Annotated in this window: 154 protein-coding genes, 1 pseudogene and 1 riboswitch; of the genes and pseudogenes, 89 read left to right on the top strand and 66 right to left on the bottom strand. The window is 42.1% G+C overall.

Going from position 1 to position 163982, the window contains the following annotated elements; genetic code table 11:
- Nucleotides 1–665: 665 nt before the first annotated feature.
- The 5 genes from rpmH to mnmE all read left to right on the top strand — a co-directional run bounded on the left by rpmH (nt 666) and on the right by mnmE (nt 4754).
- Nucleotides 666–800, top strand: a complete 135-nt coding sequence (gene rpmH / locus FD716_RS17875) for a 50S ribosomal protein L34 (RefSeq protein ID WP_000831329.1) — start codon at nt 666–668, stop codon at nt 798–800.
- Between the two features lie 30 nt (nt 801–830).
- On the top strand, nt 831–1223 hold the full coding sequence (gene rnpA / locus FD716_RS17870; RefSeq protein WP_139853570.1) for a ribonuclease P protein component: 393 nt from the start codon (nt 831–833) through the stop codon (nt 1221–1223).
- Between the two features lie 9 nt (nt 1224–1232).
- Nucleotides 1233–1553, top strand: a complete 321-nt coding sequence (gene yidD, locus FD716_RS17865; protein ID WP_139853569.1) for a membrane protein insertion efficiency factor YidD — start codon at nt 1233–1235, stop codon at nt 1551–1553.
- A 5-nt stretch (nt 1554–1558) separates the two neighbouring features.
- Nucleotides 1559–3313 (top strand): membrane protein insertase YidC, encoded by a 1755-nt coding sequence (gene yidC / locus FD716_RS17860; protein WP_139853568.1) that lies wholly within the window; start codon nt 1559–1561, stop codon nt 3311–3313.
- A 76-nt stretch (nt 3314–3389) separates the two neighbouring features.
- Entirely contained in the window at nt 3390–4754 is a 1365-nt protein-coding gene (gene mnmE / locus FD716_RS17855; protein ID WP_139853567.1) for a tRNA uridine-5-carboxymethylaminomethyl(34) synthesis GTPase MnmE, read from the top strand.
- A gap of 76 nt (nt 4755–4830) precedes the next feature.
- On the opposite strand, the gene FD716_RS17850 is transcribed toward mnmE, so the two are convergent.
- A complete protein-coding gene (locus FD716_RS17850; protein WP_139853566.1) occupies nt 4831–5379 on the bottom strand; it encodes a GNAT family N-acetyltransferase in 549 nt (182 codons plus the stop codon).
- 210 nt (nt 5380–5589) lie between these two features.
- Here FD716_RS17850 and FD716_RS17845 point away from each other — a divergent pair, with 210 nt between their 5' ends.
- Nucleotides 5590–6426, top strand: a complete 837-nt coding sequence (locus FD716_RS17845; protein ID WP_228714973.1) for a helix-turn-helix domain-containing protein — start codon at nt 5590–5592, stop codon at nt 6424–6426.
- Nucleotides 6427–6465: 39 nt separating this feature from the next.
- Here FD716_RS17845 and FD716_RS17840 read toward each other — a convergent pair whose 3' ends face one another.
- The 5 genes from FD716_RS17840 to FD716_RS17820 all read right to left on the bottom strand — a co-directional run bounded on the left by FD716_RS17840 (nt 6466) and on the right by FD716_RS17820 (nt 10160).
- Nucleotides 6466–6783, bottom strand: coding sequence for an AzlD domain-containing protein (locus tag FD716_RS17840; protein WP_139853565.1), 318 nt, complete (start codon nt 6781–6783; stop codon nt 6466–6468).
- Nucleotides 6780–7463, bottom strand: a complete 684-nt coding sequence (locus FD716_RS17835; protein ID WP_139853564.1) for an AzlC family ABC transporter permease — start codon at nt 7461–7463, stop codon at nt 6780–6782. The genes FD716_RS17840 and FD716_RS17835 overlap by 4 nt, the downstream gene beginning before the upstream one ends.
- Before the next feature lie 149 nt (nt 7464–7612).
- On the bottom strand, nt 7613–8437 hold the full coding sequence (locus FD716_RS17830; RefSeq protein ID WP_139853739.1) for an AraC family transcriptional regulator: 825 nt from the start codon (nt 8435–8437) through the stop codon (nt 7613–7615).
- A gap of 80 nt (nt 8438–8517) precedes the next feature.
- Complete coding sequence (locus tag FD716_RS17825; RefSeq protein ID WP_139853563.1) at nt 8518–9714, bottom strand: MFS transporter; 1197 nt, start codon at nt 9712–9714, stop codon at nt 8518–8520.
- Nucleotides 9715–9893: 179 nt separating this feature from the next.
- Nucleotides 9894–10160, bottom strand: a complete 267-nt coding sequence (locus FD716_RS17820) for a metal/formaldehyde-sensitive transcriptional repressor (protein WP_139853562.1) — start codon at nt 10158–10160, stop codon at nt 9894–9896.
- Between the two features lie 87 nt (nt 10161–10247).
- On the opposite strand from FD716_RS17820, the gene dmeF reads away from it, so the two are divergent.
- Both dmeF and FD716_RS17810 read left to right on the top strand, forming a co-directional pair.
- Nucleotides 10248–11327: a CDF family Co(II)/Ni(II) efflux transporter DmeF gene (gene dmeF / locus FD716_RS17815; RefSeq protein WP_139853561.1), complete on the top strand. Its 1080-nt coding sequence runs from the start codon at nt 10248–10250 to the stop codon at nt 11325–11327.
- A gap of 66 nt (nt 11328–11393) precedes the next feature.
- Nucleotides 11394–12101, top strand: coding sequence for a DsbC family protein (locus FD716_RS17810; protein WP_139853560.1), 708 nt, complete (start codon nt 11394–11396; stop codon nt 12099–12101).
- A 145-nt stretch (nt 12102–12246) separates the two neighbouring features.
- Here FD716_RS17810 and FD716_RS17805 read toward each other — a convergent pair whose 3' ends face one another.
- The 3 genes from FD716_RS17805 to guaD all read right to left on the bottom strand — a co-directional run bounded on the left by FD716_RS17805 (nt 12247) and on the right by guaD (nt 14814).
- Nucleotides 12247–12498 carry a GlsB/YeaQ/YmgE family stress response membrane protein gene (locus tag FD716_RS17805; protein ID WP_139853559.1) on the bottom strand — a complete coding sequence of 84 codons (252 nt, stop codon included), beginning with the start codon at nt 12496–12498 and terminating at the stop codon, nt 12247–12249.
- A 183-nt stretch (nt 12499–12681) separates the two neighbouring features.
- Nucleotides 12682–13209, bottom strand: a complete 528-nt coding sequence (hpt, locus tag FD716_RS17800; RefSeq protein ID WP_139853558.1) for a hypoxanthine phosphoribosyltransferase — start codon at nt 13207–13209, stop codon at nt 12682–12684.
- Between the two features lie 276 nt (nt 13210–13485).
- Nucleotides 13486–14814, bottom strand: coding sequence for a guanine deaminase (guaD, locus tag FD716_RS17795; protein ID WP_139853557.1), 1329 nt, complete (start codon nt 14812–14814; stop codon nt 13486–13488).
- Nucleotides 14815–14961: 147 nt separating this feature from the next.
- On the opposite strand from guaD, the gene FD716_RS17790 reads away from it, so the two are divergent.
- A complete protein-coding gene (locus tag FD716_RS17790) occupies nt 14962–15147 on the top strand; it encodes a YqaE/Pmp3 family membrane protein (RefSeq protein ID WP_139853556.1) in 186 nt (61 codons plus the stop codon).
- A gap of 134 nt (nt 15148–15281) precedes the next feature.
- Here FD716_RS17790 and FD716_RS17780 read toward each other — a convergent pair whose 3' ends face one another.
- Complete coding sequence (locus FD716_RS17780) at nt 15282–16607, bottom strand: ISNCY family transposase (protein ID WP_139850444.1); 1326 nt, start codon at nt 16605–16607, stop codon at nt 15282–15284.
- 244 nt (nt 16608–16851) lie between these two features.
- Between FD716_RS17780 and FD716_RS17770 the strand changes: the two genes are divergently transcribed.
- Nucleotides 16852–18036 (top strand): RelA/SpoT domain-containing protein, encoded by a 1185-nt coding sequence (locus tag FD716_RS17770; RefSeq protein ID WP_139853554.1) that lies wholly within the window; start codon nt 16852–16854, stop codon nt 18034–18036.
- 133 nt (nt 18037–18169) lie between these two features.
- Here the strand turns inward: FD716_RS17770 and FD716_RS19340 are convergent.
- A pseudogene (locus FD716_RS19340) lies at nt 18170–18373 on the bottom strand (type II toxin-antitoxin system RelE/ParE family toxin); the annotation flags it as partial.
- Between the two features lie 315 nt (nt 18374–18688).
- Between FD716_RS19340 and FD716_RS17760 the strand changes: the two are divergent.
- A complete protein-coding gene (locus FD716_RS17760; RefSeq protein ID WP_228714972.1) occupies nt 18689–19327 on the top strand; it encodes a hypothetical protein in 639 nt (212 codons plus the stop codon).
- Between the two features lie 231 nt (nt 19328–19558).
- Nucleotides 19559–20125, top strand: coding sequence for a nucleotidyltransferase family protein (locus FD716_RS17755; RefSeq protein ID WP_139853553.1), 567 nt, complete (start codon nt 19559–19561; stop codon nt 20123–20125).
- Here FD716_RS17755 and FD716_RS17750 read toward each other — a convergent pair.
- Both FD716_RS17750 and FD716_RS17745 read right to left on the bottom strand, forming a co-directional pair.
- Nucleotides 20111–21076, bottom strand: coding sequence for a TerC family protein (locus tag FD716_RS17750; RefSeq protein WP_139853552.1), 966 nt, complete (start codon nt 21074–21076; stop codon nt 20111–20113). The two genes, FD716_RS17755 and FD716_RS17750, sit on opposite strands and share 15 nt — an antisense overlap.
- 332 nt (nt 21077–21408) lie before the next feature.
- Complete coding sequence (locus FD716_RS17745; RefSeq protein ID WP_139853551.1) at nt 21409–22602, bottom strand: sugar transporter; 1194 nt, start codon at nt 22600–22602, stop codon at nt 21409–21411.
- Nucleotides 22603–22790: 188 nt separating this feature from the next.
- Here FD716_RS17745 and FD716_RS17740 point away from each other — a divergent pair, with 188 nt between their 5' ends.
- The gene (locus FD716_RS17740) at nt 22791–23075 is read left to right on the top strand and encodes a GNAT family N-acetyltransferase (protein ID WP_139853550.1); all 285 of its coding nucleotides are present in this window, start codon (nt 22791–22793) and stop codon (nt 23073–23075) included.
- A gap of 124 nt (nt 23076–23199) precedes the next feature.
- Here the strand turns inward: FD716_RS17740 and mpl are convergent, their stop codons facing one another.
- Both mpl and FD716_RS17730 read right to left on the bottom strand, forming a co-directional pair.
- Nucleotides 23200–24567: a UDP-N-acetylmuramate:L-alanyl-gamma-D-glutamyl-meso-diaminopimelate ligase gene (gene mpl / locus FD716_RS17735; RefSeq protein WP_139853549.1), complete on the bottom strand. Its 1368-nt coding sequence runs from the start codon at nt 24565–24567 to the stop codon at nt 23200–23202.
- A 188-nt stretch (nt 24568–24755) separates the two neighbouring features.
- Nucleotides 24756–25463: a hypothetical protein gene (locus tag FD716_RS17730; protein WP_139853548.1), complete on the bottom strand. Its 708-nt coding sequence runs from the start codon at nt 25461–25463 to the stop codon at nt 24756–24758.
- Between the two features lie 207 nt (nt 25464–25670).
- On the opposite strand from FD716_RS17730, the gene FD716_RS17725 reads away from it, so the two are divergent.
- The 8 genes from FD716_RS17725 to glmS all read left to right on the top strand — a co-directional run bounded on the left by FD716_RS17725 (nt 25671) and on the right by glmS (nt 33166).
- Nucleotides 25671–26015 carry a DMT family protein gene (locus tag FD716_RS17725; RefSeq protein WP_139853547.1) on the top strand — a complete coding sequence of 115 codons (345 nt, stop codon included), beginning with the start codon at nt 25671–25673 and terminating at the stop codon, nt 26013–26015.
- 353 nt (nt 26016–26368) lie between these two features.
- Nucleotides 26369–27475, top strand: a complete 1107-nt coding sequence (gene ribBA, locus FD716_RS17720; protein ID WP_139853546.1) for a bifunctional 3,4-dihydroxy-2-butanone-4-phosphate synthase/GTP cyclohydrolase II — start codon at nt 26369–26371, stop codon at nt 27473–27475.
- A 104-nt stretch (nt 27476–27579) separates the two neighbouring features.
- Nucleotides 27580–28050, top strand: coding sequence for a 6,7-dimethyl-8-ribityllumazine synthase (gene ribH, locus FD716_RS17715; RefSeq protein ID WP_139853545.1), 471 nt, complete (start codon nt 27580–27582; stop codon nt 28048–28050).
- Nucleotides 28051–28053: 3 nt separating this feature from the next.
- Nucleotides 28054–28503, top strand: coding sequence for a transcription antitermination factor NusB (gene nusB / locus FD716_RS17710; protein ID WP_139853544.1), 450 nt, complete (start codon nt 28054–28056; stop codon nt 28501–28503).
- A gap of 9 nt (nt 28504–28512) precedes the next feature.
- A complete protein-coding gene (gene thiL, locus FD716_RS17705; RefSeq protein WP_139853543.1) occupies nt 28513–29430 on the top strand; it encodes a thiamine-phosphate kinase in 918 nt (305 codons plus the stop codon).
- Nucleotides 29423–29929: a phosphatidylglycerophosphatase A family protein gene (locus FD716_RS17700; protein WP_228714971.1), complete on the top strand. Its 507-nt coding sequence runs from the start codon at nt 29423–29425 to the stop codon at nt 29927–29929. The genes thiL and FD716_RS17700 overlap by 8 nt, the downstream gene beginning before the upstream one ends.
- Nucleotides 29930–29950: 21 nt before the next feature.
- Complete coding sequence (gene glmU, locus FD716_RS17695; protein ID WP_139853542.1) at nt 29951–31315, top strand: bifunctional UDP-N-acetylglucosamine diphosphorylase/glucosamine-1-phosphate N-acetyltransferase GlmU; 1365 nt, start codon at nt 29951–29953, stop codon at nt 31313–31315.
- 12 nt (nt 31316–31327) lie between these two features.
- Entirely contained in the window at nt 31328–33166 is a 1839-nt protein-coding gene (gene glmS / locus FD716_RS17690; protein WP_139853541.1) for a glutamine--fructose-6-phosphate transaminase (isomerizing), read from the top strand.
- A gap of 128 nt (nt 33167–33294) precedes the next feature.
- On the opposite strand, the gene FD716_RS17685 is transcribed toward glmS, so the two are convergent.
- From FD716_RS17685 to FD716_RS17670, 4 genes are all read right to left on the bottom strand, one after another.
- Entirely contained in the window at nt 33295–34200 is a 906-nt protein-coding gene (locus FD716_RS17685; RefSeq protein ID WP_139853540.1) for an NAD(P)-dependent oxidoreductase, read from the bottom strand.
- Nucleotides 34201–34265: 65 nt separating this feature from the next.
- Nucleotides 34266–34817, bottom strand: coding sequence for a Crp/Fnr family transcriptional regulator (locus FD716_RS17680; RefSeq protein ID WP_139853539.1), 552 nt, complete (start codon nt 34815–34817; stop codon nt 34266–34268).
- 369 nt (nt 34818–35186) lie between these two features.
- Complete coding sequence (mdlD, locus tag FD716_RS17675; RefSeq protein WP_139853538.1) at nt 35187–36497, bottom strand: NAD(P)-dependent benzaldehyde dehydrogenase MdlD; 1311 nt, start codon at nt 36495–36497, stop codon at nt 35187–35189.
- Nucleotides 36498–36569: 72 nt separating this feature from the next.
- Entirely contained in the window at nt 36570–37685 is a 1116-nt protein-coding gene (locus FD716_RS17670) for an NAD(P)-dependent alcohol dehydrogenase (protein WP_139853537.1), read from the bottom strand.
- 836 nt (nt 37686–38521) lie between these two features.
- Between FD716_RS17670 and FD716_RS17665 the strand changes: the two genes are divergently transcribed.
- From FD716_RS17665 to FD716_RS17655, 3 genes are all read left to right on the top strand, one after another.
- On the top strand, nt 38522–39055 hold the full coding sequence (locus FD716_RS17665; RefSeq protein WP_139853536.1) for a fimbrial protein: 534 nt from the start codon (nt 38522–38524) through the stop codon (nt 39053–39055).
- Nucleotides 39056–39073: 18 nt separating this feature from the next.
- Nucleotides 39074–39793, top strand: a complete 720-nt coding sequence (locus FD716_RS17660) for a fimbrial biogenesis chaperone (protein WP_139853535.1) — start codon at nt 39074–39076, stop codon at nt 39791–39793.
- Nucleotides 39794–39999: 206 nt separating this feature from the next.
- Nucleotides 40000–40194 carry a hypothetical protein gene (locus tag FD716_RS17655; protein ID WP_139853534.1) on the top strand — a complete coding sequence of 65 codons (195 nt, stop codon included), beginning with the start codon at nt 40000–40002 and terminating at the stop codon, nt 40192–40194.
- A 270-nt stretch (nt 40195–40464) separates the two neighbouring features.
- Here the strand turns inward: FD716_RS17655 and FD716_RS17650 are convergent, their stop codons facing one another.
- Nucleotides 40465–41385 carry a LysR family transcriptional regulator gene (locus FD716_RS17650; protein ID WP_139853533.1) on the bottom strand — a complete coding sequence of 307 codons (921 nt, stop codon included), beginning with the start codon at nt 41383–41385 and terminating at the stop codon, nt 40465–40467.
- Nucleotides 41386–41474: 89 nt separating this feature from the next.
- Between FD716_RS17650 and FD716_RS18950 the strand changes: the two genes are divergently transcribed.
- Together FD716_RS18950 and FD716_RS17645 are read left to right on the top strand one after the other, a co-directional pair.
- Entirely contained in the window at nt 41475–41627 is a 153-nt protein-coding gene (locus tag FD716_RS18950; protein ID WP_171477071.1) for a hypothetical protein, read from the top strand.
- Between the two features lie 7 nt (nt 41628–41634).
- Entirely contained in the window at nt 41635–42363 is a 729-nt protein-coding gene (locus FD716_RS17645; protein ID WP_171477070.1) for a siderophore-interacting protein, read from the top strand.
- Nucleotides 42364–42429: 66 nt separating this feature from the next.
- Here the strand turns inward: FD716_RS17645 and FD716_RS17640 are convergent, their stop codons facing one another.
- From FD716_RS17640 to FD716_RS17625, 4 genes are all read right to left on the bottom strand, one after another.
- Nucleotides 42430–43746, bottom strand: coding sequence for an MFS transporter (locus FD716_RS17640; RefSeq protein WP_139853531.1), 1317 nt, complete (start codon nt 43744–43746; stop codon nt 42430–42432).
- A gap of 429 nt (nt 43747–44175) precedes the next feature.
- On the bottom strand, nt 44176–45393 hold the full coding sequence (locus tag FD716_RS17635) for an OprD family outer membrane porin (RefSeq protein ID WP_139853530.1): 1218 nt from the start codon (nt 45391–45393) through the stop codon (nt 44176–44178).
- Nucleotides 45394–45498: 105 nt separating this feature from the next.
- Nucleotides 45499–46800, bottom strand: coding sequence for an MFS transporter (locus tag FD716_RS17630; RefSeq protein WP_139853529.1), 1302 nt, complete (start codon nt 46798–46800; stop codon nt 45499–45501).
- Nucleotides 46801–47225: 425 nt separating this feature from the next.
- Entirely contained in the window at nt 47226–48002 is a 777-nt protein-coding gene (locus FD716_RS17625) for an IclR family transcriptional regulator (RefSeq protein ID WP_139853528.1), read from the bottom strand.
- A gap of 226 nt (nt 48003–48228) precedes the next feature.
- Between FD716_RS17625 and fahA the strand changes: the two genes are divergently transcribed.
- The 3 genes from fahA to FD716_RS17610 are packed head-to-tail and all read left to right on the top strand — an operon-like array spanning nt 48229 to nt 50755.
- Nucleotides 48229–49512, top strand: a complete 1284-nt coding sequence (fahA, locus tag FD716_RS17620; RefSeq protein WP_139853527.1) for a fumarylacetoacetase — start codon at nt 48229–48231, stop codon at nt 49510–49512.
- A 16-nt stretch (nt 49513–49528) separates the two neighbouring features.
- Nucleotides 49529–50167, top strand: coding sequence for a maleylacetoacetate isomerase (maiA, locus tag FD716_RS17615; RefSeq protein WP_139853526.1), 639 nt, complete (start codon nt 49529–49531; stop codon nt 50165–50167).
- A gap of 15 nt (nt 50168–50182) precedes the next feature.
- A complete protein-coding gene (locus FD716_RS17610; protein ID WP_139853525.1) occupies nt 50183–50755 on the top strand; it encodes a VOC family protein in 573 nt (190 codons plus the stop codon).
- 182 nt (nt 50756–50937) lie between these two features.
- On the opposite strand, the gene FD716_RS17605 is transcribed toward FD716_RS17610, so the two are convergent.
- Nucleotides 50938–52128 (bottom strand): MFS transporter, encoded by a 1191-nt coding sequence (locus FD716_RS17605; protein ID WP_139853524.1) that lies wholly within the window; start codon nt 52126–52128, stop codon nt 50938–50940.
- A gap of 90 nt (nt 52129–52218) precedes the next feature.
- On the opposite strand from FD716_RS17605, the gene FD716_RS17600 reads away from it, so the two are divergent.
- On the top strand, nt 52219–53154 hold the full coding sequence (locus FD716_RS17600) for a LysR family transcriptional regulator (protein ID WP_139853523.1): 936 nt from the start codon (nt 52219–52221) through the stop codon (nt 53152–53154).
- Nucleotides 53155–54035: 881 nt separating this feature from the next.
- Nucleotides 54036–55325 (top strand): lytic murein transglycosylase, encoded by a 1290-nt coding sequence (locus FD716_RS17595; RefSeq protein ID WP_139853522.1) that lies wholly within the window; start codon nt 54036–54038, stop codon nt 55323–55325.
- 133 nt (nt 55326–55458) lie between these two features.
- Here the strand turns inward: FD716_RS17595 and FD716_RS17590 are convergent, their stop codons facing one another.
- On the bottom strand, nt 55459–55836 hold the full coding sequence (locus tag FD716_RS17590; protein WP_139853521.1) for a hypothetical protein: 378 nt from the start codon (nt 55834–55836) through the stop codon (nt 55459–55461).
- Nucleotides 55837–56248: 412 nt separating this feature from the next.
- On the opposite strand from FD716_RS17590, the gene FD716_RS17585 reads away from it, so the two are divergent.
- Nucleotides 56249–57339 (top strand): IS4-like element ISAba1 family transposase gene (locus FD716_RS17585; RefSeq protein ID WP_088631513.1). Its coding sequence is split into 2 segments (ribosomal slippage): nt 56249–56789 and nt 56789–57339, totalling 1092 coding nucleotides; the frame shifts between segments, so codons are not numbered across the junction.
- A 117-nt stretch (nt 57340–57456) separates the two neighbouring features.
- On the opposite strand, the gene purC is transcribed toward FD716_RS17585, so the two are convergent.
- Genes purC through dapA form a run of 3 tightly spaced genes read right to left on the bottom strand, consistent with a single transcriptional unit; the run spans nt 57457 to nt 59734 of the window.
- Complete coding sequence (purC, locus tag FD716_RS17580; RefSeq protein ID WP_139853520.1) at nt 57457–58176, bottom strand: phosphoribosylaminoimidazolesuccinocarboxamide synthase; 720 nt, start codon at nt 58174–58176, stop codon at nt 57457–57459.
- Between the two features lie 37 nt (nt 58177–58213).
- A complete protein-coding gene (locus tag FD716_RS17575) occupies nt 58214–58822 on the bottom strand; it encodes a lipoprotein-34 precursor (NlpB) (protein WP_139853519.1) in 609 nt (202 codons plus the stop codon).
- Nucleotides 58823–58837: 15 nt separating this feature from the next.
- On the bottom strand, nt 58838–59734 hold the full coding sequence (gene dapA, locus FD716_RS17570) for a 4-hydroxy-tetrahydrodipicolinate synthase (RefSeq protein WP_139853518.1): 897 nt from the start codon (nt 59732–59734) through the stop codon (nt 58838–58840).
- A gap of 341 nt (nt 59735–60075) precedes the next feature.
- Here dapA and pncA point away from each other — a divergent pair, with 341 nt between their 5' ends.
- Together pncA and FD716_RS17560 are read left to right on the top strand one after the other, a co-directional pair.
- Entirely contained in the window at nt 60076–60708 is a 633-nt protein-coding gene (pncA, locus tag FD716_RS17565; RefSeq protein ID WP_139853517.1) for a bifunctional nicotinamidase/pyrazinamidase, read from the top strand.
- 157 nt (nt 60709–60865) lie between these two features.
- Nucleotides 60866–61870: a bile acid:sodium symporter family protein gene (locus FD716_RS17560; protein WP_139853516.1), complete on the top strand. Its 1005-nt coding sequence runs from the start codon at nt 60866–60868 to the stop codon at nt 61868–61870.
- Here the strand turns inward: FD716_RS17560 and FD716_RS17555 are convergent.
- The 4 genes from FD716_RS17555 to FD716_RS17540 all read right to left on the bottom strand — a co-directional run bounded on the left by FD716_RS17555 (nt 61859) and on the right by FD716_RS17540 (nt 65637).
- The gene (locus tag FD716_RS17555) at nt 61859–62338 is read right to left on the bottom strand and encodes a DUF523 domain-containing protein (RefSeq protein WP_139853515.1); all 480 of its coding nucleotides are present in this window, start codon (nt 62336–62338) and stop codon (nt 61859–61861) included. The genes FD716_RS17560 and FD716_RS17555 overlap by 12 nt on opposite strands.
- Nucleotides 62339–62428: 90 nt before the next feature.
- On the bottom strand, nt 62429–63556 hold the full coding sequence (locus FD716_RS17550) for a 5-(carboxyamino)imidazole ribonucleotide synthase (RefSeq protein WP_139853514.1): 1128 nt from the start codon (nt 63554–63556) through the stop codon (nt 62429–62431).
- Between the two features lie 15 nt (nt 63557–63571).
- A complete protein-coding gene (gene purE, locus FD716_RS17545; RefSeq protein ID WP_139853513.1) occupies nt 63572–64087 on the bottom strand; it encodes a 5-(carboxyamino)imidazole ribonucleotide mutase in 516 nt (171 codons plus the stop codon).
- Between the two features lie 281 nt (nt 64088–64368).
- On the bottom strand, nt 64369–65637 hold the full coding sequence (locus FD716_RS17540) for a hypothetical protein (protein WP_139853512.1): 1269 nt from the start codon (nt 65635–65637) through the stop codon (nt 64369–64371).
- 77 nt (nt 65638–65714) lie between these two features.
- Here FD716_RS17540 and serB point away from each other — a divergent pair, with 77 nt between their 5' ends.
- From serB to FD716_RS17525, 3 genes are all read left to right on the top strand, one after another.
- Complete coding sequence (serB, locus tag FD716_RS17535) at nt 65715–66935, top strand: phosphoserine phosphatase SerB (protein ID WP_139853511.1); 1221 nt, start codon at nt 65715–65717, stop codon at nt 66933–66935.
- A 413-nt stretch (nt 66936–67348) separates the two neighbouring features.
- Nucleotides 67349–67663 (top strand): AciT family ciprofloxacin tolerance protein, encoded by a 315-nt coding sequence (gene aciT / locus FD716_RS17530; RefSeq protein ID WP_139853510.1) that lies wholly within the window; start codon nt 67349–67351, stop codon nt 67661–67663.
- A gap of 181 nt (nt 67664–67844) precedes the next feature.
- Nucleotides 67845–68324, top strand: a complete 480-nt coding sequence (locus FD716_RS17525; RefSeq protein ID WP_139853509.1) for an SCP-2 sterol transfer family protein — start codon at nt 67845–67847, stop codon at nt 68322–68324.
- A 60-nt stretch (nt 68325–68384) separates the two neighbouring features.
- Here FD716_RS17525 and dtd read toward each other — a convergent pair whose 3' ends face one another.
- Complete coding sequence (gene dtd / locus FD716_RS17520; protein ID WP_139853508.1) at nt 68385–68825, bottom strand: D-aminoacyl-tRNA deacylase; 441 nt, start codon at nt 68823–68825, stop codon at nt 68385–68387.
- A 282-nt stretch (nt 68826–69107) separates the two neighbouring features.
- On the opposite strand from dtd, the gene pncB reads away from it, so the two are divergent.
- From pncB to asd, 3 genes are all read left to right on the top strand, one after another.
- Nucleotides 69108–70307: a nicotinate phosphoribosyltransferase gene (gene pncB, locus FD716_RS17515; protein WP_139853507.1), complete on the top strand. Its 1200-nt coding sequence runs from the start codon at nt 69108–69110 to the stop codon at nt 70305–70307.
- Nucleotides 70308–70434: 127 nt separating this feature from the next.
- Nucleotides 70435–71283 carry a sulfurtransferase gene (locus FD716_RS17510; RefSeq protein WP_139853506.1) on the top strand — a complete coding sequence of 283 codons (849 nt, stop codon included), beginning with the start codon at nt 70435–70437 and terminating at the stop codon, nt 71281–71283.
- The gene (gene asd / locus FD716_RS17505) at nt 71280–72134 is read left to right on the top strand and encodes an archaetidylserine decarboxylase (protein WP_139853505.1); all 855 of its coding nucleotides are present in this window, start codon (nt 71280–71282) and stop codon (nt 72132–72134) included. The genes FD716_RS17510 and asd overlap by 4 nt, the downstream gene beginning before the upstream one ends.
- Before the next feature lie 114 nt (nt 72135–72248).
- Here asd and phoR read toward each other — a convergent pair whose 3' ends face one another.
- From phoR to FD716_RS17490, 3 genes are all read right to left on the bottom strand, one after another.
- Nucleotides 72249–73607 (bottom strand): phosphate regulon sensor histidine kinase PhoR, encoded by a 1359-nt coding sequence (phoR, locus tag FD716_RS17500; protein ID WP_139853504.1) that lies wholly within the window; start codon nt 73605–73607, stop codon nt 72249–72251.
- Nucleotides 73608–73632: 25 nt separating this feature from the next.
- Nucleotides 73633–74343 (bottom strand): phosphate regulon transcriptional regulator PhoB, encoded by a 711-nt coding sequence (phoB, locus tag FD716_RS17495; RefSeq protein ID WP_139853503.1) that lies wholly within the window; start codon nt 74341–74343, stop codon nt 73633–73635.
- Nucleotides 74344–74577: 234 nt separating this feature from the next.
- Complete coding sequence (locus FD716_RS17490) at nt 74578–75255, bottom strand: TetR/AcrR family transcriptional regulator (RefSeq protein WP_139853502.1); 678 nt, start codon at nt 75253–75255, stop codon at nt 74578–74580.
- A gap of 206 nt (nt 75256–75461) precedes the next feature.
- Here FD716_RS17490 and FD716_RS17485 point away from each other — a divergent pair, with 206 nt between their 5' ends.
- Nucleotides 75462–76301, top strand: a complete 840-nt coding sequence (locus tag FD716_RS17485; RefSeq protein WP_139853501.1) for an SDR family NAD(P)-dependent oxidoreductase — start codon at nt 75462–75464, stop codon at nt 76299–76301.
- Between the two features lie 69 nt (nt 76302–76370).
- On the opposite strand, the gene FD716_RS17480 is transcribed toward FD716_RS17485, so the two are convergent.
- From FD716_RS17480 to FD716_RS17460, 5 genes are all read right to left on the bottom strand, one after another.
- Nucleotides 76371–77738 carry an MATE family efflux transporter gene (locus FD716_RS17480; RefSeq protein ID WP_139853500.1) on the bottom strand — a complete coding sequence of 456 codons (1368 nt, stop codon included), beginning with the start codon at nt 77736–77738 and terminating at the stop codon, nt 76371–76373.
- Between the two features lie 115 nt (nt 77739–77853).
- Nucleotides 77854–79008 (bottom strand): methionine aminotransferase, encoded by a 1155-nt coding sequence (locus FD716_RS17475; protein ID WP_139853499.1) that lies wholly within the window; start codon nt 79006–79008, stop codon nt 77854–77856.
- 54 nt (nt 79009–79062) lie between these two features.
- Nucleotides 79063–80373: a DUF445 domain-containing protein gene (locus tag FD716_RS17470; RefSeq protein ID WP_139853498.1), complete on the bottom strand. Its 1311-nt coding sequence runs from the start codon at nt 80371–80373 to the stop codon at nt 79063–79065.
- Nucleotides 80374–80391: 18 nt separating this feature from the next.
- Nucleotides 80392–80961, bottom strand: coding sequence for a CC0125/CC1285 family lipoprotein (locus tag FD716_RS17465; protein ID WP_139853497.1), 570 nt, complete (start codon nt 80959–80961; stop codon nt 80392–80394).
- 52 nt (nt 80962–81013) lie between these two features.
- Complete coding sequence (locus FD716_RS17460; protein WP_139853736.1) at nt 81014–81553, bottom strand: DUF924 family protein; 540 nt, start codon at nt 81551–81553, stop codon at nt 81014–81016.
- Between the two features lie 211 nt (nt 81554–81764).
- Here FD716_RS17460 and gshA point away from each other — a divergent pair, with 211 nt between their 5' ends.
- Both gshA and FD716_RS17450 read left to right on the top strand, forming a co-directional pair.
- Nucleotides 81765–83345: a glutamate--cysteine ligase gene (gene gshA, locus FD716_RS17455; RefSeq protein ID WP_139853496.1), complete on the top strand. Its 1581-nt coding sequence runs from the start codon at nt 81765–81767 to the stop codon at nt 83343–83345.
- Nucleotides 83346–83361: 16 nt separating this feature from the next.
- Entirely contained in the window at nt 83362–83856 is a 495-nt protein-coding gene (locus FD716_RS17450; protein ID WP_139853495.1) for a disulfide bond formation protein B, read from the top strand.
- Between the two features lie 128 nt (nt 83857–83984).
- Here FD716_RS17450 and FD716_RS17445 read toward each other — a convergent pair whose 3' ends face one another.
- Complete coding sequence (locus tag FD716_RS17445; RefSeq protein ID WP_139853494.1) at nt 83985–85322, bottom strand: PGAP1-like alpha/beta domain-containing protein; 1338 nt, start codon at nt 85320–85322, stop codon at nt 83985–83987.
- Between the two features lie 253 nt (nt 85323–85575).
- Here FD716_RS17445 and FD716_RS17440 point away from each other — a divergent pair, with 253 nt between their 5' ends.
- Nucleotides 85576–86160 (top strand): YqiA/YcfP family alpha/beta fold hydrolase, encoded by a 585-nt coding sequence (locus tag FD716_RS17440; RefSeq protein WP_139853735.1) that lies wholly within the window; start codon nt 85576–85578, stop codon nt 86158–86160.
- Between the two features lie 16 nt (nt 86161–86176).
- Nucleotides 86177–88057 (top strand): DNA topoisomerase IV subunit B, encoded by a 1881-nt coding sequence (gene parE / locus FD716_RS17435; RefSeq protein WP_139853493.1) that lies wholly within the window; start codon nt 86177–86179, stop codon nt 88055–88057.
- A 93-nt stretch (nt 88058–88150) separates the two neighbouring features.
- Here the strand turns inward: parE and FD716_RS17430 are convergent, their stop codons facing one another.
- From FD716_RS17430 to FD716_RS17420, 3 genes are all read right to left on the bottom strand, one after another.
- On the bottom strand, nt 88151–88756 hold the full coding sequence (locus FD716_RS17430) for an OmpW/AlkL family protein (RefSeq protein ID WP_139853492.1): 606 nt from the start codon (nt 88754–88756) through the stop codon (nt 88151–88153).
- Between the two features lie 265 nt (nt 88757–89021).
- Nucleotides 89022–89525, bottom strand: a complete 504-nt coding sequence (locus tag FD716_RS17425) for a GNAT family N-acetyltransferase (RefSeq protein ID WP_139853491.1) — start codon at nt 89523–89525, stop codon at nt 89022–89024.
- Between the two features lie 106 nt (nt 89526–89631).
- Complete coding sequence (locus FD716_RS17420) at nt 89632–90360, bottom strand: outer membrane protein OmpK (RefSeq protein ID WP_139853490.1); 729 nt, start codon at nt 90358–90360, stop codon at nt 89632–89634.
- Between the two features lie 416 nt (nt 90361–90776).
- On the opposite strand from FD716_RS17420, the gene FD716_RS17415 reads away from it, so the two are divergent.
- The 4 genes from FD716_RS17415 (at nt 90777) to FD716_RS17400 (ending at nt 93434) form a co-directional block, all read left to right on the top strand.
- On the top strand, nt 90777–91127 hold the full coding sequence (locus tag FD716_RS17415) for an HPF/RaiA family ribosome-associated protein (protein WP_139853489.1): 351 nt from the start codon (nt 90777–90779) through the stop codon (nt 91125–91127).
- A 153-nt stretch (nt 91128–91280) separates the two neighbouring features.
- A complete protein-coding gene (locus FD716_RS17410) occupies nt 91281–91823 on the top strand; it encodes an ankyrin repeat domain-containing protein (RefSeq protein ID WP_139853488.1) in 543 nt (180 codons plus the stop codon).
- A gap of 14 nt (nt 91824–91837) precedes the next feature.
- Nucleotides 91838–92608, top strand: coding sequence for a transporter (locus tag FD716_RS17405; protein ID WP_139853487.1), 771 nt, complete (start codon nt 91838–91840; stop codon nt 92606–92608).
- A 136-nt stretch (nt 92609–92744) separates the two neighbouring features.
- The gene (locus tag FD716_RS17400) at nt 92745–93434 is read left to right on the top strand and encodes a glutathione S-transferase family protein (RefSeq protein WP_139853486.1); all 690 of its coding nucleotides are present in this window, start codon (nt 92745–92747) and stop codon (nt 93432–93434) included.
- Here the strand turns inward: FD716_RS17400 and FD716_RS17395 are convergent.
- Both FD716_RS17395 and FD716_RS17390 read right to left on the bottom strand, forming a co-directional pair.
- Nucleotides 93423–94583: a GGDEF domain-containing protein gene (locus FD716_RS17395; RefSeq protein ID WP_171477069.1), complete on the bottom strand. Its 1161-nt coding sequence runs from the start codon at nt 94581–94583 to the stop codon at nt 93423–93425. The genes FD716_RS17400 and FD716_RS17395 overlap by 12 nt on opposite strands.
- Nucleotides 94584–95021: 438 nt before the next feature.
- Nucleotides 95022–95936: an alpha/beta hydrolase gene (locus FD716_RS17390; protein WP_171477068.1), complete on the bottom strand. Its 915-nt coding sequence runs from the start codon at nt 95934–95936 to the stop codon at nt 95022–95024.
- A gap of 148 nt (nt 95937–96084) precedes the next feature.
- Between FD716_RS17390 and FD716_RS17385 the strand changes: the two genes are divergently transcribed.
- Nucleotides 96085–96516 carry a DUF2147 domain-containing protein gene (locus FD716_RS17385; RefSeq protein ID WP_139853484.1) on the top strand — a complete coding sequence of 144 codons (432 nt, stop codon included), beginning with the start codon at nt 96085–96087 and terminating at the stop codon, nt 96514–96516.
- A gap of 63 nt (nt 96517–96579) precedes the next feature.
- On the opposite strand, the gene FD716_RS17380 is transcribed toward FD716_RS17385, so the two are convergent.
- Together FD716_RS17380 and FD716_RS17375 are read right to left on the bottom strand one after the other, a co-directional pair.
- Entirely contained in the window at nt 96580–96927 is a 348-nt protein-coding gene (locus FD716_RS17380) for a Spx/MgsR family RNA polymerase-binding regulatory protein (RefSeq protein WP_139853483.1), read from the bottom strand.
- A gap of 504 nt (nt 96928–97431) precedes the next feature.
- Nucleotides 97432–98250, bottom strand: a complete 819-nt coding sequence (locus tag FD716_RS17375; RefSeq protein ID WP_139853482.1) for an exodeoxyribonuclease III — start codon at nt 98248–98250, stop codon at nt 97432–97434.
- A 39-nt stretch (nt 98251–98289) separates the two neighbouring features.
- On the opposite strand from FD716_RS17375, the gene pyrE reads away from it, so the two are divergent.
- The 10 genes from pyrE to lpxC all read left to right on the top strand — a co-directional run bounded on the left by pyrE (nt 98290) and on the right by lpxC (nt 109050).
- A complete protein-coding gene (gene pyrE / locus FD716_RS17370; protein ID WP_139853481.1) occupies nt 98290–98940 on the top strand; it encodes an orotate phosphoribosyltransferase in 651 nt (216 codons plus the stop codon).
- Between the two features lie 168 nt (nt 98941–99108).
- The gene (locus tag FD716_RS17365) at nt 99109–99558 is read left to right on the top strand and encodes a hypothetical protein (RefSeq protein ID WP_139853480.1); all 450 of its coding nucleotides are present in this window, start codon (nt 99109–99111) and stop codon (nt 99556–99558) included.
- Nucleotides 99559–99635: 77 nt separating this feature from the next.
- A complete protein-coding gene (gshB, locus tag FD716_RS17360) occupies nt 99636–100577 on the top strand; it encodes a glutathione synthase (RefSeq protein ID WP_139853479.1) in 942 nt (313 codons plus the stop codon).
- 337 nt (nt 100578–100914) lie between these two features.
- Complete coding sequence (murG, locus tag FD716_RS17355) at nt 100915–102012, top strand: undecaprenyldiphospho-muramoylpentapeptide beta-N-acetylglucosaminyltransferase (protein WP_139853478.1); 1098 nt, start codon at nt 100915–100917, stop codon at nt 102010–102012.
- Between the two features lie 13 nt (nt 102013–102025).
- A complete protein-coding gene (gene murC / locus FD716_RS17350; RefSeq protein ID WP_139853477.1) occupies nt 102026–103477 on the top strand; it encodes a UDP-N-acetylmuramate--L-alanine ligase in 1452 nt (483 codons plus the stop codon).
- Between the two features lie 85 nt (nt 103478–103562).
- Nucleotides 103563–104489 (top strand): D-alanine--D-alanine ligase, encoded by a 927-nt coding sequence (locus FD716_RS17345; protein WP_139853476.1) that lies wholly within the window; start codon nt 103563–103565, stop codon nt 104487–104489.
- 6 nt (nt 104490–104495) lie between these two features.
- Complete coding sequence (locus FD716_RS17340; RefSeq protein WP_139853475.1) at nt 104496–105350, top strand: cell division protein FtsQ/DivIB; 855 nt, start codon at nt 104496–104498, stop codon at nt 105348–105350.
- Nucleotides 105351–105412: 62 nt separating this feature from the next.
- On the top strand, nt 105413–106675 hold the full coding sequence (gene ftsA / locus FD716_RS17335) for a cell division protein FtsA (RefSeq protein ID WP_139853474.1): 1263 nt from the start codon (nt 105413–105415) through the stop codon (nt 106673–106675).
- A 166-nt stretch (nt 106676–106841) separates the two neighbouring features.
- Nucleotides 106842–108023 carry a cell division protein FtsZ gene (ftsZ, locus tag FD716_RS17330; RefSeq protein ID WP_139853473.1) on the top strand — a complete coding sequence of 394 codons (1182 nt, stop codon included), beginning with the start codon at nt 106842–106844 and terminating at the stop codon, nt 108021–108023.
- A 124-nt stretch (nt 108024–108147) separates the two neighbouring features.
- Nucleotides 108148–109050, top strand: coding sequence for a UDP-3-O-acyl-N-acetylglucosamine deacetylase (gene lpxC, locus FD716_RS17325; RefSeq protein ID WP_139853472.1), 903 nt, complete (start codon nt 108148–108150; stop codon nt 109048–109050).
- Between the two features lie 98 nt (nt 109051–109148).
- Here the strand turns inward: lpxC and FD716_RS17320 are convergent, their stop codons facing one another.
- Nucleotides 109149–109589, bottom strand: coding sequence for a DUF721 domain-containing protein (locus tag FD716_RS17320; RefSeq protein WP_139853471.1), 441 nt, complete (start codon nt 109587–109589; stop codon nt 109149–109151).
- 106 nt (nt 109590–109695) lie between these two features.
- On the opposite strand from FD716_RS17320, the gene FD716_RS17315 reads away from it, so the two are divergent.
- The 9 genes from FD716_RS17315 to recJ all read left to right on the top strand — a co-directional run bounded on the left by FD716_RS17315 (nt 109696) and on the right by recJ (nt 122205).
- Nucleotides 109696–110400 carry a M23 family metallopeptidase gene (locus FD716_RS17315; RefSeq protein WP_139853470.1) on the top strand — a complete coding sequence of 235 codons (705 nt, stop codon included), beginning with the start codon at nt 109696–109698 and terminating at the stop codon, nt 110398–110400.
- A gap of 193 nt (nt 110401–110593) precedes the next feature.
- A complete protein-coding gene (gene aceE / locus FD716_RS17310; protein ID WP_139853469.1) occupies nt 110594–113308 on the top strand; it encodes a pyruvate dehydrogenase (acetyl-transferring), homodimeric type in 2715 nt (904 codons plus the stop codon).
- Nucleotides 113309–113310: 2 nt separating this feature from the next.
- Nucleotides 113311–115257 carry a 2-oxo acid dehydrogenase subunit E2 gene (locus FD716_RS17305; protein WP_139853468.1) on the top strand — a complete coding sequence of 649 codons (1947 nt, stop codon included), beginning with the start codon at nt 113311–113313 and terminating at the stop codon, nt 115255–115257.
- 97 nt (nt 115258–115354) lie between these two features.
- A riboswitch (yybP-ykoY riboswitch) is annotated at nt 115355–115481 on the top strand.
- A 93-nt stretch (nt 115482–115574) separates the two neighbouring features.
- Nucleotides 115575–116150 (top strand): TMEM165/GDT1 family protein, encoded by a 576-nt coding sequence (locus FD716_RS17300; RefSeq protein ID WP_139853467.1) that lies wholly within the window; start codon nt 115575–115577, stop codon nt 116148–116150.
- A 183-nt stretch (nt 116151–116333) separates the two neighbouring features.
- Nucleotides 116334–116699 (top strand): YkgJ family cysteine cluster protein, encoded by a 366-nt coding sequence (locus FD716_RS17295; protein WP_139853466.1) that lies wholly within the window; start codon nt 116334–116336, stop codon nt 116697–116699.
- 118 nt (nt 116700–116817) lie between these two features.
- Nucleotides 116818–118284, top strand: coding sequence for an IMP dehydrogenase (gene guaB / locus FD716_RS17290; RefSeq protein ID WP_139853465.1), 1467 nt, complete (start codon nt 116818–116820; stop codon nt 118282–118284).
- Nucleotides 118285–118495: 211 nt separating this feature from the next.
- The gene (gene glmM / locus FD716_RS17285; protein ID WP_139853464.1) at nt 118496–119833 is read left to right on the top strand and encodes a phosphoglucosamine mutase; all 1338 of its coding nucleotides are present in this window, start codon (nt 118496–118498) and stop codon (nt 119831–119833) included.
- Between the two features lie 9 nt (nt 119834–119842).
- Nucleotides 119843–120499 (top strand): pyridoxamine 5'-phosphate oxidase, encoded by a 657-nt coding sequence (pdxH, locus tag FD716_RS17280; RefSeq protein ID WP_139853463.1) that lies wholly within the window; start codon nt 119843–119845, stop codon nt 120497–120499.
- A complete protein-coding gene (recJ, locus tag FD716_RS17275; protein ID WP_139853733.1) occupies nt 120499–122205 on the top strand; it encodes a single-stranded-DNA-specific exonuclease RecJ in 1707 nt (568 codons plus the stop codon). Before pdxH ends, recJ begins: the two co-directional genes overlap by 1 nt.
- Nucleotides 122206–122301: 96 nt before the next feature.
- Here the strand turns inward: recJ and FD716_RS17270 are convergent, their stop codons facing one another.
- Nucleotides 122302–123066 (bottom strand): putative porin, encoded by a 765-nt coding sequence (locus tag FD716_RS17270; RefSeq protein ID WP_139853462.1) that lies wholly within the window; start codon nt 123064–123066, stop codon nt 122302–122304.
- Between the two features lie 421 nt (nt 123067–123487).
- On the opposite strand from FD716_RS17270, the gene prfB reads away from it, so the two are divergent.
- The 5 genes from prfB (at nt 123488) to FD716_RS17245 (ending at nt 128339) form a co-directional block, all read left to right on the top strand.
- Nucleotides 123488–124592, top strand: a protein-coding gene (prfB, locus tag FD716_RS17265; protein WP_139853461.1) for a peptide chain release factor 2 whose coding sequence is annotated in 2 segments (ribosomal slippage) — nt 123488–123568 and nt 123570–124592 — 1104 coding nt in all. Because the reading frame shifts where the segments join, the coding sequence is not laid out codon by codon here.
- A gap of 160 nt (nt 124593–124752) precedes the next feature.
- The gene (locus FD716_RS17260) at nt 124753–125052 is read left to right on the top strand and encodes an ArsR/SmtB family transcription factor (RefSeq protein WP_139853460.1); all 300 of its coding nucleotides are present in this window, start codon (nt 124753–124755) and stop codon (nt 125050–125052) included.
- 70 nt (nt 125053–125122) lie between these two features.
- On the top strand, nt 125123–126178 hold the full coding sequence (locus FD716_RS17255; RefSeq protein ID WP_139853459.1) for an alkene reductase: 1056 nt from the start codon (nt 125123–125125) through the stop codon (nt 126176–126178).
- 103 nt (nt 126179–126281) lie between these two features.
- Nucleotides 126282–127610 carry a 3-deoxy-D-manno-octulosonic acid transferase gene (locus tag FD716_RS17250; protein ID WP_139853458.1) on the top strand — a complete coding sequence of 443 codons (1329 nt, stop codon included), beginning with the start codon at nt 126282–126284 and terminating at the stop codon, nt 127608–127610.
- Between the two features lie 12 nt (nt 127611–127622).
- Nucleotides 127623–128339, top strand: coding sequence for a 16S rRNA (uracil(1498)-N(3))-methyltransferase (locus FD716_RS17245; RefSeq protein ID WP_139853457.1), 717 nt, complete (start codon nt 127623–127625; stop codon nt 128337–128339).
- Between the two features lie 32 nt (nt 128340–128371).
- On the opposite strand, the gene FD716_RS17240 is transcribed toward FD716_RS17245, so the two are convergent.
- Nucleotides 128372–129331, bottom strand: coding sequence for a mechanosensitive ion channel family protein (locus FD716_RS17240; protein WP_407641940.1), 960 nt, complete (start codon nt 129329–129331; stop codon nt 128372–128374).
- Between the two features lie 246 nt (nt 129332–129577).
- Between FD716_RS17240 and acs the strand changes: the two genes are divergently transcribed.
- The 3 genes from acs (at nt 129578) to FD716_RS17225 (ending at nt 134767) form a co-directional block, all read left to right on the top strand.
- The gene (gene acs / locus FD716_RS17235; protein WP_139853455.1) at nt 129578–131527 is read left to right on the top strand and encodes an acetate--CoA ligase; all 1950 of its coding nucleotides are present in this window, start codon (nt 129578–129580) and stop codon (nt 131525–131527) included.
- A gap of 456 nt (nt 131528–131983) precedes the next feature.
- Nucleotides 131984–133240, top strand: coding sequence for an esterase-like activity of phytase family protein (locus tag FD716_RS17230; RefSeq protein WP_139853454.1), 1257 nt, complete (start codon nt 131984–131986; stop codon nt 133238–133240).
- A 315-nt stretch (nt 133241–133555) separates the two neighbouring features.
- Complete coding sequence (locus FD716_RS17225) at nt 133556–134767, top strand: MFS transporter (protein ID WP_139853453.1); 1212 nt, start codon at nt 133556–133558, stop codon at nt 134765–134767.
- Between the two features lie 39 nt (nt 134768–134806).
- Here FD716_RS17225 and FD716_RS17220 read toward each other — a convergent pair whose 3' ends face one another.
- Entirely contained in the window at nt 134807–135265 is a 459-nt protein-coding gene (locus tag FD716_RS17220; protein ID WP_139853452.1) for a MerR family transcriptional regulator, read from the bottom strand.
- 72 nt (nt 135266–135337) lie between these two features.
- Here FD716_RS17220 and FD716_RS17215 point away from each other — a divergent pair, with 72 nt between their 5' ends.
- The 3 genes from FD716_RS17215 (at nt 135338) to FD716_RS17205 (ending at nt 141505) form a co-directional block, all read left to right on the top strand.
- Nucleotides 135338–137848, top strand: a complete 2511-nt coding sequence (locus tag FD716_RS17215) for a heavy metal translocating P-type ATPase (RefSeq protein WP_139853451.1) — start codon at nt 135338–135340, stop codon at nt 137846–137848.
- 201 nt (nt 137849–138049) lie between these two features.
- Nucleotides 138050–140452 carry a YgiQ family radical SAM protein gene (locus FD716_RS17210; RefSeq protein ID WP_139853450.1) on the top strand — a complete coding sequence of 801 codons (2403 nt, stop codon included), beginning with the start codon at nt 138050–138052 and terminating at the stop codon, nt 140450–140452.
- Nucleotides 140453–140965: 513 nt separating this feature from the next.
- Entirely contained in the window at nt 140966–141505 is a 540-nt protein-coding gene (locus tag FD716_RS17205) for a DUF2726 domain-containing protein (protein ID WP_139853449.1), read from the top strand.
- A gap of 48 nt (nt 141506–141553) precedes the next feature.
- On the opposite strand, the gene FD716_RS17200 is transcribed toward FD716_RS17205, so the two are convergent.
- From FD716_RS17200 to FD716_RS17170, 7 genes are all read right to left on the bottom strand, one after another.
- Nucleotides 141554–141907 carry a RidA family protein gene (locus tag FD716_RS17200; RefSeq protein ID WP_139853448.1) on the bottom strand — a complete coding sequence of 118 codons (354 nt, stop codon included), beginning with the start codon at nt 141905–141907 and terminating at the stop codon, nt 141554–141556.
- Nucleotides 141908–141966: 59 nt separating this feature from the next.
- Nucleotides 141967–142176: a hypothetical protein gene (locus tag FD716_RS17195; protein ID WP_139853447.1), complete on the bottom strand. Its 210-nt coding sequence runs from the start codon at nt 142174–142176 to the stop codon at nt 141967–141969.
- 82 nt (nt 142177–142258) lie between these two features.
- Entirely contained in the window at nt 142259–143695 is a 1437-nt protein-coding gene (gene creD / locus FD716_RS17190; RefSeq protein ID WP_139853446.1) for a cell envelope integrity protein CreD, read from the bottom strand.
- A gap of 80 nt (nt 143696–143775) precedes the next feature.
- Nucleotides 143776–145236, bottom strand: coding sequence for a two-component system sensor histidine kinase CreC (gene creC, locus FD716_RS17185; RefSeq protein WP_139853445.1), 1461 nt, complete (start codon nt 145234–145236; stop codon nt 143776–143778).
- 3 nt (nt 145237–145239) lie between these two features.
- On the bottom strand, nt 145240–145992 hold the full coding sequence (gene creB / locus FD716_RS17180) for a two-component system response regulator CreB (protein WP_139853444.1): 753 nt from the start codon (nt 145990–145992) through the stop codon (nt 145240–145242).
- Nucleotides 145993–146382: 390 nt separating this feature from the next.
- A complete protein-coding gene (dinB, locus tag FD716_RS17175) occupies nt 146383–147441 on the bottom strand; it encodes a DNA polymerase IV (protein WP_139853443.1) in 1059 nt (352 codons plus the stop codon).
- Between the two features lie 96 nt (nt 147442–147537).
- On the bottom strand, nt 147538–147999 hold the full coding sequence (locus FD716_RS17170) for a two pore domain potassium channel family protein (protein WP_171477067.1): 462 nt from the start codon (nt 147997–147999) through the stop codon (nt 147538–147540).
- A gap of 445 nt (nt 148000–148444) precedes the next feature.
- Here FD716_RS17170 and FD716_RS17165 point away from each other — a divergent pair, with 445 nt between their 5' ends.
- Complete coding sequence (locus tag FD716_RS17165) at nt 148445–148918, top strand: lipocalin-like domain-containing protein (RefSeq protein ID WP_171477066.1); 474 nt, start codon at nt 148445–148447, stop codon at nt 148916–148918.
- Nucleotides 148919–149067: 149 nt separating this feature from the next.
- Here the strand turns inward: FD716_RS17165 and FD716_RS17160 are convergent, their stop codons facing one another.
- The 3 genes from FD716_RS17160 to FD716_RS17150 form a co-directional block, all read right to left on the bottom strand.
- A complete protein-coding gene (locus FD716_RS17160; protein ID WP_139853440.1) occupies nt 149068–149769 on the bottom strand; it encodes a glycoside hydrolase family 25 protein in 702 nt (233 codons plus the stop codon).
- The gene (gene mdtD / locus FD716_RS17155) at nt 149762–151153 is read right to left on the bottom strand and encodes a multidrug transporter subunit MdtD (protein WP_139853439.1); all 1392 of its coding nucleotides are present in this window, start codon (nt 151151–151153) and stop codon (nt 149762–149764) included. Before mdtD ends, FD716_RS17160 begins: the two co-directional genes overlap by 8 nt.
- An 80-nt stretch (nt 151154–151233) precedes the next feature.
- Nucleotides 151234–151836, bottom strand: coding sequence for an LOG family protein (locus FD716_RS17150; protein ID WP_139853438.1), 603 nt, complete (start codon nt 151834–151836; stop codon nt 151234–151236).
- 377 nt (nt 151837–152213) lie between these two features.
- On the opposite strand from FD716_RS17150, the gene FD716_RS17145 reads away from it, so the two are divergent.
- From FD716_RS17145 to FD716_RS17120, 6 genes are all read left to right on the top strand, one after another.
- Nucleotides 152214–153803 (top strand): TerC family protein, encoded by a 1590-nt coding sequence (locus FD716_RS17145; protein ID WP_139853437.1) that lies wholly within the window; start codon nt 152214–152216, stop codon nt 153801–153803.
- A 119-nt stretch (nt 153804–153922) separates the two neighbouring features.
- Complete coding sequence (locus FD716_RS17140; RefSeq protein WP_139853436.1) at nt 153923–154393, top strand: YchJ family protein; 471 nt, start codon at nt 153923–153925, stop codon at nt 154391–154393.
- A 58-nt stretch (nt 154394–154451) separates the two neighbouring features.
- Nucleotides 154452–155096: a trimeric intracellular cation channel family protein gene (locus FD716_RS17135; protein WP_139853435.1), complete on the top strand. Its 645-nt coding sequence runs from the start codon at nt 154452–154454 to the stop codon at nt 155094–155096.
- A gap of 113 nt (nt 155097–155209) precedes the next feature.
- On the top strand, nt 155210–156529 hold the full coding sequence (gene niaP, locus FD716_RS17130) for a niacin transporter NiaP (RefSeq protein WP_139853434.1): 1320 nt from the start codon (nt 155210–155212) through the stop codon (nt 156527–156529).
- Between the two features lie 196 nt (nt 156530–156725).
- A complete protein-coding gene (gene parC, locus FD716_RS17125; RefSeq protein WP_139853433.1) occupies nt 156726–158951 on the top strand; it encodes a DNA topoisomerase IV subunit A in 2226 nt (741 codons plus the stop codon).
- Nucleotides 158952–159098: 147 nt separating this feature from the next.
- Nucleotides 159099–160772 carry an AMP-binding protein gene (locus FD716_RS17120; RefSeq protein WP_139853432.1) on the top strand — a complete coding sequence of 558 codons (1674 nt, stop codon included), beginning with the start codon at nt 159099–159101 and terminating at the stop codon, nt 160770–160772.
- Between the two features lie 44 nt (nt 160773–160816).
- Here FD716_RS17120 and FD716_RS17115 read toward each other — a convergent pair whose 3' ends face one another.
- Nucleotides 160817–161203, bottom strand: a complete 387-nt coding sequence (locus FD716_RS17115; protein ID WP_139853431.1) for a hypothetical protein — start codon at nt 161201–161203, stop codon at nt 160817–160819.
- Nucleotides 161204–161307: 104 nt separating this feature from the next.
- Between FD716_RS17115 and FD716_RS17110 the strand changes: the two genes are divergently transcribed.
- Together FD716_RS17110 and ppa are read left to right on the top strand one after the other, a co-directional pair.
- Nucleotides 161308–161706: an MAPEG family protein gene (locus tag FD716_RS17110; protein ID WP_139853430.1), complete on the top strand. Its 399-nt coding sequence runs from the start codon at nt 161308–161310 to the stop codon at nt 161704–161706.
- A gap of 125 nt (nt 161707–161831) precedes the next feature.
- On the top strand, nt 161832–162356 hold the full coding sequence (gene ppa, locus FD716_RS17105) for an inorganic diphosphatase (protein WP_139853429.1): 525 nt from the start codon (nt 161832–161834) through the stop codon (nt 162354–162356).
- A 120-nt stretch (nt 162357–162476) separates the two neighbouring features.
- On the opposite strand, the gene FD716_RS17100 is transcribed toward ppa, so the two are convergent.
- The gene (locus FD716_RS17100; RefSeq protein WP_139853428.1) at nt 162477–163811 is read right to left on the bottom strand and encodes an OprD family outer membrane porin; all 1335 of its coding nucleotides are present in this window, start codon (nt 163809–163811) and stop codon (nt 162477–162479) included.
- Between the last annotated feature and the right edge of the window lie 171 nt (nt 163812–163982).

Below are 163982 nucleotides of genomic sequence, written 5' to 3'. Positions count from 1 at the left end.
GTGAAACCCCACTGTCTTTAATTTAAATTTAAAAGCCCCCCATATCGAGGGGTCGCCATTCTAACCAAGTTATCCACATCTGTCATGACTTAATCAGTCCAGTTTGAACAAAAAAGCAACCTTCCGCACCAAACAATGAATTTAAACGTGTTATGGATATCGATACCCACAAGCTGTGGATAAAATATAGCATAAACTTATCCACAATCCATCAGATTAATAAAAACATAGATATCCACATGATAAACCATTGTTTTAAAAATATTAAAATGTAGTTTCCACAGAAAAAATGCCACCTAATAGTAATAATCTTAAATTTAAAATTTGAATTTAATTATAAGAGCAGAGGTTACTGTGGATAACTCTAGGAAATGAATTTAAATTTAAAGTGATGCAGAAAACAAGGTTCAAGTTATGTTTAACTGGATAACCTTGTGTATATCTATGCGCATAAGTAGCATTTATATTATAAAATAACAACTTATATTGTGAATACTTATTTTTCATCAAATATAGGTAGAAAAGATGCAATTAAGCTCTTTTACTTATGATTGGATAAAAAAAATACATATATGGCAGAGAAAAGTGCTTATTCATTGACAGTTCAAACAATGCACAATACAATCGCGAACCTTGAAGATTAATGATCATTTTGGAGTTTCACTATGAAACGTACCTTTCAACCATCTGAATTAAAGCGTAAGCGTGTTCATGGTTTTCGTGCTCGTATGGCAACTAAAGCAGGTCGTCAAGTTTTGGCTCGCCGTCGTGCAAAAGGCCGTCATAGCTTAACTGTTTAATTATAGTTGGCTATAACCGGTTTGGGTGTTATGTCACTTTATAGTTTCAGTACTGACCTTCGTTTGCGATGTGCTGGTGACTACAAAGGTGTATTTGATGGTGCGCTTTTTAAAGTGCATCAACCCCACTTTTTATTTCTTGCAAAATTTTCCGAACAGCCGAATAGCCGTTTGGGTTTAGTTGTTGCTAAGAAAAAAGTGCGTCGCGCACATGAAAGAAATCGAATAAAACGTTTAACGCGTGAAAGTTTTCGCTTAAATCAGCACAATATGGATGATATTGATATTGTGGTCATGCCAAAACAGGGAATTGAATCGGTTTCTAATGCCGAATTATTTCAGCAGTTACAATTCGCGTGGTCAAAGCTACATCGTCTTGTAGAAAAGCATCATAAAATAGCGATTTCTTCGCCTAATAATTAGAGCAGACCAATGGTTCGTTTACTGCATTGGTTCATTCGTTTCTATCAAATAGCGATTAGTCCGCTTCTTGGACCTCGTTGTCGTTATATTCCGACCTGTTCTCAATATTCGTTAGAAGCAATCCATACTTATGGTGCATGCAAAGGTAGTTGGCTTGCGTTTAATCGTGTTTGCCGTTGCCATCCTTGGGGTGGATATGGCTATGATCCTGTGCCCCCAAAAGCGATTCTTTTTATTTCATTTCAGCAAATAGATTCTCAAACGCTTCATGTTACGGTACCCTTTCGTGAACGTTTTTCGAACCAAAAACACTCTAACCATTTGGGGTAATGAATATGCAACAATGGGCCAGGTTTGCTATCCTTGTGGCCATGCTAGTCGCCGCATATTTGCTCATTTTGGCGTGGCAAAAAGATTATGGTCATGGCAGTAATAACCAAAAAGTTGAAAATCAACCCGCTGTTATTCGTCATGATATATCTGCCGATTTGCCAAATGCGCAAAATACTGCTGTAACTAGTGATCTCCCGCAAGCGAATACTGCTGCTGTACAACAGAATACACCAGCACCAGCCAGCGCAAATCAAAAACTGATTTCAGTACAGACTGACCTTTATCACCTTTGGATTAATCCAAAAGGTGGCGATATTGTGCGTATTGAATTACTGAACCATGATAAAAGTAAGGAAGGTAATCAACCTTTTGTAATGCTTGAAAGCGATACAGAACGGACTTACGTTGCTCAATCTGGTTTGATTGGATTAAATGGTCCAGATGCAAGCAGTACGGGTCGTCCAAACTATGAAGTTGAAAAAACAGAATTTAGTTTAAGTGATGCCAAAGAAGTTAAAGATAAAGATGGTCAACTATCAAAAGTTTTAACCGTACCAATGGTTTATAAAACGGCTGACGGTGTTGAAATTATTAAGACCTTTACCTTTAAGCCAGATGCTTATCCGATTAATGTCAGTTATCAAGTACTCAACCGTAGTACACAAAACTGGCAAGGCCAAATGTTTGGTCAAATCAAACGTGATAACTCAGAAGATCCAGGTAAAACTGATCAGGGTATCTTTACCCTTGGTACATTCTTGGGTGGCGCTTGGGGAACACCAGATTCACACTATAATAAGTTGAAATTTGACAACTTTAATGAAGAAAAGCTCAACACATCCGCTGAAAAAGGTTGGGTTGCAGTGGTTCAACATTATTTTGTGAGTGCTTGGATTCCTGGTCAATTTGGTAATCAGCCTTATAAATCGACATTTGAGTCACGTAAATCTGCTGATGGCATGAACATTATTGGCTTTACTTCACCAATGATTAATGTTCCAGCGGGCAAAAGTATGACTGTGGATGCCACATTCTACTCCGGTCCTAAGGTTCAATCTGAATTGAAAGATTTGGCTGAAGGCTTAAACCAAACCGTTGATTACGGTTGGTTGTGGCCAATTGCGAAGCTATTGTTTATGGGCTTGCAATTCTTCCATGGTCTGGTTGGTAACTGGGGTTGGTCAATCATTTTATTGACGATCTTGGTGAAATTAATCTTGTGGCCGCTGTCTTCAAAAAGTTATCGCTCTATGGCGAAAATGCGTGTGATTGCACCTGAAATGCAACGCATGAAAGAAGAGTTTGGCGAAGACCGTATGCGTTTCTCTCAAGAAATGATGGCGCTTTATAAGCGTGAGCAAGTGAATCCACTTTCTGGTTGCTTACCATTGTTGTTACAAATGCCGATTTTCTTGGCACTGTACTGGGTACTGATGGAAAGTGTGGAACTTCGCCATGCGCCTTGGATACTTTGGATTCAAGATTTATCTGCAATGGATCCATTGTTTATTCTGCCGTTGATTATGGGTGCGACGATGTTTATTCAACAGTCGTTGAATCCACAGCCAGCAGATCCGATGCAAGCCAAAGTATTTAAAATTATGCCGATTATGTTTACCGTATTCATGCTGTTCTTCCCAGCAGGCTTGGTTTTATACTGGATTGTGAACAACTCGATCACGATCTTGCAACAAAGCTTTATCAACAAAAGTGTTGAGAAAGCGCGTTTAGCGAAAGATGTAACACCAGCCAATTAGTCCAGACTGAACAGCTGAATAAATCCGCTTAAGATGGTAATCTTAGGCGGATTTTTTATTTGCTGTAGAGAAGACAATGACAACTTTTGTAGCCCAAACCACGATTGCTGCGATCGCAACCCCACCTGGCCGAGGCGGTGTTGGTGTCATTCGTCTCTCTGGCCCCAAAGCCTATGCGATTGCAGAAGCCTTATCTCAAAAAGCCTTACCCGCAGCGCGTATGGCTGGATTTCGTAAGTTTTATGATGAAAAACAAGAAGTCATGGATGAAGGCTTGATTCTTTGTTTTCCTAACCCGCACTCTTTCACCGGTGAAGATGTGGTTGAAATCCAAGGTCATGGCGGTCCTGTCATTCAAAATGTGTTATTGGCACGGGTGCTTGAATTAGGCGCGACAGCAGCCAAAGCTGGCGAGTTTTCCATGCGCGCTTTTGAAAATGACAAAATGGATTTGGTTCAAGCCGAGGCCATTGCCGATTTAATTGATGCCAGTTCGCAAGCAGCAGCGCGTTCAGCAGTACGTTCATTGCAAGGTGCATTTTCACAAAAGATTAATCTGGTTTTAGAAAAACTGATTCATTTACGCTTGCATGTTGAGGCTGCAATTGATTTTCCTGAAGAGGAAATCGATTTCTTGGCGGATGGCAAAATTTTGGCATTGCTGATCGATGTACAGTCCTCCGTAACGCAAGTACAGCTTTCTGCACGACAAGGTCAATTGTTACGCGAAGGCTTACAAGTGGTGATTGCAGGCAAACCCAATGCAGGCAAGTCGAGTTTACTTAATGCCTTGGCTGGTGTTGATCGGGCCATTGTGACGGACATTGCAGGAACCACACGCGATGTACTGCATGAAAAAATTAGCTTAAATGGTTTACCCATGACCTTGACCGATACCGCGGGTCTACGTGAAACCGGTGACATTGTTGAAAAAGAAGGGATTCGCCGCGCAATTATTGAAATTGAACAAGCCGATTTATTGCTGTTGGTCTATGACTTGAGTCAGGGCGAAAATCCACTGATCTTAGCTGAGCAGTATTTTGCGGAACATCTTGAGCCTAAACGCTTGATGCTGATTGGAAATAAATGCGACCTCACCGATCAAGTCTCGGCGTTAACCGATTTTCAAGGCTTCCGTAATATCAGCGTTTCAGCCAAACAAGAAACGGGTGTACAAGTACTCATTGATGCGATTACAGCGCATGCTGGCTTTCAGCCAGAGGAAGACACCTTTATTGCCCGTACACGTCATCTAGATGCAATGAAGCGCACTCAGGCTTATTTGGCAGAGGCACATGAGCAGCTTACTGTTTATCAAGCTGGAGAACTTGTGGCTGAGTCATTACGCTTGGCACAAAATGCTTTGGGTGAGATTACCGGTGATTTTAGTGCGGATGATTTGCTCGGAGAAATCTTCGGTTCATTCTGTATTGGAAAGTAAGCTTATTTTTTAGTTAAACAGCACCTCAAATCATTGATCGATTTTAGGTGCCTATTTCTGTGTAACGACTTACAGCTTAAGCGGTTTGCATGGCTAACCAATGCGTATGGCTCAGGTGACTGACCTGCTGATCATGTTGTTGATTGATCAGCTCAAAATCTTGTGCTGCAAGCGTATGATGATGACGAAAGCCACATTTTTCTTGCACGATTCTAGAGTTTACATTGCCATCAATATAACCCGACCATAACTGATCAAGTTTTAGGTCTTGAAATGCATGGCGTATTATTTCACGAGCGGCTTCGGGAATTAGCCCTTTGCCCCAGTAAGGCACCCCAATCCAGTAGGACAGTTCCCCTTCCTGTTCTGTCATCGCTAAATAACTGTTTGCGCCAAGCTGTAAGCCAATACAGCCAATGACTTGCTGGGTATCTTTGAGTACCACCGCAAAAATGTGGTCTTGCATAAAGACAGATCGGATAATATCTGTGCTTTCTTCCACACTTTGGTGTGCTGGCCATCCCGCAATCGGGCCAATACGTGGGTCTTTGGCAAAGTAATATAAATCTTTGGCATCACTGAGTTGCCAAGGGCGTAAGATTAAGCGTTCGGTGGATAACATCATTTTGACTATTCCTTTGTATTATCTTACAGGTTATGTTTTTGAGCATAATCGTGGCTGATCAGTTTGCTTTAATGCAGTGTGATGCGGTCAGTTTAGGCAAAATGAAGAAATGCAGTTATCGCTTAAATTGAGCATTATCGGTACTTTTGACAACTTTATGATGTTTAGTTTGTTAGTATTTCTATCTGATATGCGAAAAAAGAAAGTGTGATGCATGACCTTGTTGCTTTGATGCAGAAAAACCAACAACAGACCCTAATGGGCGAAACGGATTTAGTTGAACAACTGGGACATCCATTAAAACTCAGTTATGTGGTGATTTTAATTGGCTTGGCTGGTTGTGCCAGCATCAATATTAATTTGAAAAAATACCCGATTCGGCCACATGATATTGTGGTGCTGTATGACGATTCTTTTGCCCTGCCTATACAGAGGTCAAAGCACTTTAAAGTGTTCTATTGCATGATTGATAAAGCCTTGGCTGCTGAAATTGCCTATCAACTGCCGAATCAATTATTTTCATTTTTACAGGACTCTCCGCGCTGTATTGTATCTGCTGAGCAGCGCTTGTTGCTTTCGATGTGGTTGGCGCAAACCCGTGCAATCTATAGCGCGCAAGGTCGCTATCAAGCAATTATGTTGCGTAATCACCTGCAAAATTTCTTTCTTGAAATCGCAGCACAGATGCCCAGCTCTGGAGTGAGCACTCATCCTAAGTTGAGTCGCAAGGAGCAGCTCTGTTGGCGTTTCTGGGAAATGATTGGGCAACATTGTCAGCAGCATCGTGAGGTGGCCTTTTATGCAACGCAGCTCAGTATTACGCCTTATTATTTAGCACAAATCAGCAAAGCCATTTTTATTGACAGCCCGAAAGATTTAATTCATCGCCAAGTGATCTTGGAAATGAAAACATTATTAGTGTCTACTACGCTTTCGATCCAACAAATTGCGGATCAGCTGCATTTTGCTGATCCTGCTTATATGTGTCGTTATTTTAAACGGCAAACGGGAATCTCATTATCGCAATACCGTCGACAAGGGATTTAAGGTCGCGCGAATATTTAGAAAATCTGAGGATGAATCATGCTAGTTCAATAAATACTGCAGCAGATAAAACACCATAAAACTGCCGATTGAACTGATTAAGATGCGTTTTGAATATAAATACAGGATGACGGCTGCAAGTGCTGCATAAAAATAAGGATTGAGCCAAAGCCCTTTAAACTGTTGACTGTCATCAAAGAAAATCACAGGGAAGCAAATCGCACTGAGTAAACATGGTGCAGCGTAATGCAACATCCGCTGGATAAAATGTGGCATGCGGACTTGAATCCGTGGTTCCAAAAAGAGATAACGATTAAAGAAAACCAGTGCGGCCATGGCACAAATTAGCCCCCAACTCATGATCCATCCCCTTTGAGATATTCGCAGCAGACTGCGATTGCCATACCGATCAGCCCAGCAAGAATAAGTGCATTTTCAACTGCGAAAAATCGCAATACAAAGGTCGCAATAAGGGTGCTGATGATGGCGATTAAGGTGATTTTATCTTTGATTAAGGACAGAATCATGGGAATAAAAATTGCCACAATGGAGAAATCTAAAGGATAGTCTTTAACATCGGGCAGTAGACGGGTAAAGAAAATACCGACTAAACCAAAGACCACCCAAAACAGATAAAAACACAGCCCTGCACCAAATAAATAAGCCATTGAGCGCTGCCCTGTGCTCACGGTGAGTGCAAACTGTTCATCGGTCAGTAAAAAACCTTGGCCCAAACGAATATAACTGGGTTGTGATGCGATATTGGGCCTTAGGGTCAGTGCATAAATAAAATGCTGGCTGGTCAGAAAGAAGATCGTGACTAAGATGCTGAATGTTGATGCCCCTGCCATGAATAACCCAAGACTGACCAATTGTGCTGCCCCTGCAAACACCATAGCCGTCATGGCAATGGCTTTGGCTAAGGACAGCCCTGCATTGATGGCCATAGAGCCTGCCAGAATACTCCAAGGAATCACGGCTATAGACAGCGGCAACATATCAGTTGCACCTTTGAAAAATAGTTGTTTTTGATTTGACATCACAATGGCATATTCAGTTTTGAAACACACTGCAGTATGTTCGATGGATCAAAGCAGAGACTTGAATGAAATTGCGCTATTGGTGCTATGAATTTGGTGGGAATAGACGGGATGTTGAATCTTGGATTTTTCTTTCATGTTTTGAGGATTTAGCTTTTTAATCCACAGAGATACTGGGTCGGGGTGATACCCATGGCACGTTTAAAGTGTCGATTAAAATGGCTTTGGTCAGAGAAGCCACAGTTTTGTGCCACATCAATAATCTGTTGGCCAGATTTCAGTTGTACCCGTGCATGTTGTAAACGAGCTTGAACCAGCCAATTGTGTGGGGTTAGGCCGACGTAGCGCTTGAATTGTCTTAAAAAATGCCATGCACTTAAGCCTGTCATTTTAGCCAAATCGTGAAGTGAGAAGTCTTGGGTGTAATGCGCTTCCATAAAGGCTTTAATCTGTAAAATTTGTTTTTCTGCATTGGCCAAAGGCGCTGCTGCTTTGGGATGTCGTGCATGACGGAGAATCAGGCAGGCCATGGTGGAGAGATAGAGGGTTTCTTTAAATAAAAGATTATGTTCTTGATCAAGTAAATTGAGGAGTACAGCAAACTGTTGCGCCAAACCAGGATCATGCACCACCGCTTGTGGAAACCACGGTGCAGCACCGTGTTCAGTGGCAAAGCCTTGTGAGAGATCAGTCAACATTTCAGGAGTTGGGTAAATCGCACGATAGCGCCAGCCGGTTTCAACAGCTGAAGAACCGGTGTGAATTTCATCTGCATTGACCAAAATAATATCGCCTTTGGGCGCAGTATGCAGATGACCATTACGATAAAAGGCCTGTGCGCCATCTTCGATAATGCCAATGCAATAGCCCTCATGCACATGCTTAGAAAATTGCGTATGCCGATAACTGGCTTTGAGCAATGCCAAACCGCCCAGCTCTTGGAGATGTTTAAAATCTGCAAATTCAGTTTTTATTGGCTTTACTCCACAGTGTGATCGGATGTTCATCCAAGCTTAGGGATTTTGTTGCAATAGGCTAGAACAAAATTGCTGTTTTAGCTGGCTGTATGCTGCAATTTAACTTTTGTGGTCGCTTGCTGATGCAACCGCAGCAAAAAACAGCAGAGTAGACTTTGCGTAATACAGAATGAGATTACTCCGATATTTAAGCCCCACAGATCAGACAAATAACCCACAGCAACAATTGGAATGATGGAACCCCAATATGCAATAAACAGATAGGTCGCGATGACGGCTGCACGATTTTCGAGGGTCGTCATTTTATGTATTAAAGAAAAAGCACCCATTAAACAGAGGCCATGCCCCATGCCTGCAAAGATGACGCTAATAAAAAATATGGCACTCCAGTGCATAATCAAGCACAGCATTAAAATCACGGAGCTTGTAATCAGGCTGATAAAACCTAGCTTTAAGCAGCGATGCATATTCAGGGTTTTGGCGGAGATTTGAACCAACAATGATGCCAATAAAATCCCAGTGATGGTGGCACCACTGACCAATGGGCCATGCCATGGAATAATCTCTTGAATAAATGAGGGTGCAAGTGAGGCAAATAAACTAAAGGTTGAGAAGGCAGAAAATGCGGCAAAGCTGGCAACATAAAATAAAGTTTTATTACTGGTTTTAGGCAATTCTAAATGCGGTGCCATGGTGAATTTTTGTTTTTCAAAGCTGGGTGCTTTGATACTCAATAAACTGAATAGACTAAAACAAGCTGCGGCAATAATTGGTAGATAAGGGGTAATTAATGGATATTTTGAGAATTGTGCAATAACGCCACCCAACACTGGCCCTAAACCAAAACCAAATACGGTAATGATTGAACTGAGCTGCGGTGCATTGGCTTTATGAGAATCTGGAATGGTATAAATCAACCCCAGCATGGCTGAGGTACTGATTAAGCCTGAGGCAATCCCAATAATAAAACGGCCAAAGCCGAGAATATATGCATTTTGAGCAAAGACCGAAGCCGTTAAGCCCAATATGGCAAACAACAAACCAATTTGTAGTGTGCGTATAAAACCTAAGTTATTACTAATCCGACCGAGAAATAATAACGTGGTCAGGCAGCCAAACATATAGGCGACAAAAATATAGGTAATATCACTCGGTAGCAGTTGCCACACATGTTGGTAAATTGGATAAAGCGGGCTAGATAAAGCCGTACCCACTGTGCCAATACAGAGCGCTAGGCTGACCACAAAAAATGGTCGCCATGATGATTGCTTCATGATTCGATGCTTTAGCAAATAAAGTGAGTCGAGCTAAAAAATGTTTTAGCATGGTCGAAAAGAGATCAGATCACGCTCAAGATTAGAGATTAAACCAGCAGTGGTCAACTGCTCATTTAGATAAATATTTTTAAGTTTTTATTGCGGATTCAATCGTTTAACTAAGTTGTAAAATGCGCTTAGTTATAGCGCTTAATCAGTTTTAAAAACTCTTGTAAGGCAGCTTCATCTAGCAGCGCTTGCTCAGGAATCACATGGTGACGTAAATGCATTTCGATTAACTCATTCATCAATCCATTGACTGCGCCCTTTATTGCAGCAACTTGTTGTAAAACATCAATACAATCTTGTTGATCATCTTGAATGCTGTCCTCGATTGCCCGCATTTGGCCTTGTAAACGTTTCACACGGTTTAAAATTTTTTTATCTTGATGCAAATGGCCCATCTTTTGAATCTCTAAAAATATACTCCCTTATAGTATATTTTTTTGCTTAAATATATATACTAGGGTGGAGTATATGGGGCAACAGATATGCAATTTAAAACATTTTCTCGTCAGCATGAGCATTGCTTTGATCAGGGGAATCCACTGACACAAAAGAAAATTTTATATGCCACACTTTTGACTGGCGTGATGATGCTGCTTGAGATCTGGGGCGGTTATATTTTTAACTCGATGGCGCTACTGGCAGATGGTTGGCATATGAGTTCACATATGTTGGCACTCGGTTTGGCCTATATGGCTTATAGAGTGACCCGATACTATGCACGTGATCCACGTTTTAGCTTTGGCACATGGAAAATAGAAATACTCACCGCGTATAGCAGTGCGATTTTACTGTTTGTAGTGGCATGCACGATGGCCTTTCAATCAATTACACGATTGTTCAACCCTGTACAGATTCATTATCAGGAAGCGATTCCGATTGCGATTTTGGGCTTAGTCATCAACTTGATTTGTGCTTGGCTGCTTAAGGAAAATCACCATCACCATCACCATCACCATCACCACGACCACGACCACGACCACGACCACGACCACGAACACGAACATGGACATGAGCACGATGCGCATTCACATCCGCACACTGCTGCAACGAAATCTCGTGATTTAAATCAAAATGCGGCTTTTTTGCATGTGGTTGCAGATGCAGTGACATCCGTCTTTGCAATTGTGGCGTTATTTGCAGCAAAGTATTGGGGTTGGAACTTTTTAGATGCGCTGCTAGGGATTGTCGGTGCAATTTTAGTCGGCAAATGGTCAATTGGGCTAATCAAAGAAACGTCTAAAATTTTAGTAGATGCCGAGATGGATCATCCCTTGGTTGAAAAAATTAGACAGCGTATTGCACACTTCGCCGTGGATACAGGTATGCCGATTGAAATTACTGACTTGCATGTCTGGAAGGTTGGACAAGACAAATTTTCCTGTATCTTGGCGCTTGAGACCGCTGCAGCGCATGTGAATGCAGATGTAATTCGTGATGTATTGTCGATCTATCAGCCATTGGTGCATATTTCAGTTGAAGTAAATGCTGCCACACAGTTCCGTGCGGTTCCACGTGAAACGCAACGCAGCCCTTTTTCTTCAATTAACAAGCAACAGATTTAACACATCGCTAATGCGCTGATCTGTTTAGAATATTGCCCTAAGAGATCGATGCCTGTAGAGAAACAAATGTTGAAAAAAGTAGCAATGCTGTTGAGTCTCACGCTAATGTTCAATGGCGTCAGTCACGCCAGTGTAGAAACGCTTAAAGTGAAGTTGGGACAGCAATATCCCAATGTAAAAATAGACGATTTAAAAGCCACAGAGATGCAGGGTTTGTATAGCGGAACGTTGGACAATCAAATCGTCTATGTGAATGAGCAAGCAGAACATATTTTTGTTGGTTCGATGATTCGTTTAAAAGATCAACGTAATTTGACCAAAGACTTGGCTGTGCAGCAACAACCACTGATCGACATTCAGAAATTGCCTTTAAATGATGCAATTAAGACAGTCAAAGGCACTGGAAAACGCCAGTTGGTGGTTTTTTCTGACCCTAACTGCCCGTATTGTAAAACCTTAGACGCGAATTTAGCACAGCTGAATGATGTCACCATTTATACCTTCCTTTACCCGATTAAAACCCAATCGATTATTCCATCCAAGCAAGTCTGGTGTTCACCCAACAAAGCCTATGCATGGCAAAATTTGATGGCGAAAGGCGTACAACCGACAGCGGCTGCGACTTGTGAAACGCCAATCGAACGCAATCTATTATTGGGTAAGCAACTGGGGTTAACGGGAACACCTGTGATTATTTTCTCGAATGGCCAAAAAGCCATGGGGGCTTATTCATCAGTCGAAATTAATAAAATTTGGCAACAGATGGGCTTATAAGGCTTGAGGTCGATAACATGGATCGATATTAATAAGTCTAGCTATTCGTATGGTTATGGGCTGATTGCTATAGCGAAACAAAAGCACCTTCTTTGAGGTGCTTTGTGGTGTAAGGCTTGTTTATAACGATAGCGCGTACAGTGACTTAACTGCGTTGTGCAATCAGGTTATACACAAAGAGAATGACGATCGCGCCAACCACTGAGGCAATGAATCCCGCAGAGGAGCCTTCAGCATAAAATCCGAGGAATCGACCACCATACGTTGCGGTCAGTGAACCTGCAATACCCAGTAACGTGGTGACAATAAATCCAGCTTTGTCATCGCCAGGATAGATGGCACGTGCAATCAGACCTGCGACAAAACCAATTACAATTGCAACAATGAGAGCCCACATCCGTTTTCTCCTTATTTCAATTTAAAAAGTCTGTGTAATGTATGAAGATTACGATGAATATAGATCATTGAATATTTTGCAGCGATGTGAAAGGGCTAGAGTTAAAAAAGTTGTTGTTGTTTTGTTCTTGTAATTCAATTAATTAAGCGACCGAAGCCGCTTAAATCACGATTGAAATATGTATTACAGTCCAATTTCACCAATAAAAGGCAGGTGACGATACTGTTGGTCATAGTCCAAACCATAACCGACAATGAAGCGATCTTCGACTTCAAAACCGAGAAACTTAACCTCTAAGTCGATTTCACGGCGCGAGGGTTTGCTGATTAAGGTACACAATTGAATCGAGTTTGGGCCACGCGTTTCTAAAATTTCTAAGACCTTACTGAGCGTATTGCCTGAGTCGATAATATCTTCAACCACCAACACATCTTTACCGCGTATTTCGCCATCTAAATCTTTTAAAATTTTGACATCACGGCTAGAAGTTGTCGATTTTCCATAACTGGATACGGTCATAAAATCCAGTTCATGCGGTTTGTTAATGCAACGGCAGAGATCTGCCATAAAAATTACCGAACCGCGAAGTAAACCAATCAATACCAACTCTTTGTCGCTTTGGGCATAGTGGGCAGTTATCAGTTCGCCAAGTTGTTTGACTTTCGCTTGAATCTCTTCAGTCGAAAGCATCACACTCATTTCAACAGCCATTGGGGAAATACCTAAATATCAAGTCAATAAAATAAAAAAGGCGTTGACTTGCAACACCTGAATTTAAAGTAATTTTAGAACATATTACGCTGTGATGCATCCCTTTTTGCGATATGACAATGTAATCATGCCGATACTCAGGTGGAATCACGCTTTAGCAGCACTGCACATGTAATGAGCGTCACCGCCAGCAAAAGGTGTTTTCGCGTCAAGCGTTGAGTCGGCTGTTTCACTGTGACAAGGCTAGGCATGCAAGCGCTTGGCTTGGCCTCTCCGCTAGTATTGGTTGCGGTCTGCTTGTGCATAGGCTTTTTGCCCGTAGATGTAAGTGGCTTGAATATTGCGGTCATCCCCCATCATCATCAATGCAAATAATGCATCCTCGATATTCTTGGCGCGATCTTGACGCAATGCCTGTACCGCCGTGGCCTTTAGATTACACACGATGAAATCGGCTTCTTTACCGACATTAAAATTACCTAATTTTTCATGCAAGTCTAAGGCTTTTGCCGCACCAAGCGTCGCATGATAAAGCGCTTCAAAGGCAGAGAGCTTATCGCCTTGTAACTGCTGGACTTTATAGGCTTGATTGAGGGTATCGAGTTGACTAAATGCCGTGCCTGCCCCGACATCGGTGCCTAAGCCAACTTTGACTTGTTTTTCCCAAGTTTTTTTCAGTGGAAATAAGCCACTGCCTAAAAATAGATTTGAACTTGGGCAGAAGGCAATTGCAGAGTCGGTGTCGTGCAAACATTGCCATTCTTGTTCCTCTAAATGCACACAATGTGCAAAGACTGAACGTGATCCAGTTAAACCATAATGATGATAGACATCTAAATAGTTTTTTTGTTCGGGGAATAGCGATTTGACCCAAGCAATTTCATTTTGATTTTCACTGAGATGAGTATGTACATACACATCAGGATGTTCTGCTTTGAGCTGCCCTGCTTGCGCTAGTTGTGCTGCAGTTGAGGTTGGCGCAAAGCGTGGAGTGATGGCATACAAGTTACGACCTTTGCCATGCCACTTTTGAATCAAGGCTTTAGAGTCTGTATAAGCGCTCTCTGGCGTGTCACACAGCGCTTCAGGTGCATGACGGTCCATCAACACCTTACCCGCGATTAAACGCATGTGATGGCGCTCAGCAGCTTCAAACAATGCATCGACGGATTGCGGATGCACCGTACAGAACACCAATGCCGTGGTGGTGCCATTTTTCAGCAGCTCTTGCACAAAAAATGCAGCGATTTGATCGGCATACGCCTTGTCTTCAAATTGCATTTCAGTGGGAAAGGTATAGGTATTGAGCCATTCGAGCAGTTGTTCACCGTAGGCGCCAATCATTTCTGTTTGTGGGAAATGAATATGGGTGTCGATCAAGCCAGGCAAAATCAGTTGATCAGGATAATGCTCGACCTGTAGATCTGCAGCCAGATGCTGCCCTGCTTGCCAAGTTCCAAACCATTGAATTTTACCGTCTTGGGTAATCAACAGCCCATCTTCAATAAAACGGACTTGCTCAGGAATTGCGGCAGCTTGATCAACAGTGGATTGGATATCGAGAAAGCGACCACGAATGGCACTTGGGGCAATAACGGATGACATAAGAACCTACATAGAATTATTTTTTCAGTGAATTGTAACGAATTTGGTGAGGTTGCGCATAAACAGTATTTTGCAGATGCGGTTTTAACTTAAATAAACGTATAGTAGGCTATTGAATAGCGCTTTCTTCAAATATAGGAATGTAATATGAGACTGATCATTGCTTTAATTCTGCCATGGCTGGTATTTTTTACCATTGGTCGTCCGATTGCAGGAATTTTTTGTTTAATTTTACAGGTTACCTTGATTGGTTGGATCCCCGCTGCCATTTGGGCGGTGTATGCTTTATCGCAATACAAAACCGATCAGAAAATCAAAAAAGCCTTTGGCTGATTGTCGATGGGTAAAAGCAAGGTGGATATGCGGTTTTGTGTTGGGTATCGAAATTAGATATTTCTATTTTGGACTTACAAAGTTGTGTTATTCCCAAGTAGAAATGTCCTACCTAATAACCAAATAGAAATGTCCTATATGGACATTTCCAAGTCAAGCACAGGATTCAGATTTCGTTGTTGAATTGCTGTTTTCTGTGCACGTCTGCTTGGCATCTTTTGAGAACGATTGCGTTTGTTTTGTTGTTCCAGTTCTTCATGCTGTTGTTGGATATGATTCAGAACAGCACCCAACCGTTTATTCTCAACAATCTCTCGCTGGTTGAGCTGACTTAATTTATCGAAGATGCTGTAATTGATCTTCCGGCCTTCATGCATGATGGCTACAGTACCATCCGGGTATTCTAGAAACTCAAGATATTTACCAATCAGCCTCTGGTTTTCTTCTGTACTCTCCAGGAGATATACACATTTATCATAAGTAATGGTCAGGCTATTGGTGACTCTACGTGGCTCTCGCCAGGTAAAAATATCATCTAATTGCTCAGCTGTTTCGGTGGCAGAGCGGTGTAAGTTCTTAGGATTAAAGGCCATCTTTGCAAACTTGAGATTGAACTGCTCAATAAAGCAGGGTAACCACTTATTCGCATCTGCAATCGAACTGATACCTTCCAGGCGCATCTCCTTAATCAGACGGTCCTGAAGGGTTCTGTTGGCCCGTTCCACCCGTCCTTTGGCCTGAGGGGAGTTAGCGAAGATGATATCGATATTGAGGGTACTGAGTACGCGTCCAAACTGGGTAATCTTGCTGTCTTTCTTGCTGCTTTGATTCACCCTAAAGACTGAATGTTTGTCGCTGTAAAACGCTAAAGGCTTACCATGCTGTTCAACATACAAGCGTGTCGAAATCATATAGTCAAAGGCTGATTCTGATTCACAGAAGCGTAAATGCTGCAATTTGCCTGTGGCATCATCGATAAAGACTAGCAGACAGCATTTAGCGGCTCTTCCTTCAAACCAGTCATGGTGTGAGCCATCGATTTGTACCAGTTCACCATAACAATCTCGGTTATATCGAGGCTGATATGGGCGTTTCAGGCGCTTGGAGCGAGGAATCCATAAATCGGCTGCAATCATCCAGCAACGCAGGGTTTCCACTGAAAGATCGAATCCATGAACGGTAGTGAGCTTTTCATGCGCTAAAGTGGGTCCGAAACCATGGAGTTGATCCGAAACAATATTGAGGCACTTGAGTCTGAGTTCTTCAGGAAGTTTGCAGTTGCTGGTTTGGCCACGACCAGCATGGGCTAATGCAGCTGGGCCTTGAGCTTTGTATTTCTGCAGTAAGCGTCTGATCTGACGTTCTGAAATATGAAGTAGCTGAGCAGCCTGGGATTGAGTTATGCGTTGATCGCAGATTTCCTGCAAGACCGACAATCGTTTAAGTTCTTTATCCGACATAGACACCAACATATCAAACCGTCCGCTTCAATAATCGCAAAAGTGCATATTCTAAAAGCGGACATTTTTACTTTGGAGAAACCGGACATTTCTATTTTGGGCTTACAAGTTGATTTCGCATAAGAGATTTTATGTTAAGTAATAAATTAAAAGTGTAATTCATTTCTTGTTATGATTAAAAAAGTATCAAGATTTAAATTGAGCGTAATTTGTTCTAATAGGAAATAGCCTATGGTACAAGTGTATGAATTCTAATAAGATGCGAAAAAATCAGATTTTCTTACTTATGAATTTTTCTAAAAAAGAAGTTGTACGAGCAGGTGAAGCTTTAATAAAAGATAGTTTAACTAATGACGAGGCAGCTTTTCATCATACTATGAGCGTGCTTACTTATTGGAGAAATAGCCATATTGTGCCTTTAAATTTGGCACATACTTTACTTAATCGTTTTATACATAGAGTTGATAAAAAAGCGTTTGTAGCAAAAAGATTGAAAAGATTTGATTCGATCAAAAAAAAATTACAACGTTTTGATCAAATGCAATTAAAAAATATGCAAGATATAGGCGGTATTAGGGTTGTTGTTTCTGATTTATCAAAAATAGATTCTATTTATAAAATTTTAATAAATGAACACTGTTTTTATAACGGTGATAAGTTAATTAAGATGGATAATTACATTGAAAACCCTAAAGATGACGGATATAGATGTCTTCATATAGTTGGTAAGTTTAATAATGAAGTAGATGAAGAGAGAAAGATTGAATTTCAGATAAGAACTACATTACAACATAGCTGGGCTACTGCTTTAGAAATAGTTGATATATTCACAGGACAAAATTTAAAAAGTAATTTAGGATTTCTTGCATACAAAAATTTTTTTAAAGACGTTAGCGATCAATTTCAACTGATGGAAAACTTGCCAGGTTTTCAGAATAATGATCGGGGAATATTTTTAAAAGAATATTTGAAAAGGGTATTATCTGATTATACGTTGACACGACAATGTATTGATATAACTAAAATATTAGAGATGAAGATGGGTTTTATGTCCTTTGAAGAACAGTTAAAAAGTTACTGTAAAGCAGCTGAAGAAATTAACAAAAAGATTATGTCTAAAAATTATAAAGATGGTTTTGTTTTAATCAGATTAAATGTTCAAAACTATAAGATTGAAGACGAATTTTTTAATCGTTCAGAGCATGACTTAGCTTCTCTCAGGTATAGCCAGTATGAGCAATTATTATCTAATGACAAGAAATGGATAATTACATTATTATCTACAGATGCTGTTGGGGGACTAAAAGAGGCCTATCCTAACTACTTTGCTGATTCTGAATTGTTTTTAAATTATATTAGTTATATAAAAATGGTTGTAAGCTTATCTATAATTGAGAAGAAGTCAAAAAAAATGTCAGTGAATGTATAGAAAATATTTTGAATAGAAAGGTAGTTTAAGTTACCTTTTTTATAGTTAAAAATTGAATCCTATGTGTTTTCTTGTTGGAAGTTCCACATCAATACGGAGTTTTCCTCCCATAGCTTCAATATACTTTTTCATGGTAAAAAATCTTAAGGTCATTTCCACGATGTTGAACACGAAGTTCTTTCATGTTGGTGAATTTAAAGTTATCGACTAAAGGTCAACCTAAGCCAGGCCCTTGTCGTTGCAGCACAATCAACGCCGCTAAAACCTTTTCTTGAGTTGATTCATCTTGTTGTTCAAGCCATTCATTGAATATGTCTGTCGTGATGACTGTCCACATATCACAACCAATATATAGGTTATAGTCTATATGTTGTAATGAATAATAGGGATAAGCAATTCAGAGATTAGAGATGGATTTTATTGGCAGAATGTTCCAGTTTTGCTCATAAAAAAGCCGTTTTGTTTCCAAGTCCGCTTTTCGGTCAAAATTCGGCATTATGTAAAACAGTAACTTATTGATTTTCAATATTTTATATTGTTACGTTTCGCATAAGCGCCATTATGTTAAATGGCTATATAAAAAATAGGTGTTTTATTTTTATTTTTATTAAATACAATCAATGTCTTATTATTTTTTTAGATGAATTTTGATATGAATTCTGTAGTAAATGAAGATACTCATTACAAAGTAAAAATTGAAATGTTTGAAACACATCATAATTATCTAGGTTCAATTATGTTGAATCAGGCAGGGAAAGCTAAAGAGGAAGAAACTGGACACAAATTTAGATGGATTATCCCAGCTATGTCTTTTGCTGTATTCAATGTGGAATCGGTATGTAATTTATATGGATCTCAATTAATCAAGAATTGGGACTTACTAGAAAGTGCTAGCTTTTTAGGTAAAGTTTCTTTGGTAAGTGAACATCTTGGTCTGGAAGTAGATTGGTCTAGAGAACCTTGGCAGACTATTAATAAAATGAAGAATTTTAGAAATGCACTTGTTCATTTAAAACCCAAAAAAACTACGCCAGAATATACATATGTTAAAAAAACTATAGATATCAAACGTATTCATCGTTATGCCTTATTATTAAACGGTTATCCAAAAACTAAAAATAATCTAATGAGCTACTCTAATCTCGAAAATATGGAAAAGTTTATTAAAGCTGCTTCAGATTTAGAGGGAATGTGGATGCGGAAGTGTAATCAAAATGGATTAGATGTTCATCACTATACGACTCCGATAACAGAGATTATGAATCCCCCTCAGGTTAAGGAAAAATCTTAAAATATTGAAAATTTTCTAAAATTAACATAATACGAGTTATGCGAAACTCTCTGATTTATTCTTTGCAAATCATGGTTTTATAGTATTACAAAAAGCCCAATCATCACCGATTGGGCTTTTTGCATGATTTAGATCGTTTCACGTATATTTATTGACCGTTGTTTCATAAGTTAAGTAAGCTCAGTTTAACAATCCCTGTTCTAATAAACACAAACCGACACCGAAGCGAATATGACCCTACTCACAGACCTATTGCAGCAATCCCCTGCCCTAATGCAAAGACTCACGGTATTAAGCGAGTTAAACCCAAATGCCTATCTTGCTGCGGGTGTGATTCGGAACTTGGTTTGGAGCAGTTTGCATGCGCAGCAATATCAGATGGCGGGGACTGAAATCGATGTGATCTTCTATGATGCAGAGGATGTGCAGGATGCAGCGCAAGTTCGTTTAAGCCAGCAGTTAAGCCAACATTTTCCAGAAAATACATGGGATGTGGTCAATCAAGCCTTGGTGCATCAATGGTATCGAACCGATCAAGGCGAACGGATTGCACCGCTAAGCAGTATTGAACACGCACTGTCACTATGGCCTGAAACAGCCACGGCGATTGCAGTGCGTTTGTTGAAAAGTGAGACGTTGGGAGATGATCAACTTGAGATCATTGCGCCCTTTGGTTTAACCGATTTACTTGCGCTAAAAGTACGGTGGAATCCTACATTGGTTAGCCACCGCACATTTATGGCAAGAGTTGAATCTAAAGGTTTTTTACAGCGTTGGCCGCAATTAACCTTGGTTTAAGTCAGACTGTTTACGGTGATAACGTAGCGATAACCAAGCCGTCACTGCTAAGACGATGGCAATAAAGCTGAGTGAAATCCAGATTGGCATGTGGAATACATCGAGCATCAACATTTTAAAGCCAATGAATAACAAGATAATGCCGAGACCGTATGGGAGATAATGCATTTTCTCCGCAGCGCCAGCCAATAAAAAGAACATTGCACGTAGGCCCAAAATCGCCATTAAGTTTGCAGTCAATACGATGAAGGGATCACTGGTTACCGCAAAAATAGCCGGGATCGAATCGACCGCGAAAATCACATCGGATGCTTCAACCAAGATCAGCACTAAAAATAATGGGGTTGCCCACAGCACGCCATTTTGACGGACAAAGAAGCGATTGCCTTCAAGTTTTGGGGTGATTCGCATATGTTTGCGTAACCACTTGAGTAGTTTCATGTCCTCAATGTCTTGATCTTCATCTTGGCCCTTAAGGAATTTAAAGCCGGTATAGACCAAGAACGCGCCAAAAATATACAGCACCCATGAGAATTCTTGCACGAACCACGCACCAATAAAAATAAAGATGGTTCGTAGCACGATGGCACCGAGCACCCCGTAGAGCAACAGTTGGCGTTGTAATGCTGGTGAGATGGAGAATGCTGCGAAAATCATGAGCCAAACAAAGACGTTATCAATCGCGAGGGATTTTTCCAGTAAATAACCCGCGATATATTCCATGGTTTTTTGATTCGCCAGTGCAACGCCAGCAGTTTGTTGTAGGTAGAGCCACAGCCCTCCTGCAAATAGCATGGCAATACTGACCCACGCAAGGCTCCAGAATGCCGCAGATTTTACGCTCGGTGCTTGATCTTGTTTTTGTTTAAAGCCTAAAAAGTCGATGCAGAGCATGACGGTAACGAGGCCGAAAAACACCAGATAGAGCCAAATATTGCCAATGGATTCCATAAAAAATCTCCAAATCTGGCAAGCAGGCATAAAAAAACCTTGACCTGTTGCCAGATGAATTAAACATCTGTATCAACATGATCAAGGTCTTGCCTACATCATCTGGGAAAAGATCCACTGGGATGATGCTCAGATACCGACTCCGAAGAGCGTGATGACGATATTCTGACACGTTCTGTGTGCAACACGAATGGCTTGCGACTGAGAACGTTTGGAGGAGGCTACTCCCCTTGTTCAAACGAATTCTGTAGGGAAAAAGTGTGTATTTCCGAATAGCGCGAAGAATCTCATATTTTAAACAAAACTGCAATTGTTCATGCAAAAAATAGCCATTAAGCACGACCGTTAAAGTCACGGCGTTGCACCAATAGGAGTGCCAAGCCAGTTGCAAGCAGTGCTAGGATACCACCCAGCATACCAATCGCGCTCAAGCCATACTGTGCTGTGACATAGGCTCCGAATAATGCCCCTGCGCCAATGCCGAGATTGTAGAGGCCTGAAAAAATCGCCATCGCCACATCGGTGGCATCCGCAGAGAGATTCAGGGTTTTGGCTTGTAGTGCCAAGCTAATACACAAAATGCCGATGCCCCAGAACATGCCGAGGATACTGAAACTGACGAAGCCTTGCGCTGCGGGCAAGAGCAATAACATCACTGCAGCCAAAGTGGCACAACTCAAGGGAATAATGGCTCTCGGATAATGAGGTGCAAATTTTCCAAATAGATAAGACCCTATAAAACCCGCCCCACCATAAACCAATAATAAACTGGTGGTTTGGCTGGAACTGAACTGGGCAATGTTGAGGGCAAAGGGCTCGATATAGCTATAAGCGGTAAATTGTGCGCTGACAATTAACACCAGTAAGGCAAACACCAACATCAGGCTTGGACGTTGCATGAGGGTTTTTACGCTGCTGAATGAACCCGAATTGACACTGGGTAAACGTGGCAAGCTTTTGGCCAAGATCAGGCAGACCAGACTGGCCCCAATCACAATCAGGGCAAAGGTATTACGCCAGCCATAAGATTCGCCGACCATGCGGCCCAAGGGAATGCCGAGCACCATCGCCATGGCGGTTCCAGTGGAAAGTAAGCCAAGCGCTTGAAAGGCCTTACCTTCTGGCGCAACACGCACGGCCAGTGAGGCGGTAATTGACCAAAACAGTGCATGTGCCAAGGCAATCCCGATTCGACTGACCAAGAGGCTTTGAAAGCTCCAGGCAAAATAGGACAAGATGTGACTGGCGATAAAAACCATAAACAACATAATCAGTAAAAATCGTCGTTCAATATTTCTGGTCAGCAGCATCATCGGCAGTGACAGGGTTGCCACCACCCAAGCATAAACGGTAATCATGATCCCCACATCCGTGCTTGGCATACCAAAGCTATTGCCTATATCACTGAGCAAGGCAATTGGAATAAATTCAGTGGTATTAAATATAAAGGCTGCAAATGCCAGACTAATAACACTAATCCATTGTTGCGTGGTGCTTGGGGATTTCGAGGGTGGATGTGCGTGCATACCGTTATATTTTTAAGGGAGTTATAGATGATGGCGCAGTTTAAATCTAAAAGCGTGCTGTTGTTAAGGATTTCGCTGTAAAGCAGCACAGTGACATTGATGTGCTATTTAATGCATTTGATGTTTTGCAAAACAAATCAGCTTTGCTAAAGTCGAGATCTACATTTTAAAAAACGAATGAGATCAATATGATGTTTCAGCATAACGATGATCAAAAACAAGGGCTTTTCTTTCTTGAAAACGAACAGGGACAACGCATCGCAGAAATCAGCTATGTTTGGTCGGATGAGAATACCATCATTGCCAATCATACTTGGGTGGATGATTCGCTGAGAGGCCAAGGTGTGGCGAAAAAGCTATTGGATGTGTTGGTGCAGTTTGCCCGTGACAAGCAGCTTAAAATTGTGGCGACCTGTTCTTATGTCGAGGTGATGTTTAAGCGTGATCAAAGTTTTGCAGATGTCGTGGCTTAAGTCGAGCAAAGCACATACTGATAAAAAAAGAGGCTGCCTTTTGAGACAGCCTCTTTTTTTTACAGCGCATCACGGTCTAGATGCAGCTTTATGGATATTGATTGGGCGCTTGGGATTATTGGCGTTATTTGGCTTTTAAGGCGACCAAGAGTTTTTGGTGTAAGCCACCAAAACCACCATTTGACATCACCACCACCGCATCACCCTCACCTGTACCTTTGACAACGTCTTCAATAATGTCTTCAAGAGTACGTGCCAAGGTAGCTTGATTGGATGCCGCATCAATCACGGGTTGTAAATCCCAGTCCAGACCTTCGGGTTGATACCAAATCACGTGATCGGCCAGTTGTGCAGAATCGGCCAATTCGGCTTTATGGCTGCCCATCCGCATGGTATTCGAGCGCGGTTCAATGATTGCCCACAACTTACGTTCGCCTAGGCGTTTACGTGCACCATCCAGTGTGGTGGCAATCGCAGTGGGGTGATGGGCAAAATCATCATAAACTTCAATACCGTGGATCACGTCGAGTAATTCCATACGGCGTTTTACCCCACCAAAGCAAGACAAAGCGGCACAGGCTTGTTCAACCGCAACACCGACATGTTCAGCCGCGGCAATACTGGCCAAGGCGTTAGCAACGCTATGTTGTCCAGTCATGCTCCAATTCACTTCGCCTTTGACGACGCCGTGTTGCAACACTTTAAAATGCGAACCATCGGCATTGATCAACTCGGCCGCCAAAGCAACTTCTGAGTTGGCTGTAACACTGGTACGAACCACAGGGGTCCAGCAGCCCATTGCTAACACTTCATCAATATGTTGTTCGGTGATGGGCGCGATAATGCGACCAGTACTTGGAATGGTCCGAACCAAATGATGGAATTGTTTTTGAATGGCTGCGAGGTCATCAAAAATATCGGCATGGTCAAATTCGAGATTATTTAAAATCGCGGTTTTCGGATGGTAATGCACGAACTTCGAGCGCTTATCAAAAAATGCAGAGTCGTATTCATCCGCTTCCACCACAAAATATTCACCACTGCCGAGACGCGCACTTTCACTAAAACCGAGCGGGACGCCACCAATTAAAAAGCCCGGGTTTAATCCAGCTTGATCGAGTACCCATGCCAACATGGTGGTGGTGGTGGTTTTGCCGTGTGTACCTGCCACGCCCAAAACATGCTTGCCTTGCAACACATGATCGGCCAAGAATTGCGGTCCTGAAATATACGGCAGTCCCACATCAAGCATGTACTCGACAGCATCAATACCACGCTTCATGGCATTGCCGACGATTACAAGATCTGGATGTGGTTGTAAATGACTGCGGTCATAGCCTTGCATTAAGGTGATGCCTGCATTTTCGAGTTGGGTCGACATTGGTGGATAAACACTTTGGTCTGATCCGGTGACGGTGTGACCGAGATCACGCGCGAGGAGTGCCAACGAACCCATAAAGGTGCCACAAATACCCAAAATATGCAGATGCATAGCTTCTCACTCCACTACTTTTTAGACACATCACTTTGTTTTCGGTGCTGTTGTCGTGATTAATTCAATTTGTCAGCAACGATAGCAAGGCTATTTCTGAAAAGATAGTTTTTCTTGTGTTGTTTTCAGGCTTGATTGCATTGATGTTTAGGCGAAAAGAATCAATTAAAAAAGCCTGAATTGATGAACTATAACCATTCAGAAAACAGCATGTACTGAACCGGCAGCGTCACAATATCGACTACTGCTGCGAGCGGTAACAGTGGGAAGTAAAAAGCTTTATTCAGCACTGATTTTTTGGTTTTGTGCTTTACTTCAAGTTGAATCGGCTGTCTAAACTGATGTTGCGGTGGTGTTGTATTTTCTGCTTTTTGAATCGGGTAAATATTATAAGTCACATATTGGATGCATGAATAACTGTCGTTTGATTGCGTGACACCACACGAAAATTTGAGGGTCTGCAACTGCTGCTTTTCAATGGCTGTTATTTTCTGATTGGGTTTGGTGTAATACAACACCAGTGTTTCAGTGAGTGGTACTTTGGGATCTGTCAGGGTAATTTCAAAGATTTTATCTTTGGTGACCGATCTTGGCATAATCGATAAATAGTTCAAATCAAGTTGGGTGACCACATCGACCAGTAGATTGGGATTGGGCAGTGATTGTGCTACTGGTTTAATCAGGTAATTGTTTTTTGTGCCAACAACGGCCAAGGCATTTTCATAAGACGGAATCGGTGTTTTAGGAATGCCATAGGCAATCAATTGATCGGTATACAGGGTTTTAATGTTGTGTTCTCTATCCTTGATTTCATGCATCGTCAGCATGGTGGCACAGCCACTGAGTAGGCTGGTGGTCAAAATACTGCTTCCGAGGATTAACCATTTTCTATCCATATTATTTAAACGTCCAAGTTTTGCTTTAAGTGTTCGGTTTTCAAGAATTAAAATAAAATTATTAAAAAATTAAGTGTAGTAATTCAGAGTAAATACTAATTTTTAGTGATATGAAAGCGGTATTCTTACTGAAAATGCGTTGTTCTATTTTCTTTCCAATGATTCGGTGTAATCTAGCAAATCTTCAGTTGTGTCTACATCGATGCCATGGCGCTTTCCCTTCCCCTTCTTCTATTGATCATTGCCAACTGTTTTATGACTTTGGCATGGTATGGTCATCTTAAGTTTTTACATGATGCACCTTTATGGCAAGCGATCTTATTTGGCTGGTTGATTGCCCTACTCGAATATTGTTTTATGGTTCCCGCCACGCGTTTACTGGCGCAGTCCGGCTGGTCACTGGGAGAAATGAAAATCACCCAAGAAGTGATTACGCTGCTGGTGTTTGTGCCCTTTATGATTTTGTTATTTAAGCAGCCATTTAAGTTGGATTATCTTTGGGCAGGTCTGTGTTTAGTCGGCTGTATTTATTTTGTATTCCGCAGTCAGTAACGTAAATTAGCGTGCGGTAAAGGCGTGTTCAGCTTAGCTTTTAAGCGCTGCATGGCGATTATTTTAGTGGATCGAACTCAATCAAATCTTATATTTTAATTTCTGGTGATGATTTAGGGCAGCTTTCATATACGTTGAGTTTTTCGCCGCTGGGTTAGCGGTTTAAAAATCAAGGATCGTCTTTATCTTGATGATGGGATTGAAAAATACACGGTGCACCACAAGATAATATCAAAGCTTTAAAATTAACCCGCTACGATAAGCATAGGCAAACGTCATTAAAACACGGTAAACTATGCAGCGATAAATAGGCCAAACCGTCTACGATAGACAAAGTGAAAAGGTGAAATTGGATGCCGCTCAATACTGTTGAAGAACTTGTAGCAGATATCCGTGCAGGAAAAATGGTCATTCTCATGGACGATGAAGACCGTGAAAATGAAGGTGATCTTGTTATTGCTGCGACCCATGTGCGTCCAGAAGACATTAACTTTATGATCACTCATGCACGTGGTTTGGTGTGTTTAACCTTAAGTAAAGAACGTTGCCAGCAACTCAATTTACCTTTAATGGTTGATGCCAATGGCGCGCAACATGCGACCAACTTTACCTTGTCTATTGAAGCCGCAAAAGGCATTACCACCGGAATTTCTGCAGCTGAACGCGCGCATACCATTCATGCCGCCGTGGCTGCCCATGCAAAACCAAGTGATATTGTACAGCCGGGACATATTTTCCCACTGATGGCACAACCGGGTGGTGTATTACACCGTGCGGGCCATACGGAAGCTGGCTGTGATTTAGCTCGTTTAGCCGGTTTAGAACCTGCTTCTGTGATTTGTGAAATCATTAACGATGATGGCACCATGGCACGCCGCCCAGACTTAGAAGTTTTTGCTGAAAAGCATGGCATTAAAATCGGCACCATTGCTGACCTGATTCACTATCGTATGACCAATGAGCAAACGGTAGAGCGTCTCGGTCAACAACGTATTTCTACCGAATATGGCGAGTTTGAGTTATACCGCTATCAAGAAATAGGCAGTCCGTATATTCATTTGGCATTAGTGAAAGGCCAACCGAGCCAAGGTGTGACCACAGTTCGTGTGCATGGCTTTAATCCTGCCCGTGACTTGTTAAAACTCAGTGGTGCAGATCAAGAAGCCAATTGGAATTTAGACAAAGCCCTAAAAACCATTGCGCAAAGCGAACGCGGTGTGTTGGTCTGGATTGGTCAGGCACACTTGTCTGATCTTGGGCCTGCGCTAGATGCGTTGACTCAGCCTAAACCGACCAAGTCGAGTGCGGCATTGTCGCAGCAGTACCAAACCATTGGTGTCGGTGCGCAAATTTTACGTGATCTTGGCGTGGAAAAAATGAAATTGCTGAGTTCACCATTACGTTTTAATGCGATTTCTGGTTTTAATTTAGAAGTGGTTGAATATATTACCGCTGAATAGTTTTCTGGTTCGCCCTGTTTAAACCCGGTCGGTTGACTGGTTTTTGTGAATAAATAGGGTTAACGTATGTTGTTCAATATTTTGTCGAAATAATAGAGGTTGCTATGGCGATTCGCCGTATAGAAGGTTTATTACATCTCGCGAGCGAAGATCGTTACGCGATTCTAGTGGGTCGTTTTAATAGCTTTGTTGTTGAACATTTGCTCGAAGGCGCAATTGATACATTGCGTCGTCATGGTGTCTCCGACGATAATATTACCGTTGCACATGCACCAGGTGCATGGGAATTACCGGTTGTGGCAAAAAAACTTGCCAATTCAGGTAAATACGATGCAGTCATCGCATTGGGCGCAGTCATTCGTGGGAGTACGCCACATTTTGACTTCGTTGCGGGTGAATGTGCAAAAGGTCTAGGCGTTGTTGGTCTAGATACAGGTCTTCCTGTAATCAATGGTGTACTTACTACGGATAGTATTGAACAAGCGATTGAACGCTCTGGTACAAAAGCAGGCAATAAGGGTGGCGAAGCTGCACTTACGGCCATCGAAATGGTTAATTTGTTGAAGGCGATTTAAAGCATGTCGCAAACCCTACAAGCTACATATGCAGCGAAACGCAAAGCACGTCGTTTTGCTGTACAAGGTCTATTTGAATGGCAAATGACCCGCAACCCTGTGCATGAAATTGAAGCACGTACCCGTGCGGAAAATGCCATGCACAAAGTGGATCTTGGCTATTATCATGAGTTGCTTTCTGAAGTTGTGAGCAATCGTGATGTATTAGACGCATTATTGGTTCCGGTACTTGATCGTGAACTCGATGCACTCGATGGGGTTGAATTGGCAACCTTACGTCTTGGCGCATATGAACTCAAAGAACATTTAGAGATTCCATATCGCGTGGTTCTTGATGAGTCGATTGAGCTGGCGAAACACTTCGGTGGTGCGGACAGCCATAAATACATCAATGGTGTATTGGATCGTTTGGCTGAAAGCCTTCGTGAAGCAGAAAAGCAACAAGTAAAATAGTAGGCAGAGATGGCCGAGTTTTCAATTATTGAACGATATTTTAATCGTCGACAAAATGCCTCGGTTGACCTTGGCATTGGTGATGACTCAGCCCTGCTTGCTGCACCGCCGAATCATCAACTGGTAATCTGCACAGATACACTGGTGGCGGGACGGCATTTTCCACTCGATACTGCAGCGCATGCAGTCGGTTGGAAAAGTGTCGCTGTTAACCTGTCTGATATCGCTGCGATGGGTGCCAAGCCGCACAGTATTTTACTGGCGCTGAGCTTGCCAGATGCAGATCAAGCATGGTTACAAGGTTTTAGCGATGGGCTCTATGCCTGTTGTGATCGCTATGGCGTCAACCTGATTGGTGGTGATACCACCCAAAGCCCACATTTAAGTTTAAGCGTGACTGCATTAGGCTGGATCGAACACGGTCGAGCGATTGCCCGTTCAGGCGCACAAGTTGATGACCTGATCGTGGTCAGTGGTACTGTCGGTGATGCCGCCTTTGCCTTACAACATTTGGGACATCCGCTGCAACAGCGCCTTGATTACCCGACGCCACGTTGTGAATTAGGTTTATTGCTACAAGGCCTTGCCTCGAGCATGATTGATATCTCAGATGGTTTAGCCCAAGATTTGGGGCATATTTTAAAAGCATCAGCCAAAGGTGCCTGCCTTGAACTGACACAACTCCCATTAGACCCTGCCTTACAGCGACTTCCCGAACAACAACAATGGCGCTATGCCTTGGCGGGTGGCGATGATTATGAATTGTGTTTTACTATTTCGCCTGAGCATTATCAGCAGCTTTTACAGCGTCAGCCCAACGTACAAACCACTGTGATTGGTCAAATTATTCAAACACCAACGATAATTTTCAATAAGAATGGGCAAGCACAGCCACTCGATTTAAAGGGATATCAACATTTTGCCTAAGCCCGAAATTAATTTCCAACAGATGAATTGGTCAGAACGCTTGATTGTGTTTTGTGGTGTTGGGTTGGGTTCTGGTTTAGCACCGAAAGCACCTGGCACCTTTGGTTCTGCTTTTGCATTGTTGTTTGTACCCTTCTGGTTCGCGGTGGGTTTTAAGATCTCGCTCGCAGTTATCGTATTGATGTCGATTGTCGGAATTTATATCTGCGGTAAAACGGCTGAAATTATCCATGTACACGACGATGGTCGTATCGTTTGGGATGAATTTGCAGGCCAATCGATTACCTTTTTACCGCTGATTTATATTGGTCAAATCAGCTGGTTATGGGCGTTGGTCGGCTTTGCGCTGTTCCGTCTGTTTGATATTTGGAAACCGTGGCCGATTAATGTGATTGATCGTCAAGTGGACGGTGGTTTTGGGATCATGCTTGATGATATTATTGCGGGGATCTGGGCTGCGCTCTGTATCGTTCTTTATTTATATATTTCTAAGGCTTAGGCCACATAACAAAGGTGTAATATGTCGACGAGCGTCATTATACTTGCTGCAGGTAAGGGAACACGAATGCGTTCGCTTTTGCCCAAGGTACTTCAGCCTTTAGCAGGTCGTCCACTCCTTGCGCATGTCATTGAGACCGCAAAAAAAATTCAAGCAGATAAAATTCTGACCATTTTTGGTCACGGTGGTAAACAAGTTCAACAGGCTTTTTCACAAGAACAAATTCAGTGGGTTGAACAAGTTGAACAATTAGGTACGGGACATGCCGTACAAATGGTTTTACCTGTTTTAGCACAAGACGGGATGTCGTTGATTTTATCGGGTGATGTCCCTTGCGTTAGCGTCGATACGCTGCAACGTTTGCTCGATGCCTCATCTAAAACGGGGATTGGGATTGTGACCTTAACCCTAGATGATGCCAGTGGTTATGGTCGTATCGTGCGTGATGATGGGAAAATCCAAGCCATTGTTGAGCATAAAGATGCCAATCAGCAGCAACGCCAAATTCAAGAAATTAATACTGGTATTTACTGTGTCAGTAATGCCAAATTGCATCAATGGTTGCCTAAGCTGAGCAATGATAATGCGCAAGGTGAATATTACCTGACTGATATTGTAGCGATGGCATTGGCCGATGGTCTTGAGATCGCATCGATTCAACCGCAACAGGCATTTGAAGTTGAAGGCATTAATGATCGTAGTCAATTGGCGGCACTGGAACGTCAATTTCAACTTTTTCAAGCCAAACAATTGATGCAGCAAGGGGTACATTTGATTGACCCTGCTCGTTTTGATTTACGTGGTGAGTTGAAAGCGGGCTTTGATGTCTGCATTGATATCAACGTCATTATTGAAGGCCAATGTGAATTTGGCGATGGGGTTGAAATTGGTGCTGGATGCATCATCAAAAACACCAAGATTGCTGTAGGCACCAAAGTTAAAGCCTATAGCATTTTTGAAGATGCGATTGTTGGTGAAGATGCGGTGATTGGGCCTTTTGCACGATTGCGCCCAGGTGCAGTGCTTAGCAATCAAGTGCATATTGGCAACTTTGTTGAAGTTAAAAATAGCCGTGTCGGTTTGGGTTCTAAAGCCAATCACTTTACCTATTTAGGTGATGCTGAGATTGGTGAAAACTCAAATATCGGTGCTGGGACCATTACTTGTAATTATGATGGTGCCAACAAATATCTAACGGTAATTGGCAATGATGCCTTTATCGGTTCGAATAGCTCCTTGGTTGCGCCAGTTAAAATTGGTAATGGTGCAACGGTTGGTGCTGGTTCGGTGATTACTCATGATGTTGCTGATCAAAGTTTAGCATTTGAACGTGCGAAACAAATGACAAAAGAAAATTATCAACGTCCCCAAAAGGTCAAAAAATAACAGGATAGATTTATGTGTGGAATCGTTGGTGGCGTTGCAGAACGTAGTATTACAAATATTTTAATCGAAGGATTGAAGCGTCTAGAGTACCGTGGTTATGACTCTGCAGGCGTTGCACTGGTTGGCCAAGGTCAGATTTTACGTGAACGCCGTGTCGGTAAAGTTGTGAACTTAGAAAGCGCAGTGACTGAAGCACAAATCTTGGGTTCACTGGGTATTGCGCATACCCGTTGGGCGACTCATGGTAAACCGACTGAAAATAATGCCCATCCACACGTCTCTGATCAGGTGGCTGTGGTACATAACGGCATCATTGAAAACTACCAAGAATTAAAACAAGATTTAATTGCACTTGGCTATCATTTTAGTTCTGAAACAGATAGCGAAGTGGTTGCACATCTCATTACCGAAGCACTGAAATCTGGTGCACCACTGTTGCAAGCGGTTGAACAAATTGTGCCGAAGCTTAAAGGTGCTTTTGCACTGGGTATCGTACACAGTGATTATCCTGATGAATTGATTGCAGTCCGTGAAGGTTCGCCTTTGGTGATTGGTGTCGGAATTGGTGAAAACTTTATTAGTTCGGATCAATTGGCTTTGCTTCCAGTGACCAACCGCTTTATGTACCTTGAAGAAGGCGATATCGCACTGTTGACTCGTGAAAAAATTGAAGTGTTTGTCCAAGGCCAACTGGTTGAACGTCCAGTGAAAGAGCTTGATGCGACGGTGACCAACACCTCTAAGGGCAACTATAAACATTATATGCTCAAAGAAATTCATGAGCAGCCTGAAGCGATTCAACAAACTTTGTCACAAGCATTAAATGGCAATGCCTTACGTGAAGACTTCTTAAAAGACGCGGTTATTGATTTTAATCAAATTCAGCAAATTCAAATTATTGCCTGTGGGACCAGTTATCACGCTGGGATGATTGCGAAATATTGGTTTGAACAACTGATTGATTTGCCTTGCCAAGTCGAAATCGCCAGTGAATTCCGTTACCGTTCACCAGTGATTGTCGACCGCACACTCTATATCTGTATTTCTCAATCAGGTGAAACCGCTGATACATTGGCCGCCCTGCGTGATACCCAGAAACGCGCTGCTGCGAAGCATCTGATGATTTCGACCTTGACCATTTGTAACGTCGCGACCTCATCAATGGTGCGTGAAACCAATCATCATTTGTTGACATTGGCTGGCCCTGAAATTGGCGTGGCTTCAACCAAAGCCTTTACCACACAGTTAACTGCTTTGATGTTGTTGGTACTGAAAATTGGTCAAGTGAAGCAAACACTTGCAGATTCGGTGTTAGCTGAAATCGCGGCTGATCTATGGCATTTACCTAAAGTAATCTTGGCCGCGCTGCAAAAAGATGCGAGCATCTTGGGTTTATCTGAATTGTTTGTTGAAAAAAATCACTGCTTATTCTTAGGTCGTGGCACTGAATTTCCAATCGCATTGGAAGGTGCTTTAAAGCTCAAAGAAATCTCTTATATTCACGCTGAAGGCTATGCTGCAGGTGAACTGAAGCATGGTCCATTGGCATTGGTCGACAACGATATGCCTGTGGTGATCTTGGCACCGAAGGACGATATGTTGGATAAATTAAAATCTAACATGGAAGAAGTCCAAGCACGTGGTGGTGAATTATTTGTTTTCGCCGATGAAAATAGCGGTATTCAAAGCCAAGACCGTCAACATGTGGTGAAAATTCCAAGCGTAAGCAACTGGTTAGCCCCAATCGTGTATAGCATCCCTGTACAGCTATTGTCGTATCACGTGGCGGTATTGCGTGGTACAGACGTGGATCAACCACGTAACTTGGCGAAATCGGTCACTGTAGAATAAGTTGAGTTGGTTTAGACAGGGTCAGTGTGCTGTCTAAATGCGAAAACAAAAACACCGCTCAGGCTGGATGCTTGAGCGGTGTTTTTTATTGCACAGACACCTTTACCCCGTACTAACGCGTTAAATACTCATGACGCATCGTTTAAACCCGCAAGTTTGCGTGATATTTCAGTTAAGGCACTCCAGTCTTTGTACCCCAAACCATTGGCATTGGCTGCGACCAAGTTATCTTTTGCGCCTAAAATAGCAGAAGGTTTTACCCCGCAAGCGGTAAATGCTGCATCAAAAATTAATGCATCTTTTAAACCTGCTGAAAGATCAAAACCGACTGTATCAAAATCTCGATGTGCTATCTTTTCCGCATATTCAATCATGGCCTGATTGCCTGCAAAAAACATTTTTGAAATGGTGAGCACTTGTGCTTGATCGAGTTGGCTTTTTTCTGCATAGGTGAAAACCTCGCCAAGCATCGCGAGTTGGGTCATCGCCATATAGTTGACACATATTTTCATGCTATTGGCGGCACCAGCAGTATCACTGACCAGAATTTGCTTGATGCTGTATGAGGCGATAATGGGCTGCATCCGATTGATGATGAATGCCTCACCCGCTAGAAAAGTAATTAGTTTTCCAGCAGCAGCCGAATCAGGGCGTCCAACCACGGGTGCTGAAATATAGTGGCACCCCTTTTCTGCGTGCGCCAACTGTAATATATCAGCGGTTGCAGGCAGGATAGTCGTTAATCCGATATGGATTTTTTCTGGGGTGATTGAGTCAAGTAAGCCATCATCAGCATGACATAAATCCAGCACTGAACGATCATCGAACAGGCTGCTAAAAATAATATCGGAGCTTTCAACAAGTGCTTGAATCGTCAAAGCGACTTGAGCCCCAGCTTGTTCAAATGGCTTGGTTTTTGACACCGTTCTATTATAAACCGTGACGTCATAACCCGCATTTTGGATATTCGCACATATGGCAGATCCCATTTTTCCAAGGCCAATAAATCCGATTCTCATTGATTGTTTATTCATGCTGTACTCACTTTTGATTAAATGAATGTGATGTACGCACTTTATAGAATCGGTGATTTAACGCCTTAACCTATGTTAATGGATGACTTGTTTTTTGTTCTAATTCGACTTAATGACACCGGGGTTATGCCAAGGTAGGTCGCAATATAATGATGCGGGACTTTTTCGAAAATATCTGGATTTTCATTTAAGAGTTCCACATATCTTTGCTGCGGATTATTTTTGATACGTGAGATAAATAGCTTTTGATAATGATACAAACGCTCCGTGATGTAATGATCTACGCTATTTTTTATTTCTAAATCACGATGAATTAAATCAAATAATTCCTTTTTAGAGATGACCCTGAGCCGTACTTCAGTCAGTGTTTCAATATTATATAGAGCAGGAAGATCATTCTTTAAGCTTTCAAAAGAAGTGACAATATCCCCTTCAAAAAAAAACTGGAAGGTGACATCGTTACCATCATGATTAAACCAAGATCGCACACAACCTTTTTCAATCATAAACACCCGATGACAGATCTCGCCTTCATTGAGTAGCGTGGTTTTCTTTTTGAAAAAAGCGATACGCCCAGTTTGTAAAAGTTTTGGATATTCTAAAAGAATGGGGTTCATCTGCTTAGCCAAGGTTTTAGCATCGAGATAGATTATCACAGGGCATAAGCTGAATATATTTAACAGCGCTGGATTTTCTATGGGGAGGTGAAGAAATTACTGGAGTCATGTCACCTATTCTAGATCAGAAGTCATAAATCCCATAAGTTGTGTCCAACCTATGGGTAATGCCAGTCAGTTAAGACAAATACAGCTATTTTTGATTGATCAATGATGTCTGAAAGCCCCTTCTCCCTTTGGGATGAGGAATATATTCCGCAAGTGGGAAGAGGGTGCTTTTAAACCACAAAAGCCCTTAACTGACTAGCATTACAACCTATGGGGGCTTTTATCAATCACGCTATTTAATAACTTTACTCGACCATGACTTTAAGCAAAGACAATCACAGACTTACGGTGAGTAAAGGCCAAATAACCAAAGTAGCCATGATAATCACCAATGCCAGATGTGCCATTGCCACCAAAAGGTAAATATGGCGAGAAGGCTTGCAGCATCACGCCATTCACAATGGCATCGCCTGAAGGGATTTCAGACAAGATCCGACGGCCAGCAGTCACATCTTTGGTAAATACATAGGCAGCCAATGGTTTTGGATGATAATGGTTGATCTCAGCAATAATTTGATCGATATCGCTAAAGCTCATTACAGGCAAAATCGGGCCAAAGATCTCGCTTTGCATTAGGGCATCATCCCACGCCACATTGTCAACCACTGTTGCTTGCACATAACGCTGTGTTACATCGGATGCACCACCCACCAAAATTTGGCCTTGGGTTTGTGCCAACAAACTTGCGAGTTTCTTGACTTGATTGGAGGTAATGATTTTGCCATTTGAATCAATATTAGGAAAATCTTGTTTTATTCTCGCAACATATTTTTCGAGTAACGCCTGTTTAACGCTTTCATGCACGAACATATAGTCCGGTGCAACACAGGTTTGACCACTATTGGCGAATTTACCAAAGAGTAATTGGTTGACGGTATGTTCCAAATCTGCATCTGGCATCACGATCAATGGGCTTTTGCCACCCAGTTCGAGTACGCATGGGGTCAGATTTTTAGCTGCCGCTTGCATCACAATTTTACCCACACCCGGGCTACCAGTGAAGAAGATAAAATCAAAAGGCAGGCTGAGTAAGAAGGTATTTTCCTCTTGCGCACCTTGTACTACCGCCACATGTTCTTCAGCAAAGGTGGCTTTTACGATTTTCTCAATCACTGCCGAGGTTGCAGGAGTTGATTCTGATGGTTTAATGATGGCGGTATTGCCACCTGCAATCGCGGCAACCAAAGGTGCAAAGGCCAGGTTTACCGGATAGTTAAAGGGACAAATAATATAAGAAACCCCATAGGCTTCATGTTCGATAAAACATTCACCTGGTTCTAACAGTGCATAGGTTGGGACTTTTTCAGGCACCACCCATTCATCAATATGTGCCAAGGCAAAATCGACTTCTGTCACCACCTCCCCGATTTCTGAAAGATCGACAAAGTCTTTAGACTTGCCTAAATCGAGATCTAAGGCGACATAGATCTCTTCTTTAAAGTCGAGAACAGCTTGTTTTAATTGCTGTAGGCTTTGCTTTTTAAAGGCGAGTTCTTTGGTTTTACCGGATTTAAAGAACTGCTTTTGTTTATCAAAAATCGTTTGAATTGTACTGTCTTCGGTCATTCTCATGATATTAAATCCCTACTATTATTTAATTTTAAATCTTGTTTAGTCTTAAATCTTGTTTGGAGGTTGGCTGGATTAAACGCGATAGTCTTTGTCGACAATCAAAACAGGCTTAATGGTTTTACCACTGAGTGAGTCGGCTGAGGCTTGATTGATATCATCAAAGTCGTACATTTTAATCAGCTTATCGAATGGGAATTGGCCTGCTTTAAAGAACTCGAGCATTTTAGGAATACTCAATTGGGGCACGCTTGAACCCATCAGTACGCCAATCATATTTTTACTGGAAAGGGCTAAATCGGTTAAGGTGTTGATGGTGAGTTCTTGGTTGGTCACAGCAATCGGTGCGGTCACACCACGAATTGCCAGCACATCTAAAGCAGTTTTCATCACCACTGTTACACCAGTGGTATCCACTGAATAATTCACGCCTTTTTGTTGGGTAATCTCACGAATCAGCTCAGCAGCATCACTATTTTTACTGTTAATAATATGGGTTGCACCCAATTCTTTGGCGAGTTCTAAGCGCGCATCATGAATATCGACCGCAATAATGGTTGAACAACCACTAATCTTGGCTGCCATCATTGCCGCAAGCCCAACGGCGCCTGTACCAAAGATTGCAATACTTGAGCCTGGTCTGGCCTTGAGACCATTTATCACAGTGCCAACACCCGTCATGAGACCGCAACTTAATGGCCCGAGCAAACGTAAGTCCAAGTCTTTTGAGACTTTAATGACGTTACTTTCCTTAACGTTGGTGTGGCTGGCAAATGAGGATTGATGAAAAAAGTTATTGACGACGCTACCGTCATCACGGGTAAAAAATGGCGAACCATCGCTATGTACAGAACCCCAGTTTAATTCGAGCCAGTCTTGACAAGCGGCAGGAATTCCTTCTGAGCAATGTTCACAATGATGACAATAGGCATAAGCCAAAACCACATGATCGCCTGCTTGCACATGTTTTACGGCAGACCCCACTTTTTCGACAATACCAGACCCTTCATGGCCTAAAACAGCAGGAAAAGGAAAGCCCGCATGACCTAAACGTAATGCATCATCTGAGTGGCAGATGCCTGTGGCGACAATTTTAACCCGAACCTCATCGTCCTTTAATTCGGCAAGATTTAATGTTTCAAAGCGATAAGCTTGATTGATTTCCGAAATGACTGCAGCTTTGACTTTCATGTAAGCACTCTCCTTGAGCTATGAAGGCAATGTATAAATAATTATAAATGTCATATATTTATCTAATTGTGTATTGCGTTGGATTGATAAAATTAGATTTAAACTAAATGACATTGAATAATTAACATACAGGAAATTTTAAAAAAGTGAATCACAATTCAATAAATATAAAATAATTCATTTTTCTCTTTTAGCGTGTTTAAAGTATGCTTTTTATTCTCAATAAAAACTTAACTTGGATGTAGAGATAGGCAAGTAATTTGTTTATTTTGTGCCGAATGATACAATTTTTGAGTGATTGAAAGATTGCGCATGACGGCGATTAACTATATTAGTTGCCTAAACGAAATTGATAAACTGTATTTTAAGAGTCATTTTTCATATTTTATTTTAGAAACCTGATTTGAATAAAATAGTATTAAAGATGCCAATCAAAGATTTTATCTACTTATTTTAGAAAAAAATATTGATTCATCATTTTAGGTTTTTTATTTTAAGTTGATTAATTAATGGTCTTTTGGCGTGTGAGAATTATAGAGTAACGGCATGCTTTTCTTAAGAATGTTTTATTGCGTATACAGTGTTTGCTTAATGTTTTTTTAATAAAAAACAATAAACATAAATTATTTTAATATTATTATTTTTTTTATTTAACTTAATTAAAATCAAACTATTAATAATAGGTAATCATACCATTTAAGTAACTTATGTTTAGTTGGTTTTGTTTGGTTGAATCTGTATCTTTTTTAATCAATAACACACTATAATAAATTTTCTTGAATTGGATCTATTGCTTTAAAAATTAATTTAACTTTGAGAATATATAGGAATAAATCATGAAAATAATTAAAATTCTAATCGCTTCAACAGCATTTATTGCTGCTTCACAAGCATTTGCAACGACAGGTATGGTTCGATTTTCGGGCCAAGTCATTGATGAAACTTGTGTGGCAGGTGTTAATACGTCTTCAAGTGCAACCCGCAGCGTTATTTTACCGAGCGTTAATCCACCGACCTTATCTACCATCGGCAGTACGGTTGGAGATACTGCTTTTAATATCACCATTACATCTGCTGAAAATGAAAAATGTGACGTGACCACAAAAGTTGCAGGTATTTATTTTGAGCCGAATAACCCATCACTTCATGCTGATGGTCGTTTAAAAAATAGCGGTGATGCTCAGAATGTTGAAGTTCGATTATTGTCCAATGAAAAAAGACCGATAAATTTGACAGAAAACTGGGGCACTCAGCAATCAACTAAAGTGATGGATAGCGCCTATAAATATTATGCGCAGTATTATTCAGCTGGAGCAGCGACTGCGGGTGATGTGGTCAGTGATGTTAATTATACGATCATCTATAAATAATTCTGCCGGAGAGTAGATGTGAGCCTTTTACCTATTTTATATGGCATCACTTTATTTTTAGTTGCGACGACTACGATTGCTGATGTAACCATTGCTGGAACGCGTATCATCTTTCCCTCTACGGCCAAAAGTGTCAGTGTGCAATTGAATAATATTGGTGATCAACCTGCATTAATTCAGGCTTGGCTTGATGATGGGGATCCAAAGATCATTCTGGAGAATCCGCAGCTCCCTTTAATGGTCATCCCCTCATTAACACGGCTTGAGCCGAAAAAAGGTCAGCAGCTTCGAGTCATTCCTAAAGCAGTTTCTCTGCTTCCACAGGATAAGGAATCATTATTTTGGTTTAATATTTTAGATATTCCACCAATAGCTCAAGCAGAAGTGGGTGAGAATAAACTCAGAATTTCCATTCGTAGTCGGATTAAGCTTTTTTATCGACCGACAGGTTTAAAGCCGTCATTGGAAACGGCATTCAAATCTTTAACCTTTAAATATCAGTCAACGCTGCAAGCCGTAGAAATATCAAATCCATCACCGTATTACATAAGTTTAAATAAATTGATTTATCTTGCTGTGGGTAAGCAGAAAAATTACAACACCTCACTTATGATTGCTCCATTTTCATCTGAAAAACTACGTCAGTCCGAACTCGATCTACAACAAAATCAACAGATCAGTTATGAGGTGATTAACGACAATGGCAGCTCAGAAATATTTTCTACGGTTATTCAATAGCGCCAAATAAAGTTCAAGCCACATATTCCAAAAATCATCAAATTGCCGATTTGTAGGTGCCTTTGATCGATAAGTTGCAACAATTTTCAGATTTTTAGATATTCGATGTAAAATATCGATAAGAATCTAATGGTTGCTTTTAATGAAAAAGGTATATATGATGTATATACATTTTAGGTTGTTACCTTGGTTGGGAGAAAGAAGCGATGACTGATTTACCCAAAAAAACCAAGGCGAGCAAAAAAGATGGACAGCTCTTAATTCGCATCAATAGCGCTGAACGTGATGAGTTCGTTAGTTTGTGTGATGAACTTGATACCAGTGCGGCACGTGAATTAAGAAAATTTATCCGTAACTTTGTGAAATATCATCAAAGTACTGATACTCAAACCAAGGAGTGACATTATGTCTAAGCAAGTAAAATCGTTGAAACAGAAGATCAAAGCACGTCTTGCAAAAATTTCAAAACATGAAAGCAAAGTAAAACAACTCAAAAAAGAGTTGAAAGCTCAGAAGTAATTGCGATTACTTTGACGAAAAGCCCCATTCAATAATGCGTATTAAAGCATGCAAATAAGCATATGAATGGGCAAAAAGGCTGAACCTTTTAAATAGGGTTCAGCCTTTTTTTATGGGCGAGATATGGGGGGATAAAATGGTGATGTTGCGTTCTAAGCGTCGAGGCTTTGATGGTTAAACTGTGGCTCATGACAAATTTCATAAACGATTTGTCTTAAAACCTTGTGTTCATAATCATTATTGAAACGTGGATGCCATGCATGCGAAATGGTAACCCATGGGGTTTCAAATGGCAGCGCACGTTGTTGCATTTCATCTCGCATGGCGAGGGTGAGTAAATCAGGGACAGTTGCCACCAAATTGGTGGCACGTGTAATAAGAATCGCCTCTGCAAAGGATTGAGTGACCGCATTGATATGTCGAGATAATCCAACTTTGGCCAAAGCAATATCGACCGGACCACTGAGTAAACCACGACGTGAAACCGTCACGTGTTGGGCTTGTGCCAAGGCTTCAGCCGTTAAATTTGCATGTGTTGAGAGCGGATTTTGCTGACGGAAAACAGCAATAAAACGATCTTGAAAGAGTGTTTGGCGCATAATTTCTGGGCCCAAATCTTCAATCACGCCAATATCTAAATCGACCTTACCTTCTCGAAGTGCGATCACATCTTGTTTGCCTTGGCCAATAAAACGGATGGTCGATCGCGGGGCGAGTTGTGCCATTTTTTCAATGATTAAGGGCGCGAGCAACGCCACTGCACCGTCATCTGCGCGAATGGTAAATACTCGGCGCATCGCATGTACATCAAAATCGTGTTCTTTGGCCAGCAGTTGCTGTGCTTGTGCGATTAATAAATGGACCGGTTCTCTGAGCTGTTCAGCACGAGGTGTAGGAACTAAACCACGACCAGCTCTGACAAATAACGGATCGCCAAGCATTTTTCGAATCCGATCAAGGGTACGACTCATGGCTGGAACACTCAGTTGTAAGCGCTCCGCAGCACCGGTCACACTGCCTTCTGTGAGTAAGGCATCAAGCGCCATTAATAAGTTTAAGTCCATGGATTGCATTTTTTGCAAGTATTCCTTACCACTTAGTCTATATATGCAATCCTAAAGATTACAGATAATGAAAACAAGTTCTTATGGGAACCATTTTCATGAATTACATGCGTCAATATGGCTTTAAAATGCAATATCCACTTTATTTTAGCCGCCATTTCGGCAGCTTTAATCGTATTTTAAAAGCAGTCCATCGCAGAGCCGCTAAGCTTCCAAGCGCTGGGCTGCATCAGATTGAAACAGGTAAGTAGAACAATGATGCTTGAGAAACAGAAACCACAAATGAACTGCATTGTGTTATCCGCGACGCAAGTGACAACCCATATGCGCCGCGTGGTTCTCGGTGGACCAGAACTCAGTGCTTGGTTATCCAGCCCTGGTATTCAAGTCGCGGGAGCTTGGATTAAAATTTTCCCACCAGGCATTAAAGGTCGTGCCTATACTTTGCGTGATATTGACCATGTTAAATCTACCATTTCCATTGATTTTGTGATGCATGGCAATGACCGTGAAACGGGAACGGTATCAGCGTGGGCACGCCATTGCCAACCGGGGGATTGTGTCAATATTGCAGGACCTCGCAGTGCAGGTTTTGTGTTGGAACCCGATTCGGAATGGCTCTGGATCGCCGCAGATTTAACGGCATTACCTGCTGCGATTCGGATTATAGAATCCCTACCCGCGCACTTGAAAGTCAGCGCGTTCTTTGTAGTAGACGCCTTGAGTGATAAGCAAGACATTCACAACAAAGCTAGCATGAAAATCCGTTGGAGAACCTTGGCTGTTCGACCAGAAATGAATGCCAATCGAAACTATATCATCAAGGATATAAATGCCTTGCGAGGCAATGGCCAAGTGTGGATTGCCGGTGAAGCACGTTGGGTGAAAAGTTGGAGGGCATTTTGGTTGGAAAGCAAAAACTTAAATCCGGCTAAAATCAGCAGCAAAGGCTATTGGAAACTGGGGGAGCATGATTATCGTGATTAAACCCAATTACTGATCGAAGCATTGATGCAAGCTCAAGTGATGATGCTGTCACTTGGGCTTTAAGGTTTAAGTGCTTGCAGGTTGTTTATATTTGGCTTGAATGGACAGCATGCCAACCACCAATAGCGACGGAACTGCGGCAACCAAAAACAAGTGATTTATACTCATGCTTTGAGACAGATATCCACCTAATAACGGGCCAATCACCGAACCCAAACGTGCGATGCCAATACTCCAGCCCACTCCTGTTGTACGCAAGGATGCAGGATAGAAGCTTGCGGAGAGTGCATTAATCGCAGGTTGTCCGCCCACAATGGTAAAGCCTGCGAGGAATACCACCACAAACAGCAAATTGAGATGATTAACGCTATAGCCGATCATGGCAATACTGGCAACGGCCAGCACAAATATAGGCAGCAATACTTTATAAAAGCCGAATTTGTCGATTTTAAAGCCCATTAAAAGCGTACCGAAGGTCCCACCAAAGAGCAGCGTTGAACCAATCAGTAAGGATTGATTCAGACTGAGGCCAGATTGGTTGGCCAGTGTCGGTAACCAGTTCGCCAAGAAATACAAACTGATCATATTTAGAACACTAATAATCCAAATGGAGGACGTGAAAAATGCACGCTTATTTCGAAATAGATCCAAAGGTGACTGCTTGGCTTCGGGCGCTGTGTTTCTGAAAATTTTACGATTTTCATCGAGGTTTAAGCTTGGATAGAAGCGCTTTAGGTTGCGTATGATGCTGCGATCATTTTTAGGATGTGTACTTAAAAATTGCAGTGATTCAGGCAGCTTAAAAAACATGATCGCAAATAGAATCAATGGAATAATGCCACCAAAATAGAAAATTGCTTGCCATCCGCCAATTGGAATCAATACGGCCGAAATCGCACCGCCAAGCATAGCACCCACGGTATAACCACATGAGATGATCATCATGGTGCGAATACGGTATTTATATGGGACGAGCTCTGCACTATAGGCCATGGCATTCGGCATGATGCCACCTAAGAATATACCCGTCACTAAGCGCATTGCTGCCAACTGCTCAATCGTATGCACATGCGGTGTGACCAGCATCAGTACAGAAAAAGCCAAGGTGGAAAAAAGCAGAATTGGACGTCTGCCAAAGCGGTCAGACAGTGAGCTGAGCACAAGCGATCCGATAAAAAGACCCAATAAGCTGGCGCTAAACACCACCCCTAACATGGCTTTTTCGACTTCCCAAATATCGATGATGATGGGCGCTGCATAAGCCATGGCTTGGATGTCATAGCCATCCATGATCATCAATAACAGGCAGATGCTCAGAATAAATTTTTGAGATCTTCCCACTTTTTGTTGATTAATCAGATCAGTTAATATGATGTCTTTCATACGAATTATTATTACCTGCTTATAAAAGTCATGCTGGCTATCTCTGCGCTGCTGGGTGATCAAGTGGGTTATGATCGGCATAAGATGAGATGATGACGAATAAAGAAATGCATCAGAAAAATGCTATTTAAATCTATTGATATAAAGAACCCGTCATTTAGGTTGAGTGAAATCAAATATTGAGTTCAAAAAAAATGATGTATTTTTGCAATGAAAATAAAGTATTGTTGAATTAAAAGCTTGAAAGTGTCTTAAAACTAAAGCATTTTCCAATGAATTTGAATTACTGACTGTATAAAATTAACCCTACTTTTGTTCTTAGGTTTGAATTATTCGATGCTTGAAGTGATCGGGGTTAGTAAAGGCTGTTGTGTTTAGCGGCATACTGACTTTGCCCGAAGGAAAAGTCAGTATGGATCGATTGCAGTTTTAGAAAGCTTTTTGATAATTCACAAAGATGCGGTTCTCGGTAAAATCATTGTTGCCATGTTTATTGTCATAATTGATATTCACCGCTTGCACACTGACCCCTTTGAGATAAGGCTGTTGAAATGCATAATTGAGGATCACAATGGCTTCGGTTTCTTTGTTGTTGCGCCCTTTGGCATCCTTAAAACCATGACCATAAGAATATTTTAAAATCGTAGATAAACCAGCAACATAGTCATTAAAGTCATATTGATAAATCGCGTGATAAGACTTTTCATCTTTTTTTACAAAAGGTGTCACATTCCAATTCACCATATAGGTTTCAGGCAAGAAACCATCCATTAAAGGATAGGCGGTGTCACCGAAGAACTGTTGATAGCCCAAACTGAACCGATGTTTCTGAACACTTAAGGTCTCAATGATCCCAAAATTTTGGCTGTCGACTTTAATTTGCGAACCATCTTCTTTGCTGGTGAAATATTTCAATTTAGATTGAAGCGTGAAGGTCTCTGGTTTCCAAAGGTGTTCTAGTCCGACATAGTGGGTTTGATAGAGGTCTTCCATCTGACCAAAATAATATTCACCCTTGATGCTCGGGGTGAGCTGATAGCGTAAATCCAAATAATTCAGCCCACTCGATTGATTTGCCCCTCGATTCATCGAAAACTTCTCAAAATCTTCGCCATTTCGAGCGGAGACTTTGGTGACACGGCCCAACTCTACTTTAAGTTTATCTGTCACGTGTGAGCTTAAGTTTGCGCCCCAGTACGAGGTCCATAACTGACGGCTTTTATCGACGGCAGTGATTGGGGTATCAAGCCAGAGCTCTCCCACGCGTAACATGGTCTTGTCATAGGCAACTTTTAAGGTGCCGCCATACTTCAGTTGATCCGAAGCTTGTGATCCATTTTTAAATGGGAGCGAAACATCATCTACATGCTTATCGCCACTTAAGCGCACCGCATATTGGGCAGACGCATCAACACCGATTTGAATCGGCTGGTTTGCAAGCTGCAATGGAGTGTCATAGAGATCCGATGTATAAAATAATGAAGCTGCTTGTGACCAACTGCCAGCATCTGGTAGCGCTTCATAATTGCGATCGATATAAGCATTGCGAAATGTGAGCAGCCAGTGATCTTTACTTTCCTGGGCATGCAGCTCGGCAGACAACATGAAGCTGAGCGTGGAAAGCGTGTAAAAAAGTCCTTTTTTCATATGCGTATGCTATCCGTTAAGATGAAATGAAGCAGAAAAAATGAAAAATAAAATTCAAAGGCCAAAGTGATTTTTCCTACACTTTGGCCTATCAAATATGCTTAATTATTTATATTTTTTTTGTACCATCAGCATGCCAATCACCAAGAGCGATGGAATTGCTGCGATCACAAAGAGGTTACTGATATGAATGGATTGAGAGAGGTAACCGCCGAATAGTGGTCCAACAACCGAACCTAAACGTGCAATACCGATACTCCAGCCCACCCCTGTGGTGCGTAATGAGGATGGATAGAAATTGGCAGAGAGTGCGTTAATTGCGGGTTGTCCACCGACAATGGCAAAGCCTGCAATGAATACCACCACAAATAACAGCGCCAGATGATCGACGGCATAACCGATCAGTGCAACACTGGCAACGGCCACAATAAACACAGGCACCAATACTTTATAAAAACCAAGTTTGCTGATTTTTAGACCCATCCAGATACTACCGAGCGTACCGCCCAATTGTAGGGTTGAGCCGATCAGTAAGGCTTGGTTTAAGGTCAAACCAGATTCTTTGGCAAGCGTTGGTAACCAGTTTGCCAAAAAGTACAAACTGATCATGTTTAAAATACTGATAATCCAAATAGATGACGTGAAAAATGCACGTTTATTTCTAAACAGATCCAACGGTGATTTTTTGCTTTCAACGTCAGCATTAATGATCACTTTCGTATTGTTGGCTAAATTCAATGCTGGATAGAAGCGTTGTAACCAGTGCACGACCTTATGATCACTTTTGCCATTCGCGCCCATGAATTGCAGCGACTCAGGCATTTTTAGCCACATAATCACAAATAAAATCAGTGGGATAATGCCGCCAAAATAAAAAATTGCAGGCCATCCACCAATTGGGATCAACAGCGCTGAAATACCACCACCGAGCATTGCCCCGACGGTATAACCACAGGAAACGATCATCATGGTCAGAATACGGTATTTTTGCGGAACAATTTCGGCACTATAAGCCATGGCATTGGGCATGATGCCGCCAAGGAATATCCCTGTAATAAAGCGAATGACAGCCAATTGTTCAATATTCTGAACGTGCGGTGTGGCGAGCATGAGGATGGAAAATGCAAAGGTCGAAAACAGCAGAATTGGTCGTCTGCCTATGCGATCCGATAAAGAACTTAATAGCAGAGAGCCGAGGAATAGGCCGAATAAGCTGGCACTGAACACAACACCGAGCATGGCTTTTTCAACATTCCAAGCATCGATTACCATTGGCGCGGCATACGCCATGGCTTGGATATCGTAACCATCCATAATCATAAGCAACAGACAGACGATCAAAATGAATTTTTGATACGCTCCGAGCTTTTGCTGATCAATCAGATCGTTTAATACAACTTCTTTCATGGTCATTCCTTGTACGCGGTTACAAGACCAATTATTTTAATCCCCATAATTACATATTGCGTAATTTGAGTTCCCTTATCCGTAATTTGATATGTTATTCATAAAGTTGAAAAAATACAACTGCTTAAAGAAAGAACGTTTTTAGTCTTTATTATTAATATAAAACAATTGGTTACGATGGTATTCGATTGCTAAAGGCTGTCTAAAACACTATTTTTTGCATTTTTAGGCATGAGGAATTGCCGAGAAATATCGATTTCATATTTAAAAGCATATGATTTTTTATCAAAAACGGTAGGGTGATGACGCTGAAATCCAGCGCTTGTAGCTTTAGGTGATTTGGGTTTTGAGCTGTTGAACGGCATGGCGCAATTGAAGACGCTCATCCATTTTAGATGAGCGCTGTATCGGTGAGTTTGGTTCGATCAGTGTTGAATATAATTTTGGATTTTTGCTTGCATGGACAGCAGATACTGAATGATTTCATCTAAGCGTTGTTCAGGTAAGTGATCATGCGTACCAATACATGTCACCACATAAGCCAATTCTTGGTTGTGGTCTAAGATGGTGATACTGATCGCATTGATGCCCATCAGCATTTCTCCAAGCACCACCGCATAGCCTTGTTTTAAAATTTTCGCTTTTAATTTTAGAAAATCATCCCAGCTTTGTAGTGCTCTGCGTGAACTTGGTTGTTCACGCCATTCTTTTTCAAGTAAGGGACGAATGATTTTTTCAGATTGATAACAGGCCTGTAAACGTCCTGTTGCTGAATCCAATAACGGCATACGTGAACCGACCCGGGTAATGATATTGATTGGATGGCTAGACTCCAAAGACTGTACCACCACCGCATTGTCTCCGAGCCATTTACTGATATGCACGCTGCAATTTAAGTGCAGTTGAATTTCAATAATTAAATCTTGAATTGATTGCAGCAGATCGTTGCGTTTCAGGGTATTGAGGGCCAAATAGTGGGCGCGGTCACCCAAACTATAGCGACCATCATCGAGCTGTTTGGCATAGCCTTTTCGAATCAAACTCACCACATAGCGATGCACTTTAGCCGGATGCATCGACAAGATTTCAGCCAGCTCCTTGAGCATCAATGGGGTATTTTTAATCATCAGGGCATCTAAAACGGTGAGCCCAATTTCGAGTGATTGCACCCCACCCTGAACTTTTTCTGCGTCTATCGCCATCGAACTGCCCTATGCTAACTTTTAAGATTAAAAATATAAAAATAGTTCGCATTGTACTACTGAACAATCAAAAGATTTCAAAGTCCAAAGTTATTTTTAAAGCGAAGCCAACAAAACCGTTTATTTTAAATTACGTATTTTGTAAGTTGGTTATGTATTGCGTAATATGAAAAAATCAGTATGATAATTTCAAAGCGAATAAATTTCCAAAGTAAGGACTGCTGAGATGAATAACCTATTACAATCATTTATACAGGTCACCCCAGAATCTGACTTCCCGATTCAGAACCTGCCCTACGGTATTTTTAGCCACGGAGCAGATGCAGCGCCTCGCGTTGGTGTTGCATTAGGAGAATGGGTGGTTGATCTCGCTGTGCTAGAAGCCAATGGTTTTCTCGAAATTAAAGCGGGTGAATATTATTTTAATCAGCCAACCTTGAATAAATTTATTGAAACGGGCAAAGCAAACTGGTCAAAGATTCGTGCTGAACTCCAAGATTTACTCTCAAGCGACAATCCAATCCTGAGAGACAATCAAGCACTCCGCGGACAAGTCTTTTTAAAACAAGCTGATGTTGTCATGCATTTGCCTGTGCATATTCCTGGTTATACCGATTTTTATTCATCTAAAGAACACGCCACCAACGTTGGTTGTATGTTCCGTGATCCTAAAAATGCACTTTTACCCAACTGGTCAGAACTGCCTGTCGGTTATAACGGCCGCGCCAGTTCAGTGGTCGTAAGTGGCACCGATGTGGTTCGCCCATCAGGGCAAATCAAATTTCCAGACCAAGAACGTCCAGTATTTTCTGCCTGCCGAAAGCTCGATTTTGAATTAGAAACTGGGTTTATTATTGGTCAACCGAATGCCTTAGGCGTACCTGTCGCGATTGAAAATGCATGGGATCATATTTTCGGTATGGTGCTGTTCAATGACTGGTCTGCGCGTGATTTACAGCAGTGGGAATATGTACCACTTGGGCCATTTAATGCCAAAACTTTTGCCTCTTCTGTTTCACCGTGGATTGTGACTTTAGAAGCACTTGAGCCATTTAAAACCAACTCACCGACCCAAGAACCCTTGCCGCTGGCATATTTGCGTGAAGACTTGTCGAGCAACAGCTATGACATTCATTTATCAGCAGAATTGCAAGCAGCCAATCAAGATCGAGCCGATGTAATCAGCAACACCAACTTTAAATATATGTACTGGTCAATGGCACAGCAATTGACGCATCACACCATTGCAGGTTGTAACTTACAAGTCGGTGATTTGATGGGGTCAGGCACGATTTCAGGACCAACGCCAGATTCGTATGGTTCGATGCTTGAAATCACTTGGAATAATACCAAGCCATTGACGCTATCGAATGGTGAGCAACGGAGCTTTATCCAAGATGGCGATACTTTAATCATGAAAGGTTATTGTCAGAAAGATGGCTTACGCATTGGTTTTGGTGAAGTAACCGGCAAAGTCCTTCCTGCGGTTGAATTCAACTTTAGTGAATAAGAACCGTGAGGTCGAGATGAAACTTTATAGTTATTTTCGCAGTTCAGCCGCTTACCGAGTACGTATTGCACTGAATTTAAAGGGACTTCCGGCTGAGATTGTACCCGTACATTTGGTTAAAAATGGCGGTGAACAGCACAGTGCTGAATACCGTCAACTCAATGCCAGTGAACTGGTGCCGACCTTAATCGATGATACTTTTGCGCTCAGCCAGTCGCTCAGCATCTTGGAATATTTAGATGAAAAATATCCAGAGCCGGCATTGTTGCCAAAGCAGATTCAGCAGCGGGCTTTGATTCGGGCATTTTCCCAGAATATTGCCTGTGATATTCACCCGCTGAACAATTTGCGCGTTTTGCAGTATTTACAAAATGTATTCGCGCTTTCTGAGGGGGAAAAGTCGACTTGGTATAAGCACTGGATTGAATTGGGGATGCGCAGTCTAGAAGCACAATTGACTGAATCGAATGGGCAATTTTGTTTTGGTGAACAAGCGACATTTGCAGATTGTTGTTTGATCCCACAAGTGTATAACGCAAAACGCTTCAATATTGATGTATCGGCCTTTCCTAAAATTGAATCGATTTATCAACATTGTATGACACTCGATGCTTTTCAGCAGGCAGCGCCAGAAGCACAAATTGATGCAAGTTAAATAAGGATATTGATGATGACTTTTAAAATAGAACAAATTCACCATGTTGCATATCGCTGTAAAGATGCGAAAGAAACGGTTGAATGGTATAAGCAAAATTTGAATATGGATTTCATTTTAGCCTTTGCAGAAGACCATGTGCCTTCAACCAAAGCCTTTGATCCCTATATGCATATTTTCTTAGATTCGGGCAATGGTAACGTTTTGGCTTTTTTTGAGTTGCCAAATCAACCTGAAATGGGCCGTGATGAAAATACTCCACTTTGGGTGCAACATTTGGCTTTGCGTGTCAAAGATCGTGCTGCATTACTTGCTGCGAAAGCACATTTGGAAGCCAATGGCGTAAATGTACTTGGTGTAACCAACCACGGTATTTTCCATTCAATTTATTTCTTCGATCCAAATGGTCACCGTATTGAATTGACCTATGATGATGCGACCTCGCCTGAAAAAATTGCGTTGATTACCGAAGAAATTAAACAAGAAATGCTTGAGGAATGGTCTAAAACCAAACGTGCGCCTACGCATACGCATTTCTTGCATGCAGCTGAGTTAGATAACAATTCGGCATCTGCAAAAGCCGATTAAGCCACAAGGCTCAATCAGCAGCACTAGATCTAGATCAGACCAAGACCATCAACGCTAGCGTACCAAGTTGCAGTTGATGGCAATTTACACCTTAACCTGTATTTTTAGGTAAATAGATTCATATCAGAAGACATGGATCTATTTTTTTGCATTGGTTATGACCAGCAGCTCAAGCTGTTCACTTAATGCTGTGACTTGGCTTGTAAGCCAAATACAATCAACATGGCTGCTGCAGCTGTGAGTACACAAGCAAGAATCAGATTACTCAAAATACCGTTGCTGTCGTATAGCACCCCACCAATATAAGCACCCAGCCCAATCGAGAGGTTAAAGATTGAAATATTAAATGCGGTTGCGGTTTCAATTTGGGTCGGTGCGGCACGGAACATCCAGGTCATCACTGCAACGGATACCCCACCATAGGAAACACCCCAGAGCAATAACAAGAAAATACTCATCCCTTGTGAATGACCGAAAAGTACAAAGAGTGCCATCGAAATCGCCAGTAAAATGGCAATACAAAATAAGCTTTGCGGCAAGTATTTTTGAATCGTGTATCCCGCAATAAAGTTACCCAAAATCCCAAATAGCCCGTAAACCAAAAGGAGCCCACCAATATACTGATCCGAAAACTGTGCCAATGATTGCAGCAACGGGCGGATAAAGGTATAGGCGGCAAAGTGCCCTGTGACAATCAGCAAAGTGAGCGCTAAACCGATGAGGACATTGCGTTGCTTGAGCAATTGCAGGCTTGACGACAGAGTATTGGTTTCATTGACAGCCAGTGAGGGTAAAGACCAATACAATAAGACCAACACCACCCCGACCAACGCTGCCACACAAATAAAGGCCAACCGCCAACCGAATAGATCTCCTAAATAAACACCAAGCGGTACGCCCAACACTGAAGCTGCAGCAATCCCGCTAAAAACAATCGAGGTCGCCAGACCTGCATGGCCTGGTGGGGCTAAACGGACTGCGAGGCTCCCAGCCAATGCCCAGATTCCGCCCATCGAAATACCAAACAAGACCCGGGCAAACAGCAGCCAGTATAGCTCGGTAACGGTGGCTGCCATGAGGTTTGAACCGAGTAACAGCAGCATAAATAATAGGAATAATTTACGTCGGTTGATTTGATTAAATATCAACACCACGCAAGGTGCGGTAATCGCTGCCACCAAGGATGGCAGTGAGATGATTAAGCTGGCATGTCCAACAGATTGATCTAAGCTGTGGGCAATTGGTGTGAGTAAGCCAATTGGGAGCATTTCTGCGCTGACCACGGCAAAGATTGCCAGTGCAACAGCAATAACGGATAACCAAGCTTTTTTACCAAGAGGTGGGCTTGATTCAACCTGTGCTTCTATACTCATTTTTCTCTTCAATTGAGGATGCCAGCAGCAATATACTTAAACCTTGCTGCTTGATAAACTGGAATTGTGTTGCATCATTGGGGAATAAAAGTGGCGAATCATGCTGGTGAAAATTTAAATAATCTCTCTGATATTTTAATTTTTATTCGGGTTGCAGACAGTGGCAGCTTTACCAAAGCCGCAGAATTATTGAATTTATCGCGTTCTGCTGTCGGAAAAAGTATTCAACGTTTGGAAACCCATCTGAGTAGTCGCCTGATTCATCGTACGACCCGCACCTTGAGTTTGAGTGATGAAGGCACTTTATTCTATGAGTCAGCCCAACGCATTCTGCAGGAAGTGGCTGATGCTGAAAATTTGATTTTAAAACGACATCAGACGCCAACGGGCCGTTTAAGAATTACTGTACCGGTTGCATTTGGTCGTTTGCATGTGATGCCCGTTTTACGCGATTTTTTAGCCAGCTATCCTGCAATTGATCTTGAAGTGATTTTTTCCGATGACTATTTGGATCTGATTCATGATGGAATTGATTTGGCGATTCGTTTTGGCAGCCTACAAGACAGCAGTTTGATTCAGCAACGTTTAGCGACACATCAATTGATTAGCTGTGCCTCACCGCAATATTTAGCTGAACATGGTCTGCCAAAATCTCTCGAAGATTTGGCCGAACACCAACAGCTGATTTATTTACACCAAGGTCGAGCAACCCCTTGGCGCTATTACGTGCAAGGGCGAGATGTGGAGTATCCGGCCTATGGTCGGATTCGTTTATACGATGTTGAAGCTTTGCGTGATACGGCACTCGCCCATTTTGGCATTGCACAAATCGGTGCTTTTCTGATTAGTGAAGAATTGGCAGCAGGTCGTTTAATCCCTATTTTGCAGGATATAGCACCTTTAATTCAGCCGATTTATGCGGTCTACCCGTCTAAACGTCACCTCTCCTTAAAAGTAAAAAGTTTGCTGCAATTTATTGAACAGCGTTGGCAAGGTCAACCGATTTGGGAAATGGCTCAAGAATAAGCTGAAGTTCTGCTTTTGCTTCGACATTTTGTTTAAGCACTATGCAGTATTGGACTGAATGGTTGAAATTTGGCTTGTCGTGGCGATTATGGCTTTTGCATTTAAATTGAGATGGGTATGATTGTGCCCCTTTTCTCAAGCGATGTTCTCCTTGAAAAAGCATGATCGACAAATGAATTTAGTTTGAATTCAAAGTCTGCCGACTTGGCGTTATGTGATTGATGGCTGAACGATTGGCTTTGAATTCAAAACATGTGCGTATCTGCCACTGTGGATAAGTTTTGCATCACACGCAATGACCAAGTCTCAAAACCCGACAGTGTATTTGAATTCAAAGTAATGAATTTAACTTTACGTCACTTGACTGGTTTTTATATTGTTTGAATTCAAAACAATGAATTTAAAGTAAGCAGTCTTTTGAATTTAAAAAATAAAATGCCAAGCTGACTGTTGGTCAGCTATAAGAGATGCTGAATATTATCAAAAAATTCTCCTAACCAACTGTAAGTAATTGGTTTTTTTGTGCACCTATTTTTTTGGGGTGTGGATAGAACTTTTAAATTCAAAAGCGGGTTTTGGGGTATTTTGAATTCAAAGTGGTGTGTTTAAATTCAAAAATCTGTTGCTGGTTGTCTGTGGAAAACTTTATTTGAATTTAAAAGTCGAATATGAATTTAAAGTTTGGAAATGAATTTAAAATCCGAACAATGAATTCAAAAGGTGTTGCTCTAGCTTGGCTGGTTATTGCAGAAAAACTGCAGCATTTGTTTTAAATTCAAAACCTGAAAAAATCATGCCGAAACAGTAATAATCTTCATTCTTTATTTGCAGCATTATGGTAGTTTGATCGTTTGAGTTTTTAATAATAAGTTTAGGAAATTATGCGACGTTTAACTTTTGTACTTGCGGCTTGTACTTTGGCGATGAACCAAGCCAATGCTGATTTGGTCATTAATGGGGTCAAGAGTTCTACGAGTCCTGTAACGCCAGCGACAACAACAAACTATACACCGGTCAGTAGTTTTCAAAGCTGTATTGCTAACTTGCGTGGCAAAGCTTTGTCTTCTGGCGTGACTGCTGCAACTTTTAGCCGTTATACCCAAAATTTAAGTCCAGATTATTCTGTGATTGAGAAATTGAATTATCAACCTGAATTTTCAACACCGATTTGGGATTATTTATCTGGCTTGGTCGATGATGAGCGGGTTGTTAAAGGGCAGCAAATGCTTGTGCAACATCGTGATGTTCTACAACGTGTTGCTGCAACTTATGGGGTGCCAGCAGAGACCGTGGTTGCGGTATGGGGTGTAGAAAGTAATTTTGGTGATATCTCAGGTAAATATCCGTTATTGCAGGCTTTGGGTACGCTGAGTTGTGAAGGGCGTCGTCAGAGCTATTTTCAGGGTGAATTCTTTGCCACGCTGCGTATTTTACAACGCGGTGATCTTAGAGAAGAGCAGTTGGTGGGTTCATGGGCGGGCGCATTTGGTCATACCCAATTTATGCCATCGACTTATGAAGCTTTAGCGGTCGACTTTGATGGTGATGGCCGCCGTGATTTAGTATCAAGCACTACAGATGCTTTGGCTTCAACGGCCAACTTCTTGAAGCGTGGTGGTTGGCAGACGGGTATGCCGTGGGGCTTTGAAGTTAAAGTTCCAGCAGGATTGTCGATTGCAGGCGAGAGCCGTCGCAATAAAAAAGCGTTAAGCACTTGGATTAATAAAGGTTTGACTCGTGCGAATGGGACTGCATTGCTGCAAGGTAATTTATCTGAAAGTACACCAGCAGGTTTAATGGCGCCGAGTGGTCCAAATGGGCCTGTGTTCTTGGTCTTTAAAAACTTTGATGCAATCTATGGCTACAATGCTGCGGAAAGCTATGCTTTAGCGATTGCACACTTATCTGATCGTTTACAAGGCGCTGGTCCATTTCTAACGGCTTGGCCAACAGACGATGCTGGAACCTCGCGTGCAGAACGTCGTGAAATCCAACAGTATTTGTTAAATAAAGGTTATGACATTGGTGCGGCAGATGGTTTGGTTGGAGATAAAACCCGTCAGGCGATTCGCCAAGAACAAACTCGCTTAGGTTTGTCTGCCACGGGGCGTGCCGGTCAGCAAATTTTGAAAGCCTTCCGTGAGGATAGCGCTAAGCAAATGATGCAATAAGCAGATTTTATCTTTGGCTTTTCGCTAGATACTTTTCGCAGGATATACGGTAAAACCCGACTTTAGGTCGGGTTTTTTATAACTGTCTTGATAATGTGTTGTGCGATGGGCGCAGTAACTGCGCTAAGCCTAACTATTCGATGTCGCTCTGGTCGATTTTAACCGCCTCTAAGATATCCCAAAAAACGGCAGTGACATCGCGAGATAAGTCGCGATCATTGAAAATTTCATAAGCGCTAATGGTGACATCGGTATCGCTAGGCAATTGTTTTTGCGCTTCTTCGATTAAGTGTTCGATAGGTAGAAGCGTTTGTTTAATCTCAAGATGGCGTACATCTTTAAACTCGACATTGTCGTCTTCAAGCTCAAGGATTTGCTCGTTAAAGTAGGGCAGTAGCACGGCATGCAAATAGGGTTGGATCTCAGTAATGTTGAGAATGTGAACATCACGGCTTTGTTCAATCGTGCTGATATGATCATTCACTTCAAGAATAATATGATAATAACTCACTGCGATCTCCTTTGAGTGCCAGACTTGTGCATCGTTTAATGTATCTTAAAATCGGTTGATCCGCTACAAATACCTATAAAAAATAGGTAATTAAGCATAAGGCAATATAGAACTTGCTTGGGCTTCAATGTTATTGAGCGACGCTTAATGTGTGCTGGAGGTTGTTCTGTATTTTTGGTCAGTAGATGATAAAAATCAATTATATGTTTAAATCATTGGGGGTGAAATGGGGGAGCGTGACTCGATCCGTTTGCAATAAAGTTGTATCTGAGATGCTGCAATGACCCTCAATAAAATATCGCAAATGAAGTGGTTTTGAATATTGGTTTTGTAAATTTTTTCTCTGTACACGACAAAAATAGATAACTCATTGAAATAATGTCATAATAATTGTTTTCTAACGACGAATACTATGACACATCTCAATGAGTTATATCTTATCTTAAACAAATATCTAAAATGGAACAAGTCACATTTAAAGTGCTTTGCGCTCATCATGCTTGTGATTATTTTAAAGCAAACATGTAATCTTTCTTCTGCATCTAAAGCCTTGCCCATCAAGTGCTTACCACAATCATTTTATCGACGTATGCAGCGCTTCTTTGCAGGTCAGTATTTTGATTATCGTCAAATTTCTCAGTTGATTTTCAATATGTTTTCATTCGACCAAGTGCAACTGACTTTAGATAGAACCAATTGGAAATGGGGAAAACGAAATATTAATATCCTGATGCTCGCAATCGTTTATCGTGGAATAGCGATACCTATCCTTTGGACATTGCTTAATAAACGTGGAAATTCAGATACGAAAGAGCGTATTGCTTTGATTCAACGCTTTATAGCCATTTTTGGTAAAGACCGTATTGTGAATGTGTTCGCAGACAGAGAGTTTATCGGTGAGCAGTGGTTTACATGGTTAATTGAACAAGACATCAACTTCTGCATTCGTGTTAAAAAAACTTCATTGTCACCAATCATTTAGGAAAGAATCATAAAATTAGTGATTTATTTCGCCATCTTAAAGTTGGTCAAATTGAATGTCGTAAACGACGGATTTTGGTTGGTCGGGTGAAACTATATATAAGTGCACTACAGTTAGAAAATGGAGAGCTTTTACTCGTCGTTTCTCCTCAGTTTAATGCCAATGCTATTCAGGATTATGCATTACGCTGGGAAATTGAAACCTTATTCAGTTGTCTCAAAGGACGCGGGTTTAATCTTGAAAATACGCGCTTGACAGACCCTAGACGAGTGAAAAAATTGATTGCGGTGTTAGCTATAAGCTTCTGTTGGTGTTACTTAACGGGTGAATGGCAACATGATCAAAAAAAAGTGATAAAAATAAAGAAGCATGGACGACTCTCAATGAGTTTATTTCGCTATGGTTTAGACTATGTTCAAATGGCGATTCAGCGTTTAATTGGTTTTGGGAAAAAAGAAGAGTTTAAGGAAATTTTGGCAATTTTAAGAAGGCAGAACCCTGATAGGATAAGGGTTCTGTGAAATTTGTCGTGTACAGAGAAATTTTTTAAAAATAAAAAATGGCTGATCGAGAATAACACTGATCAGCCATTTTACTTTTCACTCTGGCCTGCAATTGGCTAAAGTGAAAATAATGCTTTAGATGTTGCTTAAGTCGATGCCAATACGTGCAGCAACTTCTTCATAGGCTTCAACCACACCGCCTAAACCTTGGCGGAAACGATCTTTATCTAGTTTTTTCTTGGTTTCTTTGTCCCAAAGACGGCAGCCATCTGGAGAGAACTCATCACCCAAGACAATGCGACCATGGAACACACCAAACTCAAGTTTGAAGTCAACCAAAATCATATTACCTTGATCAAACAAATCGTTGAGTACGTTGTTTACTTGGTAAGTAAGTTGTTTCATGTCTTCAAGTTGAGCAGCTGTTGCCCAGCCCAAAGCGATCGCTTGTGATTCATTCACCATTGGATCGCCTAAAGCATCATCTTTAAAGAACAATTCAAAGGTTGGTGGCGTAAGTTGCTTGCCTTCTTCAACGCCAAGACGACGACAAAGTGAACCAGCAGCATAGTTACGAATCACACATTCCACAGGAATCATGTCGAGTTTTTTAACGAGGACTTCAGTCGGTGAAAGTAACTTCTCAAAATGAGTTTCAATCCCTGCTGCAGCCAATTTTTCCATAATAAAGGCATTAAAACGGTTGTTTACCTTTCCTTTACGATCTAGCTGTTCTATTTTTTCGCCATTAAATGCCGATGCATCATCACGAAAGACTAAAATCAGGTGGTCTGCGCTATCTGTTTCATAAACGGATTTTGCTTTACCAGTATAGAGCAAGGTTTGTTTTAACATGAGGGAACCTTTTACAAGAAAAATTGCCTAGTGAGGACTAGGCTGGCCAGTTTTGGTAAATCTGGGTTAACAGTTCGCTAGCTTTGGCTTTATCAGCAAAGCTATTATCGACATTGAATACGGCAATATTGTTACTCGATCCAACAGAAGTTAGGCGAATAACATAACTTTGATTATCGGATTTCACAGTTGCCTCATAGGCATTTTTGCTTTGTCCAATAACTTGATGATTCAGACTACTCAGGGTCGCGAGTGCATACTGCCAAATTATAGCAGAATTTCCGTTAATTTTAATAAGTGGATTGCCATTTCCATCCGTTAAAAGTTGTGGTGGACTTAAGCTCGCAGTAGCATCGGTCATTTGTTCAGCCTGAGACGCAAATTTTGCGACCTCAGGTCTTGGTAGGTCAAAACGATTACCTGCTTTGTTGGCATAATCTGGTGCATTTTCAAGTGCTAAAGCATCGACAACAGGTGCAGGGTACAATGGCGTTGCTGGTCTAACGATTGTACCTTCAGGATATTTAAGTGGCTCTAAGGTGGTTGTGTTTTTATAATCAAGGGAGCCATTATTGATCCCAATGGAATTACAGCCCACCAAACTTAAAGTTGAAAGGGTTAACGCTAAACCGAAACGTAATTGCATAATACTAAGCTCTTATTAAATGATACCCGCTGCTTTTAGTTCTTCACGCAGTGGAGTACGGTATTGTTCAGCAAGTGGAGTAAGTGGCAGACGAACGCCTGTACCAATCATTCCCATTTCATACAGGGCCCATTTCACAGGAATTGGGTTCGATTCGCAAAATAGAATATTGTTTAATTTTGAAATCTTGTCATTAATCTCTTCAGCCAATTGAATATTTCTGTCAAGCATGGCTGCACAGACTTGGCTTACAAGCTTGGGTGCAATATTGGCAGTTACCGAAATATTACCTTTTGCGCCATGTGCCATTAAATGACGTGCAGTGTCATCATCACCTGAATACACGGTCATTTGTTTGCCTAGTAGGCCTTCGATCAGTGCTTTACCACGAGGTACGTCACCCGTGGCATCTTTTATACCAATCACATTAGTCAAGTCTGCAAGACGAATAACGGTTTCGTTCTGCATATCCACACCTGTACGGCTTGGAACATTATATAAAATAATTGGTAAATCAACGGCTTCAGCAACAGCTTTATAGTGTTGATATAAGCCTTCTTGCGTTGGTTTGTTATAATACGGGGTCACTAATAATGCAGCATCTGCACCGAGTGTTTTTGCTTCTTCTGTGAGTTGAATTGCTTCATGGGTTGAGTTTGCACCAGTACCAGCAATAATCGGGATACGTTTATTGGCTACACGAATGATTTCTTTAATCACTTGGGTATGTTCAGCCATACTCAGTGTTGATGCTTCGCCGGTGGTTCCAACGGCAACAATACTGCTTGTGCCTTGTTCTATGTGCCACTCAACCAGCTTTTCGAGGTTCTTCCAATCCACACCGCCATCTTCATTCATGGGGGTAACGATTGCGACAATTGAACCTTGAATATTATTTGCTTGCTGAGTCATTTTGAAAAAAATCCTATTTGTCCATCCATTGGAAATAGAAATAATGCATAGATGGATGGTGGGCAGTTTTTTGATTTTAAGCAAAATCAATATGATTGAGTAATGCTTACGCAAATTATGACTGATTCAGCCGTGTAGAACAATATTAATTCTTCAATGCTCGAAAAAACTTTGTTCCACATGCCAAAGATCAGATGCATTGTCCCTAATCTAGCACTGCATTGTGCTGATAGGTTAAAAGTTTCTAAATTTTAGCCTTTGTTCTACTTTAAAATCCTGTTTAAGATAGGGTGCAATGGCTTTAACTGAATGCCTCATTCTGTGATTAAGGAATTAAAAATATGCTGGCAACCTCACAAAGTGCATTAATTGTTGTTGATGTACAAAATGGATTTACCCCAGGTGGGCAGCTTGCAGTTGCTGACGCAGATCAGATTATTCCTAAGATCAATCAAATTGCAGCGCATTTTGAGAACATTATTTTGACCCAAGACTGGCATCCCGAAAACCATATCTCGTTTGCAGAAAATCATCCGGGAGCACAGCCATTTGATTGCATCACTTTGGACTATGGGCCACAAGTCCTTTGGCCGGCTCATTGTGTGCAAGGCACTGAAGATGCAGCCTTTCACCCCGCCTTGCATTTGCCGACAGCGCAGTTGATTATCCGCAAAGGCTATCATGCAAATATAGACAGCTATTCGGCATTCATGGAAGCGGATCAACAGACTTCGACAGGGCTTGCTGGCTACTTACAGGCACGTGAGATAGATACGGTATTTATTGTGGGGATTGCGACCGACTTTTGTGTGGCATGGACTGCGATTGATGCATGTAAACAAGGCTTTCAGTGTTATGTGATTGAAGATGCGACCAAAGCCATTGATTTGAATGGTTCTTTACAACAAGCATGGCAAGATATGTTGGCACATGGGGTTAAACGGATTTCACTTAAAGATATTACAGCCCAGTAGCCGTGGGTTCAACGCGATTGCTGCAATGCAACATTAGACTTTTCATTATTTTAACCTCTTTGTTTTTCTCCTAAAAGGAGAAATGAAAAGGACCACTGAAAGTAGTCTATTGTTTTAGATCATCTATAAAAATAGCAAAATCGAGGGATTGGGGCTTATGTCTGCATTTTTACGTTTTAGTCAATGGATTCAAAAAACCTTTGCAGTGTGGGTCATGCTGTTTGCTGCGATTGCAATGTGGATGCCTGAGGCATTCATCTGGCTCAAAGCCTATATCGCCATCATGTTGGGCATTATTATGTTCGGTATGGGGATGACCATGACTTTTGCCGATTTCAAGAGTGTATTGAATCGGCCTAAAGCAGTGTTTATTGGAGTCGTCGCACAATTTGTGGTGATGCCAGGACTGGCCTATGCATTGTGTAAACTCTTTCAGTTACCCGCTGAAATCGCGATTGGAGTGATTTTGGTCGGCTGTTGCCCAGGTGGCACGGCCTCCAATGTGATTACCTATATGGCAAAGGGCAATACTGCACTTTCCGTGGCCTGTACTTCTGTTTCCACCTTACTTGCACCTCTGCTCACACCTTTTATTTTTTATATCTTGGCTAGCCATTGGATTGAAATCGATGCTGGCTCAATGTTTGTATCTATTTTACAAGTGGTATTGATTCCAATTGTTTTGGGTTTATTTATTCGCACGTTGTTTAAACACAAAATAGAACGTTATGTACAGGTGATGCCACTGTTGTCGGTGGTAGCGATTGTTGCCATTGTGGCTGCGATTATTGGGGCAAGTAAGGCGGCTATTTTGGAATCTGGGCTGCTGATTTTGGCTGTGGTTGTGTTGCACAATGGTTTGGGGTATCTGTTGGGCTTTTGGGCGAGTCGAATATTTAAGCTGGATTATCCCGATTGTAAGGCCGTGGCAATTGAAGTTGGGATGCAGAACTCAGGTTTGGGCGTTGCTTTGGCGGCGGTACATTTTACAGCCTCACCCGTGACAGCTGTACCCAGTGCAATCTTTAGCTTATGGCACAATATTTCTGGGCCAGCACTAGCCAGTTATTGGGCGGGTAAAGCCGATAAATTAGCGCGTGCTGAGCAATTGATTCAAAATAAAAAAGTAGAATCTGATCAGGTAAATATCTCAGAACCTTGAGTCTTCTTGAGCTAAAAGTTGCAGGAACTGATTTTCATCGATGACTTGAAAGCCATGTTGGGTAAGCAATGCAGCAGTGACGCCTTGCCCAACTGTTCGGATACCACTGAAGCTGCCATCATAAATTTTGTGTGTACCACAAGAAGGGCTGTTGGCTTTAAGCACTACATGTGTGACTTGGTGTGCTTGGGCAAGTTTCAGTGCTTGATACGCCCCATCAATAAAGGCTTTACTTTGGTCATTGCCTGCACGGTCTCGTACTTGAGCGCGACCATTGAGTACATCGATGCCATCACCCCCAATAATTTCAGCGGGAAGCCGTGGTGTACTGAGACCGCCTGTAACTTCAGGACAAATGATCATGGCCTGTTGAGTTGCAACCAGTTGTTTTAGGGCAGGGGTATAACAATTTTTGCCATCATATCGGACATTCTCACCCACCAAACATGCACTAATTAGATATTTCATGACAATTGATCCGGTGGGTCAGCATGTTGTAGAACCAAGCACGAACCTGTTATTCATGCTTGGAATTCAATTGACAGTGACAGTATTGTTTTAAAGTTCGATCTGCATATCGCTGCTGAGCGCCAAAGGCTCTGGTAAGATCGTTGCCAAGGCTTGGCACAGCGTAGTGAGCTGCGCTGCATCTTGCGGCATGAGCGTGATGTGACCAATTTTACGGCCGACACGTTCAGTCTTGTTATACAGATGTAGATGTGCACCGTCTAAAGCCAATATAGCTTCAGTCTTCGGATATTGACCAATGATGTTGACCATCACCGTTGGGCGAATTACCGCGGTTGAGCCGAGCGGTAAACCCGCAACTGCACGGATATGGTTTTCAAATTGAGAGCATTCTGCCCCCTCAATCGACCAATGTCCTGAGTTGTGTACACGCGGTGCCATTTCATTGGCAAATAGCCCTTGTTCTGTCACAAAAAGTTCTAAAGTCAGCACACCAACATAGTCTAAGTGCTGCAACAAGCGCGTGATATATTCTTGGGCAACTGGTTGTAAAGCTGCACTATTTGGCGCAGGTACAATCGAATGCGACAAAATACCATGATGATGATGGTTTTCAGCCAATGGCCAAGTTTTCACATCACCATTTTGACCACGCACTGCAATAATCGATACTTCGCGTGAAAAATTAACAAAGCTTTCAGCAATTAGGCTACCAGCAGGACCAAGTTCAGCCCAAGCTTCAGGGATTTCTGTAGCTGTACGTAATACAAACTGACCTTTGCCATCATAGCCACCCGTTGTGGTTTTTAGAACCAATGGCAATCCTAAGGCTTGTGCCGCTTGTTCTAAGCTTTCAAGACTGTCTACTGCTCGATAGGGCGCAACTGGAATATCCAATTGGTCGAACAATGCCTTTTCTAGGAGGCGATTCTGTGCAATGGCCAGCGCTTGACGTGGAGGGAACAGATTTTTTTGTTGGAGCAGCGCATCTACTTCAGCCAAAGGTGTGTTTTCAAACTCTAGGCTGAATACATCCGCACTGGCAATAAATTGCGTAATGGCGTTGGCATCTTGGTTGACAATGACTTGGCCCAATTGTGCCGAAGGGCAGTCTGTGCTGGCTTCTAAAAAAGTACATTGAATATTGAGCGGTAATGCAGCTTGAGCCATCATACGACCCAATTGTCCACCGCCAAAAATACCGATGGTTTTATCCATGATGTAGATCCTGTTTTAAACTTGGCCTGGAATATTGTTACTTGCCACTTTATCCGTTTGTGCTGCACGGAACTGCGCGACATTTTTTGCAATTTCAGGGCGTGTTAATCCAAGAATCTGCGCGGCCATAATTGCGGCATTGGTTGCACCCGCAGGACCAATCGCCAAAGTGCCGACTGCAATGCCAGCAGGCATTTGTACAATAGACAATAACGAGTCAACCCCATTTAAAATGGAAGATTTTACAGGAACACCAAGCACAGGTAGGTCCGTTTTTGCAGCACACATACCAGGCAAATGTGCCGCACCGCCAGCACCGGCAATGATCACTTGAATACCACGGTCACGCGCAGTGTCGGCATATTCAAACAGTCGATCTGGCGTACGGTGTGCTGAAACCACCTCTGCTTCAAAAGGGACGCCAAGTTGTTTTAACATATTGGCAGTGTGTTCAAGGGTGGCCCAATCTGATTGAGAGCCCATGATGATTCCGACGAGAGGTTGGTGGTCTTTTGCTGCAGCCGCATTCATTGCTAATGTTCCAGAGACTAAGTAGATAGAGATAAATCTCGACAAGCGCCAAGCTTTAAAGGAATGAGAAGCTCGCTATTATAGACTGAATTTTGAGTGTGCGAAAATTTAACAAGCCATACAAATTGATTTTTTTAATTTTGTGGTCGATTTTATTGAAAATTTAGACGGGATTTGATGCGGATACGGTATTCGAAGAGTTTAAAAAACCCAGTCAACGTGGTGGTTAAAGCGAATGCTTAGGCGTTGACTGGGTTGCATCGAGCAGCAGACGAAATCGTTTATAGATTCGAGGTTGCTTCTTGATTTTGTTTGCCTTTTAAAATTTCAGTACGAATACGTTGGGCCAAAGTGGCACTTTCAGTATTCATTCCATTAATCATAAAGGCATGTCGCGTTAAAATACTGGCAGGATTCGGCATGGCCACCAGTTGATAGCTTTCACTGACTTGTTTGAGTAAGTCATTGCTGAGATATAAGGCCATTTCTTTAGCGATTAAATGATGGGTAAGACGATCTGCGGCTTGTAAGGCATTCAGCTGCATCGCTTCAACGGCAGTACATACCGCACAACGTGTTTGTAAGACAAAACGTTTTTCTTCACGATAGCGCTTGTAGAGCACCTCAGACAAGAGTTGGAAAACAGATCCGATCATCAGTAAGCATTCAGCTGCATGTTGATGATGCGTGGCCATATGAATCGTTGCACCACGTTGGCTAAAGGCCTGATCGATTAAGATGTCTTTGCTGTTAAGCCCAAAATGTTTGGTGCTCTGCTGAATACTCTTATTTAAGAAAATTTGACACAAGTTAAAATACGGTAATGAAACGGATTGATTCACCGTATTAATTAACTGTTTTGGATCATAGTATTGAATGTTCAATGCCAAATTGGTTTGTTCGATACTCACGTTTGTTATTGCGACTTTAGGCTCAAACTTTTCTTTCATTTGCTGCTGTATTTGAGCAATCGCCAAGGTTTTATTGGTTCTTTCGGCTTCTAGTGCTTCAGTCAGCTGCTGAATTTCATGCTTTAAGCGTGATTCAGTATTTAAACGGGTGAGATATTCACTGCGTGTTGGTCGGGCAATGGTGCGATAAGCCAACCAGAGCAAGACGTGAATCAAGAATGAAACAAAGATTGCCAACCACTGCGTACGTAAAATCTCACCAATACTCGGTTTGATCAAAGTAATCTCAATGCTACCGACTTTTTTCTCATTTTGCAGCGCATCACGAACGAAGGATTCTCCTTCACGTGTTTTTGCTAATCCGCTGGTGGCAAGGACGTGTTGATTTGCATCTAAAATACGAATAGAAGCCACACTAGGATTGGTTGCATAGCGATTTGCGAGCAAGGCCAAGGAAACGGTGTTTGCTGGTTCTAATTCGGCAGCACTGTCTGTCACCAGCTGACTGGTCATTAACTGACCTTGATTGGCGCGATTCTCATTTAACTGATGCGTGGTTGCAATCACCATTAAACAAGTCTGTAATGCAAAGCTGATGATGAGTAGGCTAGCAAATAGCCCTTGTCTAGGAGCGTTCAAGTTAAACTTCCAGAGAAAATATATTGGATTTCGATTATGATTCTAACAATAGTCGTCGCTCAGATCCGAGTCAATTCATGCGAGAAATCATTCTTATATCATTTTTAGGACCAGACCAACCAAATCAGTTTACTCGATTGATGCAAGTTTTGTCCGTACATTCTTTACAAATTTTAGATGTAGGACAAGCTGTTATACATAATCAGCTGACTTTGGGAATTGTTGTTTCATCTCACGATAAAACAGCAACGGCCTTAGCAATGAAAGATATCCTCATTTTAGCACACGATATTGGTTTAACCGTTCGTTTTAAACCCATTTCTCATGCTGACTATGAGCAATGGGTCAGTGAAGGAGGCCGTACACGCTATATTGTGACCGCACTTGCTCCAGAATTGACCGCTGCACACCTACAAGCAGTCACCAACATTGTTTCCAGCCAAGGTTTTAATATTGAAACCGTTACCCGTTTATCTGATCGTCCAGAATTAAGTAACCAACAAGCAGGTCCGAAACGCTCTTGTGTTCAATTTGGTTTGCGTGGGCAAATGCTCGATGCGCATGCAATGCGTGAGGCATGTTTAAGATTGTCAGCAGAGTCGAGCATTGACGTGGCTGTGCAGGAAGACAATGCATATCGCCGTAATCGTCGTTTGGTGTGTTTTGATATGGACTCCACCTTGATTGAACAAGAAGTCATTGATGAGTTGGCTTTAGAAGCAGGGGTGGGTGCTCAAGTTGCTGAAATCACTGAGCGCGCTATGCTGGGCGAGCTTGATTTTCAACAAAGCTTTAAAGCGCGGATGGCTTTGCTCAAAGGCCTCGATGCATCGGTATTGCCAAAAATTGCGGAACGTCTAACCCTGACTGAAGGGGCGGAGCGTTTAATTTCAACGCTGAAGTCATTGGGATACAAGACCGCAATTTTATCGGGTGGCTTCCAATATTTTGCTGAGTATTTGCAAAGTAAGTTAGGGATAGATGAAGTGCATGCCAATATATTAGATGTTGAAAATGGCATAGTTACAGGCGAAGTCAAAGGTGCAATTGTCGATGGTGCACGTAAGGCCGAGTTGTTACGCGGACTTGCAGAAAAAATGGGGATTTCATTAGAGCAAACGATTGCTGTCGGGGATGGTGCCAATGATTTACCCATGCTATCAATTGCTGGTTTGGGTGTGGCGTTTCGTGCCAAGCCCTTGGTGCGACAAAATGCCAACCAAGCCATTTCAAGTGTTGGCTTAGATGGGGTGTTGTACCTGATTGGTGTACACGATAAAGATTTAAATCGTGCTTAAATTTAAAGCTAAGTGATTGAAAAACGTGACAACACTGTCACGTTTTTTTTGTATTTAAATTAGGTATATCCGTGATTCTGTATACGACTGAAATACTTTTTACACTTAGATAAAGCCGATTAAGAAAAATAATCAAAGTGATGAATATCAGATGGTATTTTATTGTAATGACACGCCAATGTTGAGCAGGATTATCTCGACAGAAAAACACCAAGTAAAAAAATGTAATGACAAAAGAATATAGCGACAAAGTACGTCGCTAGCCCAATAAACGGCTCTTTTCTTCTTTTAAAAACGCTCCATAATGCAATGCATGACAGAAATACAGAACAGTTGAGAAGCTTAAAGATACTAAGAGACTATTCAAGTTCTAGTCGGAGTGATAGCCAGTAGCATCGTTGACGGAGGTTTTTATGGTAACAACGGTAATTGCAACAATCGTAGGATTTGGCCTGATTGCTGTCGCGTTGATGGCCGTTTTCTTTTCCCCTTACCGTCATTGGTTAGGATTTATGTTTGGAGGCATGCTGTTCTGGGGCCTATTAGAAGCAATACGCTTTAGTGTGCAAAATGTATTTGATATGTCCGTCTCTTATAGCTATCTGACGGCATTGAGTATCGCGATGCTGGGATTAACTGCTTTTCTATTGCGTGAAGACAATCGAGCGCAAAAAGCCTTGGCAAATCGCCGCTGTATTGAACACACACCAGTATATGAAGATGACTAAGTCGTGTTTAGCAGCTTTGTAAACGGATTTTGTATTGAATAATAAATAATGAGAGGTATATCAGCATGATATACCTCTTTTCGTATAGACTATTTCTTGTGCACGGCTTAGTTTAATGATAAACAAGTTATGTTACGATGCACATTATATTTTTCATATTAAAACAACAGGCTTTAATGTTATGAAACTATCTTCAATTCCAGTTGTGAAATTACCTATCTTTGATGCAACAACCGACCCACTTGATTTATTGGTTTTGGGTATTGCGCTCCGTATGAAACAATTATCGCGTACCAGTCCTAAGTTTATTGAACTCATTCACGATCGCCAATTCAGAATTCAGATTGGTACTGATCTCGGGATGGCACGTCAAATTATTGTGAACCATGGTCAAATTGATACTGTTGCAGGTCAAGCCGAAAATGCTGACTTTACATTGCAGTTTGCTGACAGTGAACAAGGCGTAAAAACCTTAATCAAAGGTGATCCAACTGTATTTATGACAGGGATGCAAACAGGTAATATTAAAATGGAAGGGGATTTTAGTTTATTGGTTTGGTTTAACCAGGCTGCACGTTTGATTCCACCGAAACTTCCAAAATCAGTCAAAAATAAAATTAAAGTTGCACGTCAATTTTTAAAAGAAAAGACGGGACGTTAATCCAAAATCAGAGCGCAATAAATATATGCGCTCTTTGCTTTTTTACGATTTGAACCGATTTTATTCAACTTCGAGTTGGAAGGTCACAGGCCCGTCATTAATCAAATGCACTTTCATGTCTGCAGCAAAAATACCCGTTTGTAATGTGGGAAAGAGAGATTGCGTATAGCTGACCAATTGTTCATAGAGTGCTTTTGCTTGATCAGGTGGCATTGCAGGACCAAAGTCTGGACGCAACCCCTTTTGTGTTTGCGCCATCAAAGTAAATTGAGAGACTAAGAGAACGCCACCTTGTGCTTGGCTGACATTCCAGCCCATTTTGCCTTGTTCATCATCAAAAAAACGATACTTTAGAATCTTATCAATTAGCTTTTTGCCCTTTTCAAAGTTGTCATGTTGACCAATCCCAAGAAACACCAACATACCAGTCTTGATTTCACCGGTGATCTCACCTTCAACAACGACTTTGGCCTCTAATACTCTTTGCAACACGGCACGCATGACTCAATCCAATCTTTGCTGTAATTTTTCCAAGTGTAACAGAAGCTTAAAAAGCTAATCAAAAGTTGCAAAGCTTAAGATCGCAGATTGAGCACTGATTGACTGAGAGACAATTTCTGCTGAGGTTATGGCACATCCAAATTAAAAAATTATGAAAAATAGATATTTAGGTGGTATTTTTTATATAACAAAGTGATGGTTTAAATGCTTTAGGCAAAACATTCAGTTTTTACGCCAAAAATTGTGCTTTAATGCGATAAGCGCAGCGAAAATTACCCGTCTATGTCTCCAATTATTCAGTCATTACTTGATACCGATTTATACAAATTTACCATGTTGCAAGTGGTCCTTCATAAGTTCCCGCAGACGCATAGTGTTTATCACTTTCGCTGTCGTAACTTAGATGACACTGTTTATCCATTGGTCGATATTTTGGATGATCTCAATCAGCAACTTGATTATTTGTGTGAACTGCAATTTGCAGATGATGAGCTAAAATATCTGCGTCAGTTCCGTTTTATCAAAAGTGACTTTGTCGATTATTTGGAACTCTTCCAATTAAAGCGCCGTTTTATCAAAGCGGGCATTGATGCTGAAGGGCGTCTCGATATTTGGGTGGAAGGCCCCATGGTTCAAGCCATGATGTTTGAGATTTTCGTGTTGGCGATTGTCAATGAACTGTACTTCCGTCGCTTGCATAGTGATGCGGTTATGTTGGAAGGCGAACGTCGCTTAAAAGCAAAAATAGAATTGATTCAAAGTTATCAAAAACAACAAAACCCAGCAGATCCCCCTTTCCTAATCTCAGATTTTGGCACACGTCGTCGCTATAGCTTTGATTGGCAAAAACATGTGATCGAGTCTTTTCATCAAGCCGTACCTAGCGTATTTCGCGGTACCAGCAACGTCTATCTTGCGAAAGCCCTGAATATTATTCCAATTGGCACCATGGCACATGAGTTTCTACAGGCTTTTCAGGCACTTGATGTGCGCTTGCGCGATTTCCAAACCGCTGCTTTAGAGACATGGGTGCAAGAGTATCGTGGTGATCTTGGGATTGCGCTGACTGATGTGGTCGGCATGGATGCCTTCCTCCGCGATTTTGATTTGTATTTTGCCAAACTATTTGATGGTCTACGCCATGACAGTGGTGATCCTTATGCATGGGGCGATAAGGCTTATGCACATTATCGCCAGCTTAAAATAGATACCAAAACTAAAATGTTGACCTTTAGTGATGGTCTAGATATTGAAAAAGCCTGGAATCTGCATCAATACTTTAAGGATCGTTTTAAAGTCAGTTTTGGAATTGGCACCAACTTAACCAATGATATGGGGCCTACACCACTGAACATTGTACTTAAATTGGTTGAGTGTAATGGTCAGTCCGTGGCTAAAATTTCAGATAGTCCGGGCAAGACCATGACGGATAACGACACCTTTTTAGCATATTTAAAACAAGTATTTGAAATAACAGAGTAATTGATTGCGGCTGATTGCTGTTGTGCTTCCTCGCATTATTTTCAATATAGGATGAGGAAATATTGCATTGTGCGAAAAAAGACTATGCTAAGATCAGTCTAAATTTTGTTATTCATTTTTCTGTAATATGACGACACGTGCATTTGATTTGGGCTTGCTAATTGAAGCCGAACAGCTGATTCCCTATTTAGGACATCCGCAGTTGCGTATTATCGATCTTAGCCGCGCTTCGGTTTATGAACAATTACATTTACCTCATGCGGTGCATGTACGCCCCAATGTATTACTGCAACAAGACGAAGATGCAACGGGCTTACTGCCCGATGAGGCAGCGTTACAACTGTGGATTCAACAACTGAATTTATCCCCCGAGCATCATGTGGTGGCGTATGATGATGAAGGTGGTGCATGGGCTGGACGTTTAATCTGGAATTTGCATTGCCTTGGATTTGAAAACACCAGTCTACTCAATGGTGGAATACATGCTTGGTTGGGCGCAAGTTTGCCGACCACTGCTGAAATTACCGAAATTGAACCAGTCAGCCAATTGTTTTGTGTCGACTTAAGCCATGCTGAACGTTACCGGATCGAATATGAGGTATTGCGTGAGAAGCTTGAGCAGCAAGCGATACAGCTCTGGGATTGTCGCAGTAAAGAAGAATATACTGGCTTACGTTTGGCTGCCCGTCGCGGTGGCCATATGCCTGGTGCAGTTCATTTTGAATGGAGTACTGCACTTAATCGTGAAAATCATTTAAAATTACAACCTTTAGAGCGCACTCGACAACGTTTAGAAAATCTAGGACTGTGCCTTGATCAGCCAGTCGTGGTTTATTGCCAATCGCATCATCGTTCTGGCTTGGCCTATATTATTGGTCGGTTATTGGGTTGGCAGATTTTGGCCTATGATGGTGCGTGGAGTGAATGGGGAAATCGCCCCGATAGCCCTATAGTGAGCGGAGAGACCCCATTTTGAGTTTTAACACACGTTTAAAAAAACAGATTTTCATTCAAGCACAACGTCTTGTCCCACAACACAAATTTAGCCGTATTGTGGGTAAGCTTGCTGGTAGTGAAAATCCGATTATTAAAAATACAGTAATTCAAGCATTTAAAGCAAAATACTCGATTGATTTAAGCATTGCAGAACAGACCGATGCGCTGAAATATAAATCATTTAATGCTTTCTTTACACGTGCCTTAAAACCGGGTATCCGTCAAATCGATGCCGCACTAAACAGTATTGTGTCACCTGCTGATGGTGAGATTTCACAGATTGGAAAAATCCAAGCTGGAGAAATTTTCCAAGCCAAAGGTCAGCAATTCTCGGTTGAAAAATTGATTGGCGATCCGCAACTGGCTGCTGTATTCCAAGACGGTGAATTTGCAACTGTCTATTTATCACCGCGTGATTATCACCGGGTACATATGCCATTTGCCGGCACCCTGACCGAAACACTGTATATTCCAGGCGAATTATTTTCAGTGAATCAAACGACTGCAGAAAATATTCCAGGTCTATTTGCCCGTAATGAACGTATGGTGTGTTTATTTGACACTGAAGTTGGTCGTATGGCGGTGGTGCTTGTGGGAGCGATGATTGTGGCAGGGATTGAAACTGTCGCGACAGGCAAAGTCAAACCTTCAGGATGCATCGAGCTAAATCATCATGAGCTGGCTCTGGCCAAAGGTGATGAGCTGGGGCGTTTCTATTTGGGGTCAACTGCGATCGTCCTCTTTGAAAAAGATAAAATGGCTTGGGATAACCAATTCAAAGCCAACTCGACTGTGATTATGGGCGAGCGTATGGGTAGTCTGACCAAGTAATTCTTTTTTATATTGTTGTTTGTATTATTGCTAAGATATATCTCACCAATGAAAAGGCCTTGCATCATTGCAAGGCCTGTTCATTGGTGACTTGAGCGAGCTGAACAGATCAGTCTATTCAGCTGCGTATAAATGTTCTTTGGGGAATACCGCTTTAAAGATTGAACCTTGATTTTCAATCGATTCAACTTCAAGATGTGCGCCATGTTGCATTAAGACGTGTTTAACAATCGCAAGGCCCAAGCCTGTACCACCCGTTTGACGACTTCGCGCACTATCAACACGATAAAAACGTTCCGTTAAACGAGGCAAGTGTTTAGGGTCTATTCCAATACCGGTGTCTTCTACCGTGAAATAGCCCTGTTCACTGTCATCATGCCAACCAATGGTAATCGTGCCACCTTTGGGGGTGTATTTAATCGCATTGGTAATCAAGTTACTGAAGGCACTGGCAATTTCCATGTCTGAGCCAATCAGGTCACAATGGCTGTCAATTTCTAAATTCAGCGTATGCCCATAATCGATATTGTAGGCTTGTGCATCATCAAACAGTTGGTTCATCAAACTTGGCATTTCAATAATCTGATTTTTAGCGATTTGTTTGTCATTTTCCAAACGTGAAAGCAGCAATAAATCGTTGACCAGAGCATTCATACGACGTGTTTGCGACTGCATTTGCTCAAAGGCACGCTTCCAACGTGGACTGATCTCTTCTTGATCTGTAAAGGTTTCAATATAGCCACTCAGAACTGTGAGTGGGGTACGCAATTCATGTGAAATATTATCAACAAAATCTTTACGCATTTGTTCGAGGTTTTGCATGCGCGTCACATCATAGGCAACCAATACCCGACTTTCACTGCCAAAGCGAGTCAGTTTAATTTGCACATAATGTTCATCATGTATTGATGATTTGATTTTGATGCCGTCAGGGGATTTGTCGATATCGTTAAAATATTCGATAAAACGTGGTTGACGCAGAATAGTGAGCAGATTGCGACCACGGTCAAGGGCTTGAATGCCCAATAGTTTTTCGGCAGCAGGATTGGCCCATTCGATTTGATGCAGTTCATCGGTCAAGACCACCGCCTCAGCCAAAGCGATTAAAGAGGATTGTGCACGATCAATCAAACCGACCATATCGGCCTGAACAATACGTTCTTGGCGTTGTGAGCGATAAACATTAAACAATAACGCCCCCCAAATCCCATTGAGGTTCGGTGGAACGTCATAGGGACGATTGGAGATCCATTCATTGACCAAATAGAGGGAGCGGAGTTGCAATACAAAAAAAACGGCAAATGCAATTAGAAAGCACGTGCCTAAATAATCGATGCTATATCCAATTAATCCGCCAATGACGAGGAAAAAAATCAGGAGTTTTAGATCTTGCTTGGCGAAAGTCCACAAACTGCTATAACGAAATTTTTTATGATCACGTGCAAGTTCAGGGACTGGATAAGGTTCATACATATTGGTTCTTAATTACCTAGCGCGTTTAACCCAGTGCGACATCAGCGCGTGTCGAAAAGCGATAACCTGTGCCACGTACCGTTTGTACAAAACGGTCAACAGCATAAGGTTCAAGCACCTTGCGTAAACGACGAATATGTACATCAATGGTTCGGTCTTCAATGTAAACATTGCCGCCCCAAACTTGGTCAAGTAATTGTGCCCGTGTATAAGCGCGTTCTGGATGTGTCATAAAGAACGCCAGCAAGCGATATTCAGTCGGGCCCATTTCTAAGATATTGTCGGCAAAGCTTACACGCTGGCTGACAGGATCTAAAATAAGTCCATTGGCGTCAATGGTTTTTTCACCGCTTAAGGCATTGGCACGACGAAGTACCGCTTTAATGCGAGACACCAGTTCTCGGGTTGAGAATGGCTTGGTCATATAATCATCCGCACCAGCATCTAAGCCTTGTACTTTATGATCTTCCTCGCCACGTGCAGTCAGCATAATGACAGGAATTTCAGACAAGTTGTCATCGCGTTTTAAGCGGCGACATAAGTCTACGCCACTAATGCCACCAGGCATCATCCAATCAAGCAAAATCAATGCTGGTCGTTGATCGACGATCATTTGATGTGCTTGTTTGGCATCCTCGGCTTGTAGACATTGGAAGCCGGCCATGTCTAAAGAGGTGTGTATCATTTCACGAATTGGCAGCTCGTCATCGACGATTAAAATGTAGTCATCTTTCACAACGCAATATCCTATGAGTGTACGGTGACCCGTTTTATATTTATGACAGGCTTATTACAAAGATTTATTATGACAGTATCATTGCAAAAGTGGGCGTAATCGCAGCTTCTGCAATGAATTGTGACAATGTTTTATTTATTCCTTTATAAATCAAATAGATTGGCTGTAATTTAAATGTCATTTATTTCTGATGATTTGTGAGGAATGCCACAGAAATAGGGATCAATGTTTGGGTTATGGGATGAATTTCTCAATCAGTGCGATAAAAACAAGTTCACAAGCGGCCACAATTTCATCTTGAGACTGCTTAAATTCACCGATTACCCAGCGTCGTGCCACTTGTGTGACATAGCCATTTAAGCCTGTTGCGACCAATGAAATTTCCTGTTCTGCTTGAGGGATTTGTGGCATTAGGCTCATCACAAAAGCCTGAATCATACGGTCAAATTTGTTCATCGTTTCACGAATAATCGCTTGCTTATGCAATTCCTGAACCAAGGTCGCATCAATATAAATAATCCGTGCTAAACGTGGGTCATTTTTGAGTAAATTGAAGAGGGCACTGAGTCCTGCTGTAACCATTTTCCGAGGATTGGGAGAGGCTTGTACAATCGCTTGCATCATGGTGGATTGTAGGATTTCAATCTGTTTTAAAAAAATACTTTGAAAGAGCTGCTCACTCTTTTGAAAAGACTCATAAAAATAACGTTCAGTCAGTTTGGCTTGATTGCATATATCTTTGACCGTCACCGAAAAAAAGCCATGTGTGCCATAGGCTTGAATGCCAGCTTCAATCAGTTTCTCGCGACGCGCCTGCTTTCTTTCAGCGAGGGAAAGCCCTTTAAATTGACGCTCTTTCACTGGTTTTTGGGCAGATTTTAGATTGATCTCGCTCAATGGGTCTTGGCTCATAATCGCTTCACGTATATGCAATGTATTCAAAAGAAGTATTTTAGCAAGGAACCCGGCCGAAACCTATGTTGCCAAATTGGGGAACGTTGCAGTCAGCATTCTTTGCCTATTTTATATTGACAATATTAATTGTCAATTTTATAGTATTTTCTGTGCTGCTCAAAGGCAATCTCACTTTCCGCAGAAAATTCAAACAAGGAATCACAATGAAAAACTTTAACAATAAAGTTGCAGCAATTACTGGTGCAGGATCAGGTATTGGTCAACAGCTTGCCATATGCTTGGCACAACAAGGCTGCCATTTGTCCTTGAGTGATGTCAATGAACAGGGTTTAGCAAAAACAGTTGAACTGCTCAAAGCATATGATGTCCGTGTGACAACCAAACGACTGGATGTTTCTGATCGTATTGCCATGAAGGATTGGGCGGCGGAAACAGTGCAAGCGCATGGTTCAGTCAATTTGATTTTCAATAATGCTGGTGTGGCATTGGCCTCAACGGTTGAAGGCGAAAGTTATGAAGAGCTGGAGTGGATTGTAAATATTAACTTTTGGGGCGTCGTTTACGGCACCAAAGAATTTTTACCGCTTATTAAACAGACCAAAGATGGTCACATTATCAATGTGTCGAGTTTATTTGGTCTCACTGCGCAACCGACACAATCGGCTTACAACGCAACAAAATTTGCTGTACGCGGTTTTACTGAGTCACTGCGTCAAGAGCTTGATATTGAAAACTGTGGTGTGAGTGCATTGTGTGTGCATCCCGGTGGTATTCGTACCAATATTGCCAATTCAGCACGTAGCAATGACAGCTTAAAAACTTTGGGTATCGATTCGAGTAAAACCACAGCGTCTTTCAATAAATTATTGCGTACTCCACCTGAAGAAGCAGCACGTCAAATCTTAGTGGCCGTGCAAAAAAATAAACGCCGTTTGTTGATTGGTAACGATGCGAAAAGCTTAGATTTGATCCAACGAATCCTACCAACAGGCTATCAAAAAGTCATAACCTTAGTGACCGATCTAAGTAAAAAATTCAAATAGTATGTGACTCGAATGATTGTAGCTCTCCCGAACCCTCTCCTTAAAAGGAGAGGGTTCGGGAGAGCTTGTTTAGATCAACTTTTGAATGGTTTTCTTTTTCCAGACAAACTGATAGTAAAAGGCTTGCATTAGACACAGTGAGAAGAAGGCGAGTGCATAGGCATACCAGATGCCTTTGAGGCCCCAAAGGTGGCTGAAGTAATAGGCACAAGGCACTTCAATTAAGACAATGGCAAAGATATTAATCAGCATCGGAACTGTGACGGTTCCACTGGCACGCATAATGGATGCAAAAATAGCAGATGCGCCAAAGAATAAAATCGACCACAGCACAATAAACAATAGCTGTTGCCCGAGAGCGATGACGTCTGGATCGGTAATGAACAGTGCCATCAAATACTTTGAAAACAAATAGGCCAAACTGACCAAAAGACCTGTAATGATGACATTCATCAGCAGTGCTGTTCGGGTAACTTTAGCCAGTAAATTGGCTTTACCTGCGCCAATGGCTTGTGCTGCAAAAATTGAAGCTGCAATAGAAATAGAAATCGCAGGGAACTGAATGTAATTTAGGACTTGATTCACAGCACCATAGGCCGCTGTAGAGTGTGAACCATATTGATTTACCAATCCAATCACCACGAGGCCAGCCAATGAGTTGGTCACCATCTGTATGCCCGTCGGGATGCCTAATTTTAAAATCAGACGACTGTTGATTGGATCGTGTCGAACTTTACTGAGCAAGTTACGATCGAGTTTTAGTGGGTGATTTTTTTTATTGAGAAAGAAATATAAGAATGCCAATACTGCGATATAACCAATAATCGATGCAATGGCAGGACCAATAATGCCCAACTCAGGAAAACCATAACGTCCTGCAATCAGGACAGGGGTGATAATTAAACCAGTCAGACTGGTTAAACCCAATGCAATCAGTGGGGTAACACTGTCACCAACCCCGCGTAAAATCGAGGTATAAATAATATAGACAAAGAGAACAGGACTACCCGCTAACATCCAACGCACATAGGGTAAGGACAGGTGCATGATGTCTGGGTCTACTCCCAGCAGTAGTAAAATTGGTTTTGCAAATACGACCCCAAGAAAGGCGATAAAACTGCCACCAATCAAGGTCATATATAAAGTTGAGCCAACGATACTGCGGACTCGCTCGACATCCTTTGCCCCCCAAGCCTGCCCGACCAAGACAGTTGAACCTGCCGATAGACCAATCACAAAAGCCAAGAGGAAAAACATAATTGGAAAGAAAACGGAAATAGCCGCAATTGCGTTGAGGCCCATCATTTGGCCGACAAAAATGGTATTAATGGTGCCAGATAAGTTTTGCAGAATATTGGTCGCAATTAAGGGCAACAAGAAAATGATAAATGCTTTCCAAAAATGCGGATGATCAATCATGTTATAGCGTGGTGGCATATCTTTATTTTAGTCCAATCAGTTCAAACGTTTTATTTTCTTGAGCCTACGTGCACTCATTGCATCGTAGGCATTGGGACAATCATCGTGTTCTTTTAATCGTGTATTTAGTGGCTTAGATCGCGCTTAAGATTTCACCTGCACGGATCAGAGTTTGCTCCTGTTTTGCAAAACAAAAACGAATCAAACCTGCATGTTGCGGTGGCTCACAATAAAAGGCTGAAACAGGAATCGCAACAATTTTATGCTGCTCAGCCAAATATTGACACATGGCAACATCATCGAGATCTGGGCGAATTTGACTGTAATCAAGGCTTTGGAAGTAGGTTCCTTGTGAGGGAATGGCTTGAAATTTTGATGTCGCAATCCCTGCCAGAAACAGATCTCTTTTTTGCTGATAAAATGCTGCAAGCCCTTGAATATGCTCTGGGTGTTGTTGCATATACTGGGCCAGTGCGATTTGTACTGGGGTGACCCCACAAAAATTGGCAAACTGATAGATTTGACGAAATAGCGTCATCAGTGCCGGTGCTGCAATACAATAACCTGTTTTCCAACCTGTGACGTGGAAGGTTTTACCAAAAGATCCAACCACAACACTGCGTGAGCGTAGTTCCGGAAAACTTAAGGCTGAAATGTGTTTGCGCCCATCAAAAACCAAATGTTCATAAACCTCGTCTGAAAGCACCACAATATTTTTATCTTGGATCAGTGCAATGAGGGTTTGCCAATCTTGTTTTGACCACAATGCACCTGTTGGATTGTGCGGTGTATTGACAATGACCATGCGGGTTTTGTGGTTAATGGCGTGTTGAACACGATTCCAATCGACAGAGAAATCAGGCGCTTGCAATGGAATGTGAATTGCCTTTCCACCGACCAAGGCAATGCTGGGTGCATAACTGTCATAGCTTGGATCAAAGACAATGACTTCATCACCAGCATGCACAATGGCTTGAATGGTGCAGAAAATCCCAATCGTGGCACCCGGTGTAATGGTGATCTCAGTGGCAGGATCAAGGTTGAGCTGATCACGTTGCATAAACTGCAACGCCAGTTGCTCACGCAAAGCCAATATGCCATCACCTGGAGCGTATTGATTGTGTCCGGCTAAACTGGCCTGATTCAGTGCTTCAAGCAGTGCAGGTGGTGCTGCAAAATCAGGAAAGCCCTGCGAGAGGTTGAGCGCATTTAAGCGTTGTGCCATTGCAGTCATGGTACTGAAAATAGTGACACCTGATGCAGGGAGTTTAGAATGGACTTCAATCATATGCTTGGCCTGAAGATGGAGCAGGAAAAGGGAATCGAGATGTGCGGTAAATCGTTAAAAGGCAAGGTCGATCAGCGCGCGGATCACCCCTAAGCTTAGCCCAATAAAGGCACCAACCACCACACCATTGACGCGGATCATATGTAAATCACCGCCAACTTCATTTTCAATTTTGGCGATCATTTCACTTGAGTCCCACTCATGGATGCGCTCACTAATAAAGCGAATGACTTTTTCACTGTATTGATCACTGAGTTCAATGGCCATCGCGCTCATCCGGTCGTTGAGCAATTCACGAACCGGTTGATTTTGGATCAAGCTTTCACCGACTTGTTGAATGGCGAGCTGTAAATTGTTGGCAATCTCAGAGTCAGTTTTCAGTAGATCTGTTTTGATTGCATCACACAGGATTACCACCGCACCACTAATAAAATTCAAGACTGCGGTACTTTCAAGTAACGCATTTTTGGTCTGGTTCAGTTGCTGGCTGGCTTTGCTTTCAGGATCGGCCAATTGCAACATCATGTCTTGTGCTGCTTGTTCAATCTTTAAGCGGAATGGATGTGCCGGATCAGCCAACATCGATTCAACCTTTGCAATCAGTGAGTCGATGGTGCGTTGTTGTACGTCAATCCCAATAAAACTGGCACCCTTCGCCAATTTCGACACACCAAGTTCTTTAAACAGGCGGCGTGTCAGGGCTTGGGTCTGTTCTGGGTGGTGAACCATCCAGTCGTGCACAAGATCCAAACCACGTTGTAATACATCTTGATGGAAGTCGTTTTCCAACACGGCGCGTAACATTTCACTGGCTAAGTGATTGATCTGAGTATTGCGTACCCACTGCACGCTATTATTTTGAATAAATCCTGCAATTTGTGCTTGGCCAACAAAGTCGAAAATTTTCGGAACAGTTTGTTGAACCACATCAACCACTTGCACATTGTTTTTGGGATTGGCCAGCCATTGGCCTGCTGCCATACTTAAATCAATGCTATTTAAACTGGTTGCAACGACTTTGGGGGAGAGAAAATTTTCTTGAACAAATTTCCCCATTGATTCTGCAATCCGCGCCTTGTTGCGCGGAATAATTGCAGTGTGGTCTTTTAGAAACCGTGGGATGGGAATTTTTCCAAAAGGATTGCGAAACAGCACAGTAATTGCATACCAATCAGCCAAACCGCCCACGACGCCAGCTTCTGCACCAAGCATAAAAATATGAATCAGCCAAACATTCTCAGCAGGGAGTAATTTGGAGACGACAATTAAAATCAACCAAGTGATGACTGCGATCACTAAAGCAATCGTGGCAAAACGCTTGCTCCGTTGCAGGTTTGGTGAACTGAGTTGTGCTTGGGTTGGCATGCATTATCCTAAAACAAATTATTTGGCAGCTTTGGGTGCTGTCGCCTCAGGCTGTATGACTTCGCCATCTGCTGACAGGCCATATTTTGGTCCCAAGCTTTGCATGATCATACGCGCATCAAAGGCATCACTTGGTGCTGTTTTTTTATCTTTAAAGCATTCAATACTATAGGAAATTTCTACAGGTTCAATGGTAATGACTTGCGGTGTGTTGTAGAAAAATGGGTCATAGTAGGGCATACGGCCATTGCGGTAGCCATATGGATATGGATTGTAGACTGGGGGCGGATAAACCACCGCTTGGCGCGCAGGTTGTTGCGTGCGGTTACTTGGATCATCAATCACTTTAAAGAAGGGATAACCATTTCGAAGGCTGGTTTGTGCGGCTTTTAATAACGTAATTTCTTCAGCCATGCCATAACTGATACTGCGGCTGGTACTAAAGCTGACTCTAAAACTTTGGGCGTTTAATGGATAGCTTTCAAATTGACCCAATTGATTAAAGGTTACAGGCTTTGATGGAAAGCTTGTGCAGGCCGTGAGTGCGCTGGTTGCGATAAGAAGCAAACTCAGATAAATTTTTTTCATAAATAGGTTCCTTGGTATAAATCATCCGCAATGCATTGGATGAGGGCTACACTCAAAAGCTGCTATTGGGCTGCTGTAGAAACACACGTTCTTCTTCGGTAGAACGACGCCCTAAAATTTCATTACGATGTGGGTAACGGCCAAAGCGGTCAATAATTTTTTTATGTCTTTTTTCAAAATCTAAGTTGATTGGATTGTTGAGTTTTTCAAATAAATCCAGAGCAAGTGTATGAATAAATTGAGATTCACTATGCATAAACGGCATATAGAGAAAGGCACGTTGCTTGACGTTAAGTTGTTGATCAAGCTCTAAGCCAATGGCTTCCTGACTTAATGCTAAGGCCATTGCATCTTGGGCGAAGGCCGCAGGCTGATTACGATATAAATTTCGTGAAAACTGGTCGAGTAAAATGATTTCGGCCAAACGTCCTTCAGCTGTTTTTCGCCAAGGCCAAAGCTCCGCGAGACAGGCTTTTTGATAGAGGTCAGCGAATTTCTGATGCAATTGTTGATCAAAATCATCACTTTTTGTAAACCAAAATGGTTTTGTGCTGGGATTAAACCAAAAATCGAGCACATCTTGCGCATGAATCATGTGTACTATTCTTTTGAATGTAATTCTTCAATCAAATCACAAATTTCTGCTGCCTTAAACAGTAACTTTGTGAGCAAAAATAGCCAAAATGGAGTAAAAGTCATGAATGCTTATTTTCAACGACATACAGTCTCGCTATAAATCAAAGTATACTGTATCCCGTATGATTTTTATTTAAATCTTGATGATAAAGAAGTGAGTGCTAGACATGAGTCAACCCGAATCAATTTCTGAATTTGTATTACCTACTTGGCTGGAGGCGTCACAGTTCAATGGGATGTTAAGAGGAATTGAGCGGGAAACCTTGAGAATGCAAAGCAATGGCTTTCTTTCACAGAGTGACCATCCGATTAGTTTAGGGGCAGCACTGACCCATCCACACATTACAACGGACTACTCTGAAGCGTTAATGGAGTTCATTACCCCACCGCAAGACAGCATTAAAAAAGCCTTGGCCTATTTGACAGACATCCATGCTGTGGTGAATCAACATTTGCCAGAGGGCGAAAAGCTGTGGCCGTTGTCCATGCCATGTATGTTGGACAGTGAAGAAGAAAATATTCGTTTAGCCCAATATGGTCAATCCAATATTGGTCGTTTTAAAACCCTGTATCGCCGTGGTTTAGCGGTGCGTTATGGTCGTCGTATGCAGACCATTGCAGGGGTGCATTATAATATTTCTTTTCCAGATCAATTGTTTGAAGCACTGCAACAGCAAGAAACAGATGCGACGCTCAAAGCATTGAGTTTGGCTGATTACCGCAGTCATCGTTATTTTGGCCTGATTCGAAACTTTATTCGTTTGACGCCATTGGTGATTTATTTAGTGGGTGCCAGCCCTTCTGTTTGCAAATGTTTTATGACTGGACGTGAACATCATTTATTGCCATTGGTGAAAGGAACCTTGTTTTTACCAGATGCGACTGCATTACGAATGGGGCGGTTTGGCTATCAAAATTCGGCACAGAAACAACTCGGTATTCACTATAACAACCTCAAAGATTATGTGAAGGAATTACAAAAAGCGGTTTATACCCCGTATCCAGCATTTAGTCGTCTTGGCCTAAATGATGCAGCAGGTGAGCCGATTCAAATTAATGATCACGTGCTACAAATAGAAAATGAATACTATAGCTTGGTGCGTCCGAAGCAAGTGCCGCAAACTGGGGAAACACCATCAGAAGCTTTGTCTAAACGCGGGGTAGGCTATGTTGAATTACGTGCTGTTGATATCAACCCGTACAGTCCAATTGGCATTGATGAAACCACTGCGGCCTTCCTCGAAACCTTAGCCGTCTATTGTTTATTGCAAGATAGTCCAGCGCTTTGGGATGCCGAGCAAGAGCAGATTGATCGCAATCAAAATGAAGTGGTGAACCGTGGCCGTGCAGTCAATGTCAAAATTCATTTGGGCCAGCAACAGCTCGCATTGAATGATTGGGCAACGCAACATCTTCAAGCAATGCAAGGGATTGCGCAGTTATTAGATCAGGCCGATGATACGCATCAACTTTATCAGGCGGCATTGACACAGATGCAAGCACGTATCGATGATGTCGACAATACACTGTCTGCGCAAGTCATTACCGATACCCTCACACATAGTGGCACTTGGGGTTTTGGCAGCCATATGGCACACCAACATGTTGAAAGTTACCAACAACATACATTAAGTCCTGAAGTGATCTCGTATTTTAAGCAACTCACAGAATCATCTTTGCAACAACAACAGCAACTTGAGCAAGACACTCAAATTAGTTTTGAACAATATCTTGAAAAATTTAGATAAATTATGAGGTTTCACCATGTTATGGCGTAATTATCGCTTCGTGAGTGGGTTTTTGTTTTTAGCCAGTGTCATTGGTATGGCCTTCGCACTGTATTTAGAGCATTTTCAAGGCTTAGAGCCTTGTCCATTATGTGTATTTCAACGGGTTGGCTTGATTGGTTTAGGCCTCTTCTCACTCATCGCATTTTTGCATAATCCTAAGCATCAGATGATGAAGCGGTTATATGCGGCTTTAGGCAGTATCGCCATTTTATGGTCTGCTGGTGTTGCGATTCGGCATGTCTGGTTGCAAAATCTGCCTGCCGATCAAGTCCCGAGCTGTGGGCCAGGTTTGGATTATTTGATTGAGGCCTTACCGTTGAAAACCGTATTTCAACAGGTGCTTTCAGGCTCTGGTGAATGTGCAGTCGTGGATTGGGCTTTTTTAGGTCAATCATTGCCAGTATGGTCTGCACTGTTTTTTAGCATCTTGGCACTGATCAGTTTATGGCAACTTTTTCGCCGTTATTAATTAAGCTTGATGTCTGATATTTAAAATAAATAAAAGTGATCGAATAAAATCTAAAAACCAGCCGAGCGCTGGTTTTTTCATGTCTAAACAATTGGTACGCAACGAAAGCGAGAGACAATGCCAAATACTTAGGTTTCAACAATTCCTTGTAGGCTTTCTAACTTGATCAGGTATTTATTCATCTGCTCTTGTTTTAAATCTTCTTGGCTAGGATAAAACCATTGCACGATTTGCTCAGCGACGTTGGGATGATACTGAATATTAAAGTGATTTAAACCATAAAAAATGGCTTTATGTGATTCGGGCAATTTAAGTTGAAAACGTGGGTTTGGATGCTCACCAAGAGCACTTTTGATACTTACCAAATAATCACCAATGATTTTAAGTGGCAGATTTCTTTTTTTGTTGATTACCAACTCAACGCTGCCTGCGGCGAAATAGGTATTAATATGCGAGGGTAGTGGAGCTGGTTTGCGGTTGTCATCGACCAGTCCTATGCGCGCATCATTGTGTTCCCAATCATCATCACGCACGCTGCCATGACGTAAATCTAAAATGCCATTGCTGCGAATATTCACGATATGACTAATCAGTTTAATCACAGGTAAATTGCCAAATTTTTCTTGTAAGGCAAAGCCAAATCGCTCGAGTACTGCGCCGTGATGAGGAGATGCTAAACAGACCAAGTTTTCCACCATATGGAACCATTGCTGCATATTTTGTTTGCCATAAAATAATGCGCTGCGTATGACCAGACCGCCCATGCTATGCCCAATCAGGTCGATACTGGTAATTCTTGGATTGCGTTCAACCAAATCTTGTAAGGCTTTCGATAAGCTACGACCATTGGCTGAAATACGTCGGCCACTATTGTAATTCAAATACAGCATGGTGTTATTGTCGCGCTGTGATAGGAGTTTTTCACCAATGCCTGCATAACTGCTGTGGGTCCAATCGTGATGGTTCATGCATAGACCATGCGCAAAAATCACCACGCGACCATTTAAACCGCCTTGTTGGATGGCGCCATAATGGTCGTAGAGCACCATCGGCAAGGCCAACGGATTGTGCTCTTTTAATAAATAATCACCCAAGATACCATTTAATACGCCCACTAAAAAATTGAGACTTGGCGTCAAGGGTTTGTCATGTAAATCTGGGAAAATATTAATAATTTGCCTGAGGCTTGGCGCAATTAACTCGCTGCCGTATTTTTGTAATGCACCATAGGTCAATTGATAGACTGTATTGATATAGGCTGTATCTTGAATTTGTTTAGATTTCTTGGTGCTGACTCCAAAAATGCTCAGTAACATCTCACGTTGCATGACTTGGATTAAATCTTGCACAACGCTGCCAAGACGTGTACTAAAGAGCTGTGCAAGCCCTTCGAGTAAATCAGCTTGGCTGGGTGGGGAGTGATCCCATTTACAATAGGTTTCGTGTAGTGGGGTTAAACTCGGCATTTGTGATCCTAATCCTGCTTGATCCCCATTCATCTATTTGTTTTGAGTAAGGATCACAATATAAAGATGTAACGATAAATATGGATGCTGCTATTTTGCGTTGTGTACAGCAAATGATTTTAAGATACCTATGCCGACATTTAAGCGTTGGTATTCTTGTCTAACAAGACGTAATGAAATACAAATTAAAACAAATTGTGATTTATATCACAGTGAAATAAAAGCATTTTCTATGGATCCCTCAGATATGCAGATGAATATTCTCTATCTTCATGGTTTTAAAAGTAGTGCGTTATCAATAAAGGGCCAGCAACTTGCGCAATATTGTGAAAGGTTCAGTCCACATAAAGTACATCTGCCTGATTTAAATATGCCACCACAGCAGGTGATGGCGGAAATATCGGCACAGATTGAGCGCCTCGATCGCGTGGCATTGGTTGGAAGCAGCTTTGGTGGCTTCTATGCGACACAACTTGCCGCAAAATATAGGATTCCTGCTGTTTTAATTAATCCAGCTATGCGACCATGGCAGCTGTTTCGTCAGCGCTATGCTGCGGAACAATGGCCGTATCAGGTGAATGAAAACTGGCAGATTGATCATGCACAGCTTGATTATTTAGAGCGGATTGCGCTTCCTGCCGTGCCAGATGCCGTGAAAATTCTATTGTTATTGCAACAAGGTGATGAAGTTTTGGATTATCGTGAAGCACAAGGTTATTATAGCCAGTCGCAGCACAGCGCACTGATCATGACCGATGCCCAAGGCGATCATGCCATGCAAGATTTTGCGGATAAAATACCCATGCTGCTCGAGTTTTTATCGTATTCCATAAAATAAAAGGAAAATCTACAACGTGTCTCAATATACGGCTCAATCCCTAGAAGTTTTATCTGGTTTAGATCCTGTACGTCGTCGTCCCGGTATGTATACCGATACCACACGCCCGAACCATTTGGCGCAAGAGGTCATCGATAATGCAGTAGATGAGGCGCTTGCAGGACATGCCAATAAAATTACGGTGATCGTATATAAAGATGGCTCTTTGTCTGTTGAAGACAATGGTCGGGGTATGCCCGTTGATATTCATCCCGAATATGGTCAAAGCGGGATTGAAATTATTATGACCAAATTACATGCTGGCGGTAAATTTAGTACCGACAACTACCAGTTCTCTGGAGGATTGCACGGGGTTGGAATTTCCGTTGTGAATGCGCTGTCAACACGCGTCGAAGTTGCGGTACAGCGTCAGGGTAGTCTGTATAAAATGGCCTTTGAGCATGGTGAGCCAGTTGCACCACTTGAGGAGCTGGTTGGCAAAGCACCGAAACGTGCATCAGGAACGACGGTTCATTTTTGGCCAGAAGACAAATATTTTGATTCACCAAAATTTGCACTGAAAGCGCTTAAACATAACTTAAAAGCCAAAGCCGTTTTGGCTGCCGGTTTACAAATTATTTATATTGATGAAATCAACAACGAAAAAGTTGAATGGCAATTTGAAAATGGCCTCGTCGATTATTTGATGGATGAATTGGAAGACCGCGAGATTTTGCCACATCCTGCCTTTGTGGCAACAGGAGAAGCAGATCGTGCCAGTGCTGAATTTGCAATTTGTTGGAATGTCGAAGGTGGTGAACAGACCCAAGAAAGCTACGTCAATTTAATTCCAACGGCGCAAGGCGGTACTCATGTAAATGGTCTGCGCTCTGGAGTAACCGAGGCACTGCGTGAATTCTGTGAGTTACGTAGCCTGCTGCCGCGTAATTTAAAACTTTCTGCTGAAGATGTTTGGGATGGAGTGAATTATATTCTGTCGCTTAAATTCCAAGAGCCACAATTTTCAGGACAGACCAAAGAGCGTTTGTCGAGTCGTGAAGCATCCAATATCATGTTAAATATTGCCAAAGATGCTTTTGCTTTGTGGCTCAACCAAAATTCTGAAATTGCGATGCAACTGGCTGAAATGGCAATTAACAAAGCCGGTCGTCGTTTAAAAGCAGCAAAAAAAGTTGAACGTAAAAAAATTGTTTCCGGTCCAGCATTACCCGGAAAACTTGCAGATTGTGTCGGTTTAACCCGTGAAGAATCTGAGTTGTTTATTGTGGAAGGGGATTCCGCAGGTGGTTCAGCCAAACAGGCCCGAGATAAGAACTTCCAAGCGATCATGCCAATTCGCGGAAAAATTTTAAACACCTGGGAGGTCTCATCCGATGAGGTGCTGGCTTCTCAAGAAGTGCATGATATCGCCATTGCGATTGGCGTCGATCCAGGCAGTGAAGATCTATCTGAATTACGTTATGGCAAAGTCTGTATTTTAGCTGATGCGGATTCAGATGGTTTGCATATTGCGACTTTGCTCTGTGCTTTGTTTGTGAAGCACTTTCCGACATTGGTTGAGGAAGGGCATCTCTTTGTGGCTATGCCACCGCTGTATCGCATTGATGATGGTAAAGAAGTACATTACGCCTTAGATGATGCTGAACTTGAAGCGATTCTAAAGAAAGCCAAAACCAAATCGCCACAAATCACCCGATTTAAAGGTCTAGGTGAGATGAATGCAGGGCAGTTACGTGAAACAACTATGGACCCGAATACACGTCGTTTGGTCCAACTTGATCTCGATGACAGTCACTTTACCGCGAGCTTATTAGATAAATTGTTGGCGAAAAAACGTTCTGGTGATCGTAAACTGTGGTTAGAACAAAAAGGGAATCTTGCCGATTTTGGTGTTTAAGACTGAGTCGGGATCTAGACTTTGTCTATTCTCTGTAGATAAAAAGAAAGCCTGATTATCAGGCTTTCTTTTTGAGTCAAAACCAGTCGTTGCTTAAAATTTATAGCCTAAATTTAGGGTGTATAACATTGGATTAACGTCGCCATTACCAACCGTCACACCATTAATGCGAATATCTGAATTCACGTCAATATAACGAAGCTCAGCACCGAGGCTCCAATGCTTGTCGATGTTGTAGTCCATTCCCAACGTTGCGGCAAAACCAAATGAATTGGTAATGGAGAGTTTATCTTCGCTAAGTAGTTTTTCATTGAAGTAATAGGTGTAATTGACCCCAGCACCCACATAAGGATTAAAACGACCTTCAGGGTTAAAGTTATATTGCACACTGAGGGTTGGTGGTAAATAACGGGTATGACCAATCTTTTCGCCATTGCCATAAATACTATGTTTCGGTGCAGTACCGACCAATAAATCTAAGGCCACATGCGGTGTAAGAAAATATAAGTTAGAAGCAGTGAGTGCATAACTATTTGAAATTTTCGTTACAGTACCGTCATATAAATTACCAGGATGCTCTTTAGGCTCAATCTTGGTTACGCCTAAACGCAGCTTTACGCGATCCATTTCTAAACCAGCATGGGCGAAGTGCATGGTAAATAAGCTTAGACTCAAGGCAATTAGGGCAGTTTTTTGCATATCCATCTCCATAGATTATTGGAATTTTTAACGAATCGTTCCTTATTCGTTGTGATGGGTATAACAAAAAACATGCCAAAATAATTAATTAATAAATATCAGTAATTTATATTTTTTCAACTATATTTAATTAGCATTATTTTAATTAAATCATGAATATAAACATGTGCTTATTGATGATTTGATGAAGTTTATCTTGGGTGGTTTTATTGCGTTGCATGCATGATGTTTCACATGGAACACATGGTGTAGCTAAGCATGGAGGCTAATCTAACTGTAATTGCATCAGCACCAGATCACGCCATACGCCAAATTTTTTACCCACCTGCGGCATATAACCCGTCTGTTTAAAGCCTAATTTTTTATGTAATAAAATAGAACCTGTATTGACATGATCAATCGCTGCAACCATCACGTGGATCTGCTGTGATTTGGCATGTTCAATTAGGGCCAACATGAGTCGCTGACCGAGGCCTTGTCTGTTGTAATCTGGGTGCACAAAAATGGAATGCTCAACCGTTTGACGATAGCCTTGGATTTGACTGAATACATCATAGTCTGCATAGGCCGCTATGACGGATGAATCGACAGGTTGTGCAACCAACAAAGGATAATTATTTTTCTGTAGTTGCTTAAACCAGTCTTGGTATTGAGGTAGCGCTTGCGGATCTTCACTCCAATTTGCAGTGCCATGCAAAATTTCTGCATTTTTGATCGCCATAATTTGCTCAAGATCTTCGATGCAAGCCGGACGAATCTCGAATAACATTGTTTACACTCCACTGAGTAATGTTGAAGATCTTGACTGTCACATAAGTATGAAGTAAGCGCATTGATTTTATGATCTTACTTCATTTAAACAAAAACAAAAGGGTTTAGAAGTGATATTTAATTAAAGCACTGACATTATTTTCGTCTTGGCCTTTAATACCGAATTTATTGTTCCAAACCGAGTGTTCTACACCCAAGTATAAACGTGTTTTAGGGGAAATGTGTTTACCAGCATTCCATTTCCATTGTGAAGTCCAATTCAATTCACTGGCATGATCTGCTTCAGCTGTAGACCAATCTAGAAAACCATCAACCAAGAAATCTTCATTAGAGATGTTGAATGGTAAGGCGTAGGTGATGGTCATTTGATAATCATTATGGGTTTTTTCATTATCCGCACGATAGAGATTCAAATTGAAATATTGAAAATAAGGAACATCTAAATCCACTGCAACGCCATAAAGGAAGTTATCAAAGTTATTGTTGAAGTCGTCCCTATTTCGCTCCCAAGTTGTTGAAATCAATACATCTTTAATAGGGCCGTAGCTGAGTTTCTTGCCTGAAACTTCGCTTAGGCTTAAGCGCGGTGATAACTCCGAATAGGTGGTATTACTGTGATCACCACCACGTGATTGATCAAGGAAAAAGAAAACGTCTGCGTATTTTACTTTTGCCGCATATTCAATTGTCGCAGTGGTTTGCTGGTCATCAACAACTTTGTAGTTTTCACCATAGAGTCCAGAAATGCTGAAGTCTTGCCATATCGGTGCAGCTTGCACAGACAGTGCAGTTGATGCCAATACACCCAGTGCTGCCATAGAAATAGATTTCATCGTAAACGCTCCCCCAAAGAAAGCGCACAGGATACAGATTCTTGCGTGAAAAAAAAGCAAAATTGATAACTGTTTTTTAGTTTTTGCATATCTATTGGAAATTTATGGATTTTATGAAATATCTTGCAACAGCTATTCGGAAAAGGCTTGTGAACCCGTTTTTAGGTAACAAGTTGTCATTTTTCATATTCTTTTTAAAAATCTACTTGCATATTTTGAATTATCATCCGATATTGAAAAGACAGCGTAAGATTACAAAAGGTGCCATAGTTTTACGCTGCGTAACGGAGTTTAGATTTTTTGGTCTAACTCAGATCAAAACTAAACGATTAAAATTGCACACCTTTTATGGTGTTTAGGTTTGCAAAGTGTTTTGCACTCTTCAGTTATATATAAAAATGTGAGGATGAAATTTTATGAACATTGAAATCCGTACAGATAAAAACATTCAAAATAGTGAACGTTTAATTACGTATGTACGTGAAGAGTTACTCCAAGAGTTTCAGCGTTATAGTGAACGCATTACCCACTTCTCTGTGCATATTAGTGATGAAAATAGTGCCAAAAAAGGAGGGGATGAGGATATTCGCTGCATGATCGAAGTGAAAGCAGCAGGATTGAATCCAGTCGTTGTGACGCATAAAGCAAAAAATATTGACCTTTCATTACATGGGGCAATTGAGCGCGTGAAACGAAGTTTAGAACATGCGTTTGAAAAAAATGAAAAACCACGTGGTGGACAGCTCGAAATTGTCGACGAAGTGTAGATGTTATAAAAAAGCCCTAACGGGCTTTTTTTTGGTGGTTCGGATCGGCTAGCAATAAATAATAAAAATAAATTTGTTCTCTTAATAATATAATTCAAAAAAGGTTATAAATATTCGGCATAATATTGATTCAAATTTAAGAGATTGATTGGCATGTTAACAGCACAACAGCAAGCCTTTTTACAGGCGATTGAAGGTTTAGAGCTGCAGCAGGTCAACCACCTGTTAGCTGAAGGTTTAAACCCAAACTTTATTGATTCTGAAAAAGGGCCAGCAGTATCCGTTTGGTCAGATGGTTTGTTTAAATGGTGGGAAGTCATTTGCGAGGCTTATGAAGCTGGTGAAGCACTGAGTGCAGAACAAAAACAAGCGACTTTGCAAGTTCATTTAGATATTCTAGAGGCATTGATTCAAGCTGAAGCCAACTTCCATCTTTGGGATTCTGAAGAATGCTATGGTCCGCTTTGGGATGCAGCCAGTGCGGCATGTGTGCCAGCAGTTTTACGTTTATTGGATCATCAGGTTGAAACCAATAGTAAAGATGAAGAAGGTAATACGATTTTAAGCTCAATTAGTGATTTACTTTTTGATTGTGAGTTTGATCAAATTGATTGGAGTCAGGCTTTACCTGAAGAAAAAGAAACTTTAGAGTTGTTACGTAGTCGTGGTGCAAAAATGACCAAAGAATTGGCTTAATTTTGAGTATATTTATGACAAACATGCAAAAAATAATATTAGCGCTCGCATCAACGATGAGTATGGGTAGCATTGCGGCAGATTTTTCGTTTGATCGCCCTGGGGCTGGCATTGGTACAGGGATTACGCCTGTCGGACATGTGGCTTGGGAGCAAGGTTTGCCTACAGCAAACTATAATGAAATCGTGATCGATGGTGCAAAAGCACGAACTGTGACTTTAAACGGTGAGATGGTATTACGCACAGGCTTAAACTCAAGCACTGAGTTGCAGTTAGGGTGGCAAGGTCCAGGTTGGACCAAAACATCTTATAAAGGTCGTAGTCATGATCAGTCGGGCTCAGGTGATGTCATTGTTGGGATTAAAAAAGCGATTGATTTAGATGATGACAAGCTCTCCATGGCAGTTTTGGCTCAAGCACAGCTTGCGACAGGCAATGAAGAGTTTTCAGCTCAGGATGATATTTATAGCTTAGGATCTGCCTTAAACTTTCAATACAATGATGATGTCACTACTGGCATGAGTATGATTTATGAAGTGCAAGATGGCGATTGGGCGGTGACCGCAGTACCAAACATTGGTTATAAAATTGCAGGTAAACTGTCAGGTTTTTCTGAGCTGGTGTATCGTAAACAAGAAAGTTCCCCTTATGAATATAGCTTAGGTTCTGGTTTGACTTATGCCGTCAATGATCGTGCCCAACTTGATGCCAGCATTGGTGTGAAGTTGAGTGGTGAAGAGCAGCGTAATTATAATGCAGGTTTAGGTTTCTCATTCTTGTTCTAAGCCTTTAGAGCTTCTCTGAATTCATAGAAAAAGCAGCTTCAGGCTGCTTTTTCTGACTGTACTTAAAGGATTAGTCTGCATACAGATTAGAATGCTTTTTAAATAAAACGACAATAATAAACAGGAGATAAGTAAAATGTTAGACCTCTATATCGGCAATAAAAATTATTCGAGTTGGTCATTGCGTGTTTGGTTGGTCGCCAAGGTTTTTGAGATTCCATTTCAAGAGCATTGGATTGCATTTGATGATTTTAAAGCGTGTAGTCCATTTAAACAGAAAATTTCTGAGGTTCATGCTGCTGCAAAAGTACCCGTATTGACAGACGGTGAGGTCAGTATTGGTGATTCATTCGCGATTTGCGAATATTTAGCTGAGCTATACCCAGAAAAACAACTATGGCCAGAAAATAGGATGGCGCGTGCGAGAGCCAGATCAATTAGTGCTGAAATGCATAGTGGTTTTATGGGTATCCGCAGTGCTTGTCCAATGAATATTGAGGCCGATTTAAGTGTTGTTGGGCGTGATTTATGCCAGTTAGATCCACGTTTAAATGCAGATCTGGCGCGTATTCAGGCGATTTGGGCAGAACGCCCGATGCAAGATGGCTTTTTATGTGGTGCGGACTTTAGTATTGCCGATGCATTTTATGCCCCTGTTATTTTACGTCTTGTTGGTTATGGACTCGCTATTGATGCGGTGAACCGTGCCTATGTACAGCGAATCTTGGGGCTTCCGGCTTTACAGCAGTGGATCGCTGAGGCGAAGCAAGAGCATTGCTTTGTTGCCATTGATGAGCCTTATCGCAAAGCACCCTTAGAGGAATGAGTGAGTGTCCAAGCTTTGATGATAGGCTTGGACCTGATCACGGCCTTGCTGCTTGGCATGATAGAGTGCTTGATCTGCACGATGAGTGATTTGTTCGGTGTCACAATCAGCCGCTGAGTTTGCAAGACCAAAACTGGCTGTTAATCGAATTGTGCAGTTTGGCTTGATTAGCAGCTTAATATTTTTAATTGCATTGCGACAACGCTCTGCTATTTCAATCGCTTGATTTAAGTGCATATCTTCTAACAAAATAATAAATTCTTCACCACCAAAGCGGGCAACAATATCAGCATTTCTGACATTGTTTTTTAACACCAGTGCAACCTGTTTTAGTGCTTCATCACCAATTCGATGCCCATATTGATCATTAATATTTTTAAAATAATCCAGATCTAAAATAACAATGACATAGTTTTTTTTAGTTTGAGGTAGGCGCTTAAGGTGCTCATTAAAACTGCGTCGGTTATGTAGGTTGGTGAGAGGATCAATTTGACTAAGCTTTTCAATCAATGATTTACGATGACGCCATTGTATGAGTAGCACTTCGGACAGGAGTAAACTCATGATCAAAATGGGCACAATAAAGAAACCCATCGTACTTACCCAAAAAGGACTATTAAATGGGTATTGATAGATTAAATCGGTGGTAAATAGCGGTGCATAATACAGGTCAGCATTGAGTGTAAGCCAGCCGATGATGACGAAGGTGATTATGCTCAGCAGAAGTAAGGGGTAAACAATTTTACGTTGGAAGAGCAGCAGAGAAATCGCAGAGATACAGATGTAGCCAGTAAAGGCTGCAGGACTAAATAGCCCAATCAAATAGCTCTCATGGAAAAAAGTGAATGTAAAAAGACCAACCACCAAATAAGGCAAACTTATTTCTGCCCATTTTTTGCCGACAAGTAAATAGCAGGGGATGATAAGGCAGAGTAGGAGCATTAAAGAACAGAAGTTAATGATCAGTTGCGTTTTTAGGATGGGGAGATTAATCCATTGCCAGAGCTCTGGGGTTTTTAAAATATAGATTTTCCACACCAACCAAAGTATGTGTTCAGTACAGGCCAAGATCAAGATCAAGATGCATTTGTATAAGTTGGCCCAATGCAGAATGATATGGTTTTGTATGGAAAAACATAGATTTCTCACATTTAAATACCCATTATTTTTGATGATTTGACTGAGCATTTCAAAATAAGCAAATGAATCAGTTTTGTTATGTTGAATCGGTGTTTCGCTAAAAAAGCAGTGCTAAATAATAATTTTGCTGGTGTTTATTGAAAGGAATTGAATGGCATATTGCCCTTTTCGAAAAGGGTGTTGTTGACATGCATGCATGTCTAAAATTTAGAAAGCCTAAAAATGAGAATAATATCTTTAAGTGTAATGTTAGTTTAGAGTATCGACTTAACTTTCGCAAGGCAGTGGCTTGGGCTAAAACCACCAATTTGTAAGGGTTTATATTTATCCAGAAATGAGCGGTATTGTGGTGCAGAAATACGTGAATAAGGTCTTGATGAAGGCAGATAATATTAAGTTTATCGCCAGTTTGTCTACGATAAACTTAATATGTCATAACACGTCAAATTAAGGTTGATTGACCTGGTGAGCAAAGTCTGCAATATCGATGATGGATTGTTTTGCGTCATCAAACCAAGCGCTGAACATCTGGAAATTGTGCCACATCCCTGTATACAGTTTATACGTGACATCAACCCCAGCAAGTTTGGCCTTTTCTTCAAAACGAGTTGCATCATTCAGTAAAATTTCTTTAGAACCGACTTGCACCAAGGTGGGCGGTAAGCCCGTAAAATCTGCAAATAACGGTGAAATTTGAGGCAAGGAACGATCTATGTTGTCTGGCAGATAATAAGCCATTCCCATTTCTAACAGTTCAATGGACAGTAACGCATCGTGTTTTTGATTGAAGCGTAAAGATTCACTGGTGAGTGTAAGGTCAAGAAAGGGAGACAATAACATCAGGGCGCGAGGTAGCTGTGTTGGGTCTTCAGCTTTAATTTTTAGGGCCAAAGCAAGGGCGAAATTGGCACCACAAGAATCACCTGACAGGATAATATCTTTGGGATTGTTACCTTCATTTAAAAGTTGCTGATAAGCATCACAGACTGCTTCAAAGGCTTCTGGATAAGGTGCTTCGGGTGCTAAAGGGTAGTTCATCTGGATAACACGCATCTGCGTTTTTGAAGCGATCTCAGACATAAAGGCCCGGTGTGTATTTAAAGAGCCCAGAAAAAAAGCACCACCATGTATATGTAGAATAATTTGCTTGCTGGCATTTACGGTTTTGATTTCTTCTGCATGTATGCCTGCAAGTGAATGCGGCTGAATTTTAACGTTTTTCACTTGGGGGAATAGTTTACATAACTGCTCTAAAGCAAAGCGTGATGTCGTTGGTGGGAGGGCAAAACGACTCGGGAGATGTAAGGTGGTTTTTAAGGCTATTTCGGTCACATATTTTTTTAGCGCATAATTCATCGTCATCTTTATACCTATTGTTAAGATATGCTATTCTTTTCACAATTTAGCAAAACATTTTTGAGCGTACACTAAATAGTCACGTTCTAGAATTGCTAATTTGTTGAGAGTTTTTAATACTATAAGATTGGAATATGACTAGGGAAATCAGAAAATGAAAAAAATCGTACTTGCATTAGGCTTATTGACAACAGCGGCACTTGCTAACGCAGCTGATCCTTTAAATGGAACATTATGGAAAACGATTGATGATGAAACCAAGCAACCCAAGGCTTTGGTTAAATTCACTGAACAAAAAAATGGAACTTTGTCTGCAACAATCCAAGCAATTCTTGTTCCGGGTGAAGAAAATGCATGTACTAAATGTGAAGGTACTTATAAAAACAAATCGCTAAAAGGCGTAACGATTGTACAGAACTTGAAAAAGAGCAGTGGCAATAGTTATGAGGGTGGCACCATTCTAGACCCTAAAAATGGGAAATCTTATAAACTTAAAGGTGAACTTGCTGGTAATAAGCTGAACCTACGTGGCTATATTGGTGTTTCATTACTGGGTCGTGACCAGACTTGGGTTCGTGCAAACTAATTTGCATCCGAATTGAAAAAACCCAGTTCAATGAACTGGGTTTTTTAGTTTTATGGGCTATGGTTATTGCAGTGCTCGATACTTTTCATCATCAAAACCAACAATGTAACCTTGCGCTGTTTTTAGTACTGGTCGTTTGATCAAGCTACTATTGGCAATCAACGTATCAATCAATTGATCTTCGCTGGCCAAAGCTGCTTGTTGTTGCTCAGCTGAAAGTTTTCTCCAGGTTGTGCCTTTTTTATTGAGTAGAAAATCTTGCCCAATTTCACTGAGCCAGGATTTGAGCGTGTCTTTATCGATACTCAGTTTTTTATAATCATGAAATTCATACGGTAAATTAAGTTCAGTTAAAAGATCGAATGCTTTTTTCATGGAATTACAACTTTTAATTCCGTAAATTTTCAACATGTCACAGCCTACAATAGTTTTGATTAATATGTTGTTTAGAGCTTAGCAAAGATTCGGAGGTGACCACAGCCTGCTTCCACATTATATATTTTAAAGTGCGGCTGCTTATTTCATTAAACGGTCATGTTTATTTGCAAAAATGCTTATCAAAGAATAATAAAACAAGAACATCAAGTGAGAAAATCAAAGATGTATAAAAACATTGATAAAAAAAATTATAATATTCATCAAAATAAAATTGAGAAAACCCGCATCTAATCATCCTGATTATGCGGGTCTCAATACAACGTCCAATGTCACTTCCTTGAGAAATAAATAAAACTGCTATTTATTTCCTATTCATCCTACGGCGTCCTATCCCTTTGCTGTCATCCTGACAATGTCCCTGTGCCGTGCAAGCATAATGCCTTGAATGTCGCTGAATAAAAATACGAGAAGGCGACAAGGAGTGTGAGATAAAAACGCACATTAAGTGCACACGTGTACACTTAATGTTTCTACTGTTTAAATTATGTAATCTACAATTACCGGTGCATGATCGCTATACGATTCTTCGCGATACACCCAAGCATTGACTGTGCGGGCCTTCCAGTCTGGTGAGCAAGCTTGATAGTCAATCCGCCATCCCACATTGTTGGCACGTGCTTGCCCACGATTCGACCACCAAGAATACAATTCTGCTTCTGGGCGAACTTCGCGAAAGGTATCGACATAGCCGAGATCATCATAGATATGATCGAGCCATGCACGTTCATGCGGCAAACATCCTGATGATTTTTGATTGCCTGTCCAGTTTTTAATATCTATGCGTTTATGTACGATGTTGTAATCACCACAGACAATGACGGATTTATTTTCATCACGCCATTTTTTTAGGATCTGCTGATATTGCTCAAGGAAGTGTTCTTTGCGTGCTTGTGCTTCATCCCCAGATGAACCAGAAGGTAAATACAGTGAGCAAATATGCACCGGTTGGTCAAGCCCAAGATCAAATTCTGCTTCAAGAAAACGACCCTGTGAATCTGCAAGTTCAAAGCCTAAGCCTTCTTTAACTGAAATAAAGGGCAGACGGCTATAGATTGCGGTACCGGCATAACCAGGACGTTCGGCAGGAAATAAATGGGTATGCCAACCTTCAGGCTTAAATTTATCGGTCCATTGAACATGCGTGATGCGACTTTCCTGCATACACACCACATCGGCATCAGAGCTTTCTAACCACGCTAATAGGCCTTTGGTGACCGATGCGCGCAAACCATTCACATTAATTGAAACGACTCTTAGAATTTTTTGATCACTTGGATAGCTACTCTTTGGTATCATGCGCAGTCATAACCTCATATATGAATTTTGGAGTACTTCATGTCTTCACCGGCTCAGTTTAATCCGCAAGCTTTTATTGAACTCGCACTGTCACGCGGTGTACTTAAATTTGGTGAGTTTACGTTAAAGTCGGGTCGTGTAAGTCCCTATTTCTTTAATGCCGGCTTACTCAATGATGGTGAAGCATTATCGCTATTGGCTCAGGGATATGCAGACAAATTAACACAATGTCACAATGTAGAGGTAATTTTTGGCCCAGCCTACAAAGGCATTCCCTTTGTTGCTGCAACGGCTGTGGCACTATCACATCAGCATGGCATGAGTGTTCCATGGGGCTTTAATCGCAAAGAAGCCAAAGATCATGGCGAAGGTGGCATGTTGGTCGGTGCAGCCGTTCATGGTAAAAAAGTATGGATTATTGATGATGTGATCACTGCTGGTACAGCAATTCGTGAAGTTGTTGAACTCCTCAAAAAATCAGGCGCAACAATTGCAGGTGTTTTGGTGGCATTGGATCGTCAAGAGCGCGGTCAAGGCGAGCTTTCTGCAATTCAAGAAGTACAAAAAGAACTCGAAATTCCAGTACATGCGCTTATTACCATGCAAGATTTAATGCAGTACCTTGATCGTAAAGGGGCGCAAGAAGACTTGGCGAAAATGCAGGCTTACCGTATTAAGTACGGTATTTAATTCTTAGTAATAGCTAAAGGAGCATGTGCTCCTAAGTATCTTAATTTAAGCTAGGTGCGATCGGTCATGCTATTTTTGATTTTAACTTTCATTGTTATAGCGTTAGTTTTTTTGTTGCTTCATTCAATGGATAAACGCCGATGGCACCGCTATAAGTTTGAACGAGATATGTTTTTTCGTAGTCATCCCTATATTTTGCACTGCAATGAAAAATTTGAGATTGAACTGCATGTTACCAATACAATGCAAAGAAAATTACTCAGTGTATTGACGTTGAAGTCTGATCAACTACAACGCTATAGAACAGCGACAATACTGCGTGATGCAGATCAATATCGTCGTAACTCGGTCAAGGTCATGTTGTGTGATTTAACCGTCGCGCATTTAGAACCTTATTATGCAGAGAAGTTCTGTAAAAGTTTGGCACATACCGATTTTTCTATTGGGCGCCCAATAGAGGTTTCAGCTGAAATTCTATTGTCTATAGGGAAAAATCAAACCGAAATTCAAGACATTCGCATTGATTTACCATTAGATCCTACGCAAGCAAATCAATATTTGGTCGATAAGACAGGTTCAAAGAAGCTGAAAGCTAAAAATTCTAATCCAGACGACTAATACCACAAAATTGAGAAAAAATAGCAATAATCTCAGCTATACTCGGACCTGAACTGAAAGTTGAGTAGAGCTTAAAAATGCGCGTATTGGTTGTGATGGACCCGATTGAAAATGTCAATTTAAAAAAAGACTCAACCATGGCAATGCTGTGGGCTGCAACACGCCGTGGACATGAACTAGGTTATGTTTTACAAGAAGATTTGTATATTGATCAAGGCAAAGCTTTCGGTTTAATTTCATCGTTGCAAGTGTTTGAAGATCCGAACCATTATTATGAGTTGGGCGAAAAGCAGAAGCAGTCGATTGCATCGTTTGATGTGGTTTTGATGCGTAAAGATCCACCTTTCGATATGAACTTTGTCTACAGTACCTATATTTTGGAACAAGCAGAGCGTGAAGGTGCATGGATTATCAATAAACCGCAAAGCCTACGCGACTGTAATGAAAAACTTTTTGCAACCCAATTCCCAGAGCTTCAAGTACCAACTTTGGTAACTTCGCAACAAAGTTTAATTCGTGAATTTTTAGCAGAACACCAAGATGTGATTGTAAAACCTTTAGATGGTATGGGTGGCACTGGAATTTTCCGCCTGGCTCAAGGAGGAATCAATATTGGTTCAACGCTTGAGATGTTGACGCAGTATGGTCAGCAACCGATTATGGCACAGCGTTATATCCCTGAAATCGTGGATGGTGATAAACGTATTCTGATGATTAATGGCGAAGCTGTACAGTATTGCCTTGCGCGTATTCCCCAAAATGGAGAGGTACGTGGAAATCTTGCAGCTGGCGGTTTGGGTGAAGCACGCCCACTGACTGAACACGACAAACAAATTGCGGCTAAAGTTGGACCTTTTTTAAAAGCAAAAGGTTTGGTCTTTGTTGGTCTTGATGTGATTGGTGAATATGTCACGGAAATTAATGTTACTAGCCCAACGTGCATTCGTGAAATTGATGCAACATTTAATACCTCGATCGCCGATGATTTATTTGCAGTTTTAGAGGCTGGTCGACAATAAATTGTCTGCGAAGTGAAGCATTTGAAGTTGCTTGAGTTGATTAAAGATTGCGCCTTGTAGAAGGCGCTTTTTTGTTATTTTCATTGTGTTGTCTTGGTGATGGCTTTTTTTAGTTTGAGCTGCAATTGAAATTCCACTTTATTTGTGTTCAGTTAGTACCGTGTTTCTTCGCATAAAATCATTAAATGCGGGGCATAATTCATTTTTTTTGAAAAAAATGAATTAGTTGGTGAAAAAAAGTAAATAAACTTTTCTGATATGGCAATTTGGGATTACAATTGATGCTATTTAAAAATAGACCTCTCACAACCTTTTTATTGTATTGAAGAATTATACTGTGACTGATTTTCAAAAAAATGCTTCTCGACATGTGATGATTATGGCTGCTGGCACAGGTGGTCATGTTTTTCCGGCGCTGGCAGTAGCAAAACAATTACAGCAGCACGGTCATCAAGTGTCCTGGTTAGCCACCCCAACAGGAATGGAAAATCGTTTATTAAAACAACATGATATTCCAATTTATCAGATTGATATTCAAGGTGTGCGTGGTAATGGCTTACTGCGTAAATTAAAAGCACCCTTTAAAGTGCTCAGTGCTACTTGGGCAGCAATGCGTTATATGAAACAACTTAAGGTTGATGCAGTAGCGGGCTTTGGTGGCTATGTCGCAGGGCCTGGTGGCTTAGCGGCTCGATTGTTGGGTATTCCGGTGATTGTTCACGAACAAAATGCAGTTGCTGGTTTTACCAATACCCAGCTTGCACGTGTTGCAAAAACAGTCTGCCAAGCATTTCCAGATACCTTTGCTGCCAGTGAAAAAGTGGTGACCACAGGTAATCCGGTGCGCCGTGAAATTGTTGAAATTTATAATCCGTCTTTTCGTTATCAACAACGAGAAGCGGCAAATCAAGCATTGAAAATTTTAGTGGTCGGTGGGTCATTGGGGGCGCAAGCCTTAAATGAATGCGTCCCGAAAGCCTTGGCTCAAATGCAAGTACCATTAAAGGTCTTTCATCAATGTGGGCAAAATAAACTTGAAAGTACTCAAGTTGCTTATGCCAATGTATCTGAGACGGTTCAAGTCGAAGTACAGCCTTTTATTGAGGATATGGCCCAAGCATATGCCGAGGCTGATCTAATTATTTGTCGTGCAGGTGCACTGACCGTTACTGAAGTTGCGACAGCGGGTATTGCTGCCGTCTTTGTGCCATTGCCAAGTGCCGTAGATGATCATCAAACCGCCAATGCAAAATTTCTCTGTAATATTGGTGCAGCAAAAATTTGCCCACAAGCTACAATGACGCCAGAGACACTCAAGCAGTTGCTTGAACCTCTGATGAATCGTCAGTTGCTCATGGAAATGGCAGTAAAAGCGCGTCAACATGCCCAGGCAGATGCTACCCAGCGTGTTGTTGATTTAATTCAAGAATTGTAAACCCGAGAAAACTATGTCGCCAATTAGCCCTGCAGATAAAGCGAAGAATCTGATCAAAGTTCCAGAAATGCGCCGTATTAAACACATCCACTTTGTGGGGATTGGTGGGGCAGGCATGTGTGGTATTGCTGAAGTACTTAAAAACCAAGGCTATAAGGTTTCTGGCTCAGATATCAAAGCATCAAAAACCACTGCACAACTCGAAGCCAATGGCATCAAAGTGCATATTGGCCACGCGGTCGAAAATATTGAAGGTGCCAATGTGTTGGTGGTTTCCACCGCGATTGACACTGAAAATCTTGAAATTAAAACTGCGATTGAAAATCGTATTCCTGTGGTTCGCCGTGCTGAAATGCTCGGAGAACTCATGCGCTACCGTCATGGGATTGCAATTGCAGGAACCCATGGTAAAACCACCACCACCAGCTTGCTGACTTGTATGTTGGCTGAAGAGAACATGGATCCAACCTATGTGATTGGTGGTTTGCTTAATCGCACAGGTGTCAATGCCGCGCTTGGTGCGAGTCGCTTTATTGTGGCTGAAGCAGATGAGTCTGATGCCTCATTTTTGTTTTTAGAGCCAATGGCTGCCGTAGTTACCAATATTGATGCAGATCATATGGATACATACGGCGGTAGCTTTGATGTGCTTAAAGATACTTTCGTGAAATTCTTACAAAAACTCCCATTCTATGGCTTGGCTGTCGTGTGTGGTGATGATGCCAATGTGCGTGAAATTATGCCGCGTATTGGTCGTCCAATTTTGACTTATGGTTTTAATGAAGACAACGATATCCGCGCAGTTGATGTCGATCAAAATGGTATGCAAACTGACTTTACGGTACAACGTAAAGGCCGAGATCCTTTGCGTGTAACCGTAAATCAACCTGGTTTACACAATGTGCTGAATGCCTTGGCTGCAATTGGTGTTGCAACCGATGAAGGTGTTTCTGATGCTGCAATTTGCCGTGCTTTAGCTGGTTTTAGTGGTGTTGGTCGTCGTTTCCAAGTGCAGGGTGAATATCCGCTTGAAAATGGGACAGTGAAATTGGTTGATGACTATGGTCATCACCCAAAAGAAGTTGAAGCCACTATTAAAGCAGCACGTCAAAGTCATCCAGATCGCCGTTTGGTCCTTTTATTCCAACCACATCGTTACTCACGTACTCGTGATTGTTTTGATGACTTTGTGGATGTGCTCTCTCAAGTCGATCAATTGCTATTGCTTGAGGTTTATCCTGCAGGTGAGAAGCCGATTGTGGGTGCAGATAGTCGTAGTTTGGCACGCAGTATTCGACTCCGCGGTGATGTCGAGCCAATCTTGATTGACCCTGTTGAGGGTAATTTGGCAAATGTAATACAAAAAGTGTTACAACCGAATGATTTACTATTAACGCAGGGTGCAGGTAACGTTGGTGCAATTTCGTTAGAATTAGCTCACAATGATTTGTTTTTAAAAAAATGATGTGCATGGTCATTTGACCTGAAATATTGTTTTGGTGATATAAGTCATTTAAATTGATCAATCAGATAAGTTTAAGGATATAAACGTGTCAAATGCTTCTAAATTCGGCAAAGTTGCTGTCTTGCTTGGTGGGAAATCTGCTGAGCGCGAGGTGTCATTAAATAGTGGTAAAGCAGTACTAGAAGCATTAATACGGTCTGGGGTGAATGCTGAGGCGTTTGACCCACAGCAGCGCAGTGTCACTGAATTGGTTCATTATGATCGCGCCTTTATTGTGCTGCATGGTCGTGGTGGTGAAGATGGTCAGATTCAAGGTGTGCTTGAATGGCTAAACCTTCCGTATACCGGCACAGGTGTTCAAGGTTCTGCGATTGGGATGGATAAAATTAAGACCAAGCAAATTTGGCTTGGCTCAAATCTACCGACAGCACCTTATCGTATTATTGATCAAGATACGGATTTAGATCGTGTTATTGGTGACTTGGGCTTGCCACTCATTATTAAACCGGTGCATGAAGGCTCAAGTGTTGGCATGAGCAAAGTTGAAAAAGCAGAAGACTTAGCTGCAGCCTTTGCCAAGGCCAGTCAACATGATGCTTTGGTCATGGCAGAAAAATGGATTACAGGTTCGGAATATACCATTTCGATTTTAAATGGACAGGCCTTGCCTGTGATTCGTTTGCAGCCACCTGCTGACGTTGCATTTTATGATTATGATGCCAAATACCTTCGTAATGATGTTGAATACGGTATTCCTTCTGGTTTAAATGATGCCGAAGAACAACAGCTCCAAGCACTCTCTTTAACGGCATTCCAAGCCGTGGGTGCCAGTGGTTGGGGGCGTGTGGATGCAATGCAAGATCAAGCTGGAAACTTTTGGTTGCTTGAAGTCAATACAGTACCAGGGATGACCAGTCACTCTTTGGTGCCGAAAGCTGCTGGTGCGGTGGGTTATGATTTTGATTCGCTCTGTGTTGCGATTCTTGAGCAAACGCTAGTGGATGAAAAATAATAGTTTATGGCGCAACTTCCTGCTTCAATGCGCCGTAAGCGCGCAGCAACCACCTCCATTCATGAGAAGCCACCATCGCGCAAGGAAAAACTAATTTTTGCGGGCGGATGGCTCTTATTGGTGATTGCTGTTTTTGTACTCGCTGTAGGCTTGTATGGTTTATATAAAGTGATTACAGATGCACGGGTTGCAACCTTGCAGGTGGTTGGAACTTCATCTGAATTAGAAGTGCAACAAGTCACACAGCATCTGGCTCCGGTTGTGAAAGACAATTATTTCACCTCAGATCTTGGGCAAATTCGCGATCAAGCACTACAAATTGCATGGGTAGATCGCGTTGTTGTTTCTCGGATGTGGCCCAGCAGTATTCGTGTTCGGGTGATACCGAGGCATGCGATTGCACGTTGGGGCACTGGACGGTTACTGAGTGACGAAGGTGTTGTATTTACTGAGGTAGGCACAAAAGATTATTCAAACCTACCAATGTTACATGGCCCGTTAACTCAATCTAAGGCCATGATGCGACGCTACAATGAGATTAATCAACTGTTTCATCCAGCAGGGCTCCGCTTAAAAGATTTGTATCTGACTGAACGGATGACTTGGTTTATGCAGTTTGATTCAGGTTTGCGTGTTATTGTTGATCAAGATCAAATGATGAGTAAATTGCAACGTTTAAGTCACTTAGCACAAAACGATTTAAAGCCGGTTTGGCCTCAAATTTCTGCAATTGATTTACGTTATCGCAATGGACTTGCAATTCAGTGGAAGAATTCAACTCCACCAAAAATATTGAATGGTCAATTTGTTATCACCAATATTGACACCAGCGTTGAAAACGCAATAGCTGCACAAAGATAAAATTGCTTGTTAAAACAAAGCATAGTGCGAAACATAAACAATGAAGATAATGGTAATAAGTAATGAGTGAGGCTGTTCCATCAGTGGTGGCGATAGATATTGGAACGCATAAAGTTTCAGTTTTAATCGGGAAAGTGCATGCCCCTGATCATATTCACGTGATCGGAATGGCAAGCACACCTAATCGCGGAATGAGTAAGGGTAAAATTGTTAGCCTAGATAAGGTCATTACTGCCATTAAAAATGCAGTGCAAGAAGCCGAGGATATGGCAGAGTGCCGCGTTCATTCAGCATGGGTTTCGATTCCAAGTACTGAGCTAAAAAGCTTTTATGCACCAGGTCGTACTCCAATTTCAAACCCAGATCGTACCATTACCACGACTGAAATGGTGCGTGCGCTTGAATTGGCCAAAGCCAGTCATATGGCGCCTGATTATTATTTGGCAAGCGCTGTACCGCTTGGCTTTGAGCTCGATGATGCAGAAGAGTGGGTACAAAATCCAATCAATCTTTCTGCGAATACGATGACGGCACATTATCAGTTGATGATGTTACCCATTAGCACTATGCAAAACCTTGATCGTGCAATGAAAGGCGCAAACATTTTTGTAGAAAAAATGGTGGTGTCAAGCCTAGCCACTGCAGAAAGTAGTTTGCTGAAAGACGAAAAAGAATATGGCGTATGTTTGCTTGATATTGGTGCTGGAACCACCAATATTGCCGTGTACATTGAAGGTCATTTAGCCCTGGTACATACCATTCCGCGTGGTGGTGAAAATGTTACTCGTGATATTGCAGCAGTCTTGCAAACCACCACCGAAGAAGCAGAACGGATTAAACTGTTTTATGGTTGTGTCGACTTACACCAAGTAAAACCAGACCATATGATTCAGTTTGAGGCGATCGATGGTCCGCAGACCATCAGCCGTATTGAGCTTTCTGAAATCATTTTGGCGCGTTATGAAGAAATTTTAACGCAGGTACGTGAAAAATTAGAAAGTGAAGGTGCATTACAAAGCCTATACCATGGTGTGGTTTTGACGGGTGATGTTTGTCAAATTGAAGGTATGGTGGCTTTGGCAAGACGGATGCTTGGTGTTTCAGCACATTTAGGTAATCCACCGTTGCAAGTGGTATCAGATGATCAGCATCTCCCAGCATTGCGTCGCTCAATGTATGCCACAGCGGCAGGTTTATTGCTTTTTAGTCAAAGTGAAATGCAGGATGCAGTAGATGAACCAGAAGATAAGGTGAAACGCTCATTTCTAGAACGCATCGCGAATGGCTGGAATACAATGAATAACAAATTGAAGGGTATTTTTTAGGTATAGTTTTTTTTGGGAATATTGTTAGTGAGTTGTAAGTAGATCGGCCCATACTTGACAAGCTAAGTAATGCGAAGCATCCTAAAAACAATTTTTTATTATTGAAGATCAAGGCAGTATACGGGCTTCAAGTGGCTGCCAAAATTTATTAGGAACTCTAAAGGTCATGGCCTCATTCGAATTTTTAGAAGATGAACAAAGCGATGGAAACGGTCAAGCCCGTTTTACTGTATTCGGTGTGGGTGGCGGTGGCGGTAATGCTGTTCAACATATGGTGCAATCGGATATTAAAGGCGTTAAATTTGTTTGTGCTAATACTGACAAACAAGCGCTAGATCGCATGAGTGCTGACCTTAAAATCCAGTTGGGTGAGCAAAGCACACGTGGATTGGGTGCTGGTGCAAACCCTGATGTGGGTCAAATTGCAGCAGAAGAAAGCCGTGAACAGATTCGCCTCTACTTAGAAGGCGCTGATATGGTGTTTGTCACTGCGGGTATGGGTGGCGGTACAGGCACTGGCGCAGCACCTGTTGTTGCTGAAATTGCGAAAGAAATGGGTATTCTTACCGTTGGCGTTGTAACGACACCATTTAATTTTGAAGGTCGTCGCCGTCAACGCTCAGCAGAAAAAGGCATTGAAGCTTTAGAAGCACATGTTGATTCATTGATTATCATCCCAAATCAACGCTTGCTCAGCGTATATGGCGATATTTCGATGCAAGATGCTTATCGCAAAGCCGATGATATCTTACTTTATGCAGTACGCAGTATCTTTGATTTGGTGGTTCGTCCTGGTCATATTAACCTCGACTTTGCCGATTTGAAGACAGCAATGAGCACTCGTGGTTATGCCATGATGGGTGAAGGCAAGAGTAGTGGACCTGATCGTGCTGAAGAAGCTGCACGTTTAGCGATTCGTAGCCCATTGCTTGATAATGTCAATATTATGAACGCCAAAGGGGTGTTGATTAATATTACAGGCGGTGCTGATGTCACCTTACGTGAAACAGAAGTGATTACGGATGTCGTGAATCAGATCGTCGATCTTGATGAGGGCGAAGTCTTCTTTGGAACGGTATTTGATCCAGATGCGCGTGATGAGATTCGCGTGACTGTGATTGCAACCGGTTTGACGCGTAATGCCAATGACCCGTCTGGCGAGAATAGAAAGCCACAACGTAAGGTGGTTGATACCAGCTATGCAGCGGGGCTAAGCGGTGATGATGATGACACGCCTGCCATCAATAAACGCGCTTCTGGTGAAACATCTACACCGACAACAGATCCTGCACCACGTCCAACCACGATGAGCATTCAAGATTTTCTAAAGAAACAACAGCGTAAGTAGTTGATAGAAAAAGATATAGTGTGTTTCTAGCAGAAAAGGTAGTGTTTTTCACTGCCTTTTTTGTTTTTTATCAATGGCTAAATATGCTAACGTATAGCGGATTTAGGACAAAGAACTCAGTAGCATGTTGAAACAACGGACCCTGAAACGAATCGTGAAAGCGAGTGGCATTGGATTACATAGTGGGCAAAAAGTAATGATAAACTTTTTACCACATGTCGCTAATGGGGGGATTATTTTCCGTCGTATTGACCTTGATCCGCCTGTCGATATTCCAGCGGATGCGTTATTGGTTCAGGAAGCATTCATGTGCTCCAATTTGGTGTATGACCAAATTAAAGTGGGCACCATTGAACATGTGATGAGTGCAATTGCGGGACTTGGGATCGATAATTTGATTGTTGAGGTCTCCGCAGCAGAAGTTCCGATTATGGACGGGAGTGCTGGACCTTTCATCTATTTGTTAATGCAAGGTGATCTGGTTGCACAGGATGCACCGAAAAAATTTATACGTATTCTCAAGCCCGTTGAAGCATTGATTGATGATAAACGCGCTGCTTTTTCTCCACATGACGGTTTTCAAATCAACTTCACCATCGATTTTGATCATCCTGCCTTTGCTAAAGAGTATCAATCTGCATCAATCGATTTTTCGACAGAAACCTTTGTTTATGAGGTGAGCGGTGCTCGAACATTCGGTTTTATGAAAGACCTAGACTATCTTAAATCACATAATTTGGCATTGGGTGCCAGTCTCGATAATGCGATTGGGGTTGATGATACTGGCGTCGTCAATGAAGAGGGTTTACGTTTTGCTGATGAGTTTGTTCGACATAAAATTTTAGATGCGGTTGGGGACCTATATTTATTGGGTCATCAAATTATTGCGAAATTTGATGGATACAAATCTGGACATGCCTTAAATAACCAACTTTTACGCAATGTTCAAAGTGATCCAAGTAACTATGAAATTGTAACATTTGATGACGATACGCTTTGTCCAATTCCCTACGTAAATGTCATCTAAACCCTTGTGTTTATCTGCATCTGTTATATTATAACGTTTAAATTTGATGGATTATTCGCCTCCTTTTTAGCTTCAAGATTGCTATGACAATGTATTGGTTACGTTTTATTGCTTGCCAAACGTAGTAGCGCTTGACTAAGCTTAGGGTCGCTCACAAAGCTAGCGGCATTTCGTAACATGTCCTGGGTGGCTGGAGTGATTTGTTTTAAAGTTTGGATGGGTTTATTGTCGGGGCGAGTTTTTACTCTTAATCGAACATGAATTTTCTGAAGCGCTTTTAATTCATCTAATTGAGATAATTGAGAAATATACTGCTTTTGCAGGTAACCAAGTTGACTAATCATTGCTTGATTTTCACCCGTTATCGTCAAAACACCATATTCATAACATGCCACTTGCCAATGCTCTGGTTGCGGTAATAAAGGCTGAATTAATTGAGTAAGTTTTTTCCACTCAGTAACTTGCTTAGTAAGAAACGATAGGTTTCCTGTTTTTACGTGTTTTCTTGCTTGTTGGAAAACGTTGGTAGGTTCAGACATCACTGGGTTCCTGTAACTCAATGTCTTTATCTTAAGCGTTCGCCTTTAAATATCAAGAAAGAGATGACGCAAGAAACTTAAGTAAAAACAGTTTAAAGAGGTATTTATGCAGTCGAGACGTATTCTATTCGCTTTTTCACTTGCAGCTTCAACAGCTTCAGTGGCTTTTGCAGATTTGATTCAAATAGAAACACCTAAAAACAATTCAGTCGCTACAGATCGTTTAGAACAACTGACCAAGACTTTATCACCACAAGGTTCATATTCACATGCTGATAGCATCGAAGTGCTTAGCAATCAGCAACTCAATGTGAAATTGCGTGATAATAAACAGCCGACTGAAGTGAATAACGACTCACTCGCGCAAAAATATGGTTCAAATAAAACTGCTAACTTTGGTTCGAACACTGGCTATTCGTGGTTAGTGACACATCCCCTCCCAGATATGAAGCGTGTAAGCTCATCTTACGGTGGTCGTACCATGGGTGGTCGTGCTGAAAATCACTCAGGTCTTGATCTTTCTGCACCAAGCGGCACGCCAATTTATGCGACAGGTCCTGGTATTGTGACCAAGTCGGGCTGGGGTACGGGTTATGGTCAATATGTCGAGATTAATCATGGCAATGGATACATCACACGTTATGCGCATGCTTCACGTCTAATTGCAAGTGTTGGTGAAAGTGTGAAAGCTGGTGATCATATTGCGAATGTTGGGTGTACGGGTCGCTGTACGGGTCCACACTTACATTATGAAGTCGTAAAAGATGGTCAACGTAAAAATCCATCGACTTATTTGGCTTTGCTTCCATAAGTCTTTAGCAATTCTTGTTTTGATATTTAAACCGCCTCATTGGCGGTTTTTTATTGCGTGCAGTAAAAATAGTCAAGCTGTATTTATTTACTAAATAATAGTCCCTTCCTATATTCACAGGTAACAATAACTTAACACCCCCAAAACATGGTACATATACCATATAGAAAATAGATCAAGGAATAGGTGGAACATGGCGTATTATGGTGATTCTGATGCTCAAGAAACAAAAGAATGGCAAGATGCTTTTGATTCGGTTTTACAGCACATGGGAACAGAGCGTGCTGCATTTTTACTCGAAAAGTTGTATCAACGTGCAATTACTAAGCACGTACCCATTCAGCGCCTAAATACCGCCTACTTAAACACCATTTCTGTTGAAGAAACCCCAGCAATGCCTGGTGATCAAGATATGGAGCGTCGTATTCGTGCCTTGATTCGCTGGAATGCATTGGCAATGGTATTGCGTGCAAATAAAACGGGTGATGATTTAGGTGGACACTTAGCAAGCTTTGCATCTTCAGCCACCTTGTATGACGTCGGTTTTAACCATTTCTTCCGCGCAAATAGCGATAGCTTCGGTGGTGACTTAATTTATTATCAAGGACATTGTGCACCGGGTATTTATGCACGTTCTTTTCTTGAAGGTCGTTTGACTGAAGATCAGCTGAATAATTTCCGTCGCGAAGTCAATGGCCAGGGACTTTCCAGCTATCCGCATCCGTATTTGATGCCTGATTATTGGCAGTACCCGACCGTGTCGATGGGGCTCGGTCCAATTATGTCGATTTACCAAGCACATATTCAAAAATATTTAATGAATCGTGGCCTAATCAAAGAAGAAAATCGTAAGGTTTGGGCTTATCTCGGCGATGGCGAAATGGATGAGCCAGAAAGCTTGGGTGCGATTTCATTGGCAGGTCGTGAAAAACTAGATAACCTGATCTGGGTGGTAAACTGTAACTTACAGCGCCTAGATGGTCCTGTTCGTGGTAATGGTAAAATCATTCAAGAGCTTGAGTCTGTATTCCGTGGTGCTGGCTGGCGTGTCATTAAAGTGGTTTGGGGCCGTCATTGGGATCCACTCTTGGCACAAGACAAATCAGGTGCACTAAAAGCACGTATGGAAGAAGTGCTTGATGGTGACTATCAGCGTTATCAAGTAAAAGGCGGTGCTTATACCCGTGAGAAGTTCTTTGGTAAATATCCAGAAGCTGAAGAATTGGTCAAAGGCTTAAGCGATGATGACATCGAAGAATTAAATCGTGGTGGTCATGACCCGTATAAAGTTTATGCGGCTTATGCAGCAGCGATGCAAAGCAATGGTCAACCAACCGTGATTTTAGCCAAAACAGTAAAAGGTTATGGTTTATCTGATGAAATTGAAGCAGTAAATAAAACCCATCAGATCAAAAAAATGCATTTGGAATCACTTAAATACTTCCGTAATCGTTTTAACTTGCCATTCGATGATGAGCAATTAGAAGAATTGCCGTTGTATCGTCCAGGTGAGAATTCTCCTGAATTGAAATACATGAAGGCACGACGTGAAGCATTAGGCGGTTATTTACCCGCACGTCGTAAAGAAAGCGTTGCCCTCGATATTCCAGATATCTCTGTGTTTGATGGTGTATTACGTGGTAGTGGTGGCAAAGAGCAATCAACCACGATGGTGATGGTGCGTTTGATTGCAGCATTGCTAAAAGAAAAAGCAATCAAAGACCGTGTGGTCCCGATTGTGCCAGATGAAGCGCGGACCTTTGGTTTAGAAGGGATGTTCCGTCAACTGGGTATTTATGCTGCGCATGGTCAAAACTATACGCCTGAAGACCAAGAACAGTTGATGAACTATCGTGAAGCCAAAGATGGTCACATGTTGCAAGAAGGGATCAACGAAGCTGGCGCAATGAGTGCTTGGTCTGCGCTGGGTACCAGTTATTCAACCAATAACTTGCCAATGATTCCGATGTACATGTATTACTCGATGTTTGGTTTCCAACGAATCGGTGACATTGCATGGGCTGCAGGTGACTCACAAGCACAAGGCTTCTTATTTGGTGCAACAGCGGGTCGTACCACCTTAAATGGTGAAGGACTACAGCATCAAGATGGTCATTCACATGTCTTGGCTGGAACGATTCCGAACTGCGTGGCTTATGATCCATGTTATGGCTATGAGTTAGCTGTGATTATTCATGATGGTTTGCAACGTATGTATGTTAATCAAGAGCGTGTGTTCTATTACTTAACGCTAATGAATGAAAACTACGATCAACCAGCATTACCAGCGGGTGCGGAAGAAGGCATTAAGCGTGGGATGTACTTGCTTGAAGAAGATGAAAAAGCCACGGTTCAGTTACTCGGTTCTGGTGTGATTCTGCGTGAAGTGATTAAAGCAGGTCAGATTCTACGTGATGAATATCAAATTCATTCGAATGTTTGGAGCGTCACCAGCTATAACGAGTTGGCGCGTGATGGTATGGCAGTTGAAGAATATAACCGCTTACATCCGATGGCAGAACAACCAAAAGAATCTTGGGTATCACAACAATTACGTGGTACAGACGGTATCGTATTATCTGCGACAGATCATATCCGTGCTTATAGCGAACAGATCCGTGCTTATCTACCAGACAATCGTCCATACGTAAGTTTGGGTACAGACGGTTATGGTCGTTCGGATACACGCGGTAATTTGCGTAGTTACTTTGGTGTTGATGCGGCACATATTGTGGTTGCGACATTGAAGAAACTTGCAGATGAAGGCGAAGTAGATCCACGTTTAGTCAAAGATGCGATTTCTTCATTCGAATTGGATGTTGATCGACCTGTGGCATGGTTGCCACAAGCACATCCTTCTGTTCAAAACGTTGCTGGCTATACAGAGCAATCAGGTGAGGAGAACTAAGCATGCAAATCAAAACACCTGATATTGGCGTAGATCAAGCGCTCGTTGCGGAAATTTTAGTCAAAGTGGGTGATCACATTGCTGTTGAAGACAGCATCGTATTGCTCGAATCGGATAAAGCCTCAGTTGAAGTACCCAGTACTTCAGCGGGGGTGGTCAAAGCCATTCTCGTAAATGTTGGTGATAACGTTGCGGAAGGCGCAGTGCTCATTGAGCTTGAAGCAGAAGCTGCAAGCGCTGCAGCAGAGACGCCTGTACAAACTGTAGCACCTGCTGCTCAACCAGCAGTAAGCACAGCACCTGTCGCTGAAGTCAAGGTCGCGACAGCTGCACAAACGGTTGAAGTTAAAGTTCCTGATATTGGCGTAGAAAAAGCCTTGATCAGTGAAATTTTAGTGAAAGTTGGCGATGAAATCGCAATCGATGACAGCATCGTTGTGGTGGAATCGGACAAAGCTTCAGTAGAAGTACCGAGTACAGTTGCAGGAACCATTGAACGTATTTTAATTCAGTCTGGCGATAGCATTAAAGAAGGTGTTGTACTAATTGAAGTGAAAACAGCCGTCACAGCTGCAAGTGAAGCAACAGCTGTTGAACAAGCACCAACACAAACTGCGAATACCAGTGCGCCTGCAGCGGCTGCTGTCGTACCTGTTGCCGCAGGTCTTGTTGAAGTGACTGTTCCAGATTTAGGGGTCGATAAAGCCACTGTTTCTGAAATTTTAGTTAAAGTCGGTGATCATGTTGCTGCACAGCAAAGCTTGTGCGTGGTTGAGTCAGATAAAGCCTCTGTAGAAGTACCAAGTACAGTTGCGGGTATCATTACTGCGATTCATATCAGCCTTGGGCAAGCACTTACACAAGGCACAGCATTGGTTGCGATTGAAAGTGAGTCTGTGCAACCCACTGCACCTGCTACAGCCGCACCCGTTGCAACGCCAGTTGCACAACCTACTGTGGCTGCTGCACCGACTGCAAAAGTTACTGAGCCTGCAGCGAATGCGAGTACAGATCAATTAAGCGTTGAACAGCAAGCTGAAAATGCCAAAGTTTATGCAGGACCAGCAGTACGTAAGTTGGCGCGTGAGTTGGGTGTGGTCTTGGCAAATGTAAAATCTTCTGGTCCGCATGCACGTGTGATTAAAGAAGATGTCTATGCCTATGTGAAAACCCGTTTGACGGCACCTGCGACAACAGTGGCAAGTCCTGCTGCAATGTTGTCTGGTTTACCGAAGTTACCTGATTTTACTAGCTATGGTGGTAGTGAGACCAAGGTGATGACACGTCTGCAACAAGTGTCGATTCCACAATTGTCATTGAATAATTTTATTCCACAAGTGACTCAGTTTGATTTGGCTGATATTACCGAGCTTGAAGCATGGCGCGGTGAGCTTAAAGCTGGCTTTAAAAAGCAGGGCATTAGTTTGACGATTCTTGCGTTTATTGCCAAAGCATTGGCGCATTTGTTGAAAGAAGAGCCTTATTTTGCTAGCCATTTGGCGGATGATCAAAAATCGGTCGTGTTACGCAACGAAATTCATATTGGTATTGCTGTGGCAACTCCAGATGGTCTAACGGTGCCTGTACTGCGTAATCCAGATCAAAAATCAATTAAACAAATTGCGATTGAATTGGGTGAGTTGAGTCAGAAAGCACGTGATAAGAAGCTTTCACCGAAAGATTTACAGGGTGCAAACTTTACCATTACCAGTTTGGGTAGTATTGGTGGAACAGCCTTTACCCCATTGGTGAATTGGCCGCAAGTTGCGATCTTGGGGATTTCACCAGCCACCATGCAGCCAGTATGGAATGGTGTGTCTTTTGATCCACGCCTGATGTTACCGTTATCCATGTCATACGATCATCGTGTGATTAATGGGGCCGATGCAGCACGCTTTACCAATAAGTTGACCAAGTTGCTTGCCGATATTCGCAATATCTTGCTCTAAACAGTTTTAGTCATATTTGTCAGCCCAGACTTCTTCACGGAGGTTTGGGTTTTTTATTATGTGATGATTGCAATAAAAATTGAAGCCGACTACAATTCATTCACTCATTGGGGAGTAGCCGCTATTTACACAAGTAAATAGGTGATGGTCAACATACTTGTTCAACAGAACATGGTCATCATAGCAAATAACAATGTCGCTTTATGATTAAGCAATCTTTTGTTGGCAAGACCTTTGATTTATCACTCTGCACTCGAATTTTGGCTAGCAGGAGGGGTAAATCATTGGTATCTATATGCTAGCCAGAGATTATGATTATGCAAGAGCTTCTTTCCTCTACGCTTATTGTTGCCCTCGCTGAAATGGGGGACAAAACCCAACTTCTTGCTTTACTTCTTGCAGCTCGTTTTAAAAAACCAATTCCAATTATTTTGGCTATTCTCGCGGCAACCTTAATCAATCATGGTGTTTCTGCGGCACTCGGGCAATGGATCACCGCGGTGTTGAATCCGCTTTGGCTCGTTTGGGGGCTTTCAATCGGCTTTATTGCTATGGCGGCTTGGATGTTAGTGCCTGATCAACTGGATGATGAAACCGAGAGCATTAACAGATGGCAGAAATACGGTGTTTTTGGTGCAACCTTCATCTTATTCTTTATTGCTGAAATCGGTGATAAGACCCAAATCGCAACCGTGGCTTTGGCTGCGAAATATGACAGTATCTTTTTAGTCACCGTCGGCACCACCATCGGGATGTTAATTGCTAACGTACCTGCGGTTCTGATTGGGGATCGTTTTGCCAGTCGTTTACCGATTGCTTTAATTCATAAGATTGGTGCATTGATCTTTTTGGTGCTCGGTGTCATGACCTTGGTGGCATATTATTATTTTTAAAACCGATTTAACTTCGTGTTAAATAGGCTGAATTTAAATCCCCCGTTGTTCTGTGTGCATTGCACCTCGGACATTAGGGGGATTTTTTGTTGACAAAAAAAATGAAAAAAAGATTGTGTTAAAAAACTTTTTTTTTTATATTCGCAGCTTAAAACGGACCTTGATAACGAGAATTCTTAAAATATGTTGTCTCAAATCCCTACACAAGATGCATGCCTGAGCTGCGGTGCCTGTTGTGCTTATTTCCGAGTCTCATTCTATTGGGCTGAAGGCGAAAGTATGCCTCAAGAAATGCTCGAACCATTAACTGCCGTATATTCGTGTATGCAAGGAACCAATCAGAAGCAGCCACGTTGTGTTGCTTTGGATGGCGTGGTGGGTGAGCAAGTCAGTTGCGGTATTTATGCACAGCGCAGTTCGAGTTGCAAAGAAGTTCAAGCGGGTGATGCACAATGCAACAAAGCTCGGTTTGCGCATGGCATGATTCCCTTGGTTGAAGTTGAGGATTTACCTTCAAGCAATGATGATGACTATGATCAGGTTTGCTAGGTTTAAGTACTAGATTTTTGCGCAGAAACTTACAGTACGCTCAATAATTTCGTCACTACATGAAATTTAGCGCAAAATTTGTATATAATGGCTCACGGAAATTACCAGCGAGACTGTTATGCTGACCATCGTTCAAGAAGCCTTAACCTTTGATGATGTCTTATTACTCCCTGCCTATTCTACGGTCTTACCAAAAGATGTCTCTCTAAGGACACGCCTGACCCGTGGCATTCAATTAAACATTCCTCTTGTTTCTGCAGCAATGGATACGGTGACTGAGTCTCGTATGGCGATTGCGATGGCGCAAAATGGCGGAATTGGAATTTTACACAAAAATATGGATATTTCAGTGCAAGCTGCTGAAGTTCGTCGTGTGAAAAAATTTGAAGCTGGCATGGTCAAAGATCCTATTACTGTTAGCCCAGAGACTACTGTACGTGAATTAATCGCAATTACTGAAGCGAATAATATTAGCGGTGTGCCTGTGGTGAAAGACGGTAAAGTGGTTGGGATTGTGACTGGACGTGATACACGTTTTGAAACCAATTTTGAGCAGCCTGTAAGCAATATTATGACTGGCCAAGATCGTTTGGTAACAGTTAAAGAAGGCGAATCCAAAGAAAATATTCAAGCTTTACTGCAAAAACATCGTATTGAAAGAGTACTGGTGATTGATGACAATTATGGCCTAAAAGGTCTGATTACCGTCACCGATTTCCGCAAAGCAGAATTGTATCCAAACAGCTGTAAAGATGATCTCGGTCGTTTACGTGTGGGTGCTGCGGTGGGTACTGGCGCAGAAACGGCTGCACGTGTTGAAGCCTTGGTTGAAGCGGGTGTTGATGCGATTGTGGTTGATACTGCACATGGCCATTCTGCTGGTGTGATTGAACGCGTGCGTTGGGTAAAACAAAATTATCCACAAGTTCAAGTTATTGGCGGAAATATTGCGACTGGTGATGCAGCCTTAGCTTTACTTGATGCTGGTGCAGATGCGGTTAAAGTCGGTATTGGTCCTGGTTCGATTTGTACTACGCGTATTGTTGCGGGTATTGGTGTTCCACAAATCTCAGCGATCGATCAGGTGGCCAATGCACTGAAAGAGCAGATTCCTTTAATTGCAGATGGTGGTATTCGTTACTCTGGCGACATGGCGAAAGCTTTGGGCGCTGGTGCAAGTACCATTATGGTCGGTTCATTGATGGCGGGTACTGAAGAAGCCCCTGGTGAAGTTGAATTCTTCCAAGGTCGTTACTACAAAGCATATCGTGGTATGGGTTCTTTGGGTGCGATGGCGGGTTCTACTGGTTCTGCGGACCGCTATTTCCAAGATGCGAAAGCAGGTGCTGAAAAATTAGTTCCTGAAGGCATTGAAGGTCGTGTTCCTTATAAAGGGCCAATGGGCGCAATCGTGCATCAAATGATGGGTGGTTTACGTTCATCGATGGGCTATACCGGTTCTGCAACCGTTCAGGACTTACGTGAAAATGCGAAATTCGTAAAAATCACGTCTGCGGGTATGCAAGAGTCGCATGTACATGATGTAACCATTACCAAAGAAGCGCCAAACTATCGCGTTGGTTAATCTTTTCTAAGATTTTTGATGAAAAAGCTATCCGATTGTGATGGCTTTTTCTTTTTTAGTGTAGAGTAGAATACTTAAATATAAGTTTGTCATCTTTTAAAATGCATAAGCAAAGTGCTTGATTCACATGGGCAAGCTATGCGTTAAAATTGCGAACAGGCACAGTTAATTTTTAATTATTAAGTTGTAATATATAATTGATGGAGACGGGATGAGTTATTTTGGTACAGACGGTATTCGTGGAAAGTTTGGTCAATTTCCGATTACCCCAGAGTTCGCACTTCAGCTTGGTTTTGCCGCTGGTAAGGTCTTAAAAAAAATTCGCCCGAATAAAAAACCCATTGTTGTTTTAGGCAAAGATACCCGCTTATCAGGGTATATTTTAGAGTCTGCATTACAGGCAGGCCTCAATGCAGCAGGTGTTTATGTGCATTTACTGGGTCCATTACCGACGCCAGCGATTGCGCATTTGACCCGTGCATTACACGCAGATGCTGGAATCGTTATTTCTGCATCGCACAATCCTTATTTTGATAATGGCATTAAATTCTTCTCCGACGAGGGTAAAAAACTCTCCAATGAACTACAACAAGCGATTAATTTAGAATTAGAAAATGATTTAGTTATTGAAGACAGTGCCAATTTGGGGAAAAGTGTTCGAGTCAAAGATGCCAATGGCCGTTATATCGAATTCTGTAAATCGACCTTTCCCTATCACTTCCATCTTAGAAATTTAAAAATTGTGGTCGATTGCGCCAATGGTGCGGCCTACAATGTTGGGCCTGCGGTATTTCGTGAGCTAGGCGCTAAAGTGATTGCTTTGAATCATGAGCCAGATGGTCAGAACATCAATGAAAACTGTGGTTCTACCCATCCTGAAGGATTGCAACGTGCAGTCGTGGCACATGGGGCAGATTTAGGTGTTGGCTTTGATGGCGATGCTGACCGTGTGATTATGGTCGATCGTCATGGTCAACTCATTAATGGTGACCATATTCTATATATTTTAGCGACTCAATCTGCGAAAAAACCAACAGGCATTGTTGGAACCGTGATGAGTAATATGGCGCTAGAACTCGCTTTAGCAAAAGCAGAAGTGCCATTTGTTCGTGCACAAGTTGGTGATCGCTACGTATTACAAAGCCTTGAACAGCAAGGTTGGGTAACTGGCGGTGAGCCATCTGGCCATATTTTAACATTAGACAAAAGCACGACAGGCGATGCAATTATTGCTGCCTTACAAGTGCTTACGGTGATGAAAGAGCAAGATAAAGCACTGGATGAATTGGTGGCTGACTTTAAATTGTTCCCACAAATCTTGGTTAATGTTCGACTTGAAAAAATGATTGACCCATTCCAAATTCCGGCATTGGTGACTGCATTTGAACATGCTGAAGCAACCTTAAAAGGTAGAGGGCGTTTATTGATTCGTAAGTCAGGTACTGAGCCAGTTATTCGTGTTATGGTCGAAGGTGACAATTTAGAAGAAGTTACCCATTTAGCGAACAATTTAGCCGATGCTGTGCGTCAACATGCTCAAACGGCTTAGGACATCCACATGAGTGATATGATTCAAGATTTAAGCGAATTACGATTAAGTTATCAAAAGGGTGAGTTGCATGAAGCCCGTGCAGCAATTGATCCACATGCACAATTTTTACAGTGGTTCAATCAAGCATTAGAGGCACAATTACATGAGCCTTATGCCATGTATTTGGCCACTGCAGATGCTCAAGGCCGTCCGCATGTACGTACCGTGCTGCTACGTGGTGCGACGGAAACAGGCTATGATTTCTATACCAATTATGATAGTCAAAAAGGTTTAGATTTGGCCGCCAATCCTTATGCTGAACTGTTATTTTATTGGCCTGAAATTGAGCGTCAGATTCGTGTTCATGGCCATGTTGAAAAAATTCCAGAAGCAGAATCAACGGCCTACTATCATAAGCGTCCACGTGATAGCCAAATTGCAGCACACATCAGTACGCCACAAAGCGGTGTTATCGAGAGTCGTGAACTTTTGCAACAACGTTTTCAAGATCTCGCTGCAGAAGTGGAGCAAGTCACCGAATTGTCTAAACCAGAGTTTTGGGGAGGCTATCGCCTTCAGCCAAGTTACTATGAATTTTGGCAAGGGCGACCAAATCGTTTGCATGACCGTTTAAGCTATGAATTATCCGATGGTGCGTGGCAACTGCAACGTCTTATGCCCTAATGCCGCATATGCAAATTCAACAACGTCCTTATTTGACCTCTCCTGGACTTTTCCAGGAGGTGCCTGCCTTTATTGCTAATATTTTGGCACGTCGCGGCGTGCAGTCGACACAAGAACTTGATTTAAAGCTTAAATATTTGCTTAAGCCAGAGATGAAAGGCCTTGCAGATGCGGCATTGCTAATTGATCAAGCAATTGATCAGCAAGATAAAATTGTAATTGTTGGCGATTATGATGCCGATGGTGCAACCAGTACTGCGTTGATGATCTTGGCGCTAAAGGAAATGGGCGCAGAGATTGATTATTTGGTTCCAGATCGCTTTAAATATGGTTATGGGCTCACGCCTGCAATTGCAGATTTGGCCTTTAGTCGCTTTCAACCTGATTTATTGATTACGGTCGACAATGGTATTTCAAGCCATGCAGGTGTAGCGCAAGCGCAAGCTCATGGTATGCAAGTGATTATCACAGATCACCATTTGACCACGAAAGAAACACCCGAAGCAGAAGCGGTGGTGAATCCTAATCAATTGGGGTGTAACTTTCCTAGCAAGGCTTTGGCTGGCGTGGGAGTGGCCTTTTATTTGTTGGCGCACTTGAGTAGCCATCGGGCTAAACTCGGTAAAACCAGTGCAAAAATGGCGCAATATCTTGATTTGGTAGCATTAGGCACATACGCTGATGTGGCAAGCTTAGACTATAACAACCGTATTTTGATTGATGCGGGTTTAAAGCGCATCCAGCAAAATCAATGCCGTATGGGGATTTCAGCATTACTTGATGTCGCAGATCGTGATCCAGCACAATTACAAGCACAAGATTTGGGTTTTGTGCTCGGGCCACGCATCAATGCTGCGGGGCGTATGGAAACCATGGACATTGGCATTGAATGTTTGTTAGCGACCGATCTGACACAAGCCAATGCGCTTGCACGTCAACTGAATGATCTTAATTTACAACGTCGTCAAGTTGAAACTCAAATTAAACAAGAGGCATTGTCTGCCTTAGCAGATCTACAGCTTGATCGTGAGAATCTACCAGCAGCTTTGGTGATGTTCGATGAACATTGGCATCAAGGTGTGATTGGGATTGTTGCCGGGCGCTTAAAAGAACAGTTTCATCGCCCGAGTATTGTCTTTGCGGCAGATCAAGACGGCATTCATATTAAAGGCTCAGCCCGTTCCATTGATGGCATACATATACGTGATGTTATTGAGCATGTGGCAGAGCAGCATCCTCATTTGGTAAGTTTTTTTGGTGGGCATGCCGCAGCGGCTGGATTAAGTATTAAAAAAGATCACTTTGATGAATTTAAACAAGTCTTTACTGAGCTGGTGGAACAGATAGATCCGACTGTTTTTGAAGCCATTTTATGGACAGATGGGGAGTTATCAGCAGAAGAGCTGCATTTAGAAACAGTAGAGCAAATCATGCAACTTGGCCCATGGGGACACCAATTTACATTGCCGATATTTGAAGGGCACTTTGAGGTAGATGAACACCGTTGGTTGAAGGAGACCCATTTAAAGTTGCGTTTGCGTTTGGGTAATCAGCAGTATGTTGATGCCATCGCTTTTGGTGCCAAAGATAAGTTTAATTATGATCCTGCTAACAAGACTGTCAGACTGGTGTATGAATTGGATCAAAATCAGTTCAATGGTCGAACTACTTTACAGCTTAGAATCGCACATTTGCAACAAGCATAAGCGGTATGCCAAAGTCATACATCGAGTAAAACACTTAACTTGAAATATAAAAACCGCTCATAAGAGCGGTTTTTTGCAGTTCAATTTAAATTGAACTTAGAAGCGATAAGCTGCACGAAGACTATAAGTATCGTCGTGATCACCGAAACCAGCACGACCTTCAAGGCTTACGTTTTGGTTGAAGAATTTTTTCGCTGAAATTCCCCAAGAATCACGATCAGCTAGATCGTTGTTATAGTAATCCATACCAACGCTCAAAGTTTTGTCGAGATAGTAGTCAGCACGAATGTTGTATTCGTCTAGGTCACCAAACGCACCGCCAGCTTCGAAGTTCACGTCATGTTGACCAATTTGGGTTACATATTTTGCACGAATGGTCGGATCTGAACCGTCTTTACCATCTTTTTGGTCATAACCAGTTACACCAAGTGCAAGCAATAAGCCCGGTGCAGGTAGATAACCAACCTCAGCACCATAAGTCGTTACACGGTTTTTACCGGCATCTTTAATTTTTACTTCGCTACGTCCAGCATGACCGCCGACGTAAAAATCTGTATCTGGAATATAAACTTCAGCACCAGCGCCAAAGTATGAGTTTTTCACACCGCTGTTGTCTGCGTAATCAACCTTTGCACTTACATTACTTGCGCGGTCTAAGAATGCAGCTTCATTGAGCGGGGCATCACGGGTTTGAACAGGTTTAAAATAATAAGTACCATCAACACCAAAGCTGTGGGTATCACTTGCCTTATCAAAATCGGTGAAAATATATGAACCGCCTACTTCGGTTTGATAGGCATTGGCTGAAGCTGAAATTGCACAAGCTGATAATAATGCTGTAACAATGGCTAATTTTTTCATCACTATTTCCCCTCAGAAAATAAGTTGGACTCTTCTAGAAATACATTTTTTGTTACAACTTCAGTCTAGAGAAATTTCACCGTACGTCAATCTTTACCGCGTAAATAAATAGTAATATTAGTAAGTTTGTGTAATTGATTTTATTTAAGCATATGAAAATTAATAATTAAAAGCATTTGTTCGATTTTATTAAAATGATGTGTTTTTGATGGACTTGGCTTTTCAACTCTTTGAAATACTCTATTTGGGATTGACTACTGTATTTTTGTCATAGAAACATCATCTTAAAAATGATGATTTTGACTTTAAATTTTAGATTCAAAAAAATAAATTGAGCATTGGATAAAAATGCGTAGTGTTGGATTTTATGTAGATAGATCGACTGTATGTTAGAATTAAGCCGTTCTTAAAACCGTATAGGATGCAACACGTGGAAATTAATCCCTATCTAAACCAATTAAAAGACTTAAATGACCGTGGTCAAACACTACGGGGGTATCTTTGACTACGATCTAAAAAAAGAGCGTTTAGAAGAGGTCCTACGTGAGTTAGAAGATCCTAGCATTTGGAATGATCAAAAACGTGCGCAAGCCATGGCCAAAGAAAAGGGCGAGCTTGAGGGCGTAATTAATGTGTTGGACAATCTTTCACAGCTACTCGAAGATGCACAAGCGATGCTTGATCTTGCTGTGGAAGTGGATGATGAAAGCTTATTGAGTGATGTACAAGCTGAACTCGATTCAGGCGAAAAAGAACTGGGCGAATTAGAATTTCGCCGGATGTTCAGCCATCCAATGGATCCAAACCCTTGTTTCCTTGAGATTCAATCGGGTTCAGGTGGTACAGAAGCGCAAGATTGGGCATCCATGTTATTACGTATGTATATGCGTTGGATTGAGCGTCATGGCTTTAAAGCCGAGCTCATGGAAGTCTCTGATGGCGATGTTGCAGGGATTAAATCTGCAACCATTCGTGTTGATGGTGAATATGCGTATGGCTGGTTGCGTACCGAAACTGGGGTACATCGCTTAGTGCGTAAATCACCATTCGACTCAGGTAATCGTCGTCATACTTCATTCTCTGCGGTGTTCATTTCTCCCGAAGTGGATGACAACATTGAGATTGAAATCAATCCGTCAGATGTCCGCACCGATACTTATCGTGCATCAGGCGCGGGTGGGCAGCATATTAACAAAACAGATTCTGCCGTTCGTTTAACCCATACACCAACTGGTATTGTCGTCGCATGTCAGAACCAACGTTCTCAACATGCCAACCGTGATCAAGCATGGAAGCAATTGCGTGCCAAGCTATACGAGTTGGAAATGCAAAAACGTAATGATGCAGCGCAAGCACTCGAAGATTTGAAATCTGACATTGGTTGGGGCAGCCAGATTCGTTCTTATGTATTAGATGATTCGCGGATTAAAGATTTACGGACTGGTGTTGAAAACTCAAATACCAGTGCTGTATTGGATGGGGACTTGGATCGCTTTATTGAGGCCAGTTTAAAACAAGGCTTATAAGCTAAGTATGGAATCAAAGCACTGCGTTATTCACAAAACATAGATATATATCAATAGATTATAGTCGTATCGTAAAAAAACGATATTAATATCTATAAAATGCGATATATTAGGTGTGACTGCTGAAGAGCGCTTTGCTGTTTATTGAATATGTCTCATTATGGATATCGATTTAATTTTTAAAGCATTGGCCAATCCGATCCGTCGACAAATTTTGCAGTGGTTAAAAAATCCAGAGCAGTATTTGTCGCTTGAGGAATATGGCAACTTTAATCGTGGTGTGTGTGCAGGGCATATTGAACGCTTGGGACAAGTGTCTCAATCAACCATGTCCAATCATTTATCGGTATTACAACAGGCAGGATTAATCCAGGTAGAAAAGTATGGCCAATGGTCATACTTTTCTCGCAATGAAGTGCTTATTCAGCAATATATTGATCATCTAAAAAAATCACTGTAAGGATTGTCGGGCGAGAAGATTCATTGTTGAATGATCTCTTTGCTTTGCAAGATACAGTGGCGAGGCAAATATGGCTGAATTAACAACCGCTCTAAAAATTGGCGATTTTGAAATCAAAAATCGTCTAGTATTGGCACCATTGACACGAGCACGTAGTGATGCGTCACGTGTTCCCAATGCATTGATGCTGGAGTATTACCAACAACGTGCCAATGCCGGTTTATTACTGACCGAAGCCACCGTGATTAGCCCGCAAGCAGCGGGTTACTACAACACCCCAGGCTTATGGAATCAAGCACAGGCTGAGGCGTGGAAAAAAATTACCGATGCTGTGCATCTACAAGGCGCTAAAATTGCGGTACAACTTTGGCATGTCGGGCGGATTAGTGATCCTGAAATCATTGGCGAAACGCCTGTTTCTGCCAGTGCGGTAAAAGCGGCTGGTCATGTGAGTCTATTACGACCAAAACGTGATTATGTGACGCCTCGTGCTTTAGACGTTGCTGAAATTAAAAAAATTATTGCTGATTATAAACATGCAGCTGTTTTGGCAAATCAAGCCGGATTTGATGCGGTTGAATTGCATGCTGCCAATGGCTATTTGGTTGAGCAGTTCTTGTTTAGCAATACCAATCAACGCCAAGACCAATATGGTGGCAGCATTGAAAATCGCGCACGTTTTTTACTTGAAGTTGTCGATGCTTTGATTGAAGCGTGTGGAGCCGGACGGGTGGGCGTGCATTTGTCACCACGTGCTTTATCGCATGATATGTTGGACGACAATCGCATTGCACTCTTTAGTTATGTGGTTGAACAGCTTAACCTGAGAAAGATTGCTTTTATTTTTTCACGCGAGCATTTGGCTGAAGACAGTATGGGACCAATGTTACGTCAGAAGTTTGACGGTGCTTGGATTGCCAATGAAAGCTTAGATTTTGACTCGGCTCAGCAGCTTTTGGCTGACAATGCAGTCGATGCGGTTGCATTTGGATTGGCTTATATTGCAAATCCTGATTTATTACAGCGTTTTCAAGAAAATGCTGCCTTGAATGAGCTTAATCCGACCACACTCTATGCGGATTCAGCAGAAGGCTATACCGATTATCCAACCCTTGCCGAAGCATAAACAAAAAAGCCAAGCGCAAAGTCGAATAATCCTTTCTTTGCATGATTCGGCTTTGCTATATTGCCTGCACGAAACTGAAATTGTTTAGAGAGAAGGTATCTGTTTGGCGACTCCATTTTGGTATAACGCAGCACTAATGATCATTAAGCCATTGTATAAATGGCGGATTAAAAAACGCGCGTTGGATTTAGCACAATACCAAGTTGAGTGCTTAGAACGTTTTGGACCTTTTCAATCGACTAAAAACTTACACAGTATTTGGTTTCATGCCGTTTCGGTGGGTGAAACCAATGCGGCTCAACCTTTGGTTGAACATTATCTTAATTTAGGCCATCCAGTATTGCTGACCAATACCACTAAAACAGGTCAAGCACGTGCCAAAGCATTATTTCTCAATGAGCAATATCAAGATCTATTTCAGGCGGTATATTTACCTGCCGATCAAAAACACTTAGTACGCGCTTTTTTTCAGCAGTATCAACCTAAAATTTTATTGCTGGTGGAAACAGAGTTATGGCCCAATTTAATTGATCAGGCACGCCAATTGGCAGTGCCATGCATCCTCATTAATGCGCGGTTATCTGCAAAATCGGCACAAGCCTATGCCAAAGTGCCTTCCATTACCCGTCCAATGCTACAAGGCTTAACTCAGTTATTGGCTCAAGATCAGGCCACGCAGCAACGCTATCTTGATTTAGGTGCGATTGCAGCACAGACGCAGGTGGTTGGAAGTATTAAGTTTGATATTGATGCACCTGTCGCTTTTGTGGCGCAAGCGCTGCAGCTCAAACAGGACTGGCACTTACAAGATCGAAAAATTATCACCATTGCCAGTACCCATGCCCCCGAAGAACAGCTGTTACTGTCTAGACTAGTACCCTATTTACAGCAGCATACGGACTATATCTGTATTGTGGTGCCACGCCATCCAGAGCGTTTTGATGAGGTTTTTGCACACAGTCAGACGTTGGGTCTACGAACCCAACGACGCAGCTTAGGGCAACAGATTGAGTCGGATACCCAAGTTTATTTGGCAGATTCGATGGGTGAGTTATGGTTGTGGTATGCCTTAAGCCAAGCCTGTTTTGTCGGTGGGTCGCTGAATACCCCAGGGGGCGGGCATAATATTTTAGAGCCACTGGTGCTAGGTGTCGCGACGGTGATTGGGCCAAATTATTTTAACTTTCAAACCATTGTTGATGACTTTTTGACAGCCCAAGCGGTTCTCTTGGGGCAAGATGAAGGGCAAGTGGTACAGCATTTAATTGAATGTATTGAACAGCCCGCTTTGGCCAAACGCTTAAATGATAATGCACAGCAAGTTTTGGCGCAGAACCGTGGGTCTTTGCAGCAACATATTGCAGTGATTGATCGGTATTTAAAGACCGATCAGCACGCGCTGCCACATTTAGATTCACTCAAAAAAGTATAAATTGAGTTTTGCATGAATATTGTATTAATCACGCCTGAGCAGGCGCAGTCTGAGATTTGGTCAATTCAGTCCAGTCGTCAATTGCAGCATCTACATCAACATCTGGCGGTTAAAGTCGGAGATCAGTTGAAAGTCGGTATCCGTGGTGGAGCACGTTATTTAACCGAAGTGATTGCCGTTACTGCGGATGAGATTCAACTTAAAGCTTTGGTCTCACAGGCGGTTCCAGAAAAATTGCCAGTGACGTTGATTGTGGCAATGCCACGTCCAAAAGTATTGCGTCGTTTGATCATGGACAGCGTCACCTTGGGCGTGGAAAAAATTGTGTTATTACATAGCTATCGTGTTGATAAAAGCTATTGGCAGAGCCCGTTGTTGCAGCAGATTGATGACTATGTCACGCTCGGTTTAGAACAAGCAGGCGATACGATGGCACCCTGCATCGAAATTCATAAACGTTTTAAGCCTTTTGTTGAAGACATGCTACCGAGCTATATTGCAGCACAACGGCCAGCCTATGTGGCACATCCTTATGCTACGACTGCAATGCCGCATGCCATTGAGCATGCATGCAGTATTGTGATTGGGCCAGAAGGTGGATTTATTCCCTATGAGATTGATTTATTGGTGGCCAATGGCTGCCAAGCCGTAAGCTTGGGTTCGCGTATTTTGCGCACTGAAACGGCCATTCCTTATGTACTCGGCCGTTTGTTTAGTCAGTATGGATGAGCGCGATCTATGTGAGGGCAACTGGCACCAGCTTAGTCTTGATTCGGTAGGTTAGGCTCACCACGATAGACTTTAACTTCTTGTACTGGATAGGGAATTGAGATTTTTTCACAACGAAAGGCTTGAACGACTTCTTCTTGTACTTTGCTTATAGAGGCTGACGTTGAGGTTTCTTGGGTATTGACCCACCATGTGACAGCTAACTTGACTGAGAACTCAGCTAAGTTACTGACATTGACGCTAAAACTAGGTTGGCTAAGTATGGTTTGGTTTCGGTCTAGAATATTTAAAATAATTTTTTTGGCTTTCTGTACGTCATCGTCGTAGCCAATCCCAATACTAAAATCACAACGACGTTCCATATAGGCCGTATTGACGATCACGGCACTGGTATAGACCGTGGCATTTGGAATGACCACGCGACGTCCATCTGGGGAGCGTAAAAATGTTGCACGAACTTGAATATCTTCAACTTTGCCTTCCATATTGTTGACCACAATGGTGTCACCAATGCGAAAAGGTTCGCCCAATAAAATTAAAATTCCAGACAGCATGTTTTGGAAAATATCTTTAAATGCAAAGCCAATCGCAACAGATCCAATCCCTAAAGCACCCACCAACTGACTTGGGGTAAAGCCTGGAATGGCAATTACCATCGCGATCAGGAAGCCGAAAAATACAATTGCGCTGCTGCCAACGCGATTAAGTACCAACACTAGATTTTGCCGAGTATAGGTGCGATTAGATAAAGTTTTTGCGATAAAGAACTTGAAGACTTTGGACAGAAGCCAAAACAGAATAAAAACAACGACTGCAATAATAAAGTAAGGCAGACGCTCCCAAAAACTGGCCATTATTTTATCGAAGATGGTATAGGCTTCATTATATTTAGTGGTTTCGCCCAATACGGTTTTCGCCGTTTTTTCAGATGCGGCTTGCAGTGCTTGCGTGGCATCTTGCACTGAAAGGCTGAATTTGCTTACTTCATTCACCACGGTGATACCCCATAATTTTGATGGATTATTTTGCCTGATTGATCAAGCTTCTGCATAGGGAAGATGACATCTTTCTCTATGATGTTATACAAAAAAAATGTTTTAGCGCTACAATCAAATTTACGACTAAAGGCTAATTGTTGTACAGTTATGGCTGTCGTAATACTTAAGCTATGCAAGGAATAAAACAACAAACCAAATAGCGCCCATCATGATGAACAGGGCATTTCAAGGAAGTCGCATATGAATGAAATCTATCCGGTACCGGAAGAGTTTGTGAAAACTGCACGGACCAATGAGCAACAATACTTTGCACGCTATCAACAATCTATTGAACATCCAAATGAGTTTTGGGCTGAAGCGGCTCAGAAACTCGAATGGATGACCCCATTTACCCAAGTCAAAAACTGTAGCTTCGATCCAGATAATTTTAAAATAGAATGGTTTGCTGATGGTCAATTGAACGTTAGCAGCAATTGCTTAGATCGTCATTTAAAAGAACATCCACATAAACCTGCGATTATTTGGGAGGGAGATCATCCATCACGGCATAAAATTATTTCATTTGAAGAATTACATGATGAAGTTTGTCGCTTTGCCAATGTGCTGAAAAAACGGGGCATTCGCAAAGGGGATCGGGTCATTCTCTATATGCCAATGGTGTCGGAAGCCGCAATCGCGATGTTGGCCTGTGCCCGCATTGGTGCGGTACATTGTGTGGTGTTTGGTGGGTTTTCGCCCGATGCCTTGGCGAGCCGCATCCAAGACAGTCAAGCCAAATTAATTATTACTGCCGATTCAGGAATGCGTGGCGGTAAACCAATTTTTCTAAAAGACAATGTCGATGCAGCTTTGGCAGTAGAGGGTACTGAATCGGTACAACATGTGGTGGTGGTGCATCGTACGGGCAATCCGATTGTATTAACCCCTGCGCGTGACTTGTGGTATCACATGGAAATCATGAGTGTGAATGACATTTGTCCACCAGAACCGATGAATGCCGAAGATCCATTATTTATTTTATATACCTCTGGCTCAACAGGAAAACCCAAAGGGGTATTGCATACCACAGGGGGCTATTTGACCTATGTTAATAGCACTTTTAGAGAAGTCTTTGATATAAAACAAGATGACGTATTTTGGTGTACAGCTGATGTTGGCTGGGTTACGGGACATTCTTATGTCATTTATGGGCCATTGTCGAATGGTACCACCACCATGATGTTTGAGGGAATTCCGCAGTATCCGAGTTGGGCACGAACGGGGCATATCGTGGATAAGCACAATGTCACGATTTTATATACCGCACCGACTGTGATCCGCGCCATGATGCGAGAGGGGGATGCTTTTGTACGTGAAAGTGATCGGAGTAGTTTGCGCTTATTGGGTTCAGTGGGTGAGCCGATTAACCCCGAAGCATGGAATTGGTATTTTAATGTGGTTGGTGAGGGGCGCTGCCCAATTGTTGATACCTGGTGGCAAACTGAAACAGGTGGCATTTTAATTTCACCGCTGCCGGGCGCAACACCACTCAAACCAGGCTCTGCAACACGGCCATTCTTTGGTATACAACCTGCGTTGGTGGATAACGAAGGTCATGAGATTGAAGGCATCGGCGAAGGAAACCTCGTGATTAAAGATGCTTGGCCTGGAATGATGCGTACTATTTGGCGCGATCCTGCACGTTTTGTTGAGGCTTACTTTGCGACCTATCCGGGAAGTTATTTTACTGGAGATGGTGCGCGCCGTGATAAAGATGGTTACTACTGGATTACAGGGCGCGTCGATGATGTGCTTAATGTTTCGGGTCATCGACTTGGGACGGCAGAAATTGAAAGTGCTTTGGTGGCTCACCAAGCCGTTGCAGAAGCTGCTGTGGTGGGTATGCCTCACGAGATTAAAGGCCAAGGCATTTGTGCTTATGTCACTTTGCAAGCAGACATCGTTGAACGTGAAGCGTTGCGTCAGGAGCTTTATGCTTGGGTGCGTAAGGTGCTCGGTCCTGTGGCAACACCTGATGCGATTTATTGGGCACCTGCTTTGCCCAAGACGCGTTCGGGTAAAATCATGCGCCGCATTTTAAGAAAAATTGTCGCCAATGAGCTCGATAGCTTAGGAGATATCTCGACTTTGGCTGACCCACAGGTGGTGGAACAGTTGATTGCTGAGGTACAAGCAGGGACGACAGCTTAATCATCATTTAAAAACGGCCATTTAAAACCGCCTCGTCAGTATGTCGAGGCGGTTTATTTGCACTGCTTATAAATATTGAGTCGCGCTGTGAGCTCAATATCATTTTTTTGGCATGTTATAAGGATTATTTTTTATTATTATCATGGATATGCCTTCCATTGTTTAAATTCTAGTCAGCACGTTGATGTTAGAAAAGGCGTAAAAGGCAGTATGTTTTGTAGGCGAAAGCTGACAGCGGGAAGAGTTAGAAATGATAATAAAATCAAATAAAAGCCAGCACAAAATAAGATGGCGTCAAAGTAAGACACAGCACTACTCCACGTGAAACCTCATTATCCGTTTTATGCGGTGAATCAAATTGATTTAGCGCATCATCTACTGTCACAAAATTGACCTATAGATGTCATATCACACTGTTTTAATAGATAAATCTAATTTAAATACGTTGCCCTGAAAATGAAGAAAAACTATTTGGTCATATTAATTTTGGCAAGCTTAGGATTGAGCGCATGTGAAAATGAGGATCAAGACCAAACGGTTTCAGTGCCTGAAGAAGCGGTCACCGTTCCAACTTTGATTAGTTTCGCACGTTTAGATGTTGATACTTATGCGGCAGGACCAGATTCGGGTGCAGCCGTGAAGGGTGCGAATGGCATTTTTCCACCCTTTAAAGGACAACCTGTACAAGGTTTCTCAGGAGCATTGAAAAATCCAGATGGGAGTTATATGACCATGGCGGATAATGGTTTTGGTGCACAAGATAATTCCGCAGATTTTCTATTAAGAATTTATCAAATTAAACCTGATTTTAAGACCAAAAATGGTGGCACAGCAAAAGTACAGGTACAGCGCTTTATTCAATTAAGTGATCCCAACAAAAAAATTCCATTCAATATTGTTCATCAAAATACAGCCGAGCGTCTGCTCACCGGGGCAGATTTTGATCCAGAATCTTTGCAACGTGCAGCGGATGGGAGTTATTGGATCGGTGAAGAGTTCGGTCCATATTTATTGCATTTTGATCAAAATGGCATTTTATTAGATGCACCATTTACCTTACCCAACCCATTAAATCCATCGCAGGAACTTCGTTCACCGCAAAATCAGTTGAACAAAGCCAATATCAACTATGTCGAACCGTTGGTACAGCGTAGTGCTGGATTTGAGGGGATGGCTTTATCTAAGGATGGGCGTTATTTATATCCGTTGTTAGAAAAACCATTATTAGGTGATCGTTCAGGTCAGTTGATTATTTCAAAATTTGACCTACAAAAGAAAGCCTATACGGGTGAGTATTATTATTTTAAGTTGGCAGACAAAGCGACCAATATTGGTGACTTCCAAATGATTAATGCCAATGAAGGGATTATTATTGAGCGGGATGGTAGCCAGAATAAATTAGATGGCTATAAAAAACTAATTCATGTGAAACTCAAAGGTGTAGGTGAAGCAGTTGAGCGAACAGATTTGGTTGATTTAATGAAAATCGCTAATCCAAATAAACTATATGGCACGGCACGTGATGGTGATATTGCGACTGGTGAGACCTTCGGTTTTCCATTTGAAACCATTGAAGATGTCATTATCGAAAGTCCGACCGTCTTAACCATTTTAAATGACAATAACTTTCCTGGCTCATCGGGGCGTAATGCCAAACGCGCAGATGACAATGAAGTTATTAAAATTCAATTGCCGAAGAAGTTGAATTTCTAAGCAAAAAAACGCATTAAAATCTCAGCATGATCTTTAAACCCGAACAACGTCATCCGTGTTCGGGTTTATGCGTTCACCCCTAAGCCGCTTTCCCCCACTGGGCATCGGTATTTACCCAGCTTTCGATCTATAGATGACCATCTAAAGCAGTCCCTTCCAACCTTCCTTTGTCACAGGAGGGAGTGTTGTGTCGCATAATTCAGGTGTTGATTTTAAAGGAGTCCGCTGCTTTGGAAAAGATGAGCCATAATTTGGTGTTACATGACAGGGACTTAAAAAAATAGGCGTATACTTCTGTTCTGCTTAGGAGTGTTTATGTCTGAATCCAACGCCGCCGCAGCGTATATAGAATATGGTACTCGCCCATTTCGTGCGATTTTACTCTCCTTATTCCTTGCCGGTTTTGCAGTTTTTTCCTCGTTGTATTGTGTGCAACCGATGATGCCCTTTTTGGCAAAGTTCTTTCAGGTGAGCCCGGCACAGAGTAGCTTACCGCTTTCTTTTTCAACCATTGCTTTGGCATTGGGGCTGATTTTTGCTGGGTTGATTTCAGACCGTTATGGCCGAAAATCGATTATGGCGATCTCGCTATTCTCTACCGCAACTTTATTATTAATCAGCTCACTTTTTCCGGTTTGGGAAGTTTTTCTGTTGACCCGAATGCTGATTGGTTTGGCGGTCAGTGGCGTGGCATCGGTGGCGATGACTTATATCGGTGAAGAAATCGCAGAAAAAGATGTGGGTTTTGCCATGGGCTTATATATTTCTGGCACTGCGATTGGGGGGATGAGTGGGCGTTTGATTGCCGGCGTATTGATGGACTTTATTTCATGGCAAGCGGCGACATTTGTGATTGGTTGTATCAATGTGCTGATTGCATTGGTGTTTTATTGGGCCTTACCAGCATCCAAACATTTTAAACCCTATCCGATTGGGTTGGGTCGTTTAGTCACCTCATTTAGAAAAAATCTAGCGGATGCAAAGTTAAGGCTTTTGTTCGCTCAAGGCTTTATTTTGATGGGCTGTTTTGTCAGCGTGTTTAACTATATTAGTTATCACCTGTTGGAACAGCCGTATGCGCTGTCTCAAACTTGGATCGGGCTGATTTCGATTGCCTATTTATCGGGGATTTACAGCTCACCGAGAGCCGCGAGTTGGAGCCGCAAATATGGCCGTGAAAAAGTATTGCCTGCGATGCTACTGACCATGTTGATCGGGATGTGGATCATGCTGATACCTTCAGTATGGGGCATTTTACTGGGCCTGCTGATTTTCACTTTTGCATTTTTTGCAGCGCATTCGACCGCCAGCAGTTGGGTTTCTGTGCAGTCGTTGCAATACCGTGCCGTGGGTTCTTCGCTGTATTTATTCTGCTATTACTTAGGTTCGAGTGTGTTGGGCAGTAGTAGTGGTTTAACTTGGGAATATTCGGGTTGGCAAGGGGTCGGGATTGAAGTCAGTCTTTTGTTGCTACTGGGAATTTTCTTGGCAATGAAAATGAAATCACCAATCGAAAGCAAAGCTTAAATATTTGAATACGGGCTTGATGTCATCTGGCAAGCCCAGTCATTCAGTGTGTTTGGTGCGGCAAACCTGTTGACTATGAATGCTGTCATTGCCTTCAGCGATGGGGGCGACACGTTCTAATTCACGCAAAATACCACAGGATGCGACGGATCGAGAGTCTTGGCATTGGGCTTTTAACAGTTCTAACTCTTGTTCAAGCAAATGTAATTCTTGAATACGTTGCTGTACATGTTGCAAATGCACTTCAACCAGCTCATTGACGCTATGGCAATCATCTTGATTTTGCTTTGCTGCTAACAAAACGCGAACCTCATCGTGGGTCATACCCAGAGATCGGCAACGACGAATAAAGCGCAAACGCTCTAAATGCTGCTGTTGATAGTCGCGATAATTATTTTCTGTATTGCGTAAGGCTTTTTGCAGCAGACCTTCTTTTTCATAAAAGCGAATGGTTTCAACGCTACAGCCGACTTGTTGTGCAACTTCACCAATTTTCATTTGAATGTTCTGCTTGAGTCTGAAGTTACTTCAGGGTATTTAATAGTAGCACAACATCAATGGGGATTAATCATGAGCGAAAAAACCAAAGCAGTCGTGCCAGAAAAAGAGCTGCCACAAAATAAATCATCATGTTGTGGATCGACCCCATCTCAACCAGAACATGCCCATGATTTAACGGCCACACCCGCACAGGCGAGTGGGTGCTGTGGTTCAAATAAAAAACTAAAGGCGGATCAAGCACATCAGCAGGATCATAGCCACGGCCATACGCATAATCACGAACATAAGCACAGTCACGAACATAAGCACAGTCACGCGCACGATCAAAATCAAAAACATGGATCTCAATCTGAACCTTGCCAAGACAGCCATTCAGCTGCTGGCGCAACCCATACCAATGCGGCAGCGCAACCGTCGAGTTGCTGTGGTGGTTCAAGTCATCAGCATGCAGTTCCTGTCACACTAAAGGCATCACAACAAGAGGGTGAGTATTTACGCACCTCCATGCGCATCATGCAGATGGATTGTCCGACGGAAGAAGGTCTGATTCAGAACAAATTGGGCAAGATGCCAAGCGTGATTGAACTCGATTTTAATTTGATGCAACGGGTTTTAACGGTGTTGCATCAACCTGCGGCTTTGCCTGAAATTGTGAAAGCAGTAAAAGAGCTGGGCTTTGATCCTGAACTTGCCAATGAGCAAGGAAAGTTTGAACAAGCGCCAGTTGAAAAACAGCAATCGGTTTGGCTATTGGCACTGGCTGGTTGTTTTGCCTTTGCCGCAGAAGTCGGTGATTGGATCAGTTTACCGACGTGGTTTACCATTTTAGTCAGTGTGATTGCGATTGCTTTATCTGGGATCGGAACCTATAAAAAAGGTTTGATCGCGGTTAAGAACTTCAATCTAAATATTAATGCATTAATGAGTATCGCCGTGACGGGTGCGGTGTTGATTGGGCATTTCCCAGAAGCGGCCATGGTGATGGTGCTGTTCTCACTAGCAGAGTTGATTGAAGCGAAGTCATTGGCACGTGCGCGTAATGCGATTAGTCAGTTGATGGAGCTTGCACCTGAGCAAGTCACTGTCTTACAAGCGGATGGTCAATGGCTCACTGTCAATGCCGATCAAGTTGAACTGGGCAATATCGTGCGGGTAAAACCGGGCGAGCGTATTGGTCTCGATGGCGTGATCAGCAAAGGCCAGTCTAGTATTAATCAAGCACCGATTACCGGTGAAAGTCTGCCGGTCGATAAGGCTGAAGGCGACCCTATTTTTGCCGGTACCATCAATGAATCAGGTTCTTTTGAATATCGCGTGACTGCGGGTGCAGATAACACCACCTTGGCGCGGATTATCCATGCAGTTGAAAGTGCCCAAGGTGAAAAAGCGCCAACCCAGCGTTTTGTCGATCGTTTTGCCAAAGTTTATACCCCGTTGGTGTTTATCTTCGCGATCTTAATTGCAGTGATTCCACCCTTGTTGATGGGCGGGGTTTGGTTCGACTGGATTTATAAAGCACTGGTGATTTTGGTGATCGCATGTCCATGTGCGTTGGTGATTTCAACTCCAGTAACCGTGGTCAGTGGTTTAGCTGCAGCTGCGCGTCAGGGTATTTTGATCAAAGGTGGGGTCTATTTAGAACAAGGCCGTTTACTCAAATATTTAGCCTTCGATAAAACCGGAACCATCACACATGGTCAACCAAAACAAACGGATTTCCAAGTGTTGACTGGTGATGCAGCACAGGTCACCAGATTACTGCTCAGTCTTGCCAGTCGCTCAGACCACCCTGTTTCACAAGCGATGGTACAGGCGGATAGCACGAAACAAGCTTATTTTGAAGTAGATGCATTTACCGCCTTGGCTGGCCGTGGGACCCGTGGTGTAATTGATGGCGTGACCTATTGGCTCGGTAACCATCGTTTAATTCACGATTTAGACTATTGTTCAGACGAATTAGAAGCGCAAATTACCGCATGTGAGCAACAAGGTAAAACCGTGGTGTTGTTTGCCAAAGATCAGCAAGTGATGGCCTTGGTTGCCGTGGCAGACACCGTCAAAGCCAGCAGTGCTGAAGCGATTGCCGACTTAGAGCAGCTTGGGGTGAAAACCTTAATGCTCAGTGGCGATAACGCACACACGGTCAACGTCATTGCAGCGCAAGTCGGTATGAATGATGCCAAAGGTAATTTATTACCTGAAGATAAGCTTAATTTGGTGGCCAGTTATGCCGACACAAGTAACATTGGCATGGTGGGGGATGGAATTAACGATGCGCCTGCTTTAGCCCGTGCCGATATTGGCTTTGCGATGGGTACCATGGGCAGTGATGTGGCGATTGAAACTGCCGATGTCGCCTTGATGGATGATGATCTACGTAAAATTCCGAACTTTATTCGCTTATCGAAAAAGACCCATCAAATTTTGGTGCAGAACATTAGCTTGGCCTTGATTACCAAACTGGTGTTCTTGATACTCACCATGATGAACTTAGGCACCATGTGGATGGCGGTGTTTGCCGATGTCGGGGTGAGTTTGTTGGTGGTGGCGAATGGTTTGAGATTGTTGCGTAAAGTTTAAGCAGATCTAAACCGAAACCAAAGCATCATGCTGTACCGTTTTGAATATTCTTACGGTGAGCATGGTGCTTTTTTATGGCGGGTATTATTTTAAATTGTCTGTTTTTCATACGCACAACCTGAGTAAATTTCATGTTAGAATGAGCGGCTTTCAGCACGATCAATCTGACCGTGCGTCTATACCCATCGAGATTATTTAAGTATGTCGACCGCTTATACCGCTCAGACTGCGCCAAAGGCGCTATTTGATTATGACAAATATTGGGCATCTTGCTTTGAACCGGCCCCATTTTTGCCAATGTCGCGTGCTGAAATGGACGAACTGGGCTGGGATGCATGTGATTTCATTTTGGTCTGTGGCGATGCTTATATCGACCATCCTTCTTTTGTGTCAGGGATTATTGGTCGTGTGCTTGAAGCACAAGGCTTTCGCGTCGGGATTATTGCGCAACCAGATTGGACCAATGTCGAGGCTTTCCGCATATTGGGGCAGCCGACCATCGCTTGGGGGGTTACCGCAGGCAATATGGATTCAATGATTAACCGTTATACGGCCGATCGTAAAATCCGTTCTGATGATGCTTATTCACCCGATAACTTGCCAAACAAACGTCCTGACCGTGCTGCCACAGTCTATTGCCAACGTTGTCGTGAAGCTTTCCCAGATACGCCAGTACTATTAGGTGGAATTGAAGGTTCATTGCGCCGTATTGCACATTATGATTATTGGTCGGATAAAGTTCGTCGCTCGATTTTAATGGACTCAAAAGCTGATTTGCTGATGTACGGTAATGGCGAGCGTTCCATTGTCGAAGTGATGCATCGTCTGGCACGTGGTGAGAAAATCACTGAGATTACCGATGTACGTGGCACCGCATTTATTATTAATAAACATAATCGTGCTTCTAAAGCCAAATTTGTAGAAATCGCGTCGAATGATGTCGACAGCGTTGGCCGTGTTGATCCCATCATCAATCCTTATGTGATGACTGAAGATCTTGATGGTTGTGAAATCGAAAAAGACAAAGGCAATAGCCAAACCAAATATCAAAATTTCCAAAAAGAATTGGTCAGTAATCCCATCGTACGTGCTGGTGATGGACTTGCCGCGGACACTCAAATTGTGCAGTTACAGCCTGCGAAAAGTAAGGCAATTAAACATAAACTGCCACCACGTGAATTGGCGGTGATTCGTCTCCCTGACTTTGAACAGGTAACCGAAGATCCCGTGCTATATGCACATGCCAACCGTATTTTGCATTTAGAAACCAATCCGGGTAATGCGCGTGCATTGGTGCAGCGTCATGGCGAGCGTGATGTGTGGTTGAACCCACCACCGATTCCATTGACCACCGAAGAAATGGACTATGTGTTCGATCTGCCTTATGTACGTATGCCACATCCGTCCTATGGTCAGGCACGTTTTCCTGCTTTTGACATGATTAAGTTTTCGGTCAACATTATGCGTGGCTGTTTTGGCGGTTGTACTTTCTGTTCGATTACGGAACATGAAGGTCGAATTATTCAAAACCGTTCAGAAGAATCGATTTTACGTGAAGTCGAAAAAATTCGTGATACGGCACCGGGCTTTACCGGGATTATTTCCGATCTTGGTGGTCCAACAGCCAATATGTACCGTTTGCAGTGTAAAGATCCTGAAATTGAAAAAAATTGCCGTAAGCCATCGTGTGTTTATCCGGGGGTATGTCAAAACTTACATACTGATCATGCACCACTGACCCAGTTATACCGCAAAGCGCGATCACTGCCGGGGATCAAAAAAATCTTGGTGAGTTCAGGTTTACGTTATGACTTGGCGGTACTCAATCCTGAATATGTCAAAGAGTTGGTACAGCATCATGTGGGCGGCTATTTAAAAATTGCGCCAGAGCATACCGAAAAAGGGCCATTGTCGAAGATGATGAAACCTGGCATTGGTGCTTATGATCGCTTTAAGCAAATGTTTGAGCGTTTCAGTAAAGAAGCGGGTAAAGAGCAATATTTAATTCCTTATTTTATTGCTGCGCATCCGGGTACGACTGACTATGACATGATGAACTTGGCGATTTGGCTCAAGAAAAATAATTTCCGTGCCGATCAGGTACAGACCTTCTATCCATCGCCAATGGCCACAGCCACCACCATGTATCACACCTTGAAAAATCCGTTGGCCAAGGTGGCGCGTTATACCGAAGATGTGGATATCGTCAAAGGGGATAAGCGTCGTCGCTTGCACAAAGCATTTTTACGCTACCACGATGCCAACAACTGGCCATTGCTGCGTCAAGCCTTAAAAGACATGGGGCGTGCCGATTTAATTGGTAACTCGAAGCAGCATTTAATTCCGACTTATCAGCCACAAAGTGTGGAAGGGGATTACAAGGCTGCACGTAAAAAGAATTCGAGTGCGGCAGGTGATTCGCAAAAACGCCACAATGATTCACGTGATCAAAATAATACGCAGCGTTCACGTCAGCCGAAAAAAGGTCAAATTTTGACGCAACACACTGGTTTGCCTCCACGTGAAACAGGTGAGACACAGCAGCGTCAAAGCCGTAAACCGACAAAAGGCCAAGGTCCATTTAAAACTAAAGCCAAAAGTTAAAGCAGGAAAAGTTTAAATTCTGCTGAAAAAGAAAAGCCCAACCCCAATCGAGGTTGGGCTTTTGAAATTTCGGGGAATGGATGGTCGACTTAACTTGCTTGGCAATGCGATTTAATAATTTTATGAAGGTTATATTACAGTGTTCTGTACATCACGATCGCGATATAAAAGCTTGCTGAATTAGTGGAAAGCATAGAATAAAAGAGTATTAAGTTAATCATTCTTTGGAAAATGTGGTTGTTTTTTAATCTTGATGTCGGTATAACAGTATTTTGAAGCTTTGTTCATTTACGTGTAACATTATAATAATAGAATTTGAGTTGCTTCTAAGTAATATTAAAAAAAGTATAGAAGGTCTTATTTTAGAGACTTTGGTGATTCAATTGAAAGGAAGATATCGCAATTGTGTCTTAGGCTTAAGTAATATTTAAATTAAATAATTCGACAGTATAATTGATAAAAATAAAGGTTGAGAAACCGAAGGATCAATTATAACGATATGAGGTAATCGGAATGGATCTGATGATTATTGCAAGTTTGGTAGTGTTCTGCCTCGTTATGATTTTGGCTTATCGCCATGTACAACGAAAACAGCAGAAAGATAGTGCACTTCGACAAAAAGCAGTACTAAATAGTAATGCCCAACTGATTTTCAGCCGCGTTAAGAGTGCATTACCACAAGCATATGTATTGGCACATGTCTCTTTTGATGCCTTATTAACCACTAAATATTTACATACTCGGCGTAAATACCAGAAAATGGTGGCCGATTTTGTCGTGCTCGATCAAGACTATCGGGTTATCGCCGTCTTGGCACTTGATGATTTAAATGTCATGAAACGTTCTAAAACAGCAGCTTATCAAGATGCGCTGTTAGATGCTGCCGGTTATCGTGTGATTCGATATATTGGTATTCCCGAATCCGACCAGTTATGTGAAGATCTGAAGCTTAAACAGAGCTTTGCTCCTGATTCAGAGTTGTGCACTGCACAAATTGTACAGCCTAGTCCACTTTATGCTGAACGAATTGCCCGAATGCGTGCTTTTAGTTAGTCGCAAAAAATGCATGATGATCATGCATTTTTTATCTCTGGTGTGTGCTTAGGGTTTCACAGCCACCACGGTCATTTCCACCAAAACGTCAGGGCTATACAGCTTTGCTTCAACGCAAGTACGTGGTGGCGCTTGGGTATCCGCACACCAAGCATCCCAAACCGCATTCATTGCCGTATAGTCTTGCTCGATATCTTTTAAGAAAATCATCACCGACATAATATGATGTTTATCTGTACCTGCTTCTGCCAGTAATTGGTCAATGAGCGCTAAAGTTTGCTCAGTTTGTGATTGGATTCCGACGCTGGTATCACCGGCCAATTGACCAGCTAGATGAACCAAATGGCCGGAAATGGCCACTTCAGAAAAACGCTTTTCTACATGTAAACGTTGTACAGCCATGCATTTGCTCAACATAAAATAATGTGACTCAGTGTACGTGAACTTGAGTCTGCTGCAAACTATAGAACGCCATCTAGCATTTCAATCCGCATTAACTGCTTCGATTGAAAAACGAAATAACAGCGTTGTTCAGGGCAAATAATTAAATTGCCCAAATTGAGAAAGCTAATTTTGGCATCACGCAGTTGGTTTAAACATTTGGCGATGGTGCTATCGGCTGGGCAGAGTTGTTGTAAATGGCTGCGTGATGCTGTGGTATTTAGGTTCATGTTGATCTCATTTAAATAAAAATTAAAGACATAGAATGAAGCTCAGTGCATTCTATGTCGGGTTGTGTGCTGTATCGAAGTGTTATGTTTCTGCTGAGTCGGATGTCATGGGTGCTGCAAGCTCGGACTTGGACTGCACCGCTTTATTTTGGATTTGATACCAGTTTACATGGCGGGTCACAAACATCACGGCAGCCAACAGACAGAAGGAAATAATTGCACCAACCAAGAATGTTTTGCTATTGGATTGCAGCAATAGATAGATCATGGCGTAGAGTAAACTCAACATGACACCAAATCCTGCTGCGGCTTTCACGCTTTGCATCACAAAATATAAGTACCAAGTAATCAAGCTAATACATGCAATTGCCGCCAAGAGATAGGCCAGTGCAAAGGCATAATATTCACTGATCGAGAGTAGCAATACAAAGAAGAGGCCTTGTGCCATGGCGACTAAGCTGTATTGAATCGGATGGATCGGCAGTCCTTTGAGCACTTCAAACAAGAAGAAGCAGGCAAAACTCATAAAGATAATAATGATGCCGTATTTGATTGCACGGTCTGTTTGGGTATAGACATCTGCAGTCTGTAAAAACTCGGTGGTTAAGCCAATTTTGTCTGTGGTGTTTGAATATTCGGCTTCGGCTGCAGCTTGTGGATTTGCAACAGCTATTACACCAGCCAGACAATCTCGGCTGTTGCATTGCGCTAAACGTGCGAGATTTTGTTGTCCGATCGCGATGTTTTTCCACTGTGCACTAAACTGTTGTTCAGCACTTTGTTTTTCAAAAGGCAGATTTTGACCATCATATTTGACATCTGCCCAGTTACCTGTGGCCTGATATTGAATCGATTGACTGGTTGGAATTAAGGTAAAGCTGCTTAAGCCATTGCTGTCTAGATTTAGATTAAAATCGAAACCTTGTTGTAAGTAAGCTTTGATTTCAGGGCGTTGCTGTACTGAAATGCGCATAAAATTAAACGCTGTAGACGAATCATCTTGTGGGCTAAACGCAAACTGGTAAGTATTCCCCGCAATTTTCATACTGGGTTTGCTGTTCAGGCCGCGTGGGTCCTGAACGGGTAATACAATTTCGGCTTTGTCCCATTCATAATCTTGTTGTTTTGTATCATTGGCTAAGAATTGACCCTGTGCGGTGAGTTGGGTATTAAAGCTAATCGCTTTGTAAATTCCACGTTTATAGTTGTCATCACTCACATTAAATGTAGTGGTTACATCACTGTGTTGCGCACCAATAAAGGCCCATCGTTGCTCAAGACATGCATATTTTTCGTTTTTTTCATTCAAGCAGGTACTTGCCGCCTGATAGGGCACCCGTATAAAGGGGCTAACAATGGTTTGTGCACTGATTTGTGATTGTGAAATATCACGGATAAAGTCGTGTTGATAGCTTTGACGCTCGGTGACTAAACCTGAAATAAAAACCAAACCCACATAGGCAATGATCACCAGTAGCATGACAGCAAATAATTTTATGCCAATATAATGCGCGCGCATGGGCGCTCCTTACACGTATATTTTTAGATGCGCTGAGTGTGCAAGATCGAGATGTCTTTTATTTGAGGAGAAATTGAGTTTTAAGTGAAGTTCTTGTGAAGTTGGATGTTGACCAATACCCCGGACTGATGTGGACCAATGCTGGCGAGCTGGTTGGCGGCACAGTTTTCAATACTGATTTTTCCATGATGTTGTTCAATGACTTGCTGCACAATACTCAGTCCAATGCCAGAGCTGCGTTGTTGGGTGACTGGCCTTGCTAAGGAGAAATAGCTTTCAAAAATCCGTTGCAGTGCAAAATCTGGAATGGCGGGGCCTTCATTGAATAACTGAATGTGCATCATTTGCTGCGCATCAACATAAGTTAAGTGTAGCCAAATTTTGGCATGATTCGGTGCAAAGTCTAGGGCATTGTCCAACAGGTTGTGCAGCATTTGATTGAGCCAAAAGCGATCCGCCTGAATGAAACAATGGCTTTGAATATCGACTAGACATTGAATGTTTTTTTGCTGTAATTGACTGTGCTGCGCTAAGGCTTGCTGCAACAGTTCAGATAAATTGAGATGGTGTAAATCGAGTGCATGTTTTGATTTTTCTAAGCGTGTGAGCAATAACATACGATCGACCAAATGCTTGAGACGCTGACTTTGTGCATGAATATGCGCTGCAAACTGTTGCTGATCGTGCAGCGGTAGGTCTTCTTTTAATAATTCGGCACTGGCTTGAATGGCGGTTAATGGGCTTTTTAGCTCATGGGTTAAGTTATTGACATAGTGTTCGACATAGCCACGGTCTTCGAGTTTTTCACGCATTTGCTCAACAGCTTGTGTCACCAAATTAAGCTCTTGAGCTGAATTGAAATGTGGTGCTTGATTGACTGGTGCCAAGGCTTGGGCATAGCGGCGCACTTTATCTATGCTGTGTTTGATCCAGTACGCCACCAAGCTGGCCAGAAATAAACTGATGAGTCCAATCCAAATGGCTTGTTGCAATAAGTTGTCTTCAGCACGTTGAATATAGCCTTGGACTGAAACACTGGGCTTGCCAATACTGACCACGCCAATCAATTGCTGCTGATAAAAAATTGGCGCAGCGATATACATGGTATTTTGACCAGGGTCATAACGGTTTGGGGTAGAACGCACGCCATACTTACCTTTTAGGGTAAGGTAGACATCATTCCATTTAGAGTAATCCTGACCGACGCTTTGACCTTGTGAATCGTAAATCACGATTCCTTGTGCATTGGTGATATAAATTTGCTGATTAATTTTTTGTTTGTTTTGCTGCCAGATGGTCGCGTTAAGTTTGCGGTCTAAAGCATTTTGTATTTTTTGATTAAACTGCGCTGTACTAATTTGACCAGTAACCATATCTTCAGCGACTAACTCGGCAATAATATTGGCATTCTCTGCCAAAGTATCTTCGACCACCTGACGCACATTGGGCTTAACTTGCTGATTGAAGGCATAGGACATAAACCACAGCCCCAATAGAATTACCAGACCAAAGAAAAACCAAATCCGCATAAAAATTGACATGGGTTAATCCAGCCGTTTTAAGCGATAGCCAAAACCACGATGGGTCACAATGGGCTCTGGTTCTGCTGCAACCTGTTTCAGCTTTTGCCGCAGACTTTTAATGTGGGTATCGACGGTTCGTTCTAAACTGTGCTCGGGATGTTCCCAAATATGATCCATCAATTGTTGTCGACTAAACACCTGTTCGGGATGATCGAGGAACAATTTTAACAGGCGATATTCATAACGAGTCAGTTGTAATGCCACCCCAAAATATAAAATTTGCAGTGCATCTTCAAACTGTTGCCATATTGGTGGTGTGGCCTGTTGTGCTGCATCTGTTTGCGTAGCGGCAACTGGTGGTGCATGTGTGCATAACTGTTGTTCAAGCGCGTGTTGCTGTAATGCCATGCGTCGCCAAATGGCTTTGATCCGAGAAACAATTTCACGTGAACTAAATGGTTTGGCACAATAGTCATCGGCACCGATTTCTAAACCCACAATCCGGTCAATTTCATCGTCACGCGCGGTTAAAAATAACAAAGGCGTGTGTTTAATATTGCGAATTTGCTTACAGACTTCAAAGCCATTTAAGTCAGGCAGACCGACATCGAGAATAATAAAATCAAAATCTTGTTGTTGTACAAACTCAATGGCTTGCAAACCTGTGTTGGCCCAAACCACCTGCCAATCCTCACGTTCCAGCGCATAGCGTAAGGGCATCAGAATAGCGGCATCGTCTTCTACGCAGAGAATCTGTTTTTGAACGTTTTTCATGGTATCTATTGCTATAAAATCAATTGAATCAAGAGTGTTGTTACAGTGAAGCAAATTTAGTGTATTCGATTTAAGTCAATATTGGCAGAAATAATAAAAGATGGTGGATAGGTCGGGCATTATTTTTGTTTGAGACAGATGCTGATGATATTTGAAATGGGGGGATGGCGAGGCAGGTCTTGCACAGATTTACTTGAGTGCCCTGTCATTTACGGATTTGATCGTCACGCTAATCACAGGACAACATGCTAAAAGTAAAGGTGATTTTTAGCATCTCAGGTATACATTGGATAAATGTACAATGCGCATTAGATTACGCTAAATTTAGGCAAAGTGGGCAAGTATTTGTGTGAAATCTGTGCGATTGCCTAATATTTGATCGGGTTGAGCCTAACCCCATAATGAGAGTTGTTGCTCTTGTTGCTGCTCAGACAATTGATAGACCCCAATGCCTATCAGTCGAAATTGATCTTGCTCTGGAATATACATTTCATCCAATAATTGTTCGAGTACCAGTGATAGCTCATCTTGGCTATTTAAGGCCTGCTTAAAGCTTTTACTGTGCTGTAAAACTTGAAAATTTTTAAGCTTTAATTTGGCGGTAACCCCCCGTGCCGAGAGCTGTTTTTGTTTGAGGGTTTGCCAGACTTGTTGCACGAGCTTATCCCAATAGGGATGACATTCGGCCAAAGTAAAATCTTGATCAAATGTGGTTTCTTTGGAAATTTGCTGACGTTGCCGTTCGGATTCTACTGGACGTTCATCAATGCCTTGCGCATATAAATAGAGCTGCTTGCCGTATTTGCCAAAGTGATAACTCAATATATTTTCATCTATTTTTTGCAAATCCCCCAAGGTTTCTAGTCGCAGGTTTTTGAGCTTTTCATTGGTGACACGACCCACACCAGGGATTTTACTGAGGGCTAAATCTTGAATAAACGCTTGAACTTGATGAGGCTTAATCACACAAATGCCATTCGGTTTATGCCAGTCTGAGGCGATTTTGGCTAAAAACTTATTCGGTGCCACACCGGCAGATGCGGTTAGCCCCGTTTGGGCAAAAATATCCGCTTGAATACACTTCGCCACTTCAGTTGCACTGGCAAGATTTTTTAGATTTTGGGTCACATCTAAATAGGCTTCATCGAGGGATAGTGGCTCAATCAGTGTCGTATATTGCTGAAAAATTTGATGAATCTGCGCAGAAGCTTCACGATATTTATTAAAGTTAGGTTCAATGACAACCAACTGTGGACACAGTTTACGGGCTTGGGTCATCGACATCGCGGAACGTAGGCCAAAGCTGCGGGCAGGATAAGAGGCAGCGGCAATCACTGCACGTGGATGATTTGAGGAAATCACCACCGGTTGTTGTTTTAAATCAGGATGATTACGAAGCTCGACGGATGCATAAAAGGCATCCATATCGATATGTATGATTTTTCTCATCTCACTCATGACCTAAGCCGCATTACTTCACTTATGTTAATCGAAATTGACGAGCAGATGATGCCGTAGAGAACAGGGTGCGACATTGACTGTCTCTTATTCCTTTTCAGATTTACTTAATCGGTTCACCACAGACGTAAAATAAACGGTGAAGATTGGAAAAGCAGTCATACCGGTTGCCGCCAACATCGTGGTAATTATTTTTCCAACATTGGTATAGGGAATAATATTTGAACCGACGGTGGTGACAGTCATGCCTGCCCACCAAAGTGCATCACGATAGTGCTGTACTTCGAAATTCACATTTCGCTCGAATATGAAAAAAATCAAACTCATGGAATAGATAATTGAAAATAACAACAATAAATAAGAGATAAAAATGGCAGTGGTATTGCGCTCGACCAACAATAAAATCAACATCACCAGTGCAACTCCACCGCGGAGTAAAGGAATGAAGCTGATTAAGTAAATTTGTTCTTGGGTTAAATGGATTGAGCTGTAATCTAAGATTGCGAGATAAGGAATCGATAAAAATAACAGGATTGAGTATTTCGCCATAAATTTTAATTTGTTTTCTGAGAAATAGAAAAAAACAAAAAAACAGACTGTGAAGCAAATACAAATCCAAAATTGAATTTCAAAATAAATCGAATGCGCTAAAAAAGAGTCGTGGCGAAAGGTCTCAATGGAGATGCTTATCACCAAAATAAGAGAAGCAACGATAATTAAAGAGTTTAATACTTTTATCAGTGATTTTTTGTTATGCATAGTATAAGGCTTTAAAATTTCAAAGATTCATGGCAATAGAATGAACAGAAATTAGCTTATACGAAAGCTCTTTTTCGTAAATTGTAAAACAGCCCCGATATGGTTGATCAATGAGCGCTTTATTTAACGAATAAATAGAACTGATCTGAGCGCTAATGCTAATCTTGTATGGCTTTATTTGATCGTTTAATCGATTGATAAAAAATTTATATCGCTGATGAATCGGAATCTATTTATGAAAAAATTATTGTTAACGACTGCCTTATTGGGCACTTCTATCTTATTCACAGCATGTTCACCAGCAAAAAAAGAGACGACTGAAACAACGCCAGCTTCTGCACCTGCTGAAGTTGCATCAGAAGTAGTTGCCGTATCTACGCCTGTTGAAGCAGCATCAGAAACAGCGGGTGCAAGCACAGCTGAAATTGCAACATTCTATGGCAATTGGGTTGAACCAAACCCGATTAACGATAAAGAAGTTCAAGGCTTCACTTTAAACCAAGACTTGAGTGCTACTTCGATTAATATGGAAACGCTAAAATACCAGTCTTGGGATTATAAAGATGGCAACTTAAGTTTGGTTGCACTCAGTATTGGCAATAAGCAATCTGGTACAGATAAAACAACCTATAAAGTCGTTTCTGTGAATGAAACGACTTTGGTTTTAGATGATCAAGGTCAACAACTAACGTATAAAAAACAAAAATAATTTTGTTTAAAAAGCACGGTCATCGACTTTGGCCGTGTTGATATACAACTGCAATATGCAGGTTTCACTTTTAAAGAGCCTGTAAATAAAACTGTGTAAATGCTGAATATCAGTGCCAAGCACTAGACTTTCTCGAGGCGCAAACCGTATTACTCAACTCCTTGCGCCTTGAGGAAGTTTTTCCAATCTTGGGCATTGCCCTGAAATACATTGAGATCAACAGCAGTGTTGATGCCACTGATTTTGCCTTGATTGCTGTATTGCCAAAGCAGCCATTTTCGATCTTTGAGTTGCGGTTGCGCTTGATAAGAACGAATCCAGATCGGGGTTTTCTGAAAAGAATCCATCAAGATCATATGATAAAAATTCGGCGTGGTATAAAAAATAGGTGTTTTGCCATAATGCTGCTGTAGACGGTCGTGCATTACTTGAATTTGCTTGAGTAATTGGTCTTTTTGCAGCTGTGCCAAACAAGCACTGTCGTACTCTAAGTCCAGCACGGGTGGCAAGCTATTCGATTTTTTCGGGACAGTATGGATAAAGTTGTCTGCCTGAACCTTGCCATCACGACATAAACGAAACACATGATAAGCCCCAACCCGTAAACCTTGTTCTCGTGCTGAAAGCCAATTTTCTTGGAAGCGCGGGTCAGTATAATCACCCCCTTCACTGGCTTTTAGGTAGACAAACTGCATGTTTTTAGGGGAAATATTGCGCCAGTTAATTTGACCTTGGTGATGTGAAGCATCCATCCCACGAATGTTGAACTGTGGATCAGGTGTTGCTGCAATCGTGGTTGTGCCAAGTAAGGCCAGTAGACCGTAGCCAAAGGTTTTTCGAAACTTATGCATTGTTTTGGTCTTTTGGAATTTGCCAAAAAATGATGGCGGTTAAAATATTCAAGGCACCTAAGCACAGAAAAGTCAGGTGAAAAGCCAGTGTGGTTTGGTCTGTACCATAATATGCGGTAAATAAATTGAGTAAGGTGCCTGAAAATGCCACGGCAATACTCATCGATAACATCATGATCATCGACAAGAAACTATTACCACTGCTGGCATCTTGTTGCGCTAAGTCTTTGAGCGTGAGCGTATTCATGCTCATAAACTGCAACGAGTTGAGTGTGCCGAACAAGAAGAAATGCAGGGCACGAATGCTATCTGGCGTTTCTGCGGTACTCAGCGCAAAACTGGCAATACAGGCACCGAGCAATAAAGTATTGGTGATGAGAAAGGTACGATAGCCAAATTTTTGGATGATCGGGCGAACAATTGGCTTGGAAAACAAAGAGCCAAGCACAATTGGGGTCAGCATGATCCCCGTCATAAAGGGTTCCATGCCAAATGCAATTTGTAGCATTAACGGCATCAGAAATGGAATCGCATTGCCACTTAGGCGCGCAAAGAAATTACCCAGTACCCCAACCGCATACATTTTATTTTTAAATAGCTTACTGCGAAACAAGGCATTTTGATGGGTGTGTGCATGATAGGCATACCAAAACATGGCAAGGAAGCCCATCAGTAACAACCCGACACTGAGTTGGCGTGAGCTTTGTGGATTGGCAATGTGCTCAATCCCCAAGGCGAGCCCAATCATGGCGATAACCAACAATACAAAGCCGCCCAAGTCAAACCGCTTAACACTGGCTTCGGTTAAGTTTGGCATGGCTTTAAAGCTTAAAAAGATACCGACAATTCCCATCGGTATATTGATCAAAAAAATCCAGTGCCAAGTGGTATATTCCACCAACCAGCCACCAATGGTTGGCCCCATGAGTGGGCCTGCGAGGCCAGCCAAACTCATCAAGCTCATGGCGGAGAGAAATTGATCGCGGGGAATAATACGCAGTAAAGCCAAGCGACCTACAGGCATTAGCAGCGCACCGCCCAATCCTTGAATTACACGAAATACAATCAGTTGATTAAAGTTCTGTGATAAGCCGCAGCCAAGTGAACCCAAGGTGAAAATAATAATTGCGGCTAAAAAAACATGACGTATGCCATAACGATCTGCCAGCCAACCACTGAGTGGAATAAAGGCAGCAACCGCAAGCACATAACTAATGACCACATTGTGCATGCGCAGTGGATTTTCATTGAGGCTCTGTGCCATCGCGGGTAAGGCGGTGGTCACGATGGTGGTATCGAGCCCTTGCATGAAAAAGCCAATGGCGACGAGTAACACCAGTAAACGAAATTTCGGCTGTAAACGTCGATGCTGTTGTGTTGGCATAATGATGATTATTAGCAGTTTAAAAAGTAACTGAGCCTAGTGTAATGCAAAAACAGCAGCATCATTTCAGATTAAGGTGTTTAAACTGTGAGCACTGCCGTTGAGTCCATATTTAAAATAATTTCAAAGACCTGTTCGAGGTCATTGCAGACCAAAAGTTTGTCACGATGTTGTTGCGGTAAAAAGCCCGTTTCGGTGGCGTGATCAAGCTGTCCAATTAAATGGTCATAAAAGCCATTCACGTTATATAGCATCATCGGTTTTTGATGCCGGTCAAGCTGGCTCCATGTCGCGATTTCAAGGATTTCCTCAAAAGTACCTAGGCCACCAGGTAGGGCAATAAAGGCACTGGCGCGATCAGCCATCATGGCTTTTCGTTCATGCATACTTTGTACAATATGCAGTTCAGTTAAATCGGGGTGTGCAATTTCATAATCGAGCATAAATTCTGGAATCACCCCGACGGTTTCTCCACCTGCTTGTTTGACGGTGTCGGCAACTTGGCCCATTAAACCAATACTGGCACCGCCATAGACGATCCCAAAGCCATGTGCAGCAATTTGTTCAGCCAGTTGGATGGCACTTTCACGATAAATAGGATCATGTCCTGAGCGGGAACCACAATAGAGGGCGATTAATGTTTGTGTTGCGGTGTGCTGGGTATTGAGTATTTGATTGGTCATTGGTTTTATTAAACTTTCCTTCAGCGCTTTTTAATACTTAATCTAGCACGATATTTTTTTCGGCTCTAGCGCAAAGCTGACATATTACAGCGTGATATCCGCGATAAGATACTATGTTTTTGAATATAAAAGAGTTATAGGTCTGTAGGTCGACAATCTACAGAAATAAGATGAATTTCTACCTATTCTTGCCTATACTCATTCTCATCTTTTTCAACTAATGAATTAATAATGGGTAGTGGTTGTAGTCGCTCCGAATTTATACAGTCTTTTCAAATAATAAAATTTAACTGCTTGGTGCAGTCTCAGTTGCAGCCCGATCTGCAAAGTCGAGATGTTGACCAAAATTACACCGTATCTCTGTTGGAGATAGATCAATGATATTTGAATGGATGTCTGATCCTTCTGCATGGGTCGGTCTTGCGACACTGATCGTATTAGAAATTGTTCTTGGTATTGATAACCTTGTATTCATCGCGATTTTGGCGGAAAAATTACCACCAGAACAACGTAATACTGCGCGTATTGTCGGCTTGATGCTGGCGTTGATCATGCGCTTGGTTTTATTGGCATCGATTGCTTGGGTGGTGACCTTAACCAGCCCGTTATTCCATCTGTTCGACCATGCGTTCTCTGGTCGAGACCTGATTTTACTGTTCGGTGGTGTGTTCTTGCTATTTAAAGGCACCATGGAGTTGCATGAGCGACTCGAAGGCAAGCAGCATGTAAAAGAAGAAAATCCAGTGCATGCCGTGTTCTGGATGGTGATTGTACAGATTGTGGTATTGGATGCGGTATTTTCACTTGACAGTGTGATTACTGCGGTGGGGATGGTCAAAGACCTCTCTGTGATGATGACTGCGGTGATTATTGCCGTATTGATTATGCTATGGGCATCTAAACCATTGATGGATTTTGTCAATAAACATCCAACAGTGGTAATCCTTTGTCTTGGCTTTTTGATGATGATCGGTTTCTCATTAATCATCGAAGGCTTTGGCTACCATATTCCAAAAGGCTACTTATATGCAGCGATTGGCTTCTCGGTATTAATCGAGTTTGGTAACCAGACCATGCGCAAAAATCAAGAAAAATTGGTGACAACCAATGACTTGCGCTTCCGTACTGCGTCGGCAGTGTTGCGTATGTTGGGGGGTAAAAATGCACACTCTTCGGATGCATCCAACAATGCCAATGATGATGTCTTGGCAACCCAAGCTTTGGCCAATGAAATGTTTGACCCTGAAAATGGTGCCTATCACAGTGTGATGGTACAAGGGGTGTTGGGACTTTCCGAACGTCCAGTGAAATCATTGATGACGCCACGTCCAGAATTGGAATGGATCGATTTACATGATGAGCCAGAGAGCATCAAACAGCAGTTAATGACCATGACCCATTCACGTTTAATTGTGGCTTATGGCGAGCTCGATAATTTGGCGGGTGTGGTCTTAACCCATAAAGTACTCAATGACTTTATTGAAACGGGCGTGCTCGATTTTGAAAAGCATTTACGTGATGCGGTGATTGTGCATGAAAATGCGCAAGTATTGATGGTCATGGAACAATTACGTCAAGCGCCATTGCAAATGGCCATTGTACTCAACGAATATGGCTCAATCGAAGGGATTGCGACCCCAATTGATATTCTTGAAGCAATTGCAGGTGAGTTCCCTGACGAAGATGAACTGGATGCAGCCGCAGAGGGTTTAGAGGATGGCTCACTGATTTTAGAAGGCTCTACCGATATTCGACACGTGTCACTGTTGTTGGATTGTGATTTGGTTGATGATTCTGAGCAATATTCAACTTTGTCGGGCTATATCTTATTCCATCTGGGACGTTTACCGGTCAGTGGTGAAATCTTACAAGCCGATGGTTATAAATTTGAGATCGTCACGATGGATGGTCATAAAATTGATAAGGTACATATTGTTGTGATTGATCCAGCTCCTCAAGATGAATAAGTCTGCTTAAATTAAAGCGCGGTGCAAGTGCTAAAACCAGTCAAATATGACTGGTTTTTTCAAATGCATATTAAAATGCATCTCGATATGACGCTCGAAATGAAAAAATAGGATGTCCCATGTCAGAACAGAATTGCCCTTGTGGCTTGGCAAGCTACGCCATGTGCTGCCAACCATTGCATCTCGGTGTTGCGCAGGCGCAAACTGCACAACAATTAATGCGTTCGCGTTATAGTGCCTTCGCTTTAGAGCAAATAGATTATCTTGTAGCGACGACGGCACTTGGGCAACAGTCCGCTTTAGATCAAGCTGCGATTGCTGCTTGGAGCAAAGCCAATCAATGGTCAGGGCTTGAGATTGTTCGTCATAATGAACAGCTAAGTAAACAGCATGCCCAAGTCGAGTTTAAAGCACACTACCATGATGGGACACAGGCACGGACTCATCATGAGTTATCGCACTTTGTGCAACATGCAGGGCAGTGGTATTTCCTTGATCCAACCACCGAACAACAGTGGGCAATGAAGCAGCCATGTATTTGTGGTTCTGGCAAAAAAATTAAACATTGTTGTGCCGTTTATATAAATTAGACCATTTTTTGTCTTAGAATAGCGCGCTTAAATGCAGCCATAATGAAAGGGAAAAGCAATGCTGTTACTGGTGATTTATATTATCGCAATTACTGCAGAAGCCATGACTGGCGCACTTTCGGCAGGACGTCGGAGTATGGACTGGTTTGGGGTATTGCTGATTGCCTGTGTAACTGCACTGGGAGGGGGGTCAGTCCGTGATGTCTTGCTTGGACATTATCCACTGACCTGGGTGAAGCATCCTGAGTATTTGGTGCTGACCTGTATTGCTGCCTTTGTGACCATTGTTATTGCGAAATGGATGCGTCAACTGCATTCGATTTTCTTACTCCTAGATGCCTTGGGTTTGATTGGCTTCACCATTATTGGCTGTCAAATAGCCATCGAAATGGGGCATGGCTTTGTGGTTTCCGCAGTTGCTGGGGTTTTGACTGGTGTATCGGGTGGTATTTTGCGCGACATCTTATGTAATGATGTGCCATTAGTATTCCGCCGTGAACTATATGCCAGTATTGCCTTCGTATCCGTGATCTTCTATTGGGTGTGCCACGAAATTGGCTTCTCACTCGAATTGACCGTTATTTCTACCCTGATTTTTGGTTTTTCCTTACGTTGTATCGCGATTTACTTTGGTTTGGAAATGCCCAAATTTATCTATAAAGATGATGATGAGCAATCTGCATCATCGAAAGATGAAAGTTAAAACGGATTGTGACGGCTTGCCCCGCAGTATTGCTGCACTTTCATTGATCTGCCATTGACTCAGTGCTCGATTGGAGACTGAGTTGATCCTTCTATAACGTTTAGAGACAACTTATGGATCTCATTTCCCGGGTACAGCGCTTGCCCATTGGTCGTTTTCATTACAGCTTGCTGGTACTTATTGGTTTTGGCTGGATGTTCGATGCTATGGATACCGGGCTGATTGCCTTTATCCTCACCAAAATGTCAGCCGACTGGCAAATGACCGCCGCTGCAAAAGGTTGGGTGGTTTCGATTGGTTTTGTGGGGATGGCCTTGGGCGCAGTATGTGCCGGTGCATTGGCGGATCGGATTGGGCGCAAGACCGTATTTGCATTGACCTTGGTGGTTTATAGTGTGGCAACGGCACTCTGTGCATTTGCCCCAAACTTGACCTATTTGCTGATCTTTCGCTTTATTGTCGGCTTTGGGTTGGGAGGGCAATTGCCCGTTGCTGTCACCTTGGTGAGTGAATATATTCCTGCGCATGTACGCGGGCGTTTTATTGTTTTACTGGAAAGTTTTTGGGGCTTGGGCTGGTTGGTTGCTGCTTTGGTGTCTTATTTTGTGATTCCAAAATTTGGTTGGCAAATGGCCTTTTTGATTGGTGGATTACCGGTCTTATACGTCTTTGTTATTTTAAAGAAAGTCCCTGAATCTATACCTTATTTGATCAATCGTGGTCGGGTTGATGAGGCACATCGGATCTTACAAAAAATTGAGCGGCAGTGTGGACTTGAGCCTGTTGAAACGATTGTGGTTAAACCTGTAGCGCAGCAGCATAAAATTAGTTTTAAACAACTCTGGTCAGGACCACTGGCACGTCGTAGTCTGATGCTGTGGTTAATTTGGTTTGGGATTGTTTATTCGTATTACGGTATTTTTACGTGGTTGCCAAGCCTGTTGGTGAAGCAGGGCTATAGCATTGTGCAGTCCTTTGAATATGTGCTGTTGATGATTTTGGCACAGCTTCCTGGTTATCTGGTGGCAGCATGGTTGGTGGAAAAACTAGGCCGTAAGGCGACTTTGGCCGGTTTTATTGGTTGTTGTGCAATTTCTGCTTATTTCTTCGGTCAAGCTGATAGCGTGAACCTGATTATGCTGTGGGGCTGCTTATTATCCTTCTTTAATTTGGGGGCTTGGGGCGTACTCTATACCTACACGCCAGAACTCTATCCAACCAACATTCGTGCCTTTGGTTCAGGCTGGGCATCTGCGATTGGACGTTTAGGGGGGATTGTGGCACCGTTGGTGGTCACCCAAATGATGCTCGGAAAAAATGCCTTTAGTTCGGTCTTTATGATGTTTGCAATGGTGCTGATTGGGGTGGCATTGATTGTGATCGTTTTGGGTGAAGAAACCAAAGGTAAGACCCTAGAATCCATTGGCTTATAGTCGATTGATTCAAACTGCCTGACAGTATTGCGCAAAAATTAATAATTTAAGGTTGCTCATTCCACTAAAAATGGATACTTTTAGGCCACAAGACAGTATTTGTCGCATTGAATTTTTGTCGCCCCTTGTATCGGTGGCGGCAGCGACATAGCATAACAACTTAACAATAAACATTTGATCAGGATTGAAGCTTGTAATGACTAGCCTTGCGCATCAAGCGACAGAAAACCGCTCCGTAGCAGAATTTACCGAACAAGCTTATCTCAACTATGCCATGTACGTGATTATGGACCGTGCATTGCCGCATATTAGTGATGGTTTAAAGCCGGTACAACGCCGTATTATTTTTGCCATGAGCGAACTGGGGCTAAAGCCAACCTCCAAGCCGAAAAAATCTGCACGTACCGTCGGTGATGTGTTGGGTAAGTACCATCCTCATGGTGACTCCGCGTGTTATGAGGCGATGGTATTGATGGCGCAGCCATTTAGCTATCGCTATCCTTTTGTGGAAGGGCAAGGCAACTGGGGTTCACCTGACGATCCAAAATCCTTTGCTGCAATGCGTTATACCGAGGCGAAACTCTCCCCTTATAGTGATTTGCTGCTGTCTGAACTGGGGCAAGGCACCAGTGATTGGCAAGACAACTTTGATGGTTCAATGAAAGAACCGATGACTTTACCTGCACGTGTTCCTAATATTTTATTAAACGGAACCACGGGTATTGCTGTCGGTATGGCCACAGATATTCCACCGCACAATTTACGTGAAGTGATTAAGGGGACCATTGCGCTGATTCGCAACCCCAATTTAACTGATGAAAAAATTGCAGAATATATTCCAGCGCCGGATCTACCAACGCGCGCGGAAATTATTACCTCACCGCAAGACTTATTGAAAATTCAAATTACAGGGCGCGGTAGTTATCGTTCACGTGCGGTATATACGGTTGAAAAAAACGAAATTATTGTAACGGAACTGCCTTATCAAGTTTCAGGTGCCAAGGTGATTAGCCAAATTGCAGATCAGATGCAGGCGAAAAAACTGTTGATGGTGTCGGATCTACGTGATGAGTCTGATCATAAAAATCCAACTCGTCTGGTGATCGTGCTGCGTTCTAACCGCATTGATGCTGAAACGGTGATGAGTCACTTGTTTGCGACTACTGAACTCGAATCAAGTTATCGTGTCAACTTGAATATGATTGGGGCAGATGGGCGTCCACAAGTTAAATCGATTCGTCGCATTTTATTGGAATGGATTGAAATTCGGAAGACTACGGTCACCCGTCGTCTGCAATATCATTTGACTAAAATTGAGAAACGCCTCCATATATTGGCGGGCCTTTTAATTGCTTACCTCGATATCGATACCGTGATTCGGATTATTCGTGAAGAAGAACGACCAAAAGCCGAGTTGATGTCGCACTTCAATATTGATGATATCCAAGCTGAAGCTATTTTAGAGTTAAAACTGCGTCATTTGGCCAAACTTGAAGAAGTTGAAATTCGTCGTGAGCAAGCAGAGTTAGAGGCCAAAGCCGCGATCTTGCGTGAATATCTGGCCAATCCAGAGTCGTTGAAGAATTTGATTATTACTGAACTCAAAGATGATGCCAAGAAATTTGGTGATGATCGTCGTTCGCCAATCGTACAGCGTGCCGATGCAACCGCGATTAGTGAGCAGGATATGCTGCCTGCCGAGCCAGTCACCGTGGTGTTGTCCGAAGCGGGGTGGATTCGCTCAGCCAAAGGCCATGAAGTCGATGCTGCGAATTTAAATTATCGTACCGGCGACCAATATCTCAGTCATGCCCAAGGTAAATCGAATCAGAAAGTCTTTGTACTCGATGAGACAGGGCGCAGTTATGCACTACAGATCAATAGTTTGCCGTCAGCTCGTGGCTTAGGTGAACCTTTGAGTTCAAAATTATCACCGGCCAATGGTGTGCGTTTTTTACAAGTCTTTATTAGTGGCGAAGATGCAGACGTGGTTGCGGTGAGCTCAACTGGCTATGGCTTTAAATCCCAAGCGCAGTCTTTGGATACCAATGCCAAAGCGGGGAAAGCATTCTTAAGTGTTCCTAAAGATGCGACGGCCTTACCCCTGTGTATGCCAGGCAAGGCAACGCATTTGGCCTTGCTGAGCTCTGCGGGACGTATGTTAATTTTAGACTTGGCTGAACTGCCCATTTTAAATAAAGGCAAAGGTAATAAACTGATACAACTTGAGCCACAAGATCAGCTTGTGTTCATGCTACCCTTGGCGCTTGATGAGACAATTCAAGTGCTTGCAGGGCAGCAGCAATTAAAATTAAAAGGTGATGACCTGCAAAAATATATCGGAAAAAGAGCATCAAAAGGTCTTTTACTACCACGTGGATATCAAAAAGCAAATAGACTGCTGATTCATGCTTTAAACTAGCATTTACTGCACAAAATAAGATATACGTATTCAAGTATTTGTAAGTATGGATACGATATCGAGCACAAAGAAGCCAAAAAATGATTGCTTGATAGAAACAAAAATGTTTTTAAAACTTTAGGATTACTGATTGGAGCGTACGGCATTATGGAAAAAATTTGGTTTGCAGAATACCAAAAAACTGGGATACCAGAGTCAGTAGAATTACCTCCTGAAAACACTTCGTTGGTTGATATTCTTGAACGGAACTTTCAGAAATTTGGTTCGCGTAATGCTTTTATCTTTATGGATAAAGTTATTTCATTCAGTGAACTTGAAGTCGCTAGCCGTAAATTTGCGACCTACTTACAAAGTTTGGGTTTAGCCAAAGGATCACGTGTGGCAGTGATGATGCCAAACGTTTTACAGTATCCTGTTGTGGCTTTGGGTGTATTCCGTGCAGGATACATCTTGGTAAACGTCAACCCACTGTATACCGCACGTGAACTTGAACATCAGTTAAATGACTCTGGCGCTGAAGCGCTGGTGATTATTGAAAACTTTGCAAGCGTCTATCAATCGATTATTGGGAAAACACCTGTTAAGCATGTGGTGATTGCATCTGTGGGCGACATGCTGGGTTTCCTCAAAGGCAACTTGGTGAATTTCGTTTTACGTTCAGTACGTAAACAAATTCCTGCATGGAATATTCCAGGGCATATTCGCTTTAATGATGCGATGGCCAAAGTAAACCCAAGCAATTACAAGCGTCCACAATTGACTCTAAGCGATACTGCATTGTTGCAATATACGGGTGGAACCACCGGTGTATCTAAAGGTGCAGAGTTAACCCATCGCAATTTGGTTGCAAACTTACTGCAATGTGATGCTATTTTTGAAAGTAAGTTTGGTCCAGGCGATGGGGGCAAAGATGACAACATCTTCTGTGCTTTACCGCTGTATCACATTTTTGCATTCATGGTTTGCGCGTTGTATGGCATGTATAAGGGCCAAGCCAACGTCCTTATTCCAAATCCGCGTGATTTACCTGCGGTGATTAAAGATTTGCGTAAACACCAACCAACCTTCTTCCCCGCAGTGAATACCTTGTTTAATGCTTTGGTACATAACGAAGAATTTAAACAACTCGATCACAGCAAGCTAAAAATCGCGATGGGTGGTGGTATGGCAGTACTACGCTCAACGGCAGATGAATGGAAGCGTGTCACTGGCAGTAATATTATCGAAGGTTATGGTCTTTCTGAAACCTCACCTGTTGCTACGGTGAATCCACCGGCTGCTCCTGAATTTAGCGGCACCATTGGTATTCCCTTACCATTGACCGAGGTTGCAATTTTAGATGATGATGGCAATCCAGTGGCGATTGGGGAACAGGGTGAAATTTCGATTCGTGGTCCTCAGGTGATGAAAGGCTATTGGAATCGTCCGGATGAAACTGAAAAAGCGATTACCAGTGATGGCTTTTTCCGCACCGGTGATATCGGGGTGATGGATGCTCGTGGTTATACAAAAATCGTTGACCGTAAAAAAGACATGATCTTGGTTTCGGGTTTTAATGTTTATCCTGCTGAAATTGAAGATGTGGTTTCAAAACATCCAAAAGTTTTAGAAGTTGCTGCGATTGGTGTACCTGATGAAAAATCAGGTGAAGTACCTAAGTTATTCGTGGTTAAAAAAGATCCATCTTTAACCACAGAAGAAATCTTGGCCTATGCCAAAGAAAACCTAACAGGCTATAAACGTCCACGTTATGTTGAGTTTTTAGATGAATTGCCAAAATCAAATGTAGGTAAAATCCTCCGCAAAGATTTACGCAAATAATCTATTGATTTTGCAGTATAAAAAAGCGCCAATTGGCGCTTTTTTTAGGTGTTTCGCATCAACCAGCTGTCTAGATAAGGTCGACCTAAACCCACGATTCCTGTGAAAGTCAGCATGGTACCCATTTGTCGTCCAATCGCAGGAAGTGGTAAATTCCCTTGATAGGTAAAATAAATATCAACCAAGCAATAGAGCGCGACCAGTCCGAGCCATAAACTTAAATTTAAACGGCGAATACCAACTGCATAAAAGGCAATACCTAATACTAAAAAAGTGCCCAAAGTTGATTGCCAGTTGAGATTGGCGCAAATAACCGAGATTAAAAATGCCATCACGGGCAAAACGATTTTCAGTATGCGATCGACACGTTGTTGATTTTTTCGCTGTAATGCCAAGACATCGAACATCTGTTTTTGATCTGGGTTGATCATATCTGCTCCAAAATACAATTTACTAAAACAAGGTATTTAACAAAAATTATCCGTTAAACGCCATGTTATGATAGCTCACTTAGCGATTTCATGAGAATAACTTCATGTCAGGTATTAATGGCATCATTTACTTAATTTTAATTGCCTGTTTACTGCCTTATGCGTTTACCGTGATTGCTAAAATCGCGGGTGGCTTTAGGATTAAAGATAATCAGAACCCACGTGATTTCATGGCACATACGACAGGCCTTGCAGCGCGAGCGCATGCCGCACAACAAAATAGCTTTGAAAGCCTGCCTTTATTTATTGCAGCAATCCTCATGGCTGAATATATGGTGGTACCACAGTCAGTGGTGATCTTGCTCGGTAGTGCTTATCTGGTCTTACGTGTGATTTATGGCATTTGCTATTTACTGAATCTTGCAACCTTGAGATCAGTCATTTGGTTTTTATCTATGGCCTGTCCCATTTTCTTATTGGTCATGATCATTCGCATGGTTTAGTTAAATTATTTATATAGTGAAATCACTATTTAATGACGCAACTTGTATAATGCAAACGCATTGCTTTAATAAAGCGTTATAATTGCCAAGATTTTACAGACAACCCAAGTATTAAAGAGTTTGTTATGAGTTATAGTAATATTCCTGCGGGTAAAGATGTTCCAAATGATGTTTTTGCGATCATCGAAATTCCTGCCAATGCAGCACCGATTAAATACGAAGTTGATAAAGACTCAGATGCTTTATTTGTAGATCGTTTTATGGGTACTGCGATGTTCTACCCAGCGAACTATGGTTATATCCCAAATACCTTATCTGAAGATGGTGATCCACTTGATATCTTAGTGATTACACCGCATCCAGTGGTTCCTGGTGCAGTCATTCGTTGCCGTCCAATCGGTAAACTGAATATGGAAGATGATGGTGGTATTGATGCGAAACTTATCGCTGTACCGCATGAAAAACTTTCTCCACTGTACAAAGACGTGAAAGAATATACCGATCTTCCACCGTTGTTGTTGCAACAAATTGAGCACTTCTTTAAACATTATAAAGACTTAGAGCCTGGGAAATGGGTTAAGTTGAATGGTTGGGAAGGTTCAGAAGTTGCGAAAGCTGAAATCTTGAAATCAATCGAAGCTGCAAAATAATATTGTTTTAGATCGAATAGGTTTGAAATAATTCAAATTCGTTCTAAATAAAAAAACCTACATCTTGATGGATGTAGGTTTTTTTTATGCTATTGATTCAACCTTGATTAAGAGATTGAATTAAAATAATTTCCAAGGATAGTCGATGAAGACACGCCATTCGTTGGTGCTACCGATATATTGGTTTGCATTGTAGTCTTGGCTTGCACGATAAATCGAGTTACGCACTTTCACACTGAGGTCTTTCGCTGCACCACTTTGTACGGTGTAGCTAACTTGGTTAAAGAACTCACGCTCTTTCGCGTTGTCTGTAATGAGTTTGCCGGTACCATTCTTACTATTGTCTTGGACGTTAATATCCCAACCATAGACATAAGCTGTGGTCCAGTTTAAACCAGGCAGTACACCAAGTTTGCCTAAGTCGAGGTTATATTGAACTTGTACCGATTTCTCTTTGTTCCCAACAAAGTCAGACATATAAGAGTTTGGTAAGTAGACCGTACCAGCACCATCACCTACAAAGTTATAAGCGTAGCCCGAGTCACCTGTGTTTTGTTGGTAAGCGAGCATGACATTGTGTGGGCCAGTGTTATAGCTACTTGATAGTCCAAAAATGGTATTTTTCTTATCCGTATTTGCTTCACCAGTGGTCGTATAAGATATTTTGTCATAAACATCTTTTTCATACTTGGTGTGATAGGCCATCGCATCGAAGGTGAGTGAACGATCAGCATCTAGTGGATATTTATAGTTCAAATTGACATAGTGTCGATTTAAAGCATTCTTTAAATCAGCGCCATAGTAAGCAACATTGAACTGATCATTGACCTTATATTTTGCACCATATGCAATTGCACGCTTTAAGTGATTTTGGTCAGTTGCGATTTGGGCAGAGCCTTGATCTTTGGTGTAATAGGCAAGAGAGACTTCTAGGTCTTTAATTTCTCGGCTAGTGATTGAGGTACCGTTATAGTATTCAGGGAGCAAACGCGCCTTGGTATTACTTTGTAAAACCGGTAAATTAGAGATTTGTGTACCATAGCGAATGGTGGTATTTGAAATTCGGGCTTTAACGCTTGCGCCACCACGACTCCATTGGTTATAAGGTTTACCAGGTTGGTCGTTATTACTATGATGAAGTGGAATCATCTCTTGGCCTGAATGCTTATTATCGCCAAGTTTAAAAGCGAAATCACCAACAGCATCAATACCAAAACCGACAATACCTGGCGTAAAGCCAGATTCATAGCTGGCGATAAAACCTTGTGCCCAAGAGCTTTGATCATGTACACCAGGATCTTTTTTATCGCGATAAATCCAACCGTTACGAATGGTCAATGTTGCTGTTGAATCTTCAACAAAACCTTTTGTTTCACTTTGCTCACTGGCATAGCTTACAGACATGCACGTCATTGGAATTAAGACGGCCAATGTCAGTTTTTTACTTTTTAGCATTAAAATGCCCCATTAAAATAAATTACAATTTTGTTTTAAGTAGAACTTAGCGATCTGGTCATTGCGTCAACAACAGCCTCTTGACCGCATGACCTCCAGATTCCCTCTCAACTCGCATAAGAGAAGTCAGCCTAACCTCTCATAGGGTGAACCATATGACATTTATATTAA

It is taken from the genome of Acinetobacter pullicarnis (assembly GCF_006352475.1).
Taxonomy (GTDB): domain Bacteria; phylum Pseudomonadota; class Gammaproteobacteria; order Pseudomonadales; family Moraxellaceae; genus Acinetobacter; species Acinetobacter pullicarnis.
This window is presented reverse-complemented; position numbering and strand designations above follow the sequence as displayed.

What these genes read in the sequence shown, in the direction of transcription:
- FD716_RS17450 (WP_139853495.1), top strand. Translation starts at nt 83,362, where the DNA reads ATGTTATGGCGTAATTATCGCTTCGTGAGTGGGTTTTTGTTTTTAGCC.
- FD716_RS17145 (WP_139853437.1), top strand. Translation starts at nt 152,214, where the DNA reads ATGATATTTGAATGGATGTCTGATCCTTCTGCATGGGTCGGTCTTGCG.
- FD716_RS17315 (WP_139853470.1), top strand. Translation starts at nt 109,696, where the DNA reads ATGCAGTCGAGACGTATTCTATTCGCTTTTTCACTTGCAGCTTCAACA.
- FD716_RS17140 (WP_139853436.1), top strand. Translation starts at nt 153,923, where the DNA reads ATGTCAGAACAGAATTGCCCTTGTGGCTTGGCAAGCTACGCCATGTGC.
- FD716_RS17260 (WP_139853460.1), top strand. Translation starts at nt 124,753, where the DNA reads ATGGATATCGATTTAATTTTTAAAGCATTGGCCAATCCGATCCGTCGA.
- FD716_RS17780 (WP_139850444.1), bottom strand. Translation starts at nt 16,607, where the DNA reads ATGTCGGATAAAGAACTTAAACGATTGTCGGTCTTGCAGGAAATCTGC.
- FD716_RS17420 (WP_139853490.1), bottom strand. Translation starts at nt 90,360, where the DNA reads ATGAAATCTATTTCTATGGCAGCACTGGGTGTATTGGCATCAACTGCA.
- FD716_RS17390 (WP_171477068.1), bottom strand. Translation starts at nt 95,936, where the DNA reads ATGACGATGAATTATGCGCTAAAAAAATATGTGACCGAAATAGCCTTA.
- FD716_RS17115 (WP_139853431.1), bottom strand. Translation starts at nt 161,203, where the DNA reads ATGATCAACCCAGATCAAAAACAGATGTTCGATGTCTTGGCATTACAG.
- niaP (WP_139853434.1), top strand. Translation starts at nt 155,210, where the DNA reads ATGGATCTCATTTCCCGGGTACAGCGCTTGCCCATTGGTCGTTTTCAT.
- FD716_RS17575 (WP_139853519.1), bottom strand. Translation starts at nt 58,822, where the DNA reads ATGCAATTACGTTTCGGTTTAGCGTTAACCCTTTCAACTTTAAGTTTG.
- pyrE (WP_139853481.1), top strand. Translation starts at nt 98,290, where the DNA reads ATGTCTTCACCGGCTCAGTTTAATCCGCAAGCTTTTATTGAACTCGCA.
- aceE (WP_139853469.1), top strand. Translation starts at nt 110,594, where the DNA reads ATGGCGTATTATGGTGATTCTGATGCTCAAGAAACAAAAGAATGGCAA.
- FD716_RS17475 (WP_139853499.1), bottom strand. Translation starts at nt 79,008, where the DNA reads ATGATTGAAGTCCATTCTAAACTCCCTGCATCAGGTGTCACTATTTTC.
- FD716_RS17550 (WP_139853514.1), bottom strand. Translation starts at nt 63,556, where the DNA reads ATGGATAAAACCATCGGTATTTTTGGCGGTGGACAATTGGGTCGTATG.
- FD716_RS17385 (WP_139853484.1), top strand. Translation starts at nt 96,085, where the DNA reads ATGAAAAAAATCGTACTTGCATTAGGCTTATTGACAACAGCGGCACTT.
- FD716_RS17835 (WP_139853564.1), bottom strand. Translation starts at nt 7,463, where the DNA reads ATGTCAAATCAAAAACAACTATTTTTCAAAGGTGCAACTGATATGTTG.
- FD716_RS17320 (WP_139853471.1), bottom strand. Translation starts at nt 109,589, where the DNA reads ATGTCTGAACCTACCAACGTTTTCCAACAAGCAAGAAAACACGTAAAA.
- FD716_RS17220 (WP_139853452.1), bottom strand. Translation starts at nt 135,265, where the DNA reads ATGAAAATTGGTGAAGTTGCACAACAAGTCGGCTGTAGCGTTGAAACC.
- nusB (WP_139853544.1), top strand. Translation starts at nt 28,054, where the DNA reads ATGTCGCAAACCCTACAAGCTACATATGCAGCGAAACGCAAAGCACGT.
- FD716_RS17555 (WP_139853515.1), bottom strand. Translation starts at nt 62,338, where the DNA reads ATGAAATATCTAATTAGTGCATGTTTGGTGGGTGAGAATGTCCGATAT.
- FD716_RS17380 (WP_139853483.1), bottom strand. Translation starts at nt 96,927, where the DNA reads ATGTTGAAAATTTACGGAATTAAAAGTTGTAATTCCATGAAAAAAGCA.
- mnmE (WP_139853567.1), top strand. Translation starts at nt 3,390, where the DNA reads ATGACAACTTTTGTAGCCCAAACCACGATTGCTGCGATCGCAACCCCA.
- FD716_RS17850 (WP_139853566.1), bottom strand. Translation starts at nt 5,379, where the DNA reads ATGATGTTATCCACCGAACGCTTAATCTTACGCCCTTGGCAACTCAGT.
- FD716_RS17445 (WP_139853494.1), bottom strand. Translation starts at nt 85,322, where the DNA reads ATGCCGAGTTTAACCCCACTACACGAAACCTATTGTAAATGGGATCAC.
- pncB (WP_139853507.1), top strand. Translation starts at nt 69,108, where the DNA reads ATGTCTCCAATTATTCAGTCATTACTTGATACCGATTTATACAAATTT.
- FD716_RS17745 (WP_139853551.1), bottom strand. Translation starts at nt 22,602, where the DNA reads ATGCACGCACATCCACCCTCGAAATCCCCAAGCACCACGCAACAATGG.
- ribH (WP_139853545.1), top strand. Translation starts at nt 27,580, where the DNA reads ATGGCGATTCGCCGTATAGAAGGTTTATTACATCTCGCGAGCGAAGAT.
- FD716_RS17165 (WP_171477066.1), top strand. Translation starts at nt 148,445, where the DNA reads ATGAAAAAATTATTGTTAACGACTGCCTTATTGGGCACTTCTATCTTA.
- FD716_RS17465 (WP_139853497.1), bottom strand. Translation starts at nt 80,961, where the DNA reads ATGAAAAAAATTTATCTGAGTTTGCTTCTTATCGCAACCAGCGCACTC.
- yidD (WP_139853569.1), top strand. Translation starts at nt 1,233, where the DNA reads ATGGTTCGTTTACTGCATTGGTTCATTCGTTTCTATCAAATAGCGATT.
- glmS (WP_139853541.1), top strand. Translation starts at nt 31,328, where the DNA reads ATGTGTGGAATCGTTGGTGGCGTTGCAGAACGTAGTATTACAAATATT.
- dmeF (WP_139853561.1), top strand. Translation starts at nt 10,248, where the DNA reads ATGCAATTTAAAACATTTTCTCGTCAGCATGAGCATTGCTTTGATCAG.
- FD716_RS17665 (WP_139853536.1), top strand. Translation starts at nt 38,522, where the DNA reads ATGAAAATAATTAAAATTCTAATCGCTTCAACAGCATTTATTGCTGCT.
- FD716_RS17610 (WP_139853525.1), top strand. Translation starts at nt 50,183, where the DNA reads ATGACTTTTAAAATAGAACAAATTCACCATGTTGCATATCGCTGTAAA.
- FD716_RS17340 (WP_139853475.1), top strand. Translation starts at nt 104,496, where the DNA reads ATGGCGCAACTTCCTGCTTCAATGCGCCGTAAGCGCGCAGCAACCACC.
- maiA (WP_139853526.1), top strand. Translation starts at nt 49,529, where the DNA reads ATGAAACTTTATAGTTATTTTCGCAGTTCAGCCGCTTACCGAGTACGT.
- FD716_RS17525 (WP_139853509.1), top strand. Translation starts at nt 67,845, where the DNA reads ATGAAACTATCTTCAATTCCAGTTGTGAAATTACCTATCTTTGATGCA.
- FD716_RS17100 (WP_139853428.1), bottom strand. Translation starts at nt 163,811, where the DNA reads ATGCTAAAAAGTAAAAAACTGACATTGGCCGTCTTAATTCCAATGACG.
- FD716_RS17655 (WP_139853534.1), top strand. Translation starts at nt 40,000, where the DNA reads ATGACTGATTTACCCAAAAAAACCAAGGCGAGCAAAAAAGATGGACAG.
- mdtD (WP_139853439.1), bottom strand. Translation starts at nt 151,153, where the DNA reads ATGCCAACACAACAGCATCGACGTTTACAGCCGAAATTTCGTTTACTG.
- recJ (WP_139853733.1), top strand. Translation starts at nt 120,499, where the DNA reads ATGCCGCATATGCAAATTCAACAACGTCCTTATTTGACCTCTCCTGGA.
- FD716_RS17480 (WP_139853500.1), bottom strand. Translation starts at nt 77,738, where the DNA reads ATGCCACCACGCTATAACATGATTGATCATCCGCATTTTTGGAAAGCA.
- FD716_RS17755 (WP_139853553.1), top strand. Translation starts at nt 19,559, where the DNA reads ATGACCCTACTCACAGACCTATTGCAGCAATCCCCTGCCCTAATGCAA.
- guaB (WP_139853465.1), top strand. Translation starts at nt 116,818, where the DNA reads ATGCTGACCATCGTTCAAGAAGCCTTAACCTTTGATGATGTCTTATTA.
- lpxC (WP_139853472.1), top strand. Translation starts at nt 108,148, where the DNA reads ATGTTGAAACAACGGACCCTGAAACGAATCGTGAAAGCGAGTGGCATT.
- creB (WP_139853444.1), bottom strand. Translation starts at nt 145,992, where the DNA reads ATGAAAAACGTTCAAAAACAGATTCTCTGCGTAGAAGACGATGCCGCT.
- mdlD (WP_139853538.1), bottom strand. Translation starts at nt 36,497, where the DNA reads ATGAGAATGACCGAAGACAGTACAATTCAAACGATTTTTGATAAACAA.
- FD716_RS17410 (WP_139853488.1), top strand. Translation starts at nt 91,281, where the DNA reads ATGTTAACAGCACAACAGCAAGCCTTTTTACAGGCGATTGAAGGTTTA.
- FD716_RS17135 (WP_139853435.1), top strand. Translation starts at nt 154,452, where the DNA reads ATGCTGTTACTGGTGATTTATATTATCGCAATTACTGCAGAAGCCATG.
- glmU (WP_139853542.1), top strand. Translation starts at nt 29,951, where the DNA reads ATGTCGACGAGCGTCATTATACTTGCTGCAGGTAAGGGAACACGAATG.
- FD716_RS17635 (WP_139853530.1), bottom strand. Translation starts at nt 45,393, where the DNA reads ATGAAAAAAGGACTTTTTTACACGCTTTCCACGCTCAGCTTCATGTTG.
- FD716_RS17670 (WP_139853537.1), bottom strand. Translation starts at nt 37,685, where the DNA reads ATGAAAGTCAAAGCTGCAGTCATTTCGGAAATCAATCAAGCTTATCGC.
- FD716_RS17685 (WP_139853540.1), bottom strand. Translation starts at nt 34,200, where the DNA reads ATGAATAAACAATCAATGAGAATCGGATTTATTGGCCTTGGAAAAATG.
- FD716_RS17210 (WP_139853450.1), top strand. Translation starts at nt 138,050, where the DNA reads ATGTCGACCGCTTATACCGCTCAGACTGCGCCAAAGGCGCTATTTGAT.
- acs (WP_139853455.1), top strand. Translation starts at nt 129,578, where the DNA reads ATGAATGAAATCTATCCGGTACCGGAAGAGTTTGTGAAAACTGCACGG.
- pdxH (WP_139853463.1), top strand. Translation starts at nt 119,843, where the DNA reads ATGAGTGATATGATTCAAGATTTAAGCGAATTACGATTAAGTTATCAA.
- FD716_RS17195 (WP_139853447.1), bottom strand. Translation starts at nt 142,176, where the DNA reads ATGAACCTAAATACCACAGCATCACGCAGCCATTTACAACAACTCTGC.
- aciT (WP_139853510.1), top strand. Translation starts at nt 67,349, where the DNA reads ATGGTAACAACGGTAATTGCAACAATCGTAGGATTTGGCCTGATTGCT.
- FD716_RS17430 (WP_139853492.1), bottom strand. Translation starts at nt 88,756, where the DNA reads ATGCAAAAAACTGCCCTAATTGCCTTGAGTCTAAGCTTATTTACCATG.
- FD716_RS17375 (WP_139853482.1), bottom strand. Translation starts at nt 98,250, where the DNA reads ATGATACCAAAGAGTAGCTATCCAAGTGATCAAAAAATTCTAAGAGTC.
- FD716_RS17215 (WP_139853451.1), top strand. Translation starts at nt 135,338, where the DNA reads ATGAGCGAAAAAACCAAAGCAGTCGTGCCAGAAAAAGAGCTGCCACAA.
- FD716_RS17415 (WP_139853489.1), top strand. Translation starts at nt 90,777, where the DNA reads ATGAACATTGAAATCCGTACAGATAAAAACATTCAAAATAGTGAACGT.
- FD716_RS17255 (WP_139853459.1), top strand. Translation starts at nt 125,123, where the DNA reads ATGGCTGAATTAACAACCGCTCTAAAAATTGGCGATTTTGAAATCAAA.
- FD716_RS17400 (WP_139853486.1), top strand. Translation starts at nt 92,745, where the DNA reads ATGTTAGACCTCTATATCGGCAATAAAAATTATTCGAGTTGGTCATTG.
- FD716_RS17725 (WP_139853547.1), top strand. Translation starts at nt 25,671, where the DNA reads ATGGCGCTTTCCCTTCCCCTTCTTCTATTGATCATTGCCAACTGTTTT.
- FD716_RS17630 (WP_139853529.1), bottom strand. Translation starts at nt 46,800, where the DNA reads ATGAAAGAAGTTGTATTAAACGATCTGATTGATCAGCAAAAGCTCGGA.
- FD716_RS17170 (WP_171477067.1), bottom strand. Translation starts at nt 147,999, where the DNA reads ATGGCGAAATACTCAATCCTGTTATTTTTATCGATTCCTTATCTCGCA.
- FD716_RS17845 (WP_228714973.1), top strand. Translation starts at nt 5,590, where the DNA reads ATGCATGACCTTGTTGCTTTGATGCAGAAAAACCAACAACAGACCCTA.
- FD716_RS17150 (WP_139853438.1), bottom strand. Translation starts at nt 151,836, where the DNA reads ATGACCAATCAAATACTCAATACCCAGCACACCGCAACACAAACATTA.
- FD716_RS17740 (WP_139853550.1), top strand. Translation starts at nt 22,791, where the DNA reads ATGATGTTTCAGCATAACGATGATCAAAAACAAGGGCTTTTCTTTCTT.
- FD716_RS17110 (WP_139853430.1), top strand. Translation starts at nt 161,308, where the DNA reads ATGTCAGGTATTAATGGCATCATTTACTTAATTTTAATTGCCTGTTTA.
- FD716_RS17730 (WP_139853548.1), bottom strand. Translation starts at nt 25,463, where the DNA reads ATGGATAGAAAATGGTTAATCCTCGGAAGCAGTATTTTGACCACCAGC.
- FD716_RS17405 (WP_139853487.1), top strand. Translation starts at nt 91,838, where the DNA reads ATGACAAACATGCAAAAAATAATATTAGCGCTCGCATCAACGATGAGT.
- FD716_RS17295 (WP_139853466.1), top strand. Translation starts at nt 116,334, where the DNA reads ATGTTGTCTCAAATCCCTACACAAGATGCATGCCTGAGCTGCGGTGCC.
- FD716_RS17805 (WP_139853559.1), bottom strand. Translation starts at nt 12,498, where the DNA reads ATGTGGGCTCTCATTGTTGCAATTGTAATTGGTTTTGTCGCAGGTCTG.
- rpmH (WP_000831329.1), top strand. Translation starts at nt 666, where the DNA reads ATGAAACGTACCTTTCAACCATCTGAATTAAAGCGTAAGCGTGTTCAT.
- gshA (WP_139853496.1), top strand. Translation starts at nt 81,765, where the DNA reads ATGAGTCAACCCGAATCAATTTCTGAATTTGTATTACCTACTTGGCTG.
- FD716_RS17230 (WP_139853454.1), top strand. Translation starts at nt 131,984, where the DNA reads ATGAAGAAAAACTATTTGGTCATATTAATTTTGGCAAGCTTAGGATTG.
- guaD (WP_139853557.1), bottom strand. Translation starts at nt 14,814, where the DNA reads ATGTCATCCGTTATTGCCCCAAGTGCCATTCGTGGTCGCTTTCTCGAT.
- FD716_RS18950 (WP_171477071.1), top strand. Translation starts at nt 41,475, where the DNA reads ATGAATTACATGCGTCAATATGGCTTTAAAATGCAATATCCACTTTAT.
- FD716_RS17205 (WP_139853449.1), top strand. Translation starts at nt 140,966, where the DNA reads ATGGATCTGATGATTATTGCAAGTTTGGTAGTGTTCTGCCTCGTTATG.
- pncA (WP_139853517.1), top strand. Translation starts at nt 60,076, where the DNA reads ATGCTGGCAACCTCACAAAGTGCATTAATTGTTGTTGATGTACAAAAT.
- FD716_RS17300 (WP_139853467.1), top strand. Translation starts at nt 115,575, where the DNA reads ATGCAAGAGCTTCTTTCCTCTACGCTTATTGTTGCCCTCGCTGAAATG.
- FD716_RS17650 (WP_139853533.1), bottom strand. Translation starts at nt 41,385, where the DNA reads ATGCAATCCATGGACTTAAACTTATTAATGGCGCTTGATGCCTTACTC.
- purC (WP_139853520.1), bottom strand. Translation starts at nt 58,176, where the DNA reads ATGTTAAAACAAACCTTGCTCTATACTGGTAAAGCAAAATCCGTTTAT.
- gshB (WP_139853479.1), top strand. Translation starts at nt 99,636, where the DNA reads ATGCGCGTATTGGTTGTGATGGACCCGATTGAAAATGTCAATTTAAAA.
- creD (WP_139853446.1), bottom strand. Translation starts at nt 143,695, where the DNA reads ATGCGCGCGCATTATATTGGCATAAAATTATTTGCTGTCATGCTACTG.
- mpl (WP_139853549.1), bottom strand. Translation starts at nt 24,567, where the DNA reads ATGCATCTGCATATTTTGGGTATTTGTGGCACCTTTATGGGTTCGTTG.
- FD716_RS17680 (WP_139853539.1), bottom strand. Translation starts at nt 34,817, where the DNA reads ATGAACCCCATTCTTTTAGAATATCCAAAACTTTTACAAACTGGGCGT.
- rnpA (WP_139853570.1), top strand. Translation starts at nt 831, where the DNA reads ATGTCACTTTATAGTTTCAGTACTGACCTTCGTTTGCGATGTGCTGGT.
- FD716_RS17750 (WP_139853552.1), bottom strand. Translation starts at nt 21,076, where the DNA reads ATGGAATCCATTGGCAATATTTGGCTCTATCTGGTGTTTTTCGGCCTC.
- dapA (WP_139853518.1), bottom strand. Translation starts at nt 59,734, where the DNA reads ATGACTCAGCAAGCAAATAATATTCAAGGTTCAATTGTCGCAATCGTT.
- FD716_RS17840 (WP_139853565.1), bottom strand. Translation starts at nt 6,783, where the DNA reads ATGAGTTGGGGGCTAATTTGTGCCATGGCCGCACTGGTTTTCTTTAAT.
- dtd (WP_139853508.1), bottom strand. Translation starts at nt 68,825, where the DNA reads ATGCGTGCCGTGTTGCAAAGAGTATTAGAGGCCAAAGTCGTTGTTGAA.
- FD716_RS17305 (WP_139853468.1), top strand. Translation starts at nt 113,311, where the DNA reads ATGCAAATCAAAACACCTGATATTGGCGTAGATCAAGCGCTCGTTGCG.
- FD716_RS17560 (WP_139853516.1), top strand. Translation starts at nt 60,866, where the DNA reads ATGTCTGCATTTTTACGTTTTAGTCAATGGATTCAAAAAACCTTTGCA.
- hpt (WP_139853558.1), bottom strand. Translation starts at nt 13,209, where the DNA reads ATGGCTGTTGAAATGAGTGTGATGCTTTCGACTGAAGAGATTCAAGCG.
- FD716_RS17225 (WP_139853453.1), top strand. Translation starts at nt 133,556, where the DNA reads ATGTCTGAATCCAACGCCGCCGCAGCGTATATAGAATATGGTACTCGC.
- murC (WP_139853477.1), top strand. Translation starts at nt 102,026, where the DNA reads ATGTCGCCAATTAGCCCTGCAGATAAAGCGAAGAATCTGATCAAAGTT.
- FD716_RS17790 (WP_139853556.1), top strand. Translation starts at nt 14,962, where the DNA reads ATGAGACTGATCATTGCTTTAATTCTGCCATGGCTGGTATTTTTTACC.
- FD716_RS17640 (WP_139853531.1), bottom strand. Translation starts at nt 43,746, where the DNA reads ATGAAAGACATCATATTAACTGATCTGATTAATCAACAAAAAGTGGGA.
- ftsZ (WP_139853473.1), top strand. Translation starts at nt 106,842, where the DNA reads ATGGCCTCATTCGAATTTTTAGAAGATGAACAAAGCGATGGAAACGGT.
- serB (WP_139853511.1), top strand. Translation starts at nt 65,715, where the DNA reads ATGCGAGAAATCATTCTTATATCATTTTTAGGACCAGACCAACCAAAT.
- FD716_RS17245 (WP_139853457.1), top strand. Translation starts at nt 127,623, where the DNA reads ATGAATATTGTATTAATCACGCCTGAGCAGGCGCAGTCTGAGATTTGG.
- thiL (WP_139853543.1), top strand. Translation starts at nt 28,513, where the DNA reads ATGGCCGAGTTTTCAATTATTGAACGATATTTTAATCGTCGACAAAAT.
- FD716_RS17425 (WP_139853491.1), bottom strand. Translation starts at nt 89,525, where the DNA reads ATGTTATTCGAGATTCGTCCGGCTTGCATCGAAGATCTTGAGCAAATT.
- glmM (WP_139853464.1), top strand. Translation starts at nt 118,496, where the DNA reads ATGAGTTATTTTGGTACAGACGGTATTCGTGGAAAGTTTGGTCAATTT.
- ppa (WP_139853429.1), top strand. Translation starts at nt 161,832, where the DNA reads ATGAGTTATAGTAATATTCCTGCGGGTAAAGATGTTCCAAATGATGTT.
- FD716_RS17510 (WP_139853506.1), top strand. Translation starts at nt 70,435, where the DNA reads ATGACGACACGTGCATTTGATTTGGGCTTGCTAATTGAAGCCGAACAG.
- FD716_RS17825 (WP_139853563.1), bottom strand. Translation starts at nt 9,714, where the DNA reads ATGAAGCAATCATCATGGCGACCATTTTTTGTGGTCAGCCTAGCGCTC.
- yidC (WP_139853568.1), top strand. Translation starts at nt 1,559, where the DNA reads ATGCAACAATGGGCCAGGTTTGCTATCCTTGTGGCCATGCTAGTCGCC.
- FD716_RS17770 (WP_139853554.1), top strand. Translation starts at nt 16,852, where the DNA reads ATGAATTCTAATAAGATGCGAAAAAATCAGATTTTCTTACTTATGAAT.
- FD716_RS17200 (WP_139853448.1), bottom strand. Translation starts at nt 141,907, where the DNA reads ATGGCTGTACAACGTTTACATGTAGAAAAGCGTTTTTCTGAAGTGGCC.
- FD716_RS17760 (WP_228714972.1), top strand. Translation starts at nt 18,689, where the DNA reads ATGAATTCTGTAGTAAATGAAGATACTCATTACAAAGTAAAAATTGAA.
- FD716_RS17270 (WP_139853462.1), bottom strand. Translation starts at nt 123,066, where the DNA reads ATGAAAAAATTAGCCATTGTTACAGCATTATTATCAGCTTGTGCAATT.
- phoR (WP_139853504.1), bottom strand. Translation starts at nt 73,607, where the DNA reads ATGTATGAACCTTATCCAGTCCCTGAACTTGCACGTGATCATAAAAAA.
- FD716_RS17440 (WP_139853735.1), top strand. Translation starts at nt 85,576, where the DNA reads ATGAATATTCTCTATCTTCATGGTTTTAAAAGTAGTGCGTTATCAATA.
- FD716_RS17645 (WP_171477070.1), top strand. Translation starts at nt 41,635, where the DNA reads ATGCTTGAGAAACAGAAACCACAAATGAACTGCATTGTGTTATCCGCG.
- FD716_RS17160 (WP_139853440.1), bottom strand. Translation starts at nt 149,769, where the DNA reads ATGCATAAGTTTCGAAAAACCTTTGGCTACGGTCTACTGGCCTTACTT.
- fahA (WP_139853527.1), top strand. Translation starts at nt 48,229, where the DNA reads ATGAATAACCTATTACAATCATTTATACAGGTCACCCCAGAATCTGAC.
- FD716_RS17470 (WP_139853498.1), bottom strand. Translation starts at nt 80,373, where the DNA reads ATGCCAACCCAAGCACAACTCAGTTCACCAAACCTGCAACGGAGCAAG.
- FD716_RS17595 (WP_139853522.1), top strand. Translation starts at nt 54,036, where the DNA reads ATGCGACGTTTAACTTTTGTACTTGCGGCTTGTACTTTGGCGATGAAC.
- FD716_RS17605 (WP_139853524.1), bottom strand. Translation starts at nt 52,128, where the DNA reads ATGAGTATAGAAGCACAGGTTGAATCAAGCCCACCTCTTGGTAAAAAA.
- FD716_RS17625 (WP_139853528.1), bottom strand. Translation starts at nt 48,002, where the DNA reads ATGGCGATAGACGCAGAAAAAGTTCAGGGTGGGGTGCAATCACTCGAA.
- purE (WP_139853513.1), bottom strand. Translation starts at nt 64,087, where the DNA reads ATGAATGCGGCTGCAGCAAAAGACCACCAACCTCTCGTCGGAATCATC.
- FD716_RS17810 (WP_139853560.1), top strand. Translation starts at nt 11,394, where the DNA reads ATGTTGAAAAAAGTAGCAATGCTGTTGAGTCTCACGCTAATGTTCAAT.
- ftsA (WP_139853474.1), top strand. Translation starts at nt 105,413, where the DNA reads ATGAGTGAGGCTGTTCCATCAGTGGTGGCGATAGATATTGGAACGCAT.
- ribBA (WP_139853546.1), top strand. Translation starts at nt 26,369, where the DNA reads ATGCCGCTCAATACTGTTGAAGAACTTGTAGCAGATATCCGTGCAGGA.
- FD716_RS17820 (WP_139853562.1), bottom strand. Translation starts at nt 10,160, where the DNA reads ATGGGCCATTTGCATCAAGATAAAAAAATTTTAAACCGTGTGAAACGT.
- FD716_RS17490 (WP_139853502.1), bottom strand. Translation starts at nt 75,255, where the DNA reads ATGAGCCAAGACCCATTGAGCGAGATCAATCTAAAATCTGCCCAAAAA.
- parC (WP_139853433.1), top strand. Translation starts at nt 156,726, where the DNA reads ATGACTAGCCTTGCGCATCAAGCGACAGAAAACCGCTCCGTAGCAGAA.
- FD716_RS17120 (WP_139853432.1), top strand. Translation starts at nt 159,099, where the DNA reads ATGGAAAAAATTTGGTTTGCAGAATACCAAAAAACTGGGATACCAGAG.
- FD716_RS17365 (WP_139853480.1), top strand. Translation starts at nt 99,109, where the DNA reads ATGTTTTTTCGTAGTCATCCCTATATTTTGCACTGCAATGAAAAATTT.
- creC (WP_139853445.1), bottom strand. Translation starts at nt 145,236, where the DNA reads ATGTCAATTTTTATGCGGATTTGGTTTTTCTTTGGTCTGGTAATTCTA.
- FD716_RS17485 (WP_139853501.1), top strand. Translation starts at nt 75,462, where the DNA reads ATGAAAAACTTTAACAATAAAGTTGCAGCAATTACTGGTGCAGGATCA.
- dinB (WP_139853443.1), bottom strand. Translation starts at nt 147,441, where the DNA reads ATGAGAAAAATCATACATATCGATATGGATGCCTTTTATGCATCCGTC.